This window comes from Sporosarcina aquimarina, from assembly GCF_023715615.1.
GTDB classification, from domain to species: Bacteria; Bacillota; Bacilli; order Bacillales_A; family Planococcaceae; genus Sporosarcina; species Sporosarcina aquimarina_A.
This window is the reverse complement of the sequence record NZ_JAMBOM010000004.1, coordinates 1-221,351: the sequence shown is the minus strand read 5'-3', so window position 1 is coordinate 221,351 and position 221,351 is coordinate 1. Positions and strand designations below refer to the sequence as shown.

Genomic DNA, 221,351 nt, shown 5'->3' with positions numbered 1-221,351 from the left:
TATTCACTTCTATAATACAAGTCGTTACCAAAAACGATTAAACGGCTTAAGCCCTTTAGAATTCAGAGCTCAAGCCGCTTAACGATTTTTTATTATTTCCACTGTCTACTTGACAGGGAGCAGTTCATTATTTGAGACAACTTCCTTTTTATGAATAGTATATGCTATTTCGCATGCACTATTTACATTAACAAGTAACATCTATTAAGCTTTTGGAGGAGTTCCTTCAGCGTTTCCTACAACAGCATCAATTTGGATTAGCGCATCGTTTGGTAGAGCTGATACCCCAACTGTTCTTCGTGCAGGAACACCGCCTGGGAAGAATGTTTTGTAAGCTTCGTCCACAGCATCCATGTCTGAAATGTTTTTAACGAAGATATTTACTTTAACTACATCTTCCAAAACGTGGTCGATACTTTCTACAATTGCCTTAATATTTTTCAAGCACTGTTCAGCCTGTTCTTTTACTCCACCAGCTACCACTTCACCAGTTTTTGGATCCAATGGTAATTGAGCTGAAAGATGATTGTAGTGAGAGAACGCTACAGTTTGCGTAGAAAGAGAACTCTTTGGTGCATTCTCTGTGTTGTTTGCCCAGATTACGATTCCGTGTCTGTCGTCAATTGCTTGCGGAGGTGTACCGTCACCGTGGGAAACTACTACTTCGATTTGCACTAAAGCCCCCATAGGTAATGCTGCAGCTTCAACTGTTGTGCGTGCAGGTACATACGCAACAGCTCGAGCAATCGCTGAGTCTGGGAAGAATGTTTGATACACTTCGTTTACCGCTTCCGTATCCGATAGGTCTTTTAGGAACACATTGACCTTGACGATATCGTCAAAAGGAACATCGATACTTTCTAAAATTGCTTTGACATTTTTCAAGCATTGTCCCGTCTGCTCTTTCACACCGCCAGTAACCAATCTGCCAGTTTTCGGATCGATTGGCAACTGAGCTGAAAGATTGTTGTAATGAGAGAAAGATACGGTTTGTGTAGAAAGAGGACTTGTTGGTGCATTTGCCGTGTTATTTGTAAGCTTGATGAGATCTCCTGCTTGTGGTGCGTTAGGAATTGTTCCTTCACCGTGTGAAACAAGTGCTTCAATTTGTACCAAAGCATCCATAGGCAACGCTGCGACTGCAACTGTAGTTCGTGATGGAACATAAGTTGGGAAGAAAGTTTTATAAACTTCGTCTACAGCGTCAACATCTTGAATATCCTTAACGAATACAGTAATTCTAACAATATCGCTCATAACGTGATTGATACTGTTTACAATTGCCTCGATATTCTTAAAGCACTGTTCAGCCTGTTCTTTAATACCACCAGCTACCAAGTTACCAGTCTTAGGATCAATTGGTAATTGAGCCGAAAGATTATTGTAATGAGAAAAAGCAACAGTTTGTGAAGATAATCCGTTACCGTTTGGTGCATTCTCCGTATTTTTTGCGGATACTGCGTTAAAGTTTGTCATGTAAGTATTCCCCTTTTAGCTGATTTTTATATACATAGTTATTCACTCGTGTTTAGCATCGTATAAATGATCTTTACCAATCCCAGTGTTTGTGAAGATGTAAACCAGATTCGCATTGTGGTTTATGTTCTTACAAATCCACAAAAACGAATCAAAAAGCAGATGGTACTCAATACCGAAGAACTCTTGTGAAGATGAAATTGGGCCAATATAAGGCATGCTCTGAAGCCTTACGTTGACTTCATCTTAACTATGTCCTTGGTCGCCTTGAAAAGAGATACTATGCAACTTACAAGGTGAGCTCGTCAGGCACACCTCAAGATGAGTATAAGTTTATGTATATAATTCAACCTTATCATGAAAATTTCAATAATCTATTATCTTTATGAAATTGCAATACTATCTCTACTAATTTTAATGTTTTTAAGTCCTATTTAGTAATTTGTGTGCTGGAAATGTACTGGTGAAAGGGATGTATGTGTCTCGAGAACGTGACTATTCAGACGGAAATGGATGATTCTCGTGTAATTCCCTTTTTATGACACTTTTTTTGCGAACATTACTCAGAACTACTTACGGGAGTGAACTGTAGCAAAGCCTTCCATAGGATTGTCAAGCCATCACTCTTTTATTTGTTATAGGTATAGTTCGTCCTCTTCCTGTAAATACTCCTAACTCGCCTAAAGGCAAAGGTGACTGTAAAGGGACGGCTGATCGATAAGGATTAGCTGTCTTTTTTTTAAATGACCGAACTTATTCTTGAGCTGGCCATTTACAAGCAAAATACTACAGCAATGATTGCTATTGTTTTTAGCGCTGTAAAAACTGTCATGTTCTCATTTAATCGAGTAACTTTTAGTTGGGAATGCGAATCGATCTACGTCTTTTGTATGATATAATTTTTAAGACCTATACATACAGAAAGGAAGATTTGATGGAGAACATAACAAATATATATATTCGACCGCTTACCCTATCAGATGCTGTCGAATTATTAAGTTTAGAAAAGAGAAATCGAGCTTTTTTTGAAAATTATTCTATTGCTCATCCTGAAAATTATTGGACTTTAGAAGCTCACGAAGAATTAATTAAAAAATGGGAACAAAATACAAAGAAAGAATTAGAATATCGATTCGGGATCTTTAAAATTAGCGATGATGCTCTAATTGGTACTATCGGCTTGTTTCAAGTTTTTCGAGGGCCGCGTGAATGTGCGCTTTTGGGTTATTCCCTAGACCGAGAACATAATGGTAATGGGTATACTACCGAAGCTGCAAAGTTAGTTGTTAAATATGCATTTGAAATACTAAACTTACATCGAATTGAAGCGGGAGTAATGCCACATAACATAGGTTCCATTCGAGTATTAGAAAAAGCTGGTTTCCATAAAGAAGGAATAGCTTTGAAAAACGTTAAGATTAATGGATCATGGGAAGATCATCAGATGTTAGCTATTATAAATCCGAAAGACTAAACTTGTAATGGACTCTAACTTTAGATACGCTCTTTAACCACTCATTTTAAATTATGAGTGGTTCTTCCTAGTTAAAGACGTTTTTTTTGTTCGTATAACGTAGTATTTCTTAAATTCAAACTGTGTAGATTGATGCTATAATACTTTTATATAGGGGGTTTTTCTGATGTCAAAAAACGATGAACAATTTATTGATGTTGCCATTAAATTGGCATTGAAGGCTAGAAAAGATGGAAATGAACCATTCGGAGCCATCTTAGTAAAAAATGATGAAATTGTAATGTATGGTGAAAATAAAATACACAGTTTTTGCGATCCAACTCATCATGCTGAAATTGGACTTATACGTACTTTTTGCTCTGAAAATAACATTTTCGATCTAAGTGAATACACCTTATACACCAGCTGTGAACCTTGCGTAATGTGTACAGGAGCCATGGTATGGTCTAACTTAGGAAAAATTGTCTACAGTGTATCCCATGATCAATTAGCAAAAATTGCAGGTAGTAATATCATGATTTCGTGTAGTGAGGTAATTGAAAAAAGTCCCAATAAGCCAGTCTTAGTAGAGCAGGTATTAAATGCCGAAGGACTAAAAGTATTTGAAGAATACACATTTTCTCATTAAATTTGTAAATGTCCATTTATCCATGTTATTTAGAAGTTCTTGTATAACATGGATATTTGTAGTTTCGCTACTTCGCATTATGTTCGAAATATGTCTTACTTGAAATTTCCTACTTCTCTACTCAACTCCTTACGGCTATAACTCTTCTCCTCTCCCCAGCTATCAACGAAATATAATCGGTCGTTATGGTAGTCGATCAGTTTGCTATTGGTGACTTGACAATACTTGTCAATCGCTCTTTTAATTGCGCCCATAATATCAATACTCCTTATGACACCCTTTCCGTCTAAGTCGTCTCTTGTTCGGAATGTTCATTAACAACTCTTCTCTGTTGCCCTCTCCAAATTTTGGTATAATGAGTTTTGGAGGTGTTTCCATAATGAAAAAATATACATTTGCTGCTTTTTGTTTGGCGTTGTTACTTCTGTTCATTACTTGGTACCAAGCAGATGATTTACATCTTAAGGAAGAAGCACTTTCTCAACAAAGTCCGGACTCGGAAAATGGTGTTACTATCCAAACTGAGAAAGCTGAATACCCAACATCAGTCAAGGAAATTATTGTTAAAATTCATAACGACAGTAATCAAGAATACATAACAGGTAGTCATTTACTTCTTGAAAAAAAAGTGAAAGATACATGGTACAACGTTCCAATGAAATCAAAATCAGTGAGACTAAAAGCTGTGATTCATTCACCAAATAAATTGTCATCATTAGGTCTTGATGTAAATGATCTCAAGTACAGACTAACCCCAGGAGAATATCGGGCTACTACTGACGAACTTGCTGCTCCGTTTAAAGTTGTAGAATGATAAAGAGCCAGGTTAGGCTTTTTTCATTTATAAACAGAGCAAGTTGTTGCACAGTTTCTTTCTGGTATAACTCTTATTTGTAAAGCTCATCACGGTAATCTTTATGTCTACCAATACATCTTTCTTATGTATTATACAAAGAGTAGCTGTATATTTTTTGAAGGTTATATTCTAGCCCAAGAAAATATAGTGCTTATCACACTAAAACAAGTCCATACATATCCTGTAATTGTGCTAACTATGCGCGTTTGACATTATCAGAGAAGGGTGTGCTTATGGATTCAACTATTGATTATACTTCACCAACTACGCAGTTCACCTTTGATGTAAATGAAAGTCCTTTGTTTAGAAAAGATGGTAGAAACTATATTAATGTTTTAGGTATTCAACAGTTAAACACATTAGAAAATGTGTCCCTGCTTGATATTTTCCTAAGTACTAATAATGTGGTAGAACCTCACTATCATCAAAATGCAGCTGAGCTTGTTTACTGTATCTCTGGTGCTGCTACTGTTTCGATACTAAATCCTTTTACAAAAGAATTACTCAATTTTCCAATTACACCTGGGAAAGTCGCCAATGTTCCACAAGGTTGGTGGCATTACGAAACGGCTACTACTGATAACACACATCTTTTGGCAATTTTTGATGCACCAACTCCTGAGGTAATCTTAGGTTCTGACATCCTAAAATATACTCCTGCAAATATCATGGCTCATACGTATTGTCTCGATGAAAATCAATGGAGAAAAGTGATAGAACCAGTGAAGCCTTCAACTTATATAGGTCCATCTGTGGGGTGTGATCGAGGTAAAAATAATAGAACTGCGCAATATCATCAACAGTATTATCCGAATTACCAATCTGGGTACCGATATTACTAAGGTGAATTTCGAAAGAATGTGGAATATAGGCATGGATATTTCCATGTCTATTCTTGTTACAGGAGTAGTCTGTTCATATCTGTCAACATGCTTCATATCCTACTCATGTTTCCTATTTTCTATTTGGTGACAAACAAAAGAACGCCCCAAGAGACGTTCTTTTTCTTCGCTTAATGGATCTGCTTATTTTTTATATAGTCCATGCCTTTCTCCGTTATTGCTAAAACTAGATGATCCGAATCTCCCCCGTTGTTTGAGGCATATCCCTGTTCGATAAGATAGTCAATTGCCAATTTGCTATTAACATCGGCATTTAGCATTGCTTTTGGTAGTGTGTAGCTTTCTCCATTATAAGCAAAGTGATAATCATAAAGACTTTGCAGCAGCTTATCAGATAGCTTGTTTACGTCTTCGTTTGTCATGAGCATTCCCTCCTTATTTCTACACTTCGATATATGAGACGGGAATCCTTCCTTAATCGTATACCTACAACGTATTAAGGTATGAGTAATATACATCCTGTGCCTATGGTCGGAATTTTAAACAAACACGAAAGTTTCATGCACAGGAACCTCTTACTATCCTCGTTTCTCATCAGCTCCTTTGTAAACAATCGAATAATCAATCGTTAAAAAAGGAATCGAAAATATCCACATTTCATGTGTGGCTTTTAAATTACCCTTCTCTGTTTCCTGAATGAAAAATGTTTCTTGCAGAGGTAATGTGAATAAATCTCTATTGTTGAAAGACAAATATACTCCCGTATCTGAAGCTGGATCTGTCCGTTTACTTGTAAGCTGCAATCCTTCATCAACTGCCTGCAACTCCAAAATTCCCGTCATTGTCGAATAAGGTAAGGGCAACGCAATATTCATGTACATACGTTCATTTGTTTTATGCTGCGAATAAAGAGCAGTGAAAATCGTCTGTTCACCGACTTTTCGTTCCCACACGCGCACTTTTTCCCGTTCATCGAGTCCTTCATCCAACGTAAAGATATTCCCCGTCATCTCGACCGCGTCAGAATATAATGGTAAATTAATTTGCTGCGTGCGTTTACTGATGAACGAATAAAGAAACGCAAACGGCTTAAACCAGCGATGCCAGTGGGTCGATGCGTAAAGCCTGAAATCTAGCGTGTGCTCGTAAAAACGAATAATTAAAGGAGAGACCGAACCAGACGACACTCCGTAAACAGATAATTCATCAGATAGTCCACGATGCCCACCCACTTGGCCGATTTTTTCCGCAACTTGTCTTCCGCGAATCCCGCTCCTCGGAAAAGTGAGCGGCACAAAACTAGATGGTGGCACATCCAACGACCACCCAATTGCGCCGACTAAAGCAAATATGACACAATTCAACACCCCATGAAAACGAAGCATGAAATCAATCGTAACCGAAAATAGACCAAAACCATTACTCAGTACATACAGCATGGAGAACGTAATAGTGACCGCAAGTGCGCTAAACGCTATGCGCAACAACCACTTTTGCAAACTAGAAGCGAAAGAAAGTTGCCAAACGATCCAGATAATCGCGCAAAAGCCATAGATATAAAACAGGACTGAGAACATTTCAATCCATCGTGAAAACGTAATCCCGACCGCTACGATCATCGGTGCTGCAAGCAATGCTGCCACCGCCCACCGATACAAAATCGATCGATGCAAACGCCCTATCCACCCTATGAAAATCGGTAATATAAAAGCGGAATAATGAAAATGGATGGCAGTCAACCACGTAAGCAACGGACTAAACCCCAAATCGATTCCCGCAACAAAAGCAACATACCAACCACCACCCATGGCTAAGTATACGAGGCCAAGATCGATCGCAAACTCCTCGACATTCGTAAATCCTCGACGAAGAAACCGGGTGATTCCATAAAGAGCTATGTATACCGTAAACAATAAGTACAGTGTAGCAATCCATCCATCCCATCTGGTAGAGACTACTTGTCCAAGCACAACCGCGGTATAAGCAGGAATGGCGACATACGGATAATACTTCCAAAACCAATCGCGTTCCGTACAGACCATTCGTAATAGAACTGGAATGTACACAAGTTGCGCAACCACCAACAAGGCGTATGGCCATGGCGCATCACTGAAAACGATTGCGACCATAAACAACAGTATATGAATTATGACAAACTTACGCATCCGCTGTAAACTCTCCTTCATATGACAATACCTTACCTATCAATGGGTTCTTGACATCGACATGAATTCGAAAGACACCATGCAGCTCATCGTACGACTCTACAACTGTCGCTAATCCTTGCAGAAATTTCGGCAATGGAATCTCTATCTTCCCGAGTATCAATCGTTGATTCAATGATTCGATTTTCAATGCGTGACCATCCACTACGGTAAACCCCAAATCCGAATAAAAGATTGTAGGTTCCCCGAGGTAATCTTTCACAACCATTCGTTGTTCATCCAAACTCATCAAGGCATTGAAATAGCGTATTTTTTTTGGGAAACTAAATTCTCGTTCCCAGTGAATTTGTTCGTCGCCTGCCGAATTAGTAAAGCATGAATTGACAATCGTAAACGAAATATTCGTTCCACTTTCCGGAAAAACGAATTTTCGTCTTGTCCCCAATAGGAAGAGCGGAAAAAGCCATTTCGGGCCACCCGATATGCGATTCATCGTTCCTGCCGCTTGAAAAACCGGCTCTTCAAAGGCATATCTTTTTTGAAGCATCGGATGAAGACGGAAAAAATCGTCCCCCATAATTTTTAGATAAATCGACACTTCGCACTTCACCTCTTTCTTTTACACGATTCTGCAGTTGGAAGATCCCGGCTCACAAGCAAGCCGATTCCTGTCAGCACGAGTAATGATAAATTAAAAGTGATGGGATTGAATGGATGAATGGCAGTTTCCGGAGCGGCTACATAGGCTGCAATAGTCAACAACGGAAAGGCGACCATTTGCAAGATTAAGAGATGTCGTTTCTTGCGATAGAGCAACCAAATAACTCCAAATAGAACTTCAGCCAAACCAATCGCCCAGACGACATTCGTCGCTGAAGCATCTGAAAGCGACAGACCGCTTGCAACCATGGCCTTTTCCTGTGGATGCATCGCAAGGAGTTTAGGTACGAGACCTTGATACATCCATAGAAAGGCGAAATATAGTGTGAGAAGTTGCATTGTAAAAAAACGGCGATATTGAGTTATCGGGGCTTCCCCGTGTTCGATCCATCGTTTAAGGACATCAAAACTCAGTGCAGTTGCATATCCCATTAACGGTCGAAACAACCGATCAATCAGTTCTCCAGCCTTCCCGAAGTTTGTTTTATAATTATACTGCGTCAAAAACTTGGTACCTTCTTCCATCGGCTCATACTTCCAATAGCCGCGACCTTCACGTATCGGCGAGATTTTTTGATCCGTGCCGAAGCGTAAAGAAGAACTGCGTGAACCATCTTCCAAATAAGCAGATCCACTACTTTCACCCCACCCTTCTACTGTTATAAAGGGACCGACAGTTCGTGTATATGTAAACCGTTGCGGCTGATCGTCTTCCTTAGGTAAATAGCGAATGGAAGAAAAGCGTAAATCCCACTGCGAATGTAAGTCTGGATCTTGCGAAGCTTCCCACACCCGTTGTAACGGAACCTCTATAAGAATTTCCACATAAATTGGTTTTAACTTCATAGTTTTCACCTTCCGACGCACTTGTTGATGCACTATTTCTAATTGACTTGACTTTTTGCGCTACTCTATCTAGTTTATCATTTTTATTCACTAGATGAACCAACCTACATGAAAGAAAGAGGAACCCGACGAAGGTTCCTCTTTTTTATTCAATATTACTACTCAGAACTCCATTATTCTGAAGCAATTATTTTTTGTTTTTGTGCTCTAAAAGTATAGGAGTTATATTTAATAGTATAGATATAATCGTCAAAAGCCAAAATACTTTCGCCATACTAGGCACTACATCTAACAAAGCAGACCAATCTTCCACTTGTACCCAATCGGACACCATACTGTAATCTGCAACAATGGTTAGGGCTGTAAAGGATAATCCCATTGCCATTGCCAATTGATAATCCTTGCCTTTTCCGTACATATAAAGATTTATAGAAGTTGCTATTATTGCGATAAGTCCAAATAGTACCCACATTACTATACCTCCGTTCGCACTGAAAATTCATATAAATTAAGACGGAAAAATCTAATAAATAGTTTCATAATTGCAATAAATTTGTCCGATTGAAGTATATTTCTAAGTCAACAAATGCTCCTTTTGCAGATGATCCAGTTCTTTAATTTCTTTATTCATTAAAATCCCTTAGAATTTTTGTTATCGGTAATTTGACCGCTTCTGGTAAACCGTTGTCCTACAATCGCACATGATTCTGTAACTGTGTAGTGTCATTTCTTTCCGTTCCAGACAGACGCGTTCCGGAGGGCGTGGCTTGAGCAGCTTCCTTCGCTACACTCCGTCCAAGGTCTCAAGGCACACGCTGATCCTCCCGGAGTCGCCGTCTTGTACTCCAATCAACTTAGCGTGATATGCAAGAATAGCGCCCGATTGAAGCATAAATCTTATGAAACAACCGCACTCATTACATGAATATCTGGTAATGGTTCGTCAGGTATAAAGCGGTCAATTGCGATACTAATAAGTAATATAGTCCATAGGATCATAATAATTATGCTCCCTATTCTGATCAATTTAATTTGAATATCAGACAACTCAGGAACCTCGTTATATCTCCAACGGTCTAAAAAGAAAAAACTCTCTTTTGGTTCATAAAGACTCCAAATGCAAAACCCATAAACAGGTATTGAAAATGTTATGGAAATAAATAATATTATTAACACCTCTTCAAGCTATCGAAATTATTTATCCGAAACTTCTAAATAGAATTTTTTAATTACAAGTCTTCATTAACACGATTAAATGGCCCGATGCTTGAACACATTTTATTCAGCTAAAGCACCTGATTCCTGGACAATATAAAGCTATATAATATAATGATTTCCCTACTTTTTTAAAGATAAGTTTACTGCTTCCAGAGCGTGTATATAGGTTGTATCAAATAGAGGAACCTTAGAATCATCTGGTTTTATTAATAGTCCAATTTCTGTACAGCCTAGTATAATCCCTTGGGCTCCAGAAACTATCAGGTTTTGTATAACACTTTTATAATAATCTCTTGATTCTTGATGAATCTTACCAAGACATAATTCATCAAAAATGATTTTGTTAACAATCTCTCTTTCTTCCATGTCAGGTACAATAACATTTATTCCCTTAGATTCAATACGGGATTTATAAAATTCCTGTTCCATCGTGTATCTAGTACCTAGCAATCCTATATTTGTTATCTCTTGTTTGTTAATTTGTTCTGCCGTAGCATCAGCGATATGTAATATAGGAATATTAATTTTTGATTGTACGGCATCTACAACCTTATGCATAGTATTCGTACATATAAGAATAAATTCTGCTCCAGCTTTTTCTAGTGAACTAGCTGCCTCACCCAATTTTTCACCAGCGTTTTCCCATTCACCTTGAGTCTGAAAACGTTCAATTTCTTCAAAATCAACACTGTATAATAGACATTTTGCTGAGTGTAATCCTCCCAATCTTCTCTTAACTTCTTCGTTTATAATTCTGTAATATTCCGCTGATGACTCCCAACTCATACCACCGATCAGACCAATTATTTTCATATTCGATTCCCACCTTTTATTTTCTATTCAAGATAAATTATCTTGCTTTGTCAAAAAACTATACCTTGAAATGGCCCGATTACTGAATAAGCACAGATTCTTTATTCTAGAATCGCTCCCGTTAACGGCACTCCCTTATGCCGTAAAAGGACCTTTTGTTGAATAAGATATTTTAGGAAACCCAGCCCGACTCCATAACCATAGCGGAGTATGTACATCAATCGGTGCTAATTCGCTTCCTTCAAGAGCTTTTCCCCAAGCAGATGCAACAGTTATTCGGTCATCTACTCCACCATTAAGTACATCTTCTGAACATAATCCCAATTTCACAGTGGCTTTTAGAATATGCGTATCTGGAGCAATAGTAATTAGTTCCCGCGATCTCCAGGAAACTTGTGTATAGCTTTCCAAAACATATAACCAATAATTAAATATCTTTGGACCAGAAAGGTATGGGAATTCTGGCTTTCTTGATACTTGCATTATCTCTTTCAAGGGTGAAATGTCGAATTGAACAGACTCAATTAATCCCTGCACATTTCCTTGTTCCGATGATTTTACAATCCCTTTGGCAACACGTTGCCAAATTTCAGGATGCCGATTCGGTTGTAGTCCGACACGATGTAGTAATAACGCTTCACGAAGTTCGTCTGTATTTTTGTTTACAACAAGAATAGGATTAAATATCCACTTCGTTTGTGGATCTTGATATGCGTAAACAACGGACTCCCACAACGAATAAGAATTTCTCTGATAATTTAAGGACATGGCAAGTGTTAAAACATCCATTAGTTCATTTTCTTTAACTACATCAACCAATACATCCTCGGGCATTATTTCTCCGCCTAAAAGTCCATCTGAGTGCATTTGTATCAAAGCATTTACATTTTTTAAAAGTTCGTTATTCTCCACTATATTTCCCCCAAAAAACGATGTTATCTTAATTAATTCGCTTAGGAATGGCAAACGCCTTCTTCGTCTATGTTGCCCTTTCTTGAACAACTTTTATTCAGCTAAAGCGCCCTATTGTCGCACATTGATGTGTGGTGATGACGTCTATTATTAAATAGTGCATTTTAAATCATTAGGGATTTTTTCGTTCTCTATCCAGTTTTCTACTAGTTCATTAAAATACTTGGGGCTATGCAGAGATATACCATGACCTACACCTGGTATTACAATTCCCGAACAATTTTTATTACTTTCTATAATATTTGCTAGCGAGCTTTTAATAATTAAATTCTCTTTTTTTCCAATCAGCACTAAAATTCTGCTATTAGTTTTTTTAAATCCTTTTGGCAATGAAAATGACATATTTTCACACATCACCTTGAAAAAGGTTTCTTTTGAAATACATTTCGTTTCTTGATAATAATCGTTAAAGTATCGGTCATTTAAGTACATATATTTCGCTTGTATTTTTGAGAAGGCTTTGATTCTAGCTAGTGGAAGCATCCAAGTCGTTATTTTTGCAGTAATTTTAGAAAGAGGGAGTGGCTTAGTTGAAGCACTTATAATGACGGCTTTATCAATTAGATTATTATTTTCACTTAACATTGAAATTAAAACTTGAGCTCCCAATGAAAATCCTATCACAGTAACCTGTTGATCAGCTTTGTGTTCTTCAATAATTGTTAATATTTGTTTAGCAGTATCTCTAATAGAAAAATTATAACCACCGTTACTTTTCCCATGTCCCGGTAGATCAGGAACCAGGCATTTATAATTTTTAAAATGTTTTATCTGGTCATCCCACATCCAACTACTTACACCTCCACCATGCAAGAAGACAAGTAAAGGTTTATCGGTATCTCCGTACAAATTAAAGTTAATTGTCAAATGTCTATCTCCCCTTTAGCGAATATTATTTATTATTTTGTTTTCCAACAATCTGGCACTTTTGTGGCACACCGACAGTCCAACAATTGATTCTTCGTACAAGCCGGTTTAACTGGGTCCCCCTATTATCCAACATACACCATTAGTTAACTAAATAACTGCTTTATGTTCATTCATATCTAAACAATTTTGAAAGTAAAACGCTGTCTCCAATAAACTTCCTGAATATTGTCATAGAAAACAGCAAGATTCAGATAGATGAGCAAAAAAATGCAGCGTATCCTATACATGAGGTGATTACGATGTATCGGAATGCATTGAAAAATAAAAGTGTTCTCTATTATTTGGCTGGCGCTGGCGTTTCGCAATTAGGGAATGTCCTTGCGGGACTGGCCTTTCTGTTTATCTCCTATGAACTGACGCAAACGGCGAGTCTTACCACAGTTATTGCCATTTCACAGGCCGTCCCCTATCTACTTTTTGGGTTAATCGGTGGTTCCTTTGCGGACCGTATCAATAAAAAAAGGTTATTGGTATGGATTGATCTTATTCGTGTTCCGATCATTCTTTCCCTGGTTGTCCTCTACCAACTAGAGAATTTAGCTTTCTGGCATTTATTAGTTGTGAGTTTCATCATTCAGAGTCTGGGTTGCTTCTATAATCCAACGTATCGGGCTATTTTGCCCCTTGTTACACCTGTAGATGACCGTACAACAGTCAATAGCCTGCTGGATACCGTCACAAGAGGCATTCAGGTACTTACTCCTGTTTTCAGCATCGTTCTATTGAGTTCCGGAAACACCATCCATTTTTATTCGGTCGATGCACTTACATACATTTTAAGTACGTTTTTCATCTTTAAAATTCATTGGGTTGAACCGATCAATGAAGAAAATACAGCAGGAGAGAGCAATCAAGGAGTCTTTCAATCGATTGTGTCTTTCTTTCAGTGGATCAGAGGCGAAGGTACGATTAAAAATGTGTTTGCTGCAACATTTTTGATGGTCTTTTTCAACACCTGGGTGTGGCAGGTCGGTTTGCTTTTGATTCTTCTACAAAACTATCCGAGCCAAGGCGAAGAATTCTATAGTCTTTTATTGGGATGGTACGGAGCAGGTGTCATTCTCGTCAATGTGATGATTCCTTTCTTTTGGAAAAGGTTAACATTCATTATTTACTTATCTGGCTCAATTGTATGGGGACTAGGGATTTTCGTATTGGGTTTCGCCACAAATCTACCTCTCTACTTTCTTGGAGTTTTGATTGCGGCAGTCGGACTGCCGATTAGCAGTCTGACGCGTGTTTATTTGATACAAACGTTGGTTCCAACTCAAAAGTTGGGTCGGGCATTTAGTTTTAATGCGGTCATTCTATATGGATCTAACGTTCTCTCCATGTTGCTGTTTGGTGCCTTAGCTACTTACATCAAGATTGGGGCAATCTTTGTGATCTGCGGCAGTATGATGGTCGTTTGCGCCGTCTTTTATTTAATTCGAATTTCTTTGTCGGAAAAAGCTCGGAGGAAATCCGTACAGGCGTTTAAATAATTGATTATAAACGCCAATAGAAGAAAATCCACAACTAATGGCGATATCGGTAATCGTTCGTCCAGTATGTAAAAGTAAATCTTGGCTCCTGATCAGTCGATAGAGCTGAAGCCAAGAATAAGGAGAAACGCCGATTTTTTCTTTAAAAAGATGTGCAAACTGAAATTTACTGATATCCAAGAGCGCTGCCATTTCCTCTAAACTCCAAGCATGTTGATAATCATTTTTCAACGTCTCCATTACGTGAAAAAGTGCAGGCTGCGTTGAGCGAAACGGTTCGGTGATTAAATCAGAACTGTGATTTCCAATGATTGTCTTGACCAGTAATAGACTGAGTTGAGCAAAGCAATGTTCTAAAAATACTTCAGATGACCGATTTCTTTCTTGTCCTTCCAGCAGCATGTACTGCTGAACAAACTGAACCCATTGCGCAACGAGTGGACTTTTTTGGATTGTTTGAGCAAAAAATAAATCTTCTCGAATGACTGATACGGCTGCAGTCGCTTCGTTGAGGAATGTCGAATCCAGTTCTATCAAAAATTTGTGATTTTCTACGGCAAGCTGTCGATGTTCATCGTTTGGATTGAATACCATAAACTCATTTTCCGTAAATGATAGATCGTTTCGTCTGCTTTGGTAGTTCATTGAACCTCTTAGAGAAAACAAGAATTTATAACAAGGGTCGTTTCTCCAGTTACTTTCCGATTTTTTTTGATCAGTAGATAACAACAAACAATTAGACGCCTCCAGTAAAATAGTCATCGGTTACACCCTTTCTACTATTATCAAAAGGAAATTAGACAAATTAAAAGCGCCTATAGGAAACTGCCTCTATTGCAGTATATTTAAACGAGTTCAACTGCATTAAATATATGTATTGAAAATAAACTGTTCTCCTATCTTGCCTATTTTTCTTTTCCCCGTGTCACTGAATCCAACCCTTTTATATAAATTTTGTGCTGGTATATTTTTATGATTAACAGCTAATATAATTTCATTGTATTCAGGGAGTTCTTGATTAACAAATTGTTTTATTAACTTCATTGCCTCTTTAGCAAATCCTTTTCCCTGCTTAGAATTATCTATTGATAGTGCAGTTAACAATAATGCCCTTGGATTATCCGTAAACTCCCTTACCCTATCAGTTGATTGTAACAAGAAAAATCCAACCGGTTCATCATTACTTAAAATTACAACTGGGTATTGATTATCAGTTAACTTCTCAAGTATGACAGCTGGAAGAGCAGTATATTGTGCCTTTTCCGTAGGTAGCTTAAATTCCATTAATGCTTTTAAAAACTTGGGCTTATATTTGTCTAATTTTACTGTCTCACTTAAAATGTTCACAAAAACAGCTCCTAGTATCAATATTTTGTGTCTTGAGTATAATCATTTTTCTCAATTCCGCTTATTTGAAGAGCAGTCCTTCTACCAAAACTGCTGCCGATTATGGAAATCATGCTTTCGCTTTTAAATATTTGATTTTACAACTGTCCTTATGATTATTGTTTTCAGCACGATAACTGTTCTTATACGAAGCCTCATATACACGTAAAAATTGCTAGGTGTTAACATGTAAAACTTAGTATCTTCGACTTGATGTATTTCTAGATCCTCCAGTGATACTCCTGCAAAAGATGGTAAGGTATCAATAATACCAAACTCGACTGATAAACCATTTTTTAAAAATTCATGTTCATGTAAGTCTACCAAAAAATATTCAAGAGACTTCATAATTCCCACAATACGATCCCAATCAAAAATGGACTTTTCTGCAGGTACTTCCCAACCTCTTTCGTCACCAGGTACATGGATATCTAAATCTTGAGCATCCCAACTACTATTTGTGACAATCTCTAATCCAACTGAACCCATCAGTAATGGTGTGATTTGAACTTCATTTAATTTTTTCGCTATTTTTAAGAGTTCAAGGAATTTATGATCGCCCATTTCTTTCTACCTCATTTGTTTAGTTAACAATTCTTTTGACTGTTTTTTGGGTGGTCGTTTTTCAACTTAATGGCTATTTAGGCGCACAATTCTTATTCTAGAATTGCCCCCAATTATGGTATAGACTTTTTTATCTTAAGCAGTGACAACTATTTAATCTAAGATGGTCTTGTTGAGGATTGAAAACATATCTTTTGTTAAACCTGGGTTCATGTTTATTTGTTTTTAATTTTCAACATTATTTAAACTTTATAAAATAGTTATATTTTCTATTTTTTTATTCAACGTTACTTTTCACAAACAATAGCGAACATCCGGTGAGGTATTTCCAGAACATCTCCTGCAAAGCTACCTTTCAAAAGAATATCTAACTCCTTATCAAATAACACAATCTCCTCCTTAGATAAACTACCACCTATTTCCGTAGAAGTTCTCATTCGACCTCTCCATTCATCTTGAGTAAGTGTAGTTAATACATCGAATGTAAAGGTTTCAATATGTGAAAAACCAACTTCGTAAATTTCCTCTATCCATTGTGGATAAAAGCCAAAGTTATTTTGAGGAATATAGTTAAAATTATGTTCAGCAACAAGGTTTTCTGTTCTAGATACTATATTATTCCCTATCGGAAGTTGGGCAAATTGGGCAACAACAAATTTCCCACCACCTTTTAAGACTCGTAAGGCTTCGCTACTGGCTTGCTCCATTGGCAAGACCTCCCAACAATGAACTGCTGTAACGAAGTCAAAGATCTCGTTATCAAAAGGTAAATTTGTGACATCACCAAGAACATACTCAATCTTCAACTTATCACTATTCTTTTTTTCTGCCTCAATTAATAGCTCAGGAGAGTTGTCTAAACCAGTAACATAGCAACCTTCGTTTGCTAAGTCTGTAGCCACCATACCATTCGAGGTAGCAATATCTAACCCCTTTTGATTTGGAGGAGTTATATTGTATTCTCTCTGAAGTTTTTCATAAAATTTTTTCGGGTATCCACCGCGATATTTGCTAAAATCTTTAGCTACATTACCAAATAAATTCACTAATAAATCCCTTCTTCCTTTAACCTATCTCATTTGATGCAACAAGTAATCTTTCTTCAGAATAACCTATACCGCCCTTAAAAATTTTATCTTTGTAGACATCCCAATCAGGAATATCTAAATAACCGACTGTATTGAAGCAAACAATTCCGAAATATCCGTCTTTTTTAAGAGTTATTTTATTATCTCTAGTTACGTTAAACGACGATGTGGCGCAAAGTGACGGAACATCGTGCAATCGTAAAAACAATTGTACGAATTCGGCTCAAATTCGAAACCTTATAAGAACACGTAATGAAAATCAAGAGTTACTCCTTTTTCATCTGCTCTCTCTTTCACCCATTCTATCGCTTTTTTTTGAAAGATTTAATACACTTACTTACTCCCTTGCTTAACCATATAAATAGATTTTTTTCCAGGTCCAGCTCCTAGTTCCAGAACCTTTTTAGGCGAAATCCATTCAACTAAATACTCATCGGGTTCTTTTACCTTAAAGAAGGGGATGTGTATTGTTCTATCTTCATAAAAGTCTTCCCAAAACTGTTTAGGTTCTCGAATTTCATCATCTAATATTTCCAATAAGTCTTCGTAATTTAAAATACTTTCCCAAACAAACCCCCCCTACAATTTGACTAGTCTATTCATTTCTTAATCTTGGCCGACTGCGATATTGGTGGGATTACATATGAAGCAATCCCCAGTTAATTTGACAAGAACTACTGCTATTATCTTTTCAAAATAAACCTTTGAGGAGGACCATACGCCTGTTCACCTTGATAGAAAGCCAGTTTAGTTGGTATACAAGAAATAATAAACGGAAGTCCTGACCAAATTAATTCCTCTAAAGCTTTTGTTAGTGATAATTCTTCTCCATCAACATCACTTTCTGCAGATGTCATTACATAGCACATATTTCCAGCTCCCTGTTTTTTTAACAACTTCTCAATCTCTTCAGGATCTGAATTTGGTTTAGGTATTTCAAACATTAACTCTGTACGAATGAAATCGTTTCGTCTTCCAAAAGCATCATAGCGTTTATGCGGTGAAAAGAGTTCAAACAGAACTCTTTGCTGAATTCTTTTAACAAAAAATGTTTTGACAATTATTTCTTCAATTTCTTTATTCATTAAAACCCCTCACGATTTTTAGTTATCGATGATTTTGCCCGCCTCTGGAAAAACAATGTCCTTCAAGTGCGCCCTTTAACTGAACGTATTAAAGAATTTTGAAAACAATTTATTCGTCTTTCTCTATCTGGTCATTGTCTTTTTTGAAATTCACTCTCAAAGTGGTGTTGATGTTAATTAAAGCTATTAATATAAAACCAAGCATTATGAAAGTGACAATTTCACCTGTAAAAAAAGATACAATACCTAGTATGATGGCATATACCCCGTACCACTTGTTATTCATATACGAAACCTCTCTTTTACTGAATGGCCCTTCAACGGCAACATCCTTTTTCAAGAATTTCTCCTTTAACAGAATAGCTTTAAATTGTTAATATTATTATTACGTTAAATCAATTATTTGTATTTCTGCATTTATATAGTCATAGACTTCCAATATTTCTTTTTCATAGTCGTTCTTGATTTCGAAATACTTAACACCTGAGCGTAAACAGTATTCTTTAAATTCTTTATGTTCAGTTATTAATTCTTTTATCGTTCTCTCTTCTGGACAACTACGTAGTTCAACAGCATTCCTATATCTCACTATTCTCGCCTCGAAATTTTCTTGTATATAATTCGAAGAAAAACCTAGGAATACTGAAATGATTTTCTTCGAATAATTGATATCAAAATCCTTCAGATAATGAGGTAATATATAGCATCCTTCAATAATTATATGTTGTTCATTCTCGATATTTGTCATAATCACCCCTTTCAATATTGGCCAAAGATAATCTCCAATGACTTCAGTATTATCTAGTGGTGTGAATTCACAATTCTTATCGCCTCTGTACAATCCCATTTTCAAATGATCTATTGAGAGATAAGGAATACCGTATCTTTCTAGCAAATTTTGAGCCATCATAGTTTTACCAGTACTTCCTACGGCACTTATTAAAATAATCATAGATTCCTCCGCTCTGATGATTCCTTAATTTATCATTGATAATTACACTAACTCGCCCGATTGCGATATAGAGCGATCGACTATTAAGCAACCGCCCTAACTCTGGAACTGTGTAACGCCGTTGATTTCCGTTCCAGACGGACGCGTTCCGGAGAGTGTGCCTTGAGCCGTTTCCTTCGCTACTCTCCATCCAGGGTCTCAAGGCACGTTGATCCTCCAGAAGTCTCTGTCTTGCACTCCAATCAATTTAGCGTGGTATGCAAGAATTGCGCCCGATTGTTGTGTATTCCTTCATGTTTATATTAAAAATCAGAGGTATCTAATTCTTCGTCAGTATTCTTATCCATTAATCTGATTTCTCCACCAGTTAATGGTTCTTCGCTTTCAAGATACCAGATAAACAAACCTTCTAATCGAAACCTTTCTATCTCATCTTGAGGCAACATCGCTAAATTTAGTATAGTGGCTTGTTCTTCATTGACTTGAACAATTCGATCATCGCCTTGCTTGATTAAACCATAGATTAAATTCTCACCCTGTCCTTGGAATCCATTCAGACTATCACTATCATAATTTCTCTCACTGGCCATTGGACTCCAAGTCAGCGTATCTGCTTTCCATCCAAACATTCTTTTTTGAACATAAACAGCACCTAAGTTTTCCTCGTTTTTTATAAAAAAGAAAAGTGCTTTGTCATTTAACTTGTATCCAGGTATTAAGGACAAATCATTATCAATTTCAAATAATGCTTCTTGAGGTTCAGAGTATGAATTTGGTTTTTCAGATAGTAACCAAATAATAGCTAAAATTACTGATACTAAAAGGGCAGTTAGTAACCACCTTTTCATTAATTCACTCTCCTTTCTACTACAAATAAAATGGCCAGACTGCGATATAGAGCGATTACCTATAAGCAATCGCCCCGATTCTGGAACTGTGTAACGCCGTTGATTTCCGTTCCAGACGGACGCGTTCCGGAGGGCGAGGCTTGAGCCGCTACCTCCGTTACACTCCGTCCACGGTCTCAAGGCACACACTGACCCTCCCAGAGTAGCTGTCTTGCAATCCAATCAACTTAGCGTGGTATGCAAGAAATGCGCCCTTTTGTGAATATGGAAAATGCAATGGAGTCTAAAATGACTTCTCCAAAAATTTTACTAAAGCACCCGTTTTGTATAAATAGAGGTTTTATATTTTAATTATATCTGTAAATAATAACCATCTACAAAATCCATAATTTACACTATAATATTAAAGGCAATACCTTATTAAACAACTGGACAAGCTGGGGGCTGTATTGATGAAAGCGTTAAAATCAATCGTATTTGGGGTATTCGGTATAATTACTGTGCTAATTTTATTCCTAGCTATTATGGCATTTATTTCATTTATCAAAGAAAAATTATTTGTTCTTGATAGTTCACTTTTGTTGATTTTTAAATCTCCTGCATCAAAGTTTATTTATATATATGAGCTTTACCTAATGTTTGCACTTTTCCTTCTTTTTAATAAAGATTTAAGAAAATGGTTTTCTGGATTCATAAAAAAACATCGAAGAATAGTATTTCCCATTTTCTGCATAGTTAACATTATGTTGTTTTATGCTATTGTCACGGATGTAGCGGTTGTTACTAAAAATAAAATTATTAACCATTCTTTCCTAGTACCTCAAGGAAAGCAATACAATTTCAATAATATTACTAAAATTACCACAGGAATTTATGGAAAAAACAATTCTTTGGTCCCTCGAAAGGTGATTTTTATTACATCATAGAATTAGATGGTAGTACAAAAATTGATTTGGGAGATAACGGAGTAAGCCCAATTATTTTCAATGAAGATGATAATGATGAAGCAGACTCCCGGTTTATTCTTGCAAAGCTTGACCGGCAATGGGTTGACATGGGGATTCCGAAAAAATCCAGTATGTCCAATTTCAAATATACATATGATTCTTTAGACGGAACCTATTCAAATAAAATTCGCAGTATTTTAGAGAATAACAAATAAATGTGCATTTTCCACAAATTGAATCTACTGCTAGAAAAACCAGGCGGCTTTGCCCGGTTTTTCTTATTTTAGTTTAGTGAAACACTTTTATAGAAAGGAAAGCCGGGACTCATCTTTTCTTCAATTTAATGTCCCTTATATGTAAAAAGGGCACTCGTTCTTATGCAAGAATTGGTCCATTAATAAAGTTAGACTAGAAAATCATTAATCAATTGATCTGTTGTAAGTACTGTAGCAAATTCATCATTTATTGTAGCTAAAGATACATTGTGTATAGTTTCAGCATCATAATATATATTATTTTGATCACTCAAGCCGAAAGCAGCTGTTGCATCAGAAATCAGATATGTTTCAAAACCTAAATTTCCACTCATTCTTGTAGTCGTTGATACACAATGTGGCGTTGTCAAACCAGTAATAACAACTTGTGATATTTCGTTTACTCTTAAAAAGTCTTCTAAATTTGTACCAATAAAACTACTGTTTACTTTCTTTTCAATGACTACTTCTTCACCAATAGGTTCTACTATTTCTTTAATGGCATAGCCTTCATTCTTCGGATAAAATAATGAGCTAGGATTATCGGAGGTGTGTTTTATATGTATCACCAACCAGTCCTTCTTCCTCCATAATTTTAGAATGCGACTGATATTTTCTTCCGCGTTGAGATTATTACGTTCACCCCACTTTTGGTTCTCAAAAGCCTTCTGTACATCAACTATAATTAATGCCTTTTTTATTCCAACCATATGATCACTCCTATATTTTTCCCCGATAATCTTGCCCGTTACTTGAATGTATCCTTCATTATTCCTACTCTCCGTTACTAGGAGCTGAAGACAGACGACTCTGAAGGGATGAGCGCCCACAGAACGCAAGATTTTAGCGACCGAGGAGGCTCAACACCCTCTGAAAGCGTTCCATCTGGAGTCCAATGTAACAACTTACATGTTAGATAATGACCCTATTCATTAATACCGGGCGAAGATCCCTATTCAAGAATTGCGCCCGTTTACTGACTATCGTTTGTATGTAGTTGAACCCCTTGATGCTTTGATTGGATTAAATAGCCGCCACCGAACTCAAAAGCAGTATCGTATCCCACATTGAATTCGCAAAGATCTATTAAACCCTTGAAAGAGATGGGAATATTAGGATTCCAATTTACGTTTTCCAATCTTACGGGGAAATTATCGTCATTAGGGTTTGGAGTATGAATAAAAACGGCATCCATACAAGCATCCTTGAGGTCTAAATAAATCCAAGATTGATAAGGTTTTTTAAATATTTTTAGCCTTTTTAATAGGTTTTTATATAAGGTTATTTGTGCCTTTATATGCTCTTTTCTTATCTTGTTACTGTAATCTCCAAGACCAAAAAAATCTAAGTGTACGTGCCAAAAGTCAAACCAAGCATCATTATCAAATTGCAAATGAATGTAACCTTCTTCAACTTCTCTCCAAAGATTACGAAAATATCGTCTCTTGCCACGGAATTTTTTCATTTCAACCTCCAATTTGGCCAATATGGCTTCTTCAGTTAGCAGATTAGTTCAAAAAAGCTTGTTCTATTAAATCGTCCTATTGCGACATAGTCGTGTTACAAAAATGCACATATTAGTTGAACGTTGTTTGGTTTCTTGTGACGGTGTCTATCAATTCATCAATTGTTCCATTACTCTTTTTGACATTTGATAAATGATAAAATGTGCTGGTTGTTTCAAGATTGTTTAGATCGTCATTTGGTGAATGAAGATATACTTCTTTTCCTTGACCGAGTGCAATTCCAAATTCAATATGACTTCCTTATCCAGCTGGCAATAAAACTATAACAAAATCGGCATCTAAAACCGCGTTTTTTTTCTTGAAATCCGATTTCCTTCAAATCTGCAATGGTTGAAGCTCCTTCGTTCTTAGTCCAATCATACGTATTAATAAATCCCTTATCTACTAATCTCGTGCTTACATGGCGAACTAAATCAATATTCTTAAAGCTAGACGCTACATAAAACTTTTTAATTTGAATTCCCCCCTAAACTTAGATAATCTGGCAAGTTAGAAGGGCAACTGCCCCCGTGGACTACTCATTTTTTATTTCTAATTGATTTATTAACTTGCAAAGATAACCAATTATATATTCTCTTTGAGCCGTTTCTTCAATGTCATTATTTTCTACAAGGTCATTAATTCCTTTATCAATTATGTCCCATAAAGGAGTTCCTTCAAATATTTCATATGGATGTGCCATATAACTATAGCCTCCCTTTTTATCTACTGATAATGGGCAGATTGTTAAATAGACGAAAGCACTTATAACGCAATCGCGCCCGATAACTTATCATCTTTATTTAGTAGTCCGTTTTCCTTTTCTTGCCACCAAAAACTTTCCAAGTAAAATAAGTCACTCACAAGGCAATGCCCAAGACCAAAAATGGAATTTATAACTAACAGGTAAATAAACGTATAACAAGAAGCTCATAATAAAATATGGAGCAATAAGTAAAAAAACGTTTATTCTAAAAATGATTAAACAATTTATAAAACTCCTTTCTTGTTCAATTCAAAGAAATGGCTATATTATGGAATCGATTATCTAATTAACAAGTTGTATATAAAGGGAAAAACAAGCAGTAAAAAAAACGAAACGATGGCAACGTAGAGGACGGTTCCAACTAATGGCAGATACCATTTTTTCTTCTTGGATTTGTATTGGAACCAATAATTAGCTGCCCACAGGATAAACATAAAAATAAACATACCGATTTGAGACAACTTTTCGATGGGGTCATTTTCGGCTGGGCTAACACTAGGAAAAAGCCAAAAAAGACAGATAAATCCTAAAAGGATCACATTGACGATATGAACGACAATATTGTAAGAATTGTTCTTCATTAAATCTTCACCCCGATCATTTACAATCTCAATATTCTCCAACAGAATGCCCCGATTGCGATATAAACGAAATCACTTATAAAGCAATCGCCCCCGTTTGCGAAATTGTATTATGGTGTATTCCAAAATAAAAACATGACTATGAAGAACAATAAATAAATGACTAAAATTATTGGGAAAGCGTAAAGTGATACTCTCCCGAATTTGTCTTTTCTGCTGAACAAGGACAATACGAATGAGAGTATTAGAAGGATAAGTCCAAGTGGCATTGTAATGAAAAACTTGCCTTGGAAAATAAAAAGACAAAGAAAAATAAGTCCTACAATTAAACTAATAAATGAAAGCAATCCTAATCTACGTTTACTTCGCAAGAGTGTGACCTCCTAAATTCTACATAAGTAATTCACCAAAGACACCCATTGTTGGGTGGGAAGTGTACTAAACAATCCCTCCAACTACTAATACTGAATGTCTTCTAAAACCGAAGGATGATCTCCGTTTTTTGAATACCTGGCGAAATACTCTATATCTTTCTCAATAAGGTTCCAAACCATCTTTTCTTGTATCACTATCTTAAACGCTTCTTCTTTGTTGTGATTGTTCGGATCATATGCCTTAATCCAATGTTCTTTATTGTCGCTTGAATCACCTTTTTCAATCACCACTAACGACGAGGCAATCGACTCTCCACCACAGGAGGCAAGTATTAATGTGAAAAGGATAATGAATAACGCTAAAGCCTTTTTCATAATTTTTCCTCCAATGTTTAAATAATGATTTTCAGCTTAACAATTTGAACAGATTGTGGAATTTATGAATTTATCCAATCTACTATATTATACCAAACTTCAAGTGAATTATCAGAATTTGTTTAATGGTATGTCAAATATCCGAAAGTGCCAAGCTACTTGTTTCTAAAACATTTTTCTATCGTAGGAACAATGACAAAAACCCACATCTAGTAAAATAGGTGTGGGTTTTCATGATGACTAATGGGGCTGAGATTTGAAACTCTCTTTCTTTACACGTAATATTTATAAGATCACAATCACGTATTAAAATTCTCACGTAAAATCATACTTAATAGCACGATGTCCAATATCACTTCTCCAAAATACGCCCTTTCTATTAATCTTCTCTAACTCCTGATAAACCAACTCGCGCGCTTCAAGAAGATCTTTTCCCTTTGCAGTTGCAAGCAAAACACGACCACCATTTGTTACATAGTCCCCATTTTCATTCCTCGAAGTACCTGCGTGGTAAATATCTACATCCTCGGCTATCGTATCCAAACCGATTAACGGAGTTCCTGTGACGTATTCCCCTGGATAACCGTCAGCTGCAACCACTACGCCCATTACCGATGCTTCGTCCCATTCTAGTTCGTAAGGCTGGCGTTCGAGAACAGCGAGCAACGTTTCAACCAAATCGTTTTTCAATCGAGGCAATACGACTTGGGTTTCTGGATCACCAAAACGCGCATTGAATTCAATCACTTTCGGTCCTTTCTGAGTCACGATTACTCCCGCATAGAGAACACCAGTAAAATAACGATCTTCTGCTACCATCGCATACGCAGCAGGTTCTAAGATTAGTTCGATGGCATCAGAAATAACTTGTTTAGGAATTTGTGGCACTGGAGAATATGCACCCATTCCACCTGTATTTGGACCAGTGTCTCCATCAAATGCCCGCTTATGGTCTTGAGAAATTACCATCGGATAGACATTCTTTCCATTCACGAATGCCATTAATGAGAACTCTTCACCTTCCAAAAATTCCTCCATGATAACGGATGCTGAAGCTGTACCGAACTTCGATTGCAAGAGCATTTCTTGAAGTGCTTTTACTGCTTCTTCTTTCGTATGGGCAACGACTACACCCTTACCAGCAGCAAGCCCATCTGCTTTTATCACAATCGGAACGTCGACTTCATCTAAAAAATTTATAGCTGATTCAAAATCTGTAAAAGTTTCATACGTAGCGGTAGGAATTCTATACGTCTTCATTAACTCTTTTGCGAAGGTTTTACTGCCTTCAATAATGGCAGCCCGTCTGTCAGGACCGAATACTTGCAGTCCTGCTGCTTTGAAATCGTCGACAATGCCATTGACCAATGGCGTTTCTGGTCCTATGATCGTTAAAGAAACATTATTTTCTTTTGCGAAAGCAATGAGTTCGTAATGATTATCTTCTGGAATCGGAACTAGTTCAGCCACATCTTCCATTCCAGGATTACCTGGAGCAACAAAAACAGTTTGGACACCTTTACTCATCGAACATTTCTTCGCCAGCGCATGCTCGCGACCGCCTCTGCCAATCACTAATACGTTCATGGAATCACCTCTAGGTTTAATGAAAATATGTACGTTGTTCTAGCATTCAAAACTTAGTGTTTAAAATGGCGAACGCCTGTAAAGACCATTGCAATACCGTATTCGTCTGCTTTTTTAATGGAATCCTCATCACGGACAGATCCGCCTGGCTGGATAATCGCAGTAATCCCAGCTTTGGCTGCCGCTTCGACTGTGTCATCCATTGGGAAAAATGCATCGGATGCGAGTGCAGCACCAGTTGCCTTGTCACCAGCTTGCGCGAGCGCGATATTTGCTGCACCGACGCGGTTCATTTGTCCTGCGCCAATTCCAAATGTCATCTGCTTTCCGCTAACGACAATTGCATTGGATTTCACATGTTTCACAACTTTCCAACCTAACTTTAATGCAGCCCACTCTTCTTCAGAAGGTTCGCGCTTTGTCGGGATGGAAATCGTTGCCTGATTGAACCCGTACGTGTCTAAATCCTGAATAAGTAATCCACCTTGGATCGACGTCACTTTTTGCTCGTTTTTACGTTCTCCTTTAAAATCGACAGTCAACAATCGAATATTCTTTTTAGCTGTTAAAACTTCTAATGCATCCTTTGTAAATGAAGGTGCAATAATGATTTCTAAGAAGATATCTTTTAGCATCATTGACGTTTTTAAATCTACCTCGCGATTCAACGCAATGATTCCTCCGAAAATCGAAGTTGAGTCTGCTTCGTAAGCTTTTCTGAATGCTTCAACAAGTGTTTTACCGACACCTACTCCACATGGGTTCATATGCTTTACTGCAACTGCCGCTGGTTGTTCAAAGTCACGGACTATGAGTAATGCTGCGTCTGCATCATTGATATTGTTGTAAGATAACTCCTTACCATGTAATTGCGTGCCATAGGCTACAGAAAACGTAGAGCCTAATGGTTTTTGATAAAACGAAGCGTTCTGATGGGGGTTTTCCCCGTAACGAAGAGATTGTTTTAAATTATACGTAAGCGTTACACTTTCAGGGTTCTCTTCTTCTGCAAGCGAAGTCATATACTCGGAGATGACTGCATCATAGGCAGCTGTATGACGGAATACTTTTGCTGCAAGCTGGCGTTTCTTCTGCCCAGAGACTTCGCCGTTTTCCGAAAACTGAGCGAGCACGATGTCATAATCTGACGGATCTACAACCACCGTCACGAATTCGTGGTTTTTCGCAGCAGAACGAAGCATTGTCGGACCGCCAATATCGATGTTTTCAATGGCTTCTTCGGGAGTAACGTCAGGTTTTGCGATTGTATGCTGGAACGGATATAAATTAACGCACACTAAATCGATTGGCTGAATATGATGCTCTGCTAATTGAGCAAGATGTGAGTCATCATTTCTTCTTGCCAATAATCCCCCATGGACGTTAGGATGCAATGTTTTCACTCTGCCATCCATAATTTCAGGGAATTTCGTTACTTCCTCAATCCCGATCACTTCAATTCCATTTTCAGCGAGTGTTTTTTTGGTCCCTCCAGTAGACACGATTTCAAATCCTAACTCTTTTAGACCCTTCGCAAACTCAACAATACCTGTTTTATCGGAAACACTAAGCAATGCACGTTTCATTCGACTTTTCCTCCCTATATATGCGCGAGTATGTCATCTAGCCTTTAATGATTAAAATACTTTCCCAAGAATTCAAGGAGAAGCATTTGTAGTTTCTTTTGTGAACAGCTCCTGAAGTACTTTTGCGTAGCAGATATGCTCTGCCTGTTGAATTCGTTTTTGTACATCATCTCTTGAATCATTTGAATGTATCTGAATTTCGGTTTGAGCAATAATAGGACCTGTATCCATACCTGAATCGACATAATGTATGGTCAACCCACTTACTTGAGCACCAGCATCCAATGCCTGCCCAATAGCATCTTTCCCTGGAAATGCTGGCAATAAGGAAGGATGAATGTTCACAATCGACTCGGGATATTCCTGTAGAATCGTAGTCCCAATTAGTCGCATATATCCTGCCAAAACGATGAATTCAACATCCCGTGATTTTAGCTGCTGGACAATTTCCATTTCAAACGCTGTTTTGTCAGCGAAATCTTTTGGAGAACTGCAAAAACTATCGATCCTAGCTTGTTGAGCTCTTAGCAAAACAGCTGCAGATGGTTGGTCACAGACTAGCAACCGAATATTTGCATCGAGTGTGCCTGCATTTACGGCTTCCACTAAAGCTTGGAAGTTACTGCCGCTCCCTGATGCAAATACGGCAATTCTCTTCATGATTCACCTATTAACGAGACACCAGGTTGATCGACAACTTTCCCAATTCGATAGGCTCTTTCGCCGTGCTTATTAAAAAAAGCAACGAGTTCACTGGCTATTTCCTCTTCAACAACAAGCGCCATTCCTATCCCCATATTAAAGATATTGTACATATCCTCTCGTGGGATATTCCCAGTCTCTTCTATAAGACTAAATATAGGATGAATTTTCCAAGCACCAGACTGGATTTCCATACCTAAATCTCCTGGCATCATTCTAGGGAGGTTTTCAATGAAACCACCACCTGTGATATGTGCCATTCCCTTGATTTCATACTCTTTCAATGCAGTTAAAATAGACTTTACGTAAATCTTCGTAGGCTTTAAGAGTTCTTCTCCGAGGTCACACCCAAGTTCAGGAATGAATTCAGATAGATTCATTGCTGCTTCTTCTAACAAAATTTTGCGGACGAGTGAATATCCGTTACTGTGAATGCCACTTGAAGCCAATCCTATAATGCAGTCGCCTGCTTGAATGTTTTCCCCAGTTATCAAATCCTGTTTTTCACAAGCACCTACTGTAAAACCTGCTATGTCATACTCTTCCTCGCTATACAGTCCAGGCATTTCAGCCGTCTCGCCCCCGATTAATGCACAACCTGCTAGGACACAACCATCCGAGACACCTTTTACGATACTTTCAATCTTTTCGGGATCTGCTTTTCCACAAGCAATGTAGTCTAAAAAATACAGGGGTTCTGCACCTTGTACGATAATATCGTTCACACACATAGCTACACAGTCGATGCCGATACTCTCGTGTTGGTCCATCATCATCGCAAGCAAAAGCTTTGTTCCTACTCCATCTGTACCTGAGACAAGTACCGGTTCGCGTAGGTTTAGCTGGGATAGATCAAACATCCCACCGAAACCACCAAGTCCACTTATTACTTGCGGCCGCATCGTTTTCTGTACATGTTTTTTCATGCGCGAGACAGCTTCGTAACCTGCTTCTATATCTACTCCCGCCGATTTGTATGCATTTGACATGAATTGAGGTCTCCTTCACTCAGCATTTTATGGAATCTATTTCTTGATCGGAATAGATTTCCGTAGGATACTTTCCGTTAAAGCAAGCGAGACACTGTCCTCGGTTCTCACCCTCAAACGGTCTTCCAATGGCTTCAACTGTGCCCTCAATACTTAAAAATGTGAGAGAGTCCGCTCCAATAAGTTCACGAATTTCTTCAGCTGATTTTTTAGCGGCAATCAATTCATCTTTATCGGATGTGTCAATCCCATAAAAACATGGATTTTTAATAGGCGGTGAGCTGATGAGAACATGGACTTCTATCGCACCAGCATCCTTCAACATTTGTACAATCCTTTTGCTGGTCGTACCGCGTACGATAGAATCGTCTACCATGACGACTCTTTTTCCTTCTACAACGCCACGGACAGGGGAAAGCTTCATTTTCACACCTTGTTCTCTTAACGATTGAGAAGGTTGTATGAAAGTCCGGCCGACATAGCGATTTTTCAGTAAGCCCATTTCATAAGGAATCCCACTAGCTTCCGCATATCCAATCGCTGCGGAATTGCCCGAATCAGGGACACCTGTAACAACGTCTGCTTCTATCAATTTTTCAACAGCGAGTTGCTTTCCAAGGTTTTTTCGAGCGGTATGAACATTAATGCCATCAATGTTACTGTCAGGACGGGAAAAGTAAATATACTCCATCGTACACATGGAACGTTGTTTGCAAACAGCGAATCGTTCACTCGTGATTCCCTTATCATTGATGATCAGCAGTTCCCCTGGTTCAATATCTCGGAGAAAATCCGCTCCTACTATATCCAGCGCACACGTTTCGGATGCGACAACATAAGCGTCACCCAGCAACCCAAGAGATAAAGGTCTAAGTCCGTTTGGGTCCATTGCGACGAACATTTCAGTATCCGTCATGATTAAGTACGCATACGCACCTTTTAATGAGTTAAGTCCATTTGTAATCCGGTTTTTCAACTCTGAAGAACCGCCTTTACGTATTAAATGTGCGAGTACTTCAGTGTCAGATGTGCTATGAAAAATACTGCCTTGTGCTTCCAATTCTGATTTCAACTGATCCGCATTCACGATATTTCCATTGTGAGCCATCGCCATGGATTCATTTTGAAAGTTAAATAACAGAGGCTGGACGTTTTCAAAACCGCCGCCACCCGCCGTTGTATAGCGGACATGGCCAATTGCTGCATTTCCAGACAAGGACTGCATTTTCTCTGTATTGAGTACTTCCGTTACTAATCCTTCCCCTTTTACACTAGACAGCTTTCCATCGTTCGCCAAAACCATCCCTGTTCCTTCTTGTCCGCGATGCTGCAGGCTATGCAATCCGTAATAAGTTACTTGCGCAGCATCCGGGTGTCCCCAGATGCCAAACAAGCCACACTCCTCATTTAATCCCTTTAGTTCAGCAAGCATGGGATCGCACCTTTCCAAGCTTTCTCTAATGATTGAACAGTTGTATCGATTAACAGTCCGTCTTGCTCATGAGAAATGGTTAAGTGATTATTATTCGTGACTGTCCCAATACACCTTGCATCTTGAACAATCCTTTCAAAAGCAACGCGTTGTTCAGGGGCAACAGAGACAACAAATCTAGATTGTGTTTCACTGAATAATTCCGTGACTGCTTCCATATGAACAATAATACGGGCTCCTAAGTTTGTTCTGAAGAGTGATTCTGACAAAGCAACTGCAAGACCACCTTCTGAGAGATCATGAGCCGAAGCAACACATCCATTTTGAATGGCTCTTAACAGCTGTTGCTGGCGTAGCTTTTCTAGTTCCAAGTTGATAGAAGGAGACTTACCAAAGATTTTTCCTTCTGTCATTTTTTGCAGCTCACTGCCTCCGAATTCTGTTTTCGCATCTCCGATAACATAAATCAGATCACCAGAATTTTTGAATTCTTGCGTTGTGATATGAGCTAGATCTTTGATAAGACCAACCATTCCGATAACAGGTGTTGGATAAATCGCCTCCCCGTTTGTCTCGTTATAAAGTGATACATTGCCACCAATAACAGGTGTACTCAAGATTTTGCATGCTTCACTAATTCCATCTGCCGCCTTTTCGATTTGCCAGAAAATCTCTGGCTTTTCAGGATTTCCAAAGTTCAGGTTATCTGTAACCGCTAATGGTTCCGCTCCAGAACACACGATATTGCGTGCAGCTTCAGCTACAGCAATCTTCCCTCCAACTTCTGGGTCCAAGTGAAGATAACGGGCATTACAATCTGTAGTCATGGCTAGCGCCTTGTTCGTGTCGCGAATTCGTACAATAGCCGCGTCGGAACCTGGAGGGACAACTGTATTCGTCCTCACCATCGTGTCGAACTGATTGTAAACCCACTCTTTACTTGCAATAGTGGGTTGTGAAAGTAAACCAACCAACGTTTCTTTATAGTCATCAATAACAGGAGCTACGTTTGTCATTACTTGAAAGTCACGGAAATATTGCGGTTCATTAGATGGTTTGTAGTAAACGGGCGCTTCTTCTACCAAAGCATCCACTGGAACGTTCGCAACAACGTCGCCTTTATGAGTAAGTTTCAGCAGTTTCTCTTCCGTAACAGATCCGACAGCTACTGCTTCCAGATCATACTTCGCAAATAAATTTGCAATTTCTTGTTCGCTACCCTTTTTAACGACAATGAGCATTCGCTCTTGAGATTCTGATAACATCATTTCATAAGCAGTCATTCCGGGTTCGCGCTGTGGGACAAGGTCAAGATTCATCTCGATTCCCATACCTGCTTTACACGCCATCTCTGCCGATGAGCTTGCGAGACCTGCTGCTCCCATATCCTGAATCCCAACAAGTGCATCATGCTGAATCAGCTCAAGGCAAGCTTCCATTAGCAGTTTCTCCATGAAAGGATCTCCAACTTGAACTGCTAGACGATTTCCTTCAGACGAATCTGTCAATTCTTCCGATGCAAAAGTTGCCCCGTGTATGCCATCGCGGCCCGTTTTAGCTCCGACATGCATGACGATATTGCCGGCTCCGTGGGCTTGTCCTTTTTGAATATCTTCATGTTTGATCAAACCCACACACATTGCATTGACGAGTGGATTCCCCTCGTAAGAAGAATCGAATTGAATTTCGCCGCCGACTGTGGGGATACCAATACAATTCCCGTATCCGCCTATTCCCGCAACCACTTCTTTGAACAGGTACTTCACTCGAGTATTTTCCAATTCACCGAAACGTAGTGAATTTAATAAGGCGATTGGACGTGCACCCATTGAAAACACATCACGGATAATCCCGCCGACTCCAGTTGCTGCACCTTGATAAGGCTCGATTGCAGATGGGTGATTGTGGCTCTCGATTTTGAAAACGACCGCTTGCCCATCTCCAATGTCAACAATTCCTGCACCTTCACCAGGTCCTTGAAGCACGTTATCCCCAGAGGTTGGGAACTTTTTTAAAATTGGCTTGGAATTTTTATAGGAACAGTGCTCTGACCACATGACAGAAAACAAACCTGTTTCGGTATAGTTCGGTGTGCGGCCTAGCATGTTTTCAACCATTGCAAACTCTTCATCTGTAAGACCCATAGCTGCATATTCACGATGTGATTTAATCATTTCCGGACTTGGCTCAAGCATTAACGACATAACTTTCCCTCCAATTTCTTACGATTGATTGAAATAGCTTTAATCCGTCTTCACTTCCAAGTAAACAATCGACGGCACGTTCCGGATGAGGCATCATTCCTAATACGTTACCGTTTTCATTTACGATTCCTGCGATATTCTCTAAGCTGCCATTTGGATTATCCATATGATACGTAAATGTAATTTGATTGTTTTCCTTTAAGTGTGATAACGTCTCTTCGTCGCAATAGTAATTGCCTTCACCGTGAGCAATTGGAAGAGTAATCGTTTCTCCCTTTTTGTAGCTAGTCGTAAACATCGTCGTATTATTTTCTACTTTTAGCTGTGTTTGTTTACAAATGAATGCTAGATCACGGTTTTTTCGCATCGCTCCCGGTAATAATCCAGCTTCCAATAAAATTTGAAAACCATTACATACGCCTAGTATTGGAACGCCTGCAGCCGACGCCTTTACCACTTCCGGCATTATTTTTGAGAAGCGAGCAATTGCGCCTGTGCGGAGATAATCTCCAAAGGAGAAACCACCAGGCAAAAGAATCCCATCGAAGCCCTTTAAGCTATCCGCTGTATGCGGTACGTATTCTACTTCTTCACCTAACTCGTCCTGAATGGCATGAAACATATCGATATCACAGTTGGAGCCCGGAAATACGATCACAGCAAATTTCACAGCGCGACAACCTCCTCGATTTCATAGCGATAATCTTCAATAACTGTATTGGCTAAAAGCCGTTCACACATTTCTTTAATTGCATCGTCGATATTTTGATTGGTCTTATCAATTGTCAACTCCATGTATTTACCAATCCGGACGTCACGAACGGACTCAAACGCCATACTGTGTAAAGCAGATTCCACGGCTGTACCTTGTGGATCCAAAACATTTTCTCTTAATGTGATAAATACCTTTACTTTATACATATTGACGCCCTCCCAGTTTTGAATAGATTGTTTGATAACCATTAACTAAATTCCCTAAATCACGACGGAATACATCCTTATCGAGCTTTTCTTCTGTTTCAGCGTCCCACAATCGACATGTATCCGGAGAAATTTCATCTGCTAAAAGAATGTCACCATCAGCAAGTTTTCCAAACTCTAACTTGAAATCTATTAAGCGGACTCCTATTTCAGCAAAAAGGCTTGATAAAATTGTATTCACTTTTAAAGCTCTTTGTTTCAAAAGTTGAACTTCCTCTACAGTTGCGAGGTCTAATTCTTGAATATGTGCTTCGGTTAACAAAGGATCTCCAAGCGCATCATCTTTGTAATAAAATTCAACGATTGGTTGCTTTAACGGCTGACCTTCTTCTACTCCAAGCCGTTTAGACAAGCTACCAGCAACTATATTACGGGTTACAACTTCAAGTGGAATAATCGTGACTCTCTTGACGAGTTGTTCAGTTTCGGAAATCTTTTTAATAAAATGACTTGGAATGCCAGCCTCGTGCAGCTTTAAAAATAGCAGGCTAGTAATACCGTTAGTCAATACACCTTTACCAACGATTTCTTCTTTTTTCTCACCATTGAGTGCTGTTGCAAAATCTTTGTATTCTGCCCATACAACGTTCTGATCATCTGTTGCATAAATTCTTTTGGCCTTGCCTTCATATAGCAATTCTCGCTTTTCCATCTGAAGAACCTCCGCAGTAAAGAATAATGTACTTTTTAAGATAGATGCTAAACGTCTTGACTCAATTAGTGATTCCAAATTCTACTTTGTTCAATCTCAGCAAGTGCTTGATCTACCGAGTTTCGTAACACATTAACATGACCCATTTTGCGTTTCGGTATCGCATCTTTCTTGCCGTATAGATGAACTTTCCAATCCTTTACTTCAGGAATCACCCTTAGAAGGTCCTCCACATGTTCGCCGAGAATATTGACCATCACAACAGGGCTCATTAAATCCGTTTTCCCTAAAGAGCAATTGCACACTGCCCGAATATGTTGTTCAAATTGCGATGTCTGACATGCTTCCATCGTGAAATGACCTGAATTATGAGGGCGTGGTGCCAATTCATTTATTAGAATCTCTTCCTGTTCGGTTACAAACATTTCAACACCTAACGTACCGACAAGATTTAGCCGCTCCGCTAATTGCTTCGCAAGCTCTGTCGCTTTGCGCGAGGTATCCCCACTAATTCGTGCAGGAACAATACTTTTGTGCAAAATGTTCTCATGATGGATATTTTCTGCAACAGGGAAGCATTTCATTTCACCAGTTGTTTTTCGAGTGACGATTACAGAGATTTCTTTTGTAAATGGAATCCACTTTTCAATGACACATGTACCGTTTTTCAGAAGGTCCGAAGCTTTTGCAATATCAGACTCTGATTGAATGATAAGCTGTCCTTTTCCATCGTATCCTCCACGAGTTGTTTTCATCACACATGGATACTTTAACGTTTTAATGTTCTCAAGAATGTCCGCTACATTTTTCACGATTCCGTATGGTGCAACCTGGGCTCCTGCTTTAGTGATTGCGTCTTTTTCTGTGATTCGATTCTGTGTAGATTTTAAAAGTTCTGCTCCTTGTGGTAAGTAACTATGCTCTTCTAACCACGCTAATGCTTCAAAACTTACATTCTCGAATTCATACGTAATGACATCGCTCAGTTCAGCAAGTTGTTGGATTGCATCTAAATCGTCATAGGCACCATTAATTTCAATATCAGCAATTTGCCCACATGGACAGTCCTTTGTCGGATCTAATACTGCAATACGAAAACCCATAGCCTTCGCAGACAAAGCCATCATTCTTCCCAGCTGGCCGCCGCCGATAATGCCAATTGTTTGTCCTGGTAAAATTACGTTAGGTAAGTTGGTCATTGCTTTTTAACACCTTTACTTTAGTTTCATTTCTCAGTATTTCTAATCTGTCTGCAATCTTGGAATCCGTGCTACCGAGAATTTGAGCAGCCAATAACCCCGCATTTGTTGAGCCGGCTATTCCAATTGCAACAGTTGCAACAGGCACTCCCCCAGGCATTTGGACAATTGAAAGCAATGAGTCCATTCCATTTAACGCTTTTGTTTGAATAGGAACACCAATAACAGGCAATGTTGTCTTGGCAGCGGTCATACCAGGTAGATGAGCAGCCCCGCCAGCTCCAGCAATAATAACCTTCAAGCCTCGTTCTCGTGCGGATTCTGCGTACTCAAACAACAATTCAGGTGTACGATGTGCGGAAACTACTTGCTTTTCATAAGGAATCCCAACTTGATCCAATGCTTCACACGCATTTTTCATCGTTTCCCAATCGGAAACACTTCCCATAATGACTCCAACTTGTGCGTTCACTGCTTTCCCTCCCACATTTCCATACGTAAATGACTCGTAGAAATAAAAAAACAGGCAGGGAACTTTCTCGAAAAAGAGAAAGTTCCCTGCCCAGATAAATAGCCTTTTACAATAAAAGGACAGACCTATCCTAAGTAAAGGGTGCACTTTCTCTCATAGTCCGACAATTTACGGTTATCGGGTAGAAACGTTCGGGCCATATTCCCGGAGATATATGAGAGATATAAGTAAGTTCGTAATTATCTTAACAATCGATTATCCTGACGTCAACCGAAAACCGAATATTTATTGATTGATAAATAAAAACGTTCGGTTTTAGGTTTTCGAAGATGGAAAAACATCAGTTTCTATTAGTGATTATCATCATTTCAACTATAAAACAAATAGTTAGTTTTTTAGGTTGCCCTACAGTTCGTAGAGAAACCAACTTCGTTAACTAAACCAATGAGTTTTTTGTTAACAAAATTGGCACCAATAAGACACTGGCTACTGCAAACTTTCTCTTAGAAAATCAGTTATTACTAGTGCTTCCTTATAAACGGACGGTGCCAAAGAGAAGCATGGTAGGCGATGGAAAACCCTGAGGGGAATTAAAAAAATATCTATGCAGGCGATGCTTACTTTTGCTGCCCAAAATCTGAAGAAACTTGTTAGCAGGATATGGAGCCCACATGTGAGGGCAAGCTCCCTGGAAAGCGTCCATCCCGAACCGATATCAACGGCTCTTAACCAGTTGCAGATTTATACGCTCAAAAATCAAAAGGGTTGGAAATCATTTCGATTTCCAACCCTTTTGTCTACAGTCTGATGAGATCGTCAATTGACGATCTCATGTTATCTAACTAACGAGCCCCTGATAAATTGAAGTCTATATTTTTTGTATTTCCTCAGCCAACTCCAAAATGATTCCTTCTGGTCCGCGAACGAAGCATAATTTATATGTGTTTTCGAAGTTTTGTATCTCGTCTATAAGCTCTGCACCATTCTTTTTCAACTTGGTAACTAGGGCTTCAAGATCTTCAACAGAAAAAGCAATATGCTGGGTACCAAAAGTATTTACCTCAGGAAGCGTTATATCATTTTCATCTGATTCCGTGTGAAATTTTACTAGTTCTATAGTTGCTTCGCCCCCGAGCGGTCGCAACATTACAATTTCCAACATTTTACATTTCTCTTTAACGTCATGAAGACGTATCATGCGTTCCAACCATTCCCCTTCTACTTCTGTTTCGCCTACCAATTCAAGGCCAAAGTCAAGAAAAAATGCTTTCATGGCGGGGAGATCCTTAACAATTATACCTACATGATCGATTCTATGGATTTTCATATTTCATATCTCCTTGCTCTTAATTTTCATTTGTGAAATTTATTAGTTCTTCTCTATTGCTTACAGGCTATTCCACTTTCTACCACAAAATGGGTGATTACAATATGGAGGAAATACCTATCTTCCGCCCTATTTTGGAAAAATAATATGATTTAAGTTAGATGGTATTGTAGAAGATTAGAGTTTGATAAAATTGGTGCGTACTTATTGAGCAAGCACTACTCTTTTATAAACAAAAGCGAATTAACGGATTCGAGCCTTTCGAAATCCATCGTATACATTGAAAGCTGCAGATAAAGTAAATATGATTATTCCGCCACCCACTATCCATGTTTTAAATTGCATAGCTGTTGTGTTAAATAACCCACTCATATACGTAATAAATTCTTGATCCATTAACTCAGGATTGCTTAACATGATAATAAATACAATGGTTGAGATAAGCTCAAGGGCAGTAGTAAAGATTGCCGTTTTCTTCGTCCATTGCCCTATGATTAGTTTGTAGAGAGATAACCCAATTTCGAGGGCAATGATAACGAGAACAATTGGCCAATAATGTAGTAATACATCTTGATTTAAAGCCGGAATCACAAATTCAAGCTTACCTTCCATGCTTTCATATACACCTACAAGATGGTTCGCATAAAAATAAAGAGTCGCCCAAATCGCTGTCCACATTAAGTAGCCAAATACTGCGAGCTTCGTAATCACTTTTTTCTTAGGAATATAAGGAATGCTTTTCAAGTCATCAGGGGTCCATTTTTTTAGACTTGCTGACAATGGATGCTGATCTTTTCCTTTATCTGCTCGTTCGATAATGGCGAAAATAAGTGTTAGCCAGAAGAAAGTCTGGATGCCTACTTCAATGACTTTCCACAAAGCAAAACCAGTAAGATCTAAAACCACATGAATTACCGCTTCTTCGCCACGATACCCAATAAAATATTCTGCAATTAGAGAGATCAGAGAAATAGTAACAGCAATGGGCAAAATCATTTTTAATAAAGAGACATATACATCAAAATAGCGCGGTCCGATTAGATGCATTGGTTGATCTCGATATCCACTAGCTAACGTTGCTGGATTCCCTAATTTTTCAAGAACTTCATTTATATCCTTCTCGTTGTAATCGTCAGGCAACATATCCTCAATGGTAGACCGTAATTCGAGAGCGATATCCTCACGATTTTTTTCAGGTAGTCTGCGAGTGACTTCATGTATATATACTTCAATCAAATTCATCATCTTCCTCCCCTTTTAATACACCATAAAGTTCTTTTGAATTTTTAATCCATTCTTTTTTCAACTGCAAAAAGATTTCGAGACCGTATTCACTTAAAACATAATACTTACGTGGCCTGCTTTCAGATGTATCCCAGCTGCTCGTCACTAATTCCTGTTTTTCTAAACGACGAAGCAACGGATATAAAGTACTTTGATCGATGCTAATGCCTGACTTCTCCAATAACTGAACAAGTGAATATCCATACTGGGGTGTTCGTAATTGACTTAAAACGGCTAATGTCAATGTTCCTCTTCTAAGCTCTGTCGTTAATGAATTCAGTAAAGTACTCATTCACTCACCTCTCCAGTTATACTATATGATTTATACTATGTATGATACACCATTGTTGTGACAGTAACAATTGAATTTATATACTCATTAAGACATAAAACGTATATTAGCTAAAAGAGTATTTAAAAACAATATTTATATAACCTGTTAAGAAAATCTAACTATAAAAAGCCCAATTTCTCGGTGTTATAAGAGAGGAATTGGGCTTTGGCAAAAAAAAAAATGTTCCTTATACTGAATAAGGACAGATTACTTAGATCAGAATCGCTTCAGTTCTTTCAACGTAATCAATTTTATAGAAGTTCTCATTCAACCTTTGCATTCATTTTGAGTAAGTATAGGGATACATCTATCAATAATTGAATAGATAACTTTGTACTTGCATAAGAACCCTTAACTTTTGATTTGCATTAAACTCGTCCATAAAAATTCTTCACCGAATAACTCTTCTGATTGTGCAGGCTTTTTCATCTTTCTAAAATTCAAAATTTCAAAGTCTTTATTAAATATCTCCTTTAATCTTTCTTCAGAGTAACCTATACCGCCCTTTAAACTTTTGTCTTTGTAGACATCCCGATCAGATGTATCTAAAGCGCCATCTGTATTAAAGCAAACAATGCCAAAGTATCCGCCTTTTTTTAGCGCTCTTTTAATAATCTCAATATAAGTCAAACGACGATGCGGCGCTAAATGATGGAACATTCCGCAATCGTAAATAAAATCGTATGAATTCGGTTCAAATTTAAAATCAAATAAGGAAACACAATGAAAATCGAGATTTACCCCTTCCTCATCTGCTCTTTCTTTCGCCCATTCAATCGCTCTGTTTGAAAGATCTAATGCACTTACATTCATCCCTTGTTTAGCCATATAAATAGAGTTTCTCCCAGGTCCCGCCCCAAGCTCCAATACCCTTTTAGGCGAAAGCCCCTTACTTAAATATTCAACTAAATTCTCGTCAGGTCCTTTTACTTTGAAGAACGGAATATTTTTTGTCCTATCTTTATAAAAGTCCTCCCAAAATTGCTTAGGTTCTCGGAGATCATCGTCCAACATTTCCAATAGATCTTCGTAATTTAAAATAGTTTCCCCCATAAATACCCCTCCAATTTGACTCGCCATTCCATTCTCTATACAGGCACTTCGTTATGCATCCATTAATTCCGATGGAAAAATTAGTCCGTTTTTACAAGTACTTCATCAAACAACTCGCACAGAAAGGTTAAAATATAATTTCATTAGGCTCGTCTCCAGGAGCGGTTAGAAGTACCTTATTAAGCTTAGGTACGTAAGAAACTGTATGTAAAGTCCCGAAGAAATGTTCGTAATCTGTATAAAAGACTGGAGATGCTTGATCACTAAACCAGTTATGAACCTCTCTAACAGGTTTTTGAGACTTAGATATTTGAGATAATGCTTCCATCCTCTCTAAAGAAGAGTAAACGTTCGCTCGATTATAGCTTTGCATCTTGTCTGTTTGAAACATATTCACACAAGAAAGTGATTCTTTTTCACGATGTGTATTCGTCTTCTCTGGAGATGCTTCAAAAACAGCGAAATTCCCATATCGGTCAGCTAATGAATAATTATAGCTAGCTGCATGCGGTAGTTCTTTCAATAAATCAAGAGCTTCTTCTACAGTTTTGCACATTTCTAATACAATTCTTACTATCGTACTTCCGATAAATCCTTTTTTGTGCAGATCATTGTTAACAAAATGCAACCCGCAAGTTAATCCATTATGGTTCATCCCGTCCAACCGACCAACCACCAGCTCCGAGTTTCCACAAGTCCAATCGTTTTCTTTATGTCTTTGAATAACGAAGCTTCCATCGTAAATTAACGGACTGAAATCATAATTACGCACGTAATAATCCGATGTTATAAAACTTGTACAACCCATTTCTAGAATAGGCATGTCGTATCCACCGAACAGTTTTAAAGCATCACTTTCTGTATACTTCAACCCTTCTTGAAGGCCATTCAATTCGTCTAATAGGTTAGGACAAAATACCTTTAACGTGTTTTTAATTTCTTTCGTGTTTTGTTCTAGGCTCAAGTTTTCTTTAAAACCAGAAAGCATACTTTGATAATGCAATGATTGGTTAATCATACGTCCATGTGCTAAGCCTACATCATAATAACTCCCTTTAAAATCCAATATATCTATTTTTCTCATGTTCTCTACCCTCTCCATGCAATATTTTGATTTTAGTTATTTAACTTCAATAATTTACTCACAAAATGGTTCGCTTGAAGGGGGATCTTAATTCAATAATAGCCTCCGATTGCTTGCTACATTGCTCATTAAAAATCTCGAATGGAATCCAATATTTTTTCAATCTCTTTTTGGGGAGTAGTCCCAACATTGTTATAGAGAAGGCGAAAATATAAAGTGTATAGAAAGTTTCGCACATTAAGTTTAAGATACAAGCCGTTAAGGTCAGATACCAGTTTCTTCTGAGTGTCCAATTGGAATTTCAACTTGTTCAGCCAATTTAAAATTTGCTGTTCACTTAATAACCCTCTATCAATTGTACTAAATGCAGAGAGTGCCAAGCGTTCATCCTCGTTATGAGTAAAAACAGAATTAGAGAAAAGAATTTTGGCACTAATTATTTCCAGTAGTTCTGTTAAATCATCTTCTTCTATGTAGCGATGCTTGGCAATATCCTCCAATGCATCAGCTGCGTGAGCCAAAGCATGTGCCCCCCCCTTACCAACGACATATCCTCTTAGGTCTTTTTCATTCCTAACATAAGCGAGAAGTCTTTTTTGTACGTACTTTATTTCACTTTCGGACAAAAAAGAGTATCGATGATCTACATTCAAAATAAGAGGCACTATCAATACTGAGAATGACCTCACAAATACGGAATCAGTTTCACTTTCTCCTAACCTATAAAATAGATGTTGATCATCAACACAAATATCTAGAAGTTGTTTTAACTGATTCTTGTTTAGTACGTTTTTTGTAACAATCATTTGCCCGAATGTTCTGTAAATCAATTCATCACGAAGTTCACTGTCTGTTGCTCCAATGTTCTTTAGCATTTCGGAAATTAACTTATCAAGATTATAACCAGTGAACTTGTAGTCATTTTTTTTAATCTCTACTAATTGGCGTTTTAGCTCTTCCATTGAAATACCTCATTTCTTATTTTGCTATGTATTTATGCGTTATTTTGGACCAATTCATTCATACACCTTATGTGACAACTGCCCCCGATGATGGAACAATAGGAAATCACTCGTGCTATTAGTAGTCAAACTAATTTACAAATGACTAAAGATTTAATTCTTTATATATAAATCATTTTATATGGCTAATGAAATAGGTTTAATAGGATTCTTAGAGCTCTTAACCAAGTTTTTATGTTTTATCAGAATTAGCTCCATCCCAACTATTCAAGCATTCTAAGAATAGAGCAGAGACTCCAATAGTTGCCTAGCCTTTTCTATAATTTTCTATGGGTTCAAACCAACTAACTAAATATTCGGTATATGAAACCGATTTAAATACACGGGGTTCTTTTTAAAATTGAATCGTAGTAATTTCTCAATAGCCTCATAAGGAACTGTTCCATCCAGTCTTTACATTCATCAGAATCAACAATAGCTATGGTGAAGTAAGAGCTTATTCAAGCTGGTTAGATTGAAGTGCAGTCCATCTACCGAAACTGCACTCGTTTGCTAATAACAGAATACAAATTGTAAACTTATTTTATTGGAATCCAGATTTCCGAGTATAAATCTAAATTATTGGGATCTTCATCCGTATATAGTTCAAATTCTGGTATACCGGCATGTTCATACCCAGTGGAAGGGAACCATTCGGAGAAAATTTGTTTCCAGGCGTTTTGCATCGCTACAGGCATTTGTCCATGCACTTCAAAAACCGCCCACTTCGAAGCTGGAATTTCTAAGCTAAGCATCCCATCTGGAACTTTCCCAGCGTACGAGGTTGCCACCCAATAATCAAACACATTAGCTTTTTTTTGCACTTCACTGACTTCCCCACAAACTCCTAAAACTCCTTTTACTACCCCGTCATTCAATTGAAACAGCAAATCGCTTGTGCCATCTAGATTGACCTCTTCCCAAAGATCCGGAATGCCTACTACGTTTTCTTCCCCTAGCACACTAGAAAATTCCCGCTTAACTCCAACAATTTGAAACGCATTCTTCTCAACCACACTGTATTTCATTGGTTCTGCCCCTTTCAAGGTTACCTGGATTATCAGGCGGTTATAGGATTGCAGCTTCCCTCTATTCTTTCGCGCTTCAGTAGGAGTAACTTTGTGCTGTCTGCGGAAAGCCTTAGAAAAAGCCTCGGGAGTTTCATAGCCATATTTATAGGCAATGTCAATAATCTTCGCATCCGTTATCAGTAATTCCTCCCCAGCCAATGTTAATCGTCGTCTTCTTATATAGTCACCCACTGTAATTTCTGTCAAAACAGCAAACGTTCGTTGGAAATGAAAAGGTGACACATTGGCTTGTTTAGCAATACTGTCTATCGTCATGTCTTCCATTAAATTTTTTTCCATGTATTCAATTGCCTTTTGTATTGACTCCACCCATGCCATGGCTTTCAACTCCTTATTCTCATCTTAGCAACTTTAAAAAAGCATATCCTGTCAATTTATGCTTTGCTGTGTCAGATTCGATTCCCTTCTTTCTGAAAGTGTAATTTAAGTGTAATGCAACAGGATTATTGCCTAATCTTGATGAATTAAAGTTGCTATAGCTATATGCAGATTTTTGTCCGGAATGCTGCCTAATTAGATTTGCCAGTGTTTATTTATTATCGCTATAAGTCGTTCTGAATTCTCCGTCGAAACATTTTCTGATAATCTCGCTCCAGCGATGACTGGAGCCCATTGGAAAACTTCCGATCTTCTAAATCCACTTTTATCACAATAAAGTCTTAAATAAACCTCAGCTAATTCAGTTGAAAATTGGGAATATAAAAGATAAGTGCGGTATACATCAGCACGAGGATCACCTGCACTTGCATCCACCCAATCTATAATAACCACTTCGTTGTCTGCCACGAGCAAATTGAACAAATGGAAGTCACCGCGACATAGTTTACTCTCAAATGTAAATGATTCCAGTTTTTTCAACAAATACAATTTTTGTCGTTCACCTATCGTAGTTACTGCTTCAATTTGGCGATATAATTTATCATGCATGGGTTCAAAGTCGTCTGGAATAATGCTATGAACTTTCAGTTGCATATCTACGGATGTGTTTAGGTAACTTTCAGCTTGGTCTTTATCCTTGAGTAATAATTCTCCTAATGATTCCCCCTTTATATATTCCATTGTAATTGCTTGTTTTCCATTTATAATGCTAACATCCAAAACCTTAGGTACAGGAAGACCACAAGAATAGGCGTATTTTTGCTTATTAGCTTCTTTTTTGGATTCATTATGCGGCAAAAAGTCATTAAAAACCTTGACTATTTTGTTTTCAGACAAATAAATCTTTGCAGTATTCCCTAGAGCTATAGGGTTATCTAAATTCATTGTGTGATTCCCCTCTACTTGTTTACTACCGCATCATGCGATTTCTCCTAGCCTGTAACAATAAAATGGGCGGGTTGAAGCACAACCCTTATACCGTTAGAGTCCCCGTTAATGGAAGAAGAAAAGCGAAGTTTATAAAGTATTTTTGAAACGATGAAATGATTTTGTTTGAGCGAATTGTTCAAAACCAATTGACTTATAAAGCTCACATGCATCTAGGGAAGTACAAACTACAACTGCCGTTTTTGCCCCCTTATCACTCAATGCATTGAGTGCAAGCTTACAGACTGAACTGGCTAACCCCAGTCTCCTAAATCTCGGATCCGTTCCAACAGGTTCTAGTAACCCCACCTTGTTATCTTCGTCAAACCAAATTAAACAAGATGCTACGAACTCGCCATTTGGGGATTCTATAACCCAATCAAGAGATGAATCATAAGGATAGGTATTCATAACGTTTAAGTAACTTTCTTCTGTGACTCTGGATTTTTGAAATGCAGCACTATGTACTCTCAAACGATTTGTTAAATCCTCAGAACCCTTGATAGGGCGACCTTTAAACTTATCAGGCAATTGAACAGGGAATGAACCACTATCCAAAGAAATTTTTGTGAGGACTTCTGGAATTTCTGCTAATGGTGTGAATAAAGAATCTTCTAAAGCTGAAATAAGATGCGACTCCGTTTCTAGGACAGTCACTTTTTGCTCATTGGTTTTAGTTATTTTATCAAACCAGTCAATGACATCCTTCGCCACCTCAGGAAAATCGGGATCAACTTGACATATTAACTCCCCAGGTTTTTGAATCCATCCCCAAGCAACGGGATTCCCATCCATTTCCCAAATTTCAGTATCCCAATCATCCTCGCGTCCAGCGTGTCGATGGCGTTGCCAAGCTAAATCGCCAATATGGTAATTAGGTTCCAGTGGCCATAAAGCTTGTGTAAGTTTCTGCATTCGTTTTAAATCACTTTTATCTTTATAAGTTCGAATTACAGGTTTACTCATTTATTTAAACACCTCAATTCTTCTTGATATTTGTACCTCTCTTTTTGATATTTTTACTATGGTCACCCTTATATTTAATCATCTTAAACTAACAGCTATGACTATCCCTAAAATTGAACTCTCCCTTTTTTCCATCAAACATTCAATTATAATCAATTGAACCTTTTCATATTCAATAAAGATTTAATTATTCCCTCGTCAACTAAACTGTTCATATTACTGAAAAAAGGATGCAATCCTTAAGCAAGAATTGCACCCGAATTTGGACTGAATTTTTGTTTTTAAGTATTAGCATCTACTTGTTCTAAACCAGGTTAGCTCCACAATGGTTATTTAATATCTGCATCATTTACTTAAAAGTCTGCAATATAGTACCTTGCCCATTATCGGATTCAACTTTTGCACATGCCCCATTTATGAGGGTGATTTGTGGTGGGACATGACCGCAATCAATATCGTATAAGATAGGAATTTGAAGCTCGTTAGAAAGCTCATTATAGACATCTTCAACCGTATAATTTTCAACAGGTGTATTAGCTGGACTTCTACCAAACATAATACCAGTACAATTCTCAAACCAACCAGCAAACTTCATTTGTACGAGGGATCTACGCAAGTCAGTGGAAGATGAATCGCAATTTTCGAAATACCAAATGATAGAATCTCCCTCAATATAATTCTTCCTGAAATTCTTTATATCGCCATAAGGTGTGCCAACTAAATGACTTATTGTGTCAATACATCCGCCGAGTAATCTCCCCTGCATGTTAACTTTTTCATTTTCAGTTGATTTCCAGTAAGTTTGTTCTGTTAGGTTGAAAATATAAGGGGTAGGGTTATCGTGTTGCCATTCTTTCTGATATTTTTCTGATGAATGCTGGAGAATCGATTCACCCGTTTTAGTGGATAAAACAGAGTGCCACATAGCTGTTGTATAATCAGAATACTCTCCTCTTAAATCCACTAGATTTGTTCCGTGAGCAGTAGCAACACCAGTTTTCAATGTGATTGCTAGCAGGAGAGTACTAATGTCGGAATAGCCCAATACCCATTTACTCTGTATATTCTCAAAGTCAATATCCTCAAGCGTCTCAATAAGTAGTTCCCCACCCCATGGAGGAATAATTAGTTGTATATCTCCATTGAGCATCATCTTATTAAACCCTTCCGCACGCTTTTTAGATGGAGCAGATTTTGCCTTATCCTGGGTCCAAACAGTTTCATCGCTGATTATGTTAAATCCTTTCCTTTCCATACTTTTAATTGCAGAGTTTAACAATTCATGTAATTCACTTGGCACTCCAGATGACGGTGCAGTTACCCCTATCGTCACATTCTTTTCTAGGGTAGGATACTTTATCATGTTGACTCATCTCCCTTAGTTTTGTATATCTCGGACTTTTTAATCTATTATGCTAATGGCATTCCTAGAATCTCAGCATAGAAAGTTTTCATGCTATTAATATCTATAGTCTTTAAAATAGCCTTTTTGATTCAATTTTCAAAATATATAAGCCCTTCTTGGGGAAAAAACAGCACATACATCTAAACTTCATACTAGTTGCTGTAATCGTACATATCCACGTTCTAAGCAACATTCTATAGAGGCCAATATTTCCAGCAGAATTGTAGAGATGCTGAACTTTTTTTCATCAAAATGAGCAGTCGCAATACTAGTAGCTCTACTCCTATGAATAGCTATTTTCCATTCTAGATCATCTACAAATAAGAGCTAGGAACAAAGATTGCTTGTGCAAAATAACACTTTAAGCAAAACTATTAAGGACATGTAAAAGATAGCCGTCTAACTGAAAAAATCAGATAGACGGCTATACCGCAGGAACGCATTCCAAATCCTTAAAACTAAAAGTTGTTTCTTTTTGAATTCACCTATATAAAATGGAGTATTAAAACGAAAAGTACATTAGATTTATAATAGTGCTTTAACATAGGCTAGCAGGTGAATCCTGGTTAATAGCAACACTTTTTCTGACGATAATTTAAAGCATATAATTTAACTTTGAACAAATTTTTATGAGAGATAGGATTGAGCTCTCCAATCTTTCGGCTTTATATTCTTATTCAACCATTGATCATGTGGTGCTTGGTATGGCGCTGAAGCGGTTAAGTAATTTTTGTGCCAGCTAGCAGCACCTGAACGAATCATTTCATCGATAAGAGGTTGAATAAACTCTTCTGGACGAAGCTGGAAAGAGTAACGTGCAAAATCTTGAAACCAACCACACTCCAGTAGATAGTTATCTATTTCTTCTTTTTCCAATCCGTTTTTGATGATTAACGTGAATGAAAAAATTCTTTTACAAGCATGCCATGAAACTTTTTCAGGCGCACTTATCCACTTCTCAAACCGTTTTCTTGCTGCATCAATGACTTCAACTGGATTATCGATAAGGGGTCCGTGACCAGAATAGGCAAGTTGGATTCTAAGTTGGGACAACCGATCCAGACTTTCTAGTGAACGTTGAATAGAAGAAACACCTTCACGAAAGATATTTATCCATCCAAGATCATTTTTGTGAAATAGATCTCCGCATATCAATACTTCCTCTTCAGGTTCATATAAAGAAATATGTCCTAACGTATGTCCTGGAGTATGTATAACTTTCAAGATTCTGCTTCCTGTATTAATTTCATCGTTGTTTGAGAGCTTAATATCTACCCGATAAGGTTCAACAGGCTGATCTAACCATTCTGCCCCGCATGCTTCAGTGTCACAAGTATTAATTAGGTCTGCTTCCCATTTATGAGCAGCAACTTGTACACCATAATTCTTTTGAAAATGAAAATTCCCTCCTACATGGTCACTGTGATAGTGCGTGTTTACAACTAAATGTAAGTCTTCAGGAGAAACACTATTTTTTTTAATCAATTGTTCCGTTTCCTTCACATCACTTCCAAAGCCACTATCAATAAGCGTTGGAAACTGATCTTTTATCATAACCATGTTGGCACTTGGAAATTTTCTTTCATAGAAAATAATACTAGATTTTTTCACATGCAACTCCTCCTTAAAGTCGATGCTCAAACAAAACACTTCAAAACAATTTTTTTATTTACATGTTAGGTTTAGATAAATATTGTCGTTCTCTAAATGATTAATGAATCCCTGTTATTACCCATCTTATAGTCTGACCTTTGTCTTCTATTCTCCATTTCACATATGAATACCTCTTTGAAACGAATCGAATGACACATTCCCATGAATATTGCGATCTATACCGCTGAATTAAAAACATCATTTATGATTTCAATGATGTATCTTGTCCGATTGAAGCCAATCTATCCTCCACCACCAGGCTCATTCAAGCAACAATCACATATCAAATTTTTTATACAAAAAATACTGATTAAAACCCTTTGGATGATCTTCGATAGTGCCGAAGACTTCATAACCATTATTTTTATAGAATTCAGGGGCTTGGAAGCTGAATGTATCTAAGAAAATGAAACGGCACCCTTTATCTAATGCATAGGATTCGATTCTTTTTAAAAGTTCACGCCCAAAACCTTTCTCTCTAACACTTTTGTCAACCCATAATGATTCGATGTGCATATGGTTCCAGAAAATATTTGCCGTAATCCCTCCAATGATTTTTCCTTCATCGTCCTTGAGAATAAAACTGACATTGTCATTAGAGGTTTTAAGGTTTTCGGGAAGCTGCTCCATATTATACTCGATTACCTTTTTTCTAATAAAATCACTATCTGTCTGATCCCATTGTTGAACTATATTCAAAAAGGTCATCTCCTTAATATTCACCAATCAACCGGATTGCAGTAAAGCTGTTAACTCACAAGTAGCCTCTCATCTAGAGTTTGTAAAGTAAAAATGCATGAATCATCATCTTCTATTCCTCAAAGTACGAAATAATAAATTCCTTTAGAGAAGAAGCCGATTCTTCATATTTCCCGGTTTCGTGATACCAAATATAGATCTTGTTTGCAAACACATTATCAACATTTTTGAAACATACTGTATCCCCGGTTCCATCTTCCCCTATGGATAAAAGCTCCGTAGGCATTCTTGGATCTCTTATCACAATATTTTGCCTGACAACGTCGTCCCACGTCCTCTTTATATTTTTGGAGTCCTTGATAGGGAATAAGGTCCATTCACCAACCTGAGCATTGTTAGTTAGCTTGAAAAGTTCTTTATATTGTTCTGGAAGGGCTACTTTTAATATTGTTTCCGTTGAATTTATATCTTGTTCAGAAACGCCAGCCTTCTTTGACTCAATTAAGTCGATTAATTCGTTCATGTAATGACTATCCCTTCTACTTCTATCACACAGACACATTTTATTCGGAAATGGCAAAGCCATTCTATACAAATTTATAGGACTTTGCTATTTGTTCAATAAGAACCCAAAAATTCTGTTTGAAGCTCTTTTTCTATAACTTTATTTTCAAAAGAAACACTGTATGCCTTAGCGTTAGGTCGTGAGCTAACTATTTTACTAATTCTTTGTCCCTTGTAATGAATTGCAACTCCATCGTCTGCCGCAATCCCTGATTGGATTTTTCTTGAATTCATCAGTCTGTGATATGCAGATTTTCTTTCTACTTCCCCATCGTAATGTGGACAATGACTCCCCTTTAAAAAACCCAGGCAATTGATTGCTTCAAGTCCCTCCCCATATGAATCAGTAACACCTTCTTCAAACCAACAATTTGCCCCTGCGCTTAAACCAGCTAAAATAATGCCTTGATTCCACGCTTTCTTTAAAATGCAGTCTAACTCCCATTCTTTCCACAAAGCTAGCAGGTTTTTAGTGTTTCCTCCACCAACATATACAATATCTTTGTTTAGTATAAAACTCTCCAAATCCCTGGTCGGGGGTTCAAACAAAGACAAATGTGAGGGTATACACTCTTGTTGGTTGAAAAAGTGATAAAATCTCGATATATAATTATCAGAATCCCCACTTGCAGTTGGGATAAAGCAAATTTTAGGACTAGGTTGTTGAGCTTGTTTTAAAATATACAAATCTAACAACGGATTATCGGGTTCCATAGAAAACCCACCACCACCAAGAGCAATTAATTGCCTCATCTCTGTCCCCCTACATGGTTGTTAAAAATTCACTTCTCTAATGTTCTGAATTTCCCATGCAAATGTGTTTAATTATCGAAGTCTATTTCATTAATATTGGATGATTCGCTTACTTCCAGGCATATCATTTTGTATGAATATAAATTATATTTAAATAATATTGGCTATTTCTAATTTAATTCGCTGTTTTACATTTTGTGATCAATACAAATTAAGCAATTAAGAGTACTACTAAAAATTATAAAAATTTAAACCAGTCTAATCACTTGTATGTAAAGATAACTCGGTAATTCCCAATACTACTAGCCCAGGATTGATAAAGAATTTCCATTTATCAATATCACGTAGCTTTCTTACTGTAAAAATTATATACAATATATCCGATTAAAAAGCCTATTCCGGCTCCTACACTAATCGCAACTAGTAAAGAGGTAGAGAAAAACATGCTAAAAGTTATCCCAATTGCACAACCAAAAAGCAATCCCAACGGCATTAAACTATCTAATAAATCTCGGGTGAATTTTGAATTTTTCTCATCCTGGTTACCGTGTTTATGCATATAGTCAATCCTATTAATTACAAATACACCAATTGCTCCTATTATTATCAGTGGTAGTATAGCACTCATAATTCCCGTGAATGAGCTCATTTGACAAACTCCTTTCCTTACTAATCTCATTGAATTTAAACTTATTTTTTATAACCATTACAATTGTAAAACAATGGCGTTCTTCACCAATACAATAATTTCAAAATTCTTAGTGATAACAAAACACCTAATATTAAAGCGTTTTATAACATGAAATGGTCCTAATGAGACATAAAAGCAAACTAATTGTTACTCTAACTTGTTAAAGTAGACTCGTTATTTCAAGAGGCCAGTTATTTTTTGTTCAAAAAAAGGATTCTCATTGGTAGTTATCGAATAATTAAAATAATAAATAGAAAGGTGGAATGAAAATGGTGAATCAGATTTGCGTTATTAGTATTTACGTACCAAATTTAAACCAAGCAATTGACTTCTATACCAATACTTTAGGTTTTGAATTAAACAAGCAGTACGGTCCTAAAATCGCTTCTCTTGCACACGGAGAGTTACCAATAGTTTTAGAAGAAAACGATAGTACAATCCAGAATCAAGATAATAAAACTACAAGAGTTGTATTAGGCTTACGAACACATGATATTTATCAAACAGTTAAATTCTTAAAAGAAATGAACGTCAATTTTATTGTAGAAGAACCAACGGATTGTCCTCCAGGAAAATATATTAGTTTCTGTGACCCCTTTGGAAATATTTTAGAATACCTTCAATTCGATAATTTATAACAACCATAAAAAGTCCGTCAACTATGCCGGACTTTTTACGTCGTCTTTTTAACTCTTCCCTTTAGTTGAACAAGAAATATGAACAGCATGATCCGAATGCTCAGCATGCAAATTATAAAAGTGCATTACACTTCTAGTTTTCCTAGGACATTTCTTACCTGTACCACTTTTTCAACCTCATCCTTGTATTCGAAAAAACCAATTCTGTTCCCCCAAGGATCGCTAAAAGTTCCCCATTTAACAGGTACTTCTTCTCTAGAGAATATTTCAAAAGGCTCTATTTTTAATTCCTTAACAATTCTACTTCGTTCCTTTTCAATATCCATCACACCTAAACGAATGGGACCACTACCTTCAGAAGGTGTGCCTTCTGCAACTTGTAGCCAGCAACCTTTAATAAGTTCCCATTCTGCAAATCCTTCATGAGGTACTGAATCTGGATTCTTATTCAATAAGGTTTCATACCATTTCTGCGCTTTATTCAGATTAGCAACTCGAACCTGAATAGTCATCTCGTATATCAAAGGAATCCCCCCAGAATTTATTCTAAGTCTCTTTCCACATAAAAGACTAAAATCCTTTTAGAGTGTAAGTTTAATTGCGCATTATAATCCAAATGCGTCGTATAAAAGTACGAAAACACAAACTCATGTTGTTAGATTAATGCGCCATTGAATTGCTCAAGTTAATGGTCATTTATTTACTATATAATGTAATTCTACAAATTGATTAAAAGTTCTAGTACCCACAAGAGAAAGATCTAGTTGATAGTTGCCTTCTTTAAACAAAGGAATTCCTTCCCCGATTATAGTTGGTGCAACTGTCAAAATAAGTTCATCGACCAACTTTTCTTTTAAAAACGTATTTAGTATGTCTCCACCTCCAACTATCCATATATTTTTCCCTTCTTGATTTTTTAAGTTACCAGTAAATTCAACAATGTCTCCGTTTATAAATTTAACTTCGTTTGTATCATCAAATGATGATCTAGAAAAAACGTAACAATCTTTATTTTGATAGGGGAATTGCCCCTTTTCTTGTTCCATAACCCAATCATAAGTCCTTTTACCAATTAAAATTGTATCTACCGTTTCTAAAAACTCCGAATAGCCATTATCACCTTCCCCCTCAACATTAAATAACCAATCAAGAGAGTCATCTTTTGTAGCGATATAACCATCCAAGCTTTGAGCAATAAACAATACTATTTTTCGTTGTTTTTTCATAATAAGCCTCCTAGCTCTTCGCATAAGAATGTATGTTCTTAATAATAGCAGCAAAGTTATGGTCCTTATTCAATTACACTGTCACGACATATTATGGTCCGGTTGCGTCATAAAAAGACAAGCTGTACATGATATCTTGTTGTTCAAATAGCGCGATCTGTTCTTGAATAAGACAAAAAGTTAGTTATTCCAATGGGAAGGTCGATGAATATAATAGGGTAATTTCGTCTTTACATTTCCCTTTGCCGAATTAATTTGCATTTGGGTCAAAAACATACTGGTGGATAGATCAGCGCCGCTGAAATTAACATCTCGCAAATCCGTTCCAATAAAATTGACTACCCTTAAATCCGTATTTCTCATATCCTCAGCAATCAAATAGGCACCCCTAAAGTCAGTTGCTCTTAAATCTTTTCCCTTTAATTTTTTGCCCATCCAATTAGCTCTTGCATGATCAAACTCTTCTAATTCTTGAACAACAGGCATTTTAACGATTGTATTTCTCCTAACAAAATCACTCGTCGAAGTAAGCAGGTCGTTTAATGAAAATCGGTACTTCACTAGATCAAGTGCCAATAAATTATCTGCGTCCAACTTCGTTAAATCCTGCAATTCATTTAACTGTTTTCTTAACTTACCAGCTAGATCATCTGGTATAGCATAAGACAGAGCTTCTGCCACGTACGTAATCATTTCATGAATTTGCTCCATGATAGGAAACACTTGAAACATTTTTTTACCAATGTCGGGGTTTTCTCGCCAACTCAAACCGTTAAAAGTAACTTGAGAAACTACTTGGCCTGCACCCAGACAATCAAATACTGTACAGCCTTTAAATCCTTGATTCCTTAACTGACTATGAATATGGCAACTGTAATCTGACTGCAAATTCATACAAGGAGTACCAGCAGGTTTGTTAATCGGAAAATCACTTGATGCTACAATATTAAGCGCTGTGCAACAAAGTCCAAAACACTTTGTACAATCAGCTGTTAAGTTTTCTCTAATTTTTCTGGCTGTTTCATTGTCCACTTTTTTAACCTCTATCTGAAAAAAAAGAATTTATTATACAAGTTCCCTAAATAATTTGGCCACTATTTCGTAACAAAATTTATTTACCTCATCGTACCATAATCACCCAATTTAGAGTAATTAAAAAAACACCTAATTTAAGGTGTTGTTACGACATGTTATGGTCCGAATGCGTCAGAAAAAGCCAACAGATCACTGTTGACTTTGATTACGCTTATGCAACAAACGCACCCAATTGCTTAATGGCAGACTTATAGCCCTGTTATAGGTAGAAAGCTTAGATTTGTTTCCGAGAGATCCTATTCTACTATGGCTTCTGTTATTTTCTTATTTAGATTTTTAATCGCCAGCATTGAATTATCCTGAACGATGCCTGTTTCAAAAAATCCAAATGAAGCGTATAATGTTTTAGCTGCGAGGTTACTTGTGTGATAAAAGAGTGCTACATATTCTGCTTCGCCATAAGGCATCGCTTCAATTTTCAGCAACATTTTTTCAAAGGCAAGCTTGCCATACCCTTTCCCCTGATAATGCTTGTCAATCATAATATGCCAAATAAAATAGCCTTTCTTTCTGTAAAAAACTTCATTTTCAAATGATTCATGATCCAATGTATCATACGTATACATCAAAAAACCCACCACAACTTCATTCGCATAAATGACGAGGGGGATGGCTGGTTCCCCGTTTGCGTTCAATACATAAGCGTCTGCAATGCTTCTGAGGTTAGTAGTTAGTATAAAATCTTTCTGATTTTCTCTAACCTCAAGTTCTACTACTTCATCTATGTTATCATCGGTTATTTTTCTCAATTCAATCATTTTTCCACCTCCCTATCGCCTATGTTCGACAGTTGCTTGGAATGTCCTTTAATTGTTGGGTAAAGAAAAACGCCCTGTGTGGGCGTCTTCTATTAGCTATTTCAGCTTTCAAAGTAAAAATTGATGAACTTGGTATCAATCGGATATGACTTATCATTTTCGACGAAAAGTAACAATGTACCGTTCGTGTTGAAAGCCCTTTCCTTAATACGGTAAGTTCTCTTTTCATGGAAAATGATGCTGCAGCTTGCAAGGATTTCGAGTTCGTCTGCTTCAACCTCTATTTCCTTTTCGCTAATGCCATTCAAATCGCTAAATTTTTCAACAAGTAATACCTTCATGACAGTCCCTCCCAGATTAGTAGTCATTTTTCTATTTCGACAAGGAACTGCCTTTCTCCTACTTATCTGACAATCTCATTCCGCACCCCGGACAGCTCCTGTTCGGAGCATGAAAAAAGGAGCATCGATATCGACGCTCCTGTACGACACATCATTGTCCAAATGCGTCATAAAAAAGACCTTTAAATGACGATCTTCGTTTTTCAATTAACACACCCGATTATGAAAACCGAGAACTAATCTTTCTACAAAAAAGTGCTCTATTCGGGAAACTTTTTCAGTTTAATCAACCTCTTTTTTGGAGTACTCTAAAAAAAGTGAATGGAACATGAGTGAAATAAAAGTAATCCAAAAAAATGTTAATATTATTTTAGCAACTACACTTGGCATATATAATTTAAAATCAAACCATATATTCGTGATTAAAACTATTGTTGATAAAATAGTGCCGAATAAAGGTAAATATTTCATCTGTGCTCTCCCATTCTATTGATGTTTCTTCAGTGCATTGAACCGTTATAGGCACAGCAATTCTACCATAACTGCACCGATTATTTAACAGTGTATTAAAAGAACACCTCGTAAAAGGTGTTCTGCTACACATTATGGTCCGGATGTGTCATAAAAAAGACCGTCTGTCACGATCTCTTGTTGTTCAAAAAACGCGCCCGTTAGTTCAAGAAGCTAGGAGTTCAACAGAACGACTTTTTAATATATTTTCAAATCATCAATCTTCTTACGGATTTGTTTAGCTTTATTAGACTTGAGAAACTCATCAACACTCCAGAAGAAAAAAGATGATACAAGAGAGAGTACTAAAAATAAGTTAAATGGCACCCAAGCCTCTCCATAATTGAATAAAATTAATACAAATACAGAGGCAAGAAGTAAATGAATTACTAATGCAATTCCACCTCTTATTACTCCTTTAATTCTTTTAGTGACAAAATCGGATAATATAGAACTTGGTAACCCATAAACCAAAAGAATAGGGAATAAATACATTCCAAGCATTATGACAAACCCTGATGGTTCTATAAGGAAATAAATAAACATTACCATTATACAGGCTACTAAGGCAGAAATTAATTTTCTAATTATCAAACCACCACTCCTACCTTCTTCTTAAACAAAATGGCCCGATTGTAGAACAAAATCTATTTATTCCAGCGTACCATATTCACCCAATTTTGAGTAATTAAAAAACACATCATATAAGGTGCTGTTGCGACATGTTATTGTCCGGATGCGTTTTTATTATGTTCGTCAATAGATGGTCTAAAGTTGTTCTACAAACGCGCCCGATTGATGAAGATAAGCGCCTGTCATTTGTAGGTACATTTCTTCAAAATCAGTTCTCAAATGCAATATCTGTACTTGGGCAAACATCAGCAAACCAACGTAATACTCCGTTGTGATGGTTTATAATTTGCTGAGCAGTAATGTCTAGTGATTCCCAAGTGCTGTGTGTATCTGAAGCTAAAGTGACCTTATATTCCAAACTAAATGCCCGCCTACAAGTTGTATCAACGCAGGCTTCCGTTTGAATTCCCACAATAACTAAATGTTCGATTTTTCGTTTTTTCAGTTCTTCATCTAGAGAAGTATTAAAAAATGTGTCAGGTGTAGTTTTTTGAATGATTGTATCTTGAGTTTTTGGAGTTATCTCAGGGTGAATCTCCCAACCATTTGTACCATACTCCAAAGGCTTACCTGCAGGTGCATTATGCTGTATAAAAAAAATGGGGGTCTCGGTAGAACGTGCTTGTTTGATTAAACCATTTAAATTTCGTAGCAGTCTTTCCCCTTTATAAACAACATTACCTTCTTGAAACATTCCATTTTGAACGTCTATGATTAGTAGTGCTTTCTTCATTACATCCCTCCGAATGAAAAGTGTGTTTGAAATTATCCGTTGTACACTTTTAAATTAAGACATGTTAAGCAATTCCACCCGACCAGTTCATTATATCTTTTTCCGTTAAATGGCCAGATTGTGGAACAAAATCTATTTGTTTCATAGTACCATAATAAACCAATTCTGATAAATTTAAAAAAACACCTATATAAGGTGTTGTTACAACACGTTATGGTCCGGTTGCGTCATAAAAAATACCATCAGTAGACGATCTCTTGTTCTACAAACGCGCCCGATTGTTAGAATTAATTAAATTTTATTTTCATCATTCTTTAATGTCTTAAAGGCTGTTTTTTCATAAGGACTTTTTGATAAACTCTAAATAGGAATATACCAATTAAACCGCCAAGCATATTTAATATAAGATCGTCAATATCTACGGCACGTATCCCACCTTCTGAATAAAGATATCCTGAAATGCTTAAATTTTCGACAAGTTGAAATGTCTCGATAAACAATGTGGTGAAAAATACAATTACAACTACCTTTTTCTTCTTTATTACAATATTTAATGCCAATAAGGAAAAGGCAAGGGGCAATAACAAAAACAAATTCCCGAAAGTCTGCATGACTGTTACTGGAGCAACAACTGTTCCAAATAAATCATTAAATATGGTTTTAAAAGGGATTAAATTTATTCGTTCCAAATTTACAAAGGGATTCCCTATATATTCTTGAGTAAAGTAATAAGGGATGTAAATATAAGTCACAAAGCGATGCAAAACGAACATATACAGGACAAAGCCAAATGAAATGATCTGTTCTATGACATTATTAACTGTTGATTTTCTAATAAGCCAGACAACTAAAGCAAGGGTAATTCCGACATTTACTATTAAATCTAAGTAATCTAAGAAACCAGCCCCAGTGTAGATTCCTCTTTTGTAAGAGTAAATAAAAAAAAGCAATGACGCAACTAGCAAACTGTACCACTTGTTGACTCTTATATTCATTTACCTCTTATCCTTCCATGTTTTAAGCAAAATGCACGTTTGCGGAACAAAATCTATCAATACCATACCATAATCACCCAGTTTCAAGTAATAAAAAAACACCTCGTATAAGGTGCTGCGACACGTTATGGTCCTGATGCGTCATTAAAAGCCACCAGTTCACTGTTGACTTTGATTTCGATTCTTCAACAATCGCACCCGATTCTTGCACAATGCTGTAAGATTAAGGAACCCCGATTGCTTATAAAAAATGTTCCTTACGTCAATTTTGACTTTTCTTATATCATGCGGACTCAATACCCATACAAAATAAACAACTTGGAAACGCAATTATGGAAATACCAAAATTGTTTTTTTATCGAAATTAATACTTTTAGAATTGATTAGTTCTGTTCTTTATTTTCAACGGGAATTATTTTTTTATTAATTCTCCAAGCAATGTATATAGCGACACCTCCAATTGGGAATTCTATGAATAAACGATAGGGAAGTTTGACACCTATAGAAACAAGCAAGTGTATTGATAAATAAAACACTGACAATGCAGCTATATTTATTAGCATCCCCCATAAATAAACAACTTTTTTACTATAAATAGACATGAGTATGCCCATTAATAATAAAACAAGTATATTGACCATTTTCAACCACCTATTCTATTTCAAATGCAGATATAAATGTCTAATCACATAAAACTTGCCCGATTGTGGAACAAAATCTTTCTTCATCATATCATAATCACCAAATTGGTAGTCATTAAAAAAAACACCTCGTATAAGGTGTTGATACGACACGTCATAGTCCGGGTGCGTCAGAAAAAGCCAACAGATCACTGTTGACTTTGTTTGTGCTTCTTCAACAATCGTACCCTTTTCTTGAACAAACTGTAGTAACCCCTGATGTATATTAATCACCAAATGCAAAAATTAATTCCAATTCACAAACTAATTCTTCATCCACAGTAGCCATCCCTTTTCCCTTTCCAATAGGACCTTTTAAGCGAGTAATTTCAACTTCAAGACGTAGTTGATCACCAGGTTTTACTTGTTCTTTAAAGCGACATTTATCTATGCCCGCTAACAGACCTAATCGACCTTGGTTTCCATCTTTAGTTAGCATTACTACTGCACTCACTTGGGCTAATGCTTCTACAATCAGTACACCCGGCATTACTGGATAATCAGGGAAGTGTCCATTAAAAAACTCCTCATTTGCTGAAACATTTTTAATGCCTATTGCTCTTTTTCCTTCTTCCAATTCCAAAATTCTATCCACTAAAAGAAAGGGGTAACGATGTCTAATAGTTTCCTTGATTTTTTGAGTATCTAACATTACCTAAGCCTCCAAATCAAAAATTCTTAATCTAATTTTATCACTTGATAATAATAGCCAATAACATAAAATCCATTCTTTTATTTCAGAAAATGGTTTGTTTGCGGAACAAATTCTATCACCACCATACCATATTCACCCATTTTGGAGTAATTAAAAAAACACCTAACTAAAGGTGTTGTTACGACACGTTATGGTCCTAATTAATAAGCTCTTTTTTCGAAAGGATTTTAAATAGGAAACAACCAAGCTCTTCATTTGTATTAAACCTAATTTCGAACGTTTGATTTTCTTTTTTAATAGACAGTTTATTACCGTTTACTGTAAACTCCGTTTTTTCATTTTCCATGAACACACCTCCTTAACTTTATGGTACTATTATCCTGGGAATGGGGGTGAAAATAGTGAGACTAAGAGATATGAAACAATTATTAATAGACAACATCGATGACTTAGACTTTAATAGCGAAAAAATACAAAACATTGACAAATACGACATTTCTGGATTTCAGAAAACTATTAGCGCTGTAAATAACCTTAGAGAACTTAACTTTCTAAAGATAGAGATACATGAATTATCACAATTGAGCAATATATATTATGATAAGTCAATTAATGATCATATTAGAGTTGACGGTACCTCTTATAACGAGTTCAAAAGATTGGTTAACATTATTAAACATAAGTGTTCAGCAACTTTAGAAGCTTTTGACCAAGCTATACCAGATCAGCAAGAATATTCTATTAGTGTTAGACTGCCCGATTATAAGGATTTGGATCAATTAAGTAAGTTCTTCTCAAAATTAAACAAATCACTAGAACAGGCCATCGTTAATGAACATGTAAAAGGGAATGTCACTATCCAAAATTTTGACTCTGGGTCACTTTGGGTAGAACTAATCCTAGGCGGTCACTTTGCACTTCAATTTGTTGGTGCATTAACACGTACAGCTGCTGCTGTCAGAAACCAAACCTATCAATTAAAAATAATTGAGCAACATGTAAGAACGCTTGAAATTAAAAATGACACTTTAGAAGACTTGCAAAAAGGGTTATCTAAGAGTGTTGATGTACTTGTTGAAGCTGAAACAAAAAACTTATTGGATCAAGAGAATATCCAATACGACTCAGAGTACTTAGGACAACTGAAATATTCCGTTAAAACCTTGGCAGAATTAATAAATGATGGAACAGAGATTCACCCATCTTACTTAGCTGAACCAGAATATACTGCAGACTTTCCGGATTTTGATAAATTAGATCAAATTGAATCAACAATAAAACAAATTGAATCTAGTACAGAAGAATGAACAAAAAGCAAAACCTCATTTTTAAGTGAGGCTTTGCTTTATTTTATGTTTATAACTATGCTTACATTCCTAACCTTTATAACGTGCTAAAAACACACAATGTTGCAGATTATAGTCCGAAGGCGACTTAAAAAAGCCAACAAATAGTATGTTGACCGCAGTAATCCTTATTTAACAAAAGCACCCGTTAGTTGAATAAGGTCATTCAGTATCACTTGAATATTTTTCTGGTAGTAATTGCATAACATTACACTTTACTAACTCACCTTTATAAGAAATGATTACATCAGTATCTTTTCCATAATCACTTATTAACTCACGACACATACCACACGGTGCAACTACCCAACATTTTTCTATATCCTCGTGTGGATGAGGATGAGCTACTGCGACAATCGTTTCAAATTCATGGTCTCCCTCAGATATAGACTTACCAATAGCGATCGCTTCGCCACATACTGTAATTCTTCCTACATTCGCTTCAACGTGTACTGCTGAGTAAATCTTTCCCGTTTTCGTCCTTACTGCTGAACCAATGTGATGTCGTTCATATCTATAATTCTTTTCAATAACTTTTTCTGCTTCCTTAATCAATTCATAATCAATATTTTCTAATGGTCTTACTTCTAACATAATAGTCTCCCTCTCTATTTTTATCACTTTTCCTTAAACTAACCTGCTTCGTTAGTTGAATAACAGTATAGATTCCATCTTACCATAATCGTCCAATTACGCTTTGGTAGGTGGAACATAATCACCTGCCAAAAACTCGACACCGCTATCTTTAAGGTTTTCGTAAACACCCGACTTGAGGGACTCTGGAACGTCGTTAAATTCTGTCTTCCCAAGAATCACACGCTGTGCAAAAAACATAGCCATCATAGTATCACCACCCTCTAATTGAAATAAAAGCCAAAACAAAAAGCGGGTAATCATTGATAAACTTGTGCTGCCATTTCGGCAACTACGTCCTCGATGAAATCCGCTCGTTCGGTTATTGCTTGGTTTTGTGATTTGAGCAAGACATTTTCCAATTTTATCTCCTCAATTTCAATATATATCGGTTTTGTGTCAGAAAAAACCAGAAAGTTTCCCTCCTGTATATTCATCTCTTCCACCAGAAACTTGTCCTTATTTTCGTTCACTAATAATTCTCTTTCTTCATTTGTTGTGTATTGTCTCTTAAAAATCACAATTAGTACCCCCTTTTCAAGATGATCTCTAATTTATAGCGCTGTAATAAGTGAAGGGTTTACGATGCCTACAGATACGCTTCTGATTTGCATAGTTATACTTGCTTCTGTTTTGGTTTTTATTTGCATCAAATCACCTTTTTTCAACATTATATCTTCAGTGTATGTCACGTCTGCATAATAATTCAGTTGCCTAGTCACACCTTTAGGCACACCATTAACGTGTATGCAGGTGTACCACCAATACGAACTACTGCCCTGCGCAAACAAATTCATGGATACTCTATATGTTCCATCTTCCACCACCCTAAATACTTTACGGTCAACGAAATCTGCTGATGGACTTACGGTCGCAACAGTATTGTTAGAGGCGATTATCGATGTTCCTGGTTTTATCTCACTAATTATACCGGTTTTGATTGTCCCGATAGCTGTAGCTAGTTGTGCGAATGTAGGATCAGATGGCACTACAACTTTAGGATCTGTGCCAGTAATGGCGTTTTTAATCGCATTTTTACCGTTACTGGCTGACGTAAAAGCCGCTTCAGCTCTGTCATAGGCTTGCTTGACCGCTTTCGGCGTAGCAGATAATGTTTCGTCTACACTGTGTACTTCGCTACTTAACTGCGTATGCCCGACTTGTGTTAACTACGCTTTTTCCGCCTAATACGTCATAAATAGACGCAGTATTTCCTTGATTTAATACACCAAATCAACTCTTTCATATCCATTGCAAAGTAGTTAGCTTATGTACTTATCTTAATCAAAAAAATATATAATTATTTGCCCTTTTTAAAAACCCTACCCTTATAAGTACAATGGTCAAATAAATTAGATCTATTCTGAATTTGATCTTGTTAAAGAGGGATTTGCTAGCTTTAGAAGAAGTAGTGCTTGATCGGGTACAAGAATGATTCTGGTTTTACAACGTTTCCTTTTTGAAACGACTTTTTCAAGATGTTAGAGGGAGGAATAGCGTTGGTCAAACTTTCTCTGTGTGCCGCACATTAATGCGAATGGAGTGTAATTCAACATGTAGCGTAACTCCACATCTCAAAAATTGGCATGAACAGGATCTATTTTGATGGTAATATGGATCAATAAAAGTATATTTGACAGGTGGGATAAAAATGAGCAAGTTATATGTAATAAGACATTGTGCAGCAAGAGGACAAGCTCCAGAAGCCCCTTTGACAGCACAAGGGACACAACAAGCTGAATGGTTAACAGAGTTTTTCTCTACTCAAAACGTCGATCACATCATTTCGAGTCCTTTTGAACGCGCGATTCAGTCCATTACCCCATTCTCACAAGTGACTGGAATCCCGATTGTCAAAGATGAACGTTTGAAAGAACGAGTGTTAAGTAATGAAAATCTTGAGGATTGGTTAGAAAAATTGAAGGTAACCTTCGAAGATATGGAACTCCGATACAATGGTGGTGAATCCAGCAAAGATGCCATGAACCGAATTATTGGGTTGTTTGCGGAAATCATCAAGAGTGACATGAAGACCTCAATCATAGTGACTCATGGTAATCTATTATCTCTAGCTTTGAAGTATTATGATTCCAGTTTTGGATTTGAGGATTGGAAGAAACTTAGTAATCCCGATATCTATCTACTCCAGTTTGATGGTGATCAAGTAATTATTAAACACCTTTTGGGAGATCTTGAACTAAAGTATTAAAGATTTAATATATAGCTAACAACATTTATTTTTTATGTAACTTATATTAAGTTGATGCATCTTTATTGAACTTATTTTAGCTGATCTAAACAAAAAAGTAACCACCGCTGCTACCTGACGTAGTAGTTGAGATGGTTACTTTTAGTACTTTTAACTTTCTGGTCAATCGCACTAGCTGCCAATAATTTTTCGAGCTCTTCACCTATTTTTGTCCAGAAATATTTTGTACCTTCGATAGCACCTTGTCGTGCTTTTGTTTCTTCGCTGAATCCTGTTTGTTCGTTCCGCCATCAAGATTTTCTTTCAATGTCCATGTAACTATAGTCACTTCACCAGCGTTGATCCAACTGTAAGAAAGAGTATGGGGTTCATTTACTATTAAACCTTCACAATCGACCTTTCCATCCCACCATTCGTTTGGCTCTGATAGGAATTGAAATATATGTCCAACTACCTGTTTAAATTCATTATTCTATATCCAATTTGCAAGCTCATCGGAATCTGTTAACACATTCCATGCTTTCTTGATCGAACTTTTATATGAAAAGTCTAAAGATACTTTAGGTTTCATCAACCTTCCTCCAATAACTTGTGAAGTGTTGCAAATCGGTCTTTCCAGAATTTCTCGTAGACTGAGATCCAAACTAGCATTTCTTCCAATGGTTCAGCGTTTAATCGGTACCTCATTTCCCTGCCAACTTTTCGTCCGCATATGAGATTTGTTTCTTTTCTATTGAATACCTTTCCAGAGTCCTTTTATTTGAAAGATGTGTTTCCCTTATCCATTATTTCACCCTAACCTAATTGCTATCTTCTTCAACAAGTTGTTTAAGGGCAGCCAGCTGATCGTCCCAGTATGGTTCAAAAAATGCTAGAAAATCTTGAATTTCAGCAAGTGGATTTGGTTCAAGGGTATAACGGGTTTCCCGTCCTACTTTACGGCTTTTTACCATACCAGCATTGTAGAGAATATGAAGGTGCTTATTGACGGCAGTCCGACTAATTGGAAATTGCTTGGCTATCTCCACAATCGACATTTCCTTTTCTATAAGTAATTTCAATAAGGTACGTCTGGTTGGATCGGAAATCGCTTGAAAAACATCATACTTCTTTTGCTCGGACATATTAAGCTTCGATATAAGCAGGTAGTTTCACTTTAACAATGCTCTCCCAGCCGCCATTCATGGTTTCGCGTACACTTGCTTGTTCTGTATTCCATCCCGAATGAGTAAGGGTGAATTCTGTTTGTTGTCCATCGAGCTCTTTCAATTCAAACAGTAAATGCCATCCTTTATCCCAGTTAAACCCTAAACGATGTGGAGGTTCAAGATCTGTAACGGAGCAAGGTGAATCACCGTAAGGTCCTGCATGAAGGACAAATTTCTTTCCTAACTTCGGCTCAAATGTGTTGGGCATCCACCATGAAGCCAGCCCTTCCGAAGTGGAAACTACCTTCCATACTTTTTCAATTGGCGCGTTAAGGACAATGGTCTTTCGAATTTCCGGTAAGTTATTTTCTGTCTTCATGTTTTCATTCCTCCTACTAATAAGTAACACCTTTTAGTGTTACGTCGGATTTTAGCACGATACAAAGCAAAGTACAAGTTTTAATTTCATCGTCCCTTTTGTTATACATATATTAGAACAGTTCTGTTATACTATTAATAGAGCAGTTAGGAGGTGACCAGTTGTTCATCCAAATTGAAGCAACATCCGATATCCCAATTTATACTCAATTAGCCAATCAGGTAATTGAACTGATTGCACGTGGACAGCTCCAAGGAGGAGATACGTTACCTTCGGTGAGAGCATTAGCTTCAGATCTGAGCGTGAATATGCATACCGTCAACAAGTCCTACCATGAACTTGAGCAAAAAGGAATTATACGTATCGTACCAAAGTCTGGTGCCATCATTAACCCAATTGTTCAGTACGGTATGAGCAGGGAAAATCGTCAAAGAATTATTGAACGAATTCGACCTATTCTTGCTGAATCACTTGTACTTGGCATGAGCCTAGAAGAGATTGAACAACTTGTTTCAGCCACTCTTAGTCTTTTGAAGGAGGATTAATCTATGTCATTAGCAATTTTTCTAGTCACGCTTGCTTTCATGATTGTCTTGCAATCCGCTATTCCGTTTTTATTGAAAAAGACGATAGTTTTCGGTGTTACCATTCCAGAAAAGAATGCAACAAATTCAGAACTTGCCACTTATAAACGAAGGTATTCTAGCATTGTTTTAATTACAGGGATAATCGCATTTGTTGCCTTTCTAGTTTGGTCAATTAACACTCATGCTTCTGAGGATCAGCTTGTTTGGATAGGATTGGTAATCCAGTTAGGTCTTCTGTTACTTTGCATGGCGCTGTATCTTTACTACCACGCAAAAACTACAGAATTAAAACGAAACAAAACCTGGGGTATCCGTACAAAACAAATACGTGTTGCCGACTTACAAAGTCATGTAAAAGATGCTATGCTCCCATCATCTATGTATGTACTGCCAATGCTTGTAACGATTGGTTTAGTCATTTACACAACAACTCAGTATAGTTTGTTACCTGATATGATCCCAACTCATTGGGATGTCAATGGTCAACCAGATGCATTCAGTCCAAAAACCCCATTTTCCTCAATTGCTCTTTTGGTTATCCTTTTGGTTATGCAAGTGATGATGCTAGGAATCAATATCGCAACAAAGCAATCAGGAATCAAATTGAATTCCAGTAAAAAGAAATCTTCCCAGATCCAACAACTTGCGTTTCGTAAATATACAAGCTGGTTTTTATTGATGACGACAATTCTTTTAACAATACTTTTCTCTTTCCTTCAACTCACTACGATACATGAAGGGTTTCAAAACGTTACGTTAATGATGGGTTTGCCGCTCGGTTTCCTATTAGTCATGTTGATAGCTTCTGCTGTCTATGCATTCAAAGTTGGACAGGGTGGATCTCGTATTGCGGTATCAATTGCTGAAGAAGAATCTACAGAGTTTGCAGATGAAGATAATGATAGGCATTGGAAGTTAGGTGTCTTTTATGTGAATAAGCAAGATCCTTCAATCTTCGTAGAAAAACGATTTGGTATCGGTTGGAGTATCAATTTTGGTAACCCGGTCGGCTATTTCATCGTATTCGTTCCTCTGCTTCTCGTTTTACTCGTTTCATTCTTTGCATAGTGTCGCATGCATGGGCTGGAATTATGACGGCATAACAAAAGATAACGGTTCTTGAATAGTTGTGTTTAACATCCTTCTTTGATAGTTGTATAAAAGAAGGGTGTTTTTTACTTGGAATCATATCCTATTCCAAGTAAACTACATGAATTTAATAATCATTGAATACTTAAAACGAAGGAAGTTGGACAGCTGGGAAAAGTGAAACATTTGGAACCCTTCAAGTTTTCAATTCCTTGATTAAAGTTGAGAGCATCTATAATACTGTTTAACAGATAAAAAAGAGGAATAAATATCCAATCTAAGAAGGACTCTTCTCCTCTTTTTTGGGTACTATTAAGTGAAACGACTTCTTAAATAGTTCATCGCCAGAAAAGATGAATACAGACAAAACAAAATTACCGAATTCTGGTTTAATTGGATAGAGTCGTGAAGTTCATTATTTCCTCAGAGAATCTCTTAGTAAGGCTTCTAAATAAGCTACATCCGTTATGTTTTTATTGCATTCATGACTATCTGTACAAATAAGATTGCCGATAGATCTGAAATAATCTGGATTGTTTTGCTGTCTCTCTTTAGTTTTTGTTGTAAAAAATGTGACATCCGCCTGACTATTACATATTGAACACATATTTTTCTTTGAGGATGGGGAAAATGCACACTCAATCCCGACTAATTGCTCATCAAGCTCATAAAGTAAGTACTTCTTATTAGATCTACTGTCAATCCAACTTAAGTATGTGACACTTTTCAAGTCAATTCCGTTCAAATCAGGCAGTTTCAATTTTTTGCTTTTTGGGAACAATTTCTTCAGCTGCTGGTCTGTCACTGTCGGAAATGGCAAACGGTATGCATCCAGCTCTTTTATGGCTTGATCGTATTCTTCTACCGTCTTTAGACTTGAAAAATCCAATATTCTTTTTTGTTCTAGAGTTAAATTTGGAATGCAGTTCATGATTTTTTCATTTGATAAATCATAAACAGAAGCGAGTACCCCAGGAGGGATATGTTGCTTCGTATTATCTTTAATGAATTCCACTTGTTTACAGATATAATTGAAATGCTCATTTTTTATAAATTTCTCCATCATTTCTCACCGCTCCTAAAATTCAGCTTATGGTTCACTACACATAGTCTATCGGATTCCCTATTGAACAACTAGAGCGAGAATCAGTTAGAAACGTTTTGTACATAAAAACCCCCGTGTTGTTTCACAATTCACACGAGGGACATTCAAAACTTATTTTTTTTGATGAGAATAGACAATCTTTTTAATGGTCTCAACAGAGAGATAATGCTCCTGAGCTAGATCCTCCAAGCAAGTTCCTTTTTTATACGAATCTCGAATCGTTGCATTGCGGAGATTTAATCGCCGCCTGCTGCCACTAGAAGCTCCCCATTTTTCATACTCATTTTCAAGTTTAGGAATATATAGCGTTTCCCCATGCACATATTTTTGGATTTCAATAATAAGCTGTTCAGGTAAAACGTGCTGTGCGTTCATATACGTCATTTTCACTCGCTCCTTATTGTAATTTCGAATAAGAGAGCAAAGCCAATTCATCAAAAAGCCAATAGCGATAAAAATTATCTTATTCGCCCCATACAAAGTATCGCCTTCCTAATTACTGGCTTTGCATGAGTGAGTGAAGTATCAGACAATCGTAGACGATTCTCCAACTATAAGCACCTCCTTTTTAGAGACTACAAGGGATTTTCTTCTCCCTACTAGTTTACATCGTACCATGTAATCCATCAGGCGGGCACAAACATTTGTGCACAAAAAAAGTTGAAAAGCAAAATAATTATAACTTAGTTTTTCGAAGTCGCATCGTTTTGACTTTGGAAAGAATAGAAAGAGTTGATCATTTCACTGTATGAGTAAGAAACTGCTGAACTTTTTGTTTGTATTCTTCAGGTTGTGACGCGTACGACTCACCATGATTGGCACCATCAACTAAAAAGAGCTCCGAACTACTGGAAGTATTTTGATACAACTCAATGGCATTTTGAAACGGTACGAAGGTGTCCGCTTTTCCATGGATGTACAATATCGGTACCTCAGTTTTCCGCACAGCTTTAAGAGAACTCGCTTCCTTGAACAAATAGCCAGCTCGCATCTTAGTTACTAGACTGGTGCTATCCAATAAAGGGAATGCAGGAAGATGAAACATGCGCTTCATTTGATATGCGAATAATTGGTAGACCGATCCATATGGGCTATCTGCCACAATTGCTTTCACTTGTGAGGGTAACTCTCTTTCCCCACTCGCCATGAGCACTGTTGCTGCACCCATTGATAATCCATGATAGACGACTTCTGTGTCAGTACCGAGTTTCTCCACTAACGCGTTTGTCCAATCAATCAAGTCCAAGCGGTCCGGCCATCCAAAACCATAATAATCCCCTTCACTCTTTCCATGACCTCGTGCATCTGGCATGAAGATGTTATATCCTAATTCTTGGTAATAGAAAATCCCGAACAACCCCATTTGCTTCGCATTCCCTAAATAGCCGTGCGTCAAAATGACAAGCTTATCTGTCGGCATCGCAGCCGGTAAAAAGTACCCTGACAATTTTAATCCATCTCGTGATTCTAGTGTTAGTTCTTCAAAGTTTTGATCGTGAACCCAGTCAATCCAATCGCCATTTACATATAAATCCATTGTTTCATCAGCGACCTCTAAGTCAGCATTATTTTGCAAGAAATCTTTCGGTCCTCTCTTAATCGCAAGGTCATAAAAAAATACCCCACCAATGACTTGGATACAGATAAACACAATGACCACTAGTAGCAAAACTCGTTTCCAATTTCTTTTCATCTTCTTCATTCAATAACCCTCAGTTCGTCATTATCTTTCTAACTATTAGTATACAGGAATCAGAATGAGAGTATGTTGACAAATCTATAGAATATATGGATATAAATCCCTGTTGAACTCGGCGGTAAAATCAGAATTACTTATGTGAGTAAAGGGAACGTATTTTTAAGAAGATAGAGAAGGCAACTACTAATGCTACTATTTGTAACTTAAATATTGAAGGATGGCATATACGAAAAAAACCACAATCAAAGAGTCTTGCGTGTAAAGAAACAGTCGTTCCCAAGTTTTCACTCTATTATAGTTTCTGTGTGGTAGTGTTCTTCAGTTCACTGCCAGTAAGAATTTCATATTCTAGTAGGCTAAGTTTATGGGAAAATCTTTTCGAGAGCGTGAACCGTTGAAATCAATCTACGCTCTGTCATGATATTATTCCCAAATGGTTGTATGAGGTCCATCATCCTATGTAATCGAGACCAATTTCCTGGTGTAAGATATCCTGTACCCATACCCCCACTCTTCATAATAGGGTCATCCTTTATCCGTAAGGTAACCAAAATTCCAATATGTTTTAGCGTATGATTCCCCTCATTTTGGTAGCAATATCAATTATCTGACAAGGGATTTGATTGATGATTTCTTTAGATTTTTCTTCTACTCCTATCTATGACAGGTCGGATTATAAAAGTAATCTTTCATTATCATTTCCTGGGAAATTGTGATAAAAGAAAACACACAATTTGTTACAATGAGTATGAGCTATCAAACTGATAATAAGCATTTGTGAAACTCCTGCAGTGTTCATGGAAAGTATATATTACATCAAGTTGAGCTGAAAACCAAAGTATTCTACGCAAAAATTATAGACTGGAAGTGGACCCGATGAAGTTTTTCTCGATGTTCGTGATGATTGCAACCGTACTGTTTTTCTTGGTGGGCTGTTCTTCCGCCTCAACAGGGAATCCAACAGCAAAAGACATTTTAAAAGGGAATAAAGAAGTGGATATTATAAAAGTCGGTAGTCTTATCTATACGAAAAACAACAATTCAGTAACCGAGTCTACGTATGACCTCTCTAAGCTGTTTAAAATTGGGGAAATAAAAAAGCAAACTACTAGTACATTGTTCTTTCAAGATTTTTATGCAAGTCAATTGCCAAAAGGCACGGAAGTATTTTCTACTGAAGAGTACAAACTTGGAAGAACTCCCTATGTACTAGTTGTAATAAATTCAGATGAATACATAGAATATTATGCTTTAATAGAAGGATAATCGTGTATTTGGTTGCAATGTGCTGTTGATCCTAGTTAGTTCCTTGCAGTGTTTCTGTTTCTACTAGTTATTATTCAAATGACGGATGTGCCCACCACTCATCCGCAACAACTGGTAAGTTTTCTTCCTTAAAATTTCTCCTGTCTTCATTTAATCGTTTTACTGTAGAAGCTGTATACTTAGATTTAATGACGTAACGATTAGAAGTATTCCCATAATTATCAACAAATGGATATTTTATATTCACTGAAATAGAATCGATATTTATACCGAGTTCTTTAATAGCATACACGGCATCACGAACTGTAAGTTGAATGCTTTTAATTGTCATTTTTTCAGAGAGATTCTCTTTTCCTTTGTATTCAATTTCCAAAGAATAGGGTTCTTTACTATTTAGCCCCTCCACGTGAACCAAATCACCAAACTTGGTGTCTTTCAAAGCGGATTCCACTATTTTTTGACGCGTTTCAAAGTTTTTCTCATTAACAACGTTCCCTGCTTTTAATTGCTCCGCCATTACCTCTTGTTTAGTCGATTTTCCATTATTTAAACCTTCGTGATTTCCACATGCCGCAAGTAGCAATGAACACATACCTATGAAAAACAATCGTCTCATGCTGATTCCCCTCCCTATTCTTACAGAATGGCTCAAGTGTCCAATCTTCATACAGCCAGTTTAAACAAATACCTGACAATCGGAATGAACCACATTCTTACATATAATAAGTAATGATCTTTTCACGACTGCTCTTCCCTATAGACAACAAAACATCCGATGCAGCACACCCTCATAATCGGTGTGCTGCATCGGATGCTCATCTAATTGCTTACTTCCATTCATTCAAAAAAACAGGATACACCAGCTGATAATTTCTTTTACTTTCACTTCCTACGAACACGACTCTTCACGTAAGAAATGATTGGGGGTAGAATCGATAACACAATGACGGCCATGATGATTGTGGAGAAATTGTCTTTAACAAATGGAATATTTCCGAATAGGTATCCGACAATTGTGAATAGCCCAACCCAAAGTGCTGCGCCTAAAATATTGTATGTGAGGAAATATCGATAATCCATTCGGCTAGAGCCAGCGATGAAAGGAATAAACGTTCGGATGAATGGCATGAATCGAGCAATTACAATTGTTTTCCCGCCATGCTTGTTAAAGAACTTTTCTGCCTGGTCGACTTTTTCCTGTTTGACCAAACGCCCGATCCATCGATTTTGCGTAATCGTGGTTCCTAGTGTTTTCCCAATATGATAATTGACAGTATCACCAATAACTGCGGCCGCAAAGAATACAAAGATTAATAAGCCGAGATTAAATGCGTTCTTAGCTGCTGCGAGAGCACCCGCTGCGAACAGAAGAGAGTCACCTGGTAGAAACGGAAAGATGACAATTCCTGTTTCTACGAAGACAATCAGAAAAAGTATGACATAGGACCAAGTTCCAAAATTCCTTATGATTTCATTTAAGTGTTCGTCGATGTGTAAGATAAAACTGATAATATTGTGAATGAATAACATGTGGATGCTCACTTTCGAAATTTATATAGTCTTACTTTTTCTCTAGCTACTTATTTCAGTAGAAACTAGTAACCTTCATTATCATACGTTAATTTTGTGGAATTGTCTTGAAAAAGTAGGTCGAGTTCCGAAAATTAAAGGAAACTACCGAAAGACCTCACATAGCTGAACTTCCTCGAAATTCATTTACTCTTATCATTTATCCAGTCACCCTTCATTCGAAAGCTATTGTCATAGAACCCCAAAAGAAACCAGTTTAGCTACCAATGAAATGTAGTCAAACTGGTTTCTTCATGATATGAAATTTTTGTGTAGTGATTTACTGTTCTCTAGTTTCCTAATTGATGAAGAGAATTTGTCCAAATTATATTGTTGCGGCACTACTAGGCAATCCCTAGTCGGAATGGGCTGAGTATTGTTTTCCACCTTCTGCCGAAAGTGCCCCTGTCGCGGGACAGAGCTGTGCCGCGCCTCTGTGATTATTAGTATATGAAATGTCTCCACGAATTATACGTTGTCATAGTAACAATTTATTATGCGTATTGTCAGTGTAAAGAAATCTAAGGAAAGGAAGGCATGGATTGATTCATACAAAAAGTACATTGCTAACAAAAGAGGAGTTAGAAACGAGGACGGACTTACCAAAGTGGTTACTTCGTGAGTACAAAACGTTTAAGAATACTGTAACAGATAAGACGTTTCCTTGCTATTTCGGTATAAATGGTCAGCTGAAAGGTGAATTGCGTTATGCATATATTACACAAAGAGATTGGAGTAATCTCCCCCAAGCACTCATTGACTTCTTGAAACTCTTTGCAGATCCGAACCATAAAAGACATGGATTATTTGTTTTCGTTGAGCCATTTTCAACAGAACGAACACTTGAAGATTATCGCAAACAGTTTTGGGAAATCCTTCAATACCTACATGAAGTTGATGAAGTCGAGTGGCCAATCGACAGTCCTCGTGATCCTGACCATCATTTGTGGGATTTCCGATTCCACGGTGAACCCATTTTCGCATTTGGTAATTCCCCCTCATACAAGCAACGAAAGACCCGTGACCTCGGGAACGCAATGGTGATTGGATTTCAGCCACGCAAAATCTTCAAAGGCTTAAAAGGAACTGAACAAGGTGGGATCATGTCACGGGAAAAAGTTCGTGAACGAGTGGAAGCTTGGGATCATTTGCCGAAACACCCCGATATTAGCCATTTTGGCGACCCAGAGCATAATGAGTGGAAACAATTCTTCATCGGTGATGATAGTGAACCCATTCAAGGGAAGTGCCCTTTCACGCATAAGGAAATTAGAAGAGAGCCGTCCTGAGGGGCGGCTTTTCTATCTCTCTACTAGCATACAGAAGTAAGGATTTTTGAATTAAGTTATCTTGCAGTAACAACAAAACTGTTCAATGAAAGTTCTTCGTGTTGAGGATCATTCATTAACTCATAATAACTTGATAAGAAGGATTCCATTTGAGAAGCAGCTTGTATGAACTCTGTTCGGATACTATTTGCATAATCCTTTTCCCACTTGGCATCAGGTAGAAATGTCGCATCCACTGTTGTTTGTTTTTCAATTTGGAATCCTGCTTGTTCAAGTAGATGCAGGATTTGGGATTTGTTAAATAGATTTTGCACATTACTCTCATTCTCTACAAATTGGGAGTAGAGGGCAAGTATCGATACAGCAACGAAGTGAGTTCGTTGTGTCATTTCTGTAAATTGAAGATCCCATTCTGCAAAACAAATTCGTTTTGTCATTCCACGAAGTCTTTTGAGAAAGCTATGAAGTTCAACGGGGTCTTTAAAGTACCAGGAGCAGTGAGAGAATACAGCAACATCGAAAGGAACTGTAACTTCAAAATCAGTAAATTCTGTATCCAAGTGAAACGTTATTCGTTCTCCTAAAGTGGAGTGCAAAATATGGTCCGTTGCTTCGCCTAAGGTGAATGGTGCTCCGTAATCTCGGCTGGCGTTGTCGATTGCGACTACTTTCCCGTTTTCGCCTATTACATGAGCAATTGCCATTGTTGTATCGCCTTGCCCACATCCTATTTCTAAGATTCTGCCACCTTTAGGAAGATTGAATGCTTTCACTAGACTCAAACGATGTTGTAATTGGATTTGCTGAATTTCATCGTCTTCGTATAGTTTATGTTCATTTAAAAAGTCCTTTGTTTTTTTATTTAATTGATATGCTGTCATTTGTTTTCCCCCAGAACCTAAGTTTGTACTGCTTGTTGTTTTGTAGAATTTGCCATTTGCACTCTATAGAACATGCTTGTACCCGAACTCACACCCAGTCATTTTATTTTCTCAAGTGATTTTCATAGTGGATTTTGATTTCTATTCCGTTTAAAGAACTTCTTGAAAGATTCATTACGTTGTAGGAGAGTAAAATAGAGAATTCGTTATAAAAAAATGAAATGCTGGCGTTTAATAGTTCACCAGCATCCCGTTTTATCTACAAGCTTTAAAATCAACTTAGTTTCATGGCTTTGCAGCAAGTTCGAATATTTTCTTTGAAAGTGTTGGATCCTTTTGGCCAAGTACGAAGTCTCCAATTTTTCCTTCTTTCGTTGAAAAAATTGCTCTTCCTTCTAGTTCGTGCTGAGAAGGTTCTTCACCAGGTGATAATAATTCAACTATAGCTGTAAATTGATACTGATTACTCGCAGTATCAATTTCACTTTGCTTCACTTCTGAATCTAAAAGTCTTATTTGGTACTCTTCATCAAAAACGAACTGGGAATGGTATTGAAAGAGCATATTTGTACTTCGAGCTCTTTCTATGCCTTCATCAGTAAAATAAGGTTGATATTTTTCTTTCACATAACTTAAAAGTTTCATTTCATTCTCTTTTTGAATTACACTCTCTGGATCTTCTCGACCACCCATCGCCGCATCGGCCAAATGAATGTATTTCTCATCCGGACTATTTAATTCTTGTTGTAACACAGCTTCTACTGTTTGGATATTCTTTTTTACACTTGAAACTGTTGTTTCAGCTTCAGCTACGACTCCACTTTTTTTTCCTTCATTTGCTTCGCCTTGTTGTGTACATCCAGTAGCAATCACACAAGCCAATGCTAAGGTTGTTACTAAAGATATTCTTTTTTTAGTGAATTGACCTTTCATCGCAAACCCTCTCTCTTGTTTGGTATGCTCTGCGAATGTAAATTAGTTCCTTTAGATATATGTACGTATTATTGTGAGATTAGTTTCAATTTTCTATGGTTCGGAACAAAAAAAACAAGCCATGCGCTAAATAGCACACGGCTTGTTTATTATAATTCAACAACCCAAGTCACAAAAATAATGACAATGGCTGCTGGAACAATATATCGCACAAGGACTTTCCATATTTTATGGAGAGTCGAATTCATATCTAATTCGTCTGCAGTGTCTTTCTGACTTAGCACATATCCTGCGAAGATTGAGACTGCAAGTGCTCCTAACGGCATAGCAATTCGACTTGTGAGAAGATCAGCGAAATCAAATACTGAACTGCCAAAGATTTTAATATCCCCGAGAATGCCAAATGATAACGCACTCGGAATTCCCACTAAGAAAATTAATCCACCAAATGTCCATGCTGCTCGTCGTCGTCGATCGTGTTTCTTACGGATTCCTGTGGAAACGACTATTTCAAGCATCGCAATTGCTGAAGTCAAGGTCGCAAACAACATTAATATGAAGAATACAATTAAGAAAAATCCGCCAAATGGAATTTGATTAAAAATTGCTGGTAGCACTACAAAAATAAGTCCCGGACCTTCAGTTGGTGACTGGCCAAGCGCAAACACTGCAGGGAAAATAACAATTCCTGCGAGCAAAGAAATGACAATATTCAATATCGACACATTTAGAGCAGATTGACCAAGGCGTTCTTCTCTATGTAAGTAGGAAGCATAGGTCATCATCGCTGTTACACCTACGCTCAGAGAGAAGAATGCTTGACCAAGTGCCATGAGAATCGTTTTCCCCGTCAAGTAGCTCCAGTCTGGTACGAACAAGAAGCGTATCCCTTCCATTGCGCCATCAAGTGTCAGTGAACGTACAGCGAGTAAAATGAAAAAGATGAACAGCAATGGCATCATCCATCGACTTGCACGCTCAATGCCACCTCTTATTCCACTCTGTACGATCCAAACCGTAATCGCCAGGAACGCTGCCTGCGCAATTAGCACTTCCATTGGATCTGCAATAATATCGTTAAATAATCCGCCATAGTCGGCCCCAGATAGTCCACCCGTCAAAGAACGAGCGAGATATGATAAGATCCAGCCTCCAACAACGCTATAAAACGATAAAATGATGAAAGATGCAATTAGCCCCATCCATCCGACCCAGTTCCAGTTCCGGCCTTTCGATAACTTCTCAAGCGACGTGACGACATCTGCCTGTCCACGTCTACCAATAACAAATTCCGCTAGTAAAATCGGTAATCCAATCAACAGTGTACTCACTATGAATAGCAGAACAAACACGCTACCGCCATTCATCCCCGCCATATAAGGGAATTTCCATATAGCACCCAGACCAATTGCGCTTCCCGCTGCTGCTAATATGAATCCAATTTTAGATGTCCATTGTTCCCGTTCCCTCATCTTTCAAACCTCGTTTCAAGCAAACCAAAAAGTTTACAATTCATTAAGTTGTTTCAGTTCGCCTGTCACGGCATCTATACATTCCTCAGAATCCAGCAATCCACATAATTTGTATGTTCCCGCGTATTGATGGTAGACATATTTAGGTTCAAGTGTAATATACGTAACCATTTTTTCAAAGGCTTCTTCCTGAGAAACCGTTTCGACACGAGGTTGTGTAAATCCTTCAAACAGTTGTGCCATTTCGCTTGAATCCATGAAATTCATCACTTCATATGTATCCTTGTTGAGCATGATCAAAAGTTTCCTGCGAAGTGGACCTGCAATTTCACCTAATTTACGGCAAACGACCTCTATATTTCCGGGCTGCTGCATAATGCGATAGGCTTCCCATTCGCCTGATTCTTCAGGAATCTGAGAAGACAAAAATTTAGTTGCAGATTGTAGACAGTGTTTAACCGCATCATCCGATAACACATTACCAGGATTGCTTAGAATTGAAAAAGCTTCTTCAGAACTCAATTCACAGCTGAATGGCTGAATACGTATTCTTTCATACTGATAGGTTGAAACAGATTCCCACCGTAAAACAATTCTTGGGAAGTACGCACTCTGTTCTTCAGAAAAGTAAGGTAAGACCGTACCATCTTGTGCGATAAACACTTCATCAATAGCATAGTAATCTGCAAAGCGTTCCTCATCCTCAATTGGCAATCGAATTGCAGTAAGCTGCTGTCTTACAAGCGGCTCTATTGCTTCAAGTGTCATGGAAAAAAAAACTTCGTCGAAATCATTAGATGCAAGAAGAGGCAACATACAATGAATGATTCTTCCCGACTCATCCCATTCAAGTTCTAAAAAACCGTCAGTTTGTACAGGAACATCATTATGTACAACGAGACCTTCGATTCCATTTCCGGTACGATTAGTCAAAACAAAATCGTTACCAGCACGTAATCCTGTATGCTGATGCGACCATTTTAAAAATGCTTCTTCACTTGAAGCAATAGGATCAGCAAAAGACTTCTCTCCTTGGGTAATCGCAAGTCGCAATTGCTGAAAACGCAGTGAATATCTAGTTGAAACCGTTCCTTCTGGAAGGATGTCGTCATCTAAAGGTGCCTCTGTTGCTGGAGGAAGCCAGTCTGCCGTCAGCAGGATATCAAATCCGCCAAAAGCAGACACTTCTTGTGAAAGTGAGTGTGTATGAAGAACAAATTGCTTAAGTCCAAGCATTACTTTCAATTCTTCTAGCACAGTTTCTATTCGTTGGTCCAAAGTGCTCGCCCCCTTGTATTACTCGAAAAAGACTTTATCTGTGTTGTATTTAGCGCGCATTGTGTTAATGATATACGTTTCGTAAATTTCTCGTTCCATTGCATCGTCTACAACGATAACAGCAATTTTATTTACTTCATCGCGATGTGGTTTTAATGGTGATACGTTGTCTTCCAAGTGCTTTTTCACTCGGGGACGTAGCTTTCGTGCTTTCCCAACAAATAGCAATTCATCTTGTTTGTTGTAGAACAAAATAATTCCGCCTTTGTCTCGTGGTATTTCGTGTAAGTCCACAAATCCACAAATCGGTTTGATTGGAACGATATTTGCAGATACTTTTTGGAGCCGTTGTTCAATTTTTACATCAATTTCAGGAATAGTTATAGAAATCATTCATGTCACGTCCTATCTAGTTTTGTTATAAATCCTACCACAGATTGGTCCAGAATGCGATTTGTCAATCTATTGCGACGAAAAAACCGTCCTTTTAACAGGACGGTTTTATGACGGGTGTTACTTTTCGAATACTTCGTGTAGCACTTTATCCGGTATCGAATTGTTCAAGTTTTTATGGATTACGCTTTTTGGTTTTTTGCTGAGAGCCGATGCAAATGATTGTGATGACTCTGCTTCTCCAACGACATGGATTTCATCCCAATTCCGTTCTTTCTTCATTTTTTCCACATCTGCTGCCATAGATTTATAAAAACGCTCTAAGTTTTCTTTCATACGCTGGTCAAAATCATCGGACTGGCTGCCACCTGTACCTCTATTTCCAGATGGATTCATATCATTTTGTTCACGCCATACATCTAATCCAGAATCAAAATTGTAAACCAGATCATCTGCCACAAATCCCATCGCTGTATCTATAATGCGAACGCTCCCTATACTCGGCATGATGATTCCTGAGTTAGGATATGCTTTTAACATGTAATACAGTTCTTCAATAACTGGATGGTTTTCCCAATGAAAACTTGTTTTGACCGCAATTTGTACGTAGTGAACGGACCATAAATCCGGGTCTTCCGCTGCAAAAATAACGACTCCCTTTTTTAAGTCGTTGTGATTTTTTTCAATTTCTTCGGTTACACGTGCTTTAGCTTTTTTAAATGCTGCAAGTTCTTTGTCATTCGAAGCTTCTAAATATTCCTCTAATCGCTTTAATCCGGATTTTAAGTGGATCTTCCAAGCCCCTTTTTGCTGATCTGGATCAGCTGGATTCGTATTTAAATAAACACTTAATACACACCGGTCCTCGCAATGGTAATCTTTCAGAGTCTGAAGTTCTTCACTTAATGTCATTAATGCTTCGACCTCCTCATGATCTGCTTCTCTATGTGTGATACCCTTATACTGAAAAATTAAACGAAATAAAAATTATGAAAAATACGGAAATTCAATTGTTTCTTTAAATATACAAGTTCCTTTAGAGAACGTGTATCTTCAGTTTGAAAGCTTGTTTTAAAACTGCGGTGAATGCTATACTTTTACATACACAAATTGCAGACAGGTGATGATTGAATGAATTACGATGTATTCCTTTTCGATTTAGATGATACACTTCTAGAGTTTGACACAAGTGAGCAAAATGCATTTCGGAACGCTTTTATTGAAGCTGGTCTTGAAGAAGGTCTCGATGCATACCGAACAGAATATAGAGCTATCAGTAAGGTACTATGGAGACAATTAGAAGAAGGCTCAACGACTATGGAAGAACTGAATGTTAGTCGTTTCAGTCAATTATTTGATAAATTTGGTATTGAGCTTGATCCTGTTAGCTTTTCAGAAACTTATTTAACGTTGCTTGGTAAAGAAGCTCATCTAATAGATGGTGTCATCGACATGTTGGACAGCTTAGGAGATGTACGGCTTGCGATTGTGACGAATGGCTTTATCAAAGCTCAAATTGCTCGCGTTGCTTGTTCTGCGTTGAATAATCGCTTTGAAACGATTGTGTCGTCTGATGAAGCGGGCTTCCAGAAACCACGTGCTGAAATTTTTCAAGAGGCCATGAATCGTCTGGGCGTAACGGATAAGTCCCGTGTTTTGATGACAGGAGATTCCCTTACTTCCGATATTCGCGGAGGTAACAACTTTGGTGTCGACACTTGTTGGTATAACCCAAATGGTTTGGAAAATACAACTGATAGCAAACCAACGCACGAAATTAGAAATTGGGCAGAATTTAGGGTTATAGAAAAAGCCACATTTTGATTGCAAAATAGCTGCTAGATGTCAGGTTTTCTGATGTCTAATGGCTATTTTTTTGTTGGGTTTTGCAGACGAATATTGGAGTTATTGCCACTTTTCGAAGTGTATGGAGTTAAGGTGATTTTTAAGTCTGGCCTGTGATTATTTAGCGGAGCGCTACCAATTAATCCTTTGCATCTTGTTGAATTGTGTCTCGTTATCGAGAAACTTTGCTAAGTGATGGAGAAATAAACAGAGGTGATCGAGTAATCCGTTGAAATGATTGAGAAACCTTCTGTAATGTCAGATAACCATCAGAATTTGTCGGAGAACGCTAGAAAACCCTGTTTCAACTGAGTAACTGTTTGAAACAAGCGAAGCGCTACCAATTATTCCCTTATATCTTTCTGGATCTTCCCCTTTTGTAGATTAATTTCCTCTTAGTGTCATTCCATTATAAATAGTTTCGATAATGACTTTTGTTAGGCCTCAATCCTATAATTATGAACTTCTACTACCATTTATGATCATTTTGAAAGTTTTATGAGCACTTTCTGAATCTTATGATCACTTTTCAAGCTTTATGAGCATTTTCTCCACTTTATGATCATTCTCCGAGATATATGAGCACTTTCTGTGTTTTATGATCACATTCCATGATTTATGAGCACAGTCAATAATTTCTGAGTAAATTACAAGCCCACGTTTGTTACAGTTAATTACCTAACGACAGACATCAAACACCTTTCATAGACAAATAACCCCCATACTCACTCGAAGTATGGGGTGGTAATATTATGCGTTCGTTTTCATTGCTGCATATTCTGTGATTCCATTGTAATAACGGTTTAGTGAAGATGGAGAAACCTCAAATTCATCGGCAATGGCTTTTACCGTAAGTTCAAGGGGTTCAAACAATGCGTTTTCTTGGCCGTAACGAATGGCACCTGCTGCTATGGCAACATCTTTACGCGCATTGGGTTGCTCCTCGACTAAGTAATCCTCAATCAATTCCATGAGTTCATCTGATTTACGATCATTGAGTTCTAGGAATGATGCAATCCTAGCGAGTACTCCCTGTTCAAAATCTGTGAACTCTTCCCCTTTATAACCATTTTCTGCTAGTTTTTCCCAAAGAGTAACTGAGTGATTCTTCATATACGTTTCCGTATCTTGATCTACATTTGCAAACTCAGTCACAAATTCATCAAATACTGAACTTTGGTCTACCGGGAAAAAGATCAGCGTCGATACTGCAAGCAACCCATCTGCACCTTCCGGAAGTGTGAAGCACCAGAGATGAACATCTTCGGGAACTGGCTTATCAGATTCTCTGCGTAATAAGACAGTCTGGTTATTTAACCGGTCATACACCGTCAAATAAGACTCTTCCGTTTTAATTACTTGTCCCAGTAACGTACGTGGTACCAGCCAACTCTCCAGGACCTTGATAACAGATGGACGGACAGCTTTTTTTAACTGCTTTTGCACAAAGCCTTCCCAAATATCGGTTCGATTATGGAAAAAGAATTCGTCTAGCGCAATTGCCTCGATCATTTCTTCCGAATATGCTGCGGAAAGTGGTAGTTTCCATTGGATGGCAAACTCGCGATAATCACCGAAGTCTTTTTGCTTTGGATATTCATCATAAAAAGATTGCAGAATTCGTTCCAATTCTTCTGCTTGTACAATTTCAACTGTTAGTTCTTCTTTGCCTGCACAACATTTCTTGTATTTCTTACCGCTTCCGCAAAGGCACGGATCATTTCTTCCAATCATCTTCAACACCTGCTTCTTTTTAAGCTGTTGTCCAGTTTACCACTTTTCTAAGATAGATGGAAGTTAGCTTTCACGTGTTAGTTCCTTTCATGCGCATTGACTACCTTGTTGTGACCAGTTTCCTTTGTATGAGACAAACATTCGTCTGCTACTTCAAGTCTATGTGCAAAATTAGTTTTCAAGGTCGTTTTCTCTAGAGTTAGTTGGTCAGCACGGCATCCTGCATAACGACTACTAACGAGTGTTAGTGCGATAGAAAGCCATACAATTGCTAGTAGCAAATGTTTTAAGGATATCTTCACACGGAACACCGCCCTTCCAACTAACTATGAATAATTACTCAAGTCTAATATTCCATTTTAGAAAAAGAAACAACATACACATTTACTTGTTTATTCAAAAAACTTTTGTTAAAAACGCCGTCTTTCCCCACTGTTTCAAAAAGTTTGTTGCTGATACTTCTCCACTAATGACGAGTGCATCTTTTTGCTCGTCAGACAAATCGAACTGGACAGCTGAAATCCCGTCTGTCGGAATGAATAAAACGTCTTTTTCAAGTCTTTTGGAGACGTGTTTTTCATCATGTGCATCTTTCATTGTCGTAAATAACGCTTCATAAAGTCCTAATCCATTACGGATTACTGTTTTTTTCTTGTCTGCGGGATTATGGCTTAGTTTCATGCCGACAATTGGGCGTGCATTTCCATCTTCAGGTTCATTGAATACCCATAGTGGAAAATTGCTAAGGACACCACCATCTACTGTTACAGAGTTTCCAGCTAATGAATGAAGAACGACCGGTTCAAAAAAGAAAGGAATACTTGTGCTCATTCTTAGTGCACGTGCCACAGGAAAGAAGTCTGGTCTTAAACCATACTCACCTAAATCATCAGGAAGTACGATTAGTTTTCCGTTCGTTAAGTCGGATACTATAATTTTTAAAGAGCCTTCGGGTAAGTCTGTAAATGTATACACCCCTTTTTCTGCTAGGATGTCGCTAAACCAATTTTCTAGAGCAGTTCCTTGGTACAGTCCCATGCGCCAATATAGTTGAAGCCATTTCATAAATGGAATTGGTATAAATGTCTTCCTTGCATCGAGAAGTTCTGGAAAGTTTTGTTGCTGCATAATCTGTTCCATTTCATGAGCTTTGTAGCCTGCAGCTAGCATCGCAGCGACAATCGCACCTGCGCTCGTTCCTACAGTGCGCTTAAATGTGTATCCTTTTTCTTCAAATACCTTACAAGCTCCCACTAATGCTAGCCCTTTTAATCCTCCACCAGAAAAGACGCCATCAATTTCCACTCATTCTCCACCTCTCTGCAGCTTATAGCTTACTGTAAGATACACTCCTTTCTTTTAGAACTAGATTACTTACTCTAGCCTACTTTCTATGAATTCTTATTGACATTGTTTGAGCGTGGTGGTATGATAACTAGGTTATAACAAGTTAGCTGATTCTTGAATACTGGCATTCTGCTGAATGTTTACCCATAATACGTATTCAAACTGGCGCGGCTATAGGGCCGCAAGGACGCAAAAGTAGGTAGGGTTTGCGTTGCTTATGTTAGGAAACAACTGCTGAACAACGACCGCGGCAATGATCGTTGTGAGTAATTACACAATTTTTGATTATAAAAAGAAATAACTTTTTTCTCATATTCAATAATCGGCTAGACAAAAAAACAAAGGGATGCCCCAACCGGGCGTCCCTTTTCCAATTCCTCTATTCTTCTTTATCTCCTATAAAAAATGCCAATGCAATCATTCCTAAAAATAACAAACCAAACAGAACGATTGTTACTTGATGGTTTCCAATTGCATCGTACAGTACGCCAATGACTAACGGAAAAATGCCACCGATGATATATCCTCCAGTTTGCATCATCGCTGTCCAAGAATTCGTTTCTACAGCATTTATTGTCTCATCTAGCGGTAATACGAGTGCGATTGGAAACATCCCCCCTAATGGAACGCCCATAAGTAGTGCACCTACCCATAGCAACGGGAGATTATCTGTCCAGAATAGCATGACTGCAACTAACCCTATTGAAAGAATAAATAACAGCCACATTTTACGACCTGGATACCGTTCCATCATTAGCGGGATTGTAATGTTCAAGACAATTTGAACTGCGGTCATGAGACTCACCAGTGTACCTGCCTGCACAAGCGTCATCCCTTTTTCAATTGCGATTGGCGCGAGCCAGATAACAATTGAGAAAAATCCTGCAGACTGCAATCCAAAGAACAGTAAGAACAACCAGGCTTTCTTGTTTTTCCAGGGAGAACGAACCACCTTGGATGATTCTTTGAATGTGTTTACTTGGTGTTGATGAACTACCAGCTGATCTGTACCTGATACTAGCCAAGCTACAATCCCCACTAAAGCTAATACAGCCCAAATACTAAGTGCAAATGAGTAGGATCCTGTTATCTCATAAAAGTATGCAGACAAACCTGTGCTTGCTGTGGCACCTGCCCCGAGACCGAACGAATAGATTCCAATGATTGGACCAGCTCGATGTGGAAAGTTTTGTTTGATCATTGCGGAGAGTAATGGTCCAGCAACCGCAATCGCAATACCAACTGCAATAGAAGAAACTAATAGCGTTGTATAAGTCGGTATGAATTCACGGAGGGCTGTCATCACACCAATAACTGCAACCATAAAAACCATAGTGGCATTCAATCCGAACCGCCGATTCAATACTGGTGCTAGCGAAGCGAACACGCCCATACATATAACAGGCAACGCTGTTAGCAAACTAACTTGTGCATTCGTCAATGATAACTGAACTCGGATTGTATCAAGGAGTGGACCAATGGATGTGATGGCTGGTCGCATATTGATAGACACTGCAAAAATAGCGAAAATCAGGAGCATTGTTTTTTTAGTAGTTAGAGAAATAGAATTCATAAGGATTCCTTTCTAATAATATTTCATCGAACTTGCGTTTGTTTTTTTAAGGAAGTATAATTTTCTGTGAAAGGATGAAATTCATGAAAATACTTCATTGGTCCTATACACGGAAGTATCAAGTGAAAAGTGTATTTGACTCATTTCCCGACATAGTCGCCGTGTTCCGGCAAATCAATGGATACTACTTCATTTACACGATGAAAGGTATGGATTCGATTGAATTACCTTCTCGTAAACATTATGTCCAAATGGAATATTTAATCAATAAAGAACTCGGTACTTTATCGGCTTATAAAAATCGTAAAGCCTTGCAAAAGATAGAAAGTTCCTAAACAGTTTCACTTAGATCCTTTCAAAAGGCTTATGATTGTATTGTAAGCTTGAAAATCGATTTTTACTACTGTAATTTCCCCCACCCTAGCGACAATCCGTGCTATAATGGGCAAAGTGTGAATTTTAGGAGGTCAATTATGTTAGCAGTAAGTAATGTAAGTCTTCGCTTTGGAGACCGGAAACTTTTTGAAGATGTTAATATACAGTTTAACCCAGGGAATTGTTATGGGCTAATCGGTGCGAATGGTGCCGGTAAATCAACATTCATTAAAATACTTTCTGGTGAAATAGAACCACAAACAGGTAATGTCATCTTAAATAATGACGATCGCCTGGCAGTATTGAAACAGGATCACTTCGAGTTCGAGGGTGTAGAAGTTCTTGAGACTGTTATTATGGGTCACAAAAGGCTCTATGATATTATGTCCGAAAAGAATGCTATTTATATGAAGGAAGATTTTTCTGATGAGGATGGTATGCGTGCAGCCGAACTCGAAGGAGAATTTGGAGAGCTAAACGGATGGGAAGCTGAATCCGAAGCTGCAATCTTATTGCAAGGTCTTGGTATCCCAGAAAAATTGCATACGATGAAAATGTCTGAGCTTACTGGTTCTGACAAAGTAAAAGTTCTTCTTGCTCAAGCCCTATTTGGAAAACCAGATGTCTTACTACTGGATGAGCCGACGAACCACTTGGACTTAAAAGCAATTCAATGGTTAGAAGAGTTCTTGATCAGCTTCGAGAATACAGTGATCGTTGTTTCTCACGACCGTCACTTCTTGAACAAAGTTTGTACGCATATTGCGGACTTGGACTTCAGTAAAATCCAAATCTATGCGGGTAACTATGATTTCTGGTATGAGTCTAGCCAGCTAGCTCTTAAACTTTCCCAGGAACAGAATAAGAAAAAAGAAGAAAAAGTGAAAGAGTTACAAGCCTTCATCGCTCGATTTAGCGCGAACGCTTCAAAATCGAAACAAGCGACTTCACGTAAAAAGACTCTCGATAAAATCAATCTTGACGATATTAAGCCTTCTTCACGTCGCTACCCATATGTAAACTTCCAAATGGGTCGTGAAATTGGTAATGATGTATTGATGGTCCGTGATGTTTCTAAAACTCAAGATGGCGTTCAATTGTTAAAGGATGCGTCATTTACATTAAATAAGGAAGATAAAGTTATTCTTATTGGGAATCCCCTTGCGAAAACAGCTTTGCTTGAAATTTTAGCTGGAGAACAAGAAGCCGATTCTGGATCAGTTAAGTGGGGAGTTACCACTTCACAAGCATACTTCCCTATTGATAATAACGAATTCTTCCAAGGTAACGAGAAATCACTCGTTGAGTGGTTACGTCCGTACTCACCTGAAGATGAAACAGAAACGTTTTTACGTGGATTCCTCGGTAGAATGCTCTTCTCTGGTGAAGAAGTGAACAAAAAGCCTTCTGTACTTTCTGGAGGAGAAAAAGTTCGTTGTATGCTTTCTAAAATGATGCTCACTCATTCAAATGTCTTGTTATTAGATGAACCAACAAACCATTTGGATCTTGAATCGATTCAAGCACTAAACAATGGTCTCATTGCCTATAAAGGTGTAATGCTCTTTACTTCTCATGACCATCAGTTCATACAAACAATTGCAAATCGGGTCATTGAGATTAACGATGACGGAACAATTTTCGACAAAATGATGACCTATGATGAGTATTTGGAATGGAAAGAAGCACAACCATCTTCAAAATAATTTTAACGAACACAAAGGCTTTACAACAAAGGGCAACTGCTATTATAAGCAGTTGCTTTTTTGATATTCTTTACAATAAGGATAACGACTTAAACGGCACATACTTTTCTTGAAATCGGTCATACTATTTGGAAAAGGAGTGGTTGACTATGAAGAATTTTAAATTTATGCTTTTTTTACTCATTAGTCTACTCGTCGTCTCCGCTTGCTCCAAACTGAATGGCGAAGACGTTACGGCACCTGATAATTCTGGGAACAGCGGCGAACAGAGTCCTGTTGAAAAAAACGACTCGGATGCCGGTGGTGAAATAAAAGATAAGGATCATGATGATGATGGCGTGGAAGAACTGGATGATCCGAATGGCGAAGTCAAAGACCCAGCAATGCTTGACTATTTGCTACCAGACAGTTCAAAAGCGCATTATGAAGGCAAAGGAAATGAGTATGCGGAGCTGAATATTCAGGTATATCATCCATACGAGGAGTATGTAATGATATATGAGAACAATGGAGGCGCTCTATTAAGAAAGGTATACAAAGTGGAGAAAGATCGAATTCTAACATTAGAGGAAAAACATGTTGATATGGAAGAAAATGCACCGCCCGTTGCTGAACTTAAAAAGATGGAAGTGACAGGCGTTTATTTACAGAAACCTTTTAAAAAAGGGGCTACTTTTGGGAAATGGACAATTGTAGATACAGACGCTATGGTTGAAACTCCTTATAAAAAGTTCGATCATGCGATTGTAATTGAGGAAAAAGGTGATAATTATACGAATCGAAAATATTTTGTTGAAGGTTTTGGAGAAGTCAAACGGGAATCCGTCATGACTGCAAAAGGTCAAGCAGATATGCATGTCACTTCGTCGATGGAATCTGTTACAAAACCCTAAAACAAAACAAAAAAATAGAACCCACCATTTGCGCGGGTTCCCTTTTTTGTGTTATTAGAGTTTCGTAACGTTAGCAGCTTGTAGACCGCGGTTACCTTCTACGATTTCGAACTCAACCTGCTGGCCTTCGTCCAAAGATTTGAATCCTTCGCCTTGGATTGCTGAGAAGTGTACGAATACGTCGTCTTCTCCGTCAACCTCGATGAAACCGAAACCTTTTTCTGCGTTGAACCACTTAACTGTACCTTGTTTCATAAATGAAAACCTCCAAATAATAATTGCTAATACATGAACTTGCTACAAAAAAGAAAATTCACGTATTACAAAAAGTACCGACGTCGCCGATCACTTTTTGTAATACGTGAATACGTTTCTCGTCGCGAGCACTTGCTATTAACCTTAGTACTACTATACCATACCACTTTAAAATGTCAAATAAACCTTATGAAATATTCTAATTATTTTTCTGTGACAAAGGAAATAGCTTCGTTGTCCTTCAATAAAAAGACTCCGTGATACAATTGCATATCATCGTCACATCCATCACAGTACGTTCTTTCACCAGGATTCCAAAAAGCGGTAAAAGCCCCTTTACGAGTTTTTTCTTTTGAAAAACAGCCTCTCATTTCATCCATTAGTGAATGTGCAAATGCTATCGCTTCGTCCAATTCTTCAAAAGATTTTCTTAAACGAACCATCTCTTCCCATCCTTCAAACATCCACCAAGGTTCATAATCCGCTTTCATATAAATTACTGTGTACATGCTAAACCCTCTTTTCCTATACAGTTGACAATTATACAAAGCACTTAAAGTTTTTCCAAGCAAACTGTACTAATCTTCATTTCAAATGTTCGTCTGAATGAGTCTAATACGGTATACTAAAGAGAGATTAGTGGTTCGATGAAACTTTTACGCCACTCATACGTAATAAAGATATATATACTAACGATAAGGAGGGCTGACCGAAGATGAAAAAAGTCAAACAGTTTTTTATGCGGCACTTCATCGTGGCGCCCGTCAGTTTTGGAACATACCTCTTTTTACTGCTTGGAACTGGTATTCCTTTTTTTGCAGCAACAGGGATTCTCATCGCGATGTATCTTGGAGGTACTTTTGCCATTAAACAAGTCCAACTCAGCTCATCAGTGAAAGAACTCGGAATGACACGTTCTGAATATCGACATATTGAATTACAACTTTATGAAGCTAAGCAAAAAATTAAAAAGTTGAATAGTCTATATGGACAGGTTCGCTCGGTTCAGGCTTTTCGTCAAGTATATGAGCTGAGTAATCTATCTAGAAAAGTGCTCGCGATTGTACGCAACGATCCAAAGAAATTTTATCAAACCGAACAGTTCTTCTATGCACATCTTGACTCTGCAGTTGAACTGACTTCTAAATACGCACTACTAGCTAATCAGCAACTAAAAGAAAAAGAAGTTCGCATTGCGCTACAGCATACTCGAGAAACGATTACCGATGTTACCCATCAGTTGGAAAATGATTTGCAGGATGCCCTAGCAACTGATTTAGCAGCGCTGCAACTTGAACTCGACTATGTAGATATTACAATGGCACGTAAAAAAGCTTTGCCGAACACGAAAGGGGAACCGCTAGATGACCGAAAATCAGCCAATCAATAATGACGTAAAATCGTTTGATGATTTACTTAGTAGTCCGTTTGACAGAAGTGAACCGATGCTCCCTAAAGAAATGCAAACAGAGCAAACTGAAAACAATGCTTCAGTCGCACTAATAGATCGTCTATCACCTGAGGAACAGCATAAAGCTAAGGAACTCGCAGAACAAATTCCTGTGGGTGATTATGAAGCAATTTTAACCTACGGAGCTACAGCACAAAACGAACTGTCCCGTTTTTCCCATAAAATGTTGGACCACGTTCAAAGTAAGGACATTGGCCCGGTTGGAGATGTCTTAAACGATTTGATGGGAAAGCTATCTGAAATCGATCCTGATGACCTTTCAGAAAAGAAAAAGACTGGCTTGAGCCGCCTTTTCAATAAAGCATCCCGTTCTATTCAAGAAATGATGACAAAGTATCAAAAACTAAGTACACAAATTGACCGTATCGGTGTACAACTGGAACACTCGAAGCGAGGGTTAATCGAGGACGTTCAGATGCTCGATAATCTATATGAGCAGAACAAGACCTATTTTCAAGCACTGAACGTCTATATTGCCGCAGCCGAAATCAAACGTGACGAACTCGCCAACGTAACAATCCCTCAGATGCGTGCAGATGCTCAAAATTCTAATGATCAAATGGCAATTCAAGAAGTAAATGATATGAGTCAGTTTTTAGATCGCTTGGAAAAGCGATTATATGATCTACAATTATCCCGTCAATTGACGATCCAAAGTGCACCTCAGATTCGCATGATCCAGCAAACGAACCAAACACTAGCTGAAAAGATTCAATCATCGATCATGACCTCAATCCCATTATGGAAAAACCAAATTGCGATTGCACTCACTCTAAATCGCCAGAAGAAAGCTGTAGAATCTCAACGGCTTGTAACGAAGACAACAAATGATCTTCTGCTTCGTAATTCTGAGATGTTAAAATTGAATTCAATTGAAACTGCAAAAGAAAACGAACGTGGCATTATTGAAATTGATACGTTGAAAAAAACGCAAGAAAACTTAATCCAAACAATTGAGGAAACTCTTGTGATTCAGGCAGATGGACGGGTGAAGAGAAAAGAAGCAGAGCGAGAAATTGGTAGAATGGAAGAAGAGCTAAAACAACGTCTTCTCAATATTCATGAAAAAACGCAAAACCGCCCGTTATAAGGGGGTTTTGCGTTTTTTCATTGAGCTGCAATTGCAAGCAACTTTCTAAGTATACGAAGGGTCTGGCTAGCGAAATCCTCCACTGAATCTGAAGCCGCCGTTTTGTTCCCAAACATTGTAGCAAACAGCTCTTTCTGTTCTACCGTCGGTTGTTGGGAGGATAAAAATAAATGCACGACAGATATCCCCCGCTTCTCTGTTTCCCAAACAGCCTCCGCTGTATCGACAATACCGTTACGATCGTATCCGAATGCTGATGGTTCCCCGTCCGAGAATACCAGTAGAAATTTATGGTGTTCATTCCGTTCAGCAAGACGGTTCGCCATCCACCTAATCGCAAACCCGTCGCGGTTATCTTCATGTGCTTCAAAATTCATAATTGCGGGCCCGCTATCGAGATGTGTTTCCTCGAATGTATGCATGACTTCGAAAAAATTCGGTTGCTCGTCTTTCGTTGCTTCAAACGCATCTTCGTAATACGAAGTAATTTCATGGGATACATGAAGTTTGCGTAACACATCATGAAAAAGAACAACTGCTTCTTTTGTTTCCTCTACTTTGTCGATCATGGAAGCCGATCCATCTACGAGTAATCCGAATACGGCATCGATCTCGGGTGAAGGTGCTTGTTTTCGATAGAATGGTTTCGGCCGTTCATGTGTCAGCATGGTGGTTAACTTAGAAGAAAGTCGTCCTTTCGTTAAGTTCTCACGCTTTTGCTGTTTTTTTCGCTCCAATCTTTTTTGCATCTCAGTAACTAGTGCGCGAACAATTGGTAAATGATTGTTTCTCCAGTCATTTAGCAGTTTTGATGATGCCGGCTCTTCCGTTTTAGGCATTTTAGTTGTTCTAAACGTGACTTGTGTGTGTGATGGACCGTAATCGGTACCCGCATTAGAGGAAATTTTTTCTTTTTTGTCCCCGGAAAGGACGGCTTCTTGTTTCTGAAGCCTCTCCTTATCATTCCCTTCGGATTTTCCTATTCCAAACTGCTGGACTTCTACATCATCTTCTCCAGGGCTTGAATTCGAACCATCTGCAACTCCTTGTGTTCCTTGTTGGAGCTCGAATTCAAGATGAGTCCCCTTTTCATCTTTTGTCTCTTGATGCCATGTGCGAAATTCCTCTTCTATTGTTTCTTTCACTACCTGGTCCTCTAATTCTTTTGGATCTGACATAGCTCTCACATCTGTATTCATCACTCGGCCATCCTCGAAAGTCTCTCCGAATGTGTATAAGGGAAGTACTATGTCCCCAGTCAGTTGCTCTTCTACCAGTTCTATAATCCTTTTTGCTAAATATCCACTGTGTTCCGTGTTTTCTAATTCATAAGCACCTTGTACAATTTGCCGGATACGATCCATCGGAAGATGATCGAACGAATTGTGAGCTGAAGCTGTCATCCCCGTATGAATATCTAAAAATAATTGGTTAACTAACGCATCCGATTCGAATCCCCGCTGTACGTTTGACAAGAGTCGATCCCTATGGAACTCTACGTAAACTTCACTGCGCATTTTAAAAGCTTTCTGCGTCCCGACGCGTGTCTTTTGAATGGACTCCATTAATCTAAATTCTTCGAGCATCATTACTAGTTGTCCTGCTAATTTAGGATAGAGACTGGACTTCATATCCCATGTGAACGCTTTCCAAGCTGCTAAGTTAAAGTGTCGATAGAAACCTGCCGCAAGGAGATAGATATCCGAAAGACGCCCCAAATGCGTTACCTGTTCTGAACGATGTCTCCAAAACACACTCATTGCGAGAGCTGCATCCTTTGGCTGATACTCGATTAATTGACGCTCCGTTATTTTCACATAAGGTGCATTTGCTAACGACTGTGCAATTCTTTCATAAAGCAGAATTTTTCGTGTTTCAACGGATTCATCATTAAACTGTATGAATCGATTGACCTTATCCATCACGATCCCTCATTTCACCCAAGTAGCTGTCAATTCGTTCACGAGATCCCGCTCCATTTTATCTTCCAAAAGTTCAGCGATCGCATAGGTTACAGCTCGATCTACAGGCATGTGGACAGCGAGTTGAAGGGCATCGATGAGACTCCTTACAGAAGCTGCTTCGTCAGCTAGTAATCCGTTAGCCGCTTGTTTGGACAGATCCTCTGAAAGATTCATTATCGTATCTACAACTGATGCTTTCGCTTCGGGAACTGCAATTTCCAAGACAGCACGTAATTGCTCCGCCTCCAAGTACGGAATGGAGAATGATACAAATCGGTTTTTTAGCGCCTCGTTCATCGGTGATGTTCCAATATACCCTTCATTGATAGCTGAGACGATTGAAAAATCTTCATGCGCCAAGATGACTTCACCTGTAAAGGGATTCGTTAGCATACGTCGATGGTCCAGAAGACTATGTAAAATCGGCAAGGTCTCAGGTTTAGCCATGTTGATTTCATCAATATACAAAATATGACCATGCTTCATAGCAGTCACAACTGGACCATCTACAAATTCAATAACACTTTGACCGTCTTGGGTCACAATCGTTTTAAAACCTAACAGCGCTTCAGCATCCAGATCTACGGAACAGTTGACGCTTTGCATGGGCTGTTGAAACAACGCTGAGATACTCTGAGCAAGACGGGTTTTCCCACTACCAGAGGGGCCTTTCAAAAGTATTGGCTTTTTTAACGATATGGCAATTAGAATATCCTCAAACAAATTGGGAGTAGGACTAACATAGCCGCCTTCTTGAATAAGTAATTGCTCTTCTTTTGCATAGGACCTATTGATACGCAATTTCAAAGTTTGTTCGATTAACGGGTTCATGACTTTTTGTCTCCTTCTATATAAAACGACCTGATGCAATTATAGCATCAGGTCGTTTCATGGATCAGTGTTTACGTATGGCTACCTGCATGTCACTCAAAATATGTTTTGTAATAGCCGCCAACTTTACCTGTGTTGTCAACGACAAACAGAAATTCTTCTGTTTCGTTTTTTACATCATAGGTTTTGCCAGGCGTGAGAACGTTTGTTACTAAATATTTTTCAGCGTCTGCGTGTTTGCAGACGACTTGCCGGATTGCCGGTGCATGAAGCCATTCTTTGAACGAAGACATTCTTGGACCCCGCCCTTCCATTAGAAAAGTGTAAGAGTAAATCCGCCCGCAAAACGCGGACGGTTTCATTTATTTATTATGATCCGAGAAGAAGGTCTTCTGGATTTTCGATTAATTCCTTAATCATTTTCAAGAAACCAACCGAATCTTTTCCGTCAATGACACGGTGGTCATAAGAAAGCGCAACGTACATCATAGGACGAATTTCCACATTATTACCGACAGCAATCGGACGTTTTTGGATTGTGTGCATTCCAAGAATACCAACTTGAGTTCCGTTAAGGATTGGTGTAGATAGAAGTGAACCGAACACTCCACCGTTTGTGATCGTGAAAGAACCACCTGACATATCAGCAAGTGTTAATTTGTTATCACGTGCTTTTTTAGCTAGTTCCCCGATAGTAGCTTCGATTTCCGCGAAGTTTTTACGGTCTGCATCGACAACGTTTGGTACAACCAATCCGCCTTCTGTTGAAACAGCAATACCGATATCAAAGTAGTTTTTCATGATCAATTCATCACCATCAAGCTCTGAGTTGACATTTGGATACTTTTTAAGTGCTGCTACAACAGCTTTTGTGAAGAATGACATGAATCCTAGACGGACGTCGTTCTTATCAAAGAATTCGTCTTTCTTACGTGAACGAAGTTCCATCACGTTGGTCATATCGATTTCGTTAAACGTTGTAAGCATAGCAGTGTTTTGTTTCACTTCAAGCAAACGCTTCGCTATCGTTTGACGACGACGGCTCATTTTTACGCGTTCTACGCGGCCATCATCCACTTTTGTTTCCTGTTTAGCTGCCGGTGCAGCAGGCTGTGCTTTAGGAGCAGTTCCGTGTGCTTCCACGTCTTGAACACGTACGCGGCCCATTGGATCTACTGGTGAAATATCAGCCAAGTTTATTCCTTTTTCACGTGCTAGTTTACGTGCAGCAGGACTTGCAATCAAACGATCTCCTGAAGTTGTTTCTTCAATAGGTGCTTGAGCAGCAACTGGTTCAGATGCTGTTGGTGCAGGCTGTTCTTGTGCAGGTTGAGCGGGCGCAGCTGGCTGCTGTGCTGGTGCTCCAGAACCTTCTCCTACGATTGCAATGACTTGACCGACTTCGACCGTGTCGCCTTCAGCCGCCATTAGCTCTTGAACCGTTCCAGCTTCTTCAGAAATTACTTCAACGTTTACTTTGTCTGTCTCAAGTTCAACGATAAATTCACCTTTATCTACTGATTCACCTGGTTGTTTTAGCCATTTTGCAATTGTTCCTTCGGTAATCGATTCTGCCAGTTCAGGTACTCGGATCTCTGCCACAATAATTTCCTCCTCTAATATCGTTCAATCATTCTGTCATTGCTGTAGTTAGTTTTTAAGTGCTTCTTCAATAATTCGCTGCTGTTCAAGCTTATGCATTGTGCCGTTTCCTTCAGAAGGACTAGCACGATGAATACGCCCCACGTAATTCACTTTGAGACCTTGAGAAATCTCATATAGATATGGAAGTGCGAATGACCAGGAGCCCATATTCTTCGGTTCTTCTTGTACCCAAACGATTTCTTCGGCGTTTGGATATCGTTGAATGATAGCAGCTAATTTGTCAGATGGGAATGGATATAGTTGTTCCACGCGTGCAATATGCAAGTGGTCAAATCCTTCTCCACCCTTTACTTTTTCCGCTAGGTCAATTGCCATTTTACCACTAGTCATAATCACTTTCTTCACGCTTTCTACGTTTTTACCAGTATTCGGTTCTTCGAGTACTGTTTCAAAGTGACCTTCCGTCAAATCAGCAAGATCAGCACCCACGAGTGGATGACGTAGTAGTGATTTAGGTGTTGCAATGACGAGTGGACGTTCCGCTTCATCTCCCAGTATTGCCGCTTGTCTGCGAAGTACGTGGAAGTAGTTTGCGGCACTTGAAATGTTCGCCACTGTCCAATTGTTTTCAGCACATAGCTGCAAATAACGCTCGATACGGCTGCTTGAGTGTTCTGGACCTTGCCCTTCGTAACCATGCGGCAACATCATGATCAAACCAGATTGTTGGCCCCACTTTGCGTTACTAGAAGAGATAAATTGGTCATACATCACTTGAGCCATATTGGAGAAATCTCCATATTGTGCTTCCCAAATTGTAACGGTCTTCTCTTCTTCTAGATTATAGCCGAATTCATAGCCAACAACTCCCGCTTCCGTCAACGGACTGTTGTAAGCAACGAACGATGCGTTTGAATCACTGATATGATGCAGTGGAACGAATTCTTCCCCTGTTTTTTCATCATGCAAAACAAGATGACGATGTGCAAACGTACCACGCTGAATGTCTTGACCCGACATTCGGATTGGCTTGCCATCTTGAAGAATTGAACCGAATGCAAGTTGCTCTGCATGCGCCCAGTCGATTTTTCCTTTTCCATTGAACGGATCTTGGCGTCGTTTTAAAATACGATCCAACTTACCGAACACTTTGAAGCTTTCTGGGTAAGAGAGCAATTCTTCATTCATCCGACGTAGACGTTCTTCAGATACACCTGTTTGAAGATCTCGAGGATACCCTGCAAGGACTGCTTCAGGTGTTGCATTGGAACTCTTGCTTGTGTCAGAAGTAGACTCTTTCACCTTGTCATATGCACGCTGCATTTCAGCAAATACCTCTGCATCCAATGCCTCAACGTCTTGGGCAGACAAGATGCCTTCTTGTGCTAACTTTTCTCCATACAACTGTCTTACAGTCGGATGGTTGTGCACGTCATGGTACATAACAGGGTTTGTAACCATCGGTTCATCCATTTCGTTATGACCGTAACGACGGTAACCAAGAAGATCGATAAGAACGTCTTTACCGAATTTCTGTCGGTAGTTAAACGCGAATAGTGCTGCCCCGATGACATCTTCTGGACTATCTGCATTCACGTGTAGAATTGGTACTTCAAAACCTTTTGCCATATCTGAAGAATAGTGTGTAGAACGAGAATCGTAATACTCTGTCGTAAATCCAATCATATTGTTCGCAATGACATGAATGGATCCGCCAGTTTGGAATCCGCGGATACGGCTGAAGTTGAATGTTTCCTGCGTAATCCCTTCTCCAGGGAACGCAGCATCTCCATGTACCATGACTGCATAAGCAGCATTCGTATCTTGTACGGGAATTCCAGGGTGATCTGTATTCTCTTGTGCAGCTCGAGTTTGACCTGCAATCACCGGATTCACAACTTCCAAGTGGGATGGGTTGTACGCTAGGAAGCGATCCATACCTGTTTGACCTTTATATAAAGCACCAAGGTGATACTTCACATCGCCAAACCAGCCGCGAGTCACTTCAACTGAACCATCTTCAGGAAGAAACGGGCCAGATGGAACTCCCGCAAATTCTGCAAACATCATTTCATAAGGTTTGTTCAAAATGTGAGTTAGTACGTTCAAACGACCTCTGTGCGCCATTCCGATCAACATTTTCTTTGTTTCTACTTCTTCTGAACGTCTCACCAATTCATCAAGGAAGATGACAAGCGTGTCAAGGCCCTCAATCGAGAATCTCTTCGCTCCTACAAACGTTCTGTGGATGAACTTCTCGAAACCTTCAATTCTAGTTAAACGATCTAACAATTGTTTTTTATCATCGGCTGTAAGTGAAACCGCTAATTTACCAGATTCGATGTTGTCTTTAATCCATTGTTTTTCCTCAACCTCGATCAAATGAGCGAATTCGTAAGCTATTTTGCCCGTGTAAAGGGATTTTAAATAGTTCACTGCATCCAGCGCATTCTCTACTTGAACAGGCACTTCTGTTAAGAATAAAGAGGCAGGCATTGCTTCTAGATCACGTTCAGATAGGTTATAAGCTGAAAGTTCAATTCGTGAAGCGTCTTTAGGACGGTCATTCAGCGGGTAAATATCAGCGTTTAGGTGTCCGTATGCCCGAATTGCATCCATGAGTTTGTAAGCGGAAAGTACTTTACGGAAATCAGCTGGACTTCCTTGAGCTCCATCTGCTGTTGCTAAACTTGAGAAGTCATCGCTTCCCGTTTCAGGTCTACCATTTCGCTTGAAAAATTCAGCAAGTTCCGGATCGATGGATTCTGGTGCATTTTTATAAAGCTCATACATCTCCATTACATAGCCAAGGTTCGGACCTGAAAAAGCTGCATACGGTGAACGCTCGGAACCAACACTGTTCGACATGAGTTATTACCTCCACATTTGCCTTTTGGCATGTTGCACAAATTTTTATATCCATTTCTATGTTACCATGCAAATACTTGAACTGAAAGGGTTTCGTTCTAGTAACTACATGTATTATCCGCGGACTAGTTTACACCTTGTAGACTCTCTATGCAAGAATTTTAAAAAGGCAAGTGTCTATTATGTGGATAATTGGTTTTATACACTCGTTCGACAAGAGAGAATCAGATTCGCCATCTCTTCAGGCGTTTTTGTCGCATCTGTCTGTTTCATAATTGATACAATGTTCGATTTGTCATCGGCTAACCCAATAAGACCCGATAGTAACGTTGCTTCCGTGACATCTTCTTCATTAATCACGTGCGCAAAACCAAGTTTCTGAAAGTGCTTAGCATTTAATATTTGGTCTCCGCGACTTTTTTCTGCTGACAGTGGTACGAGTAGCATCGGTATACGAATTGCTAGTAATTCAAATATTGCGTTCGATCCCGCACGGGAAAGTGCTAAATCTGATGCTGCCATCAAATGGGGTAACCCTTCAGTAACATACTCAAACTGGACATAGCCTACTGTTTGGTCAAGTGACTCGTCAAGATTTCCTTTACCGCATAGATGAATGATTTGAAACTCCTTTAAAATAACTGATAAGTTTCCTCGTAATGCATCATTGAGAACTGCAGAGCCTTGACTCCCTCCCATTACAATAACAACCGGCTTCTCTTCAGATAATCCGGACATCCTTAGCCCTGTCTTCCGATCCCCTTCAAATAGTTCTGGCCGGATAATAGCACCTGTACAAGAAGATCTCTCTGAGGGCACGTAGGAAAGTGTTTCTTCAAAGACAGTAAAGATGTGCTTGACAAAAGGAAGTGCGATTTTGTTTGCTAAACCAGGAGATACGTCTGATTCGTGAGCAACGACTGGAACACGTGCAAGTTTAGCAGCAAGTACTACAGGAACTGATACAAAACCACCTTTAGAGAAAATGATTTCCGGTTTCAACTTACGCAAAATCGAAAAGGCTTGTAGAACGCCTGCACCTACTCTAAAAGGGTCTGTGAAATTTTTCATTGAAAAATAACGTCTTAGTTTTCCACTATCAATTGCATGGTAAGTCACTTCTGGATGACCTTTACCGATTAAATCTCGTTCAATTCCTTCATGGGAGCCGATGTAATGTATCTCGTATCCTCGTTCTATAAATGTCGGGATAATTGCTTCGTTAACCGAGACATGCCCCGCCGTTCCTCCACCTGTTAACACGATTACTGGCCGTTTCATTAGGGCCGTTCACCTCTACTATTCGTAAAAAATTTAAGTCATTCTCAAATGTTTCTTTTGATAGTATACCAAAATAAGCATGATACAATAAGGGTTGAAATAAAAAGGAGGGAAATCGATGGAATCTTCTCTTCCTCAGGAAAGAAAATCATTCCGTTTTGCCAAGATTGTGATGCCCATTTTAATCACACAGGTTGCGCTGTACTTAGTAACATTCTTTGATATCCTTATGACCGGGAGATACAATACATACCATTTAGCCGGGGTAACGATTGGTTCATCGTTTTGGGTACCCGTTTATACAGGTCTTGCAGGAATCCTTATGGCGCTTACTCCGATTATTGCGCAACATGTCGGAGCCCGTCGGAACGAGCATGTTCGACCGTCTGTTCAACAAGGAATCTATGTATCCGTTGCGTTAGCAGCAGTAGTTTTGGGATTAATTCTTTTCGTATTCTTCCCAATCATCCGTACCATGTCACTCGAATCAGCAGTGAGTGTTATTGCGATTGATTATTTAAAAGGGATGAGTGTCGGTCTTGTACCATTGTTTGCATATACTGTGTTGCGATCCTTCTTCGATGCGCTTGGCTCTACTCGAGTGTCGATGTTCATTATCCTTATTTCTGCTCCTATCAACGTGTTATTGAATTATTTATTAATCTACGGGCACTTTGGATTCCCTGAGCTTGGAGGAGCTGGTGCTGGTTATGCTTCAGGAATTACCTATTGGATTGTATTTGCTATCGCCGGAGTAGTCGCAATGGCAGGTAAACCTTATCAGAAATACGAGCTTTTACGTCATTGGCAGTTACCTAGTTGGTCTTATTGGAAAGAGATTTTGTCCATTGGTGTACCAATTGGAATGTCCATTTTCATTGAGACCAGTATTTTTTCAGTCGTTACGTTATTAATGAGTGCTTATTCAACTGAAGTGATTTCTGCGCACCAAGTCGCTCTAAACTTCACTTCTTTGTTGTATATGATTCCACTTAGTATATCAATGGGAGCGACTATACTAGTCGGACAATCGATTGGAGCAGGTCAAACTAACGATGCAAAGAAGTATAGCTTGCTTGGCATTAGTTTCGCCGTAATTTTCAGCTTTCTAGGCATCGCACTATTATTAGGATTCCGTGAGCCAATCGCTTCGTTGTACACGACAGACAAGTCAATCATTACATTGGCAGCACAGTTTTTTATATTTGCATCACTATTTCAGTTATCTGACGCAGTTCAAGCACCCATACAAGGGGCATTACGCGGTTATAAGGATGTCAACATTACATTCCTGATGGGCTTTATATCCCTATGGGTGATTGGACTTCCTGTCGGCTATGTATCAGCAACTTTTACTGGGCTTGGCCCATTCGGATATTGGGTAGGTTTAATTGCCGGGCTAACAGTTGGTGCCATTGCGTTAAGTATTAGACTAAGAATTGTTCAGAAAAGGCATGACCGGTTAAATGGATAAAAAAATCGCCTGCTCAGCAAATTCCTTTGCTAAGCAGGCGGTTTCTTTTATTTTTGAATGAATTGTTGTGTCCAATAGTTACCTTTTGCATCGTAACCAATTCCGATGTGAGTGAAACCAGGAGTCAAGATGTTTTGACGGTGTCCTGGAGAATTCATCCATCCTTTAACAACTTCTTCAGCACTACGTTGTCCCATTGCAATGTTTTCAGCAGCAGCACGGTACGTAATACCGTTTGCTTTCATCTGATCAAACGGTGAGCCGTATGTTGGGCTCGTATGAGAAAAGTAATTTTTAGAAGCCATGTCTGCAGATTTTGCACGAGCAGTCTTCATCAATTTATCATCCATTTGAAGTGGTTTCAAACCTGCTTTTTGACGTTCTGCATTCGTAAGCGTCAAGACCGCTTTTTCGATCTGACTTGCAGAAACTTGTCCTTGTCCGGGTGTTTGATCGGGTTTCTCTTCAGGTGTTGGATTCGTTGGTGGTGTCGGTTTTTCAACGGGTGTATCTGGCTTTTCTACTGGCGTATCCGGTTTTTCAACGGGTGTATCTGGCTTTTCTACTGGCGTATCTGGTTTTTCAACTGGTGTATCCGGCTTTTCTACTGGCGTATCTGGTTTTTCAACTGGTGTATCCGGCTTTTCTACTGGCGTATCCGGTTTTTCTACTGGCGTATCTGGCTTTTCAACTGGTGTATCCGGTTTTTCTACAGGTTTCTCTTGTGGCTTGACATAGTGTTTTATTAACCAGCTAGCTAACCCATTGTAGTAGGCTTGTAGATCCCACTTATTGTATTTGAGCTGTGTTGGGAGTTGCTGTAGATTCCCCTCCACTTGAATAGTTTTTACTACTTTGTTAACTTGAGCAGAATCTAGAGTTGAAGCTTCTGCTTGGCTACTGTTCGGCAATACGAGTGCCGAACCGAGTAAGATGACTGCAATCGATTTTTTCATCTTGTACGCCTCCCTTCGAAACTATCGTAAACGAAGAAGGCTACTGGAAAACTGGAATTCCTTGGAGACATCCCCACTCTCTATCTCGCAGACTAAGAAAAAAGAGTTCATAAGAGTGTTCATTGGATATCTATGGATTTGGGATGAATTATTGGATAACAAATCGTGTTGACAAACCATGATAAAGCGACTTATTAATCGTTCCAGGCAATCTGATCTATGCCTTCACCAATTACAACTAGACGCTCGGGCATCTTTACGTATTCGGGCATCCAATTGACCATGCCATAAGCATATTGGAATAACATCGGATTTTTAACACCTTCAATAGGAATATACCCTTTCATGCGATATACAGTGTCTGGTAGTGACGCTGTCCATGCTTCTACATCCTCTTTCATAACAGAATGCGAAAAGGAAATGACTTTCGATGAAAGTGGTAAGTTCTTACCTGAGATAATCGGATGATGAGTAGAGTTCTCTGCAGACAACGTTTTTTCAATGAATGAGAAATCTAACTTTCCTTGAACCGTCTGAACGATAGGTGCAGACGTGTTCAAGTTAGCAAGTTCCATTGATATGGTTGCTAATTGAGAATCCGTTACTAAATCAGATTTATTTAATGCGATAACATGCGCATGTCTGATTTGTTCTAACATCAAAGAGTGAATTCTAGGTGAGAGCTGTTCACGATGAAGCCAGCGTGGTGCATCCGCAACAGTAACAATCCCCTTCACTCGCAGTCGATCTGCAAACAAAGGTGAATAGACAGCGTCTAACGCCTCCACAGGGTGTGCTGCGCCCGTTGTTTCAATCAATATGACATCAATGTCTGCATAGTCTTCAAGAAGTGCTTGTAGCTGTGCTTCTGTCTTTTCAGAACCCGTACAACAAATGCAACCACTCAATAATTCTTTCAGCGGCACATCGCCGGATGCGGATACGGAATCTGAGTCCACTGGTAACTCCCCGAATTCATTCATCAATACAGCCGGATTCTTCCCTTCCGCTTTTAGTTGTGCTATTGAATGTAGAAGAAGCGAAGTTTTCCCGCTCCCTAAGAAACCACTATATAAATAAACATCTATCATCACATTCAACCCTTTCTAGTAGAGAAGGCGCCCAATCCGGTTGGATTGGGCGCCTTCAGCTCATTTACCGATTTTGTCGAGCACAACTTGTTTTGCTTTCAACAATTGTGGATCGTCTTTTTCGATTTTTTCGCGGAGTTTGTTCATGAGACCCATTGTTGTATCTCCTGTCAAAACTCCAGTTTCCTCAAGTTTAAGATCAGCTTGAAGTTTTTTTACTGCTTGAGTCATAGTTGCATCAAATAGACCGTCAACTTTCCCAACATCATACCCAACTGCTTTCAACATTTCTTTAGCAGTTTCAGTATTCTCGGATACCCGGCCTTCTTTCATCTCTTCCGAAGGGTCGAGGAAAGGCAGCATCGCATATGATGGATAGTCTACTTTTACATCCGGTTCAATTCCCTTTTTATGGATCCAATTACCTTCTGGTGTTAACCATTTTGCAGTTGTGATTTTCAAGTTGGAACCGTCTTTCATATCGAGCGGTGATTGAACGGTACCTTTACCAAATGTTTTAATACCTACAAGCGGAATGTCCGAGGATTCTTTCAAAGCACCCGCTAGAATTTCTGATGCTGATGCACTTCCATCATCGACAACAAGTGCAACAGGTACTTCTACTTTTCGACCATCAGATGCTGGATAGAGGACTGGTTTCTTCCCTTTTTCTTCGGTTTGAAGGATGTTTTTTCCTTTATCCAAGAATAGATCGGAAATTTTCAGTGCGCCGTCTAGGACACCGCCTGGGTTTTGTCGGACATCAAGTACTAACCCTTTCATTCCCTTGGCTTCCATTTCATCTAAAGCTGTTAGTAACTCGTCGTACGTATGCTCTGAGAATGTTGTCATACGAATATGCGCAATTCCCCCGTCTAGCATTTCCGCATAAACAGTTTCTACTGGAATGTCATCTCGTTTAATTTTCACTTCGAATGGTTCTGCTTTTTCTCCGCGCTTGATGGTTAATGTAACGGTTGTTCCTTTTTCACCACGGATGAGCATGACAGCTTCTGAAGAAGACATGCCTTGAATGCTTTTACCGTCGACTGCTTGAATTAGGTCGTTCGGTAACAAGCCTTCTTTTTCAGCAGGAGAGTTTTTTATTGGTGAAACAACTTTAATATACCCGTCTGCTTCTTGGATTTCAGCACCGATACCTTGGAAGCTAGATGAGATATTCTCCATTAGATGTTCTGTTTCTTCTGTATTCAAGTAATCTGAATACGGATCATCTAAAGCGTCGACCATCCCGTTTATCGCACCATCCAATACAGCTTTGTCGTCAATATCTTCAAAATAGTTTTTCTTGATTTCGTCATAGGCGTCATAAAACTTTTGGAATTCTTGACGATCGTTTTTTTGAGGACTTACGACTTCGACAACTTTATCATCACCAAACGTAAGTGCAAAAAACGTAATTCCTGCAGTAAGAATAACTAATGTGAAAATCAACATGACGAACGAGAACGGCTTGATCTTAAAATATCGATTGTGTGCAGGATGTTGTTCCGGCTCTGGTGGCCGGATCTGCTCTTTTTGTTCATTTTCGTCCATTCGCGATCCCACTTTCTACTTCTTATTACGTATATAGTCGAAAAAGGGCCGCTCACTAGCTGGCGGCCCATTTGGATTATTCCTGAATAGCAGCTTCTAGAGCAACTTCTATCATTTCATTGAACGTTGTTTGACGCTCTTCAGAAGTTGTTGCTTCACCTGTCAGAATATGATCGCTTACTGTAAGAACAGAAAGAGCTTGGCAACCGTGCTTTGCAGCAAGAGTATACAATGCAGCCGTTTCCATCTCTACAGCTAGAACTCCATAAGAAGCGAGTTTTTCGTGTTCTGCGTGCTCGTTATAGAAGAAGTCTTCAGTGAAAACATTTCCTACTTGAAGATGTAAACCTTTTTCTTTACCTGCTTGGTAAGCTTTCAAAAGCAAATCGAAGTTTGCAGTTGGGGCATAGTCCACATCGTTAAAGAACGTCCGGTTAATCGGTGAATTGGTTGTTGCACTTTGAGCAAGAATGACGTCACGGACTTTCACGTCTTTTTGGATTGCACCACAAGTACCAACGCGAATCAGTTTTTTCACGCCAAATTCTTGCATGAGTTCAGTCGTGTAGATTGAGATTGATGGAACACCCATTCCAGTTCCTTGAACAGAAATGCGCTTTCCTTTGTACGTTCCTGTGTAACCGAACATATTACGAACTTCGTTGTATTGGACAACATCTTCAAGGAATGTTTCTGCAATATACTTCGCGCGGAGAGGATCTCCAGGAAGTAGGATCGTATCGGCGACATCGCCTTTTTTCGCATTAATATGTATACTCATTTCTACATAGCACCTCTTTTTCATTTTCTGTCTTTATCATACAGTTAAACAGGCGGTATTGCAACGGTTCCACCGCCCGTTTAAAGGAATCGATCTTCAAAATGACGATACAGTTCGTCAAACAGAACTGAAGGCATTTGTGGATCAGCTTTTTCTTCGATATACCGTGATAACGTATCGAAAGAACGTTCATACCTAGGAAAACTTTGGTCATTAAACATGCTTTCTGCAAATATAGCATGAGGGTCGTTTTTTTCGCCACCACGATAGGATAAAACAAATTGATAAAAAGAGCGGTCCATCCGAGGACCCCCTTTCTTATTGGAATTGAGCTTTGTAGTCGCCCAGACCTTCTTCGTCAAATTTTTCAACAGGTACAAAACGTAACGCTGCTGAGTTAATGCAGTAACGAGTTCCCTCTTCCCCTGGACCATCCGGGAAGACATGTCCTAGGTGAGAGTCTGCTGTTTTGCTGCGTACTTCAGTTCTACGCATTCCATGTGTTGTGTCGAAATGCTCAGTCACTTCTTCTTTTACAATAGGTTTTGTAAAACTTGGCCACCCACAACCCGCATCATACTTATCTTTTGAACTAAATAGAGGTTCTCCTGAAACAACGTCTACATAGATTCCATTTTCAAAATGCTTGTCGAATTCATTGCGGAATGGAGGTTCAGTTCCTTGTTCCTGTGTGACATGATATTGCATTTCGGTTAATCGATTTCTCAAATCCTCTTTCATGATCACTCACTCCAATTCTCTGATTTAAAACGTTCTCTACCAGACCCAACTGAATAGCGTTTATAATGCACCGGATTTTTCTTATAATAATCTTGGTGCCCCTCTTCTGCCAAATAAAACGGTTTCGCCGGTAAAATTTCAGTCGCTATGGACTTCGAGAATTTTCCTGACAGTTCTAGTTGAAGCTTAGATTGTTCGGCTTCTTTCTGCTGATCAGCCGAATGATAAAAAATAGCGGTTTCGTACGACTCCCCACGATCGAAAAATTGTCCTCCACTATCAGTTGGGTCAATCTGGCGCCAAAAGATATCTAATAATTTGCGATAAGAAATGATCTCATCGTCAAATTCGATTTGAACCGCTTCTCGATGACCTGTAGTTTCTGAACAGACTAGCTCGTAAGATGGATTCGGAACATCTCCACCTGTATATCCAGAGACAACGGAAAGTACTCCGTCGTATTTGTCAAAAGGCTTCACCATACACCAAAAACACCCACCAGCAAACGTTGCAAATTGCTTCATGACGTACACCACTCCTTATTTTTTGAGGATGGATACTTCAAGTAAGATTTCATCCTTTTCTAGATTGAACGATTTTGCACGCACCGATACATCTTTTGCAACTGGTACTTTTGATAAATCGATGAAAAGCTCTTCTTCCTTCGGTCGAACTACCATCCACGAAGGTAACTTAACGGAATCTCGTAAAACTTTTAAAACAGTTGATGGTGGAATGTTTAATTGACCTAATTCCATGGAAGACTGCTTTAATATTAAGTTCCCATCTTTTTGTACGATGGGATCAAAATGCATAATAACTGGAAGCGTAAAGGAAAATACGGTTAGCTCAGAATAAAGGATAACATCATCCTTCACTTTCATTTGAACAGGTAGTTCTTCACCTTTCATAGCTTCACGGATATACGTATTTGCAATACCTTCAAAATCTTTTTTTGTCGTTCGGACTGTAAGGAGATTAGCATCTCCACTTTCGATCACTTCTGCTGAAGGTAAAGGCTCTGACGGCCCACCAGAACCTAATAAAAAGAGGACCCCTCCTAACCCTGCTGCTATCATTCCTGATAATGTGAAAAATGCGATTTTCCATCCGTTCAAGCGATCATCTCCTACCTGTCCATTTCCCCTTGGAACAGTTCTTGCAAACCACAATCCTCCAAGTATTTCACGTAGCGTTCTTCCATCATCGTATAGCCTTGAGCATTCGGATGAAAAAAGTCTGTATGATAGACAATATTTGTATTTTCTTCAAACAAATCTGCGACAGGCACAAAACAGCTATTGCCGTCCAATTCTATCCTGGTTTCAATTGCTGCATTCCAATCATCAATGATGTCGTCAAATTCTTTTACTTCATCAGTAATAAGTAATATGGGATTATATAAACCTGACATGACAATAGGTGCATCAGGATTGAGCGCACGAATCGTTCCAAAGATATTATCTAGACGTTCTTCGTATTTTCCTAGTTCTTTATAAAACGGTTTTGTCTTCAGCTTAAACAAATTGGCTTTTAATACTTTCATAATATCATTCCCACCAATAGTTATGAATATTATGTCTGCGTCTTCAATGGATGCCTGGATATCAGCGTCCTCAAGTTGTTCGGCAAGCTGATCACTTCGACGACCACGTTTCGCCAAGTTTTCCGTTTCCACGAAAGAGATTCCTTCCCATTCAGTCAGATCTGAAGCTACCCGTTCAAAATAACCGCCCTTTTTCTCTTCATCTCCTACACCTTGTGTCAATGAATCTCCCAGTCCCACAACGTGTAATGACTTTGGCACAAAGTTAGTGGGGATTTCCCAATTGGAAAACTCGATGTCCCGTCTTTCGTTAAAAGGTTCTGCATTATTTTTGAACACCTGATCACATCCCGTTAGTACCAATGAGAAGGCAAGTAAAATTATCCATGCTCTTCTTCTCATTTTTAAGTTTCCTCATTTCCATTATATTATCAGACTCCTGAATTGCTAAGAGAGTCATGTTCTCACTCAGTGTAGTACATAAAACCGATTGCTCCTGCTCCAGTGTGCGTACTGACAACCGGTGATGTGAATGAAAACCTAATATCAGTGAAACCACTTTCTTCGATTAGACGTTTCAATGGTTCTGCCATTGCTAAACCGTGTGCGTGAGAAATCCCTACACCTTTCACTATTTTCCCCGCTGTATCTTCTTTAAACGAGGCAAAAAGTTGTGTAGCCACTTGCTTATGACTTCTCGCTTTACCAACAGGTGTATAGACACCATCCTGAAGAGAAGCAATTGGCTTAATGTTAAGCAAAGATCCTATAACCGCTCTTCCTTTGCCGATGCGACCACCTTTAACGAGATTATCTAATTTGTCAACTACTACATAGAGCATCGTTTTAGACCGTACCTCGTTCAAGTGTTGAACAATTTCATCCATCTTTTTCCCTTGCTGTGCTAATTTAGCCGCTTCAATCACTTGAAAGGACAGTGCATGAGAAATGTATCGGGAATCCATGACGGTAACAGAAGTCTCGGTCATCTCAGCTGCCGCTTCCGCAGATTTTACAGTTCCACTCATACCACCTGTCATATGGATGGACAATACTTCACTACCATCTTTACCTAGTTCATCGTATAACTCATTAAAGGTACCTGATGACGGTTGTGAGCTCTTCGGCAACTCTTTTGCTGCCGCCATCTTGTCTAGAAATTCCGTAGGACTGATATCAACTTGATCTTGATAGATCTCACCGTCAATATGAATGGACAGGGGGACCACTTTAATTCCGTATTGGTTGATTTCTTCTTGTGTTAAATCTGCTGTAGAATCCGTTACAATTGTTATTTTACTCATTTCATTCTCTCCTCTGTCAGTGGAAACCGTGTTTCTATTTTAGTATAATGAACGAAAAGGAGGCTTTTCGCCAATGGAAAGCGCATTTGACTATAAAACCCGTAAAGAAGAGCGTTGGAATGCCATAACTCACGGTTTGGGAGTGCTCTTGAGTATTCCAGCTCTCGTCTTTCTAATTTTAAAAGGAGTTCAGCAAGGCGATGCACTCGCGCTCGTCAGTTATATTATTTTTGGCGTCTCCATGATATTGTTGTATTCAATGAGTACACTTCTTCATAGTTTACCGGAAAAGTTCAAAAGGCTCTTCTCGATCTTCGACCATTCTGCCATCTATTTTTTAATTGCAGGTACCTATACCCCATTTGTTTTACTCGCAATCGGTGGTGGTTTAGGATGGACGCTCTTCGGAATCGTTTGGGGGTTAGCGATTTTTGGAACGCTTTTTAAAGTATTCTTTATCCACCGTTTCGAAATTGTTTCTCTCATTCTTTATATCGTGATGGGATGGTTGATCATTATTGCGATAAAACCATTATACGCTACCCTCACTGGAACTGGGATTACGTTGCTCGTTGTGGGTGGTGTGCTGTATACACTTGGTGCTTTAGTGTATGCATGGCGTAGTCTCCCCTACAACCATGCGATTTGGCATCTGTTCGTTTTAGCTGGCAGCGCTTCCATGTATTTTAGTGTTTTGCTCTTTGTATAGGAAAGGAAGGCAGCCAAGTAACGGCTGCCTTTTTTTATGCTGCTGTTTCGCGTTCATAAATGTGATAGGCGTAAGCGAGACCGTCCTCTGTATGATGATCTTTGGATTCTGAAATGAGTTTCCATCCCATGTTGTATGGTGGGAAAAACGTATCTCCCTTATATGTACGACGAATAATCGTCGTGTAAAGTCGGTCAGCGTAAGGCATTGCCATCTCGAAGATTTGAGCCCCACCAATCACCATGACTTCGTCTGCATAGCTTTCAGCCCGTGCAATGGCTTCTTCCAACGAATGGACAATGACGACACCTTCAGCTTTGTAATCCTCATCGCGTGTAAGGATGATGTTTAGACGTCCTGGAAGTGGCCGACCAATAGATTCGAACGTTTTCCTCCCCATTATGATGCCTTTCCCCATCGTTTTTTCTTTGAAATACTTTAGTTCCTCAGGGATATGCCAAGGCATTTCGTTATCTACCCCAATAACACGGTTCTCATCATGCGCAGCCAATAATGAAATCATAGTGTGCCTCCTTTTTAAACAGCAATTGGTGCTTTGATTTTTGGATGTGGATTGTAATTCGTCAAGACAATGTCAGATGTCGATAGGTCGAATATTGACTTGCCTTCCATGTTAATAGTGACTGTTGGTAATTCTCTAGGTTCCCTGCTCAATTGTTCTTTTACTTGATTGACATGATTCGAATAAATGTGAGCATCTCCTAATGTATGGATGAATTCTCCCGGAACCAGCCCTGTTTCTAGTGCGATCAAATGTATTAGCAAAGCATACGATGCAATGTTAAACGGGACACCAATGAAGATATCTGCACTTCGCTGATACAGTTGACATGACAATTTCCCATCTGCTACATAAAATTGGAACAATGCATGACAAGGTGGTAATGCCATATCTTCCATTTCCGTCGGATTCCAAGCTGTAACAATATGTCTCCTCGAATCAGGATTTTTTTTCAACCCTTCGATCAACCGTGCGATCTGGTCGATTGGCTGTTGACTAGATTCAGCTGATCCAGACCCCCAGCTCCGCCACTGTTTTCCGTAAACAGGACCCAAATCGCCGTAAGTTTCAGCAAATGATGGATCTTCAAGTATTCGCTTTTTAAAGCGTGACATTTCAATTTCATACAGAGCTCTGAATTCCTCGTCCACAGGGGCGCGTCTTCCGAAATCCGTCATATCAGGACCCGTATACTCTTCACTGTTGGCCCATTTTTCAAATGCCCATTCATCCCAAATTGGATTATTTTCTTCCACTAACGCGTGGACATTGGTATCTCCTTTTAAAAACCATAGAAGTTCTGATACAATCAGGCGAAACGCCGTCTTTTTAGTAGTCATTAATGGAAACCCTTGTTGTAAGTCATAACGCATCTGATAACCAAATACACTCAAAGTTCCCGTACCGGTACGATCCCCTTTTTGCACTCCTGTGTCCAGTACATGCTGGCAAAGTTCTAAATATTGTTTCATTGTACACCCTCCTGTTACTCTCTAGTCTTACTATACCAAGTGAAGGTTACCTATTACAAATTCCAAGAAGTCAACAAAAAACCACCCAAGCAGCTGTTAGGACTGCCACTTCGGTGGTGTGTTTTTAGACCATTGAGTAAAATATACCTCGTAAGTCAGGTATCTCTGATAGCCATCGCGTTTATAAGATTTTCTCACGGCATTTTTTACTCTTTCTTATAATCATGCAAACTCCATGCTCATACAAAAAATACACCCTGTAAATGCAAATACCGAAATCCCCAAATTGTTTTTCCATCGGATTTTATAATTTTGAAACGAATAGTTCTATTCTATATTTTCCTCAAAAAGTATTTTAATAGTTCTCCAAGCTATGCATATTGTGACACCAGTTAATGAAATCTCAACTAATAAACGATAGGGATGTTCAACACCTTAAAAACTAATAGGTATTTTGTTAACTCAACAAAGACTGTGTGGCTATAAATATAAGCATAACCCCATAATAAACAATTTTTTACTAATAATAGACAGGAATATTCCTATTAATAATCAAACAAGTATATTGATCATTTTCAACTGCCTATTCTATTTCATATTCAGATACAACTAATTACATCGATCTTGCTCGGTTGATGAACGTTAGAGCAATTTAATTATTTATTTCCAACCAAGTTGAGAGTTCGGAATCGTCTTCTAGATCAAAATAATTACGGGCGAATCTAACGAATTCCTCAGTATTTACTTCTTTATATTTATAAATATTATAATAGGTTTTTAAAAATTTTTCTGCCTCTTCTAATCCACCTCTCTCTTTAAATAATTGCCATAACATTGTTCTGGCCTTACCGTAGAAGTGTGAATTATTTTCATATTGGTCGAGTGGTAGGTTTACAGGTAATGAGGAATCTTTGATTAGTTCAATTCTATTTAGCATGTTCTCATAAGGGACTTCGTCATCAGTTTTAGAGAAATGATACATCTCTTCGGCGAATGAGGTAAAGCCCTCATCTAACCAGGCTTCATTATATGGATCATTATTGATAACCCCGTAAAACCATTGATGTGCAATTTCGTGAATAACCATATTTTTCACAGCTTCATCATTTATTGGTTTGCTATAAATTGAACCTGCCGTAACAATACCTGGATATTCCATTCCAAGACTATCCAACACTATATCTAATTGTGTAAATGGATATAGCCCCAGTATCTGTTGAAAGTACTGTAATGAATCAGAAGCAATTTCACTAATCTCCTTATATAAATCGTCCTTCTCTTCAAATCCGAATACCCGTATGTTTACATCCCCTACTTGTTTCTCGACAACAAGTGGATCTTTCAATATTGCTATAAAAATTTCCTTAACATCCTTTACATGAAATGCACCAATTCTTTGGCTAGGATAACTTTCTTCTTCACTTGTAGAAACAAAGGTATAGCTTTCCGGAATATCATACGATACATGAAAATCACTGAATCCGGTGTGGAATGTTTCTCCCCTGAATCCATACTCCTCCTTATTCCACTTATGATCTCGATATGTAGCGAGCATGGGATAAAATTGGGCTAGATGATAGTTGTCCTTGGTCTTCGTAAATCGTAGCCCACCTACCGGCAAAATAAATTGGTAGGAAAAATCCACTGCTACATTCTCCCCTGGCTGGACCGGGGCATCTAATGGGATAGTTAATGTGTCATTTGCCAAAGTGAATCCGGAGGTTTTATCATCTACTAAAACATCATGTACCTGTATAGTCGCTGAAGCATCCAAGGTATTTCCCAACTGCTCTGAACTATCTTGCGTAAATATGTTAGGAATAAAATAAAAGACTAATTCTTGCCACGTATCTTCTGATGTATTTTTAATTTCAATTGCAGTTCCTATTTGAAACTCCCCATCTGTCTCCATTTTCAAGTGAATATCATAACGACTTTCATTACCGGATGGTAGCGTTTGAGGTGAAAAATCTTCTTTTAGCACGTTTTTTTCAACTAATACTATCTCTTTGTCTACGTTTCTTGGGGCAGGTTTCAGAAAAACAAAAACCATCAAGATTATAATTAGAACAAGCATTATAAGCGTTAATCTCTTTTTAACTTGACACGCCCCACTTCTGTAATTTTTACTTACTACATTTCTATTCTTAAAAGGATTTGTAGATTACTTCAAAACTGTTAATCCCACGCAAATCCCAAAACCGATATTTATTTTAAACACAATGGCCCTATTACGGTATTCGTACGATTACTTGTGAAGCAAACGACAGCATTAGTTTCAAAAACTCTTCATTTTATTTGATTGCTAACTGTAATGCTCTATTTTAAAACTGTCTCGGCTGGGGTAAATGCTTCCCTTTGATTATATTTCGTTGTTATTGATGAAATAAACCAATTCTCTCTATATGGTTCATTATTCTTTCATGATTACAATCTTCTGCTTACTACCAAAATCTTTATATGAAGACTCTAGATCGTATTTAACGGTATACCGTATACTGGATTCGCTAAGCATTTCTATTTTGGTAAGACGAAAGTTACTAACCCAAGGGCTTGACTGACCTGTCGCCCAATGATTTTGCTCTAATTATCTCTTTGAATGTTTTTGTAGAGAAGGGGACAACATTACATATTGAACAGCACCACTCGGATTCTTTAAGTCTAATAGCCACAATACAACGGCTGGTTTCGGTTCGTATACGTGCAAACCAGCCGTAAAAGACATTAACTGTATATCAATACAACTAGTCACCTTTCGAACATATTTATAATAAGATATTCTTCGAATGACTTTAAAACTTAAATGTTGGTATTGCGAAGGGCGGGAGGTATCTTTTGAGATTTTCTTTACTTCTAGTGTTTTGCAACGAAAAACAGTACCTCTTCTTCACCAAAAACCCATTAATTTCACCCCTCCGACACTGATGTCTAATCCAGATATGCCTACGATATAATAAAGCTATCTAATTCTCAAAACTGCTAGCATATCATCCCCATCCTCATCCAATCCCATTTCCTTAAATCCGAAACTAGCGTAAAAATTATAAGCCACGGGATTTTCTGGGTTGTAGCAAATTTCAATTACTTCAAGTTCCTTATTTTCACGCATTTCTTCTATTGCTAGGTGTAGCGCTTTCCGCCCTATACCTTGTTTTTGATATTTTTCATCTACCATAAAACGCCAGATACTAGTTTTTGTTGTAGTTTCGGGTACCCACATAAAAAAGCCTACTGGTTTATCCCCAGAATATATAGCACGAGTTTCATAGGAAGGATGGTACTTAGATTCAACGATAGACCACATATTTTCTGCAACATAGTCTTCTTGTTCTTTTGAAACTGAGAGGTCGCATACCTCTTCATAATTATCTAGATTTAAAGCTTTTAATGTTATTTCCATCTTAATCACCTTCTTACTCCTAATAATTATCTTACAAACTTACCTAATTACGGAATAGTATTAGCAGAATTTACACAGCCGGAATGTTGCAGCCATCAACTATTCTTTATGTAAATCACTTCATAATTTTAGCTCGAAAGGTATCCGTCGCTAAATTACTAAATTCTCTTAAATAGTAAAGATAATTTTCGCCACCATAGTTATATCGTTTGTTATACATTTTAGCTACAACAACATTGTATTCTGGAATCACTAAAAGAGTCGGTCCCGTTATTCCTAAAATTTGATAAGATCCTTTAGGTGTTCTATCCCCAATCTCACTGAGGTCGGCAGGATTACCTTGTACATACCAAAACAATCCATTCCGTGGAAGATTATTATCCTTTAAAATAGGGCTTTGAATTTGAGTAGCAATTTCAACCACTTCTTTTGGAATGATTTGTCTCCCATTGACAATGCCTTTGTTTAAATGAAGATTTCCCCATTGTGCAAACTCAGACGCAGTCGTATAAAGGTTTGATTCAGTGCTATTATCGGTACTACCCAACTTATAGGAACCATTTTCATATGGATTAATAATTTCTTTTACTAACGCTTCATCCTCTTTAGTTTGCCAGATTGTTTTCTTTAAACCTAAAGGTATAAACACTCTCTCTTTTAAAAGCTCAGGAAAACTCTTATTAAAAAGTCTATTTACCAACCGAGTCATCATTAATATATTTATTCCTCTATAAGCCCATCCATTACCCGGTTCAAATTCTCTAAAAATAGTTCCATCTTCTTTTTGGTGTAAACCGTGAGTATGAGTTACTAAATGACGTAATGTAGTTTTACCAAGAAGGTGTTCATCTATTTCTTCAAAGTATTTAATTGCGTAGTCATCAAGACTTTTGATTTTCCTCTCGTAAAGAGCATACGCCACAGCTAATCCGAGATAACTTTTTCTTGCAGATGCTACGTTATATTGAGAAGATGAATTGATTGGAATTGCTTCAGCAGAATTAGAATGAAAACCACTATAATGGTCCAATATCACTTTGTTATCTTGAAGTATATATAATGAACAAGCGCTACTATTATTTTTTTCTTTTATATCTTCTACCCAATCAATTAATTTTCTGACATTCTCCAATAGAATTTCCCCTTAACCAGTGCAATAGTTTAAGTTCTAATTTCCAGCCCTCTTCCTCCCTATCATGTTCTCAATTTCGCCCATTTCCAGCAATATCCTTCTTGTGTTAAAGTCTTCATTTATTTAACAAGCACCTAAGCCAAATTCAAAAAACATATACCTTGCCAAATGCTTAAAACTAAAAAGAAGGCAATTATAGCTAAAGTAAACCAAGAGAAAGGATTCTTTTTATTCCGTAAAATATGGTAAGCAAAGGTCACCATAATGCCTATTAAAGTAACGATCACAATAATAGACGTTAACATAAGAAAGAAATACATAATTACCTCCTGCATAAACCAATTGACACTACTGTTGAAACCATATTTCAGAAAAGCATCTGATAGCTTCTCTATCGAATTGATCCAAATAAACACGATCCAATAATAATTATCCCAGATGAGATAGCTATGATAGAACTTTTTTTCTGATCCTTATAATTAGGAATTCCTAGATTTATAAAATGTATACCCAGCAACACCCAAAAAAGCATAAAGTAAATTGGCTTGAACCAAGATGGAATAAGCAGTATGAAAACGCCTGTTAAGGTAAAGCGGTCTATAAACTTATACCAGTTAATTTAAATCACCTCAGAAAGAATTAGTAATGGCGAAACTGGACCTATTGTTGAAATGTAGTTTTCCAGAATCGCTTCCGATTCTGCAACTGTGTAACGCCGTTGATTTCCGTTCCAGATGGACGCGTTCCGGAGAGTGTGGCTTGAGCCGCTTCCTTCGCTACGCTCCGTCCAGGGTCTCAAGACACAAGCTGATCCTCCCGAAGTCGCCGTCTTGCACTCCAATCAACTTAGCGTGGTATGCAAGAATAGCGTCCTTTTGCTTAAATCTTTACTATTTAAAACGTCTTCTCTTTTCCTCTGAAAAGTACGGAGGGACCGTAGAAAAATACTGCACAGCAAGCTACCGTTATAGCTACATCCGAAATAGTTGATGGATAATTAATTACAGCAACTACAAGAGCTACTAAAAATGTTACAACATGAAATATTAATCTAGGTTTCTTTATTTCACTCCCCCCCAATCTGGCCATATTGATGAAAAGTGTACAAATCCATGTTAAAGAATTGCACCCTTTTATGGAATCGACTATTTAATTAACAGTTCCTTTATGAATGGATAAACATAACCCCAGACAAACAAAACGATGGCAAAGTAAAGAACAGTTCCGGCTAATGGCAGATACCATTTTTTCTTTTTGGACATGTATTGGAGCCAATAATTAAGTGCCCACAGGACGAACATAAAACCAATAAAAAAGTATGCAAATATGCTATCGATAGGGTCATCAAAGGGTGTGCTAACTAAAGAAAGGAGAACCAAAAAAAGATAGATAAATCCCAATAGGATCAAATTGACAACATGGACGACAATATTGTAAGAATTGTTCTTCATTAAATCTTCACCCAGATCATTTACAATTCATAATCACAATCTTCTCGAACAAAATGGCCCGTTCGCATTATTGTCGCGATAGCTTGTGATGCAAACACCCCCGATTGCTGATTACATAAATGCGGCTAGTATATAAATTGACAAGTAATATATGACAGGTATGAGTGTTATAACAACTCCTAAAAGCCTAGATCGCTTCTTGAACTGCAATACAAATCCAATTAACCACAAAACAACCAGCAACATGAAGTACCATCTGTAGGTTGGTGTATCCGTCTCACCAATACCTGGACCACTCATCCATAGCGATAATAACAAAACAAACATCCCTGAAATAGCATTCCAAATATGTCTTACTATTTCTTTGCCCATTTCTCCACTCCTTGTCAGCTAATCACGATTTTTAATAAATCTTATTCAAAAATTTGGGCCGTTTCTTAAATGTATATCCTCCTCTCCGTTTCTTGGAGCAGAAGACGGAAGACTCCGAAGGGATCAGCGAGAGACGTAACGAAGAACGGCTTTTGCGAACGAAATCAAAGCGTTGAGAGCATATCTTTGCACTCGTCTTGAGACTCCACAAGGCGCAAGATTTTAACAACCGAGAAGACTCGAGCCACGCCCCTCTGAAAGCGTTCAGTCTGGAGCACAAAGCAACAACTTGCATGTTAGATAATGACTCGTTTGTAGATATAAATAAATTTTAATCTTTTTCTATATTATACCAAACTCTCTAATTCATTGTCAGACTTTTTAATGAAATAACAAAAATCCGGTAACAGTTTACACAAAAAAATCCTATCCCACTTGGGACAGGAAAGTTTTCTAGATTTCTATGGATTCATACTATATGTTGAATAGCAATGACATTTACAGCGGTTATCCATTTAATCTCAAACGGATATTGTAAAACGATTGGTTGTTTGCGCACGTTGGTTTATTCCACTATGCCAATGAATCTCTTACTTTGCCATATTTCCACGCACTTACCTGAGTCATGCATTTACAGTGTCAGACACTCACATAACACCTTCTTAATAGTTATTAGTGTTAGCTGTTATGGCGATTGTTGAACGGTTAGGAAACACGTCTGAAAATGATTCACGCTTTGTATTGAATTGCATTATGAGAAATGGAAGAAAAAATTATCAATACATTTAACCGCCCAACTGAATTTATGGATAAAAGCGGGGCTATTTTTAAGTAATAGCCCTAACCCATTGCTGTTAGGAAAGCCACTTCGGAGGTGTATTCTTTGACCAGTAAACATCTCCAAGTGTGTGGTGCGTTTGATAATCGTCTTCAGGTAGATGGTAATGGAAGTTAAAGAAGTATCCATCTTGTGGTCGTTTCTCGGTTCTCACGTGGAAAAGAAGCAAATTTTTATCTGCATCTACATCTTTAATGTTAAATATTTTTTCAGCCGTACCACCAGAAGGGTGTTCTGAAATAGCTAGTTTCCGATTCATCTGGACATGTTCACCAATTTTTTCACGAATGACTTGCTCGATTTGTGGGAAAATCACTTCGTCAAATTCATCTTCAATAACCGGACCGATTTTTGAACCGAATTTTGTAAATGCGAGTGTGTGTGCACCATTTACAAGGTCTTCTTCAGTAAGAAAATTTTCAGTAGCATTCAGTCTATTAAAATACGGATCATCGAAATGAACAGCATACTGCGTTGTATGCTGAGGTTGGTCAGTTTCTTTTACATCTTCCTTATCATGAAGCGTTGACCAGATTTCATGACTTGGAGAAATGACTCCAAACGTCACGAATGCGACTGATATAATCATCAGTTGCTGTAACCATTTTTTCATATCCCATCACCTACAATTATGTATTTTTAAATAACTGCTTTCTGAACAGTACGAAAAATAACCGAAAAGGTTCCCTCTTTTCTAATTTCATTGTACAATAAACTTTAGAGTTCGTGTATGTTTTTTAAGGAGGTTACTCAGATGGATGTTCAATTAATCGCCGGAATCGGCATGCTGGTATTCGTCCTATACTTAAGTTCATTAAATTTTACGCACTAATTCAAAAAAAGCCAATCGGTTTCTAACGAGACCGATTGGCTTTTTATTTTTCTATAAACCCGAAATGGAACTTCGTATTGGGCCTTATCATTTGCGTAAAACCGAATTGTTCAAAGACGGGATCGTTAAAATGTGCTTTCACTACAACTCGTTTCCTAGCAACACGTCTCGCTTCGGAAGCCCACTCCTCTGTAAGACTCCCATGAACCCCTACATGCCGCAGTGGGGCAAAGCTAGTTGACTCAGAGATCGTTTGTGAGAACATTGGATCCAAATAGACCACATCCCATGAATGATCAGGTAGCCCCTTTAAAAACACAGGTGCTGAATCCTGTACTACAGAAATCCTACGCATCGCATCTTTCAATTCTTGGAATTTCGGTTCAAATTGAGTCAATCCTGAAGCAGTGATAAACGCGACATCAGGATCTGCCTCAATCCCCATTACGTTACCGGTAGCCCCAACTGCAAAAGATGCCACAATACTGTCTGTCGCTAAGCCAAGCGTGCAATCTAAAAATGAGTTACCTGGTTTTAACTGACACACTTCAACGAGTGGGTCTGTTTCCCCTTTTAGCAAACGCTTTAGACGAAACGTAGCCGTATCCGGATGAAAGAAAAAAGGTTCAGTCATTGACTGTCTGTACAACTCATAACGTTCTTTTCCTACTACTAGGAGATCACTCGAATTGGTGGTCATGAGATTTTTCACTGAACGTTTGTTGCGTGGAATTCGTTCGTAACCGAGTGTTTGTTGCGCAGTAAAGGCACGCGTTTCTGTTACCTTATCTGGACGTCCAGCAGTTGTAATCAGGACACGTTTCACGACACAGCGACTTGATTAAGAGCACCTGTCAAGTGATCTCTTACTTGTTCCATTTCAAATCCTTCAATCTGTTCTCGAGGTATGAAGTATGCAAGTTCTCCATTCTTTACAATTGCTATGGAAGGTGAACTTGGTGGAACTTCAGGAAAATAATTACGCATTTGCGCAGTGGCTTCTTTTTCCTGTCCTGCAAACACGGTAAATAAGTGGTCTGGTTGTTTATCCACTTGGCTTAACGCTTCACGAACAGCTGGTCTAGCAAGTCCAGCGGCACATCCACACACTGAATTGATGACAACGAGCGCAGTTCCTCTATGTTCCTCCATCGCAGTTGTCACATCTTCTTCTGTTAGTAATTCTGTAAATCCACTAGTAACTAATTCTTGGCGCATTGGTTGAACAATGCCTTGCATGTATTCCTCGTAAGCATTCATAATAAATAGCCTCCTCCATAATCTGTGGTGTTCTAGGCAATACACCGATCATTCCTATTCTACATGGAAAACTCGCGGATGAAAACGAATGGCATTTGAAACCAGAAAAGTCTCTACCTGTGATACACTACATACAGACTTTACACGCAAGGAGAATTTTCATGGACATTAAATACCAACAACTCAATGCTTATTATTTCGAACGCTTCACTCAAAGAAATTTTGACGAAAAAGATGTGCTCGGTTTTTTAACTCTAGCAGGTAATAATCCTAGGTTTGATGTGTTGTATGCATTAAAGGAACTTGTAACAACGCGCGATACAGATGCGAACTCGGTTAAATCTTATTTCGATCATGCCCATGACGTCATTAGGCGGCTTGGTTCAGGAGGGCCAAAAGAGAAAATTCAACTTCTTTTTTCCTTCAAGGAAATCCGGAATGGACTCAACCATTATTTCACAGACAGTGGTTTCGAAAAGTTGGAGATTGGCGCAGTCAGTGATATATTACTCTGCTTAATATCACTTCTTCAAGGAATCCAGATTCATAGTGGGAAAAATCGTCGTGTATCCGGAAATTTATGTTTTGGAGCCTCTCATAAAGAGCTCCTCCTAATGGGAACTATTAAGGCAACGGTTCGCGGACGCTCGGTTCCTGTCACATTCCCAATACTCGCTGTTAAAAACGATTATGAAAATGTTCAGAAGCAGGACGACGCGGACAGTCCTTACTTGTTTGAAACAACGATTGCAGAAATCGTCTCAAACGAAGGCAAACTGTTCGTTACATTCCCGGAAATACCAACCCATGCATAAAAAAGCAGTACCTACTGAATTTTCATCAGTGGGCACTGCTTTTTTATTCAGCGCATTTCACTTGCAGCTCAGAAAACTCATTAAGATGACATATTTTAGACATATTGATTTAGTCTATCTTCTTTAGCAATCATCCTTTACTTTGGAGAGCTTCTCAATTCCGTCATTTGCTTCCAAATGGAACCTTTTGCATCTTCACCCTCTTCGATGCGCTCAATTGCCATCTTGATTTGCAATTTCACTTCAAACTCAGGGTCTTCTGATGCTTCCCGGAGTGCAGGTAAAGATTCTTCTGTTCCTGTTTCATACAAGTACATGGCTGCACGCCAGCGCACGAGTTTGTTTTTGTCTTGTAACAATTTAATTGCAGCCTGCTCAAATTCAGGGAATCCCAGATCACTCATACAATCCCCTGCTGTTCGTCGTACGGCCCAACTTTTATCCTGCAATGCTTTCTCAATATATGGAACGACCTCTAATGACTCGATCATTCCTAAGTAGACCGTCGCTAGTCGTCGGATTGACATCTTTTCATCAGCAATAGCACGATCGAGCAATGGTATGTCCTCACTCGTCGGATCTTCTATTTGGTCGAGTAACCGGAAACGTGTTTCCCACTCATCCGTTTCAAAGTCAGCTAATGAAATCTTTTTGCGGGTATGACCACCCTGCGTAGTTCCTTGAAGCGAACTCTTCACTATTGCAGACAAACGTTCCTCAGAATAAGCTGCTTCCACTTCTTTCACGACAGTTTCTCCTATTTCTTCTTTACTGCCATAGCGGATCCCGTAATCCGCCCACTTGCGAAGAAGAATATAATTCTCAACTTCAGCGCTATGAACTTTCTCCATAGCTTCTACGAATCGCTCACTTAACGGAAACCGCTGTTCACTCTCGCTATCGAAAACTTTAACCTGAAGTGGGATCTGCTTATAGGTTTGGACGTGGACATAGACTTCGCCAAAATGTTCCGTAGCTTCTGACTCACCCTCAGTCTGTTCTGAAATCCCCTCACTGAAAACGTTTCGAACTTCAGCTAAGATGGTTTCCCATTGGACATTTCCAGCTCGTTCAATCGCCATGAAGTTCATGACGTGATAAATCCCTTTTATCCCTTTAATTTGTAATAATTGAGCTACTGGTTCTGGAGCAGTTGCAGCATCTACTTTTTTATAGTTGTGTGTTTCCAACATTGGGAGTTCAGTATCAAGAACAATCTTCATGGAATTTGGGCTTGGTGTCGGTTCAATCGATACAATATTCATCACTTGCTACCTCCTTTAAGGTTCCATCAATTCTTCTAAAATCGACCATCGTTCAATTAAGTATTCGTATCTTTCATTGAGCTCGTTCAATTTTTTTGTCAAACCACTTAACTTATCATAATCCGCACCACACGTACTCATTTCCGTTTCCATGGTACCAATGGCTTCCTCAGTTTCTTCTATTTCTTTTTCAATGGTTTCCCATTCACGTTTTTCTTTATAGGTCGCTTTCTTTTTAACGGGTGTTTCTTTTATGCGTTCAGTAGGTTTCACTTCAGTCACAACCGGTTCAGCAATCTGTTTTGGAGTTTCCTTGAAACGTGCGTCCTCTAAATAATCCGTGTATGACATGAATACGGTCTCAATATTTCCTTTCCCGTCAAGTACCCAAAGTTTCGTTGACGTTCGGTCTAAGAAGAACCGGTCGTGGGAAATCGTTAAAACGACCCCAGGAAAAGTATCTATGAACGTTTCAAGAACGGATAACGTTTCCAAATCCAAATCGTTGGTCGGTTCATCCAATAACAGGACATTCGGTTGTTCCATGAGCAACTTCAGTAAATACAGGCGCTTTCTTTCACCTCCTGAAAGTTTTCCAATAGGGGTCCCATGAGCATATGCTGGGAATAAAAAGCGTTCCAGCATTTGGGAAGCTGAAATCCGGTTCCCTTCTCCATCTTCGATATCATTAGAAGTCTCTCGAATGTATTCAATAATGCGTTGCTTTCCTTGCATTTCTGGTAAATGTTGTTTGAAATACGCTATTTTGACCGTCGTTCCTCGTTCGATGATCCCTTCATCAGGTTCTAGTATGCCGTCAAACATATTGACTAATGTTGTTTTCCCAGCACCATTTGGGCCAACAATTGCGACACGGTCTCCTGATTGAAGGAGTGCAGAAAACTGATGGATGACGGTTTTGCCATTAAACGATTTGGATACACCTTTCGCTTCCAGTACTTTTTTTCCTAAACGTGAAGTTTTAAGCCCTGCATCCATCTCTTCTTTCACGGTCCCGCTTTTCACTTTTTGTTCAAGTTCTTCAAATCTTCCTATCCGCGCTTTCTGTTTTGTAGAACGAGCCTTAGCGCCACGTCGAATCCATTTTAACTCGGAACGATAGCGGTTTTTAAGCTTATCTTCTGTTGCAGCGTTCATTTCGTCCCGAAGCGCTTTCGCTTCGATATAATCACCATAGTTGCCTTTATGAGCATATAACGTTTTATCTGCAAGTTCGAAGATAGAAGTTGAAATTGCATCTAAGAAATACCGATCGTGCGTGACGAATAATACCGCACCAGACAAATTCTTGATGAAGTCTTGCAACCAGGTGATTGAAGCGACATCCAAATGGTTGGTCGGCTCATCCAGAAGCAAGAGGTCCGCTGGTTCAATGAGGGTTTTTGCAAGCATCACACGTTTTCGTTGACCACCAGAGAGTTCACTGATATTTTTGTCATACGTCTCAATGCCAAGCTTAGACAAAATCATTCTTGCTTGAGTATTAATATCCCATGCATTTTGCTCGTCCATCTGTAATTGATACTTCGCAAAATGCGCTTGTTTTTCTTCGGAATCTGGATTTTCAGTAAGTGCTTGTAAAGCATGCTCATAATTCAAGTTCAACCGAATAATGGAAGCATCACTTTGGAATACAGCTTCCATTACAGTTAGGGATGGATCGATTATCGGATCTTGTGGTAGATAAGCGATTCGATAATTATTTGGATGATCTTTGGATATTGTATCAGCATCTTCGATTCCCGCGATAATCGCAAGTAACGTAGACTTTCCTGTCCCATTTATGCCAAGTAATCCCGTCTTTTCTCCTGACGTAATGGTAAAATCTATAGCACGAAATAATGTTTTCTCACCAACCGTTTTTGTGAGGTTTTCAATAATCATTTGACTCATAATAGCACTTCCATTCTATAACCTACTTTTTTCATAATACCCTATCTTCGTATTCTTTTGTAGGAAAAGCCTTATCATTCAAGTGTTAGAACTGATTCTATTTAGGGTTAACTATCTGACACGGTCTAGACAGTTGGAATTATTATCTAAAAATACCTTCAAAATCAATTCACCCTATTCAAACAAACATAAAAGTCAAGAAAATCAGCATTATAAGACTTATTTTATTTTAGAATATATTATTTTCAGACTACCACTAAAAGTGGTACTATGTTCTTCATAGATAAAAGGAGGATTTATAATGTCACAGCTGTCAAAAAATGAAATCGTTGAAAGCGTTCCTCAAAAAGGCTTCTTCGGTCATCCAAAAGGATTGTTCTCGTTGTTCTTCACCGAATTTTGGGAGCGCTTTTCTTACTACGGGATGCGAGCTATTCTCGTTTTCTATATGTATTACGAAGTATCAAAGGGTGGTTTAGGGCTTGACCAAGGAACCGCACTTGCAATTGTTTCTCTATATGGTTCCCTCGTTTACATGTCAGGGGTCATTGGTGGCTGGTTGGCGGACCGAGTATTCGGTACCTCGCGTTCTGTCTTTATAGGTGGAATTTTCATAATGCTCGGGCACATTGTCCTTTCTTTCCCAGGAAATCTTGGAATGCTCTTCATATCCATGGCTTTAATTGTTATTGGTACAGGTCTACTGAAGCCAAACGTTTCAAGCATGGTTGGAGATATTTACCCAGAAGGTGACAATCGCCAAGATGCTGGATTCAGTATCTTCTATATGGGGATCAACCTCGGTAGTTTCATTGCACCACTCACTGCCGGCACTATTGGAACGGAATACAATTTCCATTTAGGTTTCAGCGTGGCTGCAGTTGGTATGTTCCTCGGTCTTGTTATGTTTGTAATTACAAAGAAAAAGAACTTAGGTCTAGCAGGAACCTATGTCGCAAACCCACTATCTCCTGCAGAGAAGAAAAAGACGATCAAAATTGTCGGAATTGTAGTTATTATATTAGCAATTCTAGTTGCTATCGCAATTCCAACTGGATATCTAACTTTGAATTCATTTACAACGTTAGTCGGTATTCTCGGATTCGCCATTCCGGCTGCATATTTCATTATCATGTATCGCAGTCCTAAAACAACATCAGTTGAAAAATCACGCGTACTCGCTTATATTCCATTGTTCTTGGCAGCTGTTATGTTCTGGTCCATCGCTGAGCAAGGGTCTACGATTTTAGCTTTGTATGCAGATAAAAGAACAAACTTGGATTTCTTAGGAATTCACATTTCGCCTGCATGGTTCCAATCACTGAACCCATTATTCATCATCATTTTCGCACCAGTTTTTGCATGGCTTTGGGTTAAGCTTGGCGACCGCCAACCTTCAATCCCTCACAAGTTCTCGCTTGGATTGCTTTTTGCCGGTATCTCATTCATCGTCATCCTGCTTCCAGGTGTAATAAGCGGTACTGATGCATTAGTAAGTCCGATTTGGTTAGCACTTAGTATCTTTACACTTGTTCTCGGGGAATTGTGTATTTCTCCGGTCGGACTTTCCGCAACAACTAAACTTGCACCTGCTGCTTTTACTGCACAAACGATGAGCCTTTGGTTCTTGTCGAACGCTGCAGCACAGGCATTGAATGCACAGCTAGTTAAACTCTATTCCGCTGAAACTGAAATGCTGTATTTCGGAATAATCGGAGGAGTTGCCATTGTTCTTTCAATTATTGTGTTCTTCATCTCACCTATCATTTCTCGTTATATGAAGGGTGTTCATTAATCCTATCAGTAAAAGTGGTTCCCATAGAGGGGAACCGCTTTTTTTGTGCTGTTATTTAACGGAACAATCCTGCATAACTTAAATAACTAGATACGTTATTTAAAGTGAGGGATAAATAATGACCGTTTTGTTGCTAATTTTGCTTTTCGCTGTTTTGTTAGGACCGTTCCTATTTACTTTTGCAGAGCGACAGTTGGAACTCTATCTTTTCGTATTAGGGATCGCTACAGTTTTCATAGCTGGTAACTGGAACAAAACGCTGCTTCATGCTTTAGTTACTGACCCTATTGCAATCACGTGCGCGGTCCTGCTCGCAGGTTGGCTATTCCGTGTATTTCAACACCCGTTCAGTCGGCTAATAAGCTTTGCAGAGCGCCTCATGCCCTCCAGGATTTTAGTTGCGCTTATTGTAATCAGTATCGGATTAGTAGCTAGTTTCATTACAGCCATCATCGCTGCAGTTTTACTCGTGTCAATCGTCAGCTTGCTCAATTATGACAGAAGGACTCAAATTCGTTTAGTTATTCTATCTTGCTACTCGATTGGTTTAGGGGCTGTCTTGACTCCACTTGGTGAACCTCTATCGACCATTGCAACCAGTAGATTAGACGAATCATTCTTTTACTTATTCAACTTGTTAGGAAGTGATGTGATTACTGCAATTCTCCTTCTTGGAATTATCGCAGGAATTGTCATATCTCCTCCTCATATAAAACGCGGCAAGGAAAAGAAAATAGAAAAAGAATCGTGGATCGCTATCGTCATTAGAAGTGTTAAAGTATACATATTTGTCATGGCACTCTCTCTTCTTGGCACTGGATTTGAACCGTTATTAAGTCCTGCTTTAGAAGGAAGAAGTCCTACAGTCCTCTATTGGACCAACATGATATCCGCTGTCTTAGACAACGCCACACTTGCATCGATCGAACTGGGACCAACCATGAATGAACCGACTATCCGTGCTATTCTCATGGGCTTACTTATTAGTGGAGGTATGCTAATTCCAGGTAACATCCCAAATATTATTGCGGCTGGCAAATTATCCATCACGAGCAAGGAATGGGCTCGCTTCGGATTCCCCTTCGGATTACTTGCAATGATTGTGTACTTTTTTGTTGTTGTTTATTAAACACCGAGCGACTGACCTAAACATAACAACCTAACAAGTTTAAAAACAAAAAGGGCTGCTCAAGCATCAGTATTAACTGAAGTTATGAGCAGCCTTTTTATGTTTTATTTAGTTCGCTTCGTAATGCGACCTAGTGCAAATGCACCTGCAGCCAATCCGATAAATGTATTAGTCTTCTTGTTGAAAACTTGTTTTACAATCAAGTTCATATTTTGTGGACGCTCTGCAAGACGGCGCATGAAATAGCCGTACCAGTCTTCTCCGAACGGAACGTACGTCGTGAAGTTGTACCCTTCCTTCGCAAGTTCCAGTTGCATATCTTTACGGAATCCGTAAAGCATTTGGAACTCGAACTTATCATAAGAAATATCATTTTCTTTCACAAATTGCTTTACGTGATTGATCACATGGTGATCATGCGTCGCAATAGAAGTGAACTTTCCGTTTAACAAATGCCATTCAATTAATTTAACAAAGTTTTCATCGATATCCGCTTTGTCCTGATACGCAACAGTAGGAGACTCTTTATAAGCTCCTTTTACAATGCGTAGACGGAAATCTTTATGTTGCTTCATATAGTCTTCTGCTTCAAAAAAGTATGCTTGAATGACTGTACCAACATTTTTGTACGTTTTAGATAAATCATCTAGCAAGTCAAATGAAGGCTTTAATCGATCATAGTCTTCCATATCAAAGTTGACAAAAATATCGTATTCGTTAGCCTTACTCACAATCTCACGTAAATTTTCTTCACAGAAGCTCTGGTCGATATCAAGACCGAGCTGAGATGGTTTCAGTGAAATCGTGGCATCGACACCGTTTTCATGAATTGCTTCAATCACATTTAAAATTTGTTTTTTTGCTGCAGTTGCTTCTTCGCGATTGTAAACAAACTCACCAAGATTGTCGACAGTACAAGAAATACCGTGCGCATTCAATTCCTTAATACTTTCAATTGTTTCAGGAATATTTGTTCCTGCAACTACGTTTTGAGCACCCAGCTTCAGACCATATTTTTTTGCTGCGCTGTTTAATGTCTGGTTTTGCGATAGACCCATAAATAAATCTTTTAGCATGTCGATAACTCCTCAGAACTAAAATTTTTCACCAGTTCATTATATCATATATCGCAAGAATACAACATGATCTGACACGTGAAAGACGATTCATTCCACTGCTACTTCAGCTCAATTCACGCATTCATTCGTGAATTGAGCTGTCTGCTTCTTATTCAATCAAATGAAAGAGTTGAACACTCGCATCCAATTCATCTGCAAGTCGTTTCAATTCGTTGGATTGTTCTGCGACATCACTAATCGTAGCTGACGTTTCTTCACCTGATGCTGATATGTTCGAAGTCATCTCCTCCAAGGAACGAAGTGCATCTGCTAACATTTGTATATAACGCTCTGCTTCCTCTGATTTCTTCGCTTCTCGCATCAGGCTTTCAGAGATTGCCGAGACCTCAGCTACTGTATCTTCAACAGCCGTGGAAATACCACTTAATGTCTGGGCAGTTTGGCGTACTGTTTCTGATCCGGTTTCAATTAGTTCTCCACTCTCTTCTGTTGAATGCACCACATCTGCAATGCTAGAGGAAATATCCTTAATCAGTTGCCCTACTTCCTGAACGTCCTGGTTAGATTGTTCTGCAAGACGACGCACTTCATCAGCAACGACTGCAAATCCTTTGCCGTGCTCACCTGCCCTAGCCGCCTCTATGGAGGCATTTAATGCTAGTAAGTTGGTTTGGTTTGCAATATCAGAAATCGATTCAGTGATTGTCTGGATCTTTTTCGCCGAATCGATCAGTCCTTGAATCGCTAGTTTTGTACTCGAAGAAGAAACAGAAATCTTTTTCATATCATCACTTAAAGATATTGCCCGTGCTCTCCCCTCTTCCGCTAACACCATTGTGTTTGAGGAGATCGATGTTGCTTTTTTTGCACGTTCATCTGCTTGGTGAAGATCATGTGCTAAATCCTGAATTAGTTGAGCAACTTGATTCACACTTGCGTTGCCATCCACAACAGAGCTCGCAGCTTCATTAATATTTTCAGAAACCATATGAGCGGCCCCTTCCATTTCTTCTAAAGAGTCTACTGTTTGGGTCATGCTTGTTGTTAATTTGGAAGAAGTAGTTTTGACGGTACCGATCATATTCCGTAAATTCGATGCGAGTGTGTTTAAGGTTGTCGCTAGATCTCCTACCTCATCCTTACTCGAAACTTGTACATCCGCAATTCCTAAATTACCAGAAGCTAACTGTTTGGAATGATCAATAAGCTGCGAAATCGGTTTCGTTTTTTTGCGAAGTAAGAAAATCGTCAACAGCGCAGCTAGCAACAAGGGAACGATACTGATTAAAATACCGTTTCGAACAACTCCCCATGTCCGGGAAGTGACAATTCCTGCGTCGAAGTCAATGACACTTACAGCGATCACTTCTTTAGATGGATCTTGATCTTTAAAAATCGGGGCATATCCTGACAAACGTTTCATGCCTGCAAAGTTATATGCTTTAGAATAGGTGGGATGTTTCATATCAGCGAGCATTGCAATCGCTTTATCATCCACTTTAAACTTATCTCCTGGCTTGAATCCTTTAGCTTTTAGATGATCATCAACAGCCACTAAAGTTCCGTCTAACTCGACAATGTATTGCGTTTCAAAAATGTCTTTATGAGCAGTCGTCCAGTTAAGTTGTTCTCCCACTTTTTCTTGAGTCGAAGCGTCTCCTGCCAGCGCTTTGTCCATATCCTTAGGTAAAATAAGACCAGTAGTAATATTTGCACACCCATACGCTTCGATACCAGCTGCATCGAAGAGTTTGTCATATGCCGTTTTGTAAGTGGCTACAGACGTGATGGCGAGCATGACAACAAGAATACCAATTATTAAACTGCCAAGCTGAAATGTTAATGACTTTCTTAACTTCATGAGACATAATACCTCTTTCTTATTTCGATTAACAAGGACTTTTCTACCTCTGATTTTAACCTAGATTCTAGTGAAAAACTACACAAACATAATTCGTCACACAAACTTCACTCTTTACTCACATTTGTATTTCAATTTAACTTCTATCTTTTGAAGTCATTTTTCTCTGTTTTTCATCAACGTTGAGGTATGATAGAATAGTCTTTTACTTTTAACAACTTGCAATCGTTTACTTAGCAAGTTTATTACCACGGAGGTTTCACACTATGACTACTACTAATGACAAAAATATTTTTGAACTGCTCCATACGATTGAAAAAGTTAGCTATCAAATGATTGTCAAATGGCAACAGCGCTCTGACAACGATCTCGGAATTTCCCATATCCTCGTTCTTCAAGAGTTATTAAATGAGGGAGAAAGCAGGCCAACAGATATTGCCAAGAAACTGAATTTCACTCCTGCCTCACTTACGCACCTCTCAATGAAGCTTACAAAACAAGGTCTCATTGAAAGAAGACAAGCTGACGAAGACAAAAGAACTAAGTATCTATCCATTACCGAAGCTGGGAAAGTGCTTGTCAAAAAAGCTTACAATGATGGAATCGAAGTACGCAGAGAGTTGTTTTCACATATTTCATCGGAAGAACAGCAAGCTATGTTAGCGATTTATAAAAAGCTTGATGAAGCACTAACAAAACCTTCGAACTAAACTTGTGGGATGAGGTGTGATTTATGTATGCAATCATTGTCAATCCTTCTTCGGGTCGAGGAAAAGCAACTCAACTATTTCAACGAGTCGAACAATTGTTCATCCAGTATAAGATGCCACACGAAGCACTCCTAAGTGATTCAAAAGAAGCATCAAATCAGTTCCTAAAAAAACTGATAGGAAGCTGCACATTAAAAGCAATTGTAGTCATTGGTGGTGACGGAACGACTGGATCTATTGTCCAACTTGCATCAGAACATTCCATCCCACTTGCCATTCTGCCAGCAGGATCCGGGAATGATGCTGCGAGAGCTTTTCACCTTACTCGTAATCCGCTTGTTTTCTTTGAGAGACTCTTAGATTTTTCTACCCAACAAATCGATTTACTCGATGTAGATGGGAAACTTGGAATCACCATTGCCGCTGCTGGAATAGATGCAGAAATCGGCGAAAAAGCTAACCGTTCTTTTTACAAATCGCTTCTAAACAAATTTGGATTAGGCGGTCTTGCCTACCCGATTGCAGCTATCCATACGATAAGCAGCTTTACACCATTTGAAGTGAATGTGTCGATTGATGATAAACCATACTTTTGGCACCGTACATGGCTGATTGCTGTCGGCAATACCCCTTCTTACGGAGGGGGTTTAAGAGTCTGTCCGGATGCACTAACAAATGATGGCCTGATGCATATCACCATTGCACATACAGCAAACAGGTCTTCCCTGCTGCTTCGTTTGTTTCCAAAACTTCTTCATGGAAATCCGATTCACAGCCCTTCAATCACTTATTTAACAGGTTCTATTGTTACGTTACAAGCTAATCGGGACATCTTGTTCATCTTAGATGGTGAACCTATTCATGCCCCTCGATTTACAATTCGATTACAATCAGAAGCACTACAACTTGTAGACACAAGTGAATAACATATATTTTTATAAAGAAAACGCTTACATATTATTATCGAACTAAAAGTTCTAACTATTTAGACAAAGTGGTTGTATATCTCCTCCAACACATGTTAGTATTGAAAAATGCTAGTGTTGAGGAGGTTCACCCATTGACAAACGTTCAAGAAGTAGAAAAGAAAAATTTAGGTATCGAAGACATTTTAATTGCTAATCAGGTATTAAAAGATATCGTGGCGCATACACCTCTTCAAAAAAACGAACGGTTGTCAGAAGAGTATGGATGTACCGTTTACATTAAACGAGAAGATTTGCAACACGTTCGGTCTTTCAAGTTGAGAGGGGCCTATTACAAAATTAAACGGATCGAATCCGACGCATTGGAAAAAGGCATTGTTTGTGCCAGTGCTGGCAATCATGCTCAAGGTGTCGCGTTTGCGTGTGCACAACTTGGAATTGACGGGAAGATTTTTATGCCCTTAACTACTCCTAAGCAAAAAGTGGACCAAGTAAAAATGTTCGGTAAAGGATTTGTTGAAATTCTGTTAACAGGAGATACATTTGACGATTCTTTTACAAGTGCCAAGCATTGTACCGATGAAGAAGATCGAATATTCATTCATCCTTTTGATGATTTCGACATTATCGCTGGTCAAGCTACGGTCGCTGTTGAAATTATGAATGATATAGAAGAACCTATTGATTTTGTTTTTTCAAGTGTTGGGGGCGGCGGTCTCCTTTCTGGTATGAGCACGTACATTAAAAACCTATCTCCGTTAACCCGGATGATTGGCGTGGAGCCCGCTGGAGCAGCCAGCATGAAAGCTTCCTTTGAAAAGGGAAAGGTAATCTCGTTACCTACAATTGATAAGTTTGTTGACGGCGCTGCTGTGAAGTGTCCCGGTCATAAGACTTTTAATATTTGTTTCGAATTGGTCGATGAAATAGTAGCAGTTCCTGAAGGTAAGGTGTGTACAGCCATTCTCGAATTGTATAATAAGCACGCAATCATCGCAGAACCGGCTGGTGCACTCCCAATTGCATCACTCGACTTTTATAAAGAAGAAATTAAAGGGAAATCGATTGTCGTCGTCATAAGTGGCGGGAATAACGATATCGGAAGGATGCAGGAAATCAAAGAAAAGTCTTTAATCCATGAAGGACTGTTGTATTATTTCATTGTAAATTTCCCACAACGTGCGGGTGCGTTACGACAATTCCTAGATAATGTTCTCGGTCCAAATGATGATATTACAACTTTCGAATATACGAAGAAAAACAATAAAGAAAACGGTCCAGGACTCGTGGGTATCGAACTGAAGCATCCTGAGGATTATGGCGGCTTGGTAGACCGTATGCGTTCGAATGGATTCTCATTTACTGAAGTGAATAATGACAGTACGCTGTTCGATTTGTTAATTTAGTGGAATAGGAAAACAGGCAGAGCCCTTTTGGCTTTGCCTGTTTTTTTTGGTTCTCACAATCCGACTGAAATGTACTTGACCTCTACAAACTCGTCGATACCGTGGTGACCGCCTTCTCGGCCTAAACCACTCTGCTTGAATCCCCCAAATGGTGCTTGTGGTGATGATGGAGAACCGTCATTCAGACCCACAATGCCATATTCAAGCTGTTCACTCATTCGGATTCCTCTGCTAAGGTTTTCGGTAAATAAATAGGCCGCTAGTCCATAGATTGTATCATTCGCCCGTTGAATCACTTCCTCCTCCGTTTTAAATATGGAAATCGGTGCAACTGGACCAAATGTTTCTTCGTTCATACACAACATATCTTCAGTCACACCTGTTAGCACAGTTGGTTCATAAATGAGACCTTCTATCCTTTGACCACCTGTCGCCAATTGCGCTCCTTTATCCAACGCATCTTTTACATGTAGCTCTACTTTTTTAACCGCTTTTTCATCGATTAATGGTCCAATTTGGGTACCATCTGCTAGACCATCTCCCGCTTTCAAGGATTTTACTTTGTCCTTAAATATTTTTGTGAACTCGTCGACAATCGTTTCCTGCACGTAGACACGGTTGGCACAGACGCATGTTTGTCCTGCATTTCTAAATTTCGTGGCAATGACACCCTCCGCTGCTTTCTCTAGGTCACTGTCTTCCATCACAATTGCTGGGGCTAAGCCTCCCAATTCAAGCGACACTTTTTTCACAGAATCTGACGCTTTCTTCATGAGCTCTCGGCCGACTTCTGTAGATCCCGTGAATGTAATCTTTTTAACACGACCATCTTCAAGCCATGCATCACTAATTGTTTTGGAGTCTCCAGTTACAATATTTACTACTCCCTGGGGAATTCCTGCTTCCAAAGCAAGTCTCCCGAGCTTAATGGCCGTGAGCGGTGTTTCTCGTGATGGCTTTATGACGACTGTACAGCCCACCGCTAGCGCTGGTGCCACTTTTCGTGTAATCATCGCAGCTGGAAAGTTCCATGGTGTTATAGCTGCAACAACCCCAACTGGTTGTTTGGTAACAAACATACGTTTATTTTGTTGAGTGGCAGGTATTGTTTCCCCATAAAGGCGCTTCCCTTCTTCTGCGTACCACTTGTTAAAGCCATTTGCATAATCGATTTCACCCACAGCTTCTTTTGTTGGCTTCCCTTGTTCTAGAGTCATCGTTTTCGCTAAGTCCTCTTTGTCGCGTTCAATTAAGTCATGCCATTTCATTAGTAGTTCGCTACGTTCATACGCAGAAAAGTTAGCCCATTCTTGAAAAGCATTAGAGGCTTCATCCACAGCTCGTATCGCTTCTTCCTTTCCTCCTTTAGGGACCTCCGCAATCTTCTCTTGCGTGAATGGATTGACTACGATGATTTTCTCTAATTTTTCACCAAAGTCCTGTTTTCCAATAATCATTTCATAGCTTTCCATTAAAAATTCCTCCTTCAAAATCGATACTATTTATCATTTCAGGGCGCCTCTCAAGAAGCCATATAAATAAGTTATGTCGGTTGTTGTCTCTTTTCGAATGCTCCACAACAGAAAACTTGGCGTTTTGTGATAAACTGAACGATAGCAAGCTTTTTCGGCTTACTGAACAAAACAAGAATTGTGAGGCGACGTATTCATGGAAACAACAGTTAAACTGACGACACTTACAAAAAAAGGCGGCTGTGGCTGCAAAATTGGACCAGCGGATTTAGCTGAGGTTTTGCGCACACTCCCTACCGCAACACCAAATCCAAACCTTTTGGTAGGATTGGATACAAGTGATGATGCGGGTGTTTACAAGTTAACAGATGAACTTGCAATCGTGCAAACACTGGATTTCTTCACACCAATCGTAGATGACCCATATGACTTTGGTCAAATTGCGGCTACAAACGCAATCAGTGATGTCTACGCAATGGGAGGGACTCCTATAACTGCCCTTAATATAGTTGCATTCCCTATTGCGGCACTAGACAAAACTATTTTGACAGAAATTCTACGCGGTGCAGCTGACAAATTAAAAGAAGCAGGCGTTACACTTGTTGGTGGACACTCCATTGACGACCAGGAACCGAAGTTCGGTCTTGCTGTGACTGGCACGGTGCACCCAGACAAAATCCGACCAAATGCTGGTGCTATTCCTGGGGATGTTCTCCTTCTTACAAAACCAATTGGAGTAGGTATCTACACGACTTCACTGAAACATGGCAAGCTATCTAATGAAGAAATTAAGCACGTTACGTCTGTCATGACTACACTGAATAAAACGGCTGCTGAGACAATGGCAGATTTTGACGTTCATGCGGTTACAGATGTGACTGGATTCGGTCTACTTGGGCATACTTCTGAAATGGCGAAAGGTAGCAATGCAGGCATCACGTTGAAGGCAGATGCTGTACCGGTTCTTCCACGCGCTAAAGAATTAGCTGAAGGTGGTCACGTTCCAGGTGGAACCAAAAATAACTTTGCGCACCTTGAAGATGATGTTACTTTTGCGAGTCACTTAGACCAAATCGACCAATGGATTTTGTGTGATGCTGTGACTTCTGGTGGATTGCTAATCGCGGTTTCTCCTAATGAAGCGGATGAATTACTAGCTTCCCTACAGAAGAATGGTGTGGACGCAAAACAAATTGGTACAGTTACGTCTGACAATCCGGGACACATTTCTGTCCAATAAGAAGGTGCATGTATGTTTCGTGATATAACACTACGGGAATTAATGGGCCTCCACGCAAAAGAGCCCCATACAATGATCGATGTCCGATCTCCTAAAGAATTTGCAGAAGCAAGTATTCCAGGAGCCTTGAATATTCCTGTTTTTAATGATGCAGAACGGGCAGAAGTTGGTACGATTTATAAGCAAGTCGGTCAGGCAGAAGCAAAAAAGCGAGGACTTGCGATATTTGCTGAAAAACTACCTGCCTTCATAGCTGAGTTTGAAAAAATAGATACGTCTATGACCGTATTTTGTTGGCGCGGAGGAATGCGTAGTAAAACAGCTGCGACAGTTCTCGATCTAATGGGAATCCATGCTCACAGGTTGACTGGTGGCATTCGTACTTATCGCCAATGGGTGGTAGAGGAGCTTGCAAATATTGAGTATACACCTGAGCTGATTGTGTTAAATGGCTATACCGGTTCAGGCAAGACAGTGATATTGCATAAGCTAGCAGAAGCGGGTGAACCTATTGTCGATTTAGAACATCTCGCAGGACACAGAGGATCAATTTTCGGTCAGATTGGTTTAGAGGGCAGTAATCAGAAAAACTTTGAATCGTTACTTTTACATGATCTTAAACGGACTAAAGATGAAAAAGTTGTGTTCATAGAAGGTGAAAGTAAACGGATTGGTAAAGTGACGATGCCTGGTTTCTTGTTCGATAAAAAGGAACATAGTCGACAGTTAATTATCCAACTACCGATTGAAGAACGCGTAAGAATTACGTTGGAAGACTATAAGCCAACAAAACGACCTGAAGAGTTCAAAGCTGCTTTCCAACAAATACGGCGCCGGATTCACGTGCCAATTGCGAAGGAAATTGAAATTGCATTGGAAACAAGCGATTTTGAGAAGGCGACCCTATTGCTCCTTGAGCATTACTATGATCCTCGCTATCAGCATTCGACTGGAAAAGTGGATGATAACTTGAAAGTGTCAATTGCAGCAGATACTGTGGACGAGGCATTTGAGAAAGTATTGGCTTGGAAACAGGAGTATATGAAGAAATAATAAAGAAAACATGCACACCTCTGAGAGTCGTTAAACTCCTTTGGCGTGCATGTTTTTTTGGGTGGCAGGATGCTGATTGTCGTGTTTATGATCATTATTGTGACGTTATGATCATTTCTTTTGTTTTTTGAGCACTTTTCAGTTTTTATGATCACTTTTGATGAGTTATGAGCACTTTCCACGTTTTATGAGCACTTTTCATATTTTATGATCAAATTCTTTCAGTTATGAGCATTCCAAGCGTTTGATGATAGACGAAAACTAAAAACCTGCCAGTAAGATGGCAGGTTGGTTATTAAGTAGACGAGAAGATACGAGTCCAATTAATCGAAGTGCACTTAACCAATCAAATCTTTTAATTCTTGACCTTCTAGTAGAAACAAACGATATCGGTCACCAATTCTCTCTTGTTAAAGGATTAATTATTGGCATCGCTTCACTTTTTTTGTACTTTAGCTTCGGTAAAGTAGCTTGTCGAATTCAATGGATTTTTTGAAAGGTGTTATGAGCAGATTTCGGGATTTATGATTACTTTTTCAGGTTTAAGATCATCTTTTTACCTTTATGATCATTTATAAAAGTTTATGATCACTTCTCAAAATTTATGATCATTTTCCTCAGTATTTGATCATATTTTACGATTTATGATCACCAGTCAACTCTCCCCCACCTTCCCTCATTTTTTTGCGTCATTCACGCGTTCCAGTGGGATATCTGCTGTGATGTCATTCAATACCCAGCTTGCACAGACAAGGCCCGCTACGGATGGGCAATAGGAATTTGATGCGGGAGGCATCTTCGCTTTCCGGATTTCAGCATCTGGCTTCCCAACCGTCTCTACGACATCTGGACGGACAATGATTGGGCTTTCATCTGAAAATACAACAGGTACTCCTTTGTGGATGCCTAGTTTACGTAGACGCGTACGAATCACTTTTGCAATTGGGTCTGTGTGTGTTTTAGAGATATCTGCAATTTGGAATCGGGTAGGATCGATTTTGTTCGCTGCCCCCATACTTGAAATGATTTTAATACCGCGCTTATGACACTGTTCGATTAAGTGAATTTTGTAACTGATTGTATCAGAGGCGTCGATTACATAATCCGGCTTTTGTTCGAAAAATCGCTCAGCAGTCTCCTCCGTATAAAACATATGAAGCGGAACAATTTCGCAATTTTCGTTAATATCTTGAATTCGCTCCACCATCACTTCCACTTTTGAGCGTCCAACAGTAGACAAATAAGCTACTAATTGACGATTAATATTGGTAATATCTACATCATCTTTATCTACTAAAATTATTTTACCTACTCCGCTACGTGCGCATGCTTCAGCAGCGAAAGATCCAACTCCGCCAACGCCTAATATCGCAACAGTTGTGTCGCTCATTCTCTTGACGCCTTCTTTGCCAATGGATAATTCGTTTCTTGAAAACTGATTCAGCATTTTTTTAACAACCTCTCTTCTCCGTAATTCACAAATAAAAACCTCTCAGCAAGACTGCCGAGAGGTGACCATTCACATAAGAAACAAATCCCGAATGTGCCGTCTTTGTAATATCGTTTTGAACCCGCACGATGCAGGTGGGTGTCCAATCTACTCACTTCTGAGGTCCCATGACAGGCATGTCATCATAAGAAGAATCTAGACTCCCGACGATTGAAGTGTTCGGTCAAAACTGTCTGGCAAATAACGAACACCTCAGGATTTGTTGTTAGGTGTATCATATCATACGACTTCTTGTGATTCAATAATTTGCATATGAAATTATCTGTTTAATTCAGAAAAGTCCTAATTTCCTATTTTTGTTCGTCCGCCAATTGGATGTGCAATTCCTTCAGTTGTTTAGGGTCAACAACGTCTGGAGCCGCTGTTAACAAATCAGTTGCACTTGCTGTTTTCGGGAATGCAATGGTGTCACGTAGGTTAGTAGAACCAGAAAGCAACATGACGAGACGGTCAAGGCCGAATGCAATTCCGCCGTGTGGAGGCGTACCGTATTCGAACGCATCGAGAAGGAATCCAAATTGTTCTCGTGCTTGTTCATCTGTAAATCCAAGTGCTTTAAACATTTTTTCTTGAACATCGCGTTCGTAAATACGGAGTGAACCACCGCCTAGTTCGTAACCATTTAGCACTAAGTCGTACGCTAATGCTTTGACTGTTTCGGGACTCGATACAAGTTCTTCTACGTCTGCTGGCATTGTGAATGGATGGTGGGCTGCATAATAACGTCCATCTTCCTCGTCGTATTCAAACAATGGCCAGTCTGTGACCCATAGGAAGTTATAAAGGGTTTCGTCGATTAGTCCTCGTTCGCGACCGAACTTCATACGAAGTGCACCAAGCGTGTCAGCCACCACTGATTTTTTATCCGCAGCGAATAATAACAAGTCACCCGGTTGTGCATCTGCCGCTGTTTTAAGTGCTTCAGCAGTTTCGCCTTCGAAGAACTTCGAAATCGGACCTTTTAGACCATCTTCCTCACATTTCAACCACGCTAATCCTTTTGCACCATAAACCGCTGCAAATTCACCGAAACCATCAATATCTTTGCGGGAATAATCTGCTGCAGCACCTTTTACATTGATCAATTTCACTTGGCCGCCAGCTTCCAAAGCACCAGTGAACACTTTAAATGCTGTTTCCTTAACAATTTCAGAAACGTCTATGAGTTCCATTGCAAAACGTGTATCCGGTTTATCCGAACCGTACCGTGCCATTGCATCCGTATACGTAATTCGTTTAAACGGTCCTTCGATAGTAAGTTCTTTCACATCATTCATGACTTTTTGCATAAGACGTTCGTTCAACTCGATGATTTCTTCGATTGACATGAAACTCATTTCCATATCAATTTGAGTGAATTCCGGCTGACGATCCGCGCGCAAGTCTTCATCACGGAAACAACGCGCAATTTGGAAATAGCGGTCAAAACCGGATACCATCAACATCTGTTTGAAGAGCTGTGGTGATTGGGGAAGTGCATAGAACTCACCTTCATGGACACGGCTTGGAACGAGATAGTCCCGTGCGCCTTCAGGTGTCGACTTTGTTAGGATTGGTGTCTCCACTTCTAGGAAGCCTTCTCCATCCAAGAAGTTACGGACTGTTTTCGTAATATCCGAACGCATTTTGAATGTACGTGCTAATTGTGGACGACGAAGATCTAGATATCGATATTTCAAACGTAACTCTTCACTGACATCAGTGTCGTCTTCAATTAAAAACGGAGGGTTTTTCGCTTCATTGATAATTGTGAGCTCTGTCACTTGAACTTCAATAGCTCCCGTTTTCAAATTCTTGTTTTTCGTCCGTTCTTCACGTTCCACTACGTTACCCGTAATTGAAATAACGAATTCGCTCCGTAACTTTTCAGCAGTTGCGAGTGCGTCTTCAGAAATTGCAGGGTTGAAAACCGCTTGTACGATTCCTGTACGGTCACGCATATCCACGAAGATTAGTCCCCCGAGGTCACGACGTTTTTGAACCCATCCCTTTAACATTACTTCTTGACCGATTTGTTGCTCATTTAGTTCTCCACAATAGTGTGTTCGCTGCATCATTCAACACTGCCTCTCTTCAATTAGCCTTTGATAAGTTCGATTAGTTCGGTGATGGTAACGGATTGCTGTGTACCTTCTGTCATGTTTTTAAGTTGGACTATTTGTTGTTCGACTTCCTCTTCCCCGATTACCGTAACCCATTTAGCTTGTAATCGGTCAGCGGACTTCATTTGCGCTTTCATCTTCCGATCGAGGTAGTCCATATCCGCTCGGATACCTGCAGAACGCAATTGCTGAAGTACTTGGAAACCTTCTTTCCTCGCCGCTTCACCAAGCGTTACAACGTAAACGTCAAGAGCATCGTCATTCGTGAGTGTCACTTGCTCTGCTTCTAGAGCTAACAGCAAGCGTTCGATACTCATTCCGAAACCGATTCCTGGAGCTGCAGGACCACCCATTTCTTCAGACAAACCATTGTAACGTCCACCGCCGCAAAGCGTCGTGATAGCACCGAAGCCTTCAGCCGTACTCATGATTTCGAAGGCAGTGTGGTTATAGTAGTCAAGGCCACGAACCAAGTTTGGATCTAGTTCATACGTAATTCCAGATTTCGTCAATAACGTTTTCAATGCTTCGAAATACGCACGAGATTCCTCATTCAAATAATCAGTTAAGGATGGAGCAGTTTTCATGAGTGGGTGCTCGTGATCCACTTTACAATCCAAAATTCGCAATGGATTTTTCTCTAACCGGTTCTGGCAATCGGAACAGAACTCGTCGATATGTGGTGTGAAATGCGCAACGAGCGCATCTCTGTGAGCGGTACGTGACTCTTTATCCCCAAGTGAATTTAAGACAAGCTTGATGTCCTTTAGACCTGCACGCTTGTAAACTTCGAGCGCGAGTGAGATCACTTCAGCATCAATTGCTGGATCAGCACTTCCGATTGCTTCTGTGCCAAATTGGACAAATTGGCGATAGCGACCTGCTTGCTGACGTTCGTATCGGAACATCGGCTCAATGTAATACAATTTAACGGGTTGATCAACCCAGCCAAACATTTTATGTTCGATGAACGAACGAACGACTGGAGCTGTTCCTTCAGGACGTAATGTCATGGAACGATCTCCACGGTCTTTGAACGTATACATCTCTTTCGATACGATATCTGTAGTATCCCCTACAGCACGTTGGAAAAGTTCCGTCTGTTCAAACATCGGTGTGCGAATTTCTGAATAGCGGTAGACTTCACAAGCTTCACGGATCAGTTGTTCAACTTTTTGCCATTTCCAAGATTCGGCTGGCAGAATGTCTTGTGTTCCTCTTGGTACTTTAAACTTCATTGGTAAGCCCCTCTCATCTGTTTCAGTTCTACGGAAATACAAAAAAGCTCCCACCCCTTGCGTATGCAAGGGACGAGAGCTTGTAATTAGCTTCCGCGGTTCCACCCAAATTGACGTCTATGACGTCCACTCGTATCCGGATAACGGCCGGCTCCGTCCTTACCTAGTAGGCCACTCAGGCGTTTCAGTAAAGAGTCTCGTTGGTGTTGTTCTTCAAGTTAGTCTGCAGGGGGATTTCAGCCACGTCCGCCCTTCTCTGTTCAGCCACAATCTTGATTACTTTCCAAGTCATCGACATGAATACTTCATGTAGTTAACAATAATAGTACCATCTGTTGCAAATGTGTCAACCTTTTTCATTTTCTCTAGTCTTTTTCGACAATCTCTTTTACAATAATGAGAAAGGAGAGTGATGTTATGACAAAACTTGCGAAACTAGTAGCCGCTATCCTATTGTTCTCGGTAACGCTGCTAGATGCACACCCCGCGACTGCGGATTCTTCAGGAAAAACGGTAGTTGTCAATTCTCCTACCCTCAATGTACGTTCTGGTCCGGGGCTCACCTATTCATTAACAGGAAAGCTAAAAAATGGGCAAAACGTGCAAGTCATCGATCGTTCAGATGATTGGCTACAAATAATGGTTGATGGTGAAACTGGATGGATTGCTTCTTGGCTTACCAAATCCTATGACAGTGGATCCAACGACGGAAAAACCATCGTATCCCGTGTCGATTCACTAAATATCCGATCGTCTCCTTCTATTGCTTCTGCAGCTATTGGAAAATTACGTTCCGGTGATCTTGCAGAACTGATTGAATACCAAGGCGAATGGGCTTCAATTATTGTAGATGGCATGGAAGGTTGGGTTCACACGACATACATAACTGAAGTAGATTCAGACCAAAAACAGACCGATTCAACATCGGATAAACCTAAAGTTACTGATGCCAATACATTTACTGTGTCAGTTGACAAATTAAATGTCCGAAAGAAGCCTGACCAGACCTCAAGACGTGTTTCGACTGTGAGCAAGAACGAAACATACCCCATTCAAAAAATAGAGGGCAACTGGGTAAGGATTACATTGGCAGGTAAAAAATCCGGATGGGTGTACTCTTTCCATGGTGAACTTTCAAACAAGAGTACAAGTACTTCAAAAAGCTCTACAAAGACCGTCTCAATCGTCACAAACGGAACAAATATCCGAGTAGAACCGACTACCTCCTCAGACGTTGCCTTACGTGCTGACGCTGGAGATGTGTTCCAAGTGATTGAAAAGAAAGACGACTGGTATGAGGTCCATCTGCCAACTGGAGGAACCGCATATGTCGCTGATTGGGTTGTCAATTCCTCCGACATCTCTACCGCATCGAAAACGACAATTCCGAAAAAACCAAAGCGAGTACCAGGGACTTTAAAAGGAATCACAATTGCCTTAGATCCTGGTCATGGGGGCAATGACCGTGGTACAACCGGTTCACATGGAACAGACGAAAAAGATTTAACGTTGCTTACTGCAGAACTACTTGCTGGGAAGTTAAAAGATGCAGGCGCTACCGTCGTCATGACACGAAATTCGGATACATATGTGTCTCTTCGTAAGCGTACGTCTATCGCTCAACAGGAAGGTGCAGATGTCTTCGTCAGTCTGCATTATGATGCGAATCCAGACCGAGCCATTACGGGGTTCACCACCTATTACACGCAGTCTACTCAACATTCTTTTGCACAAGCAATCAATGACGGGCTCTCCGGCTCCATCGATCTAAATAATCGCGGTACACAGCCTGCTAATTACTTGGTTCTGCGTGAAAATAGATTGCCTGCAGTCCTTATTGAATTAGGATTTTTATCAAATTCTTCCGAAGAACGTGTACTTACGAGTTCTTATTTTAGAGAACAGGCCTCACAAGGAATTTACAAAGGACTTCTTCATTATTTTGACGCACAATGAAAAACGTCCGCTGCAGCCTAGAGTTGGCTAGCAGCGGACGTTTTTATTTGGATTCAACAATAATTGTTACTGGACCATCGTTCACGAGCGCAACATCCATCATCGCACCGAAAATTCCGGTTTCTACATTTAAACCATAGGCACGAAGCTGTTCGTTGAAATAATCGTAAAGAGGCTCTGCAGTCTCAGGTCTGGCTGCATCGATAAAGCTCGGGCGTCTTCCTTTACGCGTGTCCCCATAAAGCGTGAATTGAGAGACCGAAAGAATGGCTCCACCCGTTTCCTCAATGGAACGATTCATCTTTCCTTCTTCATCCTCAAACAAACGAAGACCTGCAACTTTTTTCGCAACATACGCAGCATCTTCTTGTGTGTCTGTGTGCGTGAGGCCGACAAGTAGTACATACCCATGCTCGATTGCACCTGTCACGGTACCATCGACTGTTACTGAAGCCTTCTTAGAACGTTGAAGGACTACTTTCATGTCCGCCCCCCCTTTTTGTTAGTTAATAATCCGTTGAACGGAATAAATGTCTCGTACTTGCTTGATTTTATCGACAATTCGTTGCAAGTGTTGAAGATCTGTAATTTTAATGGACATACTGATGTGAGCGATTTTCACGCGATCAGCTTTTCCAGAAACCGCCACAATCGGCGTTTTTGTATCCACTACCGCCATCATCACTTCGTTTAAAAGTCCTTGTCGATCATAGCCTGTAATTTCAATATCGACCTGGAATTCTTTCTTAACGCTTTCAGTACCGGAAACTGCCCAACTCACGTCTATCAATCGATCCTCTTGCTCCCCATCCGCATGGATATTCGGACAGTCTACACGATGAACCGATACTCCTCGTCCTTTTGTGATGAACCCAACAATTTCATCCCCAGGGACTGGATTGCAACATTTAGATAAGCGAATGAGTAAGTTTTCCAGCCCTTTGACGACAACACCTGATTCCGTCATAGCTGGTGGTGGCTGAGTCTTAATCTCAGACACAATTTTATCAATTGCATCCTTCTGTTCCCGCTCTTTTCGGATCTTGTCCGTCATGCGATTCACGACTTGCTGTGCGGTAATTCCACCAGATCCTATTGCTGCATACATATCTTCTTCAGATGTAAAACTATATTTATCAATAACGCGTCGTAAACTTTCTGGTGTGACTACTTCGCGTTGAATAAATTCTTGATGCTTCACTTCTTTTTCTAGCAATTCTTTTCCACGATATATGTTCTCTTCTCGCAATTGCTTTTTAAAATACTGGCGGATCTTGTTGCGCGCTTGGGATGTATTGGCAATTTTCAACCAATCACGACTTGGCCCAAACGATTGTTTAGACGTTAACACTTCCACAATATCGCCTGTATATAATTCGGTTTCAAGAGGAACCATTTTTCCATTTACTTTCGCACCGATTGTACGATTCCCGACCTCAGAGTGAACACGATAGGCAAAATCGATGGGAATGGAACCTTTTGGAAGTTCGATGACGTCCCCTTCAGGTGTAAAAACGTATACCATGTCAGAGAATAAGTCGAATTTTAATGACTCCATGAATTCTTCTGCATTTGAAGACTCATTTTGCATTTCCAATATTTCTCTAAACCATGTTAACTTGGAGTCAATTGTATCCGGGTGATCTGCAGTGATTCCTTCTTTATACGCCCAGTGTGCAGCAACCCCGAATTCAGCGATCTTGTGCATCTCCTCAGTACGAATCTGCACTTCAAGCGGATCACCCGCAGGTCCAACAACAGTCGTATGCAACGATTGATACAAATTTTGCTTTGGCATCGCAATATAGTCTTTGAAGCGCCCAGGCATAGGCTTCCAAAGAGTGTGGATAATGCCAAGGACGGCATAACAGTCTTTAATGCTTTTGACGACAATGCGCACCGCAAGCAAATCGTAAATTTCATTGAATTCTTTTTTCTGTAACACCATTTTTCGATAAATGGAATACAAATGCTTGGGACGACCGGATAATTCAGCATGAATGTCCATCGTACCAATTTCATTATGAATCTGCTCCATGACATTCGCTAAGTAGTTTTCTCGTTCTACGCGCTTTTGTTTCATGAGGTTGACGATGCGGTAATATTGCTGGGGGTTTAAATAGCGAAGGGCGATGTCTTCAAGCTCCCATTTAATCGCAGATATTCCGAGTCGATGCGCTAGCGGTGCAAATATTTCAAGTGTTTCCGCAGAGATTCGACGTTGTTTTTCTTCTTTCACATACTTTAACGTCCTCATATTATGCAAACGATCCGCCAGTTTAATAAGAATGACTCGAATATCTTGAGCCATTGCGATAAACATCTTCCGGTGATTTTCAGCTTGTTTTTCTTCATTCGTTTTAAACTTCAACTTTTCAAGTTTGGTGACACCATCGACAAGCATTGCGACTTCTTCACCGAAGTCCCGCACGATATCACCTCTGCCAATTTCAGTATCTTCTACAACATCATGCAAAAAGCCTGCAGCTACTGTTGAAGGATCCATCTGAAGTTCTGCAAGAATCCCAGCTACTTGCACCGGATGGAGAATGTAAGGTTCTCCAGAACTCCTGAACTGACCTTCATGCGCTCTCTTTGCAGCTTCGTACGCTTTTTCGACAAATGAGACGTGTTCGTTATTCATATAGGAACCGACGAGTTCAAATATATCCTCTGCCGTTAAATCTTGATTTTTAGCCATTCTCTCACCTCTTTCAAGCAATTTCCGAAAAAATAAACATACCTCTATTGTATGGCGAAAATAGAAGATTTGTAAAGAAATGAATTCACGTTGTTTCATCACTTTGTCGAAAGCTTGTCTAAACCTGGTTTTGCTCCATTTTTCTGTAAAGAAATACAAAAACTCCCCCGCAAGAATGCAGAGGAGAAAAATATTAGTATTTCATTAATGAAAGAACGTTATGGTTTTCTAATTTCCGGCGACCATCTAGGTAAGTAAGTTCGATAAGAAACGCACATCCTGCCACAACGCCGCCTAGCTTTTCAACAAGTTCAACCGTTGCACCAACTGTACCACCTGTAGCGAGAAGGTCGTCCACAACGAGAACGCGTTGTCCTGGTTTGATGGCATCTTTATGAATCGTTAATTGGTCAACACCGTATTCTAAATCATAGTTGACTGCAATCGTTTCACGAGGTAATTTTCCTGGTTTGCGAACCGGAGCAAATCCGATTTCAAGTGCATACGCAACAGGACATCCGATGATAAATCCACGCGCTTCCGGTCCAACAATAAGTTCAGCACCCATTTCTTTTGCATACTCCACGATTTGGTCCGTCGCATACTTGTAAGCTTCTCCATTATCCATAATCGTTGTAATATCTTTAAAGCTAATGCCTTTTTTCGGATAATCGGGAACTACTGTTACGAATTGTTTCAAGTCCATACTGTTTCCTCCTTGACGGCTATCTCCTGTTGCACCTTTTGAAACCATTGCTTAAGCTCATGGTAAGGAGCATACAGCATCCGTTCTTCCATTTCAATCTGTCTTTTCCGTTCTTGATAAGCCGGTGCATCGGCAAGATCCCTCTTACCTGCTGTTGGTTCTATACTAACAACACCATTCTCTATCTTAACAAATCCTAAATCAAAAAACACTCTCGACATGAAATAAATTGTATCTAATTTCCAACCTTTGTGCTTCGCCAGTTGCTCTGCTTGTCCGGACAAATCGAATGTACTCCGCTTTTTCAAGAAACTGAAGTACCATCCAAACTCTGTTCGATCCGGAATGCCGTCAAAATATCTCGAATCTGGAGCATAGAAATGAGCATATATCCGGCCTGGATCATACTCACTCAGTAACGACTCAAGATGTTCTTGCTGTTCAGGTATATCAAGTAACACAATGTGTTCTACCGTTCCATCTTCCTGACGCTCCTCATATAAAGTGATTTCTCTACCTTGAAGAATCGGCAAGAAGTGAGTTTTTGTCTGAGATTGGAACGCAATATAGAGAACATTTTCCTTAGGTATTGTATGAATCCAGCGAAGCGGATCACGGATTCCTCTCAAATCGAACACTTGACGCTCATCAGAACGAATATCTTGAAGTAAGATTTGTGGCTTTTTAAAATTATTCCACTCGTTCACTTGCAAATCTCCTGTCACCATCAGAGACATGCCGTGTGTCATTTCATCAGCAAGATCACCAGAACCAAAGCTGATCGCATCCAATTTACTCGCTCCATCTTCTAGTTCAAGTTTTAAATGGTTTTTCGCAGATCCGATTTTCCTGATGGAACCGACTGTAATCTGTTCAATCATATACATCGGTTTCGGAAAGGCCATTCCAAAAGGACGTAACTGTTCCAATGATTCTAATATGTCCACTTCAATTTCATCGATCGTCAGTGGGACGTCAATTTCAACAGTAGCGATGAGGTGTTCATCTAATAATACTTGCCCTGCTTGTTCATTCAGCCGGTCTCGTAGAGCATCTACATCCGTTAAAGCGAGTGTCATACCTGCAGCCATGGCATGTCCACCGAAGTGCGGAAGTAGTTCTTTGTTCTTTGAGAGTTCCTGATAAAGGTCAAAGCCTTCGATACTGCGTGCAGATCCTTTTGCAGTTCCAGCAACTGGGTCAATTGATAGGACAATTGAAGGACGATGGAATTTCTCGGTCAATCGGGAAGCAACGATTCCAATCACACCCGGATTCCACCCTTCCTTAGCTAAAACAAATACATGAGGAATAGAAGATCCATAACATGCTTCAATCATTGATAGCGCTTCTTCTGTAATCCCATTGACAAGAGCTTGACGTTCTTTATTTAGTCGATCCAGTTCGTTTGCGATTCCAGTAGCTATATCACTTTCCTCTGCTTTCAATAGGTCAACAGCAGGATCTGCATCTCCTAAACGACCTGGTGCATTGAGTCGTGGACCAACCATGAAGCCAAGTGTCTCTTCCGTAAATTGTCGTTGTTCGGTTCCACCAATTTTTGCCAAAGCCTGTATCCCTGGGCGACTCGACATACGAAGACGACGGATGCCTTCTTTTACGAAATACCGGTTTTCATCCAATAATGGGACTAGGTCTGCTACAGTGCCGATTGCCGCAAATTCGAGTAAATCAAGAGGAGCCTCTCCAAGAAGAGCCGTTGCTAGTTTAAACGCAACACCAACGCCTGCCAACTCACCAAATGGGTAATTTCCTTCTGGGTGTCTTGGATGAATGACAGCATCTGCCTGAGGTAACGATTCGCCAATTTCATGGTGATCCGTGATGATGATATCGAGTCCAATCGATTTTGCAAACGAGATCTGTTCAATTCCAGAAACGCCATTATCCACTGTAATGATAAGAGTGGCGCCAAGATCCGCTATTTCTTGGAATAGGTCGCTGTTTGGTCCATAGCCGTGTTCAAATCGATTAGGGATGACGAAGGATACATCCGCTCCAATTCTTTCTAACGCTGTTGTTAGGACCGAAACACTGGTTACACCATCTGCATCGTAATCGCCGTATACGACTATATGTTCACCGTTTTCGACAGCTGTTTGAATTCTAGAGACGGCTTTGTCCATATCATACAAGAGAAATGGATCATGAAGGACGGTTGCATCTGTTGTTAAAAACTTTTTGACTGATTCAGGATCTTGAAACCCTCGAGATACCAAAATTTTTGCATGTAGTGACGGCAATTTCAATTCCGTCATTAACCTATCTACAAGAGCTTCATCAGGTCTATTTATCTTCCAATTTTTGTTTGATTTAATCAATGAATTCACTTCCTTATGGCTATTATACCGGCTGTAGGAAATTTCCGAAAGGATTGTATCCAAAAGAAAAACGTCCTTGCGATCATCGCAAAGACGTTTGATGTATTACTTATTGGCACCATACTGATCACCCATGACTTCATTTGCAAGTTCTGGTGATTTTTGAAGCATTGCAATTTCGTTTTGTTGATTGGCAATTATACTTTCCTTCTCGGTGATTTGTCGTTGCAGTACCTTTACTTCACGTCGGGTCCTAACTGATCTAAAGACCGCAAAGAGGCCGCTTGCTAGGGCACCGAGTAATGCAGAACCAAGAATGACGAGGACGAGTGGCCAGTGGGCTTCTCCAAATACATAATCGACTGGAACTTTATCGACATTGAATACTGCGAAAACTGCAATGATGATTGCAAATAATAAACCGATTACGAGCATCCATTGAGATTTCATCGGGTTTCCTCCTTTAGGTAAAAGCTGGATTAAGGATAAAGTAGATTTCTCTCACCAGCGATGCATGTGAATAAACATAAAAAAAACAGGTATACCTGAGTATACCTGTTAAAGGAATCGTTGAAACGTATTAAACGATGGGTTCGTCTGATCCCCATTGTTTCTTTTCTTTCACGGTTTTAAGTTTACCGTGTTTCTTAATTTCCCGCTTTTTCAGGTCGTACCAGATTTGAGCGGAAATGTAGATGGATGAATACGTACCTGCGATAAGACCGATCAGCAATGCGATTGAGAATGGTCGAATCGCTTCTGCACCTAATGCAATAAGTGCAACGACAACAATAAGCACTGTTAATACAGTATTCACAGAACGGCCGAGTGTTTGGCGAAGTGACTTGTTGATGATATTTGCCAAGTCATGCTCGTTGTCTAAGTGACCGATCTTATGAAGGTTTTCACGAATCCGGTCAAAAGTAACGATGGTGTCATTGATGGAATAACCGACAATTGTCAGTACCGCTGCGATGAATGTAATGTCTACTTCCAATCGCAAAATACTGAAGATCGCAATCATGAAGAATGCGTCATGCAGCAAACCTATAATCGCGGATACACCCATTCGCCATTCAAACCGGAATGCAACGTAGATAATGATTCCAAGCGCCGCAAGTAACAATGCCTTAATAGCATTTTTCGCTAATTCTTTACCGACTTTATCAGATACAGTTGAAATGTTCGGTTCAGAACCATATTTTTTTGCAACCTGAGCCTTAATATCATTTACTTCTTCTTGACTAAATTCATCTTTGAACCGAGCAACACCGATATTGCTCTTATCTCCAGAGATGACAATATCTTCTGTAGGATAACCAATGTCTTCCAAGTACGTACTGATTTCGTCTTTCGTTATTGAACTGTCTGAAAGAATTTCAGCACGTGTACCACTAGAGAAGTCGATTCCTAAGTTCAACTTGAAGATACCTAGGAAAATTGCTCCTACAATTAGTAAGACAATTGAAATCGTGTAAAATCGCTTACGGCTATGAACGAAGTCAAAACGGTCGAACTTTGTAGTCAGCTCAAGTGTATCAATGTTTTCTTCTACGGCATGAACTCTTTTCGGAGAAATTCCAAACCAGCTAGTTTTTCCATCGAATGCTCCGCTATGAACAAGCAATCCGAGAAGTAAGCGAGAACCCCATACAGCTGTAATGAAGCTGACAGCAATACTGATAATCAGCATCGTTGCAAAACCTTTAACAGAGCTTGTCCCGAAGATGAACAAAACAACTGCTGCAAGAAGTGTTGTAACGTTGGCATCTAATATCGCGGTGAAGGCTTCTTTGGCGCCTGTTGTAAACGCCGCTTTTATGGAACGTCCGACTCGGAGCTCCTCTTTAATACGCTCGTATGTCAAAATATTTGCATCGACAGCCATACCGACCCCGAGTAACAAGGCAGCTATACCAGGCAACGTTAAGACACCATTAATGAGAGTAAACACTACCATGATTAGGAAAATGTAAACAGAGAGTGTGATAACTGCTACAAGTCCAGGAATACGATAGTACAAAAGCATAAAGATGAAAATCAGTGAAACACCGATAATACCGGCTGTCACCGTTTGGTCCAATGCCTGTTCCCCAAATTGTGCGCCGACAGATGTCGAATACACTTCTTCAAGATGTACTGGAAGTGCTCCAGCGTTCAAAATACCAGCAAGATCTTTTGTCTCTTCAACTGTGAAACTACCGGAAATCTCAACATTCGAAGAGTTGATAGTTTGACGGACGGAAGGCGCAGAGATGAAACGCGGATCCGGTTTTTTCATTTCTTCTTTGTACGAGTCTTTACCTTCTTCGAAGTCCAACCAAATGACCATTACGTTTTCAGGAGCTTTTGCAGCGACTTCTGACGTAACTTGAGCAAACTTCGAAGGATCTTTCATCTCTAGTGTAACGACGGGATTACCGCCTTCACCAAAGTTGTCTTTAGCTTTACCTGCTTTTAAATCGTCCCCGTCTAGCAATAATTTATCATCCGCATCACGGAACGTTAAATTCGCTTGTGTCGAAAGTAATTCACGTGCCTTCTTCTGGTCGTCAACACCAGCTAGTTGAACACGGATTCGATTGTTCGATTCAATTTGAATACTTGGTTCACTGACACCGAGTACGTCAATCCGGTTGCGAAGTGCTTTCGCAGTATCAGCAACGACGTCTTCAGTAATTTTCTGTTTGTTCGATCCTGTTTTCAATGGCTGAACTTCATACAAGACCTCAAATCCACCTTGTAAGTCTAAACCTAATTTAACATTCTTTAAGATTGGGTTCGCTGTACTGCCGATTGTAGCCGCAAAAATGACGAGCAACAATAAAAAGGCGACCAGCCGTCCTCTTTTTTTCATGATCCATTTTCCCCCTCTATATGTGAAGCGGTATTACTTTGTTATGTACGAAAGAAACATCAACACAATAATTATGAGACAGAGAGTCTTTTGTGTCAAATGCTATTCGTTTCACAACCTAATTTTCCGAATTTTTTTTAGGGGATAGTAAGAGTTGTAACTCCTCGCTATTCAAATCTGAAAACCAGTCTGACCCCCGCTGTTCTTCAATTTGTGTGTAGGTCATGTATTCTGCTGGGGTAAGCTCCAAAACATCATTGATCAGCGCATACGTCCTCATTTCAGTAATATTTCGCTTACGCCACTTTTTTTGAACGCAGTATTTCCAAATATCTTTTTCTGTCACAGTTGAATATCCATAAAAATGGAACTCATTCATCTTACTTTCAATCGCAGGGCGGACATGGTCAAACAATTGCTCGTATTTGTTATCCACACACGTTCATCCCTTCTTTAATAGAGAGTTGTAAATGTACATGTTTCCGCATACTAATAGTGTATATGAATTGGTTGGAATTGAGAAGGAGTTGTTTTCATTGTCATCATTTATTCGCGGTACAGTAATCTTGATGATTGCCGTTTTCATGACAAAACTACTCGGTTTTGTCTATCGTATTCAATTTATGCGGGTTGCTGGTGAAGAAGCAGTAGGCATTTATATGACTGCATTCCCGGCATTCATCTTTTTCTTATCGCTCGTACAGCTAGGGATACCAATAGCAATTGCAAAAGTCATAGCTGAACTGAAAGCAAAAGGTGAAACTGCCCGTTTTTCTCAAGTAATGCGAACGTCCACATTCATAACCATGTGTACGGGTTTAATTTTCATTCCTCTTTCAGTATTATTCGTTCCTTTTCTATCAGGAACGTTACTTGGCAATTCTGCCACATCTACGACACTTTATGTTGGAATTGCAATTATACCGATAGCTGCTATTGGTGGCATGATTCGTGGTTTTTTTCAGGGAATCGCTCGTTTGGAAGAGACAGCATGGTCTCAAATCATTGAACAATTTATCCGCATTTTGCTTATCACTTGGCTACTTCCTTACTTCCTAATCGATGGAAATGCACCACTAAATGCCGCCATCGCTATGGTAATTACATTACTCGCAGAGGCGGGTTCCGTATTCTATTTGTGGCTGAAATATAAAAAGCACAAAAAAAACATCCCAGCTACACGAGACAGGGATGGTCATTATCCGCTTAAGCCCTTGTTTTCAGTTGCATTACCGTCCTCAGGAAGTAGACTATTCGGGACGTTTACATGGTTTTTAGAACCCATCATCTTTTTACGAGCTCTTGCTGTATCAGGAATTACAGCCGCGGCTGCCACTTCTCTCTATGGGGTAATATCGGGAGTGCTCATTCCATTACTGCTGTTTCCATCCTTTATCTCGTACGCACTGTCTGTCGTTCTTATTCCTGCAGTAAGCGGGGCTTCTGCATCAGGTAATATTAGTAAGCTTCGGGAACGCATACATTTATCTCTTCGGCTTTCTGCCCTAACAGGTGCGTTTGCAGCCGCAGTATTTTTCATTCACGGTAAAGAAATGGCACAATCCCTCTTTCATATTACGCAAGGGGCATCCTATATGGTAATACTCGCCCCAATTTTTTTCTTTTATTACATTCAGAGTCCTTTGTTTTCCATTTTGCAAGCTACAAATGAAGCGAAAGCGGCGATGATGAACTCGGTCTATGGAGGAATTGCTAAGTTGGTTGTCATGTTTGTACTTGCTTCACAGCCAGGTCTTCAAGAAACTGGGGCTATTTTAGCAATTGGATTTGGTGTTCTCATCACCTCATTCCTACATATTGCAACGTTAAGGAAAAACCGAAAGACCGACACCGGTTTTACCATGTTTGCACTTCCTTATGCCTCATTCATCATGACTGCGATCATGCGTCCCATCTTTATACCAACCGGCAATTACGGCCTTTGGGTCGATTGTGGGATTACTGTGATTTTTCTAACTGTCGTTCTATTTTTCACTGGACAGTTGCAGCGCGATGATATCCGCCATTTCAAAAAATTATTTGCTCGTCACAAATAAGCTTGCTTCAATTGAACTTTTAGCTCTCCATTTTCATACGAACAGTAAAAAACTTGCTTCAGATCTTCTATCCCTTTTTTACGAAGTTCTCCTATCAGCCATTCTTCAGATTTGTTCTGGATATCCAAGTGTCGAGTATCGATATCCCCATCTGAAATAAGCGGCAGAACCGGTGCAGTGTCCCCATATTTGAATACAGATAAGTTACCAGACGGTTCTAGATACGCATATGCTACTTCAAATACAGAACCGATTTCTTTTTCACGTAGTTGCTGGAACAAGTCATCTAAATTATAGCGTTGTTTTCGCATCTCTTCTTCTATTATTTTCCCATCTCTAATAATTACACTCGTATCTCCATCAACAATGTCTCTAAATTTTTTATTTTTCAATGAAATATAGGACGACACAAACTGAATGACGAGTAAAATGAGCATGGGAAGAATGGAGTTAATGAGCTTTTCGTCTGGAGAGTCGAGTGCAAATGCTGCCACTTCTGCGATAATGACAAAAACGACAATATCAATCACACTTAATTCACCAACTTCTCTCTTTCCCATCAGTCGAAGGATGAGAACAATAAGCGCATACAGAAGTAATGTGCGAAATCCGATAATAACTAAATCATTCATGACTACATCCTCCTTTATCCTTCGTAGCTTGCCCACAAATAGTGTCGCTTAAACGGATAAAGGCATAAAAAAGACCTGCCCATAAACCAGGCAGGTCTCTTCAATTTCAGTATTAAATAGCGGTTGAGCTATCTGTAACTCGACCGACAGCTTGACGATCGAATTGCAATACAGCGCCGTCTGCAGTTTTCAAAAATACAGAACTTTCGTCGACTGCGTCGATTGTCCCGTGTAATCCACCGATTGTTACGACACGATCTCCACGCTTCAAGCTTGTCTGCATTTCTTTTGTTGCTTTCTGACGTTTTTGTGCTGGTCGAATCAGCAAAAACCACATAATTGCGATCATCGCCACGAACGGCAGCAAATTCACTAAAGTTGCACTCATCTAAAATCCCCCCCTACTTAAACTAGTATACAAGAATTAAAAGTTTTTTGCATTTGGTTTGTTGAAACCATATTGTTCGAAAAACTCTTCTCGGAAATCGCCGAGACGATCGTTCCGGATTGCATCCCGTACTTGCTCCATTAAATTGAGCAAAAAGTACAGGTTGTGATATGACGCGAGTCGCAGACCAAAAGTTTCATTACATTTAATTAGGTGCCGTACGTATGCCCGACTATAGTTTTTACATGTATGACACTCGCAATTTTCATCGATTGGACCAAAGTCTTTTTCATATTTTGCGTTCTTAATGACAACGCGTCCGTTACTAGTCATTAGCGTACCATTGCGGGCAATTCGTGTTGGTAAGACACAGTCAAACATATCCACGCCACGGATTGCTCCGTCAATGAGTGAATCGGGGGAGCCGACTCCCATTAAGTAACGCGGCTTGTCAGTAGGCAGTAACGGTGTTGTGAACTCAAGAACCCGGTTCATAATATCCTTTGGTTCACCAACAGAAAGGCCACCAATCGCATAACCTGGGAAATCAAGTGACGTCAGATCTTTAGCACTTTGTTTACGTAACTCTTCGAATTCTCCACCTTGCACGATTCCAAATAAGCCTTGATCGTTAGGACGCTGATGTGCAGTGAGGCAGCGTTCTGCCCAACGGGAAGTCCTCTCGACGCTCGCTTTCATATACTCATAAGTCGCTGGGAATGGTGGACATTCATCGAATGCCATCATGATGTCGGAACCAAGTGCGTTTTGGATGTCCATCGCTTTTTCAGGACTTAGGAATAGCTTACTCCCGTTCAAATGATGTCTGAAGTGAACGCCCTCTTCTTCGATTTTACGCATATCGCTTAACGAAAACACTTGAAATCCGCCTGAATCCGTTAGAATCGGTCGATCCCAGTTCATGAATTTATGAAGTCCGCCTGCTTCACGGATAATCTCATGTCCCGGACGAAGCCATAAGTGATACGTATTACTCAAAATGATTCCAGCACCGATTTCTTTCAATTCTTCAGGAGACATGGTTTTCACAGTCGCCATCGTTCCAACTGGCATGAACGCCGGTGTTTCGAATGAGCCGTGTGGCGTGTGGACAATTCCTAGACGTGCACCTGTTTGCTTACATGTTTTAATATGTTCGTACGTAACTGCTGGCATTATTCGTTCTCCTTCTTTCTTGACGGTCGGATGAACATCGCATCTCCAAAACTGAAGAATCGATACTCTTCTTTGATCGCCTGGTGATAGGCATTTAATATATATTCTCGAGTAGAAAGGGCGGAAACGAGCATGACGAGTGTCGATTTCGGCAAGTGGAAATTCGTAATGAGCCCATCTACCCCTTTAAATTCGTAGCCCGGGAAAATGAAGATGGACGTCCATCCCGAACCAGCAACAATCTTGCCGTCATTTTCGCTGGCAATCGTTTCTAGCGTACGCGTAGACGTGGTACCAACTGCAATCACACGTCCACCAGCTTCTTTCGTACGATTTATAGCAGTAGCCGTTTCTTCGGTCACTTGGTAGTACTCGGCATGCATTTCGTGATCTTCTATTGAATCGACACTAACAGGACGGAATGTTCCAAGACCCACGTGTAGGGTGATAAATTCTACCCCAACACCTTTATCACGGAGTTCATCTAAAATCTCTTCTGTGAAATGCAATCCTGCGGTTGGGGCTGCAGCTGATCCTCGTTCCTTAGCGAATACGGTTTGGTAGCGTGATTGATCATCTAGCGATTCCGTAATATACGGAGGTAGTGGCATTTTACCAAGAGCATCTAGAAGCTCGTAGAAAATACCTTCATACGTAAACTTAAACGTGCGACCGCCTTGAGCGGCAACCCCAATACATTCTGCAGTCAAACGACCGTCACCAAACGTAATAATCGTCCCTGGCTTTACTCGCTTTGCAGGCTTAACGAGCGTTTCCCACTCATTGTCACCGGTTTCTTTCAGTAATAGTACTTCGATGGAAGCACCGGTTTCTTCTTTCACGCCAATCAACCGAGCTGGTAATACCTTCGTGTCATTTAACACGAGCATATCTCCTGCTTCTAATTCATCGACAATTGCACGAAAGTGTTTATGTGCAACTTCTCCTGTTTCACTATTCAACACAAGCATCCGACTTGCAGTTCGATCAGCAAGTGGGGTTTGTGCGATTAACCGTTGTGGTAAGTCAAAGTCAAAATCATGTACATCCATTCCATCTAATCTCCTTAATGTCGTAAAGTCAGCGTTGCTCGGGCAGTGGATACCCAAAGTGTTCATACGCCAAATGTGTCGCAATTCTTCCTCGTGGGGTCCGTTGAATGAATCCGATTTGTAATAGATACGGTTCGTAAACATCTTCAAGTGTGACCGACTCTTCACCAATACTTGCCGCAAGAGTTTCCAATCCGACGGGACCACCTCGGAACCGTTCAATCATACCAGTCAATAACTTATGATCGATGTGGTCAAGGCCATGGGAATCTACCTGAAGCATTTCCAGTGCTTCTTTTGCGATGTCGAGAGAAATTGTACCATTGCCACGCACTTGCGCATAGTCTCGCACCCTACGAAGTAGACGATTTGAAATACGTGGGGTCCCTCTTGACCTGCGTGCAATTTCTACAGCGGCCTGGTCGTCAATTTTCACATCAAACAACCCAGAACTTCTGATAACAATTTCCTGTAACGGTTCAATGTCATAGTATTCTAGACGTAAAGGAACGCCGAACCGATCCCGAAGCGGTGCAGAAAGTGACCCTGCACGTGTCGTTGCCCCAATCAAGGTAAACGGTGGCAAGTCGAGACGTATCGATTTGGCAGAAGGTCCTTTTCCAACGACGATATCGAGACAAAAGTCTTCCATAGCAGGATACAAGACTTCCTCAATCGATCGATTTAACCGATGAATTTCATCGATAAATAATACATCCCCTGGCTCCAATGACGAAACGACCGCAGCCAAATCTCCGGGACGTTCAATCGCTGGACCGCTCGTCATGCGAAGGTTGACACCCATCTCATTAGCAATAACAGCAGCGAGCGTCGTCTTCCCTAGCCCTGGTGGTCCATATAATAGCACGTGGTCCAAACTTTCGCTTCGTCCCCGCGCGGCCTCGATGAAAATTGACAAATTGTCCTTTACTTGCTCTTGTCCTATATAATGCGCTAACCGTTGAGGGCGCAGTGATTGCTCAAATCCTTCATCAAAATCCGAAAGTTCACTTGAAAGTACGCGTGAATCCATTGTTCCCCCTCCTTTTTAACCGCGCGCAAAAATCCAAGGACTTCTTACTGCTGTTTAAGCAATAATTGCAGTGCGCGCTTCATATATCCTTCTGTCGCTAACTCTTCTTTCTCGAGTTCTTTTTTTACTTTCGCTATTTCCCTTGCTGAATAGCCAAGCGCTTCCAGTGCGAGCATCGCTTCTTCAAGTGCACCATTTTCTGTGAGCGTGAAGAGTGTAGTGCCATCATCTTCTGGCATGTCCAACTCCGTGAAGAGATCCACTAATTTGCCTTTCAAATCCAAAATCATTTGGCGAGCCGTCTTTTTACCGACTCCTGGGAACTGAACAAGGAACGCCTCGTCTTCACGCTCGATAGCGCTGATCACTTGTGAAGGAATACCACTTGAAAGTATGGCAAGCGCGCCCTTAGGACCGATTCCAGACACCGTAATTAGTTTCCGGAATAGTTCTCGTTGCTCTAGTGATAGGAACCCCATGAACAACTGTGCATCTTCCCGTACATGGTGATGAATGAAGATCTGTTGCTCTGTTTCCGTTACATGAAATGCGTAGGGATTCGGTGTTAACACTTGATAACCGATTCCTCCATTTTCGATCGTAATATATTCTGGTGTCACTCGGGTAACGAACCCTTTTATGTAATCATACAATGCCACTTACCCCCTAGAGTCTTATCTTCAAGTATACCACATCAATGTGAAATACAGCTCAGTCTAATCACCAAAAAGAACTGCCAGACGTATTAAATACGACTTGGGCAGCCCTTATGGAGAATAGCGATCGTGTTCAATTAAGTTGTTTGAAAACCGACAGAGTTCTGGCCATCGATTCAATGCGTGTTCAGTAAATGGAATGAGCAGCTTGGCTAAGGTCTGTTGACGTTTCTCAGGAAGTGTCGTCAAATACGACCATTCACGCAGCATTTCATTTGGATACTGTAGCATGGCAATCGCCTGCTGCCCCAGAACATGCAATCGAGGTTCTTCCTCAAACAATAACGCCGCATTATAATTGACCTTTGGAAGAACTCGATGCAGCCATAATCCAATTTCTACATCCGGATGACCAGTGCATGCTAAATCAAAGTCGATTAAAGAGACGGTTCCCTCCGAGGTTTTCAATAGATTGTGATGAACGACATCTCCGTGAAGCAGTGTATGGGGCGCTTCTCGAGCAGTGGACGTAAGTAAGCGTTCAAGAGCTTGCTCGCTATACCGTTCAATACTATCAAAGGCATCTTCCCCTAAAAATGAAACGATTGTATGGCGTTTGTTGAGGAACCTCTCCAGTCGCCAACTCCATTTATCCAATAAGTGGTACTTTTGTAAAAACGGAAGCGATTCCCAGTCCACAAAAGATTCAGTCTCGTGGAGGGCATCCAATGCTGTCAAGGAAGCCCTCCGATCAGATTGTTTTGTAAAATCCACAGGGATGGCATCCGTTAACCAAGGCTGAACAACAATGTGCTCATTTCCTTTTGTCGTAACTGATGCACAAAATGGATACTCTACCGTTTCCAGCAATTCATGTATTTTCCTGATTTTAATTGCATCTCGTACGTCCGCATAGCGTTTTACCGAATATTCTTTTCCCTCTTCTTCTAAACGCCATACATTCTCTTTAATGCGAGAAAATTTCTTTTCGACTTCCACGGTCGCTCAATATGAACCCGTTTGGTTTTGCCCATAGTTTCCTTGCGGCGGATAACTCATTTGAGGATAGCCACCATAATAAGGATGTATCCCCATCATTGGCATCCCATAATACGGAGTGGGCGCCATGCTTGAACCACAAGACGAGCATAAGTGCATGTATTGCGGATGTTGTGCAGCTTGAATGCCTTGCATTGGAACTTGCTGATTGCTCGGATACTGCTGTGTATATCCTTGTTGCGGCAACTGTTGCGGCACATACCCCTGTTCAGGCGGACAGTACGCAGGCGGTGATAAGTCAAACGTGGATGACTCAATATTCGGCATTTGAACGTTTTGAGGTTCCCACATTTTCATACTGTCGCAGTGATTAGGCGACACTCCTGGTCCTTGACCAGCCATAATCGGTGATTCATCTTTACAATCCGATGTCTCTGGTTGCATGTTCCATACTGGTGGTTGTACCGGTACTTGCGGCATCATTGGTGGTGCCATCGGTTGATGCATATGATGTTGCATCGGATGTGCACATGGATGACAATCCGCATCATAAATCGGCATCCAGCCACATGGAATGCCAATGAACATTGGGTGAACCATCGGTTGCGGCTGCATTGGCGGCGCTGGTGGCGCTTCGCAGATTGGAGATTCCGGTTTCGGCATTGGTTTCACTTCTGGCTTAGGTGGTGCTGGTGGTGGTTTCGGCATCGGTTGTGGCTTCACTTCTGGCTTTGGCTGTGGTTTTGGCTGTGGTTTTACCTCTGGCTTTGGTGTCGGTTTTGGTGGTGGCGGTGGCGTCGGTTTCTGTGAAGGTGGCTTCGGCACTGGCTTCTGCGCAGGTGGTGTCGGCTTTGGTATTGGAGGTACTGGTGGTGCTGGTGGTGCTGGCGGTGCTGGTTTCATTGGCTTTTCATAGTGTTGAGGCTGTTTTTCCTTCCCTCCGTGTTTTTCAGGATGTTTAGTCCCCTTTCCCTCAGGAAGAAAAATTTTCATACCGGGCACAATATAGTCAGGATTGGCTAAATGTGCATTCACCTTTTTCAGTTCTTCAAACGAAATTCCATATTGACGCGCTATTTTCCAAAGCGTGTCACCTTTTACAACGATATGGACATTCACTCTGTAAAGTCCCCCTTCCATCGACTCATCATATGAACGGGTGCCCGGATATGTGACCATTCACATTGTCCGTCACCTTCTCTTTCAACTATACGAATTAGGAAAGGTAAATAGTACTTCTACAAAAAAATACCTGCCAATTACTTTCCGGCAGGTGTTTGTTGGTTATATGTGCTATACGATCCGAACGACGACACATCGCAACGAAGTGCTTTTAGTTCTTCCATAGCACCTTTCATCATTGGATGGTCTTCCGTTTCTGCAACGTCTATTATAAAAAAGTAATTTCCGAGACCCGTTTTCAAAGGACGGGACTCAATTTTACTTAAATTCAACCTACGCCATGAAAATACTGACAAAATTTGATGGAGCATACCAGGCTGATCATCTTCCGGCAACTTAATCATAAGCGTAGTTTTCGGAATTCCTGCACCTTCATAAGCTAACGTTTCTTTCCGTAATGATAAGACAACAAACCGGGTGTGATTAAAATGAAAATCATGAATCGAATCTTCAGCAATATGAAGTCCATATGTATCTGCAGCAAGCTGGTTTCCAATCGCAGCTATCGGAAGTTCCGGATGCTCAGACACGTACTTGGCAGCTGCAGCAGTTGAAGTCGTCTGTATGAGCGGAACTCTTCTAAAGTGATATTGCAAGTATTTATGACATTGCGCCAACGCATGAGGATGGGAGTGAATCGAAGCAAGCGATTCTACTGCATCAGCATGTGTTGGATGCACCATGAGATGCTGTTGGATAGGTGTGGAGAGTTCAGCATTAATGAACAAATCACTCCCATGAAACAAGTAGTCAATCGTTAACGGAACAGATCCTTCCAACGCATTTTCGAGCGGTACAATCGCATAGGCTACCCGTCCATCGGTTACCGCTTCTATGCAATCTGGAATCGACGAAAACGGGATCAGTCCATCCTTACCAAAAAAGTCTGTAGCTGCAATATGTGTAAATGACGCTTCAGGTCCTAGATAAGCAACACTCGGTTTTAAAGATTCATGTTTCATCGACTAGTTCTCCTCTCACAATGCGCCTGAACTAACCAAGTGGACAGAATCGACAAAACTTGGCCCATTCAACTTGTGAATGAACGCCTCCATCGAAAGGTTCATCTCAGTTACGTCCAGCGACAACGTAATGTTTGCCCGCCCTTGAACGGGTATCGTTTGGTGAATCGTCAACACATTACAGTGCGATGTTGAAATAAGTTCCAACAGGACTGCAAGTGAACCTTTCAAGTCTTCCAATTGGATGAATACTGTCAATACCCGTTCGCGCGCGATCGCTTCAAATGGGTAAACTGCATCTTTATATTTATAAAATGCGCTTCGTGATAATCCAACTCGTGAAGTCGCTTCTTGAATCGTTCCAGCTTCCCCTGATACGAGAAGACGTTTCGCTTCAAGCATTTTTTGCATCGACTCTGTCAGAACATCTTCCCGCACTAAATAGAATTGGTCTTCACCCAACTGCTTCATTGTTAATCCCCCTGCAGCCTTCTGCCGGCTATTCTTTACTCAATAAATTCAAACTCAAAATCAAGTAGACGGACGATATCGCCGTTTTCAGCACCACGTTCACGCAAAGCATCGTCAACGCCCATGCCTCGCATTTGACGACCAAATTTACGTACAGACTGGTCAAAGTTGAAATCGGTCATCTTGAATAAGCGCTCAATTGCATATCCAGATAATACATAAGCCCCATCATCATCTCGTGTGATTTTGAAATCAGGTGTTTCCGGTTCATATTTGTAAAGAACTGAGTGTTCTTCTTCTGTTTCTTCCAATTCATGCATAGGGAATTCAGATGTCACTTCTAGTAGGTCTGCAATCGCAAACAATAGTGAATCTAATCCACTTCGTGTAATTGCTGAAATTGGGAAGATCTTATGGTCAGTTTCCCCAAGTTTTTCTTTGAAAGCTCGAAGGTTTTCTTCAGAATCTGGCATGTCCATTTTGTTCGCTACAATAATTTGAGGACGTTCCATTAGACGCAAATTGTATTGCTCAAGCTCTGCGTTAATGGTTTCGAAATCTTCAAATGGGTCCCGACCTTCCAAACCTGACATATCGATCACGTGCACGATGACCCGTGTCCGTTCAATATGACGTAGAAACTGATGTCCCAGTCCTACCCCTTCGTGAGCACCTTGGATAAGCCCTGGCAAATCTGCCATGACAAACGTCCGGTGGTCTTCTGTTTCAACAAGCCCCAAGTTAGGAACGAGTGTTGTAAAGTGATAATCAGCGATTTTAGGCTTGGCTGCAGAAAGTACAGATAGAAGAGTGGATTTCCCGACACTCGGGTAGCCGACAAGTCCTACGTCTGCAAGCACTTTCAGTTCAAGCATGATTTCACGCTCAACACCAGGTTCTCCCTTTTCAGAGAGCTCAGGAGCCGTGTTTTGAGGCGTAACAAAGCGACTGTTACCACGTCCTCCACGTCCTCCACGTGCAATGACCGCAGTTTGCCCATCTTCCACCAAATCTGCAATAATCTCTTTTGTCTCCACATCTGTCACCACTGTACCTGGTGGAACTTTAACTATCAGACTCGTACCACGAGCACCATGCTGGTTTTTGTTGGCACCATGTTCTCCACGTGGCGCTTTAAAATGACGCTGATAACGAAAATCCATCAATGTCCGTAACCCTTCGTCTACGATGAATGTGACGTCTCCACCATTCCCACCGTCTCCACCCGAGGGCCCACCGAATGCAATATATTTTTCACGGCGGAATGCAACAATTCCATCGCCACCGTTACCGCCTTTAACATAAACTTTTACCTGATCGACAAACATGTAATTTCCTCCTATTGTCCACTGATCGTGAACGTCCAATACTCATGATCTATAGACAGTTTTGCTGTCCAGTCTTTCTCTTGTACATCATTCCATACAATCGGCGCAGTTTGTCCGGGAAGCGAAAGGGAAACTTCCCACTCGTCACTAGTAGTCGTCACTAAAATATTGACCATGCAGTCAGCGTAAGGATCTGCACCTTTTATAAGTTGCTGGAAAACGTCGTCCAATACATCAACGATTTGCTGATCGTCTGCTTTACGTGCAGACTTTTTAGGTACAAGTATCGTTTTTATTTGTTTGGAGAACACCGAATAGTTCCAGTCAAAAGTTAACATCCACGTTTCTAGTGCTGGCATGTCTAGTCCACTTAGTTGGGATTCGTTACGCATCCGTTCTGTTGCTTCCAGAAGTTTGCGTCGTGCTTCGGGGACATTATTGAGGTCCATATGCATGAGGATGAGCTGCAACTCATTTAAAAAGTCATGTCGGGCAAATTTCATCGCATCCCGGACAGTCAACTCCGATTTCTTCATTCTCTTCACCGCCTGCAGATTCGTTCTTTACAGTATAGCATTTTGAAGGTGTTATTCGTCAAAAAGTTTGGATGAATCTTTGTTGATTGTCTTTATAAATGGATGTGTAGTTGAGGGTGCTGCGTTTCAGTCGGACGCTTTCCAAGGGGCATCGTCTCAGATGTTACCTTTGCGTTGCTCGGTCCGGGCGTTCACTTCGGAGTGGAAGCCTTGCGTTCCAAACGACGAAACTTTTAGATTAAATCATTCATTCAAATATGGATTTAAAGAATAAAAAAAGGACTGCACACTTGGCGCGTGCAGTCCTTTTCGGATTCAATTCTTATGCTTCCTGCACTGCAGGGTATACACTTACTTTTTTCTTGTCGCGACCAAAACGCTCAAAGCGTACAACGCCGTCAACTTTAGCGAAAAGAGTATCGTCGCCTCCGCGACCTACGTTTTCACCTGGGTGAATTTTCGTTCCGCGCTGGCGGTAAAGAATAGAACCACCAGAAACGAATTGTCCATCGGCACGCTTAGCGCCAAGACGTTTCGATTCGGAGTCACGACCGTTCTTTGTAGAACCTACCCCTTTTTTCGATGCGAAAAACTGAAGATCCAAACGTAACATGTGTTCCACCTCCTACTTGGTAAAGGTTATTTTAATATACTGCGCATAGTCTTGTTCAATCGTCTGCAACGAAACAATCATCGCACGCACGATTACTTGCTGATCATGATCATCTTCCGTCTCCGGTAAAACGACTTTCAGATATCCACCATCTTCTCCTTGTTGGATCGCTGGTGTAATCCCAGTGAGTGAAATGATTGCATTCACAGCGCCAAATGACACGGCAGATGCAGCTGCACACACTAAGTCTTTCCCATGTTCCGCATAATCGGCATGTCCGCTCATCTCAAAAGAGTTGATACGACCAGATGCTTGTTCCTGTACGGTGATTTGAATCATAACAGCTTACAGGTTGATGCCTTCGATAACAACCTTAGTATAAGGCTGACGATGACCCTGTTTTCTGCTGTAGTTCTTTTTCGGCTTGTATTTGAAGACAGTGATTTTTTTGCCTTTGCCCTGTTTAACGATTTTCGCTGTTACAGAAGCACCTTCCACGAATGGAGCGCCAACTTTCACGTCATCTCCACCTACAAAAAGAACTTTGTCAAATGTTACAGCCTCATCAGCTTCTCCCACCAATTTCTCGATGAAGATCTCCTGACCTTGCTCAACTTTGATTTGCTTTCCACCAGTTTCAATAATTGCGTACATACTTGCACCTCCTCAAATAGTCTTAGACTCGCCTTCCCAGGTGATCCATTACAGATGCTTGTACCTGGTTCAGTGCGGTTGCAGCACGGGTGCGCTACAAACATAACATTAAAATAATAACATGGACACATTATTACGTCAAGTTGTTTCTTTTCAATTGCTCATAGATTCTTTGATATCGTCTAAATCGAAAAACGCTAATGTTTTGCAAACATAAAAAAACTGCAAGACTTATTAAAAGTGCAGTTTCAGGCAATCCTGTCACTAACACTGAAATTCCTACGATCAGAAATCCTATGGAGAACAAAAGAAATGCAGTGTGATCAAAATAACGGCTTTCTTCACGTTCTGTCAAAGCAAGTAATGCCTGTCCACCATCTAACGGCAATATTGGAAGTAAATTTACGAGTAGGATCAGTAGTTGGATGCGTATCACGTCCATTGAACCTGGAAACGTCACTATCATGGCTGCTAAAAGTAACAAAGTCGTTGCAATCGGACCGCCAAGTGCTAGCAAGAAACGTGCCCGACGTGAATGGTCTGCGCGACCAGCGATTTCTAATTCCCCCCCGTAAGGCAGAATTGTTATCGAACGGACACGCATTCGATACGCTTTTGCCGCCACTAAATGTCCCGCTTCGTGAATGAGTAACGAACCGAAAACAATGGCGTAAGCAGCGAGTCCGCCCATTACAGCAAGTAAAATGAAGACCGGCAGCAAAATCGGATGCAGCCGGAACTTCAAGGGCTTACTTCCGAGAAGAACGCGGGCAACAGCGTTGAGTCAAGCACAAGCCCATCCCTCTTTACTTTTAAATACATCGTACCTTCTTCCATAACTGCAAGCGTGTCCCCTTTGTTGACAGCAGTATAGGGCAACTTAGCAAACGATCCAACGAACCCGTAAGTTACTTCATCACCATTGTCATATTGTACAGTGAGCGTCTTTCCCGATTGTCTCGTAAATCCTGTAAATACAATGAGACCACTTCCACGAGCCGCAATAGGAAGCGCTTCTGGATAGGACAAAATCACACCTGATTTATATGGTTGCATCGATTCATATGCTGCAAAGGGATCCACTGCTTCCACCTCGCCACTCACTTGGATCATTCCGGATTCCTCCGAGTCAATCATCGAAGCCACCCATTTTTTCACTGCAACAAAATCTTGACCCGTTGATAGATATTGGGTGACAGGACGCTCCATAACGCCAAGTTGCTCTAATTTAGCCACCCCCAAAATCGCAATTGTGAATACGAGAGCAAACATCCATTTTGTCTTTCTCCTCACACGTATCCCCCCTTTTTTTCAGTATATGAACCATGACACCTGAATAGTCGGGACCACTCCTCTTTTGTATGCAAAACGGAAAAATCTCAAACCTATAAAATTGCATAAAAAAGTCCTCTGCACCAATTAGGTACAGAGGACTTTGGATTTCATTTTGAAAATAGTGATTTCAACTTACCAAAAAATCCTGGTTTACCGGTATCCACTGACATGAGCGGAACAGATTCACCGAGTATTCTTCGAGCAATGTTACGATAACCTAGCGCAGCTGGATTATTCGGATCCATGACAACTGGCTCCCCTTTGTTGGAAGACGAAATGACGTTTTCATCATCTAGCACGATACCTAGCAAATCAATCGACAGATGTGAAGTAATATCATTCACGTCAAGCGTATCTCCCGAATTAATGAGATTTCTTCTAATCCGGTTAATAATGAGTTTTGGAGGCTCAATCTCTTCTGCCTCAAGCAAACCAATTATCCGGTCCGCATCCCGCACTGCTGAAATTTCCGGTGTTGTCACGACAATCGCACGATCTGCTCCTGCTATTGCGTTCTTGTAACCTTGCTCAATACCTGCAGGACAATCAATCAAAATATAATCATAGTCCCGTTTTAACTCAGTGATCAAGTCTTTCATCTGTTCTGGAGTGACTGCATTTTTATCGGTCGTCTGTGCAGCTGGTAGTAAGAACAAACGATCCTCGAACCGCTTGTCCTTTACGAGCGCTTGCTGAATTCGACAGCGACCTTCAATGACATCCACTAAATCGTAAATAATACGATTCTCAAGGCCAAGAATGACGTCTAAATTTCTCAATCCAATATCTGTATCGACTAGACAAACTTTCTTACCTTGAAGGGCCAATGCAGTACCGAGGTTTGCCGACGAAGTCGTTTTCCCGACTCCGCCTTTCCCAGATGTTATAACAATTGCTTCTCCCACATTAGCTCCCCCCTTTAAATGTTGACAAACCAGGCCGCAAAAGTCGTAGATCCTGCAAACGGTCAATAGCGATAAACCCATTCGTATGCAAGTACGCGCATTCCATTTCAGGATGCTCAGACAAAATTGCGAGCTCGTCCGTCATTGTTTCCATTTGGTCCGCAATCATGAGGTGTGTCGCTTCCAACCATGAAGCTGCAATAACCGCTTCACGGTTGCCAGCATTTCCTGCATGCGCTTTCCCTTTCAACCTACCAAGTATATAAATGCTTCCTGCCGCAGAGACATGTCCGTTTGGATTAACATCACCAATGACAACGAGATCCCCTTTGGCACGTACTTCCTGACCAGAACGGACAATACCGATATACGTCTCGGACTGTTGTTCTTGTACGCGACGATTGCATTCTTCCATCGTAATTACATCGCTTTGAATCTTTGAAACACGTAAATGCCCAGCAGACTGGACAATCTGAATAATTTCTTTTGCTGCCTGGTCACTACAATAGCGTGAGCCTGTATGGATTTGCACCTCTACAGCGCCTTCTAGACCAGGATCCTGCGCTTTCTTGCCTAACTCTTCCAATAGATCTGAATAAGCGCATTGATCGTCCAACCGCAGGATGAGTCCATCTTTAGTACCTTTAATCGTTACGACTTGCTGTTTCGACACTTGCGTCACCCCGCCCTATGCGAAAATTACATACCGGCTTGCTTCTCTACGACTCGTTTGTAGATCAGGTTTTTGAACAACCATCCAAACAAGATTATGAATATCACGTTAGCGATCACTGTCGGTACGAGTCTCGCTGTCATAAACACTTCAAAATTGATTGACGTAAGGGCAATCAGACTAGCGAACAAATATGACATCATTTCTAGCAACACGACCATAAACAGAGACAAGAGCATAACAGTCCCGGTAGACCGATGAACTTGACGGATGATCACAAAAGCTAAGAAACAAATTAGCGGATAGAGAAACGTATATATCCCAATAATATCAATGTGATACATATCATACAAGAGGCCAAAGGATAAACCATAGAGAACCGCCTTGCGAAGATCATAATAGGAAGCGATGAATACTAAGTAAACAATGACAAATCTCGGAACGAGTGTATAACGAACGTCGCCCAGTTCGATTGGTGAAAACAAACTGAAAACCGGCTCCAGAAAAAACAGAACGACAGCAATAAGAGGGATGATGAACCGAGTCATGATCCATCCTCCCCCTCCGTTGCCGACGTTCCAGGGTCATCTGTCCCTTTTACAGTTGCAGACTGTCTTTTTGCAATCATGACATGATCGAGCATTGAGAATTCAGCAGCCGGACGCACATAGGCCAACTTCGTGAGACCATAATCATCCGTCGAAACCTCAGTGACTTCTCCAATTAAAAGACCCTTCGGAAAAATCCCGCCAAGCCCTGAAGACATTACTTTTTGACCCACTTTCACTTCAAAACCGGAATCGATCCGTTTCATAATCAATTCGCCACGTTCAGGATCGTATCCTTCCATCAGACCAAAAATATCTTTCTCCCCGGGAATCATTGCAGATACACGGAAATTCTGGTTTTCGGTCGACAACAATTCGACAGTGGACTTAAACTTCGTCACAAGGACGACTTTTCCGACAAGCCCATTTGCAGTCATTACAGCCATGTTGAGTTTCACACCCTGATTTTCACCTTTATCGACGATGATTTTCTCTTCCCATTGATCGGGATTCCGTGAAATGACAGTTGCTTGAATAGGATCATACGCTCGCAAATCATCTTTTTTATCGATAATCTTACGTAAACGCTCATTCTCTTCTTTAATATCTGCTAATTCCACTTCAGTTGAAGCATATTCGGTCAGACGAGCCTTCAATGTCTTGTTTTCTTCATATGTATTCAAAATTCCATCAATGTCATCGAAAAAACCGGTAATGGAATGTGCCGGCTTGGAAAATAGAGATTGTCCAAAACCGACGACATCCTTCACCATCTTTTCAGGGAGGTTGGCGCTTTGCCGGTCTTTAAGAGAAAAAGCTATCAATGCTACCAGAACAATTACGCCCACGAGCAGTAAAATCAATCGTTTGTTCGAAAAAAATCGCGGCATTGCCGATATCCTCCCTCAATTATTTCGCTTGCATTTTTTTTATAACGTCAAAATTATCAAGTGCTTTACCTGTTCCAATTGCTACACAATCCAATGGATCTTCAGCAATGAACACAGGCATATTCGTTTCATCAGAAATAACTTTGTCCAAATTACGTAATAGCGCACCACCGCCAGTTAAGACGATTCCGCGCTCCATCACGTCAGCAGACAATTCTGGAGGTGTTGTTTCCAATGTCTTTTTGACACCATCGACAATTTGTAACAATGATTCCCGCAACGCTTCGACAATTTCATCTTGAGAGATTTCGAGTGTTTTCGGCAAACCTGTCAACAAGTCGCGTCCACGAATCTCCATCTTCTCAGATGTCTCTAGCACGCTAGCAGAGCCAATCTCGATTTTAATTGCTTCAGCTGTACGTTCCCCGATTGTTAAGTTATACGTTTTACGAATATAGCTAATAATAGCTGTATCCATCGTATCACCACCGACACGAATCGACTCACTCGTTACGATTCCTCCAAGGGAAATTACCGCAACTTCTGTCGTTCCTCCACCAATATCGACAACCATACTACCAGTAGGTTCCCAAACAGGTAGATTGGCACCAATTGCAGCAGCAAAAGGCTCTTCAATCGTGTAGGCATCTTTTGCTCCAGCTTGACGTGCTGCGTCAATGACTGCACGCTGTTCAACTGAAGTAATTCCGTATGGTACACAAACCATGACGTTCGGTTTTTTCCATGCGCCACCGGAAGCTTTTGTCGCTTCTTTCATGTAGTGCTCGATCATTGCTGTTGTAATATCGAAATCAGCAATCACTCCATCTTTCATTGGGCGTGTTGCAACGATCGAACCTGGCGTACGGCCGATCATATTTTTCGCAGCACTACCTACAGCCACGATTTCACTAGTCATCGTATTTTTCGCAACTACGGATGGTTCCCGTAGAACAATTCCTTTTCCTTTGATGAATACCAACGTATTGGCGGTGCCGAGGTCAATCCCGACATCTCTCGCTCCTAGTCCAAACAAATTCGTTCTTCCTTTCTGCAGTACCGTTTTATGAGGCTTCTTAAAAGCATACACCATAGTATAACGGAAAGGCGAACAAATTCACAGTGTCACATGTATCCCTTTTCTTTAAGTGAGATAAAGCGCTGGTCTCCAATGATAATATGATCCAAAAGATCGATACCCATTAGGTCTCCCGCTTCTGCAAGTCGTTTCGTCACTTCAATGTCTTCAGGAGACGGCGTTGCATTGCCTGAAGGATGATTATGCGCAACGACGAGAGACGCAGCAGAGCGTTTCACAGCTTCCCTAAAAATTTCCCTTGGATGCACAATGGAAGAATTCAAACTGCCTATGAAAATAGTTTGTTTGTGCAACACTTCATTTTTTACATTCAGGAATAGCACAACAAAATGTTCTTGCGTCAATTTCGACATATCCGTCATTAAGTAGGCCGCAGCATCTTCAGGTGATTTAATGGCATAGCGTCCGTCTTGCGCAACTGAATAGATTCGTTTACCGAGTTCAGCAGCCGCCAAGATTTGAACCGCTTTAGCGTCTCCCACACCTTTCACGGCGGTCAACTCTTCAATCGTAACATCCCGTAAATCTTGGATTTTATCAAATTCAGACAAGAGCTTATTTGCAAGAACGAGCACGGATTCTTCACGCGAACCTGTCCGAAGTAAAATCGCTACAAGTTCCTGGTTCGACAAGCTGGAAGCCCCTTGGCGAGTCATCCGCTCGCGAGGTCTGTCTGCGAAATGGATATCACGAATCATGAGCGCATCTTTATAATCCGCCGGCATCAGTGCTCGTCTCCTTTCAACCAGATCAAACCTCTTGAACGCAATGCATCCGCAAGTTCTGAAATCGGTAGACCTACGACGTTATCGTAATCGCCAGTAATTTCTGAGACGAGCAAACCGCCCGCTGTTTGAATGCCGTAGCCACCTGCTTTGTCTAATGGGTCACCAGTTGCTGCATATGCTTGAATAAGTGCGTGATCTAATTCCCGAAATGTCACTTCGGTACTGGATGAAAAACTGGTGACCGCACCATCACTTAAGAGTGTGACGCCGGTTATGACACTATGAGTTTGTCCCGACAGCTCTTGTAAAAACTCCACCGCTTGAACAGCGGATTTTGGCTTCGGGAACACCTTTCCGTCTAACGCGACCACCGTATCGGCTCCAATCACTAGAGTCCCAGGATGGTCTTCGTATATAGCGGACGCCTTAATAGACGACAGAGCTCGCGCATAAGTTTCCGGCTTTTCACCATTTTCTATCGGACGTTCATCCGCGTTGCTCGCGTGTATTGTAAACGGAAGCCCTAATCTTGCTAGTAACTCTTTTCTTCGTGGTGAAGCAGAAGCTAAAATAATGGTTTCATTGGTTTCAAAAAACATTCGTAAACGCCCCCTTTGCCACATCATACGACAATGTGATTCAGAAGAAAATTGTGTAGAAAACAGGACAATATGACTTTGGTACCTTTTTAGCGATTAAAATTCAAGTTTGACACACTTACCTGTCTCGGAGTAATGCGCTAACACATGCATTTTGATGACATTAATATCGTCCGTAAATGCAGTGATGGCGGTGATATTACTCGCAAACGTATCTTTTTTCCCTTCACCGACACTCTGTTTACGTGAAGTGACCAAATCCTGAATTTCAGAAATTTTAGTAGCACCTAACACACTCCTCAATAATTCCCCTTCTCCACTATCGCATGCGAGCGGAGAGACGTTCACTTGTTTACGGAACACACCCTCTTCTCCAGCAGGATCTGCATCCATTTCAGATAATCCCAATGCACTCCATACATAAAATTGCCCATTGGCTTGAACTGCTGCAGCTTTTGCTAAGTTTTCATCCGCTATAAACGAAGTTGCAGACGCTTTAGATGAAAACACCCCATGTTGTTTCGCATACATAGGGATTGGAGCTCCCGCAGCTGCAGTGTCAGGCTTAGTTTCCCCTTTTTTATCAGTCGCCTTCTCGGACGCAGGTCCACTCGCTGGAACATTAACGTTAACATTAGGTGAAGCAGCACTTTCAGGTTTTTCTGTTTTTAAAAGGATGAATCCGACAATGGCCACTGCCGCAATTCCAAGCAGCACGCCTTGTCCGAGTGCCAACATAATTGTCATTTTTGTATACTTTTTCTTGAAGTTCATAACAATCCCCCCAGTTTCATTAACCGTACCAAACCGGACATGAAAAAGAACAAGACTGGTGTCGTCTTGTTCAAGAAAATTGTTCGACTTAAGTTAACAGCGACAGATACCATCCGACAAGTGAGTTTCCGTAAAAGTAACTGATGACAGCAGCCGCAGCGATGGAAGGTCCAAAAGGAATAGGTGTTTTCCTACCTTGCCGTGTACTACGAAGGTGGATAATCCCAACAATTGAACCAATTAAAGCCGCAAGAAACAAAGTAAACAACGTCAGCTTTGTTCCAAGCGCAAGTCCGATGACGAAAAATAGCTTAATATCGCCACCTCCCATGCCACCTTTCGACACGATAGCGATCAGCAAGAGTACCAGGAAACCGACTGTTGCGCCTAGAAAACTATCCCACCACGTGTCAACCGGGCTAACCATGCGCAGAAGAGCGATTGCGATACCAAAGGGCAACAAAATTTTATTTGGAATCAACATGTATGCGATGTCTGACACTGTAATGATGACGAGCATTGAGATGAAAAGAAGTGCGACTGCGAGTTCAATCGAAAACCCTAAATAATAGAATGAGAGAGCAAATAAAACACCGGTAACGAGCTCCATTAACGGGTATATTACACTAATTTTCGTTCCGCACCCTCGGCATTTTCCACGTAAAAATACATAAGAAAATACAGGAATCAAATCGATAGCAGTCAGACGTCTATCGCAAACTGTACAATGAGACGGTGGTGATATGATCGATTCCTTTTTGGGCACTCGTAACCCGACTACGTTATAAAATGAACCAAATACAAGTCCGTAAATGAAGAAAAAGCCTGTCCAGATGTCCGTCATTCGTCTTCACCTAATCGAGTTGTGGGGTCTTCTTTCCCCGCTGGCATTGGTGCGTCCAGTTTCGGGACTTCAGGAATTAGTTCTTGGAGATCAGGACGATAGAACGCATGGAATGAAACGGTTAGTTCAATTGGCTCTTTTTCGGCTGCTGCTTCCCGAATCTCTTCAGGCGTATCCAATTCGATAGATTGTACGACAAAGATACGTTCCGTAGCTTCCACTTCACGAATGAATTTATCAACCTCTTCATAAGAAGACGCAGTGAGTTCAACGTCAATTGTCAATTGTTTAAGGGCAAGTGCAGGATTTTCTGTCCCGGCATCCAGCTGGTCAGAAGATTCTATTGGTACCTCATTGAGTTCATCTTGAACAAACGTCACATTGTTAATTAATGCCTTCGATTTCACTTCAGCTTTTTCTAGTTGGACAAGCAGCAAATCCTCAAGCGGGAGAACCGGGACTTTCCGTTGCAACGGACGGGAACTGTTCGACTGTTCAATCGGTTTTGCAGCTACTTGTCGTTGCAACTCGAAGATCACTTCTCGCTGATCTACGAGTGAATTAACCACCCCTGTATTTTCTTCTTTTGCAGGTGCATAGAGCTGGAACCAGCTATAACTGACGAGCAATACAAAGAAAATAACCGCTAGTACAAGAAGGGCAATGTCTTTTTGACGTTTAGTTAGACTCCGCATCAGATCCCTCCTCTTCCGGAACAGGTGATTCACTGTCATCTGTGCTTTCTGACGGTGGAGCGGTTTCTTCAGATGAAGATTCACTATTTTCCGCAGAATCACCTGGAACTGGTGGCGCAGCTCCATCAATTAGTTGGCGTCCATCCGTAAAGAAAATCGTATACGTCGCAAGGTACCGTGGCAACCAATTGTTATCGACGCCCTCTTCCTGATCGATTTCTTCCGCTTCAATCGATTCAATCGAAGCAGTCTCAACAAATTCAGAAGACAATATACGAGTTAAATAGTATGCAGCTTCCGTTTTATCATCAAATTGGATTTCCACAGTCGCTTGGTGAGGTGCTGCAAATGCAAATGATCGAAAAAAACCACGTTTCGGAAGTTGTGCGACCAAGTCTTCCAACAATGGAGCTGTTTCATAACGATAGTCTTCAACCCATTGAACACTTGTAGCAAGCTGGTCATGCGATTGGGCAGTATCAGATCGGTTCAACCGCTCTGTCAATTCAGATTGCTTCACTTGAAGTTTCACTAATTGGTTGTCCAAACGCCCAGTGTCCGAGGTGATACTACGAGTGAGTAAAAAGAAAATTAGCCAAAAAAGAAGCGCTGCGCCGAGAACCGCAAGCGCGACGTAAAGGAGGACAGAGTGCTCCTTCTCCTTTTCTGGCAATAGATTAATGTCTACTAGCATGGTGCACCTCTTTCAGCGCCAATCCGATCGTCCGATTGAACGACGCAGGAACTATCCCGCCATCCGTAAATGTAAGTGGTTCTGACAACAAAGGTCCCGCGACTACATTTAAACGATCTGTTACTTGCAACAGCAATTCATCCAACTCCGCGTACTCCCCATTTATAAGTAAATGGGTAATCGTCGCGCCGCCATTCCACATATTGTAGCGATAGAAGTTGACGAGTTTTTCAAGCTCCTGAACAATTGCTCGAGGAGACAAAATTTGAGAGTCTGTCGACAGCTCAGTTGCCGAAACATCGAGGTCCGTAGCATTTTCTAAATCCACAGGACGCATAAACTGCGGATAATGTTGATGAAAAATTGAAACGACAAGCTTCCCCGCCGTAAGATCAGCAAGGAGGACATGCTCGTCCCCTGTAAAGTGATGCTGTTCATGGGCCAAACGGTAAAGTGCAAGTGGCGCAATATCAGCCACGAGAGGTTCGAATTTAGCATCCGTTAACGCCGTTTCGTATCCAGTGAGGACACTTTCTTTGGAGGCAATCAAAATCGCTTCATGGGCATCTTCATTCGGCAAGTATGGCACAACGTCAAAAACCGGATCATCGAACGGCAAATAGATCGACGACCCGATTTCTATGAAAAAGTGCCCTTTTAATTCGTCTTCCATCACATCTTCCGGGTAAGGCACTTTCCGGATCATTACATATGTATCGGGCGCAAGAAACTGGACACTGCGTTTCGCAATGCCCCATTCCTTCGCAAGCCCATCGAGCACAGTTGCCAACCCAGCGGAATCGACCACTCTCCCGTCATGGACAGTGTTAGCGAGTAGTGGGATTTCTACGGCTTCTTCCACTGTTAACGGTTCTCCCGCTTTTAGTTTTACGTAGCGAACGGCGTCTTCTTCAATTGTAAGTGAGATGGGCCGCTTTGGGCGGGAGAATGGAAATGGCATGGGTTGGCTCCTTAAAAGTTAATCAGTTATGTTGTTTCTTTATTAAAAGTTACATTGGATTTATCTTTAAGTTGATCCTTAGTAATTCCTGTTGTAACAGAAGCGGTTGTTTTACCAGTTTTTGCAGTAAACACAATTTTCATTGGAGTTTTTGTTGTTGTTCCATTTGACGTAGTTTCAGTAGATTGAGTGACAGTTACTGTGAGCAAACTGCCAGCAGAATCTAAAAATCCCTTTTTAAGTTCAGCAAGGTCCACAGTTGACTTTTCAGGATTCTCAACAAAGTATAAATTTGCTGCTTCCATTGCATTTGAAGCATCCGCAAGAATTGCTTTTTGTCTTGAATTCTCAATAATATTCCCAATCGACGGCACAGCGATCGCTGCAATAATACCCAAAATAACAATAACTGCGAGTAGCTCGACAAGTGTCAAGCCTTTTTCATTTTTCAACTTCTTCTGTAAAAACTTTTTCATTTGTTCTCCTCCTTAGTGTACGTGCTTTTCAACATACTGTCAGTATACCAAAAGTTCTGGTTGTGTGGAACTATTTTTCTAGTAATTTATGAAAATTTAACGGACGTTAAGATTTACTTGTTACAAATTATCTATCTCGTTAAATAGACTGAACATCGGCAATAAAATTGCGAGGACAATAGTCCCGACTAGTCCTGCCAGCAGTACAATCATTAGTGGCTCGATGAGTGCCTTCAATCTTTCAGTAGAAGCATCGACTTCACTTTCATAGAAATCCGCGACTTTCGCAAGCATGGCATCCAAAGAGCCTGTTTGTTCACCAATTGCGATCATGTGCGGAATAAGAGGCGGAAACGCCCAGTGACCTTCCATAGGCTCGGTAAGTGAACCGCCACGTTCCAATGATTCCCGAGACTTTACGAGTACTTTCTTAACGACTTCATTTTCAATTACTTTTTCAGTCATCGAAATCGATTGCAGAATCGGTACTGAACTCGAAAATAGCGAACTAAGCGTGCGAGTTAACGTAGCCAGAACTGATTTCTTCACAATGTCTCCGAATATCGGTAGTCGAAGTAAAATCGTATCCAACATCATCTTTCCTGCTGGGTTATTCCGGATTAGATAAAACGCAATTGCAACCGCCACAATGGTCATAACAATCACATACCAATAAGACAAGGCAAAATCACTAGCGCTCATAACAAAGCGTGTGAGCAACGGTAATTCTCCACCTACACTGGCGAACAGATCCACGAACATCGGGACGACGAATGTCAGTAAGAAAATGACAACTCCGACCGCTACAATTCCCACTACAACAGGATATGAAAGTGCGGACAACACTTTTTGACGTGTCTTATATGCTTTTTCATAGTGAATCGCAAGCCGATCCAGTGCGTCATCTAATGTACCTGATAGCTCACCTGCCTTAATCATATTCACCACAAGTGGTTCAAACGCCTTCGGATGTTTTGCAAATGAATCCGACAACGCTCCACCAGTCCGTAAGTCTTCGTTGACTTCCGTTAAAATCTTTTTGAACTGTTTCCCTTCCACTTGTAGCGCCAAAATTCGGATTGCCTCAACGATCGTCACCCCAGCACGAAGGAGTGTAGAAAACTGACGCAAAAACATAATGAAGTGCTGGCGTTTCACTGGTTTTCCGATATGAATCTCTTTTGTTAGCGTAGTTTCCGCCTGCTCCGTTAAATTTTTCACACGAATTCCTTCGCGTTTTAATTTCAACGCAGCCTCTCTTTTATTATCAGCGACTACGACGCCTGATCGGACAGACTTCGCGTCTCGTCCATCATATTTAAAACGAGCCACAATTATGATTCCTCCTGCAAGTAAGGCTCAGCGGTATCATAACTAATGATTCCACCATCCAATAACTCTTTAACAGATGCATTCATCATGTGCATCCCCATGGCCCGATTTGTTTGAATGACGTTGGGGATCTGATGTACTTTCTCCGAGCGAATTAAATTGGCGATGGCTGCATTTTTTATCATTAGTTCCGTCGCAGCACGTCTACCTGAACGATCTTTAGTCGGCAACAATCTTTGAGATAAAACCGCTGTCAACACTCCTGCAAGCTGAACGCGAATTTGAGCTTGTTGACCATGTGGGAACACGTCGATGATCCGGTCGATAGTCGATGCAGCACTCCACGTATGGAGCGTGGCAAGAACAAGGTGTCCAGTTTCAGCAGCAGTAATCGCAGTTGAAATCGTCTCCAAATCTCGCATTTCCCCAACTAAAATGACATCAGGATCTTGACGCAATGCAGCCCGTAAACCATCTGCGAATGAATCTGTGTCAAAACCGACTTCCCGTTGATCGATGATGCTCGAACCATGACTATGCATATACTCGATCGGGTCTTCCAGTGTCAAAATGTGCTTCCTTGAAGTCTGATTCAAATAATCAATCATCGACGCTAACGTTGTGGACTTACCCGATCCCGTCGGTCCAGTTACAAGGATCAATCCTTGTTTTGTGTCTGCCAGAGATTTTAAAATCCCTGGCATTTGTAGAGACTCAATTGTCGGGATGGCTGTCGGTATTGTACGAAACGCTAGAGACATAACCCCACGCTGTTGAAACGCATTGACTCGGAATCGAGCGACATTTGGAACTTCATACGAATAGTCAATCTGACCTTGCTCCTTAAACGCAGTAAACAATTTATCAGGGACCGTCGCTTCAGCAACCCCCATCGTAAACTGCTCGTCTAAGTTTTCACTTCCAAAACGCTTCAAATCACCGTGAATACGTAGAACCGGTGGAGAGCCAATCGTCATGTGAATGTCAGAAGCATGAAGTTCAACCGCCTTCTTCAGTAAATCATCGATCTGTTGTTTCATCATGATATCTCCTCCTTATTCAGGCAACGCCACACGGAGTACTTCTTCCGTCGTTGTCAGTCCTTGTTTCACTTTATCCAGTCCATCATCGATTAAAAAGATTGTTCCACTGTTGACCGCAGCTTCACGCATTTTAGCAGGCGTCGAATGACTGTTAATCAATTCTCGCATCGCATCATCGATCAGCAACACTTCGTGAATCGCAACACGTCCTCGATAGCCGGTCATGTTACAAGCTGCACACCCTGACCCACGGTTAATTTCCTCAATCGTCAATCCGCGTTTTGCAAAAATCTCATGCTCGCGAGTAGACGCTGGCATCCTCTGCCCGCAGTCTCTGCACACTTTTCGAATAAGCCGTTGCGCAACTACTGCGTTGAGTGACGCGGTCACAAGAAATGGTTCTACACCCATATCGAGTAATCGAGTAATAGAAGCTACAGAATCGTTCGTGTGTATTGTACTGAGAACTAGGTGTCCTGTTAATGAAGCACGAATGGCAATTTCAACAGTATCCCGATCTCGTATTTCCCCGACCATGACAATATCAGGATCTTGACGCAAAATTGACCTTAGACCTGTCGCGAAGGTCAGTCCTACATTTTGATTTACTTGAATTTGATTGACACCCGAAAGCTGGTACTCGACGGGATCTTCAACTGTAATAATATTGACTTCTTCGCTATTCAATTTGTTGAGAGCCGCATACAACGTCGAGGACTTACCAGATCCCGTTGGTCCAGAAATCAAAACGATGCCGTTCGGCCGTTTAATTTCCGCCAAAAAGCGTTCCAAGTTGAGTGGATTGAAGCCTAGTTTTTTTAAGTCACTAAGTGAACTACTCAAATCTAAAATCCGCATCACAATTTTTTCGCCGAAAATAGTCGGTAATGTTGACACCCGTAAGTCAATTGGACGAAAATCGATGGTCGTCTTAATACGTCCATCTTGAGGCAAACGCTGTTCGGTAATATCCAGATTAGCAAGAATCTTAATCCTAGCCGTTAACATCCCTTGCATGTGCTTCGGTAGGACTCGTTCCGTTTTCAACAAACCGTCTAATCGGTAGCGGATTACGAGTTCGTTTTCTTGGGGATCTAAATGGATATCGCTCGCTTTTTGAGCAACAGCAGACACCATCAACTGGTTCACCAATCGAACAACCGGTGAATCGAGATCCGTCAGTTCTTCCTGTTGTTTCGTTTCTTCTGGTTGATCGATGAAAATATCTTCGAATGATTCGTCTTCGTAATATTTAGAAATCGTCCGTAAAATATCATCTTTAGAAGCGATTGCTGTTTCAATATGAAATCCAGTCGACAAGCGCAGATCCTCAATCGTCAAATAGTCCATCGGATCACTCATCGCAACAAATAACCGATCGCCGTCCGCTTTTAATGGAACAAGTAAGTTTCGCTTAGCAAAATCCTTAGGTACAATATTAAACAATTTCGGATCAAACGGATAACGGAACAAGTTGATATGAGGAATTCCAAGTTGAAATTCCAACACTTCAATAAGTTGTTGTTCTGTAATGTAGCCTCGCGCTAGCAATGCATCACCGAGACGCTGGTCCCTAGGCTTTTCCGCTAATGCCATGTCAAGCTGAGCATCTGTAATCAATCCAGACTCAACCAATAAATCCCCTAACCGTTTTCTTGGTGCTGCCATTGAAAATCCCCCTCCAAACCGGGTGTTACTTGATCAAATTTCCGCCTTTGTCATACAAATAGTCATCGTCTCCAGGCATCGGTATAGCGTTTTCATCATCTTGAGCCCAGCCACCGTTAGGATTTTTAGATGGTTTGTTAGATCCAGAAGGTTTATCTCCACTCGAATCGGGCTTATTACTTGAATTACCGTTGTTTGATGAGGAGTCGTTCCCACTTCCATTGTTCTGAGAAGAATCTGCCCCGGGTTCATTATCCAAATTCGTGTCTGCTTCAATTAAAGGATGCTGTTCGACACGGGAAACAGGTGGATAAAAATCTTCTGATATAGGTTCAGTAGTTAGTAAAGATCCATCTTCTGTGATTTTACGCTGCACAATAATCTCGAATCCTTCTATACCAGGCTCTGCAATATGGACTTGTCCCCGTGATAGATCCTCACTATATTGAACAACAGTTTTAGGATCAAATGTATTTGTTTCCGCAACGTATGGCTCATATTCATAACGAAGAGGCATTCCTTCAATAGAAATGTTCAATGATCCACTTTCCCACTTTGCATGCACTGTATAGGAAGTGTAATTCGGGTTCGTCATCACATAGTCCAGACCTAGCTGTGTATTAATCGCCGCTTCGAATCCAGGTTTCACGCCCTGCGTCAGCTCACGACGGATTGTACGATCTTCAATCCAGAAGTTTGTCTGTAACGAAGCTTTATAGAGGGTAGACGCTAGAATAGTAAGTTCTTCTTCGTCTAGTAGTCCAGGTTGTGTATTTTCGATGAATTCAAGAATTGAAAATGAAGCTTTCGGCTCGATTTCGTTTCCGTCTAACTCACTGATTAGCTCAAGCATCGGAGCTGTCAAACCGTCAACTTTTATAGATGCAGATGCAATTTCAGAAGTTATCTGTGTCGATTTAAGAAAGTCCGTCAAAATAATGGATTGCGGCATAATTCCTGATTCTAACTTCTCACTAATCCCTTTAGCGATAGATTGGATTTCCGAATCACTGAAAGACAACATCGGTAATTGTTGCTGCAACAACGTTCGAAGTCCTTCCTCGGATACTGTCGCTATGAGCGAGTTTTCCTCCTCCGACTTTGCTTGTTCGATAGTCGCGGAAGGACTATACTCTACTAATTCTGCTGGTATGGGTATGATCGTATCTTGATAGAGTAAATCCGCTTGCAACTTGTCTTGCATTCCTAACAATTCTGAGGTTAGTTTGATTTCCGCTTCCTTGTCCGTCTGTTTTGATAAGTTGAAAGGACCTGCATATGTATGATCCCCGAATCGTTTACCGAAGAACAAGTTTTCCACAGCAAGTGAACCTGCAGACGCAATTCCAAAAAACAATAAAGAAGCGCCCAAGATGCTTATAAAATACGTTATAATAGTTCGATTACCCATGGTCCGGACGCCTCCCATTCAATTTTTCTCGTAGGATCATATTATTTTGCTTCCTGCTGCTTTGCTAGCAATACTGCTGTTGCAAAGGACATTCCAAGAATGACGAGCAATGCGTACCAGAATGACATTGTTTTTGAGACGAGCATTGCTAGGAATGCTGTGGATGTACCGAGTAAGATAATCCAGTATGTGATAGAAGACACGCGACCGAATCTAACAAGTAAAAATACAGCTGCATAAGTTATCAAAGCTATTATGAGTAATACGAAATATGGTGTCATGCGGTACCCCCAATTTATTGATACGAAACGTCGATAGATGGTGACGGCCATTTAAGACCAGTCTCTGGAGTTGGTGCAGCGGCATTTGGACATTTTTTATTGAATTCCTCAAGACCAAGTTGCTTAATTTGCAAACTCGGTGTCCCTCCTCCGAAGTACGCAAAAGCCCCCACATGATATATAAAGCTTGAAGAAGAAATATTTACCTTATTATCAATTTGTAAAGAACCTGCAACACATACTTTAGATTTATCTTTAACTTGAATTTCACTCCCACTCATGTGCAATGCACCACCTACATAAAGCATTGAATCTTCTATCTCAACTTCTCCTCTAAGTGCGGCACTACCTTTAACAATCATGTTTGAATTATCAAGCTCAAACTCATTTGTTACAGTAAGAGCCCCACCTATTTCCACATTGGAATCTTCCACCTCCAAATCGTCTTGAGCAGTCAAAGACCCACCAATTTTCAGAATAGAATCCTCTACTTCAATTTCTTCCATTGCTTCTAAATCACCTTTAATAAATACTTGAGATTCTTCAATCTCCAGTTCATCTCTAACGTAAACCAATCCCTCAACAGCTAAAAATGAATCTTCTACTTCAAGCTCCCCTTTTTCAAGTCTCAAATTTCCTTTTACGTACACTTTAGAGTCTTCGATTTCGAAGTCTTGCTCTTTCGTGTACGTATATCCATTTGGGAAATAGACAGTGGAGTCTTCAATTTCCTTTACCTTCTTGTTCTTATTCTCTACAAAACAATCATCGCCTTCAATTTTAGTACTTTCAGGACAAGTTTTTGTAGGAGTATTGGTAGGATAAGTCCAATCACCGGATGCCGCGCCCCCACCACCTATATCAGCAGGATTAAAAGAAGGAACTAAGAAAATCTGTTCAAATGTTAACGATTTTGTTTTATTAGCAGTAATATCTTTTCCTATAATGTCACCGGATACCTTTACAGAAAAACTTTCTTGCTGCGCAATAATAGAAATAGGCTTTGCCTTGCTGGTTTCGAATGAAAATAGATTTTTAGAAGTGGACAATTGGACAGGCATACTGGGAACCGCAGTCTGATTTAAATAAAATGCTAGTCTCCGAGCTGCATATCTACGACCATCGGTATAATCTGCAGTATTCAATGTTTTTTTGTCATTATTTTTCTTTGCTTCTAAGTAAATTTTTGTTTCACTCTCTACTAAGGCTGTTGTATTAAAATATTTATTACTATATAAAGTCTTGTAAAAGTCTACACCTGTTTCCGCAGTCACTACTGTTAAATGACTATTATCAATCAATTTTTCTTGTTTTGCATTACTAATACTCCCTCTTAGAAACACTGCAGCAAGAATGGTGATGAAAACAATCAGAAGCAACACTACTAATAATGCATATCCCCGCTCGTTTTTCATGTGAGTCATAATCTTATCACCTTTCTTACTCACTTTTATACCTCGTTATTTCAGTTGGAACGGTTACAGTTAACTTTGAGTTATTTACGTCTGTCACTTGAAGATTTAAGCGAGAAACGTTATCTCTCTTTGGTTTAAACTCCTTACTCATAAAGGGGCCATATTTGTATTCGTTTCCCAATATCTCCTTAAAAGCTTCTTGATCCTCACAGTTAGTGATAGCAACTTCATGCACCTCAATATTAAGCTTATAGCATTCGCGAACACGATGTTCTTGTTGAAGTTTGGTTATAATAACATTCGCTTCTTGCTGGAGATGTAATTTTGTAGTTTCTACTGAATTATGTTTAACGCTAATACTCATTGTGGTCCATATGATTCCGGTCACCAGGGAGATTAAGACCAAAACAGCAAGTATTTCTACAAGCGTTATACCTGACTGATTGTCTTTCATAATTACCTCCCCCTTATAGTCACTTCACCTGGATGTATCCAAACGATTCGCTGATGGCCCTGTCATCTTTCATCAACTTTACGTGTAATTTATGTAATCTTACAACGCCTGATTTTAGTTCTGTGTTTAAAGGCGGTCCTTCGTCAGGTAATTTTTTTATTTTTATAATCGTATTTGGTTTTGCATCCAATGTCTCTGTCCACCATTCCCCGTCACTCTTAAATCTTGGTTCAGATAAATCGGTCGCTTTCCATTTCATCTTCTTATATTCCTCAAGCACAATCCGAGCCTCATTCATCGTCTCCAACTTCGTCTCAGTCCTACTATTGAAAAGCGTCATCTGAGGGAAAATTGTCATGAAGGCGATGAAAACTATGCCTAATATCACAAGTGAGGCAAGAATTTCAACTAAGGTCAGTCCAGACTCTTCAGTGGTTTTCCTTTTACCCACCAAATCCACACCTCTTTTCATACCTTTTTCCTACCTCTAGCATAACGGAGTGAACCTTTGAGTTCAATAGGCTTGTGAGCATTATTGTTACAAAAAAAGACTGCGAATGCAGTCTTTTGCGTAAAGCCCTATTCCCTTCAAATTTCTATTGGATCGGTTGTCTCCGCTTCATAAACTCCAACGCGATTGCGACCTGCCTGTTTTCCGCCAATATAGAGTGCTCTGTCTGCATTCCGAAGCAAGCTGTTTTCTGATTGCGTATCCTCTGGAATTGATGAGACACCCAGACTAACAGTAAGCTTGATACCAATCGATTCGATTTCATCCGATAAGTCCGGTTTGATGGTAAATGTGTGCTGCTCAATTTCAAGACGAATTCTTTCAGCAAGTGAAACTGCTTCCTCTTTTGTGAAATCAGGAAGCAATAAAACAAATTCCTCTCCGCCATAACGAGCCAGCGTACGACCATCCGTCTCGTACATTTTAAGAATTTGAGCAAATTCACATAGAATATCATTTCCACTTTGATGTCCATAATTATCATTGATGGATTTGAAATGATCGATATCTAATATGATTGCAGATAAACTAGCAATTTCTTGTTCGTGAAAAAGACTAAGCCCATCACTTAGTTTCTTTGTTAGATAGCGAAAGTTATACAGTTTTGTAAGACCGCACTTTTCACTTTTTTCAATCGTGCGTTCGTAATGAAATGCTTTCACAATAGAGGTTTCGAAATACCCCGTTAACAAATCAACCATTTTTTTATCTAAATCCTCAAAAAAGTTTTTTCTGAACGACGTCATGATAAGATAACCTTCAAGTTTTCCTGCTCGAATAATAGGTGCAATCATGACACTTTGTACAGCAGTGCTGAACTGGAGATGTTCGAGCTTCTCGATTTCCTTATTTGAACTATATACCTTTATTTTGTCAGTTGATAATAAAGGAATCGCTTCATTTTCAAAGTCAAAAAACTGCGCTTCCTTTGAAAATGTACCTGCTTCTGAACAAGCCAATAATTGAAATTGACTTCCCTGAAGTACATCGAGAATATATGCTTGATCATAATTTACGACACCGCGAATTTTCTCGGTGAAAATTTCTATAACCTCATCTCTGCTTAGACTTTCGGTTAGTTCATGACCTATTTCAACGGCGGAAGATAGCTTCTTGTTAAGCTCTCCAGAAAAAGCGTACCTTCGAATAATTAAGAGAACGAGTAGAAAAGGTGCACCAAGCAATAAAACAGAAAAAACGCCCAACTTATAAGTAAGTAGACTATATGCGACCGCCAAGGGTAACACAACTATAGTTATAGCAAAGTCCCATAATGCCACTTGCTTAAACTTATCAAAGGATGCTCGCTCAATTTTCATAATACAATATAGGACGAAACTATTTATAAGTGAATACGAAACCGCATAAACCGTTGCTGCTAAAAGAAAAGCCCACGGTGACATTTCCGTAATTCTTCCACCAGCGAAATGAAAGCAGAACGCACTTGCGATTGACACAATCGCAAACATAAATGAATTCGTTGTAAACCGATAGAATGCCGGTAAACTCGACTTGCGCACGAATTGTAAAATCGTGAGAGCAAGTTGCATGAAAACCATTTCCGCAAAAAGACCATATTGAAAAAAGATCACAAAAATAATCCATCGTTCAAGTGAAATACTAATAGAAAATACTTGGAACGATGCACTCATGGCGATAATTAGCATGACGAAATTTAGTAAAACAAAACCCATATCAATTTCGTTAAACGGAAACATCGTATAAACAAGATATAACGAGGTGGGTACTACTAATAGCCATACTAAAAAAGCTGTCCACTGCTTACTTGGCATCTTAAGCATTCTATATCCTCCGTTCTGACATGCCTTACTTTACATAGCTACCTACTCGATTCCGGCCAGCCTTCTTCGCTCCAAGATACAATGCTCGATCCGCATTTCTCAACAGCGTCATTGCTTCATCTGTATCATCAGGTGCGACTGATACGCCCATACTAGCAGTAATCCGAATTTCTTCTGTATGCAACAAACATGATAGGTCATTCTCAATTCGCATGTTTGTTTGCTGAATTTCATTTCGTAGCTCTTCCGCAAACTCAAGTGCTGCCCCCATAGAAAACTCAGGCAAAACATAGACGAACTCTTCGCCACCATATCTAGCAACTATTCCTTTTTCAGGACATTTGTTTTGCAAGAGTTTTGCAAACTGTTTCAATATGAGATTTCCACTTTCATGCCCATAGGAATCATTGACCTTTTTAAAATGATCAATATCCAGCATTAAAACTGCAAGTTGTTTATGAGTTCCATGGGCTAGAAAATCCATTTCTCGCTCCAATCGTTGCTCTAGAAACCTATAGTTATAGAGTCCCGTCAGTGCACAACGGTTACTTTCCTGTTCTGCAAGTTCGATATAAGCAGCTTTTTCAACGGCAACTATAAAATACGAACTGAGTAAATCTAATACATTCAGATGGAAATCTTTAAAGGCATCTTTCTTTTTACTCCCCAATATAGAGACTCCGACAATTTCCTGATGACGGATTAAAGGGATACATAAGAGACTTTCAATTTCATCAGGTACAGGGGTGATTGTTTGTTGAATCCACTGCTCCCGCCTTGAAAATAGAAAACTATTCTTCTCAGAAAGGATCTTACCGGCAATCCCTTGACCTTTCGCCAATCTAACTTGAGGCACTTCTGCTTTTCTGCCCTTCATATAAAAATGGGAAGGTTCCAACCACCCATCATAGTGATCAAATAAATACACATAGTCCGTCTCAAATAGCGTTGCCGTTTTTGTCATAAATTCATCAATTACTGAATCTTCAGTAGTCATTTTAGCAAGTTGTTGACCTATTTTTCCAGCCGCTTGAATATAGGAATTTAAATCGTCTGTCTGACGATTAATCCTAAGAACAAGTGTCATGAAAAAGAACGGAATTCCTACTAATACATAACCAATGACCCCATAATGGATAAGGATAAAATATAAAGATAAGGCAAGAGGAACGGCAATGACCATCCGGAAATAATGAAGGAGCGTTTCTTTTAAGGAATCGAGTCTCATCCGATTGGTAAGTACACCATAAAGTTTGAAAATCCAATCATACAGTACTGAATAGACAATTTGATAGACGAACACGCCTATAACTAGAATGCTAAAGGTCAGTTCACCAATCTGAGCTCCTGTCATGAAAAAAGCAACAGCCGAACTGACCGACAGAACAAAATAAGCTAACGAGTTGTACAGCAAGCGGTATAGAACATCACCTGTTTTTAAACGCGCTAAAACCGCACATGCAATTATCAATTGAGTCATAATTAACTCTATCGTTAATCCATACATTAGAAAAATCGGTAATGTAAACCATACAAAAAGCACGATAGGTTTACGATTGTAGATAATAGGATAGAAAATACTTAAAAAACCAAGTAATAAAGAAACACCTACCCATAACCAATTCACAGAAGGTATGGGCTGGGTATAAAGAAGATAAACGATGCCGGTCGGCACAACAAGTATCCACAGTGAAAGCAATAGTAACAATGGCCGGCCATTCAAGTTCATCCTCTTCATCCTTCCGATCAACCGCTAAGCACGCGGAATTTTCTTTCTATTCCTAATTATAGTATATGAGACCTTAGACTGTTTAGCAAGTACAAAGAACCTGAGACTATTTTCTTTTTGTGTAGGTCTTTAGATAGTATTATAGACGCATAATCTCTATCTGTCACCTTTTTATTTCCAAATTCACATTGTTCGTATAGGGATTGTGCTGACGCAGCTCCGACCACATCAAAATTAATGAAGGTAAAAGAATGCGCAACTGGGATTAATTCATCAAGCGTCTCTTTAATTTCTTTATTGGCCATCATTCCTATGACAAAGTCTACCTTTTCTTCAGGGAGTTGTTCTTGTATTGTGCGTCTAAGCATCGCAGCTGCGGCAGGATTGTGTGCACCATCAAAAAATACGCCTGGTGCGATTTCTTCGAATCGATAAGAGAGCTGAGCCGTCGCAATACCTGTTTGTATCGCTTCTATTGGAAGTTGTAGACCGGCTTTAAGAAGTGATTCTATCGCTACTGCTGCATTGATTGCTTGGTGGGGGCCTTTCATCCTTCTTTGTGGTAATGTGAGTTGCTCACTCCCATCAAACTGTTCTGGATGTCCTTTTTTAATATAGAAATCTTGTCCATAGAGCAATAATGGATTGCCGACTTCAATAGCTACTTTTTCTGCTACCTTTACAGCTTCCACTGGTAATTTTCCGCATACTGCTGGAATTCCTTTTTTGAATATCCCTGTTTTATGCCACGTGATTTCTTCTATTGAGTCACCAAGAAATCCGATATGATCTTTAGCGATTGATGGAATTACAGAAACCACTGGTGTGATTACATTTGTGCTGTCAAATCGTCCTCCCATTCCGCATTCAATGAGGACAACATCAGGCTGCAGGCGGTTAAATGTGACAAATGCTGCCGCCGTCAATAGTTCAAAGTCTGTCAACATCCCGTCAAGTCCAGCATCTTTCAGTGTTTGAAAAGATGTTGTTAGTTGCTCTTCGGTACTATTTTCTCCATTAATTCTGATTTGATCATGTAGATCGATCATTGCAGGCGAAGCGAAAACGCCTGTACTTATTCCTGCTTCACGAAGGATAGATTCCATCAAGCAAATTGTAGATCCCTTGCCGTTCGTGCCTGCAACGTGGATTGCTCGTAAGTTGACTTGTGGTGATCCTAGGCGTTCCATCGCGTTTTCAATTGCAGCTAGTCCAGGTTTAATCTCATTATCACTAGTAATACTTACTCGCTTCTTATATTCCTCCAACTTCGGTATCATACCTTTTCCCCACCTTATGCTAAACTTAGAGTTAATAGCCTTTGAAAGGCTTTTCTTAAGAGTATAGCACGAGAAAGAAGGGTTTCATTTGAAGAACTGCTGGATTATTTATAATGGAAGTTTAGTGAATGACAAATTCCGGGATCAGGCGGAACTCGTCCAGGAAGCAGCGCAAAGAGCTGGTGTTTCCTCAACAATTTTGAAAAATTATGAGGTCATGATGGATGTGACTAGCACGGTTGCATCACTCCCTGATTTTGTCGTGTTTTTAGATAAAGATATTGTCCTCGCTACTTATTTAAAATCCCTCGGTATCCCAATATTCAATGATCCCGAAGTGATTGAGCGTTGTGACAATAAAACGAAACAAGCGATAAGACTCGCACTTGATGGTGTACCCATGCCGCGGACAATTGTTGCGCCGAAAGTGTATCCAAATTTCACAATCCGAGAAAGTGGTTATTATGAACATGTCTTGCAAGAACTAGGTCTTCCAATGATTATCAAGGAGGCTCGTGGTTCTTTCGGGATGAATGTCTATCTAATTGAAACCGAGGAACAGTTTTACGAGAAAACAGAGTCATTGCGTGGAATTGATTACTTATTTCAAGAGTTCATCTCTTCGAGTCGTGGACGGGATATACGAGTGAATGTCGTTGGCGGACAGGTTGTTGCTGCGATGTATCGACATTCTGAAACTGATTTTCGTGCCAACATTACGAATGGTGGAAAAGCAGAGATTGTTGAGTTAACGGATGATCAGATCAATATCGCGCTACGCGCTGCGAAATCGGTAAGTGCGGATTTTGCAGGAGTAGACCTGTTGTTCGGCGAGAATGAAGAACCGCTTGTTTGTGAAGTTAATGCCGCTGCACATATTCGAAATATTTATCATGTAACAGGAATTAACGTAGCGGATGCAATGATTGCATATATTTTAGAGGTGATTGCATGAAGGGCTATATCTATTATGATGAGGAAGATGCGATACGCAATCGATGGTTTATCGATGAGCTTATTAAACAGGGTGCTTCAAACCAGCTAGATGTGGAATTGCTGGCAGCTGATGCCGAACTACCTGATGATGGGAAGTTCGTCGTTTATCGAGGGCGCGATTTTGAAAAGAGTCAATGCTGGGAACAAAACGGTATTGTTGTTGTCAATCGAAGCGAAGTGAACCGTGTTGCGAATGATAAGCTTCAAACGTTCCAGCTTGGTGCACTTTTAGGCATTCCTTCGATTCCTACAAGGCGGTTGTGTTCTGCTCTGGATGTTCGTGAATATCCTATTGTGATAAAAACGACGGATGGACACGGTGGTGAAGAAGTCCATTTATGTGAGACGAATGCGGAAGTGGAGCAAGTGATGTCGCGATATCCAAATCGACAACTTGTGATGCAACCTTACATTCCGCACAACTCTTCTGATGTACGACTTTATTTAATAGGCGAGGATGTTGTGGGTGCGGTTAAGCGGACAGGAGTGGAATCATTTAAGGCAAACGTTAGCTTAGGTGGTACAAGTGAGCGATTCGAAGTCCCCTCTCCTTTACGCAAGTTCGCATTAAAGATTGCTAAAGCCGTGAAGAGTGACTATATCGGAGTAGATTTCCTTCAGAATGAGGAAGGTGTCTGGTTGTTGAATGAAATTGAGGATCCTGTAGGTGCGAGGTCGCTTTATGAGACGAGTGAATTAAATGTTGCGCGAGAAGTTATGCGACATATCCATAAAAAACTTTTTAAATCCTTATGAGGTGCTGAGTTAGCACTTTGTAAGGATTTTTTGTTGATTGCGAAGATTATTCTCCGTCAGTTTTATGACTATGTCCATCACTCCAGTTAGTTTCTCTATCACAATGCCGTTTTTCTCCGACAATTAGCTGAATTTCTCGATAACAAGACACAATTCACGTGCTTTTAGGGATTAATTGGTAGCGCTTCGCTTATTTTTGAGATTTTCGTGTTGCGGGAATGATCTTCGGTAAGAGTTATGATCATTTTCCAGGATTTATGATCACTCTCTATGTTTTATGAGCACATTTTGAGGTTTATGAGCACTTTCCTTTGTTTATGATCACATTTCAAGGTTTATGAGCACTTTTCAAGATTTATGATCATTTTCCCGAGTTTATGAGCACATCATCAGCTCTAAGATGCACTCACATGGATTCATGACCTTGCCCTTTACCAAAATAAAAAGAGGGCTTTCGTTAGAAAGCCCTCCCCTACTTAAATCTCTTTCAATTCCTCGATGCGTCGCTGCACGGCAGCTTGTTTTTCGAGATAATCTTGTTCTTTTGCACGTTCTTCGTCTACGACCGACTGTGGTGCTTTGGAAACGAAGCGTTCGTTGGATAATTTGCCTTGAACGCGTTTCACTTCTCCAGCCCACTTATCGAGTTCTTTACCAAGGCGTGCAATTTCCTCGTCAATGTTGAGTAAGCCTTCAAGTGGCATGAAGAGCTCGGCTCCTGTAACTACTGCAGACATCGACTTCCCTGGTGCTTGAACATCTACGCCGATTTCAAGAGTTTCTGGGTTACAGAACTTCTCAATGTATTGGCTGTTTGCTTTCAAGACAGCTGCTGTCGCTTCGTCTTTCGCAGTGATGTACAACGGCACTTGGCGACTCATAGGCGCATTCACTTCCGCACGGATTGTGCGAACTGCTTTAATGACATCTGTCAATAGCTTCATGTGAGTGGACCGTTCTACATTTGTCAAACTTGCATCCACCACTGGCCATGCAGCAACAGTAATGGATTCTCCTTCATGCGGCAAGTTCTGCCAGATTTCTTCCGTGATGAACGGCATGAGTGGGTGAAGCAAACGCATCGTATTGTCGAGCACATAAGCAAGAACCGAACGCGTCATATGCTTCGCTTTTTCGTTTTCGCCATACAATGGCAACTTCGCCATCTCGATATACCAGTCACAGAAATCATCCCAAATGAAGTTATAAAGCGCGCGGCCAACTTCACCGAATTCATAACGATCGGATAGCTTTGTTACGGATTCAATCGTTTCGTTAAGACGAGTTAAGATCCAGTCATCTGCAACGGAACGTTCCCCTGACAAATCGATTTCTTCGTATTTCAAACCTTCCATGTTCATTAATGCGAAGCGGGAAGCGTTCCAGATTTTATTGGCAAAGTTCCAGATTGCTTCAACTTTTTCAGTAGAATAACGAAGGTCTTGACCTGGTGATGAACCTGTAGCTAGGAAGTAACGTAATGCATCGGCACCATACTGATCGATGACATCCATCGGATCTACACCGTTACCAAGTGATTTCGACATTTTACGTCCGTCTTCTGCACGGACCAATCCGTGTATCAATACATCCTTGAATGGACGCTGATCTGTAAACTCAATGCCTTGGAAAATCATACGAGACACCCAGAAGAAGATAATGTCATACCCTGTAACGAGGGCGTCTGTTGGATAATAACGTTTAAACTCTGGGTCTTCCGTATCCGGCCAACCCATTGTCGAGAACGGCCATAATGCAGATGAGAACCACGTATCGAGTACGTCCTCTTCCTGGTGCCAGTTTTCAATGTCTGCAGGTTCTTCTTCACCAACGTACACTTCACCAGTTTCGTTGTGATACCATGCAGGAATCCGATGTCCCCACCAAAGCTGACGGGAAATACACCAATCGTGAATGTTTTCCATCCATGTCAAGTATGTTTTCTCAAAACGTTCAGGGACGAATGTCACTTTACCTTCCGCTTTTTGCAACTCGATTGCTTCTTCAGCAAGTGGTTGCATCTTAACAAACCATTGTGTCGACAAATAAGGCTCAACAACTGCACCGCTTCGCTCTGAGTGCCCCACAGAGTGATTATGCTCTTCAATTTTGAATAGAACATTCATGTCTTGCAAATCTTTAACGATTGCTTTACGACAGTCAAAGCGGTCCATACCTTCATATTTACCAGCCAACTTGTTCATCGAACCATCTTCGTTCATTACAAGAACGCGCGGTAAGTCATGACGATTTCCGATTTCAAAGTCGTTCGGGTCATGAGCAGGTGTAATCTTAACCGCACCACTTCCGAAGTCCATTTCTACGTAATCATCCGCTACGATAGGAATTTCACGGCCAACGATTGGCAACTTAACAGTTTTTCCGATTAAGTGTTGATAGCGCGCGTCTTCCGGATGAACGGCTACTGCTGTGTCACCGAGCATCGTTTCAGGGCGTGTTGTTGCAATTTCGATACTTCCAGTTCCATCTGTGAGTGGGTAACGCATATGATAGAAAGCACCCGCTACATCTTTATGGATAACTTCGATATCGGACAATGCTGTTTTCGTCGCAGGGTCCCAGTTGATAATATATTCTCCGCGGTAAATTAAACCTTTGTTGTACAACTTTACGAACACTTCGCGGACAGCACGTGAAAGGCCTTCATCCAATGTGAAACGTTCACGTGAGTAATCCAATCCGAGACCTAGCTTAGACCACTGCTCACGAATATGACCTGCATACTCATCTTTCCACTTCCATGTTTCTTCTAGGAATTTCTCTCGCCCTAGGTCATAACGTGTCTGGCCGTTAGCACGGAGCTTCTCTTCCACTTTCGCTTGGGTTGCAATTCCAGCGTGGTCCATTCCTGGTAGCCACAATGCATCATAACCCTGCATGCGTTTCATGCGAGTCAAGATATCTTGAAGTGTCGTATCCCAAGCATGACCCAAGTGCAGTCTACCCGTTACGTTCGGTGGTGGAATTACTATCGTATAGGGCTCTTTCCCACTCTCCGGTTGAGCTTTAAAATACTCACCCTTTAACCACCATTCATAGCGATCTCTTTCAATCGTCTGCGGATCATACTTTGTCGGCATCTCCAACTGATCTTTTTCTGTCATAACATTTCCTCCTCATACTAAATAAAATAATTCAATGTTGTTTTTAATCGAACACTTTGTGCCTATACTTTCTGCTGATTTGAACGTATGGTAGGACTCCTTAGCGAGCATCGAAGAACGAAGACCCCGCAGAAGCGTATCGAGGTGACTAAGATCAGTCACTAGGAAATCCTATACCTGAAGTATCAATCAACATTGTGCCCAATTTTTGAAACACAAAAAACCCCTTCGTCGTTAAAGGACGAAGGAGTCAGTTCGCGGTACCACCTTTATTCGCAACTATGCAAAATTCGCACGTTGCCTCAATGGAAATAACGGCTTCTAACCGGCTCTCGCTACTTGTAAAAAACGTTCACGAAAACTGCTGACGGGTGACTTTCAAACTGTCGACAATAGGTCCTTGCACCACCCGGACCCTCTCTACAATAGCCGACCGATTTACTCTCCCGATAAACGCATCACTATACTGTTTCCAATAGTTTACCGGATGTATAGCGTACCCGTCAAGCCTGCTGCGAAAGGATGGTGTTATGAGAAGAGGCTACAACCCCTATTTGCTTCCGCCATGGCTAAGAAAATGCAGATTTTACGGTAAAATGATCATTATCCCGATCTCTTGTTTTCAGCTCATCCGACTATTGATCATTCCGACGACAGGAGACTTTTTACTCTTCTGTATCCTTTGCGGATGTTGCTTCCTATTCCACAAAAACATCATTTAGTCGGAAAGAAGTCACCGTCACATCATCTTCTAAATCATTGATGAACGCGAGCATTTCATTGTGATCCACATAACCAATAACCTGTTCAACTTGTGAACTTTCGAGGTCTGCAGTAGCTGTTTCAGCAGTTACCTGTGCAACTGCTTGCTTGGATTCTACAACTGCTTCATCAGTCGCACGCGCAGTTGTGGTTACCTCTTCCTCTACATTTTGTGCAACAGCTTCAACATCTGCCAACTTAGCCTCGACAGTCCACATAACGGCTAAGCTCCCATCATCTGTTGCAGTTGCAGAAGCATCGATTACAGTCGCTGTAAGTTGTCCGTCCGCGCTAGTAGGTAAATCTACAAGCAAGGGAACCGCATACTCAAAATAACCAGATTGGTCTTGTACGTCCACATCATCGATTAGTATTGCATCAGAATCTAAAGCTTCTTCTTGAACTTCACCGTCAAATCCAACATTCGCAGCTACATGATAAATCCCAGAAAGTCGAACAGCATCTTCTGTCTGATGCTCTGTATATCCTGCGGTCACTTTCACTTCTTGTGCAGAAACTGCTTTCCCGTATTCTGCAGGAAACTGAAACGTCTCCGTTAACGTCCACTGTGTTGGCTCCATTGTTCTGCCGCCTCCTTTTATCGTTAGAGTATATGATGCAGCATCCACTATCAGAACATAAGACAAAGAAAAACAGCCTTTCAAAAGTATTACTCTTGAAAAGGCTGTTTAACTTTTATTTTTTTAACTGACTAAATACTTTATGGAAAGCGTCTACCGTTTTCGCAATATGAGCTTCTGTATGTGCAGCCGAGAGGAACATACCTTCAAACTGTGAAGGCGGCAAGAAAATGCCTTCTGCAGCCATAAGCCGGTAGTATTCTGCAAATAACGCTAAATCGGATGATTTTGCAGATTCATAATCGACCACATCTTCGTTCGTGAAGAAGAATCCAATCATCGATCCTGCACGGTTCACTGTGTGTGGGATCCCATTGGCAGTCGCCGCTTCGCGGAACCCTTTTTCAAGCTGATCCCCAAGTTTCATGAAATGCTCATATGATGATGGGTTTAACCGTTTTAGAGTCTCAATTCCCGCAGTCATCGCGAGTGGATTTCCAGACAGAGTGCCGGCTTGATAAACAGTTCCTGCAGGCGCAATGTGCTCCATGATTTCTCGTTTACCACCATAGGCACCAACTGGCAGTCCGCCACCGATTACTTTACCAAGACACGTCAAATCCGGTGTAATTCCAAAATGACCTTGGGCACAATTATAGTCGACACGGAAGCCAGTCATCACTTCATCAAAAATGAGAAGCGTCCCGTTTTCTTCCGTCAACTTACGCAATTCTTCCAAGAAACCTGGCTGTGGAGGAACCACTCCCATGTTTCCTGCAACAGGCTCCACAATCACTCCCGCGAGATCGTTTCCATACTCCTTGAATGCAACCTTCAAACTCTCCAAGTCATTATAAGGAACAGTGATCGTGTTTTTCGCAACTCCTTCAGGAACCCCAGGGCTATCTGGGAGACCCAACGTCGCTACACCTGATCCTGCTTTGATTAGCAACGAATCACCGTGACCGTGATAGCACCCTTCAAATTTCAAAATGAGATTACGCTTAGTGTAACCACGTGCTAGACGCAATACACTCATCGTCGCTTCCGTACCTGAAGACACCATACGAACCATTTCAATCGATGGAACACGGTCGATCACGATTTCAGCGAGTTCATTTTCAAGTAATGTCGGAGCACCGAAACTGGAACCTTTTACGGCAGCTTGTTGAATCGCTGAGACAACACCTTCTTCAGCATGTCCTAAAATTAGTGGTCCCCATGACAACACATAATCAATGTATTCGTTGCCATCTATGTCTGTTATGATTGCACCTTTTCCACTTTCCATGAAAATCGGATCCATATTGACCGATTTAAATGCACGTACAGGTGAGTTCACGCCACCAGGCATTAGGTCTACGGCTTTGCTAAATGCTTGTTTCGATTTTGTATAGTCTCTCATTTCGTCTCCTCCAACCAACGAGCGGCGTCTTTCGCATGATAGGTCATGATTAGATCAGCACCCGCACGTTTCATACTTGTCAATGTCTCGAGAACGATACGCTTTTCATCCACCCATCCATTAAGTGAAGCAGCTTTCACCATCGCGTACTCTCCACTTACGTTGTATGCGACCATTGGCAGTAATGTATGGTTTTTCACATCACGTAAAATATCCAAGTACGACAAAGCAGGTTTTACGATTAAGAAGTCGGCACCTTCAGCTATATCAGATTCTGCTTCTCGCAAAGCTTCCATACGATTTGCAGGATCCATCTGGTACGCTTTACGATCGCCAAATTGAGGTGTGGAATCTGCTGCATCACGGAATGGACCATAGTAAGCAGATGCATACTTAACTGCATAGGACATTATTGGAATTTCTTCGAAACCAGCTTCGTCCAGCCCTTGACGGATTGCAACGACGAACCCATCCATCATATTGGACGGTGCAATGATGTCTGCTCCAGCTTGAGCCTGAGACTCAGCCGTTTTGACGAGTAAATCTAAAGAAGGGTCATTCAGCACACGTTCCCCTTCGATGACACCACAATGACCGTGATCAGTATATTCACACAGACAGGTATCCGCCACTACGATGAGCTCGGGGTGACGTTGTTTGGCCAAACGGATCGCTTCCTGAATGATACCGTGGTCATGGTAAGCTCCACTACCAACAGCATCTTTTTCGGTAACAACTCCAAAGAAAATAACAGATGGAATTCCTAGTGCAACTGCTTCGTCTAACTCCTCACCGAGTCGATCCATTGAATGCTGATAGATCCCCGGCATAGAAGGTATTTCGTTTTTCACATTCTCGCCTTCGATGACGAAAATCGGATAAATGAAGTCCGTTGCTTGAAGGTGTGTTTCGCGAACCATTGCACGCATTCCAGCTGTGCTACGAAGTCGGCGATGCCGACGGAAATTTAAGTTGTTCATCAGTTAGTACTTCCTTTCGACTCGGCAAGTGTTCGCACGAGATCAGGTAATGTATACGTTTCAGGCATAGCATGGACAGGCGCCCCGACTTCATGTAGTGCCCTCTCTGTAATATGTCCGATTGCACCAATTGTAAAGCTTGTCCACCCAATTTCAGGCGCTACATGTTCTGTAAAAACAGTGACCGCTGAAGGGCTTGCAAATAATATCGAAACTGACGCTTCATCTTTCACTAATTCTACGATTCGATCAGCTGAAGTTACTTCAGGAAGCGTGTCATATACAGTCCATTCATTGACAGTTAACGAAAGTTCTGTAGAAATGAGTGTCCCTGCCAAATTTCCTTTGATGAATAGCGCCCGAAGTGAATCACCTTCAGGGTTGAATTGCTGAACGAATACATCTGCACTGAAAACTTCAGGAATAAAATCCACCCTAAATCCAATCTTTTCGAGTGCATGTGCGGTTTTATCCCCAACAGCTGCAACATTCAGTCGGAAATTAGTTGAGTTCATTCCGTAACGCTGAAGCTTTTGCTTAAACGAAGCTACGGCACTTTGGCTAGTAAAAATCAGCCAGTCGTAGGACTGAGCTTGAAGCAATCGCTCATGATCTTCTGCAGATATCCGTTCATCTGTACGAATGAGAGGATACGAAACCGGAGTGCCACCAAGCTGTTTCACAAGCTCATAAGGCTCCTCTGATTTTTTAGTACTCGTGAAAATTACGGTCTCTCCTGACAATGGGTACTTATTGACCATCCATCTCAGCCTTCACTCGTTGAATGACTTCTGCTGCCCCTTCTTTACGTAAAACTTCTGAAACGACTTTACCCACTTCGACTGGAGTTTGGGCTTTTCCAGTATGACGATAGACTTCTGAACCATCTGGTGATGCGATGAACCCCGTTAATTCAATCCCATCCTCTTTCTGTTGTGCAAAGCCACCAATTGGAACTTGGCAAGACCCGTCCATCTCACGTAGGAATGTACGCTCCGCTTCCACTTCTTTAAACGTTTGTTCGTCGTTCATCTTAGCGAGTTCTGCAAGGAGTTCAGCGTCATCTGAACGACACTCAATGGATAATGCCCCTTGACCTACTGCTGGGATACAATCTTCAAGGCTCATGTATTCGGTAACAATGTCTACACTCCAACCCATTCGCTTAAGACCGGATGCAGCAAGAATAATCGCATCGTATTCACCATCTTGCATTTTCTTTAAACGGGTATCGATGTTGCCACGGATCCATTTAATTTCAAGATCAGGTCGCAGCAATAGTAGTTGTGAACTTCTACGTAAACTAGATGTACCGACCACGGCTCCTGCTGGAAGATCTTCAAAAGAAACGTTACCATTTGAGATAAACGCATCACGTGGATCGACCCGTTTCGGGATACAACCAACAATCAATCCTTCAGGTAAAACGGAAGGCATATCTTTCATACTATGTACGGCAAAGTCGATTTCTTTGTCGAACAATGCTTGTTGAATTTCTTTTACAAATAGTCCCTTACCACCAACCTTAGAAAGCTGTACGTCAATTATGCGGTCTCCTTTTGTTACGATTTCTTTCACTTCAAAGTCAAATGGAACACCCACAGCTTTCATTTGATCGATGAACCAATTTGTTTGTGTTAACGCAAGCTTACTTCTCCGTGAACCGACAATAATTTTTCTCAATGTTATCTTCCTTCCCTATGTGAATGATGCGTATTAGATGAATACCGACCTGTTCTACCTTATAACCAAAAATGGAATTGCGATAGTTTACTGCCTAAAAAGAAATTAATGATAATCAAAACAAAGGAAAAAATCGTTGCCCATGCAAAATCAGTAGCTTTGACCTTCCCATTTCTATTGAGAAACAACAAAGCACTGTAAACGATAATTAACAAGAAAGAACCAATAATTTTCATATCGAATAATGTCCAATCAGATAGTGCTGTATACGCCCATTGGATGCCCAAAATCAAACTTACAAGTAGTACAGGTATACCCGTATAGATTGCGGATTTCATGCCCGTCATTGCATGTTGTAGCGAGGGTAACCGATTAAATTGTGAAGTGAATTTCTTCTTTTTCAACAAATTATACACAAGCAAATACAGAATCGCGAAAACAAATGCCATCGTAAACGCTGCGTAAGAAAGAATAGCGAATGTAATATGGATGAACAACAGTTCCGAAATGAGAGAATCCCCCACGCCTGAATTGACCACTTGGGTTGGCGCAAAAATATGAATGGTCATAAAACAAAACGCAACGATATTCAAAAGGAAGCCAGCATAGCTGGATCGATATTTGAGTTGAATTCCAAGTGATAAAGTAATGAGGATCCATGCAAAGAAATAGACCCCTTCATAAAGGGACAAGACAGGTATTTGTTTCGTCATGATGAATGCTTGCAACAAAAAACCAGTTTGCATAACAAAAACAATCACAGTCAGCCAAAATGCGCTTCGTTGTGCACGTGTATCTTTGTTTAAAAAGTCCACAAAATAAAAAATCAGGCTGACGGCATACAGAATGAGCATAGCTTCCTGAAGCCGTGCCATCGTCAACTCAACCATTGGCCAACATCTGCCTTTCTGTCAAAAAAGCCACTCCCGCATCGACCGTTGAGAAAAGCGGGATGGGAAATGACTTGTAGGAACGCACTCAATATGTCAAATCAGGTTGCAAACCGGCCGTTTGGGAAGCTCCGGCTCCCTGTTCCGCTTTTTGCTGTTGTGCCTGAAGATTTTTTTCTCGTTCAACTTCTTCTTCAATGCCAAAAATCGATTGAAACAGCTCTAGTTTTTCTGTCGATTTGGAATCCGTTGCAAATTCTTTTGCCTGTAAAATCGGTTCTTTTAACAATTGGTTAATAATCGATTTTGTATGTTTACTCAACACTTTTTTCTCGCGTTCTGTTAGATCCGGCATTTTGTTTTCAATACTTGCCATTGTTTCTGCTTGAATAGTAAGTGCTTTTTTGCGTAATGCAGTAATTACAGGAACTACACCAAGCGTTGCAATCCATTCTTTAAACATGATGACCTCGCCATGAATGATTGATCGAATTTCCTCAGCTGCCTCTTTGCGTTGAGCTAAGTTCGCTTCAACTATGCCTTGCATATCGTCAATGTCATATAAGAACATATTGGGTAAATCTCCAATACGTGGATCCATATCACGTGGGACTGCGATGTCGACTAGAAAAAGTGGACGTCCTTTTCGTAAACGTTCCACAAATTGCATGAGTTCAAAGTCAATGACATAATCTTTTGCCCCTGTACTGCTGATTAAAATATCTACATCTAGAAGAGTACATTGTAATTCTTTTAGCGACTTTGCATTTCCTTTGAATTGCGCTGCTAATTCTTCCGCTTTTGAAAAAGTGCGATTAAGAACCGTAATTTTACCGACTCCGCTACCTTGCAAGTTTTTAATCGTCAATTCTCCCATTTCACCAGCACCTAAAATTGCAATATGCTTATGCTTCAAAGAACCGAATATCTTTTTCCCTAATTCGACAGCAGCATACGAAACTGAAACTGCATTTTCTCCTATAGCTGTCTCTGCATGTGCACGCTTTGCGACAGTAATGGCTTGTTTAAACAACTCATTGAAAATCGTACCTGTTGTACCGATTTCTTGAGCTTTTAGAAAGCTCGTTCTTACTTGACCGAGAATTTGGGTTTCGCCAAGCACCATCGAATCGATTCCTGAAGCCACCGACATCAAGTGTTCAATCGCTTCGTCTTCTTCTTTAATAATCAAGTGATTCGTAAACGATTCTAACGGAAGTTCAAACCATTCCGCTAAAAAATTTTTCAAATAATAGCGTCCTGTGTGAAGCTGGTCAACAACGGCGTAGATTTCAGTACGGTTACACGTCGAGACGATAATATTTTCTAATATACTTTTAGTTGATTGTAGTACTTCCATAGCGTGCGGCAAATCAGATTCATTAAACGAAAGTTTTTCTCTGATTTCTACCGGCGCTGTCCTGTGATTGACCCCAATAGCGAGAAGTTTCACTAGGTGCTCACACCTTTCGCGTCTATTTCCTGCTCATAAGTATAACATACCCTATAATGCGTGAAGCATTTATTTATGAACAACCTATGAACGAGTAGGCATTTCCGCCTCTCTTTATAATGATTATAATGTAAATGCACCGGATAATCCACTAGTGTGATTTGCAAACAACGATACTTGCAACAATTTATAAAACGACACAACAAGAAGCAGAGAAATAACTAGAGCCTCTGCTTCTACTATACAGCTTATATTGAAAATCTGTTACATTCTGCCTTCAATTTCAGCCCAAACTGCATCTACGCCAATTCCTTTTTCGGATGAAAAGACGAACAGCGGATCGTCTCCGAGCATATTCAATGTTTCTCGAACAATTTTTTTATGTTTGTCCCATTTTCCCTTGGGAATTTTATCTGCTTTCGTTGCGATAACAATTGTTGGGATATTGTAATGGACAAAGAAATTGTACATGTTGATGTCATCTGCAGACGGTGCATGGCGAATATCGACGATTTGAATCGCTGCAACTAGCGGTTCGCGACCCGTTAAATATTTCTCGATCATTCCGCCCCATTTTTCTTTCTCTGTTTTTGAAACTCGTGCGTATCCATATCCAGGAACGTCAACAAAGAAGAGTTGTTCTTCAATTTTATAGAAATTCAGCGTTTGCGTTTTCCCGGGTTTCGAAGATGTTCTTGCAATATTCTTACGTCCTAACATCTTATTGATAAATGATGACTTTCCAACATTAGAACGTCCGGCAAGTGCAAATTCAGGAAAGCCGTCATCCGGGTATTGTTCCGGTCTTACAGCACTCATTACCATTTCAACGTTATGCACTTTCATAATTACTGCTCCTCCAATGCGATCGCCAATACTTCCGCGGCGTCGTCAACCAATTTAAATGATAACTCTTGACGAATCTCTTCAGGGACGTCTTCGATATCACGTTCATTTTCCTTAGGTAAAATAATAACACGTAATCCAGCACGGTGTGCACTCAATGTCTTTTCTTTAAGACCGCCAATCGGTAAGACGCGACCTCTAAGTGTAATTTCACCAGTCATTCCCACTTCACGACGGATAGGACGATTTGTCAAAGCAGAAACTAACGCTGTTGCGATTGTTACACCTGCTGACGGACCATCTTTTGGGACAGCCCCTTGAGGGACGTGAATATGAATGTCCTTTGCTTCATAGAACGAAGAATCAATACCAAGATGTTCCGCTTTTGAACGAACATAAGACAGAGCTGTTTGTGCGGATTCTTTCATGACATCGCCCAGTTTTCCGGTTAAAATCAGCTTACCCTTACCCGGGGAGAGAGATACTTCAATTTGCAAGGTATCCCCACCAACAGCAGTGTATGCCAGTCCCGTCGCAACTCCGATTTGGTTCGTTGTTTCCGCTTGACCATGGCTAAATTTCTTTTTCCCAAGGAAGTTCTCTAGCGTTTTTGAACTAATGGTAACGCTCTTCTTTTTTCCACTGGCAATTAATCGAGCAGACTTCCGACAAACGCGCGCAAGTTCACGCTCCAGAGAACGTACTCCGGCTTCTCTTGTATAGTAACGTACGATATCCAAAATAGCTGGTTGTTGGAATTTGACTTGGTTCTTCGTCAAACCATGTTCTTTCAATTGTTTCGGAATCAGATGATTGGATGCTATTGCTTGCTTTTCAAGCTCCGTATAGCCAGCAATCGAAATAATCTCCATTCGATCTCGCAGTGGACCTGGAATTGCACTCAAATCATTTGCAGTTGCGATGAACAACACATTGGAAAGATCATATGGCTCTTCTATGTAGTGATCACTAAACGTGCTATTTTGCTCAGGATCTAAAACTTCCAACATTGCAGAAGAAGGGTCACCTCTAAAATCATTCGACATTTTATCGATTTCATCCAGTAAGAAAACTGGATTCACAGTGCCAGCTTTTTTCATTCCTTGTATGATTCGACCCGGCATTGCACCTACGTATGTTCTCCGGTGACCTCGAATTTCAGATTCATCCCGAACGCCGCCCAACGAAATACGAACGAATTTTCTATCCAATGATTCAGCTATCGATTTTGCAAGTGAAGTTTTCCCGACTCCGGGAGGACCTTCGATACAAAGAATCGGACCACGAAGTGAACGTGTCAACCGACGTACAGATAGGTACTCTAGAATCCTTTCTTTAACTGACTCCAACCCTTCGTGATCTCGATTTAAAATTGTCTCGGACCGGTCAAGATCCAATTGATCTTTTGAAGCATCCTGCCACGGCAGAGCAACAAGCCACTCAATATATGAACGGATAATACCACTTTCTGCTGCAGCAGAAGGAATCTTCTCATAACGACCTAATTCGCGTACTGCTGTTTGCATCACGTCCTCAGGCATTCCGGACTTAGTAATTCGTTCACGCAACGACTCCACTTCAAGCCCTTTTCCGTCCTTATCTCCAAGCTCAGTTTGAATCGCTTTCATCTGTTCACGTAAGTAGAATTCTTTCTGAGTACGTTCCATCGCCTCCCTGACGCGCTCGACAATTTTCTGTTCGAGGTCCATAACTTCTTGCTCGTTATATAGACGGCTAATGAGCCATTCAAGACGATTTTTAATGTTACGCATTTCCAAAATTTCTTGTTTGACTTTAATTTTTAGTGGAAGATGTGAAGCGATGGTATCCGCGAGACGGCCTGGTTCAGTAATTTCAGCAACTGAATGGTAGGCATCTTCTGTTATCCGTTTCGAAATTTTCGTATATTTTTCAAAGTAGGTAAGCAAGGTTCGCATAAGCGCTTCAGACTCTGCATCCACTTCCGTTAAATCAGGGAACCCATTCACTGTGACGACGGGATATAAATCCGCTTCCTCGTAATCTGTCCATTCTGCACGTTCAATTCCTTCAATTAACACTCGGTAGGTACCATTTGGCAACTGCGTCATCGATTTCACGAAAGCCAGCGTACCGAGATGATACAAATCCTCTGGTTGAGGGTCCTCTTCTTTTAAATCAATTTGAGCAGCCAGGAAAATTAAATTGCTATTAGCAATCGCATGCTCAATTGCGAAAATGGAACGTTCTCTACCTACATCAATATGTAATGTCATCGTCGGATATATCAAAATGCCTCTAAGTGGAAGAAGCGGTATATTATGTCGTAATGCCATCGAACAAACACCTCCATCATCATTTTAACTCATTAACTATGTATGGTATACAAGGTGAAAAATGAGGGAAAAAGCTGACTCATTCAGCACAAATGCGCTTTCTCAAAGTCAGCTTTCTCCTTCAATTATGCAGTATGTTTTTCTGAATCAAGTTTAACTTCCGAGCCATCTTCAAGATAAAGAATTGGGGAGCCTTCTCCCAAAACCGAATCTTTAGTAATGACACATTTTTTAACTTCTTCTAACGAAGGTAGTTCATACATCACATCAAGCATGATATTTTCAATAATCGAACGCAAACCACGAGCACCTGTCTTTCGCTCAATTGACTCTTTTGCAATTTCGATAAGGGCTTCGTCTTCAAATTGCAATTCAACATCATCTAGACCAAGCATCTTCTGATATTGTTTAACGATTGCATTTTTCGGAAGTGTCAAAATCTGATAGAGCGTATCTTCACTTAGCTGTTCCAATGTCGCGATGACTGGTAAACGGCCGATAAACTCCGGGATGAGACCAAATTGCTGAAGATCTTCAGGAATCATTCTTGATAGTAAAGAACGATCCTCTTCTGCAGCGTTCGGATCCGATCCAAAACCAATAACTTTTTGGCCGACACGACGTTTAATAATCTCGTCAATCCCATCAAATGCTCCACCGACAATGAATAAAATATTCGTTGTATCGATTTGGATGAACTCTTGATGAGGATGTTTACGACCACCTTGAGGCGGTACACTCGCTACCGTGCCTTCAAGGATTTTAAGAAGGGCTTGTTGGACACCTTCCCCTGAAACATCACGTGTAATCGAAGCATTTTCTGATTTACGAGCTACTTTATCGATTTCATCGATATAAATAATCCCTTTTTCAGCACGTTCCACATCAAAATCTGAGGCTTGAATAAGCTTAAGAAGGATATTTTCAACATCTTCGCCTACATAACCTGCTTCAGTTAACGAAGTCGCGTCTGCGATTGCAAATGGAACGTCCAAAATACGTGCAAGCGTTTGCGCGAGTAAAGTTTTACCACTACCAGTTGGTCCAATGAGAACGATGTTCGATTTTGCAAGTTCTACATCGTCAACTTTACTTCCTGAGTTTACACGCTTGTAATGGTTATAGACCGCTACTGAAAGTGATTTCTTTGCGCGATCCTGTCCAATAATATACTCGTCAAGAATGGATTGGATTTCTTTTGGCTTTGGAACTTCTTTGAATTCGAAACCTTCTTCGAGTCCAACTTCTTCTTCAACGATTTCTGCACAAAGTTCAACACATTCGTCACATATATAAACCCCTTGTCCTGCAACAAGTTTGCGGACTTGGTCCTGCGTCTTGCCACAGAACGAACAGCTCAAATTGTCTTTTTCGTCGTTAAATTTGAACAAATTGCTCACCCCTATTCAGTGAAATCTTACAAGATTCTAACTGGTTTATCAACTATTTCGTTCTTTTGATGTATGTACACGGGTTTTACCCGCGCTTGGTGCATTGACAGGTTCAAAGTAGACAGTCATGATTTCCGCTTCAGATGGACACTTTCCGAGGGGCTTGATTTCAGTCTCCTCGGTCGCTTTGCTCCCTGTGGGGTCTTCAATCTTATTCCTCCGGAGTCGCCACCTTACGCTTCAATCATTAGCATATCCTTAGTTACAGAACTTATCACTGTTCTTTAATTAGTAAAGCTAACACTGTCTCTTATATACAAAAACAAGGCACGGGGTTCCGTGCCTTGCCCAGAGCGCTTTGGATTATTCTGCAGCTGCTTCTGTGATTTTTGCATTATCAACAAGAAGTTGAACTGTTTTGTTGAAACGAAGGTCGTTTTCGAGCATTTCAGTACCACCAAGGGCAGTTTTAATTTGTTCGATGTCCATGTTGAATTGTCCAGACATTTTGTTGAGTTCTTCGTTAATTTCTTCTTCAGTAACTTCAACATTCTCTTCTTTACCGATTGCTTCAAGAGTAAGTGATACACGTACGCGGCTTACAGCGTCGTCGTGCATTTGCTTACGAAGTGATGCTTCGTCTTGTCCAGAGAACTGGTAGTACAAGTCAAGGTTCATACCTTGCATTTGAAGACGTTGACCGAACTCATCAACCATACGGTTAGTTTCAGATTCAACCATTTCTTCAGGTACTTCAAATTCAGCGTTACGTGCAGCTGCTTCTACAAGGTCGTCGCGAAGTGCTGTTTCAGAAGCTGAGCTCTTTTCAGTTTCAAGGTTTTCTTTCATTTTCTTACGAAGCTCGTCCACTGTTTCAACGTCTTCGTCCATTTCTTTAGCAAGTTCGTCGTTCAACTCAGGAACTTCTTTTGCTTTTACTTCGTTGATTTTCACTTTGAATACTGCTGGTTTACCTGCAAGTTCAGCTGCATGGTATTCTTCAGGGAATGTCAATTCAACGTCTTTTTCTTCACCAGTTTTCAAACCGATTAGTTGCTCTTCAAAACCTGGGATGAATGAACCTGAACCAATTGCAAGGTCATAGTTCTCAGCTTTTCCGCCTTCGAAAGCTTCTCCTTCAGAGTAACCATCGAAGTTGATGTTCGCTGTGTCGCCTTCTTCGATTGCGCCGTCTTCTTTAACGACCATCTCAGCCATTGACTCACGACGCGTTTGAAGTTCCATGTCGATTTCTTCGTCTGTAACTTTTGTCTCTTGGCGTGTTGCTTCAAGGCCTTTATACTCGCCTAATTTCACTTCTGGCTTAAGTGGAACGATTGCTGTGAATACAACCGGCTCGCCCTTTTCAAGCTTTTCGATGTCGATTTCTGGTGATGCAATCGGCTCAAGACCTTCTGCACGTACAGCTGCATCGTATGCTACTGGAAGTACGATATCGATTGCATCGTTGTAAAGTGCTTCTTCTCCGTACATTTGGTTGAACATTTTGCGTGGCATTTTCCCTTTACGGAAACCAGGTGTGTTAACTTGCTTAACGACCTTTTTGAATGCTTTGTCCAATCCTTCGTTAAAAGCCTCTGCTGAAACTTCAAACGTTAACTTTCCTTTGTTACCTTCTTGTTTTTCCCATTTAACTGACATTTCCACATACCTCCGAATCATAGTGACGAATATATTTTGTACCGTTTATACGCCATTGACAACCATCTCAGTATATCATAGTCTCTTTATCTTTCAAGAAATTTCATTCAACAGCTCCACTGGAGTCCTGATCGATCTCAAAGATCAGCTTATGTAAAGCTGTTTGAGGAAGGGGAGCCCCTTCAAATAGGAACATAGAATAATTTTCATAGGCACATGCAACGGCTTTCGCTGGAGCACCCCAATCAAGAGGATAACTGATTAAAGTGAACTTTTTTACAGCCTCTTCAATTAGAGAAAGTCGAGAGGGATCTTTGTCCATTGCTTGTTGGAGCAGTATACGAATTTCTTTTGTAAGTGGGTCTTCGCCTGGTAGTGGGAGCTGAGATGGTATGACACTAAGTCCTCTCCCAAACTTTCGTATAACTAGCGAGTCTTTAAACCCTGAATTCCGCAACAAAACCAACGCAACAGTTCTTAACACAGGTGGGAGGTTGTCATAAACTGCAATTTCAGCGAGTAACTTCTGAAAATCCTTGGATACATCACTTTCCATTTGGTCAAGTAACTGGTGCTGTTGAAAACGATCCATTTGTAAAAAAGCTTCAAATGAGACTACTTCTTTTGGTTGCGCGACAAAGTCGTCCGCAAACCTATTTAATAATCTCCCGTTCAACTCACGCAGATACATAAACTTTTGTTTAAGTTCACTAGGGATAATTTCTTCATCCAGAAGAGCTCCAATGGTGTCTTCCACTTCCTCATAATCCTGAAGTTGCATACAAATCGCAAGGTAAAGCTCCATTGTTTCAAAGTATTCACTCATATCACTTTGTAACCACTTCGCTGCGTAAGGTTTGGCTTTAGCGAATTCCTTCGTTTCATAGAGTGCTACTGCAAGTATTCCCGGTATTTCAGGTAAATTGGGGGCAATTTCAAGAAGCTGTTCTGACAACCTGACAGCTTTTTCAAATTCCTCTGCTTGCATTGCATCTTCGGCTTGGTCTAGCAATCGCTCCACCGTTCCGGGAAAGACAATCATATTCCCTTTTTTATGCAGTCTTTTCCGATTGCGTTTCAAGTCCTTCACCTGCTTTCACTGATACTATAGCACAGCATTTCATATGAACGCATGTTAAACGGGCAGTCGCAGGTTTATTCTTTTTTAGGGATTAATATTTTTTCCACCTCGACACCTTCATGAGCTAGTCGATTTTCAATAGGTGGAAGAAATTTCATAAACAATCGATTCATATTGAGTGTTAACTTAATATCATCACTAAACTTAAAATCAAACTCTGATTTCCCATCATCTGCAGGTACCGACCTGAACACCGCTTCATCCACATCACTCCACGTATACGAATGAGTTTGAAAAGATAACAGCGGACGATACGTTATTCCATCATCCGATAACATTGTATAGTTCAGTGAAGCTATGTAAAAACTTAAGCCTGCCAATATCGTTAACCCTATACTTATTAATATGGATTTTTTGCTCATATACATTGCATATAGAACAAATGATGCCGCAATTAGAAAAACGAAAGCTACTGCATATACCGTGTAAACACCTCCAGAAACAAAAATGAACCAACTCCCCGATTCGAAATAGATCGAATTCGCTATGAAATTAGGCAGCAAAAAGACGAAAAACGGTGTCAGTAATAATAAGGAAATCCCAATAACCATTGGGATATGTCTCCGTTCTGTGTGAATAGCAATCCACATCCTTGTTCACTTATTTCCAATTCGCTTTCAACTTCTTCATCTGTTTAGCATCATCTTCCGATTCGATTAATCGGATTCCTAAATTCCGGATGTCTTCATCCTGAGTCGCTTCAAACAATTTATGAAGTCCTATTATTATATCGCTTCGGATCATCGTAGGATGGACGCCATTCATAGCATTATAGAAACGATTCGATAGATAATCCTCAACCAGCTTCTTCTGCTCAACACCGCCAAGTGCTATTTTCCAAAATGATTGTAACGCATGTCGGGACGTAACAAATTTCTCATCCTCTGCAACAGTACAGAGAGATGAGAAATTATTTATAATACGATTATCCGGATCACTTTTAGCAAGACCAGCCAGGAATTGCGCTCCTCGTGCACGTTTATGGGGATCTTTATCGTGCAGCCATTCAGCAAAAAGCCCCCATACCTCATATGCCCAATCCACAGGTTCTTCGATTTCCTTTTGAATCGTTAGGAATGCTTCATACTGATTCGTCTTGTCTGAATCACTGAGTTGCTTTAAATAGTGTTGGATAGAATATTCCATGTTTACTAATCTGACTCCTTATTAATTGAATGCCATTCGATGTGTTGTTTCGGAAGCCGAATCATCAAATTCAAACCCATTATGACGATAAAAAGCATCCGCTTTAGATGACTCTGTTTTAACAGTCAATTCGTGAAACACGTTGCGTGCATGCTCTACAATCTCTTTCAGTAACAACGATCCCGCACCGTTTCTGCGTTCACTTGCTTCTACGTAAAAACGTTGAAGTCGCCCAGTGTTCGGATCTCCTCCTGGAACCGTAAAACGATTCACGCCTCCAATTGCTACTACTTTCCCTTGCTCATCTTTTACACAATACAATGCCTCGCCTGGATCGGAAAAGGTATTAATACCTTCTTTATAATCTTCTGCAAGTCGTGTTAAAAAACGATATCCTTCTTCTTCGCTTTCAGAAATAAGTGATTCGATATTAAGTTTCGTCAAGTCTTGAACTGTTTCCACTACGTATGTCACTTCACTCGCTCCTCTACTATTATATTAGATACACGTTCAGCTCTTTTGTCATTCTATAAAACGAGTGAAAATTCCTTCTTTTTAGAAAAAAGATGGACAATTCGCCTTGATGGATAGGGAGCCATTTATCAGGGTTATGCAAGTACAGCAGCCTTATTCAACGCCTCCGCGGATGATGCAACTTCAGTTGTAGACGTTTTAATCTCCAGGACACCATTAATTACTTCGTTCATTTGTTGTTGCACAGTCAACACAAGGGACCCACTACTTTCAATAGCATTCACGACATCATGAAACGTTGAATTCGTTAGCTCAGACGCAGTTGCTCCTTCACGTACTGCATGATTAACGGCGTGCAAATCATCAAGTACCTGACCTTTAATATCATTTGAATTCGAAATGAGTTTTTGAATTTCAGTAACTGACCGCTTCGTTTGCTCAGCAAGCTTTCGCACTTCTTGGGATACAACCGCAAATCCTTTACCGTGCTCACCCGCACGCGACGCTTCAATCGCAGAGTTTAACGATAGCAAGTTCGTTTGGTCAGCAATCTTCTGAACTATACCAATAACAGCTGCAATCTTATCGGAAGCCTCTCCTAAGTGTTCGATACTCTCCATCATTCTCTCTGTATACGATTCAATTGCTTCAATTTTCTCCAATAAATTAGTGAGACGAACTTGACCTTCACTGACAGATATTTTTACAAACTCTGCCTGCTCATTACTGTCTTTTGTAGTTACGTTCACCTGACGAATCGTCGTACTCAACATTTCAGCGGATGCTTGAGTCTCTTCTGCCAAAGCTACCAACCCTTCACTAACTTCTAACATCGTGTTTTTAAGGTCAGCTTTCCCATTTTGAAATTGTTCATTTAATTTCTTTTGAGTTTCATTGTCATATCCTTCTAAAACAAGCTGTTGCTCCAAGCTAATCATCTTATTAATTGCTGAAAGTAGTAAATGGATTTCTTTTGAATTGTCTACCTCTCTGCAGACGATTCCCAGCAAAGTATTTTGAAGGTTCTGGAACGCACTCATGTAGGATGAAGGAGGTAATCCAATTGAGTAATGAGCTTTCGCTACACGAAGTTGTTTTTGGATGAATGCATCATTGATTACTCCATCAAACATTTCGATAATATGCTTTTTCAATGTATCTCGTAACCATTCTTTTGTCGTATGTTGTTCGATCATTTCTTTTAATTCTCTCACTTGCAAAATTGTACCGTAAAAATTATCGACCAACTCATCTCCATGCATTAAAATTATCGGCTGAAGAGCCTTAATTAATCTTAAATCCTCTTCCGTTAACTGTATCATGTTTATTTTCTTACTAATTTCCTTATCTTCTATTCGAATTTCAACATTCATGGTTCTTGCCATTTCAATGAACTTTGGCTTCATTTTGGTTCTATTCGTATTAAAAAATACCATTACGTTCTCCTCCAGATTACTCAGTGACAGAGGCAAGCTGTCATAACCAAGTTTACAAAACGGGCTGACAGTGATGCTTTTTTGTCTAATCATTAAAAGTATGGGACACTTCTAGCGATAAAAGACCACTTTATTGCTTTTATTTCCCATCTACTATTAATAATTCTCTATCGATTTGCAAAACCCTTTAAGCGATAGGTCAATTTACATAACCTTAACACAGTAAAAGGATATACTGGTTCCACACCAAATAGAGAGAAACCAATACCCTTTGCATGATATTGGTTCCTCTCTATTTAATTATCTTTAGCTGTCCTCTCATCGATATGCAAGTCTCCATTTCCTTGGATTTCCGCATAGAAGACTTGATCGACTCGATTAATTCCTTTCTTTTTTAACTGGTCATACACCCATTGCTCCGTTAGGTTAAGCTCCGATAAATTTTCCAAAACGAGTTCTCCATCTGAAATAATTTCAGTCGGAATGTATTTGGGGTCTTTTGTAGAAGCCTTTACATCAGCTTTGGTTGCATTCTCTTGACTTGTCCGTTTCATGACACTTAAATTCCCGTTGACTTCAAAGATCGCAAAATACACATCTTTTATCGAAAAAATGCTTTGTTCACGTAGTAGCATATTGAGGTCATTAAGATCGAGACGTGCTTTTTTTAATGATCCTTCTTCAATTTTCCCATCCCGAATAATAATTATTGGTTTATCGTCTAACAAGATACGTGCTTTTTTGGATTTCATCGCAATATAATTCATCGCAATCGTCAATACTGCCCACCAGATCATTGCAACTAACCCGTCTGTGAATGGCGTCTCAGATTCACCAGCGATGTCAGCGGCAATGGATCCAATCGTGATGCCAGTCACGTAATGGAAAAATGTTAACTGGGAAATTTGTTTTTTCCCCATGAAACGAGCCAATAATAGGAGCACCAGAAACGCTAGCGTGGTGCGCAAGATCATTTCCCAGAAATCAACTTTAAAGAAATCTGTATGTTCCATAGTACAATTGCACCTCCGTCTTAAAGGGAGTATGCGCTTTTTCAATAGAACCAATACGTTAAATAATTGCTAATGGAAGATTTAAGGTGCTATAAAAGATTGTATCCCTGCCGATAAGACATTTCTATGCAAGTCTTGTCCTTACATGCTGTTAGGGAGTCCCTCTACTGATGATAGTTTATTTGGTAATCATTGATTTGATGGTTGTTATCACTTCTGGGTTGATTGGAAAACGAAAACTCCCGTGTTCCCGGACTGCAGATCCAAAATGAACTTCTGTAATCCCTGTGGCTTCTATAAATTCTGTCAATCCTTCAGGTGTCATACCATTCCCAGCTAAAATGGTTACTGATGTATTTTGGGTCTTCTCCACCAATTTCCTGATTTTTTCTAACGATTGGGGGGCTGGCGCTTGTCCGCCTGAAGTTAAGATTCGCTGGATTTGAGGGAAGTCGCCAATCATATCAACCGCTTCTAGCTGATCTTCAATTGCATCGAATGCCCGATGGAATGTTATCTTTAAGTCTCCTGCTGCATCTAAAAAACGCTTCAAATTGACAGTATCCACCCGATTGTTTTCATCTAATATGCCGATAACAATTCCTGCAGCTTTTGTCTGTTGAATGTGATGGATATCCGCAAGCATCACTAGAATGTCTTCCTCCGTATAATTGAACGTTCTGCTATGAGGACGGACAATGACGTGGACTGGAATCGATACTCCCTCAACCACCGCTTCAATCAACCCTAAACTTGGTGTCAATCCACCTTCAGTTAGTGCTGAACATAATTCCAATCGGTCTGCTCCTGCTTGTTCAGCTAGAAGAGCATCTTGTAGGCTTGTTGCAATAATTTCTAGTTTCATAGTCGAATACCTCCTTGTAAAGTCAAAAAGTAACCGCCCATTTCCTGAAGTAAAGGAACTGAATGAGGGTTACTTGTTAGGTTAACAGTATACGCTAATCTACAACTTGTTCAATCATCTAGAAGACGTGATTCAAGGAGTAGGTTGAGCAGCTTTTAGTTTCTTAAATTCACGGTATAACTCAAACACACTAATCGCCAGAACTATCCAAAGAGCAGGGCTGGATAAGGACAGACCAACTTGTGAATTTCCTCCCAACAGGCTAAACACAATAATCAGCCCCATCAGATAAATCACCGTTGCAGCCCCCCAAAGGAAATTAAATCTCAATGTATTATTTTTTAGAAGAGGAGTTGTATAGCAGCCAACAAACAACATCAGGAGTAAGAATACACTGACTATCGGTTTAGGAATAGACAACACCTCGTTTAACTTAGGAAAGAAATCACATGCCATTAACAGGGTAATGGAAATTACAATAACTCCAATCGAGATCCAATTTTTATTAATCATATAACAATCCCCCATCATTGTTCATCGCCGTTGGTTACTCTCAATACGTAAAATTATTAGTAATGATGTCGCTAAAATTCGTAGTGAAATCTACATTTTCTCACCCGAGAAGGTGCTGTAATTCATTCGTCATCTCTACAACTAACTCCGGTCTACCATGAAACTGAGCAGGGGTATTTTGAAAAAGCTCAACTCGCCAAAATCCATCTTTTTTAACAGCAACTAAAGTTTGAATGGCATTTACTTTAGGCTCAATATCCGTCTTTCCTGGGGGAATCATACCCGCTATTGCATGTATAATTGCGACTTCTGTTCCTAAAAGCCTAATCTCTTTAACCTTAGTTATAAAACGTGCAGTTGGATGTTGTTCAAATATAGGCTCTAGGTGCAATAGAATTTCTTTTTTTCCGATAACTTTACTTCCATCAAATCCTATTTGCACTCCTTGCTCTTCGAATTAATCAGCCATTCTTTGTGCATCACGATTATTCCAAGCAGCTATTAGGTTTTGATAAAGATTTTCGATTTCATGTTGGTATGAAGTGTTCAAGTTCTTCGCCACCCTAAATATTGTATTTTAAATCGCTGTTCATTTTATGTTTAGGAAACCATTCACAAGGTCAACATCATACGAACGGATTGCATCATATGTCCATCGAAATCTTCCTCAAACTGGTCAATCAAAGTGAATCCTTTTGCATCGTAGAACGCCTTTCCGATCAAGTTCTCTTTTTCAACAGTTATGTAAATCTTTTTAACATTTTTAATTTGAACGATTCCCTCTTGTAACAACGCTGTTCCAATCCCACTTCCTTGATAATCTGGATGAAGATAAATCGCAGCTAATTCGGATTCGCCGTCATCGTTCACAGGAGAAAAATTTGCAAAGCCCACGAGGATTCCACCCTGTTCTGCAACAAGCATCATCGAGTGGTTCAAGCGACGCGCCAACATCTCATTACTATAGGCGCTGGATAAAAATCGTTCTTGAACTTCATATGGAATGATGCCTTCGTAGGTTGCATTCCAACTGATTTTTGCCACCTCTTGTAGTTGTTGAGTGTCTTCTGCCTTCATATTCCGGATTGTATGCTGCATGTAAACCACTCCTATTTTAAAAGTACTTCCATCTGTTGCGACTACCAACATATAGTAGTGAATTATTCCAAACGTTCACTTAGATACTGTTCATAAGCTTTTTGTACTTTGTCTTTTTTGGGAGAGGATACATGGATTGTTTTATGGATGTCACGGAGCATGTACAACCCCCAGAATAGACATCCTACAACGATTCCAAACGCAAGAACTCCCCAAACACCGGACCGGCGATAACCAGTAAAAGCGCTCCTAAAATTGTTGCTACTACAATAAAACCAAATAGCGCCATTAATTTTCTCCTTTTATTTCAAATTTCCGCACTTTTTTAAAAGTATACAATCTACTTTTAGATGAGCACGTACAGAACTAACATGAATATCCAAATAAAGGCATAACCAATTTCAAGTACTACTACGTTTTTGTCGGCTTTATTGATAAGACTTACAATTATATCAACTAGAGACAGAACTGCTGCTAGTAGAAAAACCCACATTAAGTAGTACAAATCGAGATGATTAAAGATCGCCATGAACAAAAAGAATGTCATTCCGATTATCATGAACACTCGAATAAATGTTAGGATTTTGGAGTTGGACTTGTGTTCCACCTTTTGAAAAAATACATTCATTATACTACACCTTCATTCAATTGAAGTGGCCAAAATCTATTTCTGGAATGCCTATGATTTTTAGTTTTTTAAATTGTAAGAGCGCATCTCTCTGTCCTATTAATTGAGTGGACCATAGATTTCTATGAATTCTCCAGTATATGCATTTATCACAACTGTGGCTTGCCTTCCCTCGTATTCCATTGTGATCTCCCATTTCCGCTCATTCATCAGTTCACTCCAAAAACCTTTACGTTCCACTAACTCAACACGCTTCAGTTCCCAAGGAAAAACTTGTTCTGTTACTTTCGGAAATGATGCTTGGCATTCCTCCGGTGGCGTAACTAGATGTTTTTTGGCTTCTTCGATTGCCTGGTTCGTTTCAAGAACAGGTGTTTGGTGCATATATGTGATTCCAAGTAAAGCGATGGCACATATTGCTAACAAGATACTTTCATTTAATATCTCCTTAAGTTGATTACCTCAGAGGAAACCAAAACCCCATAACATTGACTGCTTTGATTGATTTATCATTGAGCTCGATTTCTCCTGTAGAAAAAACAGAGTACCAGTTATAGGAGTAGCCTTGTATGGTGTACTCGTTCGTTTGTAATTCCATCGTATCCTCACTAACTATTTTTACGACTTCCACACATTCAGTTACCAAACATTCGATTCCATAAGTAGCTTTTAGATAGTCATCAAATTCTTCAGTTGATAAAGGGACACGATAGACATTGACTACAATTCCAGCTACTAAAATTAGAATGAACTTGTTGATAGTAGGTAACTTCGCATTTAAAACAAGTCCGACTGTACATATTAGCGTTACATACAGCGCTGACTGTTCATGAAAAATTTTAAAGAAGAAAAAAGAACTGATGAGAATAACCAATAAATATCTAGTTAAAAACTCCGTTTCTATTTTATTAGCCATTACAAAATAGGTTATTACAAGCACACTAATAAAAAATGTATATGAAAGAATAAGCAACTGTCCCACGCCCTTCAAATGTTACTTATTTAAATAAATACAATCGGGAAAAATGAAATACTTCCTAAAACTATTAACCATCCAAACGCCGTTAAAAGAATTAATCTTTTTTTCATCAAAGTTTCAGCAACCTGATCAAGATTCTTTGTATAGTTACGTATTCCAAGACCAAGCCCCCAAGCACCAACACTAAGAAAACACATGCTTAAAATGAACAACGTGTTGGGAAGCGAACCTCTCATACTACTCGATATCAAACCACTCAAACCTAAATACAGAAGTGAAATCAGTGCAATCGTATATCCGCACAGGATCCACCTAGGCGATACTTTTCTAATCATCTCTTCACTCCTAACAAAAAAGAACCTCTTTAGACAATTCTATCCAAAGAGGTTCTGTATAGCAATTCAATTTTTTAACTATTCTTATCAATTCATACGGACAAGGATTTCATTGCATCTTTGATTTGTTTTGCAGCTTTTTCGATGATAGAACGAGAGCATGCGAGGTTCATACGGACGAACCCTTCTCCCCCAGGACCGAATGCTTTTCCCTGATTCAACGCGACGTGCGCTTTCGATAGGAAGAATGTTTCCAATTCTTCAGAAGTCATTCCGAGCTCTGTACAGTCAATCCAAGCTAGGTACGTTGCTTCTAATGGGAGAACTTTCAATGCAGGAACGTTCTCTGCAAAATAATTTGTTACAAATTTCAAGTTCCCTTCAACGTATTCCAACACGTCTTCAAGCCATGGAACGCCATGGGTATATGCAGCCTCTGTAGCGACAGGTCCAAACGAGTTTGGCATGCCGATTGAATTCCGCTCGGTTTCCGTTGTGAATATCTCACGTAGTCCTTCATTTGGAATAATGATATTGGATGTTTGTAATCCTGCTAGGTTAAAGGTTTTACTTGGTGCGGTGCACGTTATACTATTTTGTGCGAATTGCTCTGAAAGCGATGCAAACGGGATGTGACTTCCTTTTTTGAACACTAGATCCGAATGGATTTCATCCGAAATGACTAAAATTCCATGTTCCATACAGATTTCCCCGAGTCGTAGCAAGTCTTCTTTCTTCCAAACGAATCCACCTGGGTTATGCGGATTACATAGCATGAATAGCTTCACTGACTCGTCGATTTTCGAAATGAGATCCTCGAAATCCATTTCATAAGATCCATTGTTATTGACGAGTGGGTTATATACGACTTCGCGATCATTTGTTTCTGTCACTTTCATGAAAGGATAGTAGACAGGTGGTTGCACAATAACTTTATCACCAGGTTTGGTAAAGGCTTGCACCGCTAAGCTCAATGCTGTGACGACACCTGGACTGTGGCAAATCCATTCTTTTTCAATTGTCCAGCTATGGCGAGTTTTCATCCAATCAATGATTGACTGGTAATAGCTCTCTTCCCTGATTGTATAGCCGAAAATTCCATGAGATGCCTTATCTGCGACAGCTTTTGACACTTCGTCTGGCACTTTGAAATCCATGTCAGCTACCCAAAGGGGCAATAAGTCTTTTTCACCAAACAATGCTTCTGCCCCATCCCATTTAACGCTCGATGATTTCATGCGATCCACAACCGTATCAAAATTGTATTTCATGTGTCATTCTCCCTTCTATTCATTAAAATTCCAACTCTACTTACCCTCTCATCGTATCTTTAACTAGAGGTGGTGTACAAAAATCAGCTTAAGTAGCTCTCCCTCTATAAATGTTGATGTATCAACGGTTTGACCCGTTGTTAGGGTGCCAAAAATATTTTTTTGACACGCAGATAAACAATAATAATTAGATATTTGAATCTTCAAACGTCCATGGGTACGCTA

230 protein-coding genes, 1 other RNA gene, 2 pseudogenes, 1 riboswitch and 3 other annotated features are annotated in these 221,351 nt (G+C 40.0%); of the genes and pseudogenes, 39 read left to right on the top strand and 194 right to left on the bottom strand.

Going from position 1 to position 221,351, the window contains the following annotated elements; translation table 11 throughout:
- Position 1 precedes the first annotated feature (1 nt).
- A complete protein-coding gene (locus tag M3197_RS17480; protein WP_432814000.1) occupies positions 2 to 82 on the top strand; it encodes an IS3 family transposase in 81 nt (26 codons plus the stop codon).
- Between the two features lie 122 nt (positions 83 to 204).
- Here the strand turns inward: M3197_RS17480 and M3197_RS12525 are convergent, their stop codons facing one another.
- On the bottom strand, positions 205 to 1,476 hold the full coding sequence (locus tag M3197_RS12525; RefSeq protein ID WP_251661920.1) for a RidA family protein: 1,272 nt from the start codon (positions 1,474 to 1,476) through the stop codon (positions 205 to 207).
- A gap of 934 nt (positions 1,477 to 2,410) precedes the next feature.
- Here M3197_RS12525 and M3197_RS12520 point away from each other — a divergent pair.
- Both M3197_RS12520 and M3197_RS12515 read left to right on the top strand, forming a co-directional pair.
- Positions 2,411 to 2,950: a GNAT family N-acetyltransferase gene (locus M3197_RS12520; RefSeq protein ID WP_251661919.1), complete on the top strand. Its 540-nt coding sequence runs from the start codon at positions 2,411 to 2,413 to the stop codon at positions 2,948 to 2,950.
- Between the two features lie 166 nt (positions 2,951 to 3,116).
- The gene (locus M3197_RS12515; protein WP_251661918.1) at positions 3,117 to 3,578 is read left to right on the top strand and encodes a nucleoside deaminase; all 462 of its coding nucleotides are present in this window, start codon (positions 3,117 to 3,119) and stop codon (positions 3,576 to 3,578) included.
- A 95-nt stretch (positions 3,579 to 3,673) separates the two neighbouring features.
- On the opposite strand, the gene M3197_RS12510 is transcribed toward M3197_RS12515, so the two are convergent.
- A complete protein-coding gene (locus tag M3197_RS12510; protein WP_251661917.1) occupies positions 3,674 to 3,832 on the bottom strand; it encodes a hypothetical protein in 159 nt (52 codons plus the stop codon).
- A gap of 125 nt (positions 3,833 to 3,957) precedes the next feature.
- Here M3197_RS12510 and M3197_RS12505 point away from each other — a divergent pair, with 125 nt between their 5' ends.
- Together M3197_RS12505 and M3197_RS12500 are read left to right on the top strand one after the other, a co-directional pair.
- Positions 3,958 to 4,392: an immunoglobulin-like domain-containing protein gene (locus M3197_RS12505; protein ID WP_251661916.1), complete on the top strand. Its 435-nt coding sequence runs from the start codon at positions 3,958 to 3,960 to the stop codon at positions 4,390 to 4,392.
- 275 nt (positions 4,393 to 4,667) lie between these two features.
- On the top strand, positions 4,668 to 5,276 hold the full coding sequence (locus M3197_RS12500) for a cupin domain-containing protein (protein ID WP_251661914.1): 609 nt from the start codon (positions 4,668 to 4,670) through the stop codon (positions 5,274 to 5,276).
- A gap of 170 nt (positions 5,277 to 5,446) precedes the next feature.
- Here M3197_RS12500 and M3197_RS12495 read toward each other — a convergent pair whose 3' ends face one another.
- From M3197_RS12495 to M3197_RS12460, 9 genes are all read right to left on the bottom strand, one after another.
- Positions 5,447 to 5,698 (bottom strand): hypothetical protein, encoded by a 252-nt coding sequence (locus tag M3197_RS12495; protein ID WP_251661913.1) that lies wholly within the window; start codon positions 5,696 to 5,698, stop codon positions 5,447 to 5,449.
- A 156-nt stretch (positions 5,699 to 5,854) separates the two neighbouring features.
- The gene (locus tag M3197_RS12490; protein WP_251661911.1) at positions 5,855 to 7,462 is read right to left on the bottom strand and encodes a YndJ family protein; all 1,608 of its coding nucleotides are present in this window, start codon (positions 7,460 to 7,462) and stop codon (positions 5,855 to 5,857) included.
- Positions 7,434 to 8,039 (bottom strand): DUF4166 domain-containing protein, encoded by a 606-nt coding sequence (locus M3197_RS12485; RefSeq protein ID WP_251661909.1) that lies wholly within the window; start codon positions 8,037 to 8,039, stop codon positions 7,434 to 7,436. Before M3197_RS12485 ends, M3197_RS12490 begins: the two co-directional genes overlap by 29 nt.
- 8 nt (positions 8,040 to 8,047) lie before the next feature.
- Positions 8,048 to 8,947: a DoxX-like family protein gene (locus M3197_RS12480; protein WP_251661908.1), complete on the bottom strand. Its 900-nt coding sequence runs from the start codon at positions 8,945 to 8,947 to the stop codon at positions 8,048 to 8,050.
- Positions 8,948 to 9,134: 187 nt separating this feature from the next.
- Entirely contained in the window at positions 9,135 to 9,419 is a 285-nt protein-coding gene (locus tag M3197_RS12475; RefSeq protein WP_251661907.1) for a hypothetical protein, read from the bottom strand.
- 425 nt (positions 9,420 to 9,844) lie between these two features.
- Positions 9,845 to 10,123, bottom strand: a complete 279-nt coding sequence (locus M3197_RS17535; protein ID WP_490723209.1) for a DUF6199 family natural product biosynthesis protein — start codon at positions 10,121 to 10,123, stop codon at positions 9,845 to 9,847.
- A 162-nt stretch (positions 10,124 to 10,285) separates the two neighbouring features.
- Complete coding sequence (locus tag M3197_RS12470; protein WP_251661906.1) at positions 10,286 to 10,978, bottom strand: aspartate/glutamate racemase family protein; 693 nt, start codon at positions 10,976 to 10,978, stop codon at positions 10,286 to 10,288.
- A 135-nt stretch (positions 10,979 to 11,113) separates the two neighbouring features.
- Positions 11,114 to 11,890: a hypothetical protein gene (locus tag M3197_RS12465; protein ID WP_251661904.1), complete on the bottom strand. Its 777-nt coding sequence runs from the start codon at positions 11,888 to 11,890 to the stop codon at positions 11,114 to 11,116.
- Positions 11,891 to 12,040: 150 nt separating this feature from the next.
- The gene (locus tag M3197_RS12460; RefSeq protein WP_251661902.1) at positions 12,041 to 12,817 is read right to left on the bottom strand and encodes an alpha/beta fold hydrolase; all 777 of its coding nucleotides are present in this window, start codon (positions 12,815 to 12,817) and stop codon (positions 12,041 to 12,043) included.
- Between the two features lie 302 nt (positions 12,818 to 13,119).
- Between M3197_RS12460 and M3197_RS12455 the strand changes: the two genes are divergently transcribed.
- Entirely contained in the window at positions 13,120 to 14,364 is a 1,245-nt protein-coding gene (locus M3197_RS12455) for an MFS transporter (RefSeq protein ID WP_251661900.1), read from the top strand.
- Here M3197_RS12455 and M3197_RS12450 read toward each other — a convergent pair.
- The 9 genes from M3197_RS12450 to M3197_RS12410 all read right to left on the bottom strand — a co-directional run bounded on the left by M3197_RS12450 (position 14,305) and on the right by M3197_RS12410 (position 20,287).
- A complete protein-coding gene (locus tag M3197_RS12450) occupies positions 14,305 to 15,126 on the bottom strand; it encodes a helix-turn-helix transcriptional regulator (protein WP_251661899.1) in 822 nt (273 codons plus the stop codon). The genes M3197_RS12455 and M3197_RS12450 overlap by 60 nt on opposite strands.
- A gap of 102 nt (positions 15,127 to 15,228) precedes the next feature.
- Positions 15,229 to 15,711, bottom strand: coding sequence for a GNAT family N-acetyltransferase (locus tag M3197_RS12445; protein ID WP_251661898.1), 483 nt, complete (start codon positions 15,709 to 15,711; stop codon positions 15,229 to 15,231).
- Positions 15,712 to 15,834: 123 nt separating this feature from the next.
- Positions 15,835 to 16,314 carry a phosphoribosylanthranilate isomerase gene (locus M3197_RS12440; protein ID WP_349774130.1) on the bottom strand — a complete coding sequence of 160 codons (480 nt, stop codon included), beginning with the start codon at positions 16,312 to 16,314 and terminating at the stop codon, positions 15,835 to 15,837.
- A gap of 287 nt (positions 16,315 to 16,601) precedes the next feature.
- Entirely contained in the window at positions 16,602 to 17,360 is a 759-nt protein-coding gene (locus M3197_RS12435) for a class I SAM-dependent methyltransferase (protein WP_251661897.1), read from the bottom strand.
- A 375-nt stretch (positions 17,361 to 17,735) separates the two neighbouring features.
- Positions 17,736 to 17,939, bottom strand: a complete 204-nt coding sequence (locus tag M3197_RS12430; RefSeq protein WP_251661896.1) for a hypothetical protein — start codon at positions 17,937 to 17,939, stop codon at positions 17,736 to 17,738.
- Positions 17,940 to 18,085: 146 nt separating this feature from the next.
- Entirely contained in the window at positions 18,086 to 18,487 is a 402-nt protein-coding gene (locus M3197_RS12425) for a hypothetical protein (protein ID WP_251661895.1), read from the bottom strand.
- Positions 18,488 to 18,596: 109 nt separating this feature from the next.
- Positions 18,597 to 18,827, bottom strand: coding sequence for a hypothetical protein (locus M3197_RS12420; RefSeq protein ID WP_251661925.1), 231 nt, complete (start codon positions 18,825 to 18,827; stop codon positions 18,597 to 18,599).
- 45 nt (positions 18,828 to 18,872) lie between these two features.
- Positions 18,873 to 19,439, bottom strand: a complete 567-nt coding sequence (locus tag M3197_RS12415; protein WP_251661894.1) for a 2-phosphoglycerate kinase — start codon at positions 19,437 to 19,439, stop codon at positions 18,873 to 18,875.
- A gap of 302 nt (positions 19,440 to 19,741) precedes the next feature.
- Complete coding sequence (locus M3197_RS12410; protein ID WP_251661892.1) at positions 19,742 to 20,287, bottom strand: aspartyl-tRNA synthetase; 546 nt, start codon at positions 20,285 to 20,287, stop codon at positions 19,742 to 19,744.
- A 452-nt stretch (positions 20,288 to 20,739) separates the two neighbouring features.
- Between M3197_RS12410 and M3197_RS12405 the strand changes: the two genes are divergently transcribed.
- Together M3197_RS12405 and M3197_RS12400 are read left to right on the top strand one after the other, a co-directional pair.
- Positions 20,740 to 21,213: a hypothetical protein gene (locus M3197_RS12405; RefSeq protein WP_251661891.1), complete on the top strand. Its 474-nt coding sequence runs from the start codon at positions 20,740 to 20,742 to the stop codon at positions 21,211 to 21,213.
- Positions 21,214 to 21,239: 26 nt separating this feature from the next.
- Positions 21,240 to 21,449 (top strand): hypothetical protein, encoded by a 210-nt coding sequence (locus M3197_RS12400; protein WP_251661890.1) that lies wholly within the window; start codon positions 21,240 to 21,242, stop codon positions 21,447 to 21,449.
- A gap of 188 nt (positions 21,450 to 21,637) precedes the next feature.
- On the opposite strand, the gene M3197_RS12395 is transcribed toward M3197_RS12400, so the two are convergent.
- From M3197_RS12395 to purE, 16 genes are all read right to left on the bottom strand, one after another.
- Positions 21,638 to 22,198: a cysteine hydrolase family protein gene (locus M3197_RS12395; RefSeq protein WP_251661889.1), complete on the bottom strand. Its 561-nt coding sequence runs from the start codon at positions 22,196 to 22,198 to the stop codon at positions 21,638 to 21,640.
- Between the two features lie 263 nt (positions 22,199 to 22,461).
- On the bottom strand, positions 22,462 to 22,953 hold the full coding sequence (locus M3197_RS12390) for a hypothetical protein (protein ID WP_251661887.1): 492 nt from the start codon (positions 22,951 to 22,953) through the stop codon (positions 22,462 to 22,464).
- Positions 22,954 to 23,528: 575 nt separating this feature from the next.
- Positions 23,529 to 23,696: a hypothetical protein gene (locus M3197_RS12380; RefSeq protein WP_251661886.1), complete on the bottom strand. Its 168-nt coding sequence runs from the start codon at positions 23,694 to 23,696 to the stop codon at positions 23,529 to 23,531.
- Between the two features lie 341 nt (positions 23,697 to 24,037).
- The gene (locus M3197_RS12375; RefSeq protein WP_251661885.1) at positions 24,038 to 24,382 is read right to left on the bottom strand and encodes a hypothetical protein; all 345 of its coding nucleotides are present in this window, start codon (positions 24,380 to 24,382) and stop codon (positions 24,038 to 24,040) included.
- Positions 24,383 to 24,798: 416 nt separating this feature from the next.
- Entirely contained in the window at positions 24,799 to 25,089 is a 291-nt protein-coding gene (locus M3197_RS12370; protein WP_251661883.1) for a hypothetical protein, read from the bottom strand.
- 315 nt (positions 25,090 to 25,404) lie between these two features.
- Positions 25,405 to 26,676 carry a phosphoribosylamine--glycine ligase gene (purD, locus tag M3197_RS12365; protein WP_251661882.1) on the bottom strand — a complete coding sequence of 424 codons (1,272 nt, stop codon included), beginning with the start codon at positions 26,674 to 26,676 and terminating at the stop codon, positions 25,405 to 25,407.
- A 53-nt stretch (positions 26,677 to 26,729) separates the two neighbouring features.
- Positions 26,730 to 28,262, bottom strand: a complete 1,533-nt coding sequence (gene purH / locus M3197_RS12360; protein ID WP_251661881.1) for a bifunctional phosphoribosylaminoimidazolecarboxamide formyltransferase/IMP cyclohydrolase — start codon at positions 28,260 to 28,262, stop codon at positions 26,730 to 26,732.
- A 72-nt stretch (positions 28,263 to 28,334) separates the two neighbouring features.
- Positions 28,335 to 28,922, bottom strand: a complete 588-nt coding sequence (gene purN / locus M3197_RS12355) for a phosphoribosylglycinamide formyltransferase (RefSeq protein ID WP_251661880.1) — start codon at positions 28,920 to 28,922, stop codon at positions 28,335 to 28,337.
- On the bottom strand, positions 28,919 to 29,953 hold the full coding sequence (purM, locus tag M3197_RS12350) for a phosphoribosylformylglycinamidine cyclo-ligase (RefSeq protein ID WP_251661879.1): 1,035 nt from the start codon (positions 29,951 to 29,953) through the stop codon (positions 28,919 to 28,921). The genes purN and purM overlap by 4 nt, the downstream gene beginning before the upstream one ends.
- A 19-nt stretch (positions 29,954 to 29,972) precedes the next feature.
- Positions 29,973 to 31,385 carry an amidophosphoribosyltransferase gene (gene purF / locus M3197_RS12345; protein WP_251661878.1) on the bottom strand — a complete coding sequence of 471 codons (1,413 nt, stop codon included), beginning with the start codon at positions 31,383 to 31,385 and terminating at the stop codon, positions 29,973 to 29,975.
- Positions 31,370 to 33,589: a phosphoribosylformylglycinamidine synthase subunit PurL gene (purL, locus tag M3197_RS12340; protein WP_251661877.1), complete on the bottom strand. Its 2,220-nt coding sequence runs from the start codon at positions 33,587 to 33,589 to the stop codon at positions 31,370 to 31,372. Before purL ends, purF begins: the two co-directional genes overlap by 16 nt.
- On the bottom strand, positions 33,573 to 34,259 hold the full coding sequence (purQ, locus tag M3197_RS12335; protein WP_251661876.1) for a phosphoribosylformylglycinamidine synthase subunit PurQ: 687 nt from the start codon (positions 34,257 to 34,259) through the stop codon (positions 33,573 to 33,575). The genes purL and purQ overlap by 17 nt, the downstream gene beginning before the upstream one ends.
- Positions 34,256 to 34,510: a phosphoribosylformylglycinamidine synthase subunit PurS gene (gene purS / locus M3197_RS12330; RefSeq protein WP_251661875.1), complete on the bottom strand. Its 255-nt coding sequence runs from the start codon at positions 34,508 to 34,510 to the stop codon at positions 34,256 to 34,258. Before purS ends, purQ begins: the two co-directional genes overlap by 4 nt.
- Positions 34,503 to 35,222 carry a phosphoribosylaminoimidazolesuccinocarboxamide synthase gene (gene purC / locus M3197_RS12325; protein ID WP_251661873.1) on the bottom strand — a complete coding sequence of 240 codons (720 nt, stop codon included), beginning with the start codon at positions 35,220 to 35,222 and terminating at the stop codon, positions 34,503 to 34,505. Before purC ends, purS begins: the two co-directional genes overlap by 8 nt.
- Positions 35,223 to 35,287: 65 nt before the next feature.
- On the bottom strand, positions 35,288 to 36,421 hold the full coding sequence (purK, locus tag M3197_RS12320; RefSeq protein ID WP_251661872.1) for a 5-(carboxyamino)imidazole ribonucleotide synthase: 1,134 nt from the start codon (positions 36,419 to 36,421) through the stop codon (positions 35,288 to 35,290).
- Positions 36,405 to 36,893, bottom strand: coding sequence for a 5-(carboxyamino)imidazole ribonucleotide mutase (gene purE, locus M3197_RS12315; protein WP_251661871.1), 489 nt, complete (start codon positions 36,891 to 36,893; stop codon positions 36,405 to 36,407). Before purE ends, purK begins: the two co-directional genes overlap by 17 nt.
- Before the next feature lie 136 nt (positions 36,894 to 37,029).
- Positions 37,030 to 37,131, bottom strand: a riboswitch (purine riboswitch).
- A 309-nt stretch (positions 37,132 to 37,440) separates the two neighbouring features.
- Between purE and M3197_RS12310 the strand changes: the two are divergent.
- Positions 37,441 to 37,701: pseudogene (locus M3197_RS12310) on the top strand (transposase); the annotation flags it as partial.
- A 60-nt stretch (positions 37,702 to 37,761) separates the two neighbouring features.
- On the opposite strand, the gene M3197_RS12305 reads toward M3197_RS12310, so the two are convergent.
- The 15 genes from M3197_RS12305 to M3197_RS12235 all read right to left on the bottom strand — a co-directional run bounded on the left by M3197_RS12305 (position 37,762) and on the right by M3197_RS12235 (position 52,061).
- Positions 37,762 to 38,220: a VOC family protein gene (locus M3197_RS12305; protein WP_251661870.1), complete on the bottom strand. Its 459-nt coding sequence runs from the start codon at positions 38,218 to 38,220 to the stop codon at positions 37,762 to 37,764.
- A gap of 243 nt (positions 38,221 to 38,463) precedes the next feature.
- Positions 38,464 to 39,462: an HAAS signaling domain-containing protein gene (locus M3197_RS12300; protein WP_251661924.1), complete on the bottom strand. Its 999-nt coding sequence runs from the start codon at positions 39,460 to 39,462 to the stop codon at positions 38,464 to 38,466.
- Positions 39,449 to 39,796 (bottom strand): PadR family transcriptional regulator, encoded by a 348-nt coding sequence (locus tag M3197_RS12295; RefSeq protein ID WP_251661869.1) that lies wholly within the window; start codon positions 39,794 to 39,796, stop codon positions 39,449 to 39,451. Before M3197_RS12295 ends, M3197_RS12300 begins: the two co-directional genes overlap by 14 nt.
- Positions 39,797 to 40,189: 393 nt before the next feature.
- Positions 40,190 to 40,891 (bottom strand): class I SAM-dependent methyltransferase, encoded by a 702-nt coding sequence (locus M3197_RS12290; RefSeq protein ID WP_251661923.1) that lies wholly within the window; start codon positions 40,889 to 40,891, stop codon positions 40,190 to 40,192.
- A 127-nt stretch (positions 40,892 to 41,018) separates the two neighbouring features.
- Positions 41,019 to 41,975, bottom strand: coding sequence for a C45 family autoproteolytic acyltransferase/hydrolase (locus M3197_RS12285; protein ID WP_251661868.1), 957 nt, complete (start codon positions 41,973 to 41,975; stop codon positions 41,019 to 41,021).
- A 128-nt stretch (positions 41,976 to 42,103) separates the two neighbouring features.
- Complete coding sequence (locus tag M3197_RS12280; protein ID WP_251661867.1) at positions 42,104 to 42,937, bottom strand: DUF2785 domain-containing protein; 834 nt, start codon at positions 42,935 to 42,937, stop codon at positions 42,104 to 42,106.
- A gap of 578 nt (positions 42,938 to 43,515) precedes the next feature.
- Positions 43,516 to 44,385 (bottom strand): AraC family transcriptional regulator, encoded by an 870-nt coding sequence (locus tag M3197_RS12275; protein WP_251661866.1) that lies wholly within the window; start codon positions 44,383 to 44,385, stop codon positions 43,516 to 43,518.
- Between the two features lie 195 nt (positions 44,386 to 44,580).
- Positions 44,581 to 45,330 carry an aminoglycoside phosphotransferase family protein gene (locus M3197_RS12270; protein ID WP_251661865.1) on the bottom strand — a complete coding sequence of 250 codons (750 nt, stop codon included), beginning with the start codon at positions 45,328 to 45,330 and terminating at the stop codon, positions 44,581 to 44,583.
- 132 nt (positions 45,331 to 45,462) lie between these two features.
- Entirely contained in the window at positions 45,463 to 46,338 is an 876-nt protein-coding gene (locus tag M3197_RS12265; RefSeq protein ID WP_251661864.1) for a GNAT family N-acetyltransferase, read from the bottom strand.
- Positions 46,339 to 46,687: 349 nt separating this feature from the next.
- Positions 46,688 to 47,701, bottom strand: coding sequence for a S66 family peptidase (locus M3197_RS12260; protein WP_251661863.1), 1,014 nt, complete (start codon positions 47,699 to 47,701; stop codon positions 46,688 to 46,690).
- Positions 47,702 to 48,370: 669 nt separating this feature from the next.
- On the bottom strand, positions 48,371 to 49,354 hold the full coding sequence (locus M3197_RS12255) for an MBL fold metallo-hydrolase (protein ID WP_251661862.1): 984 nt from the start codon (positions 49,352 to 49,354) through the stop codon (positions 48,371 to 48,373).
- A gap of 318 nt (positions 49,355 to 49,672) precedes the next feature.
- Positions 49,673 to 50,095 carry a GNAT family N-acetyltransferase gene (locus tag M3197_RS12250; RefSeq protein ID WP_251661861.1) on the bottom strand — a complete coding sequence of 141 codons (423 nt, stop codon included), beginning with the start codon at positions 50,093 to 50,095 and terminating at the stop codon, positions 49,673 to 49,675.
- Positions 50,096 to 50,207: 112 nt separating this feature from the next.
- Complete coding sequence (locus M3197_RS12245; RefSeq protein WP_251661860.1) at positions 50,208 to 50,618, bottom strand: SMI1/KNR4 family protein; 411 nt, start codon at positions 50,616 to 50,618, stop codon at positions 50,208 to 50,210.
- A 95-nt stretch (positions 50,619 to 50,713) separates the two neighbouring features.
- The gene (locus tag M3197_RS12240) at positions 50,714 to 51,412 is read right to left on the bottom strand and encodes a Type 1 glutamine amidotransferase-like domain-containing protein (RefSeq protein ID WP_251661859.1); all 699 of its coding nucleotides are present in this window, start codon (positions 51,410 to 51,412) and stop codon (positions 50,714 to 50,716) included.
- A 340-nt stretch (positions 51,413 to 51,752) separates the two neighbouring features.
- On the bottom strand, positions 51,753 to 52,061 hold the full coding sequence (locus M3197_RS12235) for a hypothetical protein (RefSeq protein ID WP_251661858.1): 309 nt from the start codon (positions 52,059 to 52,061) through the stop codon (positions 51,753 to 51,755).
- A 311-nt stretch (positions 52,062 to 52,372) separates the two neighbouring features.
- Between M3197_RS12235 and M3197_RS12230 the strand changes: the two genes are divergently transcribed.
- Positions 52,373 to 52,741: a VOC family protein gene (locus M3197_RS12230; protein ID WP_251661857.1), complete on the top strand. Its 369-nt coding sequence runs from the start codon at positions 52,373 to 52,375 to the stop codon at positions 52,739 to 52,741.
- Positions 52,742 to 52,866: 125 nt separating this feature from the next.
- Here M3197_RS12230 and M3197_RS12225 read toward each other — a convergent pair whose 3' ends face one another.
- The 11 genes from M3197_RS12225 to M3197_RS12175 form a co-directional block, all read right to left on the bottom strand.
- Positions 52,867 to 53,265, bottom strand: a complete 399-nt coding sequence (locus M3197_RS12225; protein ID WP_251661856.1) for a VOC family protein — start codon at positions 53,263 to 53,265, stop codon at positions 52,867 to 52,869.
- A gap of 168 nt (positions 53,266 to 53,433) precedes the next feature.
- A complete protein-coding gene (locus M3197_RS12220; RefSeq protein ID WP_251661855.1) occupies positions 53,434 to 53,967 on the bottom strand; it encodes a dihydrofolate reductase family protein in 534 nt (177 codons plus the stop codon).
- A gap of 180 nt (positions 53,968 to 54,147) precedes the next feature.
- On the bottom strand, positions 54,148 to 54,999 hold the full coding sequence (locus M3197_RS12215; RefSeq protein WP_251661854.1) for a pentapeptide repeat-containing protein: 852 nt from the start codon (positions 54,997 to 54,999) through the stop codon (positions 54,148 to 54,150).
- A gap of 299 nt (positions 55,000 to 55,298) precedes the next feature.
- Complete coding sequence (locus tag M3197_RS12210) at positions 55,299 to 55,820, bottom strand: GNAT family N-acetyltransferase (RefSeq protein WP_251661853.1); 522 nt, start codon at positions 55,818 to 55,820, stop codon at positions 55,299 to 55,301.
- 101 nt (positions 55,821 to 55,921) lie between these two features.
- Positions 55,922 to 56,161: a hypothetical protein gene (locus M3197_RS12205; RefSeq protein WP_251661852.1), complete on the bottom strand. Its 240-nt coding sequence runs from the start codon at positions 56,159 to 56,161 to the stop codon at positions 55,922 to 55,924.
- Positions 56,162 to 56,869: 708 nt separating this feature from the next.
- Positions 56,870 to 57,265 carry a hypothetical protein gene (locus M3197_RS12200; protein WP_251661851.1) on the bottom strand — a complete coding sequence of 132 codons (396 nt, stop codon included), beginning with the start codon at positions 57,263 to 57,265 and terminating at the stop codon, positions 56,870 to 56,872.
- A 247-nt stretch (positions 57,266 to 57,512) separates the two neighbouring features.
- The gene (locus tag M3197_RS12195) at positions 57,513 to 58,037 is read right to left on the bottom strand and encodes a cysteine hydrolase family protein (RefSeq protein ID WP_251661850.1); all 525 of its coding nucleotides are present in this window, start codon (positions 58,035 to 58,037) and stop codon (positions 57,513 to 57,515) included.
- Between the two features lie 314 nt (positions 58,038 to 58,351).
- On the bottom strand, positions 58,352 to 59,032 hold the full coding sequence (locus tag M3197_RS12190; protein ID WP_251661849.1) for a VanZ family protein: 681 nt from the start codon (positions 59,030 to 59,032) through the stop codon (positions 58,352 to 58,354).
- Positions 59,033 to 59,415: 383 nt separating this feature from the next.
- Positions 59,416 to 59,673, bottom strand: coding sequence for a hypothetical protein (locus tag M3197_RS12185; protein WP_251661848.1), 258 nt, complete (start codon positions 59,671 to 59,673; stop codon positions 59,416 to 59,418).
- A gap of 265 nt (positions 59,674 to 59,938) precedes the next feature.
- Entirely contained in the window at positions 59,939 to 60,364 is a 426-nt protein-coding gene (fabZ, locus tag M3197_RS12180; RefSeq protein ID WP_251661847.1) for a 3-hydroxyacyl-ACP dehydratase FabZ, read from the bottom strand.
- Positions 60,365 to 60,563: 199 nt separating this feature from the next.
- Positions 60,564 to 60,713, bottom strand: coding sequence for a hypothetical protein (locus tag M3197_RS12175; protein ID WP_251661846.1), 150 nt, complete (start codon positions 60,711 to 60,713; stop codon positions 60,564 to 60,566).
- A gap of 70 nt (positions 60,714 to 60,783) precedes the next feature.
- On the opposite strand from M3197_RS12175, the gene M3197_RS12170 reads away from it, so the two are divergent.
- On the top strand, positions 60,784 to 61,674 hold the full coding sequence (locus tag M3197_RS12170; RefSeq protein WP_251661845.1) for a hypothetical protein: 891 nt from the start codon (positions 60,784 to 60,786) through the stop codon (positions 61,672 to 61,674).
- A gap of 201 nt (positions 61,675 to 61,875) precedes the next feature.
- Here the strand turns inward: M3197_RS12170 and M3197_RS12165 are convergent, their stop codons facing one another.
- The 4 genes from M3197_RS12165 to M3197_RS12150 form a co-directional block, all read right to left on the bottom strand.
- Entirely contained in the window at positions 61,876 to 62,307 is a 432-nt protein-coding gene (locus tag M3197_RS12165; protein ID WP_251661844.1) for a cytidine deaminase, read from the bottom strand.
- Positions 62,308 to 62,403: 96 nt separating this feature from the next.
- Entirely contained in the window at positions 62,404 to 62,556 is a 153-nt protein-coding gene (locus M3197_RS12160; protein ID WP_251661843.1) for a CD1375 family protein, read from the bottom strand.
- A gap of 50 nt (positions 62,557 to 62,606) precedes the next feature.
- Positions 62,607 to 62,867, bottom strand: coding sequence for a hypothetical protein (locus M3197_RS12155; RefSeq protein WP_251661842.1), 261 nt, complete (start codon positions 62,865 to 62,867; stop codon positions 62,607 to 62,609).
- Between the two features lie 33 nt (positions 62,868 to 62,900).
- Complete coding sequence (locus M3197_RS12150) at positions 62,901 to 63,143, bottom strand: hypothetical protein (protein WP_251661841.1); 243 nt, start codon at positions 63,141 to 63,143, stop codon at positions 62,901 to 62,903.
- Here M3197_RS12150 and M3197_RS12145 point away from each other — a divergent pair.
- Together M3197_RS12145 and M3197_RS12140 are read left to right on the top strand one after the other, a co-directional pair.
- Entirely contained in the window at positions 63,142 to 63,426 is a 285-nt protein-coding gene (locus M3197_RS12145; protein ID WP_251661840.1) for a hypothetical protein, read from the top strand. The two genes, M3197_RS12150 and M3197_RS12145, sit on opposite strands and share 2 nt — an antisense overlap.
- A 571-nt stretch (positions 63,427 to 63,997) precedes the next feature.
- Positions 63,998 to 64,555 carry a histidine phosphatase family protein gene (locus tag M3197_RS12140; protein ID WP_251661839.1) on the top strand — a complete coding sequence of 186 codons (558 nt, stop codon included), beginning with the start codon at positions 63,998 to 64,000 and terminating at the stop codon, positions 64,553 to 64,555.
- An 800-nt stretch (positions 64,556 to 65,355) separates the two neighbouring features.
- Here the strand turns inward: M3197_RS12140 and M3197_RS12130 are convergent.
- Together M3197_RS12130 and M3197_RS12125 are read right to left on the bottom strand one after the other, a co-directional pair.
- Positions 65,356 to 65,679: an ArsR/SmtB family transcription factor gene (locus M3197_RS12130; RefSeq protein ID WP_251661838.1), complete on the bottom strand. Its 324-nt coding sequence runs from the start codon at positions 65,677 to 65,679 to the stop codon at positions 65,356 to 65,358.
- A 1-nt stretch (position 65,680) separates the two neighbouring features.
- The gene (locus M3197_RS12125; RefSeq protein ID WP_251661837.1) at positions 65,681 to 66,082 is read right to left on the bottom strand and encodes an SRPBCC family protein; all 402 of its coding nucleotides are present in this window, start codon (positions 66,080 to 66,082) and stop codon (positions 65,681 to 65,683) included.
- Positions 66,083 to 66,243: 161 nt separating this feature from the next.
- Here M3197_RS12125 and M3197_RS12120 point away from each other — a divergent pair, with 161 nt between their 5' ends.
- Together M3197_RS12120 and M3197_RS12115 are read left to right on the top strand one after the other, a co-directional pair.
- The gene (locus tag M3197_RS12120) at positions 66,244 to 66,627 is read left to right on the top strand and encodes a GntR family transcriptional regulator (protein ID WP_251661836.1); all 384 of its coding nucleotides are present in this window, start codon (positions 66,244 to 66,246) and stop codon (positions 66,625 to 66,627) included.
- A 3-nt stretch (positions 66,628 to 66,630) separates the two neighbouring features.
- Positions 66,631 to 67,737 (top strand): DUF1648 domain-containing protein, encoded by a 1,107-nt coding sequence (locus M3197_RS12115; RefSeq protein WP_251661835.1) that lies wholly within the window; start codon positions 66,631 to 66,633, stop codon positions 67,735 to 67,737.
- Between the two features lie 436 nt (positions 67,738 to 68,173).
- Here M3197_RS12115 and M3197_RS12110 read toward each other — a convergent pair whose 3' ends face one another.
- The 4 genes from M3197_RS12110 to M3197_RS12095 all read right to left on the bottom strand — a co-directional run bounded on the left by M3197_RS12110 (position 68,174) and on the right by M3197_RS12095 (position 71,080).
- Positions 68,174 to 68,824, bottom strand: coding sequence for a FusB/FusC family EF-G-binding protein (locus M3197_RS12110; protein WP_251661834.1), 651 nt, complete (start codon positions 68,822 to 68,824; stop codon positions 68,174 to 68,176).
- A gap of 150 nt (positions 68,825 to 68,974) precedes the next feature.
- Positions 68,975 to 69,247 (bottom strand): CD3324 family protein, encoded by a 273-nt coding sequence (locus M3197_RS12105; RefSeq protein ID WP_251661833.1) that lies wholly within the window; start codon positions 69,245 to 69,247, stop codon positions 68,975 to 68,977.
- Positions 69,248 to 69,599: 352 nt separating this feature from the next.
- Positions 69,600 to 70,565: an alpha/beta hydrolase gene (locus M3197_RS12100; protein ID WP_251661832.1), complete on the bottom strand. Its 966-nt coding sequence runs from the start codon at positions 70,563 to 70,565 to the stop codon at positions 69,600 to 69,602.
- A 359-nt stretch (positions 70,566 to 70,924) separates the two neighbouring features.
- Positions 70,925 to 71,080: a hypothetical protein gene (locus M3197_RS12095; protein WP_251661831.1), complete on the bottom strand. Its 156-nt coding sequence runs from the start codon at positions 71,078 to 71,080 to the stop codon at positions 70,925 to 70,927.
- A gap of 358 nt (positions 71,081 to 71,438) precedes the next feature.
- Between M3197_RS12095 and M3197_RS12090 the strand changes: the two genes are divergently transcribed.
- Positions 71,439 to 71,828, top strand: coding sequence for a hypothetical protein (locus tag M3197_RS12090; RefSeq protein WP_251661830.1), 390 nt, complete (start codon positions 71,439 to 71,441; stop codon positions 71,826 to 71,828).
- A 70-nt stretch (positions 71,829 to 71,898) separates the two neighbouring features.
- Here the strand turns inward: M3197_RS12090 and M3197_RS12085 are convergent, their stop codons facing one another.
- Both M3197_RS12085 and M3197_RS12080 read right to left on the bottom strand, forming a co-directional pair.
- On the bottom strand, positions 71,899 to 72,444 hold the full coding sequence (locus M3197_RS12085; protein ID WP_251661829.1) for a hypothetical protein: 546 nt from the start codon (positions 72,442 to 72,444) through the stop codon (positions 71,899 to 71,901).
- A 266-nt stretch (positions 72,445 to 72,710) separates the two neighbouring features.
- The gene (locus tag M3197_RS12080) at positions 72,711 to 73,358 is read right to left on the bottom strand and encodes a DedA family protein (RefSeq protein WP_251661828.1); all 648 of its coding nucleotides are present in this window, start codon (positions 73,356 to 73,358) and stop codon (positions 72,711 to 72,713) included.
- A gap of 581 nt (positions 73,359 to 73,939) precedes the next feature.
- On the opposite strand from M3197_RS12080, the gene M3197_RS12075 reads away from it, so the two are divergent.
- Positions 73,940 to 74,686, top strand: coding sequence for a YqcI/YcgG family protein (locus tag M3197_RS12075; protein WP_251661827.1), 747 nt, complete (start codon positions 73,940 to 73,942; stop codon positions 74,684 to 74,686).
- 56 nt (positions 74,687 to 74,742) lie between these two features.
- On the opposite strand, the gene M3197_RS12070 is transcribed toward M3197_RS12075, so the two are convergent.
- From M3197_RS12070 to M3197_RS12045, 6 genes are all read right to left on the bottom strand, one after another.
- Positions 74,743 to 75,567, bottom strand: coding sequence for a class I SAM-dependent methyltransferase (locus M3197_RS12070; RefSeq protein WP_251661826.1), 825 nt, complete (start codon positions 75,565 to 75,567; stop codon positions 74,743 to 74,745).
- Positions 75,568 to 75,852: 285 nt separating this feature from the next.
- On the bottom strand, positions 75,853 to 76,500 hold the full coding sequence (locus M3197_RS12065) for a hypothetical protein (RefSeq protein ID WP_251661825.1): 648 nt from the start codon (positions 76,498 to 76,500) through the stop codon (positions 75,853 to 75,855).
- 149 nt (positions 76,501 to 76,649) lie between these two features.
- Positions 76,650 to 77,972 carry a sodium-dependent transporter gene (locus M3197_RS12060; protein WP_251661824.1) on the bottom strand — a complete coding sequence of 441 codons (1,323 nt, stop codon included), beginning with the start codon at positions 77,970 to 77,972 and terminating at the stop codon, positions 76,650 to 76,652.
- A gap of 33 nt (positions 77,973 to 78,005) precedes the next feature.
- Positions 78,006 to 79,250, bottom strand: coding sequence for a hypothetical protein (locus M3197_RS12055; RefSeq protein WP_251661823.1), 1,245 nt, complete (start codon positions 79,248 to 79,250; stop codon positions 78,006 to 78,008).
- Between the two features lie 18 nt (positions 79,251 to 79,268).
- Positions 79,269 to 79,643 carry a nucleotide excision repair endonuclease gene (locus tag M3197_RS12050; protein WP_251661822.1) on the bottom strand — a complete coding sequence of 125 codons (375 nt, stop codon included), beginning with the start codon at positions 79,641 to 79,643 and terminating at the stop codon, positions 79,269 to 79,271.
- Positions 79,644 to 79,763: 120 nt separating this feature from the next.
- On the bottom strand, positions 79,764 to 80,555 hold the full coding sequence (locus M3197_RS12045; protein ID WP_251661821.1) for a VLRF1 family aeRF1-type release factor: 792 nt from the start codon (positions 80,553 to 80,555) through the stop codon (positions 79,764 to 79,766).
- Positions 80,556 to 80,774: 219 nt separating this feature from the next.
- Here M3197_RS12045 and M3197_RS12040 point away from each other — a divergent pair, with 219 nt between their 5' ends.
- Entirely contained in the window at positions 80,775 to 81,467 is a 693-nt protein-coding gene (locus tag M3197_RS12040; protein WP_251661820.1) for a YjjG family noncanonical pyrimidine nucleotidase, read from the top strand.
- Between the two features lie 771 nt (positions 81,468 to 82,238).
- Here M3197_RS12040 and M3197_RS12035 read toward each other — a convergent pair.
- The 3 genes from M3197_RS12035 to M3197_RS12025 form a co-directional block, all read right to left on the bottom strand.
- Positions 82,239 to 83,222, bottom strand: a complete 984-nt coding sequence (locus M3197_RS12035) for a YecA family protein (protein ID WP_251661819.1) — start codon at positions 83,220 to 83,222, stop codon at positions 82,239 to 82,241.
- Positions 83,223 to 83,618: 396 nt separating this feature from the next.
- The gene (locus M3197_RS12030) at positions 83,619 to 84,527 is read right to left on the bottom strand and encodes a patatin-like phospholipase family protein (RefSeq protein ID WP_251661818.1); all 909 of its coding nucleotides are present in this window, start codon (positions 84,525 to 84,527) and stop codon (positions 83,619 to 83,621) included.
- Positions 84,528 to 84,948: 421 nt separating this feature from the next.
- Complete coding sequence (locus M3197_RS12025) at positions 84,949 to 86,142, bottom strand: MFS transporter (protein WP_251661817.1); 1,194 nt, start codon at positions 86,140 to 86,142, stop codon at positions 84,949 to 84,951.
- Positions 86,143 to 86,225: 83 nt separating this feature from the next.
- On the opposite strand from M3197_RS12025, the gene M3197_RS12020 reads away from it, so the two are divergent.
- The 3 genes from M3197_RS12020 (at position 86,226) to M3197_RS12010 (ending at position 89,116) form a co-directional block, all read left to right on the top strand.
- Positions 86,226 to 86,477, top strand: a complete 252-nt coding sequence (locus tag M3197_RS12020; protein WP_251661816.1) for a hypothetical protein — start codon at positions 86,226 to 86,228, stop codon at positions 86,475 to 86,477.
- Between the two features lie 138 nt (positions 86,478 to 86,615).
- Positions 86,616 to 88,223: an ABC-F family ATP-binding cassette domain-containing protein gene (locus M3197_RS12015; protein WP_251661815.1), complete on the top strand. Its 1,608-nt coding sequence runs from the start codon at positions 86,616 to 86,618 to the stop codon at positions 88,221 to 88,223.
- Positions 88,224 to 88,372: 149 nt separating this feature from the next.
- On the top strand, positions 88,373 to 89,116 hold the full coding sequence (locus tag M3197_RS12010; protein WP_251661814.1) for a hypothetical protein: 744 nt from the start codon (positions 88,373 to 88,375) through the stop codon (positions 89,114 to 89,116).
- A gap of 54 nt (positions 89,117 to 89,170) precedes the next feature.
- On the opposite strand, the gene M3197_RS12005 is transcribed toward M3197_RS12010, so the two are convergent.
- On the bottom strand, positions 89,171 to 89,371 hold the full coding sequence (locus M3197_RS12005) for a cold-shock protein (RefSeq protein ID WP_025784299.1): 201 nt from the start codon (positions 89,369 to 89,371) through the stop codon (positions 89,171 to 89,173).
- A 203-nt stretch (positions 89,372 to 89,574) separates the two neighbouring features.
- Positions 89,575 to 89,880 (bottom strand): DUF1033 family protein, encoded by a 306-nt coding sequence (locus tag M3197_RS12000; RefSeq protein ID WP_251661813.1) that lies wholly within the window; start codon positions 89,878 to 89,880, stop codon positions 89,575 to 89,577.
- Positions 89,881 to 90,086: 206 nt separating this feature from the next.
- Between M3197_RS12000 and M3197_RS11995 the strand changes: the two genes are divergently transcribed.
- Together M3197_RS11995 and M3197_RS11990 are read left to right on the top strand one after the other, a co-directional pair.
- Positions 90,087 to 90,761: a 5-bromo-4-chloroindolyl phosphate hydrolysis family protein gene (locus tag M3197_RS11995; protein ID WP_251661812.1), complete on the top strand. Its 675-nt coding sequence runs from the start codon at positions 90,087 to 90,089 to the stop codon at positions 90,759 to 90,761.
- Positions 90,736 to 91,932: a toxic anion resistance protein gene (locus M3197_RS11990; RefSeq protein ID WP_251661811.1), complete on the top strand. Its 1,197-nt coding sequence runs from the start codon at positions 90,736 to 90,738 to the stop codon at positions 91,930 to 91,932. Before M3197_RS11995 ends, M3197_RS11990 begins: the two co-directional genes overlap by 26 nt.
- Before the next feature lie 17 nt (positions 91,933 to 91,949).
- Here M3197_RS11990 and M3197_RS11985 read toward each other — a convergent pair whose 3' ends face one another.
- The 6 genes from M3197_RS11985 to murG all read right to left on the bottom strand — a co-directional run bounded on the left by M3197_RS11985 (position 91,950) and on the right by murG (position 100,481).
- A complete protein-coding gene (locus tag M3197_RS11985; protein ID WP_251661810.1) occupies positions 91,950 to 93,854 on the bottom strand; it encodes a vWA domain-containing protein in 1,905 nt (634 codons plus the stop codon).
- A gap of 9 nt (positions 93,855 to 93,863) precedes the next feature.
- Positions 93,864 to 94,727, bottom strand: a complete 864-nt coding sequence (locus tag M3197_RS11980; RefSeq protein WP_251661809.1) for an ATP-binding protein — start codon at positions 94,725 to 94,727, stop codon at positions 93,864 to 93,866.
- Between the two features lie 92 nt (positions 94,728 to 94,819).
- A complete protein-coding gene (locus M3197_RS11975) occupies positions 94,820 to 95,020 on the bottom strand; it encodes a DUF6501 family protein (protein ID WP_025784293.1) in 201 nt (66 codons plus the stop codon).
- Positions 95,021 to 95,096: 76 nt separating this feature from the next.
- A complete protein-coding gene (odhB, locus tag M3197_RS11970) occupies positions 95,097 to 96,329 on the bottom strand; it encodes a 2-oxoglutarate dehydrogenase complex dihydrolipoyllysine-residue succinyltransferase (RefSeq protein WP_251661808.1) in 1,233 nt (410 codons plus the stop codon).
- Between the two features lie 48 nt (positions 96,330 to 96,377).
- Positions 96,378 to 99,200 (bottom strand): 2-oxoglutarate dehydrogenase E1 component, encoded by a 2,823-nt coding sequence (locus tag M3197_RS11965; RefSeq protein WP_251661807.1) that lies wholly within the window; start codon positions 99,198 to 99,200, stop codon positions 96,378 to 96,380.
- A gap of 198 nt (positions 99,201 to 99,398) precedes the next feature.
- Positions 99,399 to 100,481, bottom strand: coding sequence for an undecaprenyldiphospho-muramoylpentapeptide beta-N-acetylglucosaminyltransferase (murG, locus tag M3197_RS11960; protein WP_251661806.1), 1,083 nt, complete (start codon positions 100,479 to 100,481; stop codon positions 99,399 to 99,401).
- 118 nt (positions 100,482 to 100,599) lie between these two features.
- Between murG and M3197_RS11955 the strand changes: the two genes are divergently transcribed.
- The gene (locus M3197_RS11955; protein ID WP_251661805.1) at positions 100,600 to 101,955 is read left to right on the top strand and encodes an MATE family efflux transporter; all 1,356 of its coding nucleotides are present in this window, start codon (positions 100,600 to 100,602) and stop codon (positions 101,953 to 101,955) included.
- Between the two features lie 47 nt (positions 101,956 to 102,002).
- Here the strand turns inward: M3197_RS11955 and M3197_RS11950 are convergent, their stop codons facing one another.
- The 10 genes from M3197_RS11950 to M3197_RS11905 form a co-directional block, all read right to left on the bottom strand.
- On the bottom strand, positions 102,003 to 102,911 hold the full coding sequence (locus M3197_RS11950) for a CAP domain-containing protein (protein ID WP_251661804.1): 909 nt from the start codon (positions 102,909 to 102,911) through the stop codon (positions 102,003 to 102,005).
- Between the two features lie 194 nt (positions 102,912 to 103,105).
- Complete coding sequence (locus M3197_RS11945) at positions 103,106 to 104,002, bottom strand: CobW family GTP-binding protein (protein ID WP_251661803.1); 897 nt, start codon at positions 104,000 to 104,002, stop codon at positions 103,106 to 103,108.
- A 60-nt stretch (positions 104,003 to 104,062) separates the two neighbouring features.
- On the bottom strand, positions 104,063 to 105,559 hold the full coding sequence (locus M3197_RS11940) for a lmo1851 family serine protease (protein ID WP_251661802.1): 1,497 nt from the start codon (positions 105,557 to 105,559) through the stop codon (positions 104,063 to 104,065).
- 76 nt (positions 105,560 to 105,635) lie between these two features.
- Positions 105,636 to 106,340, bottom strand: a complete 705-nt coding sequence (gene deoD, locus M3197_RS11935; RefSeq protein ID WP_251661801.1) for a purine-nucleoside phosphorylase — start codon at positions 106,338 to 106,340, stop codon at positions 105,636 to 105,638.
- Positions 106,341 to 106,420: 80 nt separating this feature from the next.
- Positions 106,421 to 106,642: a YozE family protein gene (locus M3197_RS11930; protein WP_025782938.1), complete on the bottom strand. Its 222-nt coding sequence runs from the start codon at positions 106,640 to 106,642 to the stop codon at positions 106,421 to 106,423.
- A gap of 16 nt (positions 106,643 to 106,658) precedes the next feature.
- Positions 106,659 to 107,081, bottom strand: a complete 423-nt coding sequence (msrB, locus tag M3197_RS11925; protein WP_251661800.1) for a peptide-methionine (R)-S-oxide reductase MsrB — start codon at positions 107,079 to 107,081, stop codon at positions 106,659 to 106,661.
- 2 nt (positions 107,082 to 107,083) lie between these two features.
- Positions 107,084 to 107,605 carry a peptide-methionine (S)-S-oxide reductase MsrA gene (gene msrA / locus M3197_RS11920; protein ID WP_251661799.1) on the bottom strand — a complete coding sequence of 174 codons (522 nt, stop codon included), beginning with the start codon at positions 107,603 to 107,605 and terminating at the stop codon, positions 107,084 to 107,086.
- 15 nt (positions 107,606 to 107,620) lie between these two features.
- A complete protein-coding gene (locus M3197_RS11915; RefSeq protein WP_251661798.1) occupies positions 107,621 to 108,199 on the bottom strand; it encodes a YpmS family protein in 579 nt (192 codons plus the stop codon).
- An 11-nt stretch (positions 108,200 to 108,210) separates the two neighbouring features.
- Entirely contained in the window at positions 108,211 to 109,029 is an 819-nt protein-coding gene (locus M3197_RS11910; RefSeq protein WP_251661797.1) for an SGNH/GDSL hydrolase family protein, read from the bottom strand.
- A 62-nt stretch (positions 109,030 to 109,091) separates the two neighbouring features.
- Positions 109,092 to 109,931: a DegV family protein gene (locus M3197_RS11905; RefSeq protein ID WP_251661796.1), complete on the bottom strand. Its 840-nt coding sequence runs from the start codon at positions 109,929 to 109,931 to the stop codon at positions 109,092 to 109,094.
- A 73-nt stretch (positions 109,932 to 110,004) separates the two neighbouring features.
- Here M3197_RS11905 and trhA point away from each other — a divergent pair, with 73 nt between their 5' ends.
- Positions 110,005 to 110,640 (top strand): PAQR family membrane homeostasis protein TrhA, encoded by a 636-nt coding sequence (gene trhA / locus M3197_RS11900; RefSeq protein ID WP_251661795.1) that lies wholly within the window; start codon positions 110,005 to 110,007, stop codon positions 110,638 to 110,640.
- 34 nt (positions 110,641 to 110,674) lie between these two features.
- On the opposite strand, the gene M3197_RS11895 is transcribed toward trhA, so the two are convergent.
- The 9 genes from M3197_RS11895 to M3197_RS11855 all read right to left on the bottom strand — a co-directional run bounded on the left by M3197_RS11895 (position 110,675) and on the right by M3197_RS11855 (position 121,419).
- Positions 110,675 to 111,163, bottom strand: a complete 489-nt coding sequence (locus M3197_RS11895) for a dihydrofolate reductase (RefSeq protein WP_251661794.1) — start codon at positions 111,161 to 111,163, stop codon at positions 110,675 to 110,677.
- Between the two features lie 14 nt (positions 111,164 to 111,177).
- Entirely contained in the window at positions 111,178 to 112,134 is a 957-nt protein-coding gene (locus M3197_RS11890; RefSeq protein WP_251661793.1) for a thymidylate synthase, read from the bottom strand.
- Between the two features lie 652 nt (positions 112,135 to 112,786).
- Entirely contained in the window at positions 112,787 to 114,187 is a 1,401-nt protein-coding gene (locus M3197_RS11885; RefSeq protein WP_251661792.1) for a M1 family metallopeptidase, read from the bottom strand.
- A gap of 906 nt (positions 114,188 to 115,093) precedes the next feature.
- Positions 115,094 to 115,534 carry a GNAT family N-acetyltransferase gene (locus tag M3197_RS11880; protein WP_251661791.1) on the bottom strand — a complete coding sequence of 147 codons (441 nt, stop codon included), beginning with the start codon at positions 115,532 to 115,534 and terminating at the stop codon, positions 115,094 to 115,096.
- Positions 115,535 to 115,649: 115 nt separating this feature from the next.
- Positions 115,650 to 116,666: a serine hydrolase domain-containing protein gene (locus tag M3197_RS11875; RefSeq protein WP_251661790.1), complete on the bottom strand. Its 1,017-nt coding sequence runs from the start codon at positions 116,664 to 116,666 to the stop codon at positions 115,650 to 115,652.
- A 1,562-nt stretch (positions 116,667 to 118,228) separates the two neighbouring features.
- Entirely contained in the window at positions 118,229 to 118,489 is a 261-nt protein-coding gene (locus tag M3197_RS11870) for a hypothetical protein (RefSeq protein WP_251661789.1), read from the bottom strand.
- Between the two features lie 854 nt (positions 118,490 to 119,343).
- A complete protein-coding gene (locus tag M3197_RS11865; RefSeq protein WP_251661788.1) occupies positions 119,344 to 119,940 on the bottom strand; it encodes a YpjP family protein in 597 nt (198 codons plus the stop codon).
- A gap of 262 nt (positions 119,941 to 120,202) precedes the next feature.
- On the bottom strand, positions 120,203 to 120,985 hold the full coding sequence (locus tag M3197_RS11860) for a class I SAM-dependent methyltransferase (RefSeq protein ID WP_251661787.1): 783 nt from the start codon (positions 120,983 to 120,985) through the stop codon (positions 120,203 to 120,205).
- Positions 120,982 to 121,419: a BrxA/BrxB family bacilliredoxin gene (locus M3197_RS11855; RefSeq protein WP_251661786.1), complete on the bottom strand. Its 438-nt coding sequence runs from the start codon at positions 121,417 to 121,419 to the stop codon at positions 120,982 to 120,984. Before M3197_RS11855 ends, M3197_RS11860 begins: the two co-directional genes overlap by 4 nt.
- A 161-nt stretch (positions 121,420 to 121,580) precedes the next feature.
- Between M3197_RS11855 and M3197_RS11850 the strand changes: the two genes are divergently transcribed.
- A complete protein-coding gene (locus M3197_RS11850) occupies positions 121,581 to 122,234 on the top strand; it encodes a hypothetical protein (RefSeq protein ID WP_251661785.1) in 654 nt (217 codons plus the stop codon).
- 137 nt (positions 122,235 to 122,371) lie between these two features.
- Here the strand turns inward: M3197_RS11850 and M3197_RS11845 are convergent, their stop codons facing one another.
- Positions 122,372 to 123,499, bottom strand: a complete 1,128-nt coding sequence (locus tag M3197_RS11845) for a virulence factor (RefSeq protein WP_251661922.1) — start codon at positions 123,497 to 123,499, stop codon at positions 122,372 to 122,374.
- Positions 123,500 to 123,514: 15 nt separating this feature from the next.
- On the bottom strand, positions 123,515 to 125,413 hold the full coding sequence (locus tag M3197_RS11840; protein WP_251661784.1) for an ABC-F family ATP-binding cassette domain-containing protein: 1,899 nt from the start codon (positions 125,411 to 125,413) through the stop codon (positions 123,515 to 123,517).
- Positions 125,414 to 125,714: 301 nt separating this feature from the next.
- Between M3197_RS11840 and M3197_RS11835 the strand changes: the two genes are divergently transcribed.
- Positions 125,715 to 127,208, top strand: coding sequence for a peptide MFS transporter (locus M3197_RS11835; RefSeq protein ID WP_251661783.1), 1,494 nt, complete (start codon positions 125,715 to 125,717; stop codon positions 127,206 to 127,208).
- Positions 127,209 to 127,326: 118 nt separating this feature from the next.
- The gene (locus M3197_RS11830) at positions 127,327 to 128,337 is read left to right on the top strand and encodes a DUF1646 family protein (protein ID WP_251661782.1); all 1,011 of its coding nucleotides are present in this window, start codon (positions 127,327 to 127,329) and stop codon (positions 128,335 to 128,337) included.
- A gap of 104 nt (positions 128,338 to 128,441) precedes the next feature.
- Here M3197_RS11830 and M3197_RS11825 read toward each other — a convergent pair whose 3' ends face one another.
- A complete protein-coding gene (locus tag M3197_RS11825; protein WP_251661781.1) occupies positions 128,442 to 129,413 on the bottom strand; it encodes a proline dehydrogenase family protein in 972 nt (323 codons plus the stop codon).
- A gap of 151 nt (positions 129,414 to 129,564) precedes the next feature.
- On the bottom strand, positions 129,565 to 131,277 hold the full coding sequence (locus M3197_RS11820) for a methyl-accepting chemotaxis protein (protein WP_251661780.1): 1,713 nt from the start codon (positions 131,275 to 131,277) through the stop codon (positions 129,565 to 129,567).
- A gap of 266 nt (positions 131,278 to 131,543) precedes the next feature.
- Between M3197_RS11820 and M3197_RS11815 the strand changes: the two genes are divergently transcribed.
- The 3 genes from M3197_RS11815 (at position 131,544) to ilvA (ending at position 134,319) form a co-directional block, all read left to right on the top strand.
- On the top strand, positions 131,544 to 131,987 hold the full coding sequence (locus M3197_RS11815; protein WP_251661779.1) for a MarR family winged helix-turn-helix transcriptional regulator: 444 nt from the start codon (positions 131,544 to 131,546) through the stop codon (positions 131,985 to 131,987).
- A 23-nt stretch (positions 131,988 to 132,010) separates the two neighbouring features.
- Positions 132,011 to 132,913 (top strand): diacylglycerol/lipid kinase family protein, encoded by a 903-nt coding sequence (locus tag M3197_RS11810; protein ID WP_251661778.1) that lies wholly within the window; start codon positions 132,011 to 132,013, stop codon positions 132,911 to 132,913.
- A gap of 92 nt (positions 132,914 to 133,005) precedes the next feature.
- Entirely contained in the window at positions 133,006 to 134,319 is a 1,314-nt protein-coding gene (gene ilvA / locus M3197_RS11805) for a threonine ammonia-lyase IlvA (protein ID WP_432813998.1), read from the top strand.
- Positions 134,320 to 134,372: 53 nt separating this feature from the next.
- Here ilvA and M3197_RS11800 read toward each other — a convergent pair whose 3' ends face one another.
- Entirely contained in the window at positions 134,373 to 135,791 is a 1,419-nt protein-coding gene (locus tag M3197_RS11800; protein ID WP_251661776.1) for an NAD-dependent succinate-semialdehyde dehydrogenase, read from the bottom strand.
- 196 nt (positions 135,792 to 135,987) lie between these two features.
- Here M3197_RS11800 and selD point away from each other — a divergent pair, with 196 nt between their 5' ends.
- The 3 genes from selD (at position 135,988) to M3197_RS11785 (ending at position 138,580) form a co-directional block, all read left to right on the top strand.
- Positions 135,988 to 137,031 carry a selenide, water dikinase SelD gene (selD, locus tag M3197_RS11795; protein WP_251661775.1) on the top strand — a complete coding sequence of 348 codons (1,044 nt, stop codon included), beginning with the start codon at positions 135,988 to 135,990 and terminating at the stop codon, positions 137,029 to 137,031.
- A 12-nt stretch (positions 137,032 to 137,043) separates the two neighbouring features.
- Complete coding sequence (mnmH, locus tag M3197_RS11790) at positions 137,044 to 138,084, top strand: tRNA 2-selenouridine(34) synthase MnmH (RefSeq protein WP_251661774.1); 1,041 nt, start codon at positions 137,044 to 137,046, stop codon at positions 138,082 to 138,084.
- Between the two features lie 280 nt (positions 138,085 to 138,364).
- Complete coding sequence (locus M3197_RS11785) at positions 138,365 to 138,580, top strand: hypothetical protein (RefSeq protein WP_251661773.1); 216 nt, start codon at positions 138,365 to 138,367, stop codon at positions 138,578 to 138,580.
- 180 nt (positions 138,581 to 138,760) lie between these two features.
- Here the strand turns inward: M3197_RS11785 and M3197_RS11780 are convergent, their stop codons facing one another.
- The 4 genes from M3197_RS11780 to hisS all read right to left on the bottom strand — a co-directional run bounded on the left by M3197_RS11780 (position 138,761) and on the right by hisS (position 142,934).
- Positions 138,761 to 139,531, bottom strand: a complete 771-nt coding sequence (locus M3197_RS11780) for a tRNA threonylcarbamoyladenosine dehydratase (protein ID WP_251661772.1) — start codon at positions 139,529 to 139,531, stop codon at positions 138,761 to 138,763.
- Between the two features lie 83 nt (positions 139,532 to 139,614).
- Positions 139,615 to 139,796, bottom strand: a non-coding RNA gene (gene ssrS, locus M3197_RS11775) — 6S RNA.
- 88 nt (positions 139,797 to 139,884) lie between these two features.
- Complete coding sequence (gene aspS / locus M3197_RS11770; protein WP_251661771.1) at positions 139,885 to 141,651, bottom strand: aspartate--tRNA ligase; 1,767 nt, start codon at positions 141,649 to 141,651, stop codon at positions 139,885 to 139,887.
- A 20-nt stretch (positions 141,652 to 141,671) separates the two neighbouring features.
- Positions 141,672 to 142,934 (bottom strand): histidine--tRNA ligase, encoded by a 1,263-nt coding sequence (gene hisS / locus M3197_RS11765; protein WP_251661770.1) that lies wholly within the window; start codon positions 142,932 to 142,934, stop codon positions 141,672 to 141,674.
- A 65-nt stretch (positions 142,935 to 142,999) separates the two neighbouring features.
- Positions 143,000 to 143,235: a binding site (T-box leader), on the bottom strand.
- A gap of 116 nt (positions 143,236 to 143,351) precedes the next feature.
- Between hisS and M3197_RS11760 the strand changes: the two genes are divergently transcribed.
- On the top strand, positions 143,352 to 144,890 hold the full coding sequence (locus M3197_RS11760) for an N-acetylmuramoyl-L-alanine amidase family protein (protein WP_251661769.1): 1,539 nt from the start codon (positions 143,352 to 143,354) through the stop codon (positions 144,888 to 144,890).
- A 43-nt stretch (positions 144,891 to 144,933) separates the two neighbouring features.
- Here the strand turns inward: M3197_RS11760 and dtd are convergent, their stop codons facing one another.
- The 7 genes from dtd to M3197_RS11725 form a co-directional block, all read right to left on the bottom strand.
- Complete coding sequence (gene dtd / locus M3197_RS11755) at positions 144,934 to 145,374, bottom strand: D-aminoacyl-tRNA deacylase (protein ID WP_251661768.1); 441 nt, start codon at positions 145,372 to 145,374, stop codon at positions 144,934 to 144,936.
- Between the two features lie 18 nt (positions 145,375 to 145,392).
- Complete coding sequence (locus M3197_RS11750; RefSeq protein WP_251661767.1) at positions 145,393 to 147,591, bottom strand: RelA/SpoT family protein; 2,199 nt, start codon at positions 147,589 to 147,591, stop codon at positions 145,393 to 145,395.
- 193 nt (positions 147,592 to 147,784) lie between these two features.
- On the bottom strand, positions 147,785 to 148,297 hold the full coding sequence (locus tag M3197_RS11745) for an adenine phosphoribosyltransferase (RefSeq protein ID WP_251661766.1): 513 nt from the start codon (positions 148,295 to 148,297) through the stop codon (positions 147,785 to 147,787).
- Entirely contained in the window at positions 148,288 to 150,648 is a 2,361-nt protein-coding gene (recJ, locus tag M3197_RS11740; RefSeq protein ID WP_432813999.1) for a single-stranded-DNA-specific exonuclease RecJ, read from the bottom strand. The genes M3197_RS11745 and recJ overlap by 10 nt, the downstream gene beginning before the upstream one ends.
- Positions 150,649 to 150,744: 96 nt before the next feature.
- Complete coding sequence (locus M3197_RS11735) at positions 150,745 to 151,089, bottom strand: LapA family protein (protein ID WP_251661764.1); 345 nt, start codon at positions 151,087 to 151,089, stop codon at positions 150,745 to 150,747.
- A 130-nt stretch (positions 151,090 to 151,219) separates the two neighbouring features.
- Entirely contained in the window at positions 151,220 to 153,496 is a 2,277-nt protein-coding gene (secDF, locus tag M3197_RS11730) for a protein translocase subunit SecDF (protein ID WP_251661763.1), read from the bottom strand.
- Positions 153,497 to 153,614: 118 nt separating this feature from the next.
- On the bottom strand, positions 153,615 to 153,932 hold the full coding sequence (locus M3197_RS11725) for a post-transcriptional regulator (protein ID WP_251661762.1): 318 nt from the start codon (positions 153,930 to 153,932) through the stop codon (positions 153,615 to 153,617).
- 100 nt (positions 153,933 to 154,032) lie between these two features.
- On the opposite strand from M3197_RS11725, the gene M3197_RS11720 reads away from it, so the two are divergent.
- Positions 154,033 to 155,553 (top strand): putative polysaccharide biosynthesis protein, encoded by a 1,521-nt coding sequence (locus M3197_RS11720; RefSeq protein ID WP_251661761.1) that lies wholly within the window; start codon positions 154,033 to 154,035, stop codon positions 155,551 to 155,553.
- Here M3197_RS11720 and M3197_RS11715 read toward each other — a convergent pair.
- From M3197_RS11715 to M3197_RS11515, 41 genes are all read right to left on the bottom strand, one after another.
- Positions 155,544 to 156,185, bottom strand: coding sequence for a DUF421 domain-containing protein (locus M3197_RS11715; RefSeq protein WP_251661760.1), 642 nt, complete (start codon positions 156,183 to 156,185; stop codon positions 155,544 to 155,546). The two genes, M3197_RS11720 and M3197_RS11715, sit on opposite strands and share 10 nt — an antisense overlap.
- 112 nt (positions 156,186 to 156,297) lie before the next feature.
- Positions 156,298 to 156,573, bottom strand: a complete 276-nt coding sequence (gene yajC, locus M3197_RS11710) for a preprotein translocase subunit YajC (protein ID WP_251661759.1) — start codon at positions 156,571 to 156,573, stop codon at positions 156,298 to 156,300.
- A gap of 36 nt (positions 156,574 to 156,609) precedes the next feature.
- Positions 156,610 to 157,749: a tRNA guanosine(34) transglycosylase Tgt gene (gene tgt / locus M3197_RS11705; RefSeq protein WP_251661758.1), complete on the bottom strand. Its 1,140-nt coding sequence runs from the start codon at positions 157,747 to 157,749 to the stop codon at positions 156,610 to 156,612.
- Positions 157,749 to 158,801, bottom strand: a complete 1,053-nt coding sequence (gene queA, locus M3197_RS11700) for a tRNA preQ1(34) S-adenosylmethionine ribosyltransferase-isomerase QueA (RefSeq protein WP_251661757.1) — start codon at positions 158,799 to 158,801, stop codon at positions 157,749 to 157,751. Before queA ends, tgt begins: the two co-directional genes overlap by 1 nt.
- 28 nt (positions 158,802 to 158,829) lie before the next feature.
- Positions 158,830 to 159,834, bottom strand: a complete 1,005-nt coding sequence (gene ruvB, locus M3197_RS11695; protein ID WP_251661756.1) for a Holliday junction branch migration DNA helicase RuvB — start codon at positions 159,832 to 159,834, stop codon at positions 158,830 to 158,832.
- A gap of 44 nt (positions 159,835 to 159,878) precedes the next feature.
- Positions 159,879 to 160,487 (bottom strand): Holliday junction branch migration protein RuvA, encoded by a 609-nt coding sequence (ruvA, locus tag M3197_RS11690; RefSeq protein ID WP_251661755.1) that lies wholly within the window; start codon positions 160,485 to 160,487, stop codon positions 159,879 to 159,881.
- Positions 160,488 to 160,601: 114 nt separating this feature from the next.
- Positions 160,602 to 161,489: a phosphotransferase gene (locus M3197_RS11685; protein ID WP_251661754.1), complete on the bottom strand. Its 888-nt coding sequence runs from the start codon at positions 161,487 to 161,489 to the stop codon at positions 160,602 to 160,604.
- A 6-nt stretch (positions 161,490 to 161,495) separates the two neighbouring features.
- The gene (gene safA, locus M3197_RS17370) at positions 161,496 to 162,668 is read right to left on the bottom strand and encodes a SafA/ExsA family spore coat assembly protein (protein ID WP_285851328.1); all 1,173 of its coding nucleotides are present in this window, start codon (positions 162,666 to 162,668) and stop codon (positions 161,496 to 161,498) included.
- Between the two features lie 80 nt (positions 162,669 to 162,748).
- The gene (pheA, locus tag M3197_RS11675) at positions 162,749 to 163,633 is read right to left on the bottom strand and encodes a prephenate dehydratase (protein ID WP_251661753.1); all 885 of its coding nucleotides are present in this window, start codon (positions 163,631 to 163,633) and stop codon (positions 162,749 to 162,751) included.
- Positions 163,634 to 163,648: 15 nt separating this feature from the next.
- The gene (locus M3197_RS11670) at positions 163,649 to 164,104 is read right to left on the bottom strand and encodes an ACT domain-containing protein (protein WP_251661752.1); all 456 of its coding nucleotides are present in this window, start codon (positions 164,102 to 164,104) and stop codon (positions 163,649 to 163,651) included.
- Between the two features lie 35 nt (positions 164,105 to 164,139).
- Positions 164,140 to 165,432, bottom strand: coding sequence for a GTPase ObgE (gene obgE, locus M3197_RS11665; RefSeq protein ID WP_251661751.1), 1,293 nt, complete (start codon positions 165,430 to 165,432; stop codon positions 164,140 to 164,142).
- 11 nt (positions 165,433 to 165,443) lie between these two features.
- Complete coding sequence (locus tag M3197_RS11660) at positions 165,444 to 165,968, bottom strand: Spo0B domain-containing protein (RefSeq protein WP_251661750.1); 525 nt, start codon at positions 165,966 to 165,968, stop codon at positions 165,444 to 165,446.
- 322 nt (positions 165,969 to 166,290) lie between these two features.
- Positions 166,291 to 166,581, bottom strand: coding sequence for a 50S ribosomal protein L27 (rpmA, locus tag M3197_RS11655; RefSeq protein WP_025783524.1), 291 nt, complete (start codon positions 166,579 to 166,581; stop codon positions 166,291 to 166,293).
- A gap of 12 nt (positions 166,582 to 166,593) precedes the next feature.
- A complete protein-coding gene (locus tag M3197_RS11650; RefSeq protein ID WP_251661749.1) occupies positions 166,594 to 166,920 on the bottom strand; it encodes a ribosomal-processing cysteine protease Prp in 327 nt (108 codons plus the stop codon).
- Between the two features lie 6 nt (positions 166,921 to 166,926).
- Entirely contained in the window at positions 166,927 to 167,235 is a 309-nt protein-coding gene (rplU, locus tag M3197_RS11645) for a 50S ribosomal protein L21 (RefSeq protein ID WP_025783522.1), read from the bottom strand.
- 14 nt (positions 167,236 to 167,249) lie between these two features.
- Positions 167,250 to 167,325, bottom strand: a sequence feature (ribosomal protein L21 leader region).
- 43 nt (positions 167,326 to 167,368) lie between these two features.
- The gene (locus M3197_RS11640) at positions 167,369 to 167,980 is read right to left on the bottom strand and encodes a site-2 protease family protein (RefSeq protein WP_251661748.1); all 612 of its coding nucleotides are present in this window, start codon (positions 167,978 to 167,980) and stop codon (positions 167,369 to 167,371) included.
- On the bottom strand, positions 167,977 to 168,528 hold the full coding sequence (locus M3197_RS11635) for a M23 family metallopeptidase (protein ID WP_125101487.1): 552 nt from the start codon (positions 168,526 to 168,528) through the stop codon (positions 167,977 to 167,979). The genes M3197_RS11640 and M3197_RS11635 overlap by 4 nt, the downstream gene beginning before the upstream one ends.
- A 149-nt stretch (positions 168,529 to 168,677) precedes the next feature.
- Positions 168,678 to 169,475 carry a septum site-determining protein MinD gene (minD, locus tag M3197_RS11630; RefSeq protein WP_251661747.1) on the bottom strand — a complete coding sequence of 266 codons (798 nt, stop codon included), beginning with the start codon at positions 169,473 to 169,475 and terminating at the stop codon, positions 168,678 to 168,680.
- Between the two features lies 1 nt (position 169,476).
- Positions 169,477 to 170,148, bottom strand: coding sequence for a septum site-determining protein MinC (locus tag M3197_RS11625; RefSeq protein WP_251661746.1), 672 nt, complete (start codon positions 170,146 to 170,148; stop codon positions 169,477 to 169,479).
- Positions 170,149 to 170,174: 26 nt separating this feature from the next.
- Positions 170,175 to 170,696, bottom strand: a complete 522-nt coding sequence (gene mreD / locus M3197_RS11620) for a rod shape-determining protein MreD (protein WP_251661745.1) — start codon at positions 170,694 to 170,696, stop codon at positions 170,175 to 170,177.
- On the bottom strand, positions 170,693 to 171,586 hold the full coding sequence (mreC, locus tag M3197_RS11615) for a rod shape-determining protein MreC (protein ID WP_251661744.1): 894 nt from the start codon (positions 171,584 to 171,586) through the stop codon (positions 170,693 to 170,695). Before mreC ends, mreD begins: the two co-directional genes overlap by 4 nt.
- A gap of 19 nt (positions 171,587 to 171,605) precedes the next feature.
- Positions 171,606 to 172,622 carry a rod shape-determining protein gene (locus M3197_RS11610; RefSeq protein WP_285851327.1) on the bottom strand — a complete coding sequence of 339 codons (1,017 nt, stop codon included), beginning with the start codon at positions 172,620 to 172,622 and terminating at the stop codon, positions 171,606 to 171,608.
- An 89-nt stretch (positions 172,623 to 172,711) separates the two neighbouring features.
- Positions 172,712 to 173,410 carry a RadC family protein gene (gene radC, locus M3197_RS11605; protein WP_251661742.1) on the bottom strand — a complete coding sequence of 233 codons (699 nt, stop codon included), beginning with the start codon at positions 173,408 to 173,410 and terminating at the stop codon, positions 172,712 to 172,714.
- Positions 173,410 to 174,012 (bottom strand): Maf family protein, encoded by a 603-nt coding sequence (locus M3197_RS11600; RefSeq protein WP_251661741.1) that lies wholly within the window; start codon positions 174,010 to 174,012, stop codon positions 173,410 to 173,412. Before M3197_RS11600 ends, radC begins: the two co-directional genes overlap by 1 nt.
- A 96-nt stretch (positions 174,013 to 174,108) precedes the next feature.
- Positions 174,109 to 174,786: a hypothetical protein gene (locus M3197_RS11595; protein ID WP_251661740.1), complete on the bottom strand. Its 678-nt coding sequence runs from the start codon at positions 174,784 to 174,786 to the stop codon at positions 174,109 to 174,111.
- A gap of 88 nt (positions 174,787 to 174,874) precedes the next feature.
- A complete protein-coding gene (locus M3197_RS11590) occupies positions 174,875 to 175,630 on the bottom strand; it encodes a prepilin peptidase (RefSeq protein ID WP_251661739.1) in 756 nt (251 codons plus the stop codon).
- Positions 175,627 to 176,325: a hypothetical protein gene (locus tag M3197_RS11585; protein ID WP_251661738.1), complete on the bottom strand. Its 699-nt coding sequence runs from the start codon at positions 176,323 to 176,325 to the stop codon at positions 175,627 to 175,629. Before M3197_RS11585 ends, M3197_RS11590 begins: the two co-directional genes overlap by 4 nt.
- Entirely contained in the window at positions 176,309 to 177,019 is a 711-nt protein-coding gene (locus tag M3197_RS11580) for a hypothetical protein (RefSeq protein WP_251661737.1), read from the bottom strand. Before M3197_RS11580 ends, M3197_RS11585 begins: the two co-directional genes overlap by 17 nt.
- Entirely contained in the window at positions 177,003 to 177,980 is a 978-nt protein-coding gene (pilM, locus tag M3197_RS11575; RefSeq protein WP_251661736.1) for a type IV pilus biogenesis protein PilM, read from the bottom strand. Before pilM ends, M3197_RS11580 begins: the two co-directional genes overlap by 17 nt.
- A 26-nt stretch (positions 177,981 to 178,006) precedes the next feature.
- On the bottom strand, positions 178,007 to 178,456 hold the full coding sequence (locus M3197_RS11570) for a type II secretion system protein (protein WP_251661735.1): 450 nt from the start codon (positions 178,454 to 178,456) through the stop codon (positions 178,007 to 178,009).
- Between the two features lie 120 nt (positions 178,457 to 178,576).
- Positions 178,577 to 179,788 carry a type II secretion system F family protein gene (locus M3197_RS11565; RefSeq protein ID WP_251661734.1) on the bottom strand — a complete coding sequence of 404 codons (1,212 nt, stop codon included), beginning with the start codon at positions 179,786 to 179,788 and terminating at the stop codon, positions 178,577 to 178,579.
- 2 nt (positions 179,789 to 179,790) lie between these two features.
- On the bottom strand, positions 179,791 to 180,828 hold the full coding sequence (locus M3197_RS11560) for a type IV pilus twitching motility protein PilT (protein WP_251661921.1): 1,038 nt from the start codon (positions 180,826 to 180,828) through the stop codon (positions 179,791 to 179,793).
- A 15-nt stretch (positions 180,829 to 180,843) separates the two neighbouring features.
- The gene (locus M3197_RS11555) at positions 180,844 to 182,499 is read right to left on the bottom strand and encodes a GspE/PulE family protein (protein ID WP_251661733.1); all 1,656 of its coding nucleotides are present in this window, start codon (positions 182,497 to 182,499) and stop codon (positions 180,844 to 180,846) included.
- A 25-nt stretch (positions 182,500 to 182,524) separates the two neighbouring features.
- Positions 182,525 to 183,910 carry a G5 domain-containing protein gene (locus M3197_RS11550; protein ID WP_251661732.1) on the bottom strand — a complete coding sequence of 462 codons (1,386 nt, stop codon included), beginning with the start codon at positions 183,908 to 183,910 and terminating at the stop codon, positions 182,525 to 182,527.
- Between the two features lie 41 nt (positions 183,911 to 183,951).
- Positions 183,952 to 184,191: a hypothetical protein gene (locus tag M3197_RS11545; RefSeq protein WP_251661731.1), complete on the bottom strand. Its 240-nt coding sequence runs from the start codon at positions 184,189 to 184,191 to the stop codon at positions 183,952 to 183,954.
- A gap of 14 nt (positions 184,192 to 184,205) precedes the next feature.
- Positions 184,206 to 185,639, bottom strand: a complete 1,434-nt coding sequence (locus M3197_RS11540; RefSeq protein ID WP_251661730.1) for a hypothetical protein — start codon at positions 185,637 to 185,639, stop codon at positions 184,206 to 184,208.
- Positions 185,632 to 186,060 carry a PilW family protein gene (locus tag M3197_RS11535; RefSeq protein WP_251661729.1) on the bottom strand — a complete coding sequence of 143 codons (429 nt, stop codon included), beginning with the start codon at positions 186,058 to 186,060 and terminating at the stop codon, positions 185,632 to 185,634. Before M3197_RS11535 ends, M3197_RS11540 begins: the two co-directional genes overlap by 8 nt.
- A gap of 19 nt (positions 186,061 to 186,079) precedes the next feature.
- Complete coding sequence (locus M3197_RS11530) at positions 186,080 to 186,511, bottom strand: PulJ/GspJ family protein (protein ID WP_251661728.1); 432 nt, start codon at positions 186,509 to 186,511, stop codon at positions 186,080 to 186,082.
- 137 nt (positions 186,512 to 186,648) lie between these two features.
- On the bottom strand, positions 186,649 to 188,373 hold the full coding sequence (locus tag M3197_RS11525; RefSeq protein WP_251661727.1) for a sensor domain-containing diguanylate cyclase: 1,725 nt from the start codon (positions 188,371 to 188,373) through the stop codon (positions 186,649 to 186,651).
- Positions 188,374 to 188,398: 25 nt separating this feature from the next.
- Complete coding sequence (locus M3197_RS11520) at positions 188,399 to 190,111, bottom strand: sensor domain-containing diguanylate cyclase (RefSeq protein WP_251661726.1); 1,713 nt, start codon at positions 190,109 to 190,111, stop codon at positions 188,399 to 188,401.
- A gap of 47 nt (positions 190,112 to 190,158) precedes the next feature.
- A complete protein-coding gene (locus M3197_RS11515) occupies positions 190,159 to 191,382 on the bottom strand; it encodes a bifunctional folylpolyglutamate synthase/dihydrofolate synthase (protein ID WP_251661725.1) in 1,224 nt (407 codons plus the stop codon).
- 88 nt (positions 191,383 to 191,470) lie between these two features.
- Here M3197_RS11515 and M3197_RS11510 point away from each other — a divergent pair, with 88 nt between their 5' ends.
- Together M3197_RS11510 and M3197_RS11505 are read left to right on the top strand one after the other, a co-directional pair.
- Positions 191,471 to 192,337 (top strand): ATP-grasp domain-containing protein, encoded by an 867-nt coding sequence (locus tag M3197_RS11510; protein ID WP_251661724.1) that lies wholly within the window; start codon positions 191,471 to 191,473, stop codon positions 192,335 to 192,337.
- A complete protein-coding gene (locus tag M3197_RS11505) occupies positions 192,334 to 193,134 on the top strand; it encodes an ATP-grasp domain-containing protein (RefSeq protein WP_251661723.1) in 801 nt (266 codons plus the stop codon). Before M3197_RS11510 ends, M3197_RS11505 begins: the two co-directional genes overlap by 4 nt.
- A gap of 476 nt (positions 193,135 to 193,610) precedes the next feature.
- Here the strand turns inward: M3197_RS11505 and M3197_RS11500 are convergent, their stop codons facing one another.
- Positions 193,611 to 196,259 (bottom strand): valine--tRNA ligase, encoded by a 2,649-nt coding sequence (locus M3197_RS11500; protein WP_251661722.1) that lies wholly within the window; start codon positions 196,257 to 196,259, stop codon positions 193,611 to 193,613.
- Positions 196,260 to 196,493: 234 nt separating this feature from the next.
- Positions 196,494 to 196,722, bottom strand: a binding site (T-box leader).
- Between the two features lie 67 nt (positions 196,723 to 196,789).
- Between M3197_RS11500 and M3197_RS17530 the strand changes: the two genes are divergently transcribed.
- A complete protein-coding gene (locus M3197_RS17530) occupies positions 196,790 to 196,981 on the top strand; it encodes a YszA family small membrane protein (protein ID WP_081760055.1) in 192 nt (63 codons plus the stop codon).
- Here M3197_RS17530 and M3197_RS11490 read toward each other — a convergent pair.
- The 26 genes and pseudogenes from M3197_RS11490 to M3197_RS11365 all read right to left on the bottom strand — a co-directional run bounded on the left by M3197_RS11490 (position 196,958) and on the right by M3197_RS11365 (position 221,126).
- A complete protein-coding gene (locus tag M3197_RS11490) occupies positions 196,958 to 197,602 on the bottom strand; it encodes a hypothetical protein (RefSeq protein WP_251661720.1) in 645 nt (214 codons plus the stop codon). The genes M3197_RS17530 and M3197_RS11490 overlap by 24 nt on opposite strands.
- Before the next feature lie 115 nt (positions 197,603 to 197,717).
- A complete protein-coding gene (gene hemL, locus M3197_RS11485; RefSeq protein ID WP_251661718.1) occupies positions 197,718 to 199,007 on the bottom strand; it encodes a glutamate-1-semialdehyde 2,1-aminomutase in 1,290 nt (429 codons plus the stop codon).
- Positions 199,004 to 199,987: a porphobilinogen synthase gene (gene hemB, locus M3197_RS11480; protein WP_251661716.1), complete on the bottom strand. Its 984-nt coding sequence runs from the start codon at positions 199,985 to 199,987 to the stop codon at positions 199,004 to 199,006. The genes hemL and hemB overlap by 4 nt, the downstream gene beginning before the upstream one ends.
- Positions 199,987 to 200,748 carry a uroporphyrinogen-III synthase gene (locus M3197_RS11475; RefSeq protein WP_251661714.1) on the bottom strand — a complete coding sequence of 254 codons (762 nt, stop codon included), beginning with the start codon at positions 200,746 to 200,748 and terminating at the stop codon, positions 199,987 to 199,989. The genes hemB and M3197_RS11475 overlap by 1 nt, the downstream gene beginning before the upstream one ends.
- The gene (hemC, locus tag M3197_RS11470; RefSeq protein ID WP_251661712.1) at positions 200,738 to 201,670 is read right to left on the bottom strand and encodes a hydroxymethylbilane synthase; all 933 of its coding nucleotides are present in this window, start codon (positions 201,668 to 201,670) and stop codon (positions 200,738 to 200,740) included. Before hemC ends, M3197_RS11475 begins: the two co-directional genes overlap by 11 nt.
- Before the next feature lie 59 nt (positions 201,671 to 201,729).
- On the bottom strand, positions 201,730 to 202,560 hold the full coding sequence (locus M3197_RS11465; RefSeq protein ID WP_251661710.1) for a cytochrome C assembly family protein: 831 nt from the start codon (positions 202,558 to 202,560) through the stop codon (positions 201,730 to 201,732).
- 88 nt (positions 202,561 to 202,648) lie between these two features.
- Positions 202,649 to 204,013: a glutamyl-tRNA reductase gene (hemA, locus tag M3197_RS11460; protein ID WP_251661707.1), complete on the bottom strand. Its 1,365-nt coding sequence runs from the start codon at positions 204,011 to 204,013 to the stop codon at positions 202,649 to 202,651.
- A gap of 264 nt (positions 204,014 to 204,277) precedes the next feature.
- Positions 204,278 to 204,859, bottom strand: a complete 582-nt coding sequence (gene yihA, locus M3197_RS11455) for a ribosome biogenesis GTP-binding protein YihA/YsxC (RefSeq protein WP_251661705.1) — start codon at positions 204,857 to 204,859, stop codon at positions 204,278 to 204,280.
- Between the two features lie 2 nt (positions 204,860 to 204,861).
- On the bottom strand, positions 204,862 to 207,174 hold the full coding sequence (lon, locus tag M3197_RS11450) for an endopeptidase La (protein WP_251661703.1): 2,313 nt from the start codon (positions 207,172 to 207,174) through the stop codon (positions 204,862 to 204,864).
- Positions 207,175 to 207,299: 125 nt separating this feature from the next.
- A complete protein-coding gene (clpX, locus tag M3197_RS11445) occupies positions 207,300 to 208,565 on the bottom strand; it encodes an ATP-dependent protease ATP-binding subunit ClpX (protein WP_251661701.1) in 1,266 nt (421 codons plus the stop codon).
- Positions 208,566 to 208,928: 363 nt separating this feature from the next.
- On the bottom strand, positions 208,929 to 210,227 hold the full coding sequence (gene tig / locus M3197_RS11440; protein ID WP_251661698.1) for a trigger factor: 1,299 nt from the start codon (positions 210,225 to 210,227) through the stop codon (positions 208,929 to 208,931).
- Positions 210,228 to 210,330: 103 nt separating this feature from the next.
- Positions 210,331 to 211,308 (bottom strand): tetratricopeptide repeat protein, encoded by a 978-nt coding sequence (locus M3197_RS11435; protein ID WP_251661696.1) that lies wholly within the window; start codon positions 211,306 to 211,308, stop codon positions 210,331 to 210,333.
- Positions 211,309 to 211,382: 74 nt separating this feature from the next.
- Positions 211,383 to 211,919 carry a hypothetical protein gene (locus M3197_RS11430; RefSeq protein ID WP_251661694.1) on the bottom strand — a complete coding sequence of 179 codons (537 nt, stop codon included), beginning with the start codon at positions 211,917 to 211,919 and terminating at the stop codon, positions 211,383 to 211,385.
- Positions 211,920 to 211,968: 49 nt separating this feature from the next.
- Positions 211,969 to 212,514 carry a hypothetical protein gene (locus M3197_RS11425; RefSeq protein WP_251661692.1) on the bottom strand — a complete coding sequence of 182 codons (546 nt, stop codon included), beginning with the start codon at positions 212,512 to 212,514 and terminating at the stop codon, positions 211,969 to 211,971.
- A gap of 21 nt (positions 212,515 to 212,535) precedes the next feature.
- Positions 212,536 to 212,988, bottom strand: coding sequence for a GNAT family N-acetyltransferase (locus tag M3197_RS11420; RefSeq protein WP_251661689.1), 453 nt, complete (start codon positions 212,986 to 212,988; stop codon positions 212,536 to 212,538).
- Positions 212,989 to 213,122: 134 nt separating this feature from the next.
- Positions 213,123 to 214,424 carry a globin-coupled sensor protein gene (locus tag M3197_RS11415; RefSeq protein WP_251661688.1) on the bottom strand — a complete coding sequence of 434 codons (1,302 nt, stop codon included), beginning with the start codon at positions 214,422 to 214,424 and terminating at the stop codon, positions 213,123 to 213,125.
- Positions 214,425 to 214,720: 296 nt separating this feature from the next.
- On the bottom strand, positions 214,721 to 215,437 hold the full coding sequence (locus M3197_RS11410; RefSeq protein ID WP_251661686.1) for a DUF421 domain-containing protein: 717 nt from the start codon (positions 215,435 to 215,437) through the stop codon (positions 214,721 to 214,723).
- Between the two features lie 178 nt (positions 215,438 to 215,615).
- On the bottom strand, positions 215,616 to 216,302 hold the full coding sequence (locus tag M3197_RS11405) for a copper homeostasis protein CutC (protein ID WP_251661684.1): 687 nt from the start codon (positions 216,300 to 216,302) through the stop codon (positions 215,616 to 215,618).
- A gap of 132 nt (positions 216,303 to 216,434) precedes the next feature.
- Entirely contained in the window at positions 216,435 to 216,815 is a 381-nt protein-coding gene (locus M3197_RS11400; RefSeq protein WP_251661682.1) for a hypothetical protein, read from the bottom strand.
- A gap of 100 nt (positions 216,816 to 216,915) precedes the next feature.
- Positions 216,916 to 217,365 (bottom strand): annotated as a pseudogene (locus M3197_RS11395) (SgcJ/EcaC family oxidoreductase).
- Between the two features lie 62 nt (positions 217,366 to 217,427).
- Positions 217,428 to 217,913, bottom strand: a complete 486-nt coding sequence (locus M3197_RS11390) for a GNAT family N-acetyltransferase (protein ID WP_251661680.1) — start codon at positions 217,911 to 217,913, stop codon at positions 217,428 to 217,430.
- A 346-nt stretch (positions 217,914 to 218,259) separates the two neighbouring features.
- Complete coding sequence (locus tag M3197_RS11385) at positions 218,260 to 218,541, bottom strand: hypothetical protein (protein ID WP_251661678.1); 282 nt, start codon at positions 218,539 to 218,541, stop codon at positions 218,260 to 218,262.
- Positions 218,542 to 218,640: 99 nt separating this feature from the next.
- The gene (locus M3197_RS11380) at positions 218,641 to 218,967 is read right to left on the bottom strand and encodes a hypothetical protein (RefSeq protein ID WP_251661676.1); all 327 of its coding nucleotides are present in this window, start codon (positions 218,965 to 218,967) and stop codon (positions 218,641 to 218,643) included.
- Between the two features lie 31 nt (positions 218,968 to 218,998).
- The gene (locus M3197_RS11375) at positions 218,999 to 219,457 is read right to left on the bottom strand and encodes a hypothetical protein (RefSeq protein WP_251661675.1); all 459 of its coding nucleotides are present in this window, start codon (positions 219,455 to 219,457) and stop codon (positions 218,999 to 219,001) included.
- A gap of 86 nt (positions 219,458 to 219,543) precedes the next feature.
- Positions 219,544 to 219,855 carry a hypothetical protein gene (locus M3197_RS11370; RefSeq protein WP_251661674.1) on the bottom strand — a complete coding sequence of 104 codons (312 nt, stop codon included), beginning with the start codon at positions 219,853 to 219,855 and terminating at the stop codon, positions 219,544 to 219,546.
- A 92-nt stretch (positions 219,856 to 219,947) separates the two neighbouring features.
- Positions 219,948 to 221,126, bottom strand: a complete 1,179-nt coding sequence (locus tag M3197_RS11365; protein ID WP_251661673.1) for a MalY/PatB family protein — start codon at positions 221,124 to 221,126, stop codon at positions 219,948 to 219,950.
- Positions 221,127 to 221,351 lie beyond the last annotated feature (225 nt).

Bases quoted from the DNA above. Each gene is read 5' to 3' on its own strand.
- M3197_RS11760 (WP_251661769.1), top strand. From the start codon at position 143,352: ATGACAAAACTTGCGAAACTAGTAGCCGCTATCCTATTGTTCTCGGTA.
- M3197_RS11745 (WP_251661766.1), bottom strand. From the start codon at position 148,297: ATGGACTTGAAACAATTCGTAACAGTAGTTCCCGATTATCCGAAAAAA.
- M3197_RS11410 (WP_251661686.1), bottom strand. From the start codon at position 215,437: ATGGAACATACAGATTTCTTTAAAGTTGATTTCTGGGAAATGATCTTG.
- M3197_RS12415 (WP_251661894.1), bottom strand. From the start codon at position 19,439: ATGATTATTTTAATAAGTGCCGTAGGAAGTACTGGTAAAACTATGATG.
- M3197_RS12185 (WP_251661848.1), bottom strand. From the start codon at position 59,673: ATGGTCAATATACTTGTTTTATTATTAATGGGCATACTCATGTCTATT.
- msrB (WP_251661800.1), bottom strand. From the start codon at position 107,081: ATGAAAGAGGATTTGAGAAATCGATTAACCGAAATGCAATATCATGTC.
- M3197_RS11835 (WP_251661783.1), top strand. From the start codon at position 125,715: ATGTCACAGCTGTCAAAAAATGAAATCGTTGAAAGCGTTCCTCAAAAA.
- M3197_RS12205 (WP_251661852.1), bottom strand. From the start codon at position 56,161: ATGAAGGTATTACTTGTTGAAAAATTTAGCGATTTGAATGGCATTAGC.
- M3197_RS11890 (WP_251661793.1), bottom strand. From the start codon at position 112,134: ATGAAACAATATTTAGAACTTTGCCAGCATGTACTGGACACAGGAGTG.
- obgE (WP_251661751.1), bottom strand. From the start codon at position 165,432: ATGTTTGTCGATCAGGTAAAAGTTTATGTTAAAGGCGGTAACGGTGGC.
- M3197_RS11910 (WP_251661797.1), bottom strand. From the start codon at position 109,029: ATGAGAAGAAGAGCATGGATAATTTTACTTGCCTTCTCATTGGTACTA.
- M3197_RS12470 (WP_251661906.1), bottom strand. From the start codon at position 10,978: ATGAAAATAATTGGTCTGATCGGTGGTATGAGTTGGGAGTCATCAGCG.
- safA (WP_285851328.1), bottom strand. From the start codon at position 162,668: ATGGTCACATATCCGGGCACCCGTTCATATGATGAGTCGATGGAAGGG.
- tig (WP_251661698.1), bottom strand. From the start codon at position 210,227: ATGTCAGTTAAATGGGAAAAACAAGAAGGTAACAAAGGAAAGTTAACG.
- rpmA (WP_025783524.1), bottom strand. From the start codon at position 166,581: ATGTTACGTTTGGATCTTCAGTTTTTCGCATCGAAAAAAGGGGTAGGT.
- M3197_RS17530 (WP_081760055.1), top strand. From the start codon at position 196,790: ATGAGAAGAGGCTACAACCCCTATTTGCTTCCGCCATGGCTAAGAAAA.
- aspS (WP_251661771.1), bottom strand. From the start codon at position 141,651: ATGATGCAGCGAACACACTATTGTGGAGAACTAAATGAGCAACAAATC.
- M3197_RS12130 (WP_251661838.1), bottom strand. From the start codon at position 65,679: ATGTCCGAGCAAAAGAAGTATGATGTTTTTCAAGCGATTTCCGATCCA.
- M3197_RS11810 (WP_251661778.1), top strand. From the start codon at position 132,011: ATGTATGCAATCATTGTCAATCCTTCTTCGGGTCGAGGAAAAGCAACT.
- M3197_RS11940 (WP_251661802.1), bottom strand. From the start codon at position 105,559: ATGGACGAAAATGAACAAAAAGAGCAGATCCGGCCACCAGAGCCGGAA.
- murG (WP_251661806.1), bottom strand. From the start codon at position 100,481: ATGAAACGGCCAGTAATCGTGTTAACAGGTGGAGGAACGGCGGGGCAT.
- M3197_RS12395 (WP_251661889.1), bottom strand. From the start codon at position 22,198: ATGGTTGGAATAAAAAAGGCATTAATTATAGTTGATGTACAGAAGGCT.
- purK (WP_251661872.1), bottom strand. From the start codon at position 36,421: ATGACCAACTTACCTAACGTAATTTTACCAGGACAAACAATTGGCATT.
- M3197_RS12305 (WP_251661870.1), bottom strand. From the start codon at position 38,220: ATGAAAATCCATAGAATCGATCATGTAGGTATAATTGTTAAGGATCTC.
- M3197_RS12125 (WP_251661837.1), bottom strand. From the start codon at position 66,082: ATGAAGACAGAAAATAACTTACCGGAAATTCGAAAGACCATTGTCCTT.
- M3197_RS11735 (WP_251661764.1), bottom strand. From the start codon at position 151,089: ATGAAATCTCAATGGATGCTCGTAATCGGTTTATTATTTGCAATCATC.
- M3197_RS12100 (WP_251661832.1), bottom strand. From the start codon at position 70,565: ATGAAGAAGATGAAAAGAAATTGGAAACGAGTTTTGCTACTAGTGGTC.
- M3197_RS12005 (WP_025784299.1), bottom strand. From the start codon at position 89,371: ATGAAACAAGGTACAGTTAAGTGGTTCAACGCAGAAAAAGGTTTCGGT.
- hisS (WP_251661770.1), bottom strand. From the start codon at position 142,934: ATGAAGTTTAAAGTACCAAGAGGAACACAAGACATTCTGCCAGCCGAA.
- M3197_RS12475 (WP_251661907.1), bottom strand. From the start codon at position 9,419: ATGTGGGTACTATTTGGACTTATCGCAATAATAGCAACTTCTATAAAT.
- M3197_RS12085 (WP_251661829.1), bottom strand. From the start codon at position 72,444: ATGAGACGATTGTTTTTCATAGGTATGTGTTCATTGCTACTTGCGGCA.
- M3197_RS12010 (WP_251661814.1), top strand. From the start codon at position 88,373: ATGAAGAATTTTAAATTTATGCTTTTTTTACTCATTAGTCTACTCGTC.
- M3197_RS11545 (WP_251661731.1), bottom strand. From the start codon at position 184,191: ATGACACCATATTTCGTATTACTCATAATAGCTTTGATAACTTATGCA.
- M3197_RS11570 (WP_251661735.1), bottom strand. From the start codon at position 178,456: ATGAAAAAGTTTTTACAGAAGAAGTTGAAAAATGAAAAAGGCTTGACA.
- M3197_RS12285 (WP_251661868.1), bottom strand. From the start codon at position 41,975: ATGAGAAAAATAGATATATTGGATTTTAAAGGGAGTTATTATGATGTA.
- M3197_RS11985 (WP_251661810.1), bottom strand. From the start codon at position 93,854: ATGGATAAGGTCAATCGATTCATACAGTTTAATGATGAATCCGTTGAA.
- M3197_RS11585 (WP_251661738.1), bottom strand. From the start codon at position 176,325: ATGCGGAGTCTAACTAAACGTCAAAAAGACATTGCCCTTCTTGTACTA.
- M3197_RS12035 (WP_251661819.1), bottom strand. From the start codon at position 83,222: ATGATTGGAAGAAATGATCCGTGCCTTTGCGGAAGCGGTAAGAAATAC.
- pheA (WP_251661753.1), bottom strand. From the start codon at position 163,633: ATGAAACATGAATCTTTAAAACCGAGTGTTGCTTATCTAGGACCTGAA.
- purF (WP_251661878.1), bottom strand. From the start codon at position 31,385: ATGCTTGCTGAACTAAAGGGATTAAATGAGGAGTGTGGCTTGTTTGGC.
- M3197_RS12190 (WP_251661849.1), bottom strand. From the start codon at position 59,032: ATGAATATAAGAGTCAACAAGTGGTACAGTTTGCTAGTTGCGTCATTG.
- M3197_RS12290 (WP_251661923.1), bottom strand. From the start codon at position 40,891: ATGGGGGAAACTATTTTAAATTACGAAGATCTATTGGAAATGTTGGAC.
- M3197_RS11905 (WP_251661796.1), bottom strand. From the start codon at position 109,931: ATGAGTAAAATAACAATTGTAACGGATTCTACAGCAGATTTAACACAA.
- hemL (WP_251661718.1), bottom strand. From the start codon at position 199,007: ATGAGAGACTATACAAAATCGAAACAAGCATTTAGCAAAGCCGTAGAC.
- purD (WP_251661882.1), bottom strand. From the start codon at position 26,676: ATGAACGTATTAGTGATTGGCAGAGGCGGTCGCGAGCATGCGCTGGCG.
- M3197_RS11850 (WP_251661785.1), top strand. From the start codon at position 121,581: ATGGACATTAAATACCAACAACTCAATGCTTATTATTTCGAACGCTTC.
- trhA (WP_251661795.1), top strand. From the start codon at position 110,005: ATGGAAAGCGCATTTGACTATAAAACCCGTAAAGAAGAGCGTTGGAAT.
- M3197_RS12370 (WP_251661883.1), bottom strand. From the start codon at position 25,089: ATGAAAAAGGCTTTAGCGTTATTCATTATCCTTTTCACATTAATACTT.
- M3197_RS11855 (WP_251661786.1), bottom strand. From the start codon at position 121,419: ATGAATGCTTACGAGGAATACATGCAAGGCATTGTTCAACCAATGCGC.
- purS (WP_251661875.1), bottom strand. From the start codon at position 34,510: ATGTATAAAGTAAAGGTATTTATCACATTAAGAGAAAATGTTTTGGAT.
- purL (WP_251661877.1), bottom strand. From the start codon at position 33,589: ATGTCGTTAATGCTTGAGCCAAGTCCGGAAATGATTAAATCACATCGT.
- selD (WP_251661775.1), top strand. From the start codon at position 135,988: ATGGAAACAACAGTTAAACTGACGACACTTACAAAAAAAGGCGGCTGT.
- queA (WP_251661757.1), bottom strand. From the start codon at position 158,801: ATGGATGTACATGATTTTGACTTTGACTTACCACAACGGTTAATCGCA.
- M3197_RS12070 (WP_251661826.1), bottom strand. From the start codon at position 75,567: ATGACAGCATATCAATTAAATAAAAAAACAAAGGACTTTTTAAATGAA.
- M3197_RS11560 (WP_251661921.1), bottom strand. From the start codon at position 180,828: ATGAAACAACAGATCGATGATTTACTGAAGAAGGCGGTTGAACTTCAT.
- dtd (WP_251661768.1), bottom strand. From the start codon at position 145,374: ATGAAAGTAGTCCTTCAACGTTCTAAGAAGGCTTCAGTAACAGTCGAT.
- M3197_RS12240 (WP_251661859.1), bottom strand. From the start codon at position 51,412: ATGAGGCAATTAATTGCTCTTGGTGGTGGTGGGTTTTCTATGGAACCC.
- M3197_RS11825 (WP_251661781.1), bottom strand. From the start codon at position 129,413: ATGCTAAAAGATTTATTTATGGGTCTATCGCAAAACCAGACATTAAAC.
- M3197_RS11425 (WP_251661692.1), bottom strand. From the start codon at position 212,514: ATGGAATATTCTATCCAACACTATTTAAAGCAACTCAGTGATTCAGAC.
- M3197_RS11995 (WP_251661812.1), top strand. From the start codon at position 90,087: ATGAAAAAAGTCAAACAGTTTTTTATGCGGCACTTCATCGTGGCGCCC.
- M3197_RS11400 (WP_251661682.1), bottom strand. From the start codon at position 216,815: ATGATTAATAAAAATTGGATCTCGATTGGAGTTATTGTAATTTCCATT.
- lon (WP_251661703.1), bottom strand. From the start codon at position 207,174: ATGGCATTACGACATAATATACCGCTTCTTCCACTTAGAGGCATTTTG.
- M3197_RS11600 (WP_251661741.1), bottom strand. From the start codon at position 174,012: ATGTTTTTTGAAACCAATGAAACCATTATTTTAGCTTCTGCTTCACCA.
- M3197_RS11490 (WP_251661720.1), bottom strand. From the start codon at position 197,602: ATGGAGCCAACACAGTGGACGTTAACGGAGACGTTTCAGTTTCCTGCA.
- M3197_RS12425 (WP_251661895.1), bottom strand. From the start codon at position 18,487: ATGAATAAAGAAATTGAAGAAATAATTGTCAAAACATTTTTTGTTAAA.
- secDF (WP_251661763.1), bottom strand. From the start codon at position 153,496: ATGAAAAAAAGAGGACGGCTGGTCGCCTTTTTATTGTTGCTCGTCATT.
- M3197_RS12260 (WP_251661863.1), bottom strand. From the start codon at position 47,701: ATGATAAAGTATCCTACCCTAGAAAAGAATGTGACGATAGGGGTAACT.
- M3197_RS11535 (WP_251661729.1), bottom strand. From the start codon at position 186,060: ATGAAAGACAATCAGTCAGGTATAACGCTTGTAGAAATACTTGCTGTT.
- radC (WP_251661742.1), bottom strand. From the start codon at position 173,410: ATGCCGGCGGATTATAAAGATGCGCTCATGATTCGTGATATCCATTTC.
- M3197_RS11945 (WP_251661803.1), bottom strand. From the start codon at position 104,002: ATGATAGATGTTTATTTATATAGTGGTTTCTTAGGGAGCGGGAAAACT.
- M3197_RS12490 (WP_251661911.1), bottom strand. From the start codon at position 7,462: ATGAAGGAGAGTTTACAGCGGATGCGTAAGTTTGTCATAATTCATATA.
- M3197_RS12050 (WP_251661822.1), bottom strand. From the start codon at position 79,643: ATGATTTCTATAACTATTCCTGAAATTGATGTAAAAATTGAACAACGG.
- M3197_RS12080 (WP_251661828.1), bottom strand. From the start codon at position 73,358: ATGTTATTCATTCACAATATTATCAGTTTTATCTTACACATCGACGAA.
- M3197_RS11955 (WP_251661805.1), top strand. From the start codon at position 100,600: ATGGAATCTTCTCTTCCTCAGGAAAGAAAATCATTCCGTTTTGCCAAG.
- purN (WP_251661880.1), bottom strand. From the start codon at position 28,922: ATGAAGAGAATTGCCGTATTTGCATCAGGGAGCGGCAGTAACTTCCAA.
- tgt (WP_251661758.1), bottom strand. From the start codon at position 157,749: ATGCCAGCAGTTACGTACGAACATATTAAAACATGTAAGCAAACAGGT.
- M3197_RS11590 (WP_251661739.1), bottom strand. From the start codon at position 175,630: ATGACGGACATCTGGACAGGCTTTTTCTTCATTTACGGACTTGTATTT.
- M3197_RS12410 (WP_251661892.1), bottom strand. From the start codon at position 20,287: ATGAAAAGGTGGTTACTAACTGCCCTTTTAGTATCAGTAATTTTAGCT.
- M3197_RS12115 (WP_251661835.1), top strand. From the start codon at position 66,631: ATGTCATTAGCAATTTTTCTAGTCACGCTTGCTTTCATGATTGTCTTG.
- M3197_RS11950 (WP_251661804.1), bottom strand. From the start codon at position 102,911: ATGAAAAAATCGATTGCAGTCATCTTACTCGGTTCGGCACTCGTATTG.
- M3197_RS12295 (WP_251661869.1), bottom strand. From the start codon at position 39,796: ATGAGTACTTTACTGAATTCATTAACGACAGAGCTTAGAAGAGGAACA.
- M3197_RS12230 (WP_251661857.1), top strand. From the start codon at position 52,373: ATGGTGAATCAGATTTGCGTTATTAGTATTTACGTACCAAATTTAAAC.
- M3197_RS11980 (WP_251661809.1), bottom strand. From the start codon at position 94,727: ATGAACCCGTTAATCGAACAAACTTTGAAATTGCGTATCAATAGGTCC.
- M3197_RS11975 (WP_025784293.1), bottom strand. From the start codon at position 95,020: ATGTCTTCGTTCAAAGAATGGCTTCATGCACCGGCAATCCGGCAAGTC.
- purH (WP_251661881.1), bottom strand. From the start codon at position 28,262: ATGAAACGTGCATTGCTTAGTGTTTCCGATAAAACAGGTATTGTTGAG.
- M3197_RS12510 (WP_251661917.1), bottom strand. From the start codon at position 3,832: ATGGGCGCAATTAAAAGAGCGATTGACAAGTATTGTCAAGTCACCAAT.
- M3197_RS12515 (WP_251661918.1), top strand. From the start codon at position 3,117: ATGTCAAAAAACGATGAACAATTTATTGATGTTGCCATTAAATTGGCA.
- M3197_RS12495 (WP_251661913.1), bottom strand. From the start codon at position 5,698: ATGACAAACGAAGACGTAAACAAGCTATCTGATAAGCTGCTGCAAAGT.
- M3197_RS11885 (WP_251661792.1), bottom strand. From the start codon at position 114,187: ATGGTTTTTGTTTTTCTGAAACCTGCCCCAAGAAACGTAGACAAAGAG.
- deoD (WP_251661801.1), bottom strand. From the start codon at position 106,340: ATGAGTATACATATTAATGCGAAAAAAGGCGATGTCGCCGATACGATC.
- M3197_RS11670 (WP_251661752.1), bottom strand. From the start codon at position 164,104: ATGAAGCAGTTGGGTGAAGACCAATTCTATTTAGTGCGGGAAGATGTT.
- M3197_RS12170 (WP_251661845.1), top strand. From the start codon at position 60,784: ATGAAACAATTATTAATAGACAACATCGATGACTTAGACTTTAATAGC.
- M3197_RS11475 (WP_251661714.1), bottom strand. From the start codon at position 200,748: ATGGTCAATAAGTACCCATTGTCAGGAGAGACCGTAATTTTCACGAGT.
- yihA (WP_251661705.1), bottom strand. From the start codon at position 204,859: ATGAAAGTGCATAACGTTGAAATGGTAATGAGTGCTGTAAGACCGGAA.
- M3197_RS12175 (WP_251661846.1), bottom strand. From the start codon at position 60,713: ATGGAAAATGAAAAAACGGAGTTTACAGTAAACGGTAATAAACTGTCT.
- M3197_RS11820 (WP_251661780.1), bottom strand. From the start codon at position 131,277: ATGAAGTTAAGAAAGTCATTAACATTTCAGCTTGGCAGTTTAATAATT.
- M3197_RS11465 (WP_251661710.1), bottom strand. From the start codon at position 202,560: ATGGTTGAGTTGACGATGGCACGGCTTCAGGAAGCTATGCTCATTCTG.
- M3197_RS11865 (WP_251661788.1), bottom strand. From the start codon at position 119,940: ATGAAAAAATGGTTACAGCAACTGATGATTATATCAGTCGCATTCGTG.
- ruvB (WP_251661756.1), bottom strand. From the start codon at position 159,834: ATGGATTCACGCGTACTTTCAAGTGAACTTTCGGATTTTGATGAAGGA.
- M3197_RS11990 (WP_251661811.1), top strand. From the start codon at position 90,736: ATGACCGAAAATCAGCCAATCAATAATGACGTAAAATCGTTTGATGAT.
- M3197_RS12140 (WP_251661839.1), top strand. From the start codon at position 63,998: ATGAGCAAGTTATATGTAATAAGACATTGTGCAGCAAGAGGACAAGCT.
- purC (WP_251661873.1), bottom strand. From the start codon at position 35,222: ATGGAAAAGCGAGAATTGCTATATGAAGGCAAGGCCAAAAGAATTTAT.
- M3197_RS12015 (WP_251661815.1), top strand. From the start codon at position 86,616: ATGTTAGCAGTAAGTAATGTAAGTCTTCGCTTTGGAGACCGGAAACTT.
- M3197_RS11965 (WP_251661807.1), bottom strand. From the start codon at position 99,200: ATGTCGAACAGTGTTGGTTCCGAGCGTTCACCGTATGCAGCTTTTTCA.
- M3197_RS12265 (WP_251661864.1), bottom strand. From the start codon at position 46,338: ATGAGTAAACCTGTAATTCGAACTTATAAAGATAAAAGTGATTTAAAA.
- M3197_RS12505 (WP_251661916.1), top strand. From the start codon at position 3,958: ATGAAAAAATATACATTTGCTGCTTTTTGTTTGGCGTTGTTACTTCTG.
- M3197_RS11520 (WP_251661726.1), bottom strand. From the start codon at position 190,111: ATGAAGAGGATGAACTTGAATGGCCGGCCATTGTTACTATTGCTTTCA.
- M3197_RS11595 (WP_251661740.1), bottom strand. From the start codon at position 174,786: ATGAACTTCAAGAAAAAGTATACAAAAATGACAATTATGTTGGCACTC.
- ilvA (WP_432813998.1), top strand. From the start codon at position 133,006: ATGTTAGTATTGAAAAATGCTAGTGTTGAGGAGGTTCACCCATTGACA.
- M3197_RS11750 (WP_251661767.1), bottom strand. From the start codon at position 147,591: ATGGCTAAAAATCAAGATTTAACGGCAGAGGATATATTTGAACTCGTC.
- purM (WP_251661879.1), bottom strand. From the start codon at position 29,953: ATGTCAAATGCATACAAATCGGCGGGAGTAGATATAGAAGCAGGTTAC.
- M3197_RS11405 (WP_251661684.1), bottom strand. From the start codon at position 216,302: ATGAAACTAGAAATTATTGCAACAAGCCTACAAGATGCTCTTCTAGCT.
- mnmH (WP_251661774.1), top strand. From the start codon at position 137,044: ATGTTTCGTGATATAACACTACGGGAATTAATGGGCCTCCACGCAAAA.
- M3197_RS12110 (WP_251661834.1), bottom strand. From the start codon at position 68,824: ATGATGGAGAAATTTATAAAAAATGAGCATTTCAATTATATCTGTAAA.
- M3197_RS12280 (WP_251661867.1), bottom strand. From the start codon at position 42,937: ATGGAAGAGCTAAAACGCCAATTAGTAGAGATTAAAAAAAATGACTAC.
- M3197_RS12405 (WP_251661891.1), top strand. From the start codon at position 20,740: ATGAAAGCGTTAAAATCAATCGTATTTGGGGTATTCGGTATAATTACT.
- M3197_RS12105 (WP_251661833.1), bottom strand. From the start codon at position 69,247: ATGACGTATATGAACGCACAGCACGTTTTACCTGAACAGCTTATTATT.
- M3197_RS11515 (WP_251661725.1), bottom strand. From the start codon at position 191,382: ATGATACCGAAGTTGGAGGAATATAAGAAGCGAGTAAGTATTACTAGT.
- M3197_RS12270 (WP_251661865.1), bottom strand. From the start codon at position 45,330: ATGAATTTAGATAACCCTATAGCTCTAGGGAATACTGCAAAGATTTAT.
- M3197_RS12440 (WP_349774130.1), bottom strand. From the start codon at position 16,314: ATGGGCGATCATAAATTCCTTGAACTCTTAAAAATAGCGAAAAAATTA.
- M3197_RS11800 (WP_251661776.1), bottom strand. From the start codon at position 135,791: ATGGAAAGCTATGAAATGATTATTGGAAAACAGGACTTTGGTGAAAAA.
- M3197_RS11375 (WP_251661675.1), bottom strand. From the start codon at position 219,457: ATGGCTAATAAAATAGAAACGGAGTTTTTAACTAGATATTTATTGGTT.
- M3197_RS12145 (WP_251661840.1), top strand. From the start codon at position 63,142: ATGGATACTCTATATGTTCCATCTTCCACCACCCTAAATACTTTACGG.
- M3197_RS11930 (WP_025782938.1), bottom strand. From the start codon at position 106,642: ATGGACCGCTCTTTTTATCAATTTGTTTTATCCTATCGTGGTGGCGAA.
- M3197_RS11840 (WP_251661784.1), bottom strand. From the start codon at position 125,413: ATGAGTCAAATGATTATTGAAAACCTCACAAAAACGGTTGGTGAGAAA.
- M3197_RS12480 (WP_251661908.1), bottom strand. From the start codon at position 8,947: ATGAAGTTAAAACCAATTTATGTGGAAATTCTTATAGAGGTTCCGTTA.
- mreC (WP_251661744.1), bottom strand. From the start codon at position 171,586: ATGCCGCGATTTTTTTCGAACAAACGATTGATTTTACTGCTCGTGGGC.
- M3197_RS11650 (WP_251661749.1), bottom strand. From the start codon at position 166,920: ATGATTCAAATCACCGTACAGGAACAAGCATCTGGTCGTATCAACTCT.
- M3197_RS12245 (WP_251661860.1), bottom strand. From the start codon at position 50,618: ATGAACGAATTAATCGACTTAATTGAGTCAAAGAAGGCTGGCGTTTCT.
- pilM (WP_251661736.1), bottom strand. From the start codon at position 177,980: ATGCCATTTCCATTCTCCCGCCCAAAGCGGCCCATCTCACTTACAATT.
- M3197_RS11880 (WP_251661791.1), bottom strand. From the start codon at position 115,534: ATGGAAATAACATTAAAAGCTTTAAATCTAGATAATTATGAAGAGGTA.
- M3197_RS12065 (WP_251661825.1), bottom strand. From the start codon at position 76,500: ATGAAAGGTCAATTCACTAAAAAAAGAATATCTTTAGTAACAACCTTA.
- M3197_RS11390 (WP_251661680.1), bottom strand. From the start codon at position 217,913: ATGCAGCATACAATCCGGAATATGAAGGCAGAAGACACTCAACAACTA.
- M3197_RS12040 (WP_251661820.1), top strand. From the start codon at position 80,775: ATGAATTACGATGTATTCCTTTTCGATTTAGATGATACACTTCTAGAG.
- M3197_RS12150 (WP_251661841.1), bottom strand. From the start codon at position 63,143: ATGAATTTGTTTGCGCAGGGCAGTAGTTCGTATTGGTGGTACACCTGC.
- M3197_RS11830 (WP_251661782.1), top strand. From the start codon at position 127,327: ATGACCGTTTTGTTGCTAATTTTGCTTTTCGCTGTTTTGTTAGGACCG.
- M3197_RS12210 (WP_251661853.1), bottom strand. From the start codon at position 55,820: ATGATTGAATTGAGAAAAATAACCGATGATAACATAGATGAAGTAGTA.
- M3197_RS12195 (WP_251661850.1), bottom strand. From the start codon at position 58,037: ATGAAGAAAGCACTACTAATCATAGACGTTCAAAATGGAATGTTTCAA.
- M3197_RS12450 (WP_251661899.1), bottom strand. From the start codon at position 15,126: ATGACTATTTTACTGGAGGCGTCTAATTGTTTGTTGTTATCTACTGAT.
- M3197_RS12060 (WP_251661824.1), bottom strand. From the start codon at position 77,972: ATGAGGGAACGGGAACAATGGACATCTAAAATTGGATTCATATTAGCA.
- M3197_RS11370 (WP_251661674.1), bottom strand. From the start codon at position 219,855: ATGATTAGAAAAGTATCGCCTAGGTGGATCCTGTGCGGATATACGATT.
- yajC (WP_251661759.1), bottom strand. From the start codon at position 156,573: ATGAGTGCAACTTTAGTGAATTTGCTGCCGTTCGTGGCGATGATCGCA.
- M3197_RS11525 (WP_251661727.1), bottom strand. From the start codon at position 188,373: ATGCTTAAGATGCCAAGTAAGCAGTGGACAGCTTTTTTAGTATGGCTA.
- M3197_RS11785 (WP_251661773.1), top strand. From the start codon at position 138,365: ATGGCAGGTTGGTTATTAAGTAGACGAGAAGATACGAGTCCAATTAAT.
- M3197_RS12520 (WP_251661919.1), top strand. From the start codon at position 2,411: ATGGAGAACATAACAAATATATATATTCGACCGCTTACCCTATCAGAT.
- M3197_RS12090 (WP_251661830.1), top strand. From the start codon at position 71,439: ATGAAGTTTTTCTCGATGTTCGTGATGATTGCAACCGTACTGTTTTTC.
- M3197_RS12275 (WP_251661866.1), bottom strand. From the start codon at position 44,385: ATGGCATGGGTGGAGTCAATACAAAAGGCAATTGAATACATGGAAAAA.
- M3197_RS11580 (WP_251661737.1), bottom strand. From the start codon at position 177,019: ATGCTAGTAGACATTAATCTATTGCCAGAAAAGGAGAAGGAGCACTCT.
- M3197_RS11895 (WP_251661794.1), bottom strand. From the start codon at position 111,163: ATGATTTCATTATTGGCTGCGCATGATGAGAACCGTGTTATTGGGGTA.
- M3197_RS12165 (WP_251661844.1), bottom strand. From the start codon at position 62,307: ATGTTAGAAGTAAGACCATTAGAAAATATTGATTATGAATTGATTAAG.
- M3197_RS11550 (WP_251661732.1), bottom strand. From the start codon at position 183,910: ATGGGTAATCGAACTATTATAACGTATTTTATAAGCATCTTGGGCGCT.
- M3197_RS12020 (WP_251661816.1), top strand. From the start codon at position 86,226: ATGAAAATACTTCATTGGTCCTATACACGGAAGTATCAAGTGAAAAGT.
- M3197_RS12045 (WP_251661821.1), bottom strand. From the start codon at position 80,555: ATGACATTAAGTGAAGAACTTCAGACTCTGAAAGATTACCATTGCGAG.
- M3197_RS11415 (WP_251661688.1), bottom strand. From the start codon at position 214,424: ATGGTATTTTTTAATACGAATAGAACCAAAATGAAGCCAAAGTTCATT.
- M3197_RS11660 (WP_251661750.1), bottom strand. From the start codon at position 165,968: ATGAAGAAATCGGAGTTGACTGTCCGGGATGCGATGAAATTTGCCCGA.
- M3197_RS12500 (WP_251661914.1), top strand. From the start codon at position 4,668: ATGGATTCAACTATTGATTATACTTCACCAACTACGCAGTTCACCTTT.
- M3197_RS12380 (WP_251661886.1), bottom strand. From the start codon at position 23,696: ATGGCACATCCATATGAAATATTTGAAGGAACTCCTTTATGGGACATA.
- M3197_RS12160 (WP_251661843.1), bottom strand. From the start codon at position 62,556: ATGATGGCTATGTTTTTTGCACAGCGTGTGATTCTTGGGAAGACAGAA.
- msrA (WP_251661799.1), bottom strand. From the start codon at position 107,605: ATGAAGCAATTTGCAACGTTTGCTGGTGGGTGTTTTTGGTGTATGGTG.
- M3197_RS11715 (WP_251661760.1), bottom strand. From the start codon at position 156,185: ATGAATGATTTAGTTATTATCGGATTTCGCACATTACTTCTGTATGCG.
- M3197_RS12235 (WP_251661858.1), bottom strand. From the start codon at position 52,061: ATGAGCTCATTCACGGGAATTATGAGTGCTATACTACCACTGATAATA.
- rplU (WP_025783522.1), bottom strand. From the start codon at position 167,235: ATGTACGCAATTATTGAAACTGGTGGAAAGCAAATCAAAGTTGAGCAA.
- M3197_RS12390 (WP_251661887.1), bottom strand. From the start codon at position 22,953: ATGAAAAAATTCCGTGGCAAGAGACGATATTTTCGTAATCTTTGGAGA.
- M3197_RS12455 (WP_251661900.1), top strand. From the start codon at position 13,120: ATGTATCGGAATGCATTGAAAAATAAAAGTGTTCTCTATTATTTGGCT.
- M3197_RS11365 (WP_251661673.1), bottom strand. From the start codon at position 221,126: ATGAAATACAATTTTGATACGGTTGTGGATCGCATGAAATCATCGAGC.
- M3197_RS11780 (WP_251661772.1), bottom strand. From the start codon at position 139,531: ATGCTGAATCAGTTTTCAAGAAACGAATTATCCATTGGCAAAGAAGGC.
- M3197_RS11500 (WP_251661722.1), bottom strand. From the start codon at position 196,259: ATGACAGAAAAAGATCAGTTGGAGATGCCGACAAAGTATGATCCGCAG.
- M3197_RS11555 (WP_251661733.1), bottom strand. From the start codon at position 182,499: ATGGCAGCACCAAGAAAACGGTTAGGGGATTTATTGGTTGAGTCTGGA.
- fabZ (WP_251661847.1), bottom strand. From the start codon at position 60,364: ATGTTAGATACTCAAAAAATCAAGGAAACTATTAGACATCGTTACCCC.
- hemB (WP_251661716.1), bottom strand. From the start codon at position 199,987: ATGAACAACTTAAATTTCCGTCGGCATCGCCGACTTCGTAGCACAGCT.
- M3197_RS12095 (WP_251661831.1), bottom strand. From the start codon at position 71,080: ATGAAGAGTGGGGGTATGGGTACAGGATATCTTACACCAGGAAATTGG.
- M3197_RS11845 (WP_251661922.1), bottom strand. From the start codon at position 123,499: ATGAATATTGTATCGATTGAACCGACACCAAGCCCAAATTCCATGAAG.
- M3197_RS11505 (WP_251661723.1), top strand. From the start codon at position 192,334: ATGAAGGGCTATATCTATTATGATGAGGAAGATGCGATACGCAATCGA.
- M3197_RS12000 (WP_251661813.1), bottom strand. From the start codon at position 89,880: ATGTACACAGTAATTTATATGAAAGCGGATTATGAACCTTGGTGGATG.
- M3197_RS11815 (WP_251661779.1), top strand. From the start codon at position 131,544: ATGACTACTACTAATGACAAAAATATTTTTGAACTGCTCCATACGATT.
- M3197_RS12025 (WP_251661817.1), bottom strand. From the start codon at position 86,142: ATGAATTCTATTTCTCTAACTACTAAAAAAACAATGCTCCTGATTTTC.
- M3197_RS11430 (WP_251661694.1), bottom strand. From the start codon at position 211,919: ATGGTTATTGGGATTTCCTTATTATTACTGACACCGTTTTTCGTCTTT.
- mreD (WP_251661745.1), bottom strand. From the start codon at position 170,696: ATGACTCGGTTCATCATCCCTCTTATTGCTGTCGTTCTGTTTTTTCTG.
- M3197_RS11870 (WP_251661789.1), bottom strand. From the start codon at position 118,489: ATGGGCAAAGAAATAGTAAGACATATTTGGAATGCTATTTCAGGGATG.
- M3197_RS12525 (WP_251661920.1), bottom strand. From the start codon at position 1,476: ATGACAAACTTTAACGCAGTATCCGCAAAAAATACGGAGAATGCACCA.
- M3197_RS12300 (WP_251661924.1), bottom strand. From the start codon at position 39,462: ATGAATTTGATTGAAGTATATATACATGAAGTCACTCGCAGACTACCT.
- M3197_RS12220 (WP_251661855.1), bottom strand. From the start codon at position 53,967: ATGAAAAAACAACGAAAAATAGTATTGTTTATTGCTCAAAGCTTGGAT.
- M3197_RS11385 (WP_251661678.1), bottom strand. From the start codon at position 218,541: ATGAATGTATTTTTTCAAAAGGTGGAACACAAGTCCAACTCCAAAATC.